The 230,686-nt window shown below is 36.4% G+C and carries 218 protein-coding genes (2 of these 218 only partly in view); 102 read left to right on the forward strand and 116 right to left on the reverse strand.

The genetic code is table 11. The features are described 5' to 3' along the window. Together NG809_RS01915 and NG809_RS01920 are read right to left on the reverse strand one after the other, a co-directional pair. Positions 1-1,047, reverse strand: the 5' portion of a protein-coding gene (locus NG809_RS01915) for an IS1182 family transposase (RefSeq protein ID WP_262147575.1). Its footprint begins 498 nt before the window's first position; the window shows 1,047 of its 1,545 coding nt (coding positions 1-1,047); it begins with the start codon at positions 1,045-1,047; its stop codon lies beyond the left edge, outside the window. A gap of 102 nt (positions 1,048-1,149) precedes the next feature. Continuing rightward, complete coding sequence (locus NG809_RS01920) at positions 1,150-1,926, reverse strand: glycosyltransferase family 32 protein (RefSeq protein ID WP_262147577.1); 777 nt, start codon at positions 1,924-1,926, stop codon at positions 1,150-1,152. A 289-nt stretch (positions 1,927-2,215) separates the two neighbouring features. On the opposite strand from NG809_RS01920, the gene NG809_RS01925 reads away from it, so the two are divergent. After that, entirely contained in the window at positions 2,216-3,544 is a 1,329-nt protein-coding gene (locus tag NG809_RS01925) for an alpha-amylase family glycosyl hydrolase (protein ID WP_262147579.1), read from the forward strand. 5 nt (positions 3,545-3,549) lie between these two features. On the opposite strand, the gene NG809_RS01930 is transcribed toward NG809_RS01925, so the two are convergent. Next, on the reverse strand, positions 3,550-4,740 hold the full coding sequence (locus tag NG809_RS01930) for a GAF domain-containing sensor histidine kinase (protein WP_262147581.1): 1,191 nt from the start codon (positions 4,738-4,740) through the stop codon (positions 3,550-3,552). 407 nt (positions 4,741-5,147) lie between these two features. Between NG809_RS01930 and NG809_RS01935 the strand changes: the two genes are divergently transcribed. The 3 genes from NG809_RS01935 to NG809_RS01945 all read left to right on the forward strand — a co-directional run bounded on the left by NG809_RS01935 (position 5,148) and on the right by NG809_RS01945 (position 8,034). Then, positions 5,148-5,756 (forward strand): DUF4142 domain-containing protein, encoded by a 609-nt coding sequence (locus NG809_RS01935; protein ID WP_262147583.1) that lies wholly within the window; start codon positions 5,148-5,150, stop codon positions 5,754-5,756. 228 nt (positions 5,757-5,984) lie between these two features. Beyond that, positions 5,985-7,112, forward strand: coding sequence for a serine hydrolase domain-containing protein (locus tag NG809_RS01940; protein ID WP_262147585.1), 1,128 nt, complete (start codon positions 5,985-5,987; stop codon positions 7,110-7,112). Positions 7,113-7,353: 241 nt separating this feature from the next. Then, a complete protein-coding gene (locus NG809_RS01945) occupies positions 7,354-8,034 on the forward strand; it encodes a DUF421 domain-containing protein (RefSeq protein WP_262147586.1) in 681 nt (226 codons plus the stop codon). A 176-nt stretch (positions 8,035-8,210) separates the two neighbouring features. Here NG809_RS01945 and NG809_RS01950 read toward each other — a convergent pair whose 3' ends face one another. From NG809_RS01950 to NG809_RS01965, 4 genes are all read right to left on the reverse strand, one after another. After that, positions 8,211-9,599, reverse strand: coding sequence for a DASH family cryptochrome (locus NG809_RS01950; RefSeq protein ID WP_262147588.1), 1,389 nt, complete (start codon positions 9,597-9,599; stop codon positions 8,211-8,213). A gap of 253 nt (positions 9,600-9,852) precedes the next feature. Continuing rightward, on the reverse strand, positions 9,853-10,371 hold the full coding sequence (locus tag NG809_RS01955; RefSeq protein ID WP_262147590.1) for a DUF2911 domain-containing protein: 519 nt from the start codon (positions 10,369-10,371) through the stop codon (positions 9,853-9,855). Between the two features lie 32 nt (positions 10,372-10,403). Further along, positions 10,404-12,095 (reverse strand): sodium:solute symporter, encoded by a 1,692-nt coding sequence (locus NG809_RS01960; protein WP_262147591.1) that lies wholly within the window; start codon positions 12,093-12,095, stop codon positions 10,404-10,406. 100 nt (positions 12,096-12,195) lie between these two features. Beyond that, positions 12,196-14,700 (reverse strand): PIG-L family deacetylase, encoded by a 2,505-nt coding sequence (locus NG809_RS01965; protein WP_262147593.1) that lies wholly within the window; start codon positions 14,698-14,700, stop codon positions 12,196-12,198. A 146-nt stretch (positions 14,701-14,846) separates the two neighbouring features. On the opposite strand from NG809_RS01965, the gene NG809_RS01970 reads away from it, so the two are divergent. From NG809_RS01970 to NG809_RS02015, 10 genes are all read left to right on the forward strand, one after another. Next, complete coding sequence (locus tag NG809_RS01970) at positions 14,847-15,251, forward strand: hypothetical protein (RefSeq protein ID WP_262147595.1); 405 nt, start codon at positions 14,847-14,849, stop codon at positions 15,249-15,251. A gap of 187 nt (positions 15,252-15,438) precedes the next feature. Beyond that, positions 15,439-16,200, forward strand: a complete 762-nt coding sequence (locus NG809_RS01975) for an XRE family transcriptional regulator (protein WP_262147597.1) — start codon at positions 15,439-15,441, stop codon at positions 16,198-16,200. Between the two features lie 76 nt (positions 16,201-16,276). Beyond that, on the forward strand, positions 16,277-16,888 hold the full coding sequence (locus tag NG809_RS01980) for an alpha-ketoglutarate-dependent dioxygenase AlkB family protein (RefSeq protein ID WP_262147600.1): 612 nt from the start codon (positions 16,277-16,279) through the stop codon (positions 16,886-16,888). 208 nt (positions 16,889-17,096) lie between these two features. Next, positions 17,097-17,582: a hypothetical protein gene (locus NG809_RS01985; protein WP_262147602.1), complete on the forward strand. Its 486-nt coding sequence runs from the start codon at positions 17,097-17,099 to the stop codon at positions 17,580-17,582. 151 nt (positions 17,583-17,733) lie between these two features. Next, positions 17,734-18,504, forward strand: a complete 771-nt coding sequence (xth, locus tag NG809_RS01990) for an exodeoxyribonuclease III (protein ID WP_262147603.1) — start codon at positions 17,734-17,736, stop codon at positions 18,502-18,504. A 136-nt stretch (positions 18,505-18,640) separates the two neighbouring features. Then, positions 18,641-20,359 carry an FAD/NAD(P)-binding protein gene (locus NG809_RS01995; RefSeq protein WP_262147604.1) on the forward strand — a complete coding sequence of 573 codons (1,719 nt, stop codon included), beginning with the start codon at positions 18,641-18,643 and terminating at the stop codon, positions 20,357-20,359. Positions 20,360-20,638: 279 nt separating this feature from the next. After that, positions 20,639-22,408, forward strand: coding sequence for a hypothetical protein (locus tag NG809_RS02000; RefSeq protein WP_262147606.1), 1,770 nt, complete (start codon positions 20,639-20,641; stop codon positions 22,406-22,408). A gap of 87 nt (positions 22,409-22,495) precedes the next feature. Beyond that, positions 22,496-22,771, forward strand: a complete 276-nt coding sequence (locus tag NG809_RS02005) for a hypothetical protein (RefSeq protein WP_262147608.1) — start codon at positions 22,496-22,498, stop codon at positions 22,769-22,771. Positions 22,772-22,976: 205 nt separating this feature from the next. Then, entirely contained in the window at positions 22,977-23,348 is a 372-nt protein-coding gene (locus NG809_RS02010; protein ID WP_262147609.1) for a response regulator transcription factor, read from the forward strand. Positions 23,349-23,569: 221 nt separating this feature from the next. Then, complete coding sequence (locus NG809_RS02015) at positions 23,570-26,053, forward strand: AsmA family protein (protein ID WP_262147611.1); 2,484 nt, start codon at positions 23,570-23,572, stop codon at positions 26,051-26,053. A 192-nt stretch (positions 26,054-26,245) separates the two neighbouring features. On the opposite strand, the gene NG809_RS02020 is transcribed toward NG809_RS02015, so the two are convergent. Next, positions 26,246-26,617 (reverse strand): response regulator, encoded by a 372-nt coding sequence (locus NG809_RS02020; protein ID WP_262147613.1) that lies wholly within the window; start codon positions 26,615-26,617, stop codon positions 26,246-26,248. Between the two features lie 11 nt (positions 26,618-26,628). After that, on the reverse strand, positions 26,629-28,131 hold the full coding sequence (locus NG809_RS02025; RefSeq protein WP_262147615.1) for a PAS domain-containing sensor histidine kinase: 1,503 nt from the start codon (positions 28,129-28,131) through the stop codon (positions 26,629-26,631). 187 nt (positions 28,132-28,318) lie between these two features. Here NG809_RS02025 and NG809_RS02030 point away from each other — a divergent pair, with 187 nt between their 5' ends. From NG809_RS02030 to NG809_RS02075, 10 genes are all read left to right on the forward strand, one after another. After that, a complete protein-coding gene (locus tag NG809_RS02030) occupies positions 28,319-28,804 on the forward strand; it encodes a DUF4385 domain-containing protein (RefSeq protein ID WP_262147617.1) in 486 nt (161 codons plus the stop codon). A 610-nt stretch (positions 28,805-29,414) separates the two neighbouring features. Continuing rightward, positions 29,415-30,695 (forward strand): L-fucose:H+ symporter permease, encoded by a 1,281-nt coding sequence (fucP, locus tag NG809_RS02035; RefSeq protein ID WP_262147619.1) that lies wholly within the window; start codon positions 29,415-29,417, stop codon positions 30,693-30,695. 107 nt (positions 30,696-30,802) lie between these two features. Continuing rightward, complete coding sequence (locus NG809_RS02040) at positions 30,803-32,443, forward strand: UxaA family hydrolase (protein ID WP_262147621.1); 1,641 nt, start codon at positions 30,803-30,805, stop codon at positions 32,441-32,443. 155 nt (positions 32,444-32,598) lie between these two features. Continuing rightward, positions 32,599-33,363, forward strand: a complete 765-nt coding sequence (locus NG809_RS02045; protein ID WP_262147623.1) for an SDR family NAD(P)-dependent oxidoreductase — start codon at positions 32,599-32,601, stop codon at positions 33,361-33,363. Positions 33,364-33,601: 238 nt separating this feature from the next. Beyond that, positions 33,602-34,453 carry a fumarylacetoacetate hydrolase family protein gene (locus tag NG809_RS02050; RefSeq protein WP_262147625.1) on the forward strand — a complete coding sequence of 284 codons (852 nt, stop codon included), beginning with the start codon at positions 33,602-33,604 and terminating at the stop codon, positions 34,451-34,453. Next, positions 34,450-34,779: an L-rhamnose mutarotase gene (locus NG809_RS02055; RefSeq protein ID WP_262147627.1), complete on the forward strand. Its 330-nt coding sequence runs from the start codon at positions 34,450-34,452 to the stop codon at positions 34,777-34,779. Before NG809_RS02050 ends, NG809_RS02055 begins: the two co-directional genes overlap by 4 nt. A 28-nt stretch (positions 34,780-34,807) precedes the next feature. Then, a complete protein-coding gene (locus tag NG809_RS02060; RefSeq protein WP_262147628.1) occupies positions 34,808-35,632 on the forward strand; it encodes an amidohydrolase family protein in 825 nt (274 codons plus the stop codon). Positions 35,633-35,934: 302 nt separating this feature from the next. Beyond that, complete coding sequence (locus NG809_RS02065) at positions 35,935-36,717, forward strand: L-fucose dehydrogenase (protein WP_262147629.1); 783 nt, start codon at positions 35,935-35,937, stop codon at positions 36,715-36,717. A gap of 131 nt (positions 36,718-36,848) precedes the next feature. Continuing rightward, on the forward strand, positions 36,849-37,103 hold the full coding sequence (locus tag NG809_RS02070) for a hypothetical protein (RefSeq protein ID WP_262147631.1): 255 nt from the start codon (positions 36,849-36,851) through the stop codon (positions 37,101-37,103). Next, the gene (locus NG809_RS02075) at positions 37,093-37,386 is read left to right on the forward strand and encodes a type II toxin-antitoxin system RelE/ParE family toxin (protein WP_262147633.1); all 294 of its coding nucleotides are present in this window, start codon (positions 37,093-37,095) and stop codon (positions 37,384-37,386) included. The genes NG809_RS02070 and NG809_RS02075 overlap by 11 nt, the downstream gene beginning before the upstream one ends. Before the next feature lie 122 nt (positions 37,387-37,508). Here the strand turns inward: NG809_RS02075 and NG809_RS02080 are convergent, their stop codons facing one another. From NG809_RS02080 to NG809_RS02100, 5 genes are all read right to left on the reverse strand, one after another. After that, entirely contained in the window at positions 37,509-37,790 is a 282-nt protein-coding gene (locus NG809_RS02080; protein WP_262147634.1) for a Txe/YoeB family addiction module toxin, read from the reverse strand. Further along, entirely contained in the window at positions 37,775-37,987 is a 213-nt protein-coding gene (locus NG809_RS02085) for a DUF2683 family protein (protein ID WP_262147636.1), read from the reverse strand. The genes NG809_RS02080 and NG809_RS02085 overlap by 16 nt, the downstream gene beginning before the upstream one ends. Before the next feature lie 91 nt (positions 37,988-38,078). Next, positions 38,079-41,258, reverse strand: coding sequence for a carbamoyl-phosphate synthase large subunit (carB, locus tag NG809_RS02090; protein ID WP_262147638.1), 3,180 nt, complete (start codon positions 41,256-41,258; stop codon positions 38,079-38,081). A 223-nt stretch (positions 41,259-41,481) separates the two neighbouring features. Continuing rightward, complete coding sequence (locus tag NG809_RS02095; protein ID WP_262147640.1) at positions 41,482-42,555, reverse strand: carbamoyl phosphate synthase small subunit; 1,074 nt, start codon at positions 42,553-42,555, stop codon at positions 41,482-41,484. Positions 42,556-42,801: 246 nt separating this feature from the next. Continuing rightward, on the reverse strand, positions 42,802-43,692 hold the full coding sequence (locus NG809_RS02100; protein ID WP_262147642.1) for an aspartate carbamoyltransferase catalytic subunit: 891 nt from the start codon (positions 43,690-43,692) through the stop codon (positions 42,802-42,804). 240 nt (positions 43,693-43,932) lie between these two features. Here NG809_RS02100 and NG809_RS02105 point away from each other — a divergent pair, with 240 nt between their 5' ends. The 16 genes from NG809_RS02105 to nhaA all read left to right on the forward strand — a co-directional run bounded on the left by NG809_RS02105 (position 43,933) and on the right by nhaA (position 62,497). Next, positions 43,933-44,394, forward strand: coding sequence for an Lrp/AsnC family transcriptional regulator (locus NG809_RS02105; RefSeq protein ID WP_262147644.1), 462 nt, complete (start codon positions 43,933-43,935; stop codon positions 44,392-44,394). Positions 44,395-44,638: 244 nt separating this feature from the next. Next, positions 44,639-45,055: an IS1/IS1595 family N-terminal zinc-binding domain-containing protein gene (locus NG809_RS02110; protein ID WP_262147646.1), complete on the forward strand. Its 417-nt coding sequence runs from the start codon at positions 44,639-44,641 to the stop codon at positions 45,053-45,055. Between the two features lie 237 nt (positions 45,056-45,292). Beyond that, positions 45,293-46,672: a porin gene (locus NG809_RS02115; RefSeq protein ID WP_262147647.1), complete on the forward strand. Its 1,380-nt coding sequence runs from the start codon at positions 45,293-45,295 to the stop codon at positions 46,670-46,672. Positions 46,673-46,714: 42 nt separating this feature from the next. Then, positions 46,715-48,295, forward strand: coding sequence for an MFS transporter (locus NG809_RS02120; protein WP_262147649.1), 1,581 nt, complete (start codon positions 46,715-46,717; stop codon positions 48,293-48,295). 44 nt (positions 48,296-48,339) lie between these two features. Next, the gene (locus tag NG809_RS02125) at positions 48,340-48,567 is read left to right on the forward strand and encodes a DUF6814 family protein (protein WP_262147651.1); all 228 of its coding nucleotides are present in this window, start codon (positions 48,340-48,342) and stop codon (positions 48,565-48,567) included. A 156-nt stretch (positions 48,568-48,723) separates the two neighbouring features. After that, entirely contained in the window at positions 48,724-48,918 is a 195-nt protein-coding gene (locus NG809_RS02130; RefSeq protein ID WP_056029475.1) for a hypothetical protein, read from the forward strand. Next, positions 48,911-51,604, forward strand: a complete 2,694-nt coding sequence (locus NG809_RS02135) for an ATP-binding protein (protein WP_262147656.1) — start codon at positions 48,911-48,913, stop codon at positions 51,602-51,604. Before NG809_RS02130 ends, NG809_RS02135 begins: the two co-directional genes overlap by 8 nt. 389 nt (positions 51,605-51,993) lie before the next feature. Further along, positions 51,994-52,479 carry an IS200/IS605 family transposase gene (gene tnpA, locus NG809_RS02140; RefSeq protein ID WP_262147658.1) on the forward strand — a complete coding sequence of 162 codons (486 nt, stop codon included), beginning with the start codon at positions 51,994-51,996 and terminating at the stop codon, positions 52,477-52,479. Between the two features lie 106 nt (positions 52,480-52,585). Further along, a complete protein-coding gene (locus tag NG809_RS02145; RefSeq protein ID WP_262147660.1) occupies positions 52,586-52,951 on the forward strand; it encodes a response regulator transcription factor in 366 nt (121 codons plus the stop codon). 82 nt (positions 52,952-53,033) lie between these two features. Continuing rightward, on the forward strand, positions 53,034-54,923 hold the full coding sequence (locus tag NG809_RS02150; protein WP_262147663.1) for an AMP-binding protein: 1,890 nt from the start codon (positions 53,034-53,036) through the stop codon (positions 54,921-54,923). Continuing rightward, positions 54,923-55,390 (forward strand): GNAT family N-acetyltransferase, encoded by a 468-nt coding sequence (locus NG809_RS02155; protein WP_262147665.1) that lies wholly within the window; start codon positions 54,923-54,925, stop codon positions 55,388-55,390. Before NG809_RS02150 ends, NG809_RS02155 begins: the two co-directional genes overlap by 1 nt. Before the next feature lie 147 nt (positions 55,391-55,537). Further along, the gene (acs, locus tag NG809_RS02160; protein WP_262147667.1) at positions 55,538-57,445 is read left to right on the forward strand and encodes an acetate--CoA ligase; all 1,908 of its coding nucleotides are present in this window, start codon (positions 55,538-55,540) and stop codon (positions 57,443-57,445) included. Positions 57,446-57,521: 76 nt separating this feature from the next. Continuing rightward, positions 57,522-58,487, forward strand: a complete 966-nt coding sequence (locus NG809_RS02165) for an XAC2610-related protein (RefSeq protein ID WP_262147669.1) — start codon at positions 57,522-57,524, stop codon at positions 58,485-58,487. Between the two features lie 150 nt (positions 58,488-58,637). Next, a complete protein-coding gene (locus NG809_RS02170) occupies positions 58,638-59,003 on the forward strand; it encodes a hypothetical protein (RefSeq protein WP_262147671.1) in 366 nt (121 codons plus the stop codon). A 123-nt stretch (positions 59,004-59,126) separates the two neighbouring features. Next, the gene (locus NG809_RS02175) at positions 59,127-61,331 is read left to right on the forward strand and encodes a RelA/SpoT family protein (RefSeq protein WP_262147674.1); all 2,205 of its coding nucleotides are present in this window, start codon (positions 59,127-59,129) and stop codon (positions 61,329-61,331) included. Between the two features lie 2 nt (positions 61,332-61,333). Further along, positions 61,334-62,497 carry a Na+/H+ antiporter NhaA gene (gene nhaA, locus NG809_RS02180; RefSeq protein WP_262147676.1) on the forward strand — a complete coding sequence of 388 codons (1,164 nt, stop codon included), beginning with the start codon at positions 61,334-61,336 and terminating at the stop codon, positions 62,495-62,497. A 10-nt stretch (positions 62,498-62,507) separates the two neighbouring features. Here nhaA and NG809_RS02185 read toward each other — a convergent pair whose 3' ends face one another. Genes NG809_RS02185 through NG809_RS02195 form a run of 3 tightly spaced genes read right to left on the reverse strand, consistent with a single transcriptional unit; the run spans position 62,508 to position 64,939 of the window. After that, entirely contained in the window at positions 62,508-62,885 is a 378-nt protein-coding gene (locus tag NG809_RS02185) for a hypothetical protein (RefSeq protein ID WP_262147679.1), read from the reverse strand. Continuing rightward, positions 62,866-63,903, reverse strand: coding sequence for a YihY/virulence factor BrkB family protein (locus NG809_RS02190; protein ID WP_262147681.1), 1,038 nt, complete (start codon positions 63,901-63,903; stop codon positions 62,866-62,868). Before NG809_RS02190 ends, NG809_RS02185 begins: the two co-directional genes overlap by 20 nt. Beyond that, entirely contained in the window at positions 63,893-64,939 is a 1,047-nt protein-coding gene (locus NG809_RS02195; RefSeq protein ID WP_262147682.1) for a DUF4421 domain-containing protein, read from the reverse strand. The genes NG809_RS02190 and NG809_RS02195 overlap by 11 nt, the downstream gene beginning before the upstream one ends. 106 nt (positions 64,940-65,045) lie before the next feature. Between NG809_RS02195 and NG809_RS02200 the strand changes: the two genes are divergently transcribed. Further along, entirely contained in the window at positions 65,046-65,519 is a 474-nt protein-coding gene (locus tag NG809_RS02200) for a 23S rRNA (pseudouridine(1915)-N(3))-methyltransferase RlmH (RefSeq protein ID WP_262147684.1), read from the forward strand. A gap of 1 nt (position 65,520) precedes the next feature. On the opposite strand, the gene NG809_RS02205 is transcribed toward NG809_RS02200, so the two are convergent. The 6 genes from NG809_RS02205 to secD all read right to left on the reverse strand — a co-directional run bounded on the left by NG809_RS02205 (position 65,521) and on the right by secD (position 72,072). Then, the gene (locus tag NG809_RS02205) at positions 65,521-65,976 is read right to left on the reverse strand and encodes a tRNA (cytidine(34)-2'-O)-methyltransferase (RefSeq protein ID WP_262147686.1); all 456 of its coding nucleotides are present in this window, start codon (positions 65,974-65,976) and stop codon (positions 65,521-65,523) included. Positions 65,977-66,014: 38 nt separating this feature from the next. Next, positions 66,015-66,836: a tetratricopeptide repeat protein gene (locus NG809_RS02210; protein ID WP_262147687.1), complete on the reverse strand. Its 822-nt coding sequence runs from the start codon at positions 66,834-66,836 to the stop codon at positions 66,015-66,017. Further along, on the reverse strand, positions 66,833-67,399 hold the full coding sequence (locus tag NG809_RS02215; RefSeq protein ID WP_262147689.1) for a phosphatase PAP2 family protein: 567 nt from the start codon (positions 67,397-67,399) through the stop codon (positions 66,833-66,835). Before NG809_RS02215 ends, NG809_RS02210 begins: the two co-directional genes overlap by 4 nt. Beyond that, positions 67,399-67,740: a Sec-independent protein translocase subunit TatA/TatB gene (locus tag NG809_RS02220; protein WP_262152543.1), complete on the reverse strand. Its 342-nt coding sequence runs from the start codon at positions 67,738-67,740 to the stop codon at positions 67,399-67,401. Before NG809_RS02220 ends, NG809_RS02215 begins: the two co-directional genes overlap by 1 nt. Before the next feature lie 61 nt (positions 67,741-67,801). Continuing rightward, positions 67,802-69,019: a TCR/Tet family MFS transporter gene (locus NG809_RS02225; RefSeq protein ID WP_262147691.1), complete on the reverse strand. Its 1,218-nt coding sequence runs from the start codon at positions 69,017-69,019 to the stop codon at positions 67,802-67,804. Between the two features lie 158 nt (positions 69,020-69,177). After that, a complete protein-coding gene (secD, locus tag NG809_RS02230; RefSeq protein WP_262147693.1) occupies positions 69,178-72,072 on the reverse strand; it encodes a protein translocase subunit SecD in 2,895 nt (964 codons plus the stop codon). 207 nt (positions 72,073-72,279) lie between these two features. Between secD and NG809_RS02235 the strand changes: the two genes are divergently transcribed. Next, on the forward strand, positions 72,280-73,641 hold the full coding sequence (locus NG809_RS02235; protein WP_262147694.1) for a PQQ-dependent sugar dehydrogenase: 1,362 nt from the start codon (positions 72,280-72,282) through the stop codon (positions 73,639-73,641). Between the two features lie 13 nt (positions 73,642-73,654). Here NG809_RS02235 and NG809_RS02240 read toward each other — a convergent pair whose 3' ends face one another. The 4 genes from NG809_RS02240 to NG809_RS02255 form a co-directional block, all read right to left on the reverse strand. After that, complete coding sequence (locus NG809_RS02240) at positions 73,655-74,878, reverse strand: hypothetical protein (RefSeq protein WP_262147696.1); 1,224 nt, start codon at positions 74,876-74,878, stop codon at positions 73,655-73,657. A 2-nt stretch (positions 74,879-74,880) separates the two neighbouring features. Beyond that, positions 74,881-76,239, reverse strand: coding sequence for an oxygen-independent coproporphyrinogen III oxidase (gene hemN / locus NG809_RS02245; RefSeq protein ID WP_262147698.1), 1,359 nt, complete (start codon positions 76,237-76,239; stop codon positions 74,881-74,883). A gap of 185 nt (positions 76,240-76,424) precedes the next feature. Continuing rightward, positions 76,425-77,444: a WD40/YVTN/BNR-like repeat-containing protein gene (locus tag NG809_RS02250; RefSeq protein WP_262147700.1), complete on the reverse strand. Its 1,020-nt coding sequence runs from the start codon at positions 77,442-77,444 to the stop codon at positions 76,425-76,427. A gap of 50 nt (positions 77,445-77,494) precedes the next feature. Then, complete coding sequence (locus NG809_RS02255) at positions 77,495-79,138, reverse strand: APC family permease (RefSeq protein WP_317619141.1); 1,644 nt, start codon at positions 79,136-79,138, stop codon at positions 77,495-77,497. Between the two features lie 166 nt (positions 79,139-79,304). Here NG809_RS02255 and pnuC point away from each other — a divergent pair, with 166 nt between their 5' ends. The 5 genes from pnuC to NG809_RS02280 all read left to right on the forward strand — a co-directional run bounded on the left by pnuC (position 79,305) and on the right by NG809_RS02280 (position 85,258). After that, entirely contained in the window at positions 79,305-79,964 is a 660-nt protein-coding gene (gene pnuC / locus NG809_RS02260; protein ID WP_262147702.1) for a nicotinamide riboside transporter PnuC, read from the forward strand. A 12-nt stretch (positions 79,965-79,976) separates the two neighbouring features. After that, a complete protein-coding gene (locus tag NG809_RS02265; RefSeq protein WP_262147703.1) occupies positions 79,977-80,582 on the forward strand; it encodes a hypothetical protein in 606 nt (201 codons plus the stop codon). Between the two features lie 93 nt (positions 80,583-80,675). Next, positions 80,676-81,443: a diaminopimelate epimerase gene (dapF, locus tag NG809_RS02270; RefSeq protein ID WP_262147705.1), complete on the forward strand. Its 768-nt coding sequence runs from the start codon at positions 80,676-80,678 to the stop codon at positions 81,441-81,443. A gap of 36 nt (positions 81,444-81,479) precedes the next feature. Continuing rightward, the gene (mltG, locus tag NG809_RS02275) at positions 81,480-82,505 is read left to right on the forward strand and encodes an endolytic transglycosylase MltG (RefSeq protein WP_262147707.1); all 1,026 of its coding nucleotides are present in this window, start codon (positions 81,480-81,482) and stop codon (positions 82,503-82,505) included. Between the two features lie 170 nt (positions 82,506-82,675). After that, positions 82,676-85,258 carry a TonB dependent receptor gene (locus tag NG809_RS02280; protein ID WP_262147708.1) on the forward strand — a complete coding sequence of 861 codons (2,583 nt, stop codon included), beginning with the start codon at positions 82,676-82,678 and terminating at the stop codon, positions 85,256-85,258. Positions 85,259-85,331: 73 nt separating this feature from the next. Here the strand turns inward: NG809_RS02280 and NG809_RS02285 are convergent, their stop codons facing one another. The 4 genes from NG809_RS02285 to NG809_RS02300 are packed head-to-tail and all read right to left on the reverse strand — an operon-like array spanning position 85,332 to position 88,414. Continuing rightward, complete coding sequence (locus NG809_RS02285) at positions 85,332-85,787, reverse strand: adenylyltransferase/cytidyltransferase family protein (protein WP_262147710.1); 456 nt, start codon at positions 85,785-85,787, stop codon at positions 85,332-85,334. A gap of 18 nt (positions 85,788-85,805) precedes the next feature. Beyond that, positions 85,806-86,828, reverse strand: coding sequence for a UDP-glucose 4-epimerase GalE (galE, locus tag NG809_RS02290; RefSeq protein WP_262147711.1), 1,023 nt, complete (start codon positions 86,826-86,828; stop codon positions 85,806-85,808). A 19-nt stretch (positions 86,829-86,847) separates the two neighbouring features. Beyond that, positions 86,848-87,288, reverse strand: coding sequence for a hypothetical protein (locus tag NG809_RS02295; RefSeq protein ID WP_262147713.1), 441 nt, complete (start codon positions 87,286-87,288; stop codon positions 86,848-86,850). 1 nt (position 87,289) lies between these two features. After that, on the reverse strand, positions 87,290-88,414 hold the full coding sequence (locus NG809_RS02300) for a DegT/DnrJ/EryC1/StrS family aminotransferase (protein WP_262147715.1): 1,125 nt from the start codon (positions 88,412-88,414) through the stop codon (positions 87,290-87,292). Positions 88,415-88,579: 165 nt separating this feature from the next. On the opposite strand from NG809_RS02300, the gene NG809_RS02305 reads away from it, so the two are divergent. Beyond that, positions 88,580-90,175, forward strand: coding sequence for a S8/S53 family peptidase (locus NG809_RS02305; RefSeq protein WP_262147717.1), 1,596 nt, complete (start codon positions 88,580-88,582; stop codon positions 90,173-90,175). Positions 90,176-90,254: 79 nt separating this feature from the next. Here the strand turns inward: NG809_RS02305 and NG809_RS02310 are convergent, their stop codons facing one another. The 3 genes from NG809_RS02310 to NG809_RS02320 form a co-directional block, all read right to left on the reverse strand. Next, positions 90,255-90,611: a bleomycin resistance protein gene (locus NG809_RS02310; RefSeq protein WP_262147719.1), complete on the reverse strand. Its 357-nt coding sequence runs from the start codon at positions 90,609-90,611 to the stop codon at positions 90,255-90,257. 10 nt (positions 90,612-90,621) lie between these two features. Continuing rightward, complete coding sequence (locus NG809_RS02315) at positions 90,622-91,542, reverse strand: helix-turn-helix domain-containing protein (protein WP_262147721.1); 921 nt, start codon at positions 91,540-91,542, stop codon at positions 90,622-90,624. Between the two features lie 311 nt (positions 91,543-91,853). After that, the gene (locus NG809_RS02320; protein WP_262147723.1) at positions 91,854-92,690 is read right to left on the reverse strand and encodes an SDR family NAD(P)-dependent oxidoreductase; all 837 of its coding nucleotides are present in this window, start codon (positions 92,688-92,690) and stop codon (positions 91,854-91,856) included. Between the two features lie 315 nt (positions 92,691-93,005). Here NG809_RS02320 and NG809_RS02325 point away from each other — a divergent pair, with 315 nt between their 5' ends. Continuing rightward, the gene (locus NG809_RS02325) at positions 93,006-93,569 is read left to right on the forward strand and encodes a hypothetical protein (RefSeq protein ID WP_262147725.1); all 564 of its coding nucleotides are present in this window, start codon (positions 93,006-93,008) and stop codon (positions 93,567-93,569) included. A 320-nt stretch (positions 93,570-93,889) separates the two neighbouring features. Here the strand turns inward: NG809_RS02325 and NG809_RS02330 are convergent, their stop codons facing one another. Genes NG809_RS02330 through NG809_RS02345 form a run of 4 tightly spaced genes read right to left on the reverse strand, consistent with a single transcriptional unit; the run spans position 93,890 to position 95,851 of the window. Next, complete coding sequence (locus NG809_RS02330) at positions 93,890-94,480, reverse strand: Crp/Fnr family transcriptional regulator (protein ID WP_262147726.1); 591 nt, start codon at positions 94,478-94,480, stop codon at positions 93,890-93,892. Further along, positions 94,477-94,863, reverse strand: coding sequence for a bacillithiol system redox-active protein YtxJ (gene ytxJ, locus NG809_RS02335; protein ID WP_262147727.1), 387 nt, complete (start codon positions 94,861-94,863; stop codon positions 94,477-94,479). The genes NG809_RS02330 and ytxJ overlap by 4 nt, the downstream gene beginning before the upstream one ends. Further along, the gene (locus NG809_RS02340) at positions 94,860-95,306 is read right to left on the reverse strand and encodes a DUF1569 domain-containing protein (protein ID WP_262147729.1); all 447 of its coding nucleotides are present in this window, start codon (positions 95,304-95,306) and stop codon (positions 94,860-94,862) included. The genes ytxJ and NG809_RS02340 overlap by 4 nt, the downstream gene beginning before the upstream one ends. A gap of 8 nt (positions 95,307-95,314) precedes the next feature. Further along, a complete protein-coding gene (locus NG809_RS02345) occupies positions 95,315-95,851 on the reverse strand; it encodes a YfiT family bacillithiol transferase (protein ID WP_262147731.1) in 537 nt (178 codons plus the stop codon). 285 nt (positions 95,852-96,136) lie between these two features. Here NG809_RS02345 and pncA point away from each other — a divergent pair, with 285 nt between their 5' ends. Further along, the gene (pncA, locus tag NG809_RS02350; protein WP_262147733.1) at positions 96,137-96,742 is read left to right on the forward strand and encodes a bifunctional nicotinamidase/pyrazinamidase; all 606 of its coding nucleotides are present in this window, start codon (positions 96,137-96,139) and stop codon (positions 96,740-96,742) included. Between the two features lie 385 nt (positions 96,743-97,127). Here pncA and NG809_RS02355 read toward each other — a convergent pair whose 3' ends face one another. The 4 genes from NG809_RS02355 to pdhA form a co-directional block, all read right to left on the reverse strand. Continuing rightward, a complete protein-coding gene (locus NG809_RS02355; protein WP_262147735.1) occupies positions 97,128-98,363 on the reverse strand; it encodes a PQQ-dependent sugar dehydrogenase in 1,236 nt (411 codons plus the stop codon). Between the two features lie 112 nt (positions 98,364-98,475). After that, positions 98,476-99,342, reverse strand: a complete 867-nt coding sequence (locus tag NG809_RS02360) for a GLPGLI family protein (RefSeq protein ID WP_262147737.1) — start codon at positions 99,340-99,342, stop codon at positions 98,476-98,478. 150 nt (positions 99,343-99,492) lie between these two features. Then, positions 99,493-101,118, reverse strand: a complete 1,626-nt coding sequence (locus NG809_RS02365) for a pyruvate dehydrogenase complex dihydrolipoamide acetyltransferase (RefSeq protein WP_262147739.1) — start codon at positions 101,116-101,118, stop codon at positions 99,493-99,495. Between the two features lie 80 nt (positions 101,119-101,198). After that, the gene (gene pdhA / locus NG809_RS02370; RefSeq protein WP_262147741.1) at positions 101,199-102,203 is read right to left on the reverse strand and encodes a pyruvate dehydrogenase (acetyl-transferring) E1 component subunit alpha; all 1,005 of its coding nucleotides are present in this window, start codon (positions 102,201-102,203) and stop codon (positions 101,199-101,201) included. Between the two features lie 125 nt (positions 102,204-102,328). On the opposite strand from pdhA, the gene NG809_RS02375 reads away from it, so the two are divergent. Next, entirely contained in the window at positions 102,329-102,931 is a 603-nt protein-coding gene (locus tag NG809_RS02375; RefSeq protein WP_262147743.1) for a phosphatase PAP2 family protein, read from the forward strand. 9 nt (positions 102,932-102,940) lie between these two features. Further along, on the forward strand, positions 102,941-103,408 hold the full coding sequence (locus tag NG809_RS02380) for a BlaI/MecI/CopY family transcriptional regulator (protein ID WP_262147745.1): 468 nt from the start codon (positions 102,941-102,943) through the stop codon (positions 103,406-103,408). Between the two features lie 164 nt (positions 103,409-103,572). Here the strand turns inward: NG809_RS02380 and NG809_RS02385 are convergent, their stop codons facing one another. Then, entirely contained in the window at positions 103,573-103,968 is a 396-nt protein-coding gene (locus NG809_RS02385; protein WP_262147747.1) for an RNA recognition motif domain-containing protein, read from the reverse strand. A gap of 251 nt (positions 103,969-104,219) precedes the next feature. Between NG809_RS02385 and NG809_RS02390 the strand changes: the two genes are divergently transcribed. The 10 genes from NG809_RS02390 (at position 104,220) to NG809_RS02435 (ending at position 114,474) form a co-directional block, all read left to right on the forward strand. Next, entirely contained in the window at positions 104,220-104,648 is a 429-nt protein-coding gene (locus NG809_RS02390; RefSeq protein ID WP_262147749.1) for a DUF6157 family protein, read from the forward strand. 107 nt (positions 104,649-104,755) lie between these two features. After that, on the forward strand, positions 104,756-105,169 hold the full coding sequence (locus NG809_RS02395) for an acyl-CoA thioesterase (protein WP_262147751.1): 414 nt from the start codon (positions 104,756-104,758) through the stop codon (positions 105,167-105,169). Next, positions 105,153-105,713 carry a helix-turn-helix domain-containing protein gene (locus tag NG809_RS02400; protein WP_262147753.1) on the forward strand — a complete coding sequence of 187 codons (561 nt, stop codon included), beginning with the start codon at positions 105,153-105,155 and terminating at the stop codon, positions 105,711-105,713. Before NG809_RS02395 ends, NG809_RS02400 begins: the two co-directional genes overlap by 17 nt. 89 nt (positions 105,714-105,802) lie before the next feature. Next, positions 105,803-108,343, forward strand: a complete 2,541-nt coding sequence (locus NG809_RS02405) for a copper-transporting P-type ATPase (RefSeq protein WP_262147755.1) — start codon at positions 105,803-105,805, stop codon at positions 108,341-108,343. 82 nt (positions 108,344-108,425) lie between these two features. Next, positions 108,426-109,157: a DUF72 domain-containing protein gene (locus NG809_RS02410; protein ID WP_262147758.1), complete on the forward strand. Its 732-nt coding sequence runs from the start codon at positions 108,426-108,428 to the stop codon at positions 109,155-109,157. Positions 109,158-109,205: 48 nt separating this feature from the next. Beyond that, complete coding sequence (locus NG809_RS02415) at positions 109,206-109,865, forward strand: YggS family pyridoxal phosphate-dependent enzyme (protein WP_262147760.1); 660 nt, start codon at positions 109,206-109,208, stop codon at positions 109,863-109,865. Positions 109,866-110,141: 276 nt separating this feature from the next. Then, a complete protein-coding gene (locus tag NG809_RS02420) occupies positions 110,142-111,326 on the forward strand; it encodes a sigma-54-dependent transcriptional regulator (protein WP_262147762.1) in 1,185 nt (394 codons plus the stop codon). 71 nt (positions 111,327-111,397) lie between these two features. Beyond that, positions 111,398-112,762 (forward strand): MATE family efflux transporter, encoded by a 1,365-nt coding sequence (locus NG809_RS02425; RefSeq protein ID WP_262147764.1) that lies wholly within the window; start codon positions 111,398-111,400, stop codon positions 112,760-112,762. Positions 112,763-113,037: 275 nt separating this feature from the next. Continuing rightward, entirely contained in the window at positions 113,038-113,424 is a 387-nt protein-coding gene (locus NG809_RS02430) for an HU family DNA-binding protein (RefSeq protein WP_262147766.1), read from the forward strand. A gap of 237 nt (positions 113,425-113,661) precedes the next feature. Next, positions 113,662-114,474, forward strand: a complete 813-nt coding sequence (locus NG809_RS02435) for a hypothetical protein (RefSeq protein ID WP_262147767.1) — start codon at positions 113,662-113,664, stop codon at positions 114,472-114,474. Positions 114,475-114,527: 53 nt separating this feature from the next. On the opposite strand, the gene NG809_RS02440 is transcribed toward NG809_RS02435, so the two are convergent. From NG809_RS02440 to NG809_RS02470, 7 genes are all read right to left on the reverse strand, one after another. Next, positions 114,528-115,106 carry a glutathione peroxidase gene (locus tag NG809_RS02440; protein ID WP_262147768.1) on the reverse strand — a complete coding sequence of 193 codons (579 nt, stop codon included), beginning with the start codon at positions 115,104-115,106 and terminating at the stop codon, positions 114,528-114,530. A gap of 15 nt (positions 115,107-115,121) precedes the next feature. Then, on the reverse strand, positions 115,122-115,784 hold the full coding sequence (locus NG809_RS02445; protein ID WP_262147770.1) for an outer membrane lipoprotein-sorting protein: 663 nt from the start codon (positions 115,782-115,784) through the stop codon (positions 115,122-115,124). 116 nt (positions 115,785-115,900) lie between these two features. Next, on the reverse strand, positions 115,901-116,623 hold the full coding sequence (gene kdsB / locus NG809_RS02450) for a 3-deoxy-manno-octulosonate cytidylyltransferase (RefSeq protein WP_262147771.1): 723 nt from the start codon (positions 116,621-116,623) through the stop codon (positions 115,901-115,903). A 227-nt stretch (positions 116,624-116,850) separates the two neighbouring features. Further along, positions 116,851-117,417: a hypothetical protein gene (locus NG809_RS02455; RefSeq protein ID WP_262147772.1), complete on the reverse strand. Its 567-nt coding sequence runs from the start codon at positions 117,415-117,417 to the stop codon at positions 116,851-116,853. A 67-nt stretch (positions 117,418-117,484) separates the two neighbouring features. Then, positions 117,485-118,489 carry a peptidylprolyl isomerase gene (locus tag NG809_RS02460; RefSeq protein ID WP_262152545.1) on the reverse strand — a complete coding sequence of 335 codons (1,005 nt, stop codon included), beginning with the start codon at positions 118,487-118,489 and terminating at the stop codon, positions 117,485-117,487. Positions 118,490-118,567: 78 nt separating this feature from the next. Further along, positions 118,568-119,077 carry an FKBP-type peptidyl-prolyl cis-trans isomerase gene (locus tag NG809_RS02465; protein WP_262147773.1) on the reverse strand — a complete coding sequence of 170 codons (510 nt, stop codon included), beginning with the start codon at positions 119,075-119,077 and terminating at the stop codon, positions 118,568-118,570. Positions 119,078-119,195: 118 nt separating this feature from the next. Further along, positions 119,196-120,269 (reverse strand): branched-chain amino acid aminotransferase, encoded by a 1,074-nt coding sequence (locus tag NG809_RS02470; protein ID WP_262147774.1) that lies wholly within the window; start codon positions 120,267-120,269, stop codon positions 119,196-119,198. Between the two features lie 83 nt (positions 120,270-120,352). On the opposite strand from NG809_RS02470, the gene mnmD reads away from it, so the two are divergent. Beyond that, positions 120,353-121,027, forward strand: a complete 675-nt coding sequence (mnmD, locus tag NG809_RS02475) for a tRNA (5-methylaminomethyl-2-thiouridine)(34)-methyltransferase MnmD (protein WP_262147775.1) — start codon at positions 120,353-120,355, stop codon at positions 121,025-121,027. 133 nt (positions 121,028-121,160) lie between these two features. Then, positions 121,161-121,577 (forward strand): NUDIX domain-containing protein, encoded by a 417-nt coding sequence (locus NG809_RS02480; RefSeq protein ID WP_262147776.1) that lies wholly within the window; start codon positions 121,161-121,163, stop codon positions 121,575-121,577. A gap of 19 nt (positions 121,578-121,596) precedes the next feature. On the opposite strand, the gene NG809_RS02485 is transcribed toward NG809_RS02480, so the two are convergent. Further along, positions 121,597-122,304: a DUF4294 domain-containing protein gene (locus tag NG809_RS02485; RefSeq protein ID WP_262147777.1), complete on the reverse strand. Its 708-nt coding sequence runs from the start codon at positions 122,302-122,304 to the stop codon at positions 121,597-121,599. A 53-nt stretch (positions 122,305-122,357) separates the two neighbouring features. On the opposite strand from NG809_RS02485, the gene chrP reads away from it, so the two are divergent. Together chrP and rpe are read left to right on the forward strand one after the other, a co-directional pair. Beyond that, entirely contained in the window at positions 122,358-123,434 is a 1,077-nt protein-coding gene (gene chrP / locus NG809_RS02490; RefSeq protein ID WP_262147779.1) for a chryseobasin maturation metalloprotease ChrP, read from the forward strand. Positions 123,435-123,487: 53 nt separating this feature from the next. Then, a complete protein-coding gene (gene rpe, locus NG809_RS02495) occupies positions 123,488-124,138 on the forward strand; it encodes a ribulose-phosphate 3-epimerase (protein WP_262147781.1) in 651 nt (216 codons plus the stop codon). A gap of 281 nt (positions 124,139-124,419) precedes the next feature. Here the strand turns inward: rpe and NG809_RS02500 are convergent, their stop codons facing one another. The 6 genes from NG809_RS02500 to NG809_RS02525 all read right to left on the reverse strand — a co-directional run bounded on the left by NG809_RS02500 (position 124,420) and on the right by NG809_RS02525 (position 130,076). Continuing rightward, entirely contained in the window at positions 124,420-124,839 is a 420-nt protein-coding gene (locus tag NG809_RS02500) for a nucleoside-diphosphate kinase (protein ID WP_262152546.1), read from the reverse strand. A gap of 311 nt (positions 124,840-125,150) precedes the next feature. Further along, on the reverse strand, positions 125,151-126,083 hold the full coding sequence (gene rsgA / locus NG809_RS02505; RefSeq protein ID WP_262147783.1) for a ribosome small subunit-dependent GTPase A: 933 nt from the start codon (positions 126,081-126,083) through the stop codon (positions 125,151-125,153). A gap of 107 nt (positions 126,084-126,190) precedes the next feature. Continuing rightward, positions 126,191-127,270: a chorismate mutase gene (locus NG809_RS02510; protein ID WP_262147784.1), complete on the reverse strand. Its 1,080-nt coding sequence runs from the start codon at positions 127,268-127,270 to the stop codon at positions 126,191-126,193. 380 nt (positions 127,271-127,650) lie between these two features. After that, entirely contained in the window at positions 127,651-128,124 is a 474-nt protein-coding gene (locus NG809_RS02515; RefSeq protein ID WP_262147786.1) for a hypothetical protein, read from the reverse strand. Between the two features lie 140 nt (positions 128,125-128,264). Further along, complete coding sequence (gene dnaX / locus NG809_RS02520) at positions 128,265-129,350, reverse strand: DNA polymerase III subunit gamma/tau (protein ID WP_262147788.1); 1,086 nt, start codon at positions 129,348-129,350, stop codon at positions 128,265-128,267. An 87-nt stretch (positions 129,351-129,437) separates the two neighbouring features. Further along, positions 129,438-130,076, reverse strand: a complete 639-nt coding sequence (locus NG809_RS02525; protein ID WP_262147790.1) for a TetR/AcrR family transcriptional regulator — start codon at positions 130,074-130,076, stop codon at positions 129,438-129,440. Positions 130,077-130,631: 555 nt separating this feature from the next. Here NG809_RS02525 and NG809_RS02530 point away from each other — a divergent pair. The 7 genes from NG809_RS02530 to NG809_RS02560 all read left to right on the forward strand — a co-directional run bounded on the left by NG809_RS02530 (position 130,632) and on the right by NG809_RS02560 (position 136,358). Next, positions 130,632-132,095 carry a phytoene desaturase family protein gene (locus NG809_RS02530; protein WP_262147792.1) on the forward strand — a complete coding sequence of 488 codons (1,464 nt, stop codon included), beginning with the start codon at positions 130,632-130,634 and terminating at the stop codon, positions 132,093-132,095. Positions 132,096-132,104: 9 nt separating this feature from the next. Next, a complete protein-coding gene (locus NG809_RS02535; RefSeq protein WP_262147793.1) occupies positions 132,105-132,941 on the forward strand; it encodes a phytoene/squalene synthase family protein in 837 nt (278 codons plus the stop codon). Between the two features lie 8 nt (positions 132,942-132,949). Further along, on the forward strand, positions 132,950-133,411 hold the full coding sequence (locus NG809_RS02540; protein WP_262147794.1) for an SRPBCC family protein: 462 nt from the start codon (positions 132,950-132,952) through the stop codon (positions 133,409-133,411). Next, complete coding sequence (locus tag NG809_RS02545) at positions 133,408-133,866, forward strand: sterol desaturase family protein (RefSeq protein ID WP_262147795.1); 459 nt, start codon at positions 133,408-133,410, stop codon at positions 133,864-133,866. Before NG809_RS02540 ends, NG809_RS02545 begins: the two co-directional genes overlap by 4 nt. Continuing rightward, entirely contained in the window at positions 133,863-134,570 is a 708-nt protein-coding gene (locus NG809_RS02550) for a lycopene cyclase domain-containing protein (RefSeq protein WP_262147797.1), read from the forward strand. Before NG809_RS02545 ends, NG809_RS02550 begins: the two co-directional genes overlap by 4 nt. After that, a complete protein-coding gene (locus tag NG809_RS02555; RefSeq protein ID WP_262147799.1) occupies positions 134,542-135,831 on the forward strand; it encodes a cryptochrome/photolyase family protein in 1,290 nt (429 codons plus the stop codon). Before NG809_RS02550 ends, NG809_RS02555 begins: the two co-directional genes overlap by 29 nt. 110 nt (positions 135,832-135,941) lie before the next feature. After that, on the forward strand, positions 135,942-136,358 hold the full coding sequence (locus NG809_RS02560; protein WP_262147801.1) for a tudor domain-containing protein: 417 nt from the start codon (positions 135,942-135,944) through the stop codon (positions 136,356-136,358). Positions 136,359-136,411: 53 nt separating this feature from the next. Here NG809_RS02560 and NG809_RS02565 read toward each other — a convergent pair whose 3' ends face one another. From NG809_RS02565 to NG809_RS02580, 4 genes are all read right to left on the reverse strand, one after another. After that, positions 136,412-137,101, reverse strand: coding sequence for a YetF domain-containing protein (locus NG809_RS02565; protein ID WP_262147803.1), 690 nt, complete (start codon positions 137,099-137,101; stop codon positions 136,412-136,414). Between the two features lie 50 nt (positions 137,102-137,151). Continuing rightward, positions 137,152-138,006 carry a helix-turn-helix domain-containing protein gene (locus tag NG809_RS02570; protein ID WP_262147805.1) on the reverse strand — a complete coding sequence of 285 codons (855 nt, stop codon included), beginning with the start codon at positions 138,004-138,006 and terminating at the stop codon, positions 137,152-137,154. Positions 138,007-138,128: 122 nt separating this feature from the next. Then, entirely contained in the window at positions 138,129-139,619 is a 1,491-nt protein-coding gene (locus tag NG809_RS02575; protein WP_262147807.1) for a hypothetical protein, read from the reverse strand. A gap of 84 nt (positions 139,620-139,703) precedes the next feature. Then, a complete protein-coding gene (locus tag NG809_RS02580; RefSeq protein ID WP_262147809.1) occupies positions 139,704-143,192 on the reverse strand; it encodes a glycosyltransferase family 117 protein in 3,489 nt (1,162 codons plus the stop codon). A 224-nt stretch (positions 143,193-143,416) separates the two neighbouring features. Between NG809_RS02580 and NG809_RS02585 the strand changes: the two genes are divergently transcribed. The 5 genes from NG809_RS02585 to NG809_RS02605 all read left to right on the forward strand — a co-directional run bounded on the left by NG809_RS02585 (position 143,417) and on the right by NG809_RS02605 (position 149,859). Further along, a complete protein-coding gene (locus NG809_RS02585) occupies positions 143,417-144,454 on the forward strand; it encodes a PLP-dependent cysteine synthase family protein (protein WP_262147811.1) in 1,038 nt (345 codons plus the stop codon). Positions 144,455-144,560: 106 nt separating this feature from the next. Further along, complete coding sequence (locus NG809_RS02590) at positions 144,561-145,823, forward strand: aminotransferase class I/II-fold pyridoxal phosphate-dependent enzyme (protein WP_262147813.1); 1,263 nt, start codon at positions 144,561-144,563, stop codon at positions 145,821-145,823. 447 nt (positions 145,824-146,270) lie between these two features. Beyond that, positions 146,271-146,735, forward strand: coding sequence for a glucosaminidase domain-containing protein (locus NG809_RS02595; RefSeq protein WP_262147815.1), 465 nt, complete (start codon positions 146,271-146,273; stop codon positions 146,733-146,735). Between the two features lie 119 nt (positions 146,736-146,854). Next, positions 146,855-148,201: an SGNH/GDSL hydrolase family protein gene (locus tag NG809_RS02600; protein WP_262147816.1), complete on the forward strand. Its 1,347-nt coding sequence runs from the start codon at positions 146,855-146,857 to the stop codon at positions 148,199-148,201. Further along, the gene (locus NG809_RS02605; protein WP_262147818.1) at positions 148,198-149,859 is read left to right on the forward strand and encodes an MBOAT family O-acyltransferase; all 1,662 of its coding nucleotides are present in this window, start codon (positions 148,198-148,200) and stop codon (positions 149,857-149,859) included. The genes NG809_RS02600 and NG809_RS02605 overlap by 4 nt, the downstream gene beginning before the upstream one ends. Before the next feature lie 111 nt (positions 149,860-149,970). Here NG809_RS02605 and NG809_RS02610 read toward each other — a convergent pair whose 3' ends face one another. Beyond that, positions 149,971-151,290: a GDSL-type esterase/lipase family protein gene (locus tag NG809_RS02610; RefSeq protein WP_262147819.1), complete on the reverse strand. Its 1,320-nt coding sequence runs from the start codon at positions 151,288-151,290 to the stop codon at positions 149,971-149,973. Positions 151,291-151,383: 93 nt separating this feature from the next. Here NG809_RS02610 and NG809_RS02615 point away from each other — a divergent pair, with 93 nt between their 5' ends. Next, entirely contained in the window at positions 151,384-153,570 is a 2,187-nt protein-coding gene (locus tag NG809_RS02615) for a B12-binding domain-containing radical SAM protein (RefSeq protein ID WP_262147821.1), read from the forward strand. A 235-nt stretch (positions 153,571-153,805) separates the two neighbouring features. On the opposite strand, the gene NG809_RS02620 is transcribed toward NG809_RS02615, so the two are convergent. The 3 genes from NG809_RS02620 to atpD form a co-directional block, all read right to left on the reverse strand. Continuing rightward, positions 153,806-154,636 carry a hypothetical protein gene (locus tag NG809_RS02620; protein WP_262147823.1) on the reverse strand — a complete coding sequence of 277 codons (831 nt, stop codon included), beginning with the start codon at positions 154,634-154,636 and terminating at the stop codon, positions 153,806-153,808. An 85-nt stretch (positions 154,637-154,721) separates the two neighbouring features. After that, a complete protein-coding gene (locus tag NG809_RS02625) occupies positions 154,722-155,003 on the reverse strand; it encodes a FoF1 ATP synthase subunit delta/epsilon (protein ID WP_076450868.1) in 282 nt (93 codons plus the stop codon). 81 nt (positions 155,004-155,084) lie between these two features. Further along, a complete protein-coding gene (atpD, locus tag NG809_RS02630; protein WP_262147827.1) occupies positions 155,085-156,593 on the reverse strand; it encodes a F0F1 ATP synthase subunit beta in 1,509 nt (502 codons plus the stop codon). Positions 156,594-156,799: 206 nt separating this feature from the next. Between atpD and NG809_RS02635 the strand changes: the two genes are divergently transcribed. Beyond that, complete coding sequence (locus NG809_RS02635) at positions 156,800-157,720, forward strand: bifunctional riboflavin kinase/FAD synthetase (protein WP_262147829.1); 921 nt, start codon at positions 156,800-156,802, stop codon at positions 157,718-157,720. Between the two features lie 39 nt (positions 157,721-157,759). Here NG809_RS02635 and NG809_RS02640 read toward each other — a convergent pair whose 3' ends face one another. Beyond that, positions 157,760-161,509: a transglutaminase domain-containing protein gene (locus tag NG809_RS02640; RefSeq protein WP_262147831.1), complete on the reverse strand. Its 3,750-nt coding sequence runs from the start codon at positions 161,507-161,509 to the stop codon at positions 157,760-157,762. Positions 161,510-161,523: 14 nt separating this feature from the next. Beyond that, positions 161,524-161,877, reverse strand: coding sequence for an MmcQ/YjbR family DNA-binding protein (locus NG809_RS02645; RefSeq protein ID WP_262152547.1), 354 nt, complete (start codon positions 161,875-161,877; stop codon positions 161,524-161,526). Between the two features lie 158 nt (positions 161,878-162,035). Between NG809_RS02645 and NG809_RS02650 the strand changes: the two genes are divergently transcribed. Continuing rightward, the gene (locus NG809_RS02650) at positions 162,036-162,542 is read left to right on the forward strand and encodes a DUF4920 domain-containing protein (protein WP_262147833.1); all 507 of its coding nucleotides are present in this window, start codon (positions 162,036-162,038) and stop codon (positions 162,540-162,542) included. Between the two features lie 54 nt (positions 162,543-162,596). Here NG809_RS02650 and NG809_RS02655 read toward each other — a convergent pair whose 3' ends face one another. After that, on the reverse strand, positions 162,597-163,703 hold the full coding sequence (locus NG809_RS02655) for a M14 family zinc carboxypeptidase (RefSeq protein ID WP_262152548.1): 1,107 nt from the start codon (positions 163,701-163,703) through the stop codon (positions 162,597-162,599). An 852-nt stretch (positions 163,704-164,555) separates the two neighbouring features. On the opposite strand from NG809_RS02655, the gene NG809_RS02660 reads away from it, so the two are divergent. After that, positions 164,556-165,086 (forward strand): helix-turn-helix domain-containing protein, encoded by a 531-nt coding sequence (locus NG809_RS02660; RefSeq protein ID WP_262147835.1) that lies wholly within the window; start codon positions 164,556-164,558, stop codon positions 165,084-165,086. Positions 165,087-165,165: 79 nt separating this feature from the next. Here the strand turns inward: NG809_RS02660 and NG809_RS02665 are convergent, their stop codons facing one another. The 23 genes from NG809_RS02665 to udk all read right to left on the reverse strand — a co-directional run bounded on the left by NG809_RS02665 (position 165,166) and on the right by udk (position 186,290). Continuing rightward, the gene (locus NG809_RS02665; protein WP_262147837.1) at positions 165,166-166,332 is read right to left on the reverse strand and encodes a proline dehydrogenase family protein; all 1,167 of its coding nucleotides are present in this window, start codon (positions 166,330-166,332) and stop codon (positions 165,166-165,168) included. Between the two features lie 63 nt (positions 166,333-166,395). Further along, positions 166,396-167,325, reverse strand: coding sequence for a UbiA family prenyltransferase (locus NG809_RS02670; RefSeq protein WP_262147838.1), 930 nt, complete (start codon positions 167,323-167,325; stop codon positions 166,396-166,398). Positions 167,326-167,338: 13 nt separating this feature from the next. After that, complete coding sequence (locus NG809_RS02675) at positions 167,339-168,265, reverse strand: mevalonate kinase family protein (RefSeq protein ID WP_262147839.1); 927 nt, start codon at positions 168,263-168,265, stop codon at positions 167,339-167,341. A gap of 73 nt (positions 168,266-168,338) precedes the next feature. Next, complete coding sequence (locus NG809_RS02680) at positions 168,339-169,817, reverse strand: MFS transporter (RefSeq protein WP_262147841.1); 1,479 nt, start codon at positions 169,815-169,817, stop codon at positions 168,339-168,341. A gap of 184 nt (positions 169,818-170,001) precedes the next feature. Further along, positions 170,002-170,193: a hypothetical protein gene (locus NG809_RS02685; RefSeq protein WP_262147843.1), complete on the reverse strand. Its 192-nt coding sequence runs from the start codon at positions 170,191-170,193 to the stop codon at positions 170,002-170,004. A 6-nt stretch (positions 170,194-170,199) separates the two neighbouring features. Further along, on the reverse strand, positions 170,200-171,378 hold the full coding sequence (locus NG809_RS02690) for an acetyl-CoA C-acyltransferase (RefSeq protein WP_262147845.1): 1,179 nt from the start codon (positions 171,376-171,378) through the stop codon (positions 170,200-170,202). Positions 171,379-171,514: 136 nt separating this feature from the next. Beyond that, a complete protein-coding gene (locus NG809_RS02695) occupies positions 171,515-171,895 on the reverse strand; it encodes a hypothetical protein (RefSeq protein WP_262147846.1) in 381 nt (126 codons plus the stop codon). A 170-nt stretch (positions 171,896-172,065) separates the two neighbouring features. After that, a complete protein-coding gene (locus tag NG809_RS02700) occupies positions 172,066-173,148 on the reverse strand; it encodes a hypothetical protein (RefSeq protein ID WP_262147847.1) in 1,083 nt (360 codons plus the stop codon). A 76-nt stretch (positions 173,149-173,224) separates the two neighbouring features. After that, the gene (locus tag NG809_RS02705; protein ID WP_262147848.1) at positions 173,225-173,908 is read right to left on the reverse strand and encodes a hypothetical protein; all 684 of its coding nucleotides are present in this window, start codon (positions 173,906-173,908) and stop codon (positions 173,225-173,227) included. Then, positions 173,874-174,428, reverse strand: a complete 555-nt coding sequence (locus NG809_RS02710) for an RNA polymerase sigma factor (RefSeq protein WP_262147850.1) — start codon at positions 174,426-174,428, stop codon at positions 173,874-173,876. Before NG809_RS02710 ends, NG809_RS02705 begins: the two co-directional genes overlap by 35 nt. Positions 174,429-174,536: 108 nt before the next feature. After that, entirely contained in the window at positions 174,537-175,919 is a 1,383-nt protein-coding gene (locus NG809_RS02715) for a nucleoside permease (RefSeq protein WP_262147851.1), read from the reverse strand. A 15-nt stretch (positions 175,920-175,934) separates the two neighbouring features. Beyond that, on the reverse strand, positions 175,935-176,534 hold the full coding sequence (locus NG809_RS02720; protein ID WP_262147853.1) for a bifunctional nuclease family protein: 600 nt from the start codon (positions 176,532-176,534) through the stop codon (positions 175,935-175,937). A 190-nt stretch (positions 176,535-176,724) separates the two neighbouring features. Then, positions 176,725-177,672 (reverse strand): electron transfer flavoprotein subunit alpha/FixB family protein, encoded by a 948-nt coding sequence (locus NG809_RS02725; RefSeq protein ID WP_262147854.1) that lies wholly within the window; start codon positions 177,670-177,672, stop codon positions 176,725-176,727. 118 nt (positions 177,673-177,790) lie between these two features. Then, on the reverse strand, positions 177,791-178,537 hold the full coding sequence (locus NG809_RS02730) for an electron transfer flavoprotein subunit beta/FixA family protein (protein ID WP_262147855.1): 747 nt from the start codon (positions 178,535-178,537) through the stop codon (positions 177,791-177,793). A 140-nt stretch (positions 178,538-178,677) separates the two neighbouring features. Continuing rightward, positions 178,678-179,385 (reverse strand): SDR family oxidoreductase, encoded by a 708-nt coding sequence (locus NG809_RS02735; RefSeq protein ID WP_262147856.1) that lies wholly within the window; start codon positions 179,383-179,385, stop codon positions 178,678-178,680. 80 nt (positions 179,386-179,465) lie between these two features. Beyond that, positions 179,466-180,392: a T9SS-dependent choice-of-anchor J family protein gene (locus NG809_RS02740; protein WP_262147858.1), complete on the reverse strand. Its 927-nt coding sequence runs from the start codon at positions 180,390-180,392 to the stop codon at positions 179,466-179,468. Between the two features lie 132 nt (positions 180,393-180,524). Beyond that, entirely contained in the window at positions 180,525-181,904 is a 1,380-nt protein-coding gene (locus NG809_RS02745; RefSeq protein ID WP_262147859.1) for a dipeptidase, read from the reverse strand. Positions 181,905-182,030: 126 nt separating this feature from the next. After that, entirely contained in the window at positions 182,031-182,309 is a 279-nt protein-coding gene (locus tag NG809_RS02750; RefSeq protein WP_262147861.1) for a hypothetical protein, read from the reverse strand. A 123-nt stretch (positions 182,310-182,432) separates the two neighbouring features. Then, positions 182,433-183,566 carry a class I SAM-dependent methyltransferase gene (locus NG809_RS02755; protein WP_396124797.1) on the reverse strand — a complete coding sequence of 378 codons (1,134 nt, stop codon included), beginning with the start codon at positions 183,564-183,566 and terminating at the stop codon, positions 182,433-182,435. 24 nt (positions 183,567-183,590) lie between these two features. After that, positions 183,591-183,974, reverse strand: coding sequence for a GxxExxY protein (locus tag NG809_RS02760; RefSeq protein WP_262147863.1), 384 nt, complete (start codon positions 183,972-183,974; stop codon positions 183,591-183,593). An 84-nt stretch (positions 183,975-184,058) separates the two neighbouring features. After that, positions 184,059-185,222, reverse strand: a complete 1,164-nt coding sequence (locus tag NG809_RS02765) for a methylmalonyl-CoA mutase family protein (RefSeq protein WP_262147865.1) — start codon at positions 185,220-185,222, stop codon at positions 184,059-184,061. 86 nt (positions 185,223-185,308) lie between these two features. Then, entirely contained in the window at positions 185,309-185,665 is a 357-nt protein-coding gene (locus NG809_RS02770; RefSeq protein WP_262147866.1) for an FtsB family cell division protein, read from the reverse strand. Between the two features lie 10 nt (positions 185,666-185,675). Continuing rightward, positions 185,676-186,290 (reverse strand): uridine kinase, encoded by a 615-nt coding sequence (gene udk / locus NG809_RS02775; protein WP_056031542.1) that lies wholly within the window; start codon positions 186,288-186,290, stop codon positions 185,676-185,678. A 211-nt stretch (positions 186,291-186,501) separates the two neighbouring features. On the opposite strand from udk, the gene NG809_RS02780 reads away from it, so the two are divergent. Both NG809_RS02780 and NG809_RS02785 read left to right on the forward strand, forming a co-directional pair. Next, positions 186,502-186,795 (forward strand): type II toxin-antitoxin system RelE/ParE family toxin, encoded by a 294-nt coding sequence (locus tag NG809_RS02780; protein ID WP_262152549.1) that lies wholly within the window; start codon positions 186,502-186,504, stop codon positions 186,793-186,795. 9 nt (positions 186,796-186,804) lie between these two features. Then, a complete protein-coding gene (locus tag NG809_RS02785) occupies positions 186,805-187,089 on the forward strand; it encodes an addiction module antidote protein (protein WP_262147870.1) in 285 nt (94 codons plus the stop codon). 127 nt (positions 187,090-187,216) lie between these two features. Here the strand turns inward: NG809_RS02785 and NG809_RS02790 are convergent, their stop codons facing one another. The 8 genes from NG809_RS02790 to atpB all read right to left on the reverse strand — a co-directional run bounded on the left by NG809_RS02790 (position 187,217) and on the right by atpB (position 194,323). Then, a complete protein-coding gene (locus NG809_RS02790) occupies positions 187,217-187,522 on the reverse strand; it encodes an ATP-dependent Clp protease adaptor ClpS (RefSeq protein ID WP_262147872.1) in 306 nt (101 codons plus the stop codon). 11 nt (positions 187,523-187,533) lie between these two features. Next, entirely contained in the window at positions 187,534-188,892 is a 1,359-nt protein-coding gene (locus tag NG809_RS02795; RefSeq protein WP_262147874.1) for a hemolysin family protein, read from the reverse strand. A gap of 328 nt (positions 188,893-189,220) precedes the next feature. Next, positions 189,221-190,084: an ATP synthase F1 subunit gamma gene (atpG, locus tag NG809_RS02800; protein WP_262147876.1), complete on the reverse strand. Its 864-nt coding sequence runs from the start codon at positions 190,082-190,084 to the stop codon at positions 189,221-189,223. Between the two features lie 72 nt (positions 190,085-190,156). Next, positions 190,157-191,734 carry a F0F1 ATP synthase subunit alpha gene (gene atpA, locus NG809_RS02805; RefSeq protein ID WP_262147878.1) on the reverse strand — a complete coding sequence of 526 codons (1,578 nt, stop codon included), beginning with the start codon at positions 191,732-191,734 and terminating at the stop codon, positions 190,157-190,159. A gap of 72 nt (positions 191,735-191,806) precedes the next feature. After that, the gene (atpH, locus tag NG809_RS02810) at positions 191,807-192,346 is read right to left on the reverse strand and encodes an ATP synthase F1 subunit delta (protein WP_262147880.1); all 540 of its coding nucleotides are present in this window, start codon (positions 192,344-192,346) and stop codon (positions 191,807-191,809) included. Between the two features lie 2 nt (positions 192,347-192,348). Beyond that, positions 192,349-192,843: a F0F1 ATP synthase subunit B gene (locus NG809_RS02815; protein WP_262147882.1), complete on the reverse strand. Its 495-nt coding sequence runs from the start codon at positions 192,841-192,843 to the stop codon at positions 192,349-192,351. A gap of 102 nt (positions 192,844-192,945) precedes the next feature. Next, positions 192,946-193,164 (reverse strand): ATP synthase F0 subunit C, encoded by a 219-nt coding sequence (locus tag NG809_RS02820; protein ID WP_007844726.1) that lies wholly within the window; start codon positions 193,162-193,164, stop codon positions 192,946-192,948. A gap of 46 nt (positions 193,165-193,210) precedes the next feature. After that, positions 193,211-194,323 carry a F0F1 ATP synthase subunit A gene (gene atpB, locus NG809_RS02825; RefSeq protein ID WP_262147886.1) on the reverse strand — a complete coding sequence of 371 codons (1,113 nt, stop codon included), beginning with the start codon at positions 194,321-194,323 and terminating at the stop codon, positions 193,211-193,213. A gap of 450 nt (positions 194,324-194,773) precedes the next feature. Between atpB and ffh the strand changes: the two genes are divergently transcribed. From ffh to NG809_RS02845, 4 genes are all read left to right on the forward strand, one after another. Beyond that, positions 194,774-196,135: a signal recognition particle protein gene (gene ffh, locus NG809_RS02830; RefSeq protein WP_262147887.1), complete on the forward strand. Its 1,362-nt coding sequence runs from the start codon at positions 194,774-194,776 to the stop codon at positions 196,133-196,135. A 378-nt stretch (positions 196,136-196,513) separates the two neighbouring features. Next, entirely contained in the window at positions 196,514-196,840 is a 327-nt protein-coding gene (locus NG809_RS02835) for a hypothetical protein (RefSeq protein ID WP_262147888.1), read from the forward strand. Between the two features lie 116 nt (positions 196,841-196,956). Next, positions 196,957-197,847: a hypothetical protein gene (locus NG809_RS02840; RefSeq protein ID WP_262147890.1), complete on the forward strand. Its 891-nt coding sequence runs from the start codon at positions 196,957-196,959 to the stop codon at positions 197,845-197,847. 56 nt (positions 197,848-197,903) lie between these two features. Next, entirely contained in the window at positions 197,904-198,290 is a 387-nt protein-coding gene (locus NG809_RS02845) for a hypothetical protein (protein ID WP_262147892.1), read from the forward strand. Positions 198,291-198,464: 174 nt separating this feature from the next. Here the strand turns inward: NG809_RS02845 and NG809_RS02850 are convergent, their stop codons facing one another. From NG809_RS02850 to NG809_RS02880, 7 genes are all read right to left on the reverse strand, one after another. Beyond that, a complete protein-coding gene (locus NG809_RS02850; protein WP_262147894.1) occupies positions 198,465-199,112 on the reverse strand; it encodes an outer membrane beta-barrel protein in 648 nt (215 codons plus the stop codon). Between the two features lie 83 nt (positions 199,113-199,195). Beyond that, positions 199,196-199,867, reverse strand: coding sequence for an outer membrane beta-barrel protein (locus tag NG809_RS02855; RefSeq protein ID WP_262147908.1), 672 nt, complete (start codon positions 199,865-199,867; stop codon positions 199,196-199,198). Positions 199,868-200,077: 210 nt separating this feature from the next. Further along, a complete protein-coding gene (locus tag NG809_RS02860; RefSeq protein WP_056031583.1) occupies positions 200,078-200,584 on the reverse strand; it encodes a hypothetical protein in 507 nt (168 codons plus the stop codon). Positions 200,585-200,699: 115 nt separating this feature from the next. Then, the gene (locus NG809_RS02865; RefSeq protein ID WP_262147912.1) at positions 200,700-201,218 is read right to left on the reverse strand and encodes an outer membrane beta-barrel protein; all 519 of its coding nucleotides are present in this window, start codon (positions 201,216-201,218) and stop codon (positions 200,700-200,702) included. Positions 201,219-201,394: 176 nt separating this feature from the next. After that, positions 201,395-202,060, reverse strand: a complete 666-nt coding sequence (locus tag NG809_RS02870; RefSeq protein ID WP_262147914.1) for a porin family protein — start codon at positions 202,058-202,060, stop codon at positions 201,395-201,397. 180 nt (positions 202,061-202,240) lie between these two features. Then, positions 202,241-202,900: a porin family protein gene (locus tag NG809_RS02875; protein ID WP_262147916.1), complete on the reverse strand. Its 660-nt coding sequence runs from the start codon at positions 202,898-202,900 to the stop codon at positions 202,241-202,243. Between the two features lie 86 nt (positions 202,901-202,986). After that, positions 202,987-203,946 (reverse strand): PhoH family protein, encoded by a 960-nt coding sequence (locus tag NG809_RS02880; RefSeq protein WP_262147918.1) that lies wholly within the window; start codon positions 203,944-203,946, stop codon positions 202,987-202,989. 132 nt (positions 203,947-204,078) lie between these two features. Between NG809_RS02880 and NG809_RS02885 the strand changes: the two genes are divergently transcribed. Further along, positions 204,079-204,906, forward strand: coding sequence for an SAM hydrolase/SAM-dependent halogenase family protein (locus NG809_RS02885; protein ID WP_262147921.1), 828 nt, complete (start codon positions 204,079-204,081; stop codon positions 204,904-204,906). 63 nt (positions 204,907-204,969) lie between these two features. Then, complete coding sequence (locus tag NG809_RS02890; RefSeq protein ID WP_262147922.1) at positions 204,970-206,289, forward strand: dihydrolipoamide acetyltransferase family protein; 1,320 nt, start codon at positions 204,970-204,972, stop codon at positions 206,287-206,289. Positions 206,290-206,369: 80 nt separating this feature from the next. Here the strand turns inward: NG809_RS02890 and NG809_RS02895 are convergent, their stop codons facing one another. Beyond that, a complete protein-coding gene (locus tag NG809_RS02895; protein WP_262147923.1) occupies positions 206,370-207,302 on the reverse strand; it encodes a hypothetical protein in 933 nt (310 codons plus the stop codon). A gap of 443 nt (positions 207,303-207,745) precedes the next feature. Here NG809_RS02895 and NG809_RS02900 point away from each other — a divergent pair, with 443 nt between their 5' ends. Further along, on the forward strand, positions 207,746-209,110 hold the full coding sequence (locus NG809_RS02900; protein WP_262147925.1) for a chloride channel protein: 1,365 nt from the start codon (positions 207,746-207,748) through the stop codon (positions 209,108-209,110). On the opposite strand, the gene NG809_RS02905 is transcribed toward NG809_RS02900, so the two are convergent. Next, positions 209,107-209,700 carry a hypothetical protein gene (locus NG809_RS02905; RefSeq protein WP_262147926.1) on the reverse strand — a complete coding sequence of 198 codons (594 nt, stop codon included), beginning with the start codon at positions 209,698-209,700 and terminating at the stop codon, positions 209,107-209,109. The genes NG809_RS02900 and NG809_RS02905 overlap by 4 nt on opposite strands. Before the next feature lie 122 nt (positions 209,701-209,822). Between NG809_RS02905 and rpsF the strand changes: the two genes are divergently transcribed. From rpsF to rplI, 3 genes are all read left to right on the forward strand, one after another. Continuing rightward, the gene (rpsF, locus tag NG809_RS02910) at positions 209,823-210,164 is read left to right on the forward strand and encodes a 30S ribosomal protein S6 (RefSeq protein ID WP_056031598.1); all 342 of its coding nucleotides are present in this window, start codon (positions 209,823-209,825) and stop codon (positions 210,162-210,164) included. Positions 210,165-210,194: 30 nt separating this feature from the next. Beyond that, entirely contained in the window at positions 210,195-210,497 is a 303-nt protein-coding gene (gene rpsR, locus NG809_RS02915) for a 30S ribosomal protein S18 (RefSeq protein ID WP_056031600.1), read from the forward strand. Between the two features lie 128 nt (positions 210,498-210,625). Beyond that, positions 210,626-211,144, forward strand: coding sequence for a 50S ribosomal protein L9 (rplI, locus tag NG809_RS02920; protein ID WP_262147929.1), 519 nt, complete (start codon positions 210,626-210,628; stop codon positions 211,142-211,144). Between the two features lie 152 nt (positions 211,145-211,296). Here the strand turns inward: rplI and NG809_RS02925 are convergent, their stop codons facing one another. Continuing rightward, the gene (locus tag NG809_RS02925; RefSeq protein ID WP_262147931.1) at positions 211,297-211,884 is read right to left on the reverse strand and encodes a thioredoxin family protein; all 588 of its coding nucleotides are present in this window, start codon (positions 211,882-211,884) and stop codon (positions 211,297-211,299) included. Positions 211,885-212,038: 154 nt separating this feature from the next. Here NG809_RS02925 and NG809_RS02930 point away from each other — a divergent pair, with 154 nt between their 5' ends. The 4 genes from NG809_RS02930 to NG809_RS02945 all read left to right on the forward strand — a co-directional run bounded on the left by NG809_RS02930 (position 212,039) and on the right by NG809_RS02945 (position 215,123). Continuing rightward, positions 212,039-212,920, forward strand: coding sequence for a lysophospholipid acyltransferase family protein (locus NG809_RS02930; RefSeq protein WP_262147933.1), 882 nt, complete (start codon positions 212,039-212,041; stop codon positions 212,918-212,920). Further along, positions 212,917-213,897: a glycosyltransferase family 2 protein gene (locus NG809_RS02935; RefSeq protein WP_262147934.1), complete on the forward strand. Its 981-nt coding sequence runs from the start codon at positions 212,917-212,919 to the stop codon at positions 213,895-213,897. Before NG809_RS02930 ends, NG809_RS02935 begins: the two co-directional genes overlap by 4 nt. After that, the gene (locus NG809_RS02940; protein ID WP_262147935.1) at positions 213,897-214,409 is read left to right on the forward strand and encodes an endonuclease V; all 513 of its coding nucleotides are present in this window, start codon (positions 213,897-213,899) and stop codon (positions 214,407-214,409) included. The genes NG809_RS02935 and NG809_RS02940 overlap by 1 nt, the downstream gene beginning before the upstream one ends. A 159-nt stretch (positions 214,410-214,568) precedes the next feature. Continuing rightward, complete coding sequence (locus NG809_RS02945) at positions 214,569-215,123, forward strand: 3'-5' exonuclease (RefSeq protein WP_262147937.1); 555 nt, start codon at positions 214,569-214,571, stop codon at positions 215,121-215,123. Between the two features lie 6 nt (positions 215,124-215,129). On the opposite strand, the gene apaG is transcribed toward NG809_RS02945, so the two are convergent. The 7 genes from apaG to glgB all read right to left on the reverse strand — a co-directional run bounded on the left by apaG (position 215,130) and on the right by glgB (position 225,913). After that, complete coding sequence (gene apaG / locus NG809_RS02950) at positions 215,130-215,516, reverse strand: Co2+/Mg2+ efflux protein ApaG (RefSeq protein WP_262147940.1); 387 nt, start codon at positions 215,514-215,516, stop codon at positions 215,130-215,132. Positions 215,517-215,599: 83 nt separating this feature from the next. Beyond that, on the reverse strand, positions 215,600-216,856 hold the full coding sequence (gene odhB / locus NG809_RS02955) for a 2-oxoglutarate dehydrogenase complex dihydrolipoyllysine-residue succinyltransferase (protein WP_262147942.1): 1,257 nt from the start codon (positions 216,854-216,856) through the stop codon (positions 215,600-215,602). A 124-nt stretch (positions 216,857-216,980) separates the two neighbouring features. After that, positions 216,981-219,797: a 2-oxoglutarate dehydrogenase E1 component gene (locus NG809_RS02960; protein WP_262147944.1), complete on the reverse strand. Its 2,817-nt coding sequence runs from the start codon at positions 219,795-219,797 to the stop codon at positions 216,981-216,983. A gap of 124 nt (positions 219,798-219,921) precedes the next feature. Beyond that, positions 219,922-220,962 (reverse strand): SRPBCC family protein, encoded by a 1,041-nt coding sequence (locus tag NG809_RS02965; protein ID WP_262147946.1) that lies wholly within the window; start codon positions 220,960-220,962, stop codon positions 219,922-219,924. Positions 220,963-221,150: 188 nt separating this feature from the next. After that, complete coding sequence (locus NG809_RS02970; RefSeq protein WP_262147948.1) at positions 221,151-222,419, reverse strand: glucose-1-phosphate adenylyltransferase; 1,269 nt, start codon at positions 222,417-222,419, stop codon at positions 221,151-221,153. Between the two features lie 131 nt (positions 222,420-222,550). After that, positions 222,551-223,957 (reverse strand): glycogen synthase, encoded by a 1,407-nt coding sequence (locus tag NG809_RS02975; RefSeq protein WP_262147950.1) that lies wholly within the window; start codon positions 223,955-223,957, stop codon positions 222,551-222,553. Positions 223,958-223,960: 3 nt separating this feature from the next. Beyond that, a complete protein-coding gene (gene glgB / locus NG809_RS02980) occupies positions 223,961-225,913 on the reverse strand; it encodes a 1,4-alpha-glucan branching protein GlgB (protein WP_262147951.1) in 1,953 nt (650 codons plus the stop codon). Between the two features lie 291 nt (positions 225,914-226,204). On the opposite strand from glgB, the gene NG809_RS02985 reads away from it, so the two are divergent. The 4 genes from NG809_RS02985 to NG809_RS03000 form a co-directional block, all read left to right on the forward strand. Beyond that, positions 226,205-227,314 (forward strand): alpha/beta hydrolase, encoded by a 1,110-nt coding sequence (locus NG809_RS02985; RefSeq protein ID WP_262147952.1) that lies wholly within the window; start codon positions 226,205-226,207, stop codon positions 227,312-227,314. A 170-nt stretch (positions 227,315-227,484) separates the two neighbouring features. Next, positions 227,485-228,900 carry a leucyl aminopeptidase family protein gene (locus tag NG809_RS02990; RefSeq protein ID WP_262147954.1) on the forward strand — a complete coding sequence of 472 codons (1,416 nt, stop codon included), beginning with the start codon at positions 227,485-227,487 and terminating at the stop codon, positions 228,898-228,900. A gap of 140 nt (positions 228,901-229,040) precedes the next feature. Next, complete coding sequence (locus NG809_RS02995; RefSeq protein WP_262147956.1) at positions 229,041-230,252, forward strand: ATP-grasp domain-containing protein; 1,212 nt, start codon at positions 229,041-229,043, stop codon at positions 230,250-230,252. Positions 230,253-230,282: 30 nt separating this feature from the next. Next, on the forward strand, positions 230,283-230,686 hold the 5' portion of the coding sequence (locus tag NG809_RS03000; RefSeq protein WP_262147957.1) for an alpha/beta hydrolase-fold protein. 310 nt of this gene lie beyond the right edge of the window; the window shows 404 of its 714 coding nt (coding positions 1-404); the start codon lies at positions 230,283-230,285; its stop codon lies off the right edge, out of view.

The raw sequence follows: 230,686 nt of genomic DNA on the forward strand, positions 1-230,686 counted from the left end.
AATATTGTTCTGTTCCAATAATTCGTAGTTCTGCTCGCTTCCGTACCCCGCATCGGCAGTGAGTTCTTCCAACTCTTCCATTCTTTTTTTACCAAACAATTTCTCAAAATTTTCCAAATGACGCTCCAAAGTATTGATATCATTGGTTTGCTGATGGATGGTATAATTGACGATGATTTGATTCTCTGTGGAAATCTGTGCATTATAAGCCGGTTTGAGCTGTCCATTCATCATGTGATCGTCCTTCATTCTCATGAAAGTAGCATCTTCATCGGTCTTGCTGTAGGAATTCCGCTCTGCTAAAATAGCTTCCTGAGCTTCGTATTTATCGAGGTTTTTCTCAAAATTGTTTTTAATGTAATTCAGTTTGGCTTTGGCTTTTTTGTCGGAATCGGTTTTACCCCCGCTGCCTTTTAATTTGGCATTGATATTTTCTGCCGTTTGCCGGATTTTTTCTTTGCTGATCTCTTTGAACTCCGGCGGTTCAGGGTCTTTATCTTCTTCCTTTGCCACACTTTGAGCGTATTTCCAGAGCTCTTCCAGTTGACGAAGCATTTTTTCTTTGTTGGTTTTGATGGAATTTGCCCAGACAAAAGTGTAGCGACCCGCCTGTGCTTCAATTTTGGTTCCGTCTACAAACACCTGTTTCAGGCTCACCAAACCTTCTTCTGCCAAAAGCAAAACCACCTGGGAGAAAATATTTTTGAAGGCGGCTTCAAGTTTATGGGCACGAAAACGGTTCACGGTATTGTGATCTACAATACTCATGTTGGAGAGCCACATGAAGTTGATGTTTTCACGAAGCGCTTTTTCGATTTTCCGCGATGAATAAATATTGTTCATATACGCAAAAACCATCACCTTGAGCATCATCACAGGGTGATAACTGGGATTTCCTTCTTTACTGTAAGCTTTCAGGAGCGGGTCAATGTTTACCTTCTCCAAAATATCATTAACGATCCGAACAGGATGATTTTCGGGAATCAAATCCTCAAAACTATAAGGAAACAAAACCAACTGATTTTGATTATAATGCTTAAAATTCATAAACAACTATCTGATTATCAGATATAAATATACGAAATCCTGCAATAATTACCAAAAAAAACCGCCTCAGTTGTGAGACGGATTCATTATTAAAATTAAAAATCAGTTTCTTTTCTGAAGATAATCTTCAATTTTATCTTTAGGTATAAGATCCAGAATTTTATTGACATCTATGATTTTATGTTCTGTAATAATGCTTTTCACTGCTTTTGCTGCACCTGGCTCATTTATCAACCGTTCTATAAGTCCGTAAACATTCACCATTTTTTTGTGCGTATTTTCTTCGTCACCGCCAAACCATGATCCGTTAAAATGATGACTCACATAATTTTTCGGTAAATCCTGAGAGAAATAGATAGATGGATATAGCGTAACATCATGTTTCAAATGTTGTATTGTATCGCTGTATCGGTCTGCACCATACTCTTTTTCCAGCATTTCAGAAAAGATATCTGTGTTGATTCTTTCTACGAAGCCTTCCTGCTTATTGTAATATTCTGTGAAATCTTTAGCCAGCTGATGTTTTGGTTCTGCCATCCAGAATGCGGAGTATGGAACGCCTTTCACTTCAAATCCGCAGACTGCTTTTTCGTTTAAAAATTCATCAAGAGGAAGTTTAAGTTCCATATCGGTGTCCAAATAAATTCCGCCATGATCGTACATTACTTTCGACCGTACGTAATCCGATACAAAAGCCCACTTTTTCTGAGCAAAAGCTTCTTTTACATAATTATTGTCTTCAAGGGGAGCATTGCTTTCGTTCCATTCTACAATTTCAAAATCGGGATGAATTTTTTTCCATGTTTTGAGACAGTGCTCTGCCAGTTCATCTTTTTTTCCGCCTCCAAACCAGCAGTAATGTATTTTTTTTGGAATCATAATTAATTATTTGATGTGATTGTATACAAAAGCAGCGAACCTGCCTTTTCTCTTCTATCTGCAAAAAACAAACCTTTACCGAAATTTTTAATAAAATCAAATACCACTTTTTCATCTGAAACTTATTTTAAAACAGACTTAAATATTATTTTTAGTCGAAATTAAATTTAAAGGAATTGAAAATCAGTTTTATAAACATATTTAAAGATTAAATGGTACGGTTATTTCTTTTCAAGAAATCAGTCGGAATTGTATCTGATTTTATTTCACGAATTTTCATTAAACCTTTATGACAAAGCCCAACCACTCACCTTATCAGCCAAAAAAATATGTAGAAATCACTGCGCCTGACTGGGTGAAAAATGCTACACTCTACGAGCTCAATATCCGGCAGTTTTCTGAGCAGGGAACTTTCAAAGAAATTGAAAAGCAGCTTGGGAGACTCAAAAAAATGGGTATTGATATTATATGGTTAATGCCTGTTCATCCCATCGGTGAGGTCAACAGGAAAGGAAGTCTGGGAAGCTACTATTCGGTAAAAAATTACTACGGAATTAATCCGGAATTCGGAACTGAAGAGGATTTCAGAAGTCTGGTTAGAGCCATTCACGATAACGGAATGTATGTTATATTGGATTGGGTGGCCAACCATACGAGTTGGGACAATCAGCTTGTTGAAGATTATCCCGATTGGTACAGAAAGTCGCGTAAGAATACTTTTCAGTCAACAAGATGGCGTGATTACGATGATATTATAGAATTTGACTACCGGAATGAAGAACTTCGGAAATACATGACAGATGCACTGAAACACTGGGTAACAGAATATGATATTGACGGTTACCGCTGCGATATTGCGAGCTTTGTTCCGATTGATTTCTGGGAAAATGTACGTGCTGAACTTGATGAGATTAAACCTGTTTTTATGCTTGCCGAAGCCGAAGACAAGGATCTCCATAAACGTGCATTCGATGCGACATATAACTGGACATTATGGAATATCCTTCATCAGATTGCACGGGACGAAACTACTGTAAAAACTTTGGCAGAAGCCTATCTCGCAGAGCATGTTTCGATTTTTCCAAAAGAAGCAATCCGCATGAACTTTGTAGACAATCACGATAAAAATTCATGGGAAGGAAATCAGTACAGCAATTTTGGTGATGCTTTAAATGCAGCAACTGTCTTCTCCGTAATGATGGATGGAATTCCGTTGGTATACAGCGGACAGGAAGCCGGCCTCGACCGTTCTCTCGAATTTTTCGAAAAAGACCCTATTGAATGGAAATCTGATGAAAATGAAATTTTATACACTACCCTTTTTACCCTGAAACACAACAATCAGGCACTTTGGAACGGTGATCACGGAGGTGAAATGGTAAGAATCATGAATGACCGTATGGATCAGGCAATTTCTTTTGTTAGAGAGAAAAACGGAGATAAAGTTTTGGTTTTTATGAATTTAAGTAAAGACCATGCACTCGTTCAGTTTGATACTTCCTTTGATATCAGCGTTTATACCAATCTTTTTACAGGGAAACTTCAAAGTATCACCGGAACTTTGCTTCTTGATATGCAGCCCTGGGAATATTTAATTCTGCACCACACCAGTTCATAAATTTCCTATCTGCTGGGAAATGAAAATGTAAAACAGGTTTCCTCGTCTGTGGAGATCACTGTAATTTTACCCTGATGTGCAACTGCGATTTCCTGAGCAATATAAAGACCTAAACCGAGACCTTTTTCCATCTGATTTACTTTTCCTCTGGAAAAAGGTTTGAATAACTGTTCCTGTGTTTCCAAAGGTATTTTTTTCCCTTTGTTGATTACACACATTTCAAACATATCATTATCACTTTTTGCCTTCAGAATTATAGGTACATTCTTTTCCCCGTGCGAGATTGCATTGCCCAAAAGATTAGAAAAAAGCTGTGCGATACGTTTGTAATCGCCTTTTACTTCATTTTTCAAACTGAGATCTGCTAGAATTTCACGATTCGGGTGAATGGTCTGAAGTTCGGAAATCACCTGTTGAAAAGTATTGTGAAGTGTATCTGTATTCTCATAATTCAGAACAATACCTCCTCCCAGGCGGCCGCTGGCAAAATCCAGCATATTGTCAATTAAACCCCTTACCCTGACAGTAGAATCCTGAATAATCTTTACCAGTTTACTACTGCGGTCTTCGGTAGAAATTCTGTTTAAAAGCTGTGATGCAGTAGAGATGGCACCCACAGGATTGCGAAGATCATGACCCAAAATGGCAATAAACTGTTCTCTTGTTTCGGTATTATTCTGCTCTTCTGCCAGTTTTTCTTCAGCATCACTGAGTTTCTGAAATGTTTCTAAATGAAAGGCAATCAACTCAGCGAAAAGTTTAAACATATTGATGGTCTTTTCATTATTCACCGATGCGGGATTGGGATCTATAGCGCAAAGCGTTCCAAAAAAATCACCGTTAGTAAGAAACAGCGGGATAGAAATATAACTCTGCAGACCATAGGTTTTAGGCGTGTGATGATCGAAATATACAGGATCTTTTTTTACATGATCAATGGCTACCGTTTCACTAAGGCTCATCACCTGATGGCACAGGGTAGTTTCCACTTTAAGCTCACCACCTACTCCAAGGCCGAAATTTATTCTGTCTTCAACAGCACAGGCAATCCAGCGGTCTTTTGTAACTCTGGCCACTGCAGCAAAACCCATTCCTGTCGTGGAACAGATTACTTCAAGTATTTTGGCGACGGCCGGAATCTGGTTAATATGCTGAATATCTTTTTGAAATTCGTGGTCTGGATGAGGTACCTTCATTTATAAGAGTTGTTAGGCACTGCGTGGTAGCAATTTATACACCAACAATGATGCGCTAAAGATACTAAATAATTAAGTATAATTAAGTGACAAATATTTCTGCTTTTTTGAGATTTGGATTTGAATATTAAATTAAACAAGACTGATAATTTCTCCTTACTAAATATTTTAGTCTATACAAATAACGATAATCTTGCTTAAATTAAATACATAATATCAATCAAAGCGGATGGATCTGGCTATTGTATAATCCACTTTAGTAAAAGATGTTTATGTTACTTTGATATAACATACCACATTAATACAATTATTTTGTAAAAAATAAATTTTTGGCAGATAAATTGTTAACAATGCAGAAGGTTGTTTTAATTTAAAAATAATCTTAACACCAATTTAAATCAAGTTATATGAAAAATTCAATTCTCACCATTTTTGCCGTTGCGGCTTTAGTGTCTTGCAACAAGAAAGAAACTCAAACAACAGATGCAGGTACAGACAGTTCAGGTACCGAAATGACGAATGACTCAATGACTGCACCGACTGATTCCACAATGACGTCGGAGAATACCAATGCTGCAACACTAAGCGATCAGGACAAAAAATTTGCTGATGCTGCTGCAATGGGCGGAATGATGGAAGTAATGTTGGGTGATCTTGCCAAAACAAACGGAAGCAGTGCTTCGGTAAAATCTTTGGGCGCTATGATGGCTAAAGATCATGGAATGGCCAACGAAGAACTTAAATCATGGGCAGCGACTGCGGGGTATACTTTACCAACATCACTTGATGCTGAAAAGCAGAAAATGGTTGATGATATGAAAGCGCTGAAAGGAGCAGATTTTGATAAAATGTATGCTTCTGCAATGGTGACAGACCACCAAAAAGATATTGCAGAATTTAAAAAACAGGCTTCTTCGGGAATGGATGCGTCTTTGAAAGGATTTGCAGGCAAAACACTTCCAACGCTGGAACATCACTTGATGGAGGCTGAAAAAGTGAAGGCTTCAATGAAATAATCATAATCGGTTTCTGCTGAGATATTCGGAAATCAGTTAGATATTAATTTTATACTCAAAAGGTTTGGCAATTTGCTGAACCTTTTTTTATTACATTTAAATATTTTAGAGTTTGATAATCATTTAAATAAACAAATAAATCACAAATAATAATCTGTGTTTTTTGGAACCGAGGCTCGGTTATTGAATATAATCTCTAATAAATTTAACAAAAATATTTTGTCTGGAATGAAGAAAGTTTTGATCTCATTTTTTATAGGCGGCTCGGTGGGTGCAGCTCTTTATCTTTCGGGATTTGGCTACCTCTTTAAGGCTGTCGGCAAAAATCTGAGAAAAGGACCACTTACACCTTCTACAGACGACGGGGAAAAGTTTCCCTCACATCAAATTCTCAATACTAATCCTCAGCCCTGGGATAAAGATTCCCGCTACAACAAAAATATTCTCACGGATATTCTTGCGGAAAATTTAAAAAAAACAAGAGCTTCCTCGCTCGTAGTAGTGCGTGACGGAAAATTGATACATGAAGAGTATTGGAAAGACCATCATTCTGATTCTTTGCTTAATTCTTTTTCAATGGCGAAAGGAATTCTCTCTATTCTTGCAGGTTTTGCTCTGCAAGACGGTCTTTTGGATTCTGAGGATCAACTGGTTTCAACAGTGTTTCCGCATTATGCAGAGAGCAGATACGGTCAATATCTCACCATCCGCCATTTGATGACGATGCAGGCTGCATTCAACTGGGAAGAAGAATACCGACATCCTTTTGCAGAAAATTCAAAACAGTATTTTACCGATGATTTGGCAGCACAGGCTCTGAAGGTGGATCTGAAAGAAATGCCCGGCAGGAAATATGAATATCAAAGTGTTGCAGCGCAAATACTCGGGCTGATATTGCGAAAAGTTATTGGTTGCGATCTTTCATCCTACCTGTCAGAAAAACTTTGGAAACCCCTGGGAATGGAATATTGTGCGAAATGGAGCACCGACGAAAAAGGTATGGAGAAAGCATTCTGCTGCATTCACGCTACAGCCCGGGATTTTGCTAAAATCGGACAACTGCTTATGCAGGGCGGAAAATGGAATGGAAAACAGATTCTTTCTGAGGAATTTTGCAGAAAACTCATCTTACCGACGAAAGAAAATGATGCATTTGGATATAACATCTGGTCTCATAAAGATCATGTAGTTCCCTACTACTTTTTTTACGGTTTTTTAGGCCAGTTTATTATTATGATCCCTGAAAAAAATATGGTGATTGTAAAAACCGGATTATACAACCGTTTGGATGTTGATAAGAAAAAACGGCCGCTGCAGGTGAAACTTTTGGTTGATGAATTGTTACTTTTTAAGTAACTCATTTGCGGATTGTAGTATCATGCTGTTTAAGAATTTTTTTTCTTCTGAATATCTCTCATCAGTGTTTTGTTTGTAATCAGGATTTTGTAACTGATTGATTTTATATCATTTAAACCGACCTTAAATACCACAGTTTAATGAATGAATTAATGATGGCGGGAGTTTTGTAATAACCTGCACATAACAGTGAAACCAAATTCGGGTTTCCGCGTAAAACATTAAAATAAATCTCAAAATTTTGGATTGGAATAAAATATTTGTCGGTGATCTTGACTTCAGTTTCGCCATTGAAATTACAATTCGTACGCTCGTTATGTTCAGTATGGTTTTGCTGATACTGAGACTTTCAGGCAAAAAGGGTGTTCGGCAGCTTTCACTCTTTGAGGTGGCTATCATTATTGCTTTAGGTTCCGCCGCAGGAGATCCTATGTTTAATAAAGATACCTCTATTCTACCATCTCTCATTGTTTTCGTCGCTATTATTCTTCTATACAGACTGATCACCTACCTTGCAACCAAAAGTGAAAAATTTGAAAATATTATCGAAGGTGAGCCGCTGTATGTCATCGAAAACGGTGAATTTGTTTTGGGGGTAAAAAAAGATCATACATTCGCCAAAGACGAATTTTTCTCTGAAATGAGGCAGGAATCCATTGAACACGTCGGGCAGGTAAAAACAGCTATTCTAGAAACTACAGGCAATATAAGCTTCTATTATTTTACAGATGATGAGGTCAGACACGGACTTCCGATTTTACCACATGTTTACAAGAAGAAATTGCAGTTTATTGAGAATTCAGATCATTATTCATGTACATACTGCGGCTATTCACTTTATCTTGAACGTGGTGAGCATCATTGCAGTCGTTGTGAAAAAAATGAGTGGGTAAAAGCCAGTAATGCCTTACGTTTGACTTAGATTATTAACTGTACCGATGTCGATTAATAACTGTAAACAGTATGGCGAATTCTACAGATAAGTTGTATATAAAGATTATTTCAGGAATAGATAGTGCTTCTCTGCAATTTTACAATATTCACTTCTCATCCTCATGAATGCAAATTCCTCTTCATAAAAACAGCTGCATCACAGAATTAAACTTTGAGTTTTTTAATTAAAGTAATGGCTCTCTCCCATTTTGAAAAAAGTTCAATCGGTTTTGGATAATCCGTACTGTCATATTCCCAGGGAATCAGAACTTCAATATCATTTTTGTCTTTTAATTCCGGGATCCATTCTCGGATAAAATCCTGTGCTTTGTACTTGTTTGACTGGTGAATCGGATTGGTATAATACATTTCAAAAGTCTGCATGTGCCAGTTCATCCAGTTTGATGTCACGTCATAATCAATCAGTTTACTTTCGAAATACGCGGCGCCCCACGTCCAGTCGATATTCAGATCGTGCACGAAGTAGCTTGCACAATTTACCCGTCCGCGGTTGCTCATATATCCTGTTTCATTCAGCTGCCGCATGTGTGCATCCACAAACGGAATTCCGGTATTCCCATCACACCAGCGCTTGAAATTTTTCTTGTTATTCTTAAACGGAATTTCTTTTTTCTTATAACCTTTCGTTTTGAAAATTGCATCACCAAATTTCATCCCTTTGAAGGTGAAAAAGTCCCGCCAGACCAACTCAAAAACCAACCACCATGTACTTTGATTCTTTTTTATTTTATCTTCATACTCATTTACTTTTTTAAAAATTTCTCTTGGCGAAATACAGCCTAAAGCAAGGTATGGTGAGAATTTCGAACTGTAATCCAATCCCTGTGAGCGGTTTCTCGTCCAGCGGTATTCTGTTAAAAGTTCAGATTTAAATGTATAATACTGAAGTCTTTTTAATGCATTTGTTTCACCGCCTTCTAAGAGAGGCTTGGCAGTGTTATATTCTTTTTTTGTAAACCCAAACTTTGTACAGGATGGAAATTTCATGCTCTTCACTTTTTTCACACTTTTCAGTTTTGTCGGTGCCTTCAAAGGTTTTCTCGGCTCCGATTCTTTTCCTGCAGGAATTCTGTAAGCTTTACTTGATAAAGGAATTTTTGAAATCGTAAAAGGAATATCGTCTTTATGATAGAGCGTCTTACCCCAATAAAAATGAAACTCTATTTCAGGCAGAATGTTTTGAATTTCTTCAATAAGATTGAGCTCTTCGCTCGCATATTCTTCTTCTGCATAAATATCTGAAATATCATATTTTTTGACCAGTTCGGGCAAAAATTCAACATCCGAATCAGATCCTATCAACAAATGACCTCCCTGTTTTTCCAAACCTTTCTGAAGATCAAGCACAGACTGCTCCATAAACTTAAACCGATTGATATCACTTTTTCTGAATCCTAAAGACAGTTTTTCGGAGTTGCCTTTTTCAATGGCATAGCAGAAAATGAGTTCCTCACATTCTTTAATTGCTGTTGTCAAAACTTCGTTATCATGAAGCCGTAAATCATTTTTAAACCAAACCAACCCTCTTTTCATAGCAGTTTTTTTTTAAATGCTAACAAATTCAGAACCTTTTCAGTAATAACCTCTCTAAGTTGCAGTTTAAAATCTATATTTAAAAAAATTTTTGTTTCATTCGATTAAGATTCGTCTGTATTTTAATTTGTACATGAAAAATATTTAATCAAAATATCAGATCTTTTTACAGGAGGATTACCAGATTAATTTTTGAGTTTTAAGCAAAAAAAAATCCCGAATCAAACGGGATTTCAGTATTTTGTATTGAAAATTATTTAATCTCTACCGGAACCGAGATTTTATCCCAATCCATTGTGAATCCGCTTTTGTTTATTTTGTAAACCAACGTTTCCTGTTGTGCCTGTACCGGTTTAGCTTTTACGTCTACACGCAGAGCATCTTTAGATTCTTCGTATTTGTAAGCGCCCCACTGCTTAGCTTCTTTATTGAAAATTGCAGTCCATGTCCCTGATTCTTTAGGGATTAAGAAAAAGCTGTATTTACCTGCCGGAAGTTTTTTGCCCTGAACCATAATGTCTTTGCTGGTTTCAAAAGTAGTTGCATCATTGGCACCTGCACGCCACACTTTGTCGTAACCTACCAAATCACCCCAAATTTTGCGGCCTTTTACAGACGGACTGTTGTAGGCAATCGTAATATTGGCATCATTAACTTTTCCGGTAGCCGTCATTGGTGGGCTCGCAGGTTTCTTAGTTTCCTGAGCGAAAGCATTCACTGAAACAGTCATTGCAGCCACAAGAACGGTAGCCGATTTAAAAATTGTATTCATAATATTTTTATAATTTTTGATTTATTTATCTTTTACGAATTTACTTCTTTTGGCTTATAAAACAGTAATCCAATTGCAGAAAATAAAATGACCGCCGCTGCGCCGATTACATTGAGCCAAAGAAAAGAGACAATATCAAACTGGTAAACAGCAATTACAGTAATTTCTGCTAAAATGGCAGCGATAAATACATTCGGACCTGTGACTTTTTTATAATAAAATGCAACGAGAAAAATCCCCAAAATCGGCCCGTAGAAAAGAGAACCCAACACATTGACCGCTTCAATCAGTGAGCCCATCTGAGTGGCAAACATAGCGACACCGATTGAGAAAATTCCCCATGCTAAAGTATGAAGTCGACTGTAACGGAGTTCAGTTTTATCATCAGGAATTTCTTTTTTAAATATCAGATGAATATCTTTTAGTGAACAGGCGGCCAATGAATTCAGTGCGGCTGAAATTGAACCCCAGCTCGCCAGAAAAATAACAGCGAACAGCAAACCAATCATTCCTACAGGCAAAGTATTTTTCACGAAATACAGAAAAATATAATTGGTGTCTGTTTTCTCGGCATTAAAATTTGAATTATTAATAGCTTTCTCTACCCTTCCGTGCAGGTCTTTTACCTGAGTTTGTGTATTTTTAAAATCCTGAATGGTTTTTTGAAGATGAGGCGAATTGTTTTCTTTTAATTTTAAAATTTCTCGTGATTCTTCATTGAATTTAGCCTGAAGATTCTGATGTTCCTTTTCAAAAACGGCAGCCTGCTCAGGTTTTGTTTCTTTTAAATGCTGATAAGACCTTTCATTAAAATAAACCGGAGCCGGCTTCAGCGAAAAGAAAGCGAAAAGCAAAGCACCAATCAGCAAAATCGCAAACTGCATCGGGATTTTAACTAATCCATTCAACAGCAAGCCCATTTTTGCATTGGTATTGTCTTTCGCAGTAATGTACCTCCCGACCTGACTCTGGTCTGTACCAAAATAAGAAAGTGCCAGAAAAAAACCGCCAATCAATCCGCTCCAGATGTTGTATTTGTCTTTCCAGTCAAATTCTGTGGTGATGACATTAAGTTTTCCGGATTTTCCTGCGAGATAAAGGGCATCTTTAAAACCAATTCCATTCGGCATATTTTCAATAAGTAAATAGCCTGCAAAAGCCATTGTTCCCAAAATAATCAGAAACTGTAATTTTTGGGTGTGAGCAATCGCCTTTGCACCGCCAACATAGGTATAGATTAACAGAATTCCACCCGTTAGAACATTGGTTAAATAAATATCCCAGTTTAAAACGCTTGATAAAATAATACTCGGAGCATAAATGCTGATTCCTGTCGATAAACCTCTGGAAAAAAGAAAAAGCAGAGAGGTAAGAACTCTTGTTTTTTTATCAAAACGGTTTTCTAAATATTCATAGGCGGTGTAGACATTTAAGCGTTGAAAAATCGGGATGAAAGTGATACAAATCACAATCATCGCTAACGGCAGACCAAAATAATACTGAACGAAACGCATTCCGTCCGTATAAGCCTGTCCCGGTGCCGAAAGAAATGTAATCGCACTTGCCTGAGTAGCCATAATCCCTATCAGTACGATGTACCAGGGCATTTTGTTGTCGGCTTTCAGGTAAGACGCGTTGCTTTTTTGGCCACGCCCGATAAATACGCCGTAAACCACCACTGCAACGAGTGTAAAAATTAGAACTGTCCAGTCTATCGTACTCATGCCCAAAATTTAGTAAACAGGTAATAAAATGTGATTTGAACTACCAGCGCAAACGCCAATAGTATGTACCAGGTATTCCAGTTTTTAAGTTGATTGTTCATCAGTTTTTCTGTGCAGATAAAAAGTTTAAAAATAATCTTGCAGCTCCCACATTTCCCGCAGGCAGCTGTCTGAAAAACGCTAACGGCGTGTAAATGAAATTACCTTTCCCGTATTTAGCATACAAAGTTGACCCCTGCAGGGGCTCTTCACCCGTATCGTGCATTTCAAAAAGCGGTTCGTACGCCTTATCCCATTGAACAGGAAAATAAGCACCGCGTTCCTGTACCCAACCTTTAAAATCATCAGCCGTAATTTTGTTTGGAAAATTCAGTAACTGATGATTTGGATTTAAAAATTTTACCTCAGCATTTTCTTCAGTAACTCTTTTGTTGGCAATGCTAAAATTATACATTCCTAACTGGTCGACAGTCGTATCCTGATTGGTGTTGTACTGCATCACCAAATTACCTCCTGTTTTTACATAAGACCATAAAAATGGCATCCAGCGACCCAGTTTTTTCTCTGTATTGTTGGCACGAACACCAAAAACAATAGCATCATATTGCGAAAGTCTGTTTAAACTGCTGTTTCCGGCTGATTCATCAGGATTTCCATAAAAATCTTCATCTTTCAGTACATCTACCTGAATACCTGCAATTCTCAGGAACTCAGGCATAAAATCGCCAGCACCCTGAACATAACCCACTTTTTTAACTTTCATCTGAATATCACCTTTCATCACAGCAACTGTCGCAGGCGCAAAATATTGGAGAGAGGGCAAATGCGGATACTGAATTAATACCTGTTTTTTATTGTAAGTGAATCCATCTGCAACAAAATCAGCTTCCAATTGTAACTGATTTGATTTTATGGAGGCCAATTTAGCTTTTGGAATGATGTAATCGACTGTAAAATCTTTCCCATTAATTGATTTTAAATCCCCGCCGCCTACTCTTTCTCCGTTATACATCAGATTTACTTTTCCATTATTGAATTGTTTGCTGGAATTAACCTTAAAATTTAAACTCAAATGTAAATCTTCATTTTCTTTAATTAAATAAAGAGGTTGTGCAAATTTCAGTTCTAAGGCTGGAATAATTCTTAAAGATTCAACCACATCACCACGTACCGGATCTAATTTTTTGAAAGATAGAGGAAGTTTAACCTCAAATTTTTCAGAACCAATTTTTAAATCAAGCAAGACATTTAATGGTGAATCCGCTTCAGGTAAACCGACTAAAGTTTCGTCTGGAACATAAAATGTTGCTGCATCCTTTGCTGGCTTTGCCAACCAGTACGGTTCTGTAAGTGCTGCATCATCAGGAATGTGAATGGTATGGTCAATGGTAATTAAAGAATCTTTCGACAGTTTTCTGTTGAGATGCTCCTGTCTGTTCAGCCATTTTACATTTTCCAAAACAACAGGGTTTTTGGCGCGTGAAATCAGATTCAGATTAAAATTGTAGTTCTCTCCGGCCACAGCTTCAGCCTGATTGGTCACAACTTCGCCCATGAAGCCCGCACAGCTTAAAATAATTTGGTCCAAAGATTTGATTTTATCCTTTTTCAATGCTGAATCTTTTAGAGCCATCACCTTTTTTCGCAGAGCAAGCAAAGCGGGCAAACTCAAATCAGGTTGATTGAAATTGAAAGCTGAAATAATCTTATCTAAAGACTGGTCGATATCAGCATTGCCTTTTGCTGTCCAGCTTTTCACAACACCATCAAAAAGTGAGGCTTTGGCAGGCTCGCCAGCAACGTGGGAAAAATATTCAGTTTTGATGCCTGCTACAGAGCGTGTTCCGGCACCCTGACTTTTATGCAAACTTCTGCTTAATCCCGCCAGTTCACCATAGCCCATTCCCAGCTGAGCATCGTATTGCCCAACCGTGATTTTCATTTGATTTTCAGCTGTTGTATTGTTGTTTCCAAATCGGAAAGTGTTCCACAAAACGCGTTTTGGCTGCCACACATTTACATATTTTAGCTGGTCTGGAAAAGCATTTTTATCGCCTGCCAGCTTAAAAGCCTTCTCAGCAAGCACAGCTGAAGCCGCATGTTGACCATGACCTGCCGCCGCCGTTGGCGGAAATCTGCAAATAATTACATCAGGACGGAAGTTGCGGATTACCCAAACGACATCGGCTGTAATAATATTTTCATCCCATTGTTTAAAAGTATCTGTTGTATTTTTAGAAAAACCAAAATCTATTGCGCGGGTAAAAAACTGTTGTGCACCGTCCAATTTCCGTGCCTCCAGAAGTTCATGCGTTCGTATTAAACCTAATACCGCACCTTGTTCCGTTCCTAATAGATTTTGACCGCCATCTCCCCGCGTCAAAGACAGATAGGCGGTTTCCACATTCTTGTCGTTGATCAGCCATGACAGCAAGCCTGTATTTTCATCATCGGGATGAGCCGCCAGATATAAAACTTTAGGAATATTTTTGAGGGTTTTGAGGTCGCGGTAAATTTCAGATGATTTTGAAGGCCGCACCTGTTGGGCCGAACAAAAAACCACAGAAAAGCCAAGTGAAAATACGACGAATACTTTGTTGAACATTTAAAATTTGCTTTGCAGACAAATATAGGCAAATCGTTTTTCTTTTAAATATTAATACAAAAGATGATAATTGTTTGGCATTTCATTTTAACAGTGCATTTGCAAATTATCAGTATCTTTACATTTCACCGGATTAATTTCATGTTATGAAACAACTGATATTTTGTCTAATGGTCACCTTCATGTTGACTGCCTGCGGCGAAGAGTGCTACAATGCTCCTCAACCGATTGTTTTTGAATTTGTAGATGCCAATGGTGATAATCTGATTACTAACGGGGCGCTCCATCCATTTTCAATACAGGATGAAAATCAGGTTGGAGTGCAGGTTACCAAAACCGAAGACGACAGGATTGTACTTGAAAATGTAGGAGCCTACAATGGTACCAGAAATTATACTTTTTATTCGCCCGTCAGAACCTTCAATTTTTCTATCGAATCTTCTGAATTTAAAGGTGGCTGCGACGGTTTCCAAATCAACAAACTTACTTTTACCGGAATTGCCATCGATGTAAAAGACGAAAACGGTTATTACAAAATTATACTTCCTTAGAGAATATCTTCAACTTAAATCATCTTACTGAATTTTAATTAAGTCATTCAATTCTTACAGACAGTTCTCAGATTTCAGTACATAAAATAATTCTCTTCAGATATGGGGGGAATTTTTCTTTTAAACTAGTTTATTTTGATAATATTTATTGCAATAATACGTATATTTGTTGCTGTAATTTATAGCAATGTCGGTTTTATCAGAGAATATCAGGTTTTTAAGAGACAGAATGAAGGCATCTCAGCAAAAGGTTGCTGATGAAATTTCCATTACACGTGGCAGATATTCCACTTATGAAGAGGGAAGATCGGAGCCTCCGATTGAACTTTTAATACACCTTTCAAAATATTTTAAAGTCAATATCGATCTTCTGATTACTGTTGATTTAAAAAAATATCCTGTCGATGATCTTGTGAATCTTCCAAACAACAGAACGTTGCTGCCGATAAAAGTTGACGGAGCCGGAGAAAATATAATTGAAATCGTTCCCCAGAAAGCAAGCATGGGCTACCTGAGTGGTTATAATGATCCTGATTTTGTAGACAGTCTGCAACATCTTTCACTACCTTTTTTGAGGAATGGGAAATTCAGAGCATTCCCTGCCGATGGAGATTCAATGCCCCCATACAACGACGGGACTTTTATCGTGGGGAAATACATAGAAGACAGGAAAGATTTAAAAAAAGGAAAAACCTATATTTTTATCACCAGAGACGGGATTGTTTACAAAAGATTTTCACATCAGGACGATTTTGGAAGTTTCGTGAGTTCAGACAACACTTTTTATGAACCCTACGAAATCAAGTGGGAAGAGGTTTACGAAATCTGGGAATTTGCATGCAGTATCAACACTCAGGAGCTGAAGATTGATAACCTTGAATACAGAGAGGTACGAAGCATGTTTGAAGAGTTGAGATCTGAAATCAGGACTTTGAAAAGAACGACTTAAAATTACTGAAGCAATGTGATTTTATTCTGAACACAAATGATTAAAAATTTTTTGAACTAATAAAGATTAAAAAATAATGAGACAGCTCAGTTTATTTGATACTGGAGAATTTTACAACTTTCCGCTTGATCTTCTGGAATTCAGAGAAAATTTTCTCACGCCCGAGGAAGCCAATCTTTTGCAGGCAATACTTCTTACAAAGAGTCCGTGGAAGCAGACAACTCAAACAATGTATGACAAAACTGTGCTTACTCCACGTCTTACAGCCTGGTATGGTGACGGCGAAAAAGCTTATAAATTGGGAGGAAGCGAATTTGAAGTCAACAGCTGGACGCCAGAACTTTTATCACTTAAAGAAAAGATTGAAGGCAAATTCGGATATGAATTCAATTCTGTTTTGCTCAATCTGTACCGTGATAATAATGATTCTGTGGCATGGCACCGCGATAAGGAGAAAAGGTATGGTGAGCGTCCCGTGATTGCTTCTATAAGTCTGGGAGAAACCAGAAAATTTGATTTCAGAAAATTAGATGATCACAGCACAAGATACAGTCTGCCTCTACCTCACGGTTCTTTACTGATTATGAAAGGTGATTTACAGGAAAAGTGGCAGCACAGAATTGCTAAATCAACTCAGCCGATGAAAGAAAGAATTAATCTGACTTTCAGGATGATGCGTGAAATTTAGAATTTGTTTCTAATCTGAAAACTTACATAATCTGTTTTTTTTAATAACTTTAAGATCAGTCATCAGTTAATCTTTAAAAATCGTTTTTCTCAGAAAATTAAGACAAGTGTAGTTTGAGCTATATTATATTTTTTATTTATTTTAATTCTAAATTACTTGGGCATACCATGTATTTTGAGTAATTTTACGTCATTATATTAAATAAACTATGAGAAAAATTGTATTTGCAGGTATAGCCGTTTTTGGAGGGTTGATCATGTCTGATGCGCAATGCAAAACGGTATCAACAATTTCAGAAAATTTTGACGGATGGAAGGATATTGATAAATGCTGGACAGCCCAGCAGGGAAAGGCAATGATCTATTCTAAAGACAAAAAAGTGGTCTTTTACTCGATGACCAATCCCGGAGAGAAGATGTTTCTGGTAACACCGAAAATAAAAGCAGGAAGATACACCCTCACTCTGGATGTCTCAGACAATGGTGGAGAAACTTCTCTCGAGGTTTTTTCTGTTAACAACACTTCTGATGCAAAATCTTATGTTTCTGTTGCCAAGGCAGCCAAAATCGATGGTAACAAAAAAACGTTCGATATTCTATTGAAAAAAGATGCCAACGTTGGTCTGAAAGTGATGCTTAATGGTATTCACCAGGCTGTTTACATGGATAATTTTTCTTTAAAAGCTAAGAAATAATTTCATTTTAAAATAACCAATGAATTTCATCAGGAATGGAATTCGGTTTAATTAAAACTACGATCCAAAGCCGGTAAGGTTTTGGATTTTTTTTGATACCCCAAAAGCTTGGAACATCGTTTGTGTTTGGATTATAACAAATTCTCATCCAATGAAAATTGCAACATATAACGTCAATGGTATTAACGGACGGCTTCCAGTTCTGCTCCGTTGGCTGAAGGAATCTAAGCCGGATGTCGTTTGTCTTCAGGAGCTGAAATGCCCTCAGGAAAAATTTCCCATTGAAGAAATAGAAAAAGCAGGTTATCAGGCCATCTGGAAAGGCGAAAAGCGCTGGAACGGTGTCGCAGTTCTTTCAAAAGACCACGACATCGTTGAAGTTCAGAATACCTTGCCAGGCGATAAAGACGATCTTCAAAGCAGATATATTGAAGCAATTATCAACAAAACTGTAATCTGCTGTCTTTATTTACCCAACGGAAATCCGTATCCCGGAGAAAAATTTGATTATAAACTTCAGTGGATCAAACGTTTTAAAAGAAGAACAAATCAATTGATTAAAATGGATCTTCCGGCAGTTTTGATTGGTGATTTTAATATTATCCCAACAGAAAACGATGTTTACAAACCTGAAAGATGGAAAAACGATGCGCTCTTCACAACTGAAGTTAGAAAAGCCTATCAGGATCTGCTTAAAAAAGGCTGGACAGATTCTCTAAGAGAAATCTATCCTGAAGAGACAGTCTACACTTTTTGGGATTATATGTATGAATCTTTCCACAGAAATGCAGGAATGCGTCTTGACCATATTTTGCTCAGTCCATATTTAAAAGAAAAACTAAAAAATGCGGGAGTTGATAAAAAAGTGAGATCGTGGGAGAAAAGCAGCGATCACGCACCGGTCTGGATAGAAATCGACTGATTTTGTTCGCTCAAAATTTAAACTCAATCCTTTTATAACTGATTCTAATCATAACCTGTTACTTAATTTATAAATATGATCAGGCGATTAAGGTATATTATTTGAAATGTAAAATGAAATCACACTAAAATACGTTATGCCAAATATCGACTCTAAAACAGTAGCGCTCATTGGTGGCGGTCCTGCTGCACTTTTCTTCTTTAAACATATTACAGCAAAAAAAATTACTCCAAAAAAAATAATTATTTTTGAGCAAAATCCGCATTTAGGAATGGGCATGCCATACGGCGCTTCGGGTGCAGGGAAAGAGCATGTAGCCAACATTTCAGCTAATGAAATTCCCAAATTGGTGACGGATATTGAAGAGTTTATTATCAAAAATGATCTCGGAAACTTTGGCGATTACACCACAACGGGAAAAATCAACAGAGATCAGGTTGTACCCAGACTTATCTTGGGCAAATACCTTGAAAATCAGTTTAAATTTCTCGTAAAATCAGCCAAAAATTTAGGTATTGAGGTTGAAATCCTGCTGAATACAAAAGTAACAGACATCCAACCTGTTGACGAAGTTTCATACAAAATAGTTACGTCTGCTGAAGAAAAGTTTTCTGCCGATGTTGTCGTGCTCAGCACAGGCCATCAGTGGATTAAATCTCTGGAAGGACAACACGTTGGTTGGTTTGATTCTCCCTATCCACCTTCAAAATTCACGCAGACGACCAATTTCCCAGTTGCGGTGAAAGGTGCTTCGCTCACTGCCGTAGATATTATCAGAACGCTTTCAAGACTGAATGGGAAATTTTCATCCATCAATGAACATCAGCTTGAATACACATTAAATGAAGACGCAAGAGATTTCAAAATAGATCTTTATTCGTTAAGCGGATTATTGCCTGCCCTGCGTTTTCATTCTGAAGACGAAGCATTTTCCACAGATTGGAAGATGTCTCTGAAGGAAATTTATGAATACAAAAAGACACATGGCGGTTTTGTAGATCTTGATTATGTTTTCAATTTAAATTTTAAAAAAGTTGTAGAAAAAAAAGACCCTGGATTTTACAGTGAAATCAAAGATTTAACGATTGAAGAATTTGTAGAAAAAATGATGAAGCTTCGAAAAGAATTAGACAGCTTCGAACTCTTTAAGGCAGAATACACCGAAGCGGAAAAATCTATCCGAAGACATCAGTCGATCACATGGAAAGAAGCTTTAACATCCTTCAGCTACGCAATGAATTATCCGGCAAAACATTTTTCTGCAGAAGATATGCTTAGATTGACCAAAACGCTGATGCCGTTGATATCTATTGTAATTGCCGCACTCCCCCAGTCATCCTACCGTGAAATTATTGCCCTGCACGATGCTAAAATTATCAGCCTGAGCAATGTTGATGCAAAAAGTACAGTCGAGCCTTATAAGGAAGAAGGTGCAGTCTACCGGTTTATTAATGGTGACGGCAAACAGAAGGAATTAGTGTATAAAATGTATGTAGACGCCACCGGCCAGCGTGCAATGAATTTTAACGATCTTCCTTTCGAAGGTCTGAAAGATCAGGGTGCCGTTGCTTCCGGATATCTTAATTTTAAAAGCTCAGAGAAAGCTGCCGAACTGATGAACGATGGTGAAAAGATGATAAAAAAAGGCAGCAATGACAATTTTTATCTTCAGGTAAAAGGACTCAGCATTAATGATAATTTTCAGGCACTCGATTCTTACGGTAAGGTGAAAGAAAACCTCTACATCATGTCTGTCGCTTACATTGGAGGGCTTAATCCAGATTATTCGGGGCTGGACTTTTGTGACACTGCTGCAGAAATCATCGCAGATTCTTTAGCCGGTGATTTGATATAATTCTCACTATTATGATTTTTTTTAATTACATTATGCTTCACTTTTTCACGGTGGAGCATTTTTTTCAGTTAAATCGACTTTAGAAGTTTTCGGTATATTTTAGAAGTGAATCTACTGGTACTGACAGGCGTTTACAGATACCTTTGCCCTTGCTGAGATTAAAAATAAATTGTGAAATATTTTTAAATTTGACTTACCATTTCTGAGGTCAGGATAATTTTTGTACTTGCGATTATTTTTAATTGAACTCACATTTACACCAAAAATATTTCATTCAGAATGACCAAAACTTCATTACACACTTTTCATATTCCCGTTATGGGACTTGCTTACACTATTGATACACCAATCCGCGTAGCACATTTCGGAATTTCTTCTGTGATTTCCATTATTGACGACGAAATTACAGAAAGAATGAGAAATTTCTACAGCAAAAAATTTAATCTGGACTTCTCTCCGATTTCAAAAAAAAAGGACGATTACCGTGCTAAGAGAATCACTGCCTACCTTAATCTGGTTGATGATCTGGTAAATGAACATTTTAAAAACTTTAAGGAAGAACTGGCTCAAAAAAGAAATACACTTAGAAATTTCATAGACATTCTGCCGAATACCTCAAAAATCAAAGACGAACTGCAGCACTTTTTAGGTCAAAAAGATTTTTTGGCAACTGCTTTTAAAACCTTTATCGATCAGCATTTGTCAGCAGGTACTATCGATGTCAATATTATGACGAAGGTAGACAAAGACAATTTTGTAAAAAACGAACAGCTTCCGGTGATTTACAATGATGCTCATGCATCCCTCCGCGGTTTTGCCAACAGCAGGCTTAGTGCGTCACTGGTGCTTTCGGCAGGTATGAATCCCAGACTGTACAGTTATATCGAGTCTTTTGAAGATTTTTATCCGGATGAAAATAATGTGTTGAAAAAGAAAATTATTCTTAAAGTAAGCGATTTCCGTTCTGCAATGATTCAGGGGAATTTTCTTGCCAAAAAAGGACTGTGGGTATCAGAGTACAGAATAGAATCCGGTTTAAACTGTGGCGGGCATGCCTTTGCTACCGAAGGATTGCTTCTGGGGCCTATTCTGGAAGAATTTAAAGTAAGAAAAAATGAGCTCAGCGAATCTGCTCATACTTTGATGACGACATCTCTCGAAAATAAACAACGTTATGTTCCCAAAAAACCTCTTGAAATGAAAATTACAGTCCAGGGCGGTGTGGGAACTGCTGAAGAACATCAGTTTCTGCTGGAAAACTATAGTGTAGACAGTGTTGGCTGGGGCTCTCCTTTCCTGCTCGTGCCTGAAGCTACAGCAGTAGATTCTGAAACAAGAAATCTACTTTCAAAAGCTAAAGAAGACGATTTTTACCTTAGTAATATTTCACCATTAGGTGTGTTTTTCAACACTGTAAAAGGCAGTTCAAATGAAAAACTGAGGATTGAAAACGGACAGAAAAACCGCCACGGAAGCTCTTGTCCAAAAAAATTACTGGCTTTAAGCAAAGAATATTCGCCGGAAGGAATATGTACAGCATCTAAGAAATATCAGGATTTAAAACTGAAAGAATTAAACTCCGAAAGGGAAGGTACCAAACCGGAAATCTACAAAAAAAGAGCAGATGAAATCACTGACAAAGCCTGTCTCTGTGTTGGTTTGGTAAACTCGGCTTACATCGAACACGGCCTTGAAATTAAAGGAGAAAAACAGGGCGTTGTGATTTGTCCGGGACCCAATCTCGCTTATTTTGACAAAGAAGTTACCCTCCAGGAAATGGTGAAACATATTTATGGAAATGCAAATATACTGTCAGACTCGTCTCGCCCGAATTTTTTGATAAATGAGCTTAAAATGTATGTAGATTATTTGAAAGAGAATAATTCTTCATCTACCGATGCCGCAATCAAAAAGTGGAATATATTCAGACAAAATCTTCTGAGCGGTATAGAATATTATGAAAATCTCTTTTTGAATTCTCCATATTTCAAAACGGAAACCGCAACCATACTACTGGCATTACAGGTATATAAGAGTCAGCTTTCATGATTAATTTTGAAGGAAATCAATTGATTTTTTAGTAATCATGATGAAATCATATTTCATAAAATTTAAATTGCTTAATTTTGCTGCAATATGCCGAAAATACGTTCTACAGAAGACGGTTTAATATACATTAAATCTTCTTCCATCGAAAATTTAAAAAGACCCAACGCACTCGAAGGAGCTAAAGCGTTAGGAAAACCTGTAATCATTAATGTAAATCACATTGGTTTTCTAAGCTATAATAATGAAGGAAGGGTCACATTTTTTATGGCCAACGGTTTCGAAATTTCCATCAATATCTTTTTTGATGAGGCTGAACGTATTTTTAACTGTGCAAAAGGCGGTATTGCTGAAGAAATTGCATGATTAATGCCTGAATATGTCTGCTAAAATCTATACATTCAAAAACAGAGAAATTAAATAGATTTTCTATTCATAACATAAGATTATCAACGTTTAGACTGGTATTTGCAGGAAGTATATGTCTGTTAAGTATTCATTTTAAAGTATTAAATTTAAAAAAAATAAAAATTATGCACTCTATTTGGTGTCATTATTGCATAACCGAAATATGAGAAAAATTTACATCGTTGAAGATGATGATTCTATAAGAGAAATTCTGGAAATATTTCTTACTTCAGAAGACTATGATGTGCAATCGTTTGAAAATGTAAAAGAATTTGAGCAACGTGATAAGGAGGAAAAGCCTGATCTTTACCTCTTTGACGTTATGTTGCCCGATGGGTCTGGCATTGACCTTTGCAGCGAAATAAAAACCAGCAGTGAAAATGCGGAAATACCTGTTCTTATTATGAGTGCACATGCTCAGCTCAAACACTTTGCAGATGACTGCCAACCTGATGGTTTTATCTCTAAACCTTTCGATATTGATCACCTCTTACTCCAGATCAAAGAAATTATAGGCACCAGAGAACACCATTAATTTATAAAACAGATATTTTTTAAACTTTTCACTCAGATTTAGACATACCGTCTGACTTTCACAGAAATTTTAAAAATTAATCTCGGAAATTATTCTCACGTTACGTTTTTGTTTTGTAAGCAAAAATGCTCTTACTGTATTAAATATAAACATACCTCACGTGAAATATCTTCGAAAATAATTGGAATACGTTTTGTTTAGGTGATAACAGATTCTCACCGATGAAAAATAAAACCCTACCCTCTTCTCAGCGTCGACGCAAGTGGCTTATATCCATTGCCGCCGTAATTGTAGCGTTAGCTGTACTTTTCCCGTTTGCTTTAGAGTATTATCTGGAAAAAAAGCTTCCCTCGCTCATCAGCAGTAAAACTCCCTACACAGTAAAATTAGCCGATTTTAAACTGAATCTTTTTAAAGGCAATATCTCTATACTGAAAGTTGATATTTCTACTAAAAACCCTTCAGATAAAAACATTACCCAGATTAATGGCAATGCAGAAAAAATTGAAATTACAGATCTTGGCATTGTAGCGGCAGCATTTAAAAAATCTTATAAAGCAGACAAAGTTTTTCTCACAAATTCTGATATTACAATGAGAATTGCAGCTCCGGCAAAAGAGGAGAAAAAAGAGAGAAAACCTTTAGATCTGCACGTCAATTCTCTGGAAATTAAGAATGTAAGTGCGAACGTATCTGATTCAAAGGGAAAACCTGTATTTAAAGGCAAAAATATCCATATTAATATCCAGGATATTAAACAGAGCGAGAGCTCATCTAAAATTCCTCTGGCTTTTTCAAAGATTAATATTGATGCGTCTGATGTGAAAATTGGCATCAACGAATTTTATGAAATTGATGCCGACAAAATCAGTACAGACAATAAAATTTTAACTTTAAATGCTTTTAGATTGAAGCCTTTACAGGATCCATCCCAATACAATGCAAAAAATGTATTTGATTTTGCAGCTGAACAGTTCGTTGCCAGAGATTTCAATGTAAGCCAGGACTCACTTATTGTTTCTCAGGTATCTTTTTTAAAACCCGACCTAAAAGTAATGTCGACTGGTAAAAATATTGTCGAAAAAAACAAAAATCCGAAAGAAGTTGAAATGAAAATCGGAATGAAAAATATCAGCTTTCAAAATGGAAAAATTGCTGTAATACAGGCTAACAAAGAGAAAACTGCTTCGGTAGACAATTTTAATTTTAAACTCAGTGACATTGTTTTTGATAAAAATACTGTGAAAGAGAAAATTCCGTTCAGATTTACCAACCATGATATTGAGGCGGAAAATATTTATTTTAAAACAGATCCGCTACAGGCGATAAAAGTATCTAAAATAACATCAAAAAACGCAGATATCACTGTTGATGATTTTAAAATGATTGCTTTGGGCAAAAGCGCTGTGAAAGATGTATTTTCTGTGTCAACAAAACAGCTTAAAATCCTAAAAAACACCAGCAAATTTAACGGTCAGAAACTTAGTTTGAATTTCGCCGGAATTGAGATTATTCAGCCTGAAATTGAAATCATTTCAGCAGTAAAAAAGCCACAGGCAAAATCAAAAAAAAACACTGTTCCTGAATTTTTGGCTCAAGTAGGATACATCAATATCATTAATGGTAAAATAAAACAGTCTTCAAATTCTAAAGAAAAACTGTCTGTAGGCAAATTTGACATCAAATTGAAGACCGTAAAAGCAGATGCCAACACTCTGATGGGTTCTTTGCCATTCACAACTGCGAGTCACTACGTCAAAGCGGAAAAAGTAAATCTGGATGCAGGAAAATACTACAGTTTGAAAGCAGATGAAATAGTGAATTCAGGAAAGAAAACAGATATTACCAATATTCAGTATTTACCAAAATATTCCAGACAGGCTTTCAGCAAAGTGATTGCAAAGGAAACAGACTTGTATACGTTGAAAGCAAAGAAAATTTCAATTTCTGATAGAGCTACTTCGTTTGGCAAAGACGGAATTATTGATATTGAAAAAATTTTCATTGACGGTCTTAACTGTAATATTTACCACGATCTTGCCCCGCCAGATGACATTGCCGTGAGATATCTTTTCAGCAAAAAACTGCGCGATATGAAGATGCCGATGTTTGTGAAAAATGTTGTTTTGAAAAATTCTGAACTTGTATATGAAGAAGATGCTGACAACAGCAATATTCCCGGAAAAATTCTCTTCAATAATTTTAATGCAGATATTTCCAATGTAAATAACGGTAAAATTAAAGGCAGACCCACTGTAATCAGCACTAATGCTGAGTTTGATTTTTATGACAATGCGCACACCAACGTCACCTGGAAATTTGATGTATTGGACAGAGTCGATAAATTTACCATCAAAGGAAATATCCAGAAGCTTTCCGCTGAAAATGTAAATCTCTTTGTACGGCCTTATCTCAATGTAACGCTTGATGGCAATATTGATTATCTGAAATTTGACTATTACGGCGATTCTCAGGGAATTGCTGGCAGATTCTATTTTAAATACAACGATATGTATGTAAATCTGCTTAATAAAAAAGGGAAAGAGCGAAAACTCCTCACAACTTTAGCAAACTGGTTTGTCAAAAACGAATCTACCGGTGAACCAGATCATGTTGTGATTGAGAAAAAACGTGAGCCAGAACGCAGTTTTTTCAGCATGTTGTGGCAGGGAATCATGGAAGGTCTCAAGAAATATGTGATTTAAAATAATTTTCACTTAAATAACTTTACGACTCACGCCTGAAAATTATCAGCCGTGAGTTTTTATTTCGGCGTCAGAAGTTAGTTGCCATCAAAAAATTTCCTTTGAAATATCCTCTTACTAATTAATATTTTGGCAAAAAAAATCTCCCTGATCAATACAGAGAGATAAATGTGAAGTTTAAGTTTATCTGATTTAATTTCCAAGAGATTCATTTACAAGTAATATGATTTCTTCAATATCAAAAGGCTTTGCCATAAAATGATTTGCTCCTGTTTCCAAAGCAATATCTTTTTCATTACGGCTTGCTGACAGCACTATAATCGGTAGATTTTTCACCTCACGGTCAGATCGTATTTTTTTAATTAAATCATATCCGGAAAGCACGGGCATCCATAAATCCAAAAGAAGAAGATCGGGACGTTCTGCCTTTACTTTTTCCAAAAGCAGCGTGCTGTCTATCTCTTTTGAAACCTCAAATCCTTCCGGTTCCAGCAACATTTCCAATACATCTAAAATCCCCTGATCATCGTCACAGATCATAATTTTCCTGTTTTCTCTATCCATTTTGAATTATTTTAAAAAGGTATGGTAAAATGAAATGTAGAACCGTGACCAAGCTCAGATTCTACCCAAATCGTACCTTTGTGATTATCAATTATCTTCTGGCTCACGTACAGACCAATTCCCATCCCGGGATATTGCTTCTGTGTACTGCCTGCTCTGTAAAACCTCTCAAATATTTTCGATTTATCACTGTGGCTTATACCCAGCCCCTGATCTTTCACTGAAATTTTTACATAATTGGCCACCTTCGAGATGTTAATGTAAATGGGTTTTGATTTAGGTGAATATTTTACTGCGTTGCCAATTATATTATTTACAACCTGGGTAATTTGCGATTCGTCTATGTTTACATAAATCTCGTCATCTCCACTTAGAATTATTTTATGACTGTCATCGGCAATCTGTATGCTTTCAACGCAGTTACTTACAAGACTTGAAATATCACAGCGCTCCTTGTGTGATTCTATATTTCCCGACTGTATTTTAGAGGTATCCAGAAGATCTGTGATCAGATTATTTAATCTGTCTACGTGCACTGCCACTTTATTTAAAGTATCAGAATATTTTTCACTCAGTCCTTCTCCGGTAAATCTCTGTAAAATCTGTACAAGTCCTTTAATTGTGGTAAGCGGTGTTTTCAGTTCATGGCTTGCAATAGAAAGGAAATCATCTTTCCTTTTTTCAATTTCCCGGCGTTCAGAAACATCTTCAATTGCCAAAAGTATCCTGTCTTTGTACTGACCTTCAAATTCGATTCTGTAAGCGTTCAGAATCATTATTTTTTTGCCAATATACGGGAAGTCATGCTCAACTTCAAAATCTATAACTGGATTGCTCGTAGGAAGAATTTTAATTAAAAGTTCCTTCAATGCCTCTATATCCCACTGATGATTTCCAAGCTCGTAAAGCAGTTTGCCAATCGTGTCTTCTGAAGTTACCTTAAACGTTTTGAGGAAATGATTATTGGCGCTCAGCACATGAAAGTTTTCATCCAGTACAAGCAGGCTCTCTCTCACAGTCTGAATAATGCTGGAAAGAAACATCTCTTCTTCCTGAAGTTCTTTTGTACGTTCGCGCACTTTTTTCTCCACATTTGCCTTTTCCTCCCTCAGTTCATGCTCGGCCTGTTTTTGAAGAGTGATATCATTTTGTACACCAATGAAATGGGTTGTTTTTCCATCTTCGTTTTTAACAGGAGATATAAATAATTCATTCCAGAAAAGATCGCCGTTTTTCTTATAATTTCGGATCACAATTCGGGTCTCAGACTCATCCAGGATGGCTGATTTAATTTCCTGCCTTGCCCTCTGATGCCTGTCATTCATCTGCAGAAAGCGACAGTTGTGCCCTATGATTTCGTGACGGGAATATCCTGTCATATTTTCAAAAGCTTTGTTGCAGTAAACAATGGGATTATCCTCAATATTATTATCTGTGATTATAATCCCGGAATTTGAGGAGTCGAGAGCCTGCTGATATAATCTCAGGCTGTTATGATGATCTGAATTATTCAATTGTAATGATTTTGAAGTGTGATTAAGCTGAAACCATTTTTATGCCTAAAGATCGCAATAAACGATTTTTAATTTAAAAATAAAAAATTTACATACTTCTACCCATTTCCATCTCCCAGACTTCCCCATTCTTCCCCATTCTTCCCTTTGCAAAAATTCAAGGCATCAGCTTTGCAGAAACGATCAGATGAGAAAACAGAAGCCCACTTACCTGAATTTCAACCTTAAAGATTACGCATGGAAACCCGATATTGACTATCGGAAACATCCTGAACTGTACAGAGTCGGGAAAGGTGAACAAGGCGTTTTGATTTGTGAACCTTATAAAAGCGAAATTGGAAAATACTGGCGTTTTAAAAATTCAGAAATTGCCGAAGAAAGTTCCGCGAAGATTTATTCACTGTTTATGGAATATTTAGAAAGTGAAGATTTTGTAGGCGCAGATATGGCCAGGAAGTATCTGCAGATGGGATTTACAAGAGCACGCAGATATTTTAATTATAAAGGCGGAAAAAAATATGACCCGGAAAATAATTACGAACCACTGGAGCGCGGAACCGGTGATCCCGAAAAAGCAAAGTCAGCAGAAATCTTTTATAAAAAATGGAAAGAGGCAGAAGAAAATCCAACTTATACAGAATTGAAACAGGAATGGAAAGATAAATTAGGCTGAATGAAGGTTTGGCGAAATATTGCTAACCTAGATCCACAATAAATGATTGTGCAAAATCTACCAGATTCATGTTCCCAACATCATTGTTTTCAACATACAGGATTCTTTACAAAAACCTGTATGATCAAAGAGGTAGTTTTTCTCAACATCGTTTCAGAATGTGTTAAAACCAATGTTTATATCCCAAATTAGTGTAAATTTTAAAATCACATTTTGCAGTCTTTAATTTGATGGTAGTTTCCAAAATCTTTTCCAACTACCGTAATATCCTTGGAAATTTTTGAAAGTGGTATTTTTTTTAGTGACGCCGAGTATTCCATATGTGTTTTTAAATATCTGAATAAATTATTTTTTTTACAAATCAAAATCAATTCTACCTAAGATTGATTATCTCTTAAAATCAGAAGTCATATTAAAAAAATCATTAAGGGATTTCAAAATCTATTGAACTATCTTGTACTATCCTGCCTCATTCATTTTTTATTCGAAAAAATATTATACTTTTAAAAAGTAGAAAGTCGAGGGTATAAGCGCAAAATTGTTTTTCAATTAAAATGTGCAAGTGATTTCTTTTCTGCGACATTATACTAATTGAAAACAAACCCCATCCATGAACAACAACAATTCAGGAAGCTCAGTTTCTTCTTCAACGAAAAAGCGAAACTACAGTCTTCCGCTTATTCTGATCACGAGTCTGTTTTTCTTTTGGGGATTTATTCATAACCTCGATCCAATCTTAATTAAACATTTACGAAGTGCCTTTCAATTAAATCATTTTCAGGCATCTTTGGTTGATTCTGCCGTTTTTGCGGCGTACTTCCTTTTGGCAATTCCAGCGGGAATGATTATTCAGAAATACGGTTACAAAACAGGAATTCTGGTGGGATTATTTTTCTTTGCAGCAGGATGTTTTCTGTTTGTTCCCGCAGCTAATACTGTGAGTTATCCGTTCTTTCTTGGAGCTTTATTCGTCTTGTCATGTGGACTGGCCATTTTAGAGACGGCTGCAAATCCTTACATCACTGTTTTAGGACCACCTGAAAAAGCGACACAGAGATTAAACTTTGCTCAGTCTTTCAACGGTTTGGCAGCGTCGATTGCTCCCATTGTTGGTGGAATTTTTATACTGAGTGAAGAACCAAAATCGCAGGAAGAACTTTCAACACTTTCTGAAGCTGCAAAATTAGCTTACATTCATGCAGAAACTGCTTTGGTAAAAGGACCTTACCTGATTTTGGGAGCGGTTCTCTTACTGGTCATGATTTTCTTTCTATTCATTAAATTACCGGAAGTAACCGAAAACAACGAAAAATCTTCTAAAAATTATCTTCAGGTTTTAGGTGTGAAAAATGTGGGATGGGGAGTACTTGCTCAGTTTTTTTACATCGGTGCACAGATTTATGTCTTCAGTTTTCTTTTGGTTTTCGCAGAAGACACCATTGATATGAAAGGTCAGGAAGCCAAATATTATGCAGGCGTCGCGGGTTTTTTGTTTATGATTGGCCGTTTTGCCGGAACTTTTCTGATGAAATATATTTCGCCGCAAAAATTGCTTGCAGTGTACAGCGTAATCAGCACCATTCTTACATTCTGGGTTATTTTCGGATCAGGAATTTCTACTTTATATGCACTTGTTGGATTGACTTTCTTCATGTCCATTATGTTTCCGACGATTTTTGCTTTGGGAATTGAAAGTGCCGGTGCAGATACAAAGCCTGCCTCAAGTCTTCTCATCATGTCGATTGTAGGAGGCGCGGTCATTCCTCCTCTTGCCAGTAAAATCACAGATATTTCAGGGAATATTCAGTATTCGTATGCTGTACCTCTACTCTGTTTTGTCATTGTTTTTCTGTTTTCATTGAGGTTCAGAAATAAAAGTTCCCTACAATAATTGAGTAAAAGAATGGTCTTTGCTTAGCAGAGCCCCTTCGCCAACGAAAAATATGCAGAACAATATTAAAGAAATCTTTGCGCTCTTTGCGTTTAAATGATATTAAAATGAGCAATTTAATTTTAAAAATAAATCCAAAAGACAACGTTTTAGTCGCCCTTCAGGATATTCCTGCGGAAACTGAAATTGTTTTTGAAGGACAAACGTACAAAACTCTTGAACCCATTCCTGCCAAACATAAATTTTTTATGAATGACATGAAACAGGGTGACGAGATCTTTATGTACGGTGTTTTGGTTGGAAAAGTGCAGTATGATTTGGCATCAGGAACAAGAATGACGACGGACAATACAAAGCATGCTGCTGATCCATTTTATTATCGGGATGTGGATTATCAATGGACAAAACCTGATGTTTCCAGATTTTTGCATAAAACCTTTAAAGGTTATCACCGTTCAAACGGCGATGTGGGAACGGCTAACTACTGGCTTTTTATTCCAACTGTTTTCTGTGAAAACCGAAATCTAGATATCATTAAAGAATCTCTGTACGACAGTTTGGGATATGCGGTTGATGCAAAATATAAAAACTATACACATCAATTGGTGGAAGCAATTTCCAAAGGAGAAAATCTGGATGAAATTGATTTTTCGCCATCCAATATTCCAACGAAAGAACGAGTTTTTAAGAATGTTGACGGCATCAAATTTCTCAATCACACCGGCGGTTGTGGCGGAACACGACAGGATTCGGATTCTCTGAGTAAACTGTTGGCTGCTTATGCCGACCATCCCAACGTGGCTGGAGTTACTTTGTTGAGTCTGGGTTGTCAGCATCTCCAGATTGATAATTTTAAAAAAGATTTATACCACAGAAATCCTGATTTTGATAAACCTTTACTCGTTTTTGAACAGCAGAAAGCAGTAAGTGAAGAAACAATGATTAAAGATTCTATTTTTGAAACATTGAAAGGTCTTCAGGAAATCAACAAAATTGAACGTGAAGATGCTCCGCTAAGTAAACTTTGTGTTGGGGTGAAATGTGGCGGAAGCGATGGTTTCAGTGGTATTTCAGCAAATCCTGCAGTTGGACATCTTGCGGATATTCTTTCGGTTTTGGGAGCTAAAGTCCTCCTTGCTGAATTTCCTGAATTATGCGGAGCGGAACAGGAATTAATAGACCGAGCCGTAAATCAGGAAACTGCAGAAAAATTCATCCGACTGATGACGGAATACGATGAACTGGCACATGCCGTTGGTTCAGGTTTTTATATGAATCCATCGCCAGGGAACATTAAGGATGGATTGATAACCGATGCCATTAAATCCGCAGGAGCAGCGAAAAAAGGTGGCTCCTCTCCTGTCGTAGATGTTTTGGATTATACCGAACCTGCTACAAAACCGGGTTTAAGTTTAGTCTGCACCCCTGGAAATGATGTGGAAGCAACCACGGGAAAAGCCGCTTCAGGAGCGACTTTAATATTGTTTACGACTGGACTTGGAACGCCGACGGGAAATCCGGTTTGTCCGGTGATCAAGGTGGCAACAAATACTGTTTTGGCTGAAAGAATGTCGGATATTATTGATATTGATACAGGAGCAATTGTTCGTGGCGAAAAAACGATTCAGCAGATGGGCGAAGATATTTTGGATTTCTGTATTGAAGTGGCAAGCGGAAATATTATTCCCAAGGCAGTGGCTTTGAATCAGGATGATTTTATTCCCTGGAAAAGAGGGGTTAGTTTATAGGGAAAGGCCAGGTTAAAAGTAAAAAGAGCCAGTTTATAAATTCCCCTCCTTTGGAGGGTGGCGAAAAATCTTCGGTTTTTTGACGGGGTTGGTTTATACAAACAGTATCATCAAAACTAAAAGTTATTAGTGAAATAGTAAATAAAAAGATATAAATGTTTTCATTAAAAAATAAAAAAGCCGTTGTGACAGGCGGAGGAAGCGGGATTGGGCAGGCGATTGCCGTTCAGTTGGCAGCCAATGGTGCGGAAGTTCATATTCTTGAAATTACAGAGCAGAACGGACAGGAAACGCTTGGAAAAATTCAGTCTGCGGGAGGAAATGCGAAAGTTTATGCCTGTGACGTTTCAAAACAGAAGGATGTTTTGGAAGTTTTCGGGCAGATTGGAGCAATTGATATTTTGGTTAATAATGCAGGAATCGCACATATAGGAAAAGCAGACACGACTTCGGAAGAGGATTTTGACAGAATTTATAATGTCAACATTAAAGGGGTTTACAATTGTCTGTTTGCAGCAATTCCTCAGATTAGAAAATCTAACGGCGGCGTGATTATTAATATGGCTTCGATTGCTGCGTTGGTGGGAATTCCTGACCGTTTTGCGTACAGTACGGCAAAAGGTGCGGTGAAAGCAATGACGATGAGTGTTGCGAAGGATTATATCAGTGAAAATATCCGCTGTAATTCGATTTCTCCGGCAAGGGTGCATACGCCTTTTGTGGATGGATTTTTAAAGAATAATTATCCTGATCATATTGAAGAAATGTTTGCTAAATTATCAAAGACACAACCTATCGGAAGGATGGCTCAGCCTGAGGAAGTGGCCTCGTTAGCGCTTTATCTGTGCAGTGACGAAGCGTCATTTATTACGGGTGTGGACTATCCTATCGACGGTGGTTTTACGACTTTGAACAATTAAAATCTGTAGATTAACACAAATGTTGAAAAGGGGAAAAACTACCCTAGCCCCGATAGAAACGGCATCCTTTTTTGTCATTGCGGTGGCGAAAAAGTACAACAATTAATCATGTTGATCGCAATGACAAAAAAGATATAGTACTTCGGCAAGCTCAGCATAAATTACTAGCGGGATTAAGCTCCTAAAAAAGATCAAGTGTATTAAATTCTGCAATCAAAATATTTAACAATAATCAAATATGAAATTAATAAAATTCGGACAGCCGGGACAGGAAAAACCGGGCGTCATCATTGGTGACAAGAGATATGATGTTTCTCATCTGGTGCGAGATTATGATGAAAATTTCTTTTCAGGTGAGGCGATTGAAAATTTAAAATCTGAAATACACACCCATAATTTACCTGAAATTTCTTCTGAAGAAAGACTGGGAGCACCTTTGGCAAGACCGTCTAAAATTATCTGTGTGGGACTGAATTATAAAGACCATGCCGCTGAAACCAACGCACCGATTCCGCAGGAGCCGATTTTGTTTTTTAAGGCGACTTCTGCGATTGTGGGGCCGAATGATGATTTAATCATTCCAAAAACGAGCACCAAAACCGATTGGGAAGTTGAGTTGGCCATTGTGATTGGAAAAAAAGCGAGCTATGTTTCTGAGGAAAATGCCCTTGAGCACGTTGCCGGCTATGTTTTGCACAACGATTACAGCGAAAGAGCCTTTCAGCTGGAAAGAAACGGACAGTGGGTAAAGGGGAAAAGTTGCGATACATTTGCACCGATCGGACCTTTCATTGCGACACCTGACGAGATTGAAGATATTCATAATTTACGTTTGTGGCTGAAAGTGAACGGGGAAATTCTGCAGGACGGGAATACATCTAATTTAATTTTTAATATTCCTTTTGTGGTGAGCTACATCAGTCAGTTTATGACGTTGCTGCCGGGTGATATCATCAGTACAGGAACGCCTGCCGGTGTTGGTTTGGGGCAAAAACCTGATCCCTGGTATCTGAAATCCGGCGACGTGGTGGAACTGGGAATTGATGGTCTGGGAAGCAGCATCCAAAAAGTAAAGGCGTACGACGAATGAAAAAATTCTGTCTCGCTCTTGACTTGATTGATGACCTTGAATTGATCGCAGAATACGAAAATTATCATCAAAACATCTGGCCTGAAGTCAGACAAAGTATTTTGGATTCGGGGATTAGGAATATGGAAATTTATCGGGTTCGAAACAGATTGTTTATGATTGTGGAAGCTGATGAAAAATTTTCTTTTGAGGCTAAAAATGAAGCCGATAAAAACAATCCGAAAGTTCAGGAATGGGAAGAACTGATGTGGAAATTTCAACAGCAGCTACCCAATTCGAAAGCTGGAGAAAAGTGGCAATTGATGGACAAAATATTTTCACTGTAAATTACATTTTAGTAAAAAATAATTAAATATGATTATTGATTCTCACGTTCATTTTTGGAAGTTTGATCCGGTTCGGGATTCCTGGATTACGGATGAAATGAATGCTATCCAAAAAGATTTTCTTCCTGAAGATTTTTCGTTTTATTTAAATGAAAATCAGGTTGATGGCTGTGTTGCTGTTCAGGCGAGTCAAAGTGATGAGGAGACGGATTTTTTGTTGAATTTAGCGAAGGAAAATACTTTTATTAAAGGTGTTGTTGGCTGGATTGATTTGGCTTCTGATCATATTGAGGAATTGCTTGAAAATTATCAGTCTGAAAAGTTGATTAAAGGTTTTAGGCATGTTGCAGAGGGAGAAGATCTTGGTTTTTTATTAAAAGAAAATGTTCTCAATGGAATTTCAAAGCTTCATCAGTTTGATTATACATTTGATATTTTGTTGAGACAGAATCAGCTTACTGATGCTGTTAGACTTTCGGAAAAACTACCTGAGCAACCTTTTATTTTGGATCATTGTGGAAAACCGGATTTGAGAACAAATGATTTGAAAGACTGGAAGCAAAATATTACAGAACTGGCTCAAAACCCAAATGTTTACTGTAAAATTTCGGGTCTTTTGACGCAGGGAAACTGGAAATTGATTGATGAGAAATCAATTTTTGAAGTCTTAGATTTTGTTTTTGCAAAATTCGGAATTCAGCGGTTGGTTTTTGGAAGCGACTGGCCTGTTATGTTGCTGGGAGGAAATTATGCTTTGTGGATGGAATTGATTTCAAAATATCTGCAACAATTTTCTAATAAGGAACAGGAACAATTCTTTTCTGGAAATGCTGAACAGTTTTACAAATTATAACTAAAGTATTTTACCACAAAAGGCACAAAAGATCTTGACACATAAGTCACATTAGATTTAAGTTTAATGGTTTGAGAATATTTAGAGCACATAAGTTTAAAAATCAAAGATTTTTGTTCGGGAATGTGATAAATTAAAGACTTATTTTTGGCTGAGTGAAATCGAAGATTCGACGTAGTCAAACGCCTTTGCCTCAATTATATAATTGATTTTATTTGAATCGGCGAAACTTTGTTTTGCGGACTTAAAAACAGTAAGTATTCAAAAAAATCTTCGCGCTCATTGCGTTTAAAAACAATAACATGAATTTAAATTTAGACCATAAAATAATCATAGTAAGTGGCGGTGCAAAGGGAATTGGAAATGCGATTGCTAAAGTTTTAGCTGAAGAAAATGCGTTGCCAATAATTATCGGAAGAAATGAAAACGATAACAGAAATGCCGTTCAGGAAATCCTAGAAAATGGTGACAAATCTGATTTTGTGACTGCTGAACTTTCTCAACCTGAAGAATGCAAAAAAGCCATAGATGAAGTCGTGAAAAAATATGGTAAAATCGATGGAATTGTCAATAACGCTGGTGTCAACGATGGTGTTGGACTGGAAAATGGTTCATATGAAGGTTTTATTTCCTCCTATCATAAAAATGTGGTGCATTACTATCTTTTGGTGCATCACGCACTTCCCTATCTGAAGGAAAGTAAGGGTTCGATTTTAAATATTGGAAGCAAAACAGCAGAAACCGGACAGGGCGGAACATCCGGATATGCCGCAGCAAACGGGGCGAGAAATGCTTTGACGAGAGAATGGGCGGTTGAACTTTTGCCTTACAGCATCCGTGTGAATGCAATCATCGTTGCAGAAGCGTGGACTCCGCTTTACGAATCATGGATATCAACTTTTGAAAATCCGGAAAAGAAGCTAAAAAGCATTACTTCAAAAATTCCTTTGGAAAATCGTATGACGACTTCCGAAGAAATTGCGAATATGGCAGTGTTTCTTCTATCTGAAAAATCTTCGCATACTACTGGACAATTGATTCATGTGGATGGAGGTTATGTGCATTTGGATAGGAGTTTGGGGTAAAATTTGGAGCAACTTTTAACTGGTTTTAAGTCGTGATTTTCAAATTTATCATTTACTTTTAATTAAAATTCATAAATCAGAATCACAATTTTGAATTAAAATTTTTATTAACTTTGATAAAAATAAGTCCAATGAGTTCTAATACATTACATATAATCAATCAAAAACTAAAGAATGAACCTGAGGAAATTCTGAAACAAGTTTTGGGATATCTTGATGGAATTATTGAAAACAAATCTGAAAAAAATTGGTATGAACATAATTTAAATTACCAGTTGACAGATCAGCAGAAACGTGAATTGGATGCAATGGAAAATTTGAAAGATGAAGATTTTATGCCGATTGAAGATTTGTTTGCTGAAATGAAAGCAAAGTATGGCGTTTAAAATAGTAACCACTTCTGAAGCAAACAGAGATATTATAAATTCTTTCGAATATTACAGAGATGTCGCTGGTAAACGAGTAGCAAACAGTTTCTTTAGAGATTTCAAATTTACAGTGAGCAAACTTAGGAAAGTTACTTACTACCAAAAAATCCACAACGATTTTCACCGTTTGCCTCTTAAAGTCTTTCCATTCATTATTATTTATAAGATTGAAAAAGACAAGGAAATTATAAAAATTTTCAGAGTTTTTCATACCTCGCAAAATCCTGAAAAATATCCATAAAAAAAGCGGAAGATTTTTCTCCTGCTTTCTTTTATTTTATTTTAGAACTACATCGTCATTATCGTGAAGCTACTGCTGCAATAACTATAAGTATGGTTCTATTATCTATCAATGAATTAAAATCACTTATCTTCGTAATGTCCCATTGCAGAAATAATTTCAACAATTACAGTTTCTTCCTCAACGGTATAAACAATTCTATCTTTCTGATTAATTCTTCGGAACCAAAAACCTGAAAGCTTATATTTTAATTGTTCAGGTTGACCGATTCCAATGTACGGATGCTCTTCCAATTCCGATATAATTTTTGAAATTCTGTTAAGTGTAGCTTTATCTCCTGATTTTTTGTGTTTCTGTAAATCTTTAATTGCTGTTTCAGTATATTTTATCAGATACTTTCCCACAATTTATCAGTTTCAATGATTACACGCTTATCATTTTTATGAGAATTTAAAATCTTTTCAACAAACTCTTCGTTATAATTATCTTTCTCAGAAATTATTTCAACTCCATTCTTTTCTTTAGAAAAAATGTCAATCAAATTTCTCAAAGTCTTACCTGCTTTGGTACGTTCGTTAATTTTAATCGTTATTGTTGTCATATTTAAAGATTTACATTACAAATTTAATAAAAAAACCTAACAGTTTAAAAAGCTGTTAGGTTTAATTTATGAAAGTAGAAACGTGCTAAAACTACATCGTCTCCATCTTAAAGCTCATACTCTCAATCACTTTCAGGATCGCTTCAACTGTATCCATCGATGTTAAACAAGGAACGCCGTTTTCAACACTCATTCTTCTGATCTGGAAACCGTCTCTTTCAGACTGTTTTCCTTTGGTCATGGTATTGACAACGTACTGAACTTTTCCTTTTTGAATTAAATCGATCAGGTTGACATCTTCTTCGCCGATTTTGTATCCGATTTTGCATGGAATACCTTTTTCTTCGAAGAATTTTGCCGTTCCTTCCGTTGCCCAGATTCTGAAACCAACTTCGTGGAATCTTGAAGCCAGATCAGCGGCTTCCTGTTTGTGTTTATCAGCTACCGTGAACAGGATTGAACCGTGCATCGGAACTTTTCTTCCGGCTGCAACCAATCCTTTGTAGAGTGCTTTTTCCAAAGTCGTGTCTTTCCCCATAACCTCTCCTGTAGACTTCATTTCTGGGCCTAAAGAGATGTCAACTTTCGTTAATTTTGAGAATGAGAACACAGGAACTTTTACGAAAACACCTTCTTTATTCGGAACCAATCCGTTTTTGTAGCCTAAATCTTTCAGTTTCTGACCTAAAATTGCTTTTGTAGCCAAGTTTGCCATTGGAACATCGGTAATTTTAGACAAGAAAGGAACTGTTCTTGATGAACGAGGATTTACCTCAATCACATATACATTTCCTTCAAAAAGAACATATTGGATATTCATTAAACCAATTACATTCAAGCCTTTAGCTAATCTTTGAGTATAATCTACCAAAGTATCGATTTCTGCCTGAGAAACATTCTGTGGCGGATACACTGCAATCGAATCACCCGAGTGAACTCCTGCTCTTTCGATGTGTTCCATAATTCCAGGAATGATTACTGTTTCGCCGTCGCAGATTGCATCGACTTCCACTTCTCTTCCCGTGATGTAACGGTCAACCAAAACCGGCTGATCCGGACTTGCATCTACCGCAAATTCCATGTAGTGCGCCAATTCTGCTTCAGTGTACACAATTTCCATCGCTCTACCTCCCAAAACGTAGCTTGGACGAACCAAAACCGGATAACCGATTTCGTTTGCAATCACAATCGCTTCTTCTTTTGAAGTCGAAGTTTTTCCTAAAGGCTGTGGAATTCCCAGTTCCTGAAGGGCTTTTTCGAATTTATCTCTGTTTTCAGCTCTATCCAAATCTTCCAGTGAAGTTCCTAAAATCTGAACACCGTAAGCTGCTAATTTATCTGCTAAATTGATGGCTGTCTGTCCACCAAACTGTACTACGACACCTTTTGGTTTTTCAAGGTCGATGATGTTCATTACATCTTCTTCCGTCAAAGGTTCGAAGTATAATTTATCTGAAATCGAGAAGTCTGTAGAAACCGTTTCAGGATTATTGTTAATGATAATCGCTTCGTAACCCATTTCTTTGATTGCCCAAACCGAATGAACCGTTGCGTAATCAAACTCAACTCCCTGCCCGATTCTGATAGGTCCGGAACCTAAAACGATGATTTTCTCTTTGTCTGTAACTACAGATTCGTTTTCTTCCTCGTAAGTTCCGTAGAAATAAGGTGTTTCAGATTCAAATTCAGCAGCACAGGTGTCTACCATTTTGTAAACCGGCACAATTCCGTTTTCTTTTCTGAAATTGTAAACCTCTCTCTGCGTAGATTCCCATAAATGAGCGATATTCTGATCTGAGAAACCTAATTTTTTAGACTGAATTAAAATTTCCTTATCGAATCTGTTATCGGCAATTGTCTTTTCGAAATCAACTAATTTCTTTAATTTCCAGATGAAGAATTTATCAATTTTACTCCATTCTACGATTTGTTCCCAGTCGTAACCTCTTCTTAAAGCATCACAAATGATAAACAGTCTCTCGTCATCACAAACTCTGATTCTTCTTTCGATATCTTCGTCCGTTAAAACTGCAGCCTGTTTTGTTTTTAAACCTAAATGTCTCAATCCAGTTTCCAGAGAACGCACGGCTTTCTGTAAAGACTCTTCGAAATTTCTTCCAATCGCCATTACTTCTCCGGTCGCTTTCATCTGAGTAGACAATCTTCTGTCTGCCGTTTCGAATTTGTCGAAAGGAAATCTTGGGAATTTGGTTACCACATAGTCCAAAGCCGGCTCGAAACAAGCGTAAGTTTTTCCTGTAACAGGATTCATGATTTCATCTAAAGTCAATCCAACAGCGATTTTTGCAGCAATCTTAGCAATCGGATAACCAGTTGCTTTTGATGCCAAAGCCGATGAACGGGAAACTCTTGGATTTACCTCGATGATGTAGTAATCGAATGAATGCGGGTCTAACGCCAACTGCACGTTACATCCACCTTCGATTCCTAAGGCTCTGATGATTTTCAGTGAAGCGTTTCTCAACAGCTGATACTCTCTGTCTGAAAGCGTCTGAGAAGGCGCCACAACGATTGAGTCACCTGTGTGAACTCCCACCGGATCTATATTTTCCATGTTACAAACCACAATCGCGTTGTCGTTTGCATCACGCATTACTTCGTATTCAATTTCCTTGAAACCTGCGATTGATCTCTCGATCAAACACTGTGTTACCGGACTGTATTTCAGACCTAATTCTGCGATTTCCTTTAATTCAGCTTCTGTTGATGCGATTCCACCACCGGTTCCTCCCATGGTGAAGGCTGGACGAACAATTACCGGATATCCGATTTCTTCAGCAAAACGAAGCGCTCCTTCTACTGTATTCACGATGTCAGATTCAGGAACGGGTTCATTTAATTCTCTCATCAGTTCACGGAACAGATCTCTGTCTTCCGCTCTGTTGATCGCTGAAAGTGTAGTTCCCAAAACTTCCACCTTGCACTCTTCAAGAATCCCTGATTTTTCAAGTTCCACCGCCATGTTCAGACCTGTTTGTCCGCCAAGTGTTGGTAAAAGTGCATCCGGACGCTCTTTTCTGATGATGTGACTTACAAACTGAAGCGAAATCGGCTCGATGTAAACCTTGTCAGCGATTTCAACATCCGTCATAATCGTTGCAGGATTTGAATTGATCAAAATCACCTTGTAGCCTTCTTCTCTCAGGGAAAGACAGGCCTGCGTTCCTGCGTAATCAAATTCCGCCGCCTGACCGATGATAATTGGGCCGGAACCGATTACTAAAATTGTTTTTATGTCGTTTCTTTTCATTTTTAAAATTATCCTTTTGTTGTTGAACCCTTTCGGGTTCGGATGATGATTGTTTCACCATTACCATAGGTTTCACCTACGGCTATTTATATTGAATCCTTCGGATTCTTCTAATTTGCAGCGAATTGCCCGCAGCCCGACTTGAGTGGAGCTCTTTTTGTGAGGAGGCACGACGAGCAAAAAAGCGGGAACGGAAGGCGGATAAGCTGCCCAAATTAATCTTCTACTTTTTAAAATCCTCCATCAATGTGATGAAATCATCAAACAAATAATTCGCATCCTCTGGACCCGGGCTCGCTTCAGGGTGATATTGAACTGAGAAGCAAGGATGAATTTTGTGTTTCAAACCTTCATTTGTTCTGTCATTCAATGCGATATGGGTTTCTATTAAATCTGTTCCTTTAAGACTCTCCTGATCAACTGCGTAACCGTGATTTTGAGAAGTGATGGCTACTTTATTCTTTTCCAAATCCAAAACAGGGTGATTTCCTCCTCTGTGACCGAATTTTAATTTGAAGGTTTTCGCTCCACAAGCCAGTCCAATCAACTGATGTCCAAGGCAAATCCCGAAAATTGGAACTTTTCCTAATAATCCGCGGATCATTTCTAAAGCGTGTTGGTTGTCTTCAGGATCTCCGGGTCCGTTGGATAACATGATTCCATCTGGATCCATCAACAAAATTTCTTCAGCTGTTGTATCCTGCGAAACTACAATAATATCGCAATTTCTTTGAGATAATTCTCTGATTATTCCTAATTTAGAACCAAAATCTACAAGTACTACTTTAAGTCCTCTTCCCGGGTTGGCATAAGAGGTTTTTGTGGAAACCTGCTCTACCTGATTGGTTGGGAACGTTGTTGATTTTAATTCTTCAACAGTATTGTTTTCGTCTGCATCAGCATTCACGATTTTTCCTTTTACCACACCTGAATTACGAAGAATTCTTGTCAGTCTTCTGGTATCAATCCCTGAAATTCCTGATAGATTTTTCTTTTTAAACAGTTCCTGTAATGTAATCTGTGTTCTGAAATTGGAAGGTAAATCGCAAATTTCCTTTACAATAAGACCTTTGATTGCAGGCTCGATGCTTTCGTAGTCATCACGGTTGATCCCGTAATTTCCGATCAGCGGATACGTCATGCAAACAATCTGACCGCAGTACGATGGGTCAGAAATCAATTCCTGATATCCCGTCATTCCGGTATTGAAAACCACCTCTCCTGCTGTTTCCAAATCTGCTCCGAAACCTTCTCCATGAAATACTTCACCGGACTCCAGTATTAATTTTTTCTTCATTTTAACTTTTATCTTTATTTCTATTTTATCCTTCTTTAATTATCTGATATTGTATCGATTACACCCTTTCAGGGCTCGCGCAAATCAGATTTCCTTTCTATTTCCATGGGCTTCACCCATGGCTATTGATGGGTCGCCCTTTCAGGGCTTTTCTCAATGATAATTCTTTTTAAAATTCGCTTTAACGAGTTAATTTGTCATTAAATATTAAAAAGTAAATCACTTGGCTCTTTCTACTTTAACTTTTTACTTAAAAGAAAAACCTTTCTCCTCCAAAGCATTTTTCAGAATTGCCATTCTCGCGAAAACACCGTTCTGCATTTGCTTGAAAATTCTTGAGCGTTCACATTCCACCAAATCGGTATCGATTTCCACACCTCTGTTAATTGGTGCGGGATGCATAATGATAGCTTCTTTTTTCATGGTTTTTTCTCTTGCTTTCGTCAAACCATATTTTCTGTGATATTCCGAAGCAGAGAAACTCATTTTTGAATCATGTCTTTCATGCTGGATTCTCAACAACATCAGAACATCCACATCGTGAATCATCTCATCTACAGAAAGATATGTACCGTTAATCAAAGCTCCTTCATCAAACCATTGTTCAGGTCCTGAAAAGTATACTTTTGCGCCCAATCTTCTTAATGCTTCAGCGTTTGAGTTGGCGACACGGCTGTGTTTTACATCTCCAACGATTCCGATTTTTAAACCTTCAAATGTTCCGAATTCCTGATAGATCGTAAGCAAATCGAGCATACATTGTGAAGGATGATTTCCCGTTCCGTCGCCACCGTTGATGACTGGAATGTTAATGTTTTTCAAATCATCAAAATAACGGTCTTTTTTATCTCTGATCACAACAAGATTTACACCGATGCTTTCAATCGTCTTCACGGTATCATATAAACTTTCACCTTTATTGACAGAACTGTTGGATGCATCAAATGGAACGACCTGCAAACCCAGTTTTCTTTCGGCAACATCGAAGCTTGTTTTGGTTCTTGTGCTGTCTTCGAAAAACAGATTTGAGCAGAAAACCTCGCCTTCAATTTTGGCAGTTTTTCCATTGGCAAAAGCCAAAGCTTCCGTCAGTATCTTGTTGATTTTCTCTGTACTTAGTTCGGTAATCGTAAACATAATATCTTAATTTTTGAACATAAAAAAAGCGAAGAAAATATCTTCGCTTAAAATAAATAAATATCGTAAAGGGCGTCTACGCCCAGTAATTCTAATGATATAAATACTGTGTTATTCATTAGGTGCAAAGATATAACATTTGGGGGAACTGGCAAAACCATTTTTAAGATTAAATCAAATTATTCCGCATGATCACTTTCATTTTTTAATGCTATTTTTGTTTCATCTCAACATTTTTATATGGATTTAAAAGACAAAATGATTCTCAGCATTATTCAGGAAGATTCAACCAATTCTGTGAAAGAAATTTCGGAAAAAATCGGTCTTACCTTTACTCCGACCTATGAACGCATCAAACAGCTGGAGAAACAGGGCGTGATTGAAAAGTATGTCGGACTTTTAAACCGTGAAAAATTGGGACTTAACATCGTTGTGTACTGTAACGTGCGTCTGAAAGAGCAGTCTAAAAAGGTTTTAGAGACTTTTGAGGAAAATATTACGCAATACGATGAAGTGCAGGAAATTATAAGTTTGTCCGGCGAGTATGATTATATGTTGAAAATTATTGCACGGGATATCAACTCTTATAATGACTTTGCTGTAAATGTTATTTCAAACATTCCCAATATCGGCCAATATCACAGTTCGATTGTTTTACATGAAGTGAAAAAGTCTACGAAGTTTAAGATTGATTTAGGGTAAATTTCAGTTTAAATTTCAGGCATGAAATGATTTTGAATTTCATTTCGAAGGATCTTTTAAGTGTGAAATCCTTTTCTTTGTATGGTTATGAATTTATTAACTGGAATTGGTATGCGCTATATCTTTTATTTGTACGAGAATATTTGCTTATTCCCTTAAACACTTTCAGTTTTCAAAAGTCATTAATTAATATTGAAACTATAATTTCGCTAAATTATTATACATTTGCTAAAATTGTATAGCTATGGAAAATATCTGTCCGAAATGCAAAAATAAAAATGTTGTAAAAAGTGGAATCATCAATGACAAGCAGCGATTTCATTGCAAAGACTGTAATTATTATTTTACAGTAAAGAAACTCGGGAAGCAGATTGACGATTACTATGTAACCAAGGCATTGCAACTGTATCTTGAAGGACTCAGTTTCCGTGAAATTGAGCGTATTATAGGTGTTTCGCACGTTACTGTAAGTTCGTGGATTAAAAAATACAATATTACAAGACCACCCCATTCTGACTTCCATCCTGTTTATAAAATTTTGAAGCAAAATGAATTAATTGAATACATGAGCAGGGAAGAAAATATCAAAAATTCAGGACTCATCATCACTCAGTTTGCAGATAAATATATGCTGATTAAATGGGAGAGGTTTAAAAAATGATTGATTATTGATAGATTATAATTGATAATTAAAAAATCTCATTCTGTTATCCTAAGTACTTTTAGTAAACTAAAAATCAATATTTTAAATATTAATTATATAACTATTCAAAACTCAAAATTCGTAGTCTAAAATTAAAAACTATATACTAACCATATATATATACTAAATTTTCATAACTAAATTATTAATTACAATTTGGCTTTCACAAAATAACAGCCAAAAAATTAATAATTTATGAAGAAAATATTAAGTTTTATTGGATTAGCTTTAATCAGCAGTTCTGCATACGGTCAGGGATCTCCGGATTACGGAGGTGGTTTAAAAATCAATTTAAATCCTGAAGGAGATAAATACGTAAGATTTATTTTATGGGATCAGTTCTGGATCAGGAACACCGAAATGAACCCCGGAAGTATGGTTGGAGGCGAACCGACAGATAATACCTGGAATTTAGGAAACCGAAGAGCACGTATTCTTGCATACGCCCAGATTACAAAGCGTTACATGATTATGACGCACATCGGAATCAACAATCAAACCTTTATTAACGGAGGCGCAACCGGAACAACCGGAACAGGAGGCTATGGAAATGGTAAAAAACCTCAAATCTTTTTTCACGACGCGTGGAATGAATATGCCGTTGTAATGCCGGGCGAAGCAGGGAAATTCAGTCTGACTTTGGGAGGTGGACTTCATTATTACATGGGACTTTCACGTATGACAATGGCTTCCACGCTGAACTTTCTGACTTTGGATTCTCCGGTTTTCAGCTGGCCTTTAATTGATAATTCAGACCAATTTGCAAGACAAATGGGCGTTTTTGCAAAAGGTAAATACGGAAAATTTGAATATCGAATGAGTTTAAATAAACCATTTGCGACAGATTTAACTCCGGCCAATACTTTAGTTCCAGGAAATCAGGTTGCGGTTGATAACAACGGAAATCCCAACTGGTCTAAGGCAGGTTATTTTGAATATCAATTTTTAGATACAGAATCTAATCTTCTTCCTTTCAAAGTTGGTTCTTATTTGGGAACTAAAAGAGTTTTCAACGTCGGTGCAGGTTTTTACCATCAGGCGGAAGGCACGAGAACTTCTCTTAATTCCAACATCGAAAAACACGACATTACCCTACTTTCTGTAGATGCTTTTGCCGATATTCCTTTGGGCGAAGCGAAAAATAAAATGGCAGTTTCTGCTTATGCAGGATATTTCAACTATAATTTCGGGCCAAATTATATCAGAAATTTAGGAACCATGAATATCGCAGCCAACGACCCTAATTTTGTCGGTCAAAGAGCTTTGGCAGGTCCCGGAAATCTTCAACCGATGATTGGAACCGGAAATGTGGTATATGCTCAGGCAGGATTATTATTGCCAAGTCAGGCAGAAAAACCAAAAATCAGAATCCAGCCTTTTGCTGCTTACACGTATAAAGATTTTGAGGCTTTTGATAAACCTTCTTCACAAATTGATGTGGGAGCCAACTGGTTTTTAGACGGTCATCACGCAAAAATTACAACACAGTATTCTACGAGACCGGTTTATACAAGCCCGACGGAAAATCCTAAATCTAAAGGAGAATTCATTGTACAGCTTCAGATTTATTTATAAAACTAATTCCATTTAATTTAATTAACAAAAAAATCTATTGATATGAGCGAACAACATCATGATGCTTACGAGAATATGACGGATAAGCAGAAAAACCGCACCATTTGGAGCGTGATCACCGCATCATCCCTCGGAACTTTGATAGAATGGTATGATTTCTACATTTTCGGAAGTCTCGCAGTCGTTTTGGCGACCAAATTCTTTCCGGCAGACAATCCTACCGCAGCATTTTTATCTACGCTGGCCACTTTTGCAGCAGGATTTGTGGTAAGACCTTTCGGAGCTTTGTTTTTCGGAAGATTGGGAGATATCATCGGAAGAAAATATACTTTCTTAGTCACCTTACTGATCATGGGATTCTCAACATTCCTGATCGGATGTATTCCGGGATATGAAACCATCGGATTTATGGCACCGGTTTTAGTTTTAATATTAAGACTTTTGCAGGGTTTAGCTTTAGGAGGAGAATACGGCGGAGCAGCGACTTATGTTGCAGAATACTCTCAGCCCAACAGAAGAGGATACTGGACTTCGTGGATTCAAACTACCGCAACAGCAGGACTTTTCATTTCATTGATCGTCATTTTAATTACAAAAAATACGCTTTCCGCTGAAGATTTTGATTCGTGGGGATGGAGAGTTCCTTTTTGGATTTCAATTTTAATGGTGGGCGTTTCCTATTTCATCAGAAAAAACATGAAAGAATCTCCTCTGTTCGCAAAAGCTAAAGCAGAAGGAAAAACATCAACCAATCCTCTAAAGGAAAGTTTCGGGAATAAATTCAACTTCAAATTTGTCTTACTGGCATTATTCGGGGCTGCGATGGGACAAGGAGTCATCTGGTACACAGGACAGTTTTACGCCATGAGTTTCCTTCAAAAGGTAATGAATATCAACTCGATGCAGGTCGATTATTTGATGGCAACGGCTTTATTGATGGGAACACCTTTCTTCGTATTTTTCGGTTGGCTTTCAGATAAAATAGGTAGAAAAGCGATTATGATGACGGGAATGTTGGTGGCAATTTTAGCGTACAGACCCATTTACGACGCGATGTACAAAAGCGTCAACATTGAAGCTAAAACTGTTGCAGAAAATGGTATCAAAGAAACGAGAGCTGCAGCTATTCATAAAACAATTGCATCAGACAGTTTGGTGACATTTCACAAAGAAACGACTTATACCGACGGAACTTTAATTAAAAAAGACAGTATCGTGCATTGGTCAGCAGCGGGTCTGGTTATGAAAGACGGAAAAGCTGAGGAGCCAAAGGTATCAACCTCAATTACGCTGAATGATGACACGAGATGGTATCTGGTTTTCTTGGTATTTATTCAGGTGATTTTTGTGACGATGGTTTATGGTCCGATTGCAGCATTTTTAGTGGAAATGTTCCCTGTGAGAATCCGTTATACATCGATGTCTTTACCGTATCATATTGGTAATGGGGTTTTTGGAGGATTGCTTCCCGCAGTGGCGACTTATCTCGTGACCTCAGGAAAAGATGCAGGACATGCGACGTGGTATCTTGAAGGACTTTGGTATCCTATCGGCGTCGCAGCAGTCTGTTTGGTCATCGGGTTATTCTATCTTAAAAACAAGAACAATAATATCCACGATTAACAGGCGGAATCACTTAAAAATTTACTAATTTTAAATCTAGCAAAATGGACGGATTAAAAAAAATATTAGGCATAGTTTGGATTTTAGTTGCATTGGTGGTTGCCTACTTCGGTATCACTGTAATGGGAATCCCAAAAATAACCTCAGGAAAACAGGAAGATCTTGTATTCGGAATCATCATACTTTTTGTATTGGTACCGATTGTATCAGGAGGAATGGCAATTTTTGGATATTATTCTTTAACTGGAGAATATTCTGATGACAAGCCGTAATTTATAAACGATGATTGATAATTGATGAATGATTTCCGTTCATCAATTATCTTTTATCAATAAAAAGGTTAGTCAATTTTAAATATAAATCTGATTCGAAATCAAATAATATTAAAACATTCGAATCAATCAATTATCAATCATCATTCATCAATCATGAAAAAGCGTCACGAACAAAAACTGATTATTCTGAGCGTAGGTTTACTTATCGCTTTCAGTATTCCCATTTCGTTGCTTTTTAACAGTGAAAGAGAAGTGTTCGGTTATCCGATGATTCTTGTTTATCTTTTTACGGTCTGGATGATTTCCATCATTATTTCTTTCGTAATCATAAAAAAATACGATGAGTAGTGTAGCATTATTTATTGTTGTTTTGATCTATCTCGCCCTTTTGTTCTTAGCTGCGCACCTCGCAGAGAAGAAGAAGAGTAAAATGTGGATCAACAACCCCTACATTTATGCGCTCTCACTTGCCGTTTACTGCACAGCATGGACGTATTATGGCAGCATTGGTGTTGTAGCCAAAAGCGGACTCGATTATCTGACCATATACATCGGCCCGATCATGGTCATTCCGGCGTGGATTTATATTAACACAAGGATTGTCCGAATTTCAAGAGTGAATAAAATAAGCAGCATTGCAGATTTTATTTCCTTAAGATACGGGAACAGCAGAAGTTTCAGCGCCATCATTACTTTGGTTTGTCTTTTTGCAATTATTCCTTACATCGGACTTCAGATCAAAGCGATTTCAGAAACTTTTCATTTGGTAACAGAAACTGCGGTTTCCAAAAATCTTCTTACGGACAGTGCAACTTTCGTGGTTGTTCTCATTGCAGTTTTTGCTTCGTATTATGGAACGAGATATGTTGACGCCTCCGAAAAACGTTTAGGAATTATTTCTGCCATTGCATTGGAGAGTTTTCTTAAATTATTTTTTATCATCATCCTCGGAGTTTTTGTGATTTACTATGTCTTCGATGGCTTCGGAGATATTTATCAGAAAGCTTCAAAGTTTTCGGATTTTAAAGCTAAAAATACCTTTAATGGAATTGAAGGAGCCATGAACTGGATGGTGCTCTGCATGATTTCCGGAACTGCGATCTGCATTTTACCGAGACAGTTTCACACTGCGATTGTAGAAAACAGACAGGAAAAACACATCAAAACAGCAATCTGGTTTTTCCCATTATATCTTTTAATTTTTACCATTTTCATCTTCCCGATCGCTTGGGGCGGAAGATTAATTTTTGACGGACAAAACGTCAATCCCGAGTTCTACTCTATCCTGATTCCTCAATATTTTGATAATACTTTAATTACAGTTTTAGTTTTTTTGGGAGGTCTAAGTTCGTGCATTTCGATGATTATTATTTCGGCGATTACGTTGTCAATCATGCTTTCAAACAATCTTATCATTCCTTACGGTTTACTGGGAAAATTTAAAGCTGAAAATGAAGTTCAAAACAACCGAAACATTACCAACATCCGCAAATTTTCGATTTTTGGGTTGGTTATTTTAGCTTTTGCCTTTTACAAATATTTTATTCTAAAAACGTCACTTGATTCTGTAGGATTGATTTCATTTGTGATGATTGCACAGCTCGCTCCCTCCTTTTTCGGAGCCATTTTCTGGCGTCGCGGAAGTTACAAAGGTGCTGTAACGGGCTTGATTGCAGGTTTGGTCATCTGTTATTTCGGTTTAATTATTCCGCAATATTATTTCTCATACAATTCTGAGCTGAAAGGAGTTTTAAGAGAAATGTATGATGCTTTTGACTTTTTCAAAATATCTTTTCTGGGACACATTCCTCAGATTTTCTTTTGGTCGATTTTGATAAATACTGCCCTGTTCACCATACTTTCCGTAAGCATGAAAGGAAATTACCGTGAGAGAAATTTCGCCGAATTGTATGTTGATATCGACAAATACATTCAAAACCACGAAAATGCTTTCATCTGGAGGGGAACTGCTTATGTTTCTGATATTCAAAATATTCTGGAGCGTTTCTTAGGTAAAAAGAAAACCGAACAGGCAATGCGGATTTTCAATATTAAATACAATATCGATTCGCAAACTGAAACTGCAGATTCAAGATTTATTAAATTCTCCGAAAACCTTTTGGCAGGAAGAATCGGGACGGCATCAGCGAAAATTTTGATTGAAGGCGTGACAAAAGAAGATAAAATTTCATTAAAGGAAGTTTTAAATATTTTAGAGGAATCTAAAGAAAATATCACATTAAATAAAAAACTGACGGAAAAATCTGAAGAACTGAAACAGCTTTCCAACGACCTCAGTGCAGCTAATGAAAATCTGATTGTAAAAGACCGTCAGAAAGATGATTTTCTGGATTCTGTTGCGCACGAATTGAGAACACCGATTACAGCCATCCGTTCTGCAGGAGAAATTTTGGCAGATGACGATGATATTCCGTTGGAAATCAAAAAAGAATTTTTAAATAATATCATCACCGAATCTGACCGTTTGAGTGAAATCATTAATGATATTTTATATTTGGACAAACTGCAACACGGAGAAATTGCTTTAAACATTCAGGAAAATAATATTGTTGAAACATATAAGAAAGCTTTAAATCCTATCCTGCATTTAATTCAGCAGAAATTTATTCACGTAAGCGAGGTTGATTTACTGAATCATTATTTGTTTGAATATGATGAAGCAAGATTTATCCAATTATTTCAGAATATTTTAGGCAATGCATTGAAATTTACGGACGAACAGGGAATTATTCAGACCAAATTTTCAGAAAAAGACAACGATTTAATTATCAAAATTTTCAACACAGGAAAAAACATTCCTGAAGAAGATCTGGAAATGATTTTCGATAAATTTTATCAGTCTAAAAATCAAAACATAAGAAAACCCACCGGAAGCGGCCTCGGATTGGCGATTTCAAAAAGAATCGTCGAAGCCCACGATGGAAATATTAAAGCTGAGAACAGTGGATTGGGCGTGACCTTTACCATAACGTTACCAATGATAAAAACAGATGATGGCGGAGAACCTGAATAATTCAGTATGAGTAGCCATGGTTGAAACCTATGGTAAAAAGGACACTGTAAACGGCGAACCCGACAGGGTTCAATATCAGTAGCCGTGGGTGAAACCCGTGGTCAAAAGGAAACAACAAGCCACGAACCCGACAGGGTTCAATTTGATTAACTGTAGGTGAAACAATGGTAAAAGGACACTGTATACGGCGAACCCGACAGGGTTCAATATCAGTAGCCGTGGGTGAAACCTATGATAGATCGAGACAACGTAAAACGAACCCGACAGGGTTCAATATTAGTAGCCGTGGGTGAAACCCATGGTTCGCAGAAAAAGCAAGCAACGAACCCGACAGAGTTCAATATCAAAAACCGTAGGCTAAACCTATGGTAATAAAAAACAAAACAAAAATGAACCCGACAGGGTTCAATAACAAAAACACAAATGAAAAAATGGGAACGTACAGACAAATATTTTATCACATCGTTTTCGGAACCAAACACCGTGAACCAACAATTAATGAAAAAAATGAATCAGAACTTTACAAATACATCTGGGGTATTTTAAAGAATAAAAAATGTAAATTATACAGAATTAACGGAATGCCGGACCACATGCATATTTTCTTTGACCTGCATCCCAGTGTTAGCCTTAGCAGTTTGATAAAAGATATTAAAATTGCAAGTAACTTATGGATGAAAGAATCAGGATTATTCCCTGAATTTAATGGATGGCAGGAAGGATACGGCGCATTTACGAGTTCGGTAAAAGAAAAAGAAACGATTATCCATTATATTAAAAACCAGAAAGATCATCACAAGAAAGAGACGTTTGAGGATGAATTTAAAAGATTATTGAACGAGAATGGGATTAAATTTGAAGGTGATATTATTTAAAATTCAACCCTTGCGGGTTGGCTTTATGCAAATCATAATACCATAAATTTCACCTACGGCTATGAAAATTGAACCCTTCGGGTTCTCCAACCTAACAAAAAAGAAAATGAAAAAAATATTAATTGCAGATGACGAGCACAAAATTTTAATGTCATTGGAATACAGTTTCAGGAAAATCGGTTACGAAGTTTTCATCGCCAGAGATGGAACTGAAGTTTTGGAATTTCTGAAAACAATCGTTCCTGACGTGATTTTACTCGACATTATGATGCCAAATCTCGACGGCTACAGCACGTTAGAAGAAATCAAAAAGAATGAAAATTTAAACAATACAAAAGTTATGTTTCTCAGCGCCAAAAACAACCCTAAAGACATTAAAAAAGGTCTTGAAATGGGAGCTGATGCATACGTAACAAAACCTTATTCGATCAAAAAACTGATTCAGCAGATCGAAGAACTTCTTAGCGCTTAATCGCGTCATTGCGAACAAAGTGAAGCAATCTGTTGAAGGATGAGATTGCTTCGTTCCTCGCAATGGCTAAACAAAAAAAATTATGAACGCAGATAATCTATTTAAACAAAGCATAGAAAACAAAGTGCAGTTCTGGAAAGAGCAGGCACAGGAAATTTCGTGGTTTGAATTTCCCGAAACCATTATTTCAAAAGACGAATACGACTATACCCAATGGTTTGCAGACGGAAAACTGAATATATCTTATCTCTGCATTGACAAACATATTGAAGATGGTTTTGGGGAAGAAATTGCGATTGTTTACGATTCTCCCGTTACGAATCAGAAAATAAAATACACTTTCAATCAGGCTAAAAAAGAAATTTCAAAATTAGCTGGCGGACTGGTTTCTTTAGGTTTAAAAAAAGGCGACACTGCCGTGATTTACATGCCGATGATTCCGCAGACGCTTTTTGCGATGTTGGCTTGTGCGAGAATTGGTGTGATTCACAATGTTGTTTTCGGAGGTTTTGCGCCGCACGAATTGGTAGTAAGAATCGATGATTGCAAACCTAAAGCTTTAATTACAGCCACCGCAGGAATTGAAATTGCAAAAAGAATTCCTTATCTGCCTTTAGTTGAGAAAGCGATCGAATTAGCTCAGGATAAAGTAGATAACATTATCGTTTTCAACAGAAAATTAGTCGACAATCAACATGAAATGTTTGAAGGCATCATTGATTATGAAGAATTGGTCGAAAAATCCGAGCCTGCAGATTGTGTTTCCGTTAAATCTAATCATCCGCTCTACCTTTTATACACTTCAGGTACGACAGGAAAACCAAAAGGAATCACAAGAGATACAGGTGGTTACGCTACAGCTTTGAAATTTTCCATGAAATACATTTACGGAATTGAGCAGGGCGAAACTTTTTGGGCAGCTTCAGATTTTGGATGGGCGGTCGGTCATAGTTACAGCGTTTATGGCCCATTAATCAACAGAAACACAACCATTATTTTCGAAGGAAAACCAATCATGACTCCCGATGCAGGAACTTTCTGGAGAATCATTTCTGAATACAAAGTTTCCGCAATGTTTACGGCTCCGACGGCGATTAGAGCTATTAAAAAAGAAGATCCCAATGGCGAACTGGTTAAAAAATATAATTTGAGCCATTTCAAAAAACAGTTTCTGGCAGGCGAACGTTGTGATGTTGCAACTTTGGATTGGTTTGAAAAACATATTGGAGTTCCCGCCATCGACCATTGGTGGCAGACAGAATCGGGCTCGCCGATGCTGGGGTTACTGACTTTTAATGAAGATTATAAAATTAAAAGAGCTTCCGCTGGAAAACCCATTCCAGGTTACGATATTAAAATTTTTGACGAAAATGGCTTTGAACTCGATGAACATAAAGAAGGCTATCTTGTCATCAAGCTTCCGCTTCCGCCCGGCGCAATGCTGGGAATCTGGAATGATTACGAACGTTTTGAGAAAAGCTATTTATCACAATACAAAGGCTATTATTTTTCCGGTGACGGAGCGATAAAAGACGAAGACGGTTATATTTTCATCACAGGACGGGTTGATGATGTCATCAACGTTGCCGGACACCGACTATCTACTTCAGAAATGGAAGAAATTGTTTCCTCTCACCCAGATGTTGCGGAATGTGCCGTTGTAGGAATCGATGATGATCTTCGTGGACAGGTTCCTTTTGCTACAGTAGTTTTGAAAAATGGTTCAGAAATTATAGAAGAAAATGTTGAAAAAGAAATCATTCTTAAAGTAAGAGAAAAAATTGGTGCTGTTGCCTTCCTAAAAAGCGTGATGGTCGTAAAAAGGCTTCCGAAAACACGTTCAGGAAAAATTTTAAGAAAATTGATCCGAACGATTATTGATGGTAAAGTATTTCAGATTCCATCGACGATTGATGATGAGAAGATTATTGATGAGTTGAAGGAAAAGATTCAACAGTACAGAAATAAGTAATGGAAATTATTAAAGCAAATACCTATGACCATAAAATTTTGACAGAAATTACAAAAAAGTCAAAGGCATACTGGGGATATTCGAATGAGCAAATGGAAGAATGGTCTGATTTGCTTACCATAAAAGAGGAATACTTTAAAAATAATGAGGTTTATAAATTATTGATCAACAACTCAACGGTTGCTTATTATTCTTACTTCAGTATAAATGAAAATACTGTAAAGCTTGATAATTTATTTGTTTTACCTGATGAAATTGGAAAAGGTTATGGCAAATTATTAATGAATGATTTCATTTCAAAAATAAAAAAGAGCAAAACCAAAATAATAATTCTGGATGCCGATCCGAACGCACAAAAATTTTATGAAAGCTTCGGGTTTACAAAAATTGGAAAAATAGAAACATCCATAAAAAACAGATTTCTACCAATCATGGAACTTCAACTAGATACAATTGTTGATAAATAATTTAAATAAATAAGTCTGTCTTATATAAGTGAAACGGCTCTGTGAGACTTAAAGCAGCATTAATTTTAAAAAACTTTGTGACCTTCGTGTTCAAATTAGAACACAACAAAATAATTTAAATAATAAATAATTCTTAAAAGAAAAAGTATGAGAAATTACGTGATAGAAGATTTACCGCACTACTTTGAAGAGTACAAAAAATCAATCAAGAACCCGAAAAAGTTTTGGGATAAAGTGGCGGACCAAAATTTTGTCTGGTACCAAAGGTGGAGCAAGGTGGTAAAATATGATATGAATGAGGCAAAAATCACATGGTTTAAAGATGCTAAATTAAATATCACCAAAAACTGCCTCGACAGACATTTATCCGTACGTGGCGAAAAAACCGCCATCATTTGGGAACCCAACGACCCAAAAGAAGAAGCGCAACACATTTCCTACAACGAATTATACGAAAGAGTCAACAAAACAGCAAATGTTCTAAAAGACATGGGCATCGAAAAAGGCGACAGAGTCTGCATCTATCTTCCGATGATTCCAGAATTGGCGGTTACGATGTTGGCCTGTGCGAAAATCGGAGCTGTACATTCAGTTATTTTCGCCGGATTTTCAGCTTCGGCAGTAGTTTCGAGAGTGAATGACTGCGGCGCAAAAATGCTGATCACTTCAGACGGAAGTTACAGAGGCAATAAAGTTTTAGATTTAAAATCAATCATCGACGAAGCTTTGGAAAAATGTCCTACTGTAGAAAAAACTTTGGTGGTCAAAAGAACCAACAACGAAGTTAAAATGAAGGAAGGCAGAGATTTCTGGATGGCTGACCTGTACGAAAAAGCCTCTGCCGATTTCGTAACGATCATTATGGATGCCGAAGATCCTCTGTTTATTCTGTACACATCAGGTTCTACTGGAAAACCTAAGGGAATGCTTCACACCTCTGCCGGCTACATGGTTTATTCGGCATACACATTTAAAAATGTTTTTAATTATCAGGAAAACGACATTTACTGGTGTACTGCAGATATCGGCTGGATTACGGGACACTCTTACATTTTGTACGGACCGCTTTTAAATGGTGCAACCACTGTTATTTTCGAAGGAGTTCCCACCTATCCTGAGCCTGACAGATTCTGGGAAGTTATCGAAAAGCATAAAGTCACTCAATTTTATACTGCACCAACCGCCATCCGTTCTTTAGCTAAAGAAAGTGCTGAGTGGGTTGACAAACATGATTTAAGTTCTTTAAGAGTGATCGGATCTGTTGGTGAACCTATTAACGATGAAGCATGGCATTGGTTTAACGATCACGTTGGCAGAAAAAAATGTCCGATCGTCGATACGTGGTGGCAAACAGAAACCGGCGGAATTATGATCTCTCCTATCCCATTTGTTACGCCGACCAAACCGACGTATGCTACACTCCCATTACCGGGAATTCAGCCCGTTTTAATGGATGACAAACGCAACGAAATTACAGGAAATCAGGTGACAGGAAACTTGTGCATCCGTTTTCCTTGGCCGGGAATTGCGAGAACAATTTGGGGCGACCATCAAAGATATAAAGAAACGTATTTCTCGGCATTTCCAGGGAAATATTTCACTGGTGATGGTGCTTTGAGAGATGAAGTCGGTTATTACAGAATTACAGGTCGTGTGGATGATGTTGTAATTGTTTCCGGACATAATTTGGGAACAGCTCCGATTGAAGACAGCATCAATGAACATCCGGCGGTGGCAGAATCTGCGATTGTAGGTTTCCCGCACGATATTAAAGGAAGTGCATTGTATGGTTTTGTTATTTTAAAAGATTCAGGATCAGACAGAAAGCAGGAAAATTTAGTAAAAGAAATTAATCAGTTGATCTCAGATCAGATTGGTCCGATTGCTAAACTGGATAAAATTCAGTTTGTTTCCGGACTTCCGAAAACCCGTTCTGGAAAGATTATGCGCAGAATTTTACGAAAAATTGCCGAAGGTGACTTCTCTAATTTTGGAGATACTTCTACTCTATTAAATCCTGAAATTGTGGAGGAAATTAAAAATGAAAGAATATAAAATCGTTTAATTAAATAATTGAAAACCTCGCAGAAATGTGAGGTTTTTTAGTTACTTTTAAATTCAATTTTGAACGATGAAAAAACTGATTATTTTGTTATTTCCCTGCATTCTTTCAAACGCTCAAAGCTATAAAATCACAGATTTCTCTAAAGATTTCTATGCAACTGTTACCAAAAACAAATCTTCGCAAACACTCAAGGTTTTCAGTTTGAAAAATAAAAAACCGCTTATTAATCAGGAAGTGCATCTTGATGATTATGATTTTGAAAATATAAAATCCAATATTGCAGAAATTCCTTATGGTCATCAGAGTATCATAATTTATGATGATTTCAATTTTGACGGTAAAAAAGATCTCGCTTTGAAATACGGAAACGAAAGTTGCTATGGAGGTCCTTCATATAATGTGTACATTAACGATAAGAACGGTTTTGTAGAAAATCCGAATTTTTCAGATTTGGCACAAAACTACTGTGGTTTTTTTGATGTTGATGAATCTAAAAAACAAATCCATGTCATGACAAAGTCCGGTTGTTGTTGGCATCAGTATTCTGATTTTATAATAAAAAATGGAAAACCATTTCTGATAAAACAATCAGAAGAAGCGTTAGATGCTACGGGACTTTATTTTGAAACTACAGTTAAAGAATGGAAAAACAAATACATTTATTATAAATTCAAGACCATCGCTGCAGATATTGTTGCAGATTATATTCTTACAAGCTACACGGTAGAAAATGCTAAAAAGATGTATCTTATTAAGAAGTATGACAATGATCTTTATTACTTATTTACTAAAAAAAATGGCGACATTGAACTTTTGTACAGCGATAAATTTTTCTATTCTAAAAAAGATAATTCGCTCGCTTTCTCAAGCGGAAATGCCGGTTATAAAATTTTCAACGACAGGATCGAAGTTACTGTCAATAAAATGAAAACGATTATTAATGCAGATGTTAAAACAAGAAAAAATAATATTTCTAACATTTATGATGTCTTCAAAAAGGAAAACATTCAAAATCTCGAAATTATATACTGATATAACACGCGAAACTTCAAAGCCGATAGACAATCTATTAAATTATAATAAATATTTATAGAAAAAATAAAATATTTAATTATTATGTAAATTTTTCGCAATCATATACAATTATTTTGTACCTTTAATGCAAATCCAAAACAAAATATCATGTCTACAATTATTACCGGTGTTTTCCAGAGACACAGCGATTATAAAAGACTCGAAATCGAGCTTGAAATGGCAGGTTTCGATAATGCAGACTACATTGTATATATCACAGAAAATCATCATGATTCACCTTACATGACCAGCGTTCAGATCACAAATCCTGAACAGGAAAATGAGGTAAGAAAGGTTTTTGCGGAGAATTCTGTGCTAAAGACTTACCACATAGAAAACATGAGCATCAGTCAGGCATCTTATGCGACCGTTAAAAAGTACATTGATGCCAAAAACAAAACTGAAATTCACGCAAGTCCGGATCTTCGATTCAAAGGTGCCACAGAAGGCATGGACTCTGAAGTGAAATTTTGAAAAAAACTAATTCATTAAACTAATAACCATAATCCGCAGCCAAAAAACTGCGGATTTTTTTGTGGGTTTAAATTGATAACTGCGTTTATTTTTCGTATTTTCGTCTACACAAAGCCTTCGCAAATGAGTTATGACCTGGAACAGGAGAATAAAGAAATTCTCGCAAGATATAAAGATCTGATTTCTAATACTTACCGTACATTAGATGAAGAACACAACAAACTGATAAGAAAGGCTTTTGATATCGCTCTGGATGCTCACAAAGACCAGAGAAGAAAATCCGGAGAGCCCTACATTTATCACCCTATCGCCGTTGCAAAAATTGTCGCTACAGAGATTGGTTTGGGAGCAACATCCATTGCCTGTGCACTTTTACATGATGTAATCGAAGATTCAGATTACACGTTTGAAGATTTACAGAAAATATTTGGGTCTAAAATCGCAGAGATCGTGAATGGTCTTACCAAAATTTCGATCATGAACCATCAGAATATTTCGGTTCAGTCTGAAAATTACAGGAAACTTCTGCTTACCCTTTCCGAAGATTTCAGGGTAATTCTGATCAAAATTGCAGACCGCCTTCACAACATGCGTACTTTGGAAAGTATGGCGCCCGACAAGCAAAAGAAAATTGCTTCCGAAACCGTTTACATCTACGCTCCGATGGCGCACCGTTTAGGTTTGTATTATATCAAATCTGAGCTTGAAGACCTTTCATTAAAATATAATAATCCTGAAGTATACAACGAGATCACATCAAAACTTGAACTTGCAAAAGAATCAAGGGAAAAATATATTGAGGAATTTAAAGATGAAGTTTCAGACCGTCTGAAAGATGAAGGTTTAAATTTCAGCATCAAAGGTAGGGCGAAAGCCATCTCTTCAATTTACAGGAAAATGCTGAAGCAAGGCGTTTCCTTTGAGGAAGTCTATGACAATTATGCCATCAGAATCACCTATAAGTCGGATGCCAAAAACGAGAAATTTCTCGCATGGAAAATATATTCTATTGTAACGGATGTTTATCATTCCAACCCTTCCAGAATGAGGGACTGGATCACACAACCCCGATCAACAGGATATGAAAGCTTACACCTAACCGTTTTGGGACCAGACAGAAAGTGGATTGAAGTTCAGATCCGTTCCGAAAGAATGGATGACATCGCTGAAAAAGGTGTTGCCGCCCATTACAAATACAAAGAAGGCTACAAACAAAGCACTGAAGACCGAAATTTTGAAAAATGGGTAACGGAAATCAGAGATGTCTTGGAACAGCAGCAGAATCTGAGTACATCCGAACTTTTAGATAATATTAAACTTAATCTCTATTCAAAAGAAGTATTTGTTTTTACCCCGAAAGGTGAGATAAAAATCCTTCCAACCAACGCTTCGGCTCTGGATTTTGCATTTTCTGTGCATTCAGATTTGGGAATGAAATGTTTGGGAGCGAAAATCAATGGCAAACTGGTTCCGATTTCCTATAAACTTCAAAACGGTGATCAGATCGATATTTTATCATCTCAAAATCAAAAACCAAAGTCTGACTGGCTGGATTTTGTTGTTACATCAAAAGCCAAGTCTAAAATCAAAGGATTTCTCAATTCACAGAAAAACTCTCTGGTAGATGAAGGTAAAGAAATTCTTCAGCGAAAACTCCGTCATGCAAAAATCAATTTTAATGACGAAGAAATCAATAAGCTTCAGAAGTTTTTTAATCTTAAAACATCTCAGGAATTATTTTTAAAATTCCAAAGTAACGAATTAGATGTCAGCAGCTTAAGAAAATATATTGAAAGTAAAAATGTGTTTAATAATTTACTTTCGAGATTCAGAAAATCGCCATCTAAAAACGTTCATTACGAGGAGCCAAAAGAGCAGAATCTCGACATGATTGTTTTCGGCAAAGATGAAGAAAAACTGAATTATTCTTATGCAAAATGCTGCACCGTAATTCCTGGAGACAAAATTTTTGGTTTTATTACCATTTCAGAAGGAATAAAAGTTCATTTGGACACATGCCCGAACGCTATAAACCTGCGTGCACAATATGATTACCGTGTAATTCCTGCCAAATGGGTGAACGAGGAAAGCTTTAAAAACAGAGTGAAAATAGAGATTGAAGGACTTGACAGAATGGGAATGATCAACGACATTACCACCGTAATCAGCGGAGCGATGGGCATGGATATGAAAAGTATGTCGATTGAATCCAACGACGGGATTTTTACAGGAAACATCAATCTCGAAGTAAAGCACACAGGTCAGTTGGAAGAAACCTTTAAAAAACTGAAAGACATCAACGGAGTTTCAAGAGTGAGAAGATTGTAAATATGAATCTTAGTGTCTACTTTATTAAATTTCTGAAAAACAGCCGGTCATCGGGAATCCTATTGATATTTTGTGTTGCAGCAGCTTTATTGATTGCCAATTCATCACTGAACGAAGGTTTCAATAACATTCTGAATTATAAACTCGGAGCGGAAAATTTACATTTAAAATACTCTGTCAGCACCTGGATTAATGATGGTTTAATGGCCATCTTCTTTCTTTTGGTAGGTCTGGAAATTAAGAGAGAAATTCTGGAAGGCGAGCTTGCTTCATTTAAAAAAGCATCGCTTCCCATCTTCGCTGCAGTCGGCGGAATGGTGGTTCCTGCTTTAATTTTTCTGGTATTTAATTTTAAAACAGATTTCAGCAATGGCTGGGGAATTCCAATGGCGACAGATATTGCATTTTCGCTTGCAATCATTTCGCTTTTGGGAAACAAAGTTCCTGCTTCATTAAAGATTTTTTTGGCAGCTTTGGCGATTGTGGATGATCTCGGAGCTATTTTAGTGATTGCATTTTTTTATACAGATTCAATCCATTTTTTAAGCCTTCTGATCTCTTTCGGAATTGTCGGGTTGCTGGCTTTACTTAATTATCTGAAAGTTAAAAACATAGTCTTCTATCTGATTTCAGGAGCTTTTTTATGGTATTTTTTGCATCAGTCAGGTATTCATGCAACGATTGCGGGAGTTCTTTTGGCATTTACCATTCCAACAAATAAATCATCTGTAATTCCCTCTCCTCTTGAGAAACTGGAGCATCAGCTTCATATTCCTGTTAATTTTTTAATTATGCCTATTTTTGCTTTGGCAAACACCAATATTCATTTCGAAAATGGTATGATTGAGGGTTTAACAAATAGTTTAAGCCTCGGAATTATTTTTGGTTTGGTAGTCGGAAAGCTTGTAGGCATCAACCTTTTCTCATTTTTAGCCGTAAAATTAAAATTGAGCAGCCTTCCTGAGAACAGCAGTTGGAGACAGATGGCAGGCGTTGGTCTACTTGCAGGAATTGGCTTTACAATGTCGATTTTTATTGCATTGCTTTCATTTAAAAATGAAATTCAGATTCAGAATGAAGCTAAGTTTGCTGTCCTGATTGCTTCCTTGATTGCGGCAGTTTCCGGTGCATTGGTTTTAAAAATGAGCTCTGCAAAAAGTAATTAAATTTTAATCATTAATTTTTGACAACACTCCACGTTCCTTTTGCGTTTCCCATTTCCCAGGTTCCGCTTTTGTTCTGTAAATTTCCGTAAATGATGAAACCCTGAGGTGATTTTACTGTTGTGTTGAAAGAAGACCCGATAAGACTGGTCCAATAAGAATCCGTTCCACCGTTTGTACTTCTTATTACTCCCGCAGAAGCATCTTTAGCAATATTTACTGTAAGACTACCGCTGATGTCGCCGGAGTAAGTTCCCGTATATTTACCCATAAATTCTGAAGTGAAATTTTCCTGTGTCCTTTTTTCTTCAGCCTGATCCAGAATATGCTGACAAGACTGCAGACTGACCACGATGCACAGCAGACAAATTTTAATTATCCTGTTTCTCATCATCTGTTTTCTTTTGTTTTAAGTCAATTTTACGTGTATGCTCATCGTCACCATCAAAACTAGGCTCAAATGTAGTTGAAATATACTGATCGGCTTCATTTTTCAGCTCGTCGGCAAGTAGTTTTTCAACTCTGAGTTTTCTTAAAGCCATGTTCAGTTCATTACCAAAAAGCAGCAAATAAACATTTACATTGATCCAGACCATCAATAAAATCATACTTCCGATGGAACCGTATAAAACGTTGTATCTGGCAATATTTTTAACGTAAAGTGTGAAAAAATAGGTAGTGATAATAAACAGAACTGTAGTAAGAATCGCTCCCGGAACAGCCTGTCTGAACCGCACAATTTTCACAGTTCCCAACCAGTAAAATAAGGTTAAAAGCAAAAAGAAAAATACCGGAAATGATACAAAACCAATGATTGCAGAAAGATTTTTCGTCAGCCATGTAATATTATCAATGGGCGTGAAAAGTTTCATTACGACTTCCACATAATAAACACCGAAAAGAGCGAGGAAAACAATGGTTACAAAGCCGATTGTGATAAAAAATGAAAGAATAAACTCTTTCACATCACTTAGTTTTTCTTCGGATTTCTCGTTGAAGCCGCTGATCAGGGCAAAAGTTCCGTTGGTGGCAAAAATCAAGGCAATAAGAATGGTTAAATTACTGATTCCCTTCATGTTAGGAATAATATTATCTTCAATATAGGATCTTACGTCACCTTCAATATTGCTTGGGAAAATATTGTGCATCAAGACCTCAAAAATATAAAATTGGAGCTTGTCGTAATGAGGCATGTAGGGTAAAACCGACAGTAAAAACAATATAAAAGGAAAAAGACTTAAGGTAAAATTCCAGGAAATTCCTGCAGCTTTTCGTCCGATTCTGTCTTTAAAAACTCCGGCAAAATAAATCTGGAACATCTCCCAAAGAGAGATTCCCAGTACAGGAAGGTGAATATCTTCGAAAAATTTCTGAATCCTCAGGAATACTGCGGGAGTTTTAATTGCCATGTTTCTTTTTAAAATTATTGAATTTTTCTTCGGCCTTATCAAATACTTTCTCTGCAAATTTCGGGTTATTAAACCGAATACCAAAACCTATTCTTGCCTGCCAGTGTGTGAATGAGTAAAAATTTTCATTTCTGTTATTCGTCCAGTTCATCATTCCTGATACTCCGGCGAAAAACCTGCCATTATCGTAGCCAAATCTTCCCGCAGAATTCAGGCCAATATTAAAATCATGAAAACGTTCAGAAATAATTCTTGCATAATAGACCTGCGGATAAAGTTCAGCAATTGCGTACCAGTTTTTACCGAAAACACGCTGCATTCCTACGCCGGATTTAATCGCAATTTTTAAATCCCGTGAAGGCGAGTCTTCCTGTGGGTCTGTAATTTCAACATCCTGAAACCGCACCGTGTTGGTGTTTCTCATAATGTTGTACTGATATGCCAGACCTGTCATAATAATCCATTCATTCTTTGTCGGTTGGTACGTCATGTTGGTGAACGGGCGGTAATTTTCTTTGTTTCCCTTCCACAAATAGCTGGTTTCACCCTGAAATGAAAGATATTCGGCGTTGGGGAAAATAAAATTATCAGTAAAATCAATTGGAGGAGCGTCTGATGCTGAAATATCATTGAAAAACCTTTTGCTGTCGGCAAGATACAGACCTTTCATCATGCTCAATCCTGCAAACTGCCGGAATTTTGAGCCCGGAAAGAACGCAAAACCAAGATTAAAATAGGTAGTTTTTCCTTTAAGTTTATCGTCATTGTTGATCGATAGAAATTTTGGAGCGAACGAGAATGTAGCATCAATAAAACGGTATCTGAGAAAAAATTCTGCATAAAAAGCGTCGTTGGCTTTCAGTTCATAAATGTTTTTCCCGTAATTAAGACCGAAAGTATTATCGATATAATTGGTGCCCGCCACGATTGAAACAGTGTTTTTTGCAGTACTGAAATTCTGATTCAGAGAATCTTTTTCCTGAGATTTAAACATCGCAGAAATAACCAGAACGGAAATGGTATATTTTACTTTCAAAAGACGTGTGTTTCCGGGTAAAAATAAGCATTTAAAATAACATTGATCATTGGAGGGCAGATAAACTCTGACAAAATAAATATCTTTGCAGTCTAAAAATTCTACAATGCGCATTTCACTTCTTTGTATTGGCAAAACGGACGATAAAGAAATTAATTCTCTTATTCAGTATTATCTTACCCGCCTTCCGAGACACTGGAATTTTGAAATTACCGAAATTCCCGACATCAGAAATGCTAAAAATTTAACGCCGGAACTTTTAAAAAAAGAGGAAGCAAAATTGTTTTTAAATCAAATCGATAAAACTGATTTAGTGATTCTTTTGGATGAGAAAGGAAAGCAGTTTACCAGCCGCGAGTTTGCCCAGAAGATTGATGTATGGATGAACTCTTCAGTGAAAAAAATACATATTCTGATTGGTGGAGCTTATGGTTTTTCCGACGAAATCTACAGCAGAGCCAATGAAAAAATGTCATTATCTAAAATGACATTTACACACCAGATGATCCGGTTATTTATCGTTGAACAGGTTTATCGTGCAGATCAGATTTTACAGGGAAAACCCTACCACAACGATTAAACTAAAGTTTTAGATTGAGCTGTCTTTTCGCTTCTCCCACCACAAAAGCAACAGAATTGGCAATATTAAAACTCCGTATCAGTTTAGACATCGGAATCGTCAGATGATTTTCAAAACGGTCTAAAACCTCTTTGCTCAAACCTTTACTTTCCTTCCCGAAAACCAGCCAGTCGCCATCCTGAAATTCTATTTCCAGATAAGATTTTTCGGCATGTGAACTCATTAGAAAAACACGTGACAGATCCGGAATATTTTTTATCCATTCATCTACATTTTGATATTCTGTAACATCAAGATGAACCCAGTAATCTAATCCGGAGCGTTTCAGATTTTTGTCATCAATTAAAAATCCTAAAGGATGAATAAGATGTAAACGGCTTTCGGTTCCTACACAAAGTCTGCCGATATTTCCTGTATTGTTCGGTATTTCAGGTTCTACGAGAACGATATTTAACATGAATAAAAAGTAATTTTGAAGAAAAGTAAGTCAGGTTGTTACTGCGTTTTTTTTGTGCATTTTAATGCGTAATCCGGTAAAAGAATTTTCTCGTGACCTAAAGTTATGGCTTTATCTAAATTTTCGCAGGCTTCTTTAGGTTTTGCCGTTTCAAATAAAACTGATGCTTTCGTGACGTAAGATTGAGAAAATTTAGGATCTATCGAAATCGATTTGTTGACGTCAGCCAGAGCTTCCTTATATTTTTTCATCTGAACGTACACCTCGGCTCTTCCGTTGTACAAAAGAGATTCCGGTCGTTCAGTAAGAAGTTTATTGTAATCTGCAAGCGAACCTTCAAGATCCCCCGAACGTCTTTTCAGTGTAGCCAAACCTGTTTTTGCGAAGAGATTGTCCGGAGCAAAAGTCAGAATGTAGTTCAGGTCTTTCAGGGCAAGATCTTTTTTGCCCATATTGTCATACACTTTAGACCTCAAAAGATAAAGATTAGCGTTCTGCTCATCAACTTTGAGTCCGGAATTGATGTATTCCAGCGCTTTCGGACGGCTGCCTTTTGTATTGTGAAGAGCCGCCAGATTTTCATATACGGAAACGGAAAGAGGATTTGTAATCAGAGCAGATTCAAAGGATTTAAATGCAGAAGAGGTTTTACCGAGTCTTCGCTGTGCTGTTCCCAACTGAAGATAATAATCTGATTTAAATTTCTGAATTAACTCTTTATCAGCTAAGATCTGATACTGCTTTTCTGCACAGACATAATCGTTTTTGCGCATACAGTCTTCTGCCAGTTTTTTATCCTGAGCATTGATACAGATCATTGAAAATAATGCTGTACCTAAAAAAAATAGTTTTGTTGTCATTGAGATATGGTTTGTTTGTTGATCACTTTTTTAGCGAGTAAAGCAAATACCACTCCCACCAAAGATCCTGCAAACGCCCCAACCAAAATATCTCCCGGGAAATGTACGCCCAAATAAATTCTGCTGTATGAAACTACTGCTGCCCAAAAGAAAACAAAATAAGGCAGCCATTTGATTTTTTTTCCTAATAAAACTGTAAGATAAGATGCTAAAAAAAAGGTATTAGACGCATGTGCAGAATAAAAACCATGCTGTCCGCCACATTTTACAATTCTCATCAACCCTTGTAGCGATGGGTCATGGCAAGGTCTCAATCTCTGGATTCCATGTTTGAAAACACCCGCCATCTGATCTGAAACCGTAGTTCCGATGGCCACAAATATTAAAATGAATATAAAAGATTTAAGCTTGAAATTTTTGTAGAGAAAATAGCAGAAAATAGCGTAAAGAGGTATCCAGATGAAGGTTTTTGAGATTAAAATCCAAAATTGATCAAACGGCTGGCTTCCGAGCGTATTCAGATACAGAAATATCTCTTTGTCTTCTAAAACTACTTCTTCCATTATCTGCTTACGGGTCCTTCGTAAGTCTCGTCTTCAGAAGGTTTTATTAATGGTTTGTTATCTGTGAATTCGTTTGGCACTGCGTTTTTAAACTCGTCATCCAGATTATTTAAAGGATTGTATTCTTTGGCAGCATCCTTAATCTTATCAATTTCTTTCTTGATGTCTGAAACCGGATTATCGGCTTCTTTCATGATTTCTGTTTTGATATCATCTACCGCACCACGCATCTTTCTAACGCCTGCACCCAAATCACGGGCAATAGACGGAAGTTTATCGGGACCGAACAAAACAACGATCGCCAAAACGATGAGAGCCATTTCTCCAAAACTTAATTCCATTCTGTAAAAATACAAAAGATTCAATATAAATCTTTAGTTTAGGTTTAAATTTAAATATATTTTAAGATTTCTTTCTTTCGAAGGCATAATAAGTAATCACTACACTCACTGTCATCATGATGAATGCGAGGAAAAACGGTGCTCCAGGAAATCTGAAAGCTGCATTTTTTTCGCTGAAATGATAAAAAAGATTGGTCATCAAAGGAGGCCCGATTGTCGCCGTAACCGCCATTAAACCTGTTAAAGCACCCTGCAGTTCTCCCTGTTCATTGGAAGCAACATTTTTAGAGATAACCGATTGTAGAGCCGGACCGCAAATTCCACCAAGGCAGTATGGAACCAAAATCACAAACATCATCCAGCCCTCTGTGGCAAAAGAAAACAGCAACATCCCGAAAGCATACAGTGCCAATCCGATGTAAATACTTTTGAACTCACCCAGTTTTGGCGTTGTGTACCGTATTAAAACTCCCTGCACCAGGGCAACCAGAATCCCGACAACCCCTAAGGAAATACCTACGGTAAGTTCGTCCCATTTAAACTCGCTCATTGTAAAATAATTCCAGTTGGTCTGTACCGCGTGGCCGGCGATATAAATTAAAAACAGACTGATCACCAAACCGGAAAGTTCAGGATGTTTGAGTAGAAATTTAAAAGAACCTACCGGATTAGCACGCTTCCAGTCAAATTCACGTCTTTTGTCTTTGTCTAAACTTTCAGGAAGAATAAAATATCCGTAGAGGAAATTAACCAAACATAAAACAGCAGCTGCATAAAACGGAACTCTCGGTCCGAAATATCCCAAAACACCTCCCAAAAGCGGCCCGATGATGAAACCCAGACCGAAAGCAGCACCAATCATTCCAAAGTTCTTTGCACGGTCTTCATCTGAGGATATATCCGCAATGTAAGCACTTGCCGTGGTAAAGCTGGCTCCCGTAATTCCGGCAATAACTCTTCCCACAAATAAAAGCCAGATATTTGGCGCCAAAGCAAGGAAAATGTAATCAATTGCAAAACCGAAAAGTGATATAAGAATAATAGGTCTCCGTCCGAATTTATCACTTAGATTACCAATAATCGGAGAAAAAACAAATTGGGTGAATGCATACGCAAAGCCCAGCCAGCCACCATATTTTGCAGCTTCATTCACATTGCCGTGGATAAGTTCTTCAATCAGTTTCGGTATCACAGGAATGATAATTCCAAGCCCGATCACATCGATTAAAAGCGTGATAAAGATAAAGCCGATGGCTGCGCTTTTCTTTGATTTTTCCATAGGTGCAAAATTAATGAAAACTGAAAAGGTGTGGTCTTTTATTTTGCATTTAGATTTAATTTAAATTACCCTTTCTATTTTAAGTAAAACCTAAATCTTCAAGCAAAAAAAAGGACTGCCTTAAAAAGACAGTCCGTATAACTTAATTGTAGTTAAATTTATTTTGAAGCCAAAACTTCTTTGTCTGAAGTAGATCTACCTTTTACTTCTTCTTCCTTACCTGTTTTAAGGAAGTCGTAAGCGATTGCAGATGCAATGAATACTGATGAGTAAGCACCGAAACCGATACCGATCAACAAGGCAAACATGAAGCCTTTAAGGTTGTCTCCACCGAAGATGAAGATGGCAAGAATTACCAACAATACTGTGAAAGTTGTGTTGAACGTTCTACCCAAAGTACTTGAGATAGAGTCATCAAATAAACCTGCCAATGTAACTGATTTTTTCTCTCTTAAATATTCCCTGATTCTGTCGAAGATAATTACCGTATCGTTGATTGAATAACCCAATACCGTAAGAATTGCCGCAACGAAATCCTGATTGATCTCCATGTTGAAAGGCATAATGTTGTGAAGCAATGAGTAAGCCCCCAAAATAATTACTGCATCATGGAACAAAGCTGCAACTGCTCCTAAAGAGAACTGCCACTTTCTGAATCGGATCAAAATATAGATGAAAATACCAGCTAATGCCGCAACAACAGCCAAAATACCGTGAGTTTTAATATCATCTGCTACCGTAGGACCTACTTTTTCTGATGAAACAATCCCTGCGTGATCTTTATCTGCAGATTTGAATTCTTCCAAAGTAATATTTGCAGGAAGATTTGATTTTAAACCTTCATATAATTTGTTTTCTACAGTCTGGTCTGCTTTCAGAGATTCGTCTTCGAAAAGGTAATCTGTAGAAATTTTCAACTGTCTGTCGTTACCGAAAGTTTTTGCTTCAACAGAAGAGTTTTTCCCATCTTCAGTTTTGAAAAGTTTCACTAAACTTTCTTCAGCGTCTTCAGCGCTTACATTTTTATCAAATCTTACTACATAATTTCTACCTCCTGTAAAGTCGATTCCATATTTAAAACCGTTGGTGAAGATTGAAACTAAACTTACAATTGTTAAAATTACTGAAACAGCATAAGCGATTTTTCTCTTTCCGATAAAATCAATCCATGTATTTCTGAATAGATTTTTGGTAGGAGCAGTCCAAACTGAAAGCCCTTTTCCTTTTTCAAGTCTTGAGAAAATCATTACTCTTGATAATGCAACAGACGTGAATAAAGTCATGATGATACCAATACCTAAAGTAATAGCAAATCCTTTAATAGGACCTGTTCCGAAGAAGAATAAAACAGCCGCAGTTAGTAATGTCGTTAAGTGACCATCGATAATTGCATTTAGAGCGTGCTTAAATCCATCTTTATAAGCCTGAAGAATACCTTTTCCAGCGAAAAGTTCTTCTTTGGTTCTTTCATAAATAATTACGTTCGTATCTACCGCCATCGCCATCGTTAATACCATACCTGCGATACCAGGAAGCGTTAACGTGAAGTCACCGGAATCCATAATTCCGAAGATGTAGAACAAGTTGATGATCATTGCGATTACCGCATAAACACCAGCTCCGCCGTAATAGAAAATAATATAAACAATAATGATAAGGAATGCAATCGCGAATGACATCATCCCAGCATTAATAGATTCCTGACCCAATGAAGGACCAACAACCGTATCCTGTACCACTTTTGCGCCTGCAGGTAATTTACCAGCTCCCAAAACATCTACCAATTCTTTGGCTTCTTCCTGTGAGAAGTTTCCAGAGATTTGTGTTCTACCGTTAGGAATTGCGTTGACAACATTTGGTGCAGTATATACATTTCCGTCAAGTGTAACTGCTACCGGTCTTCCAACGTTTTTCTCCGTTAAAGTTTTCCATTCTTTAGCCCCTTTAGAATCCATCTGCATATCTACTACTACTCTTCCAAGATCATCGTAGCTGATTTTTGCTGTTTCCACCGCTCCGTCTACCGGTGCTTTCTGGTTGATATTTCCTCTGATTGCATAAAGCACAAGATCATCCGGAGATGTAGCTTCCGGCTTGTAGCCCCAAAGGAACTGAGTATATTTCAGGTTGGCAGGTCTTAAAGACTGTGCCACTTTGCTTCTTAAGATTTTATTTACAGTTGCAGTATCAGAAATTTTGATGTTTCCCACTCCATTAGACTGAAGCTTTTCAAACTGTAAAAGTTTCATCAGATCAGTTTTCTTTGAAATACCGATTGAATCTCCCTTAGCAGAAATCATCGTACTTAATGACTGGAAATAAGGAACAACTTCCTGAGCCTGCTGTACTTCCCAAAACTGAAGTTTAGCAGAAGTCTGAAGCATTTTCTTTACCTTATCTCTGTCTTTCATACCCGGCATTTCAACAGAAATTCTTGCTGTACCCGGTACTCTCTGTACGTTTGGCTGAATAGCCCCAACTTTGTCAATTCTGGTTCTGATCACTTCAAAAGCAGCATCTACAGAAAGGTCAATTCTCTTTTTTACAATGCTTTTTACCTGCTCGTCTGTGGTATTGTGCTTGATTTCCTGAAGATTGGTATTTCCGAAAATCTCAGCGTCTGCAAGTTTCAGATTTGCGCCTCTTGCTTTGTTTACAGCATCAAACTGATCAAAAAAGTTGTCAATGTATGACTTAGTAGAATTTTTCTGTACTTCATCTGTCTTGTTTAAAGCTTCGATAAGCACAGGATTTGTGGAATAATTGGTTAAATCGTTTACCAGATCTCTCTGATTGATTTCCAAAAGAACGTTGATCCCGCCTTTAAGGTCGAGACCCAGTTTCATTTCCTTGTCTTTGGCTTTTGCGTAAGTAAGCTCTGTGTACCCAAGATTCAGAGTCTGTTCCTTCAGTCTCTTGATTTCTTTTTCGTTCCCATTCGCAGCTTCGATCTGCGATTCAATTTTGCTGGCGTACCAGGTTGGTATAAGCTCATTTAGGCAAATCAACCCGAGGACAATAGCAATAATTGTAATAAGTCCTTTTCCTTGCATTTTGTTATAACTACGTTAAATTAAGTCGGCAAATATAACAATTTAATTGTATTTTTTTTGACTTTTTAACAACAGAAATCGTTTATTTTCAGATAAATTCAAGGTTAAATAAGGGTTTTAAAATTACTTTCTATAATCTTTGCTTTAAATAATTCAATTGGTACAGATTTTTCATCAATCTTTTAACACACTAAAATCCAAATTATTATGAAAAATCTACTTTTTGTGGCGGGCATCCTTTGTTCGTCACTGCTCTCTGCACAAAGCATTACATTGCAGGAGTTTGCCACGGGTTTCACAGCACCTGTGGAGATTGTAAATGCCAACGACAGCCGGCTGTTTGTTGTTCAGCAAAATGGTATTATCAAAATACTCCAGCCAAATGGTGTTACCAATGGAACCAACTTTCTGAATATCGCTTCAAAAATTATCTACAATGGTGAACGTGGTCTTTTAGGACTTGCATTTCACCCGCAGTATGCCACAAACGGTTATTTTTTTGTTTTTTATAATGATACTGCCGGCAACCTGACTGTGGCGAGATACACGGTAAGCGCAAATGCTGATGTTGCTGATGCTACTACAGAAAAAATCATCATCAGTATTCCAAAACCTTTTGATAATCACAATGGTGGAAGTATTCATTTTGCACCAGACGGATATCTTTGGGTGGTTACAGGCGATGGTGGCAGTGGCGGCGATCCGAATAACAATTCACAGAATAAAAATTCTCTATTGGGAAAAATGTTGAGATTAGACATCAATTCCACAGGACCTTACAATATTCCTCCGGGAAATCCTTTTATTGGAGTTGACGGTGCCGATGAAGTCTGGGCTTACGGATTGCGGAATGCATGGAAATTTTCTTTTGATTTAACTTCAGGAAACGCTATGATTGCTGACGTAGGACAGGAATTTTTCGAAGAAATAAATGCGATGCCTATCACTCAGGCGGGAATCAATTACGGATGGAAATGTTATGAAGCCAACAGTACATTCAGTACCACAGGATGTGCACCAATGAGCTCAATGACTTTCCCAATAGCTGTTTACGACCATGCAAACGGAAAATGCTCCATCACAGGTGGATATGTTTACAGAGGTACAGCATTTCCTGCGTTACAGGGAAAATATATTTTTGCAGACTACTGCTCCACACAGATTGGAATGCTGAATTCTGACAATTCTATTACCTGGACACCAGCTTTTACCGGAAATAATTTTTCAACATTCGGACAGGATTCACAGAAAGAACTTTATGTCGCTGCGGTAACAAGCGGAAAAATCTTTAAGATACAGTCTGGAACTCTGGCAACTGATGAGAATATTTTATCTGAAGGCATCAGAGTTTATCCTAATCCTGCATCAGAACGAATATTTGTAAATGCTTACAACCTTCAGAATATGACTGCCGAAATCATGACCAGTGAAGGAATAAAAGTTTTGGAACAAAGAGTTATAGACCATGAAAACGGGATTAATATTACAGGAATTCCGGCAGGAGTTTACTATTTAATCCTGAAAAATGGCGATCTGAAATCTTACAGTCAGAGAATCATCATCAAGTAATTCAGGAGTCATTTTACTTAAAGTATCTCAGGTTTTTGATCTGAGATTTTTTTATGCTAAATATCAGAAGAAAAATTAATGGCAGGGTTAAAATAATTTTTATCACACCAGAAAATTTATCAGATTCATTATCAAAAAGATAAACCGGTGAGAAAATCATCAATAAAATACATATTGCGAAAGCGCAAATTTCGAAAACCGTAAGTTTTAAATTAGGTTTTAAATCTACTTCTGATGAATTCAAAATCCAGAATATTAAAAACATAATCATAAAAGGAAATGTCCAGATTCTGTAGGTGTCATAAGCAATCGCATGCAGAAGAAGCGGACAAAAACTGATGATTACAATAAACAGTAAAAGGCTTAAATTTTTCTTTAAATTAAAAATTTTCAACATTAGAAAAAACATAAAAGCCATTGGAATTCCGTAAAAAACCGTACAGGTTGAAGCAAAAACCCGCTGAAAAAACTGCGGACTCTGAGCATCCCACTGATAAGCGAAACTTTTGGTAAATCCCGATGCCACAGCATCTGCGGGAACTTCAGAAATAAATTTGAAGCTTGTGAGATAGTTGAAAATCTGAGCATGATTCAGATTCAAATGAAATTCCTGCACGTAAAAAAGAACAATCATTGAAAACAGTGGAAGAGCCACAAACAGAATGATCTTCTTCAAAAAATGTTTGTTGAGTAGAATTTTAAATGAAAACCGGTCAATTGAAAAATGGGAAACGATCAGTATAAAAATACTCACCGGTACCAAAAGAAAGAATGAAATTTCATGAATAAAAATTGAAATAGCTGCAATAAGAGAAGCGATAAAAGTTTGTTTTTTCCGAATGAAATAAACCGTTAAAACAGTCATTAAAAAAATCAGATGATCTAAATATCCTATTAAATGAGCCGAAAAAACGATGTATTGTGAAAGAAAAAAGGTAACAAAAAATAAAATTACCAGAGAATGTATCTGTTTTCTGCAACTTTCTTTCAAAGCGATAATCAGTAAAATCAAATATAAACCTGTAAGGATTGCTGCTGACAGAATCATAATATTCATTTCATTCTTATCAAAAACAAATCCGAAAATTTCTCCTGCCAAACCCCGTTTTGTGATTCCGAAGCGGTAGTCCATCAGCCAATGTGCCTCTGCCCAGTCACTGGGGAAACGAATCGCTCTTAAAACACTGACCAAAAGTGCATAAATGTACAGAACTGAAAGAAGAATTCTGCTTTTCATGACTAAATCGTCATTGAAAAAATCCTTGTTTCAGGCTTATTTCGCATCATTCTCAAATCAAAAACCATGGCAACATTTCTTGTGAAGGCTCTACCCTTTTCGGTAATTTTCACTCTGGTGTCGTAGATTTCAACCAAACCGTCATTTTCCATTTCTGAGAGCATTTCAAGTGAATTTTTCAATTCAGGGAATGAATTGGCATCTGTAAATTCGGTCTCCAGCTGACACATTAAATTCAAAATATGACGGCGGACAGCCAGATCTTCATGATTTAGAATATGACCTTTCACCACAGGAATTTCACCTTCCTCAACCATCTTTTGGTATTCTTCCACCGTTTTCACATTTTGGGCAAAAGCATACCATGAATCGGAGATCGCAGACATTCCCAAACCAACCATCAGTTGTGTTTTACTTGAAGTATAGCCCATAAAATTCCTGTGAAGTTTACTCTGCGTCATCGATTGATACAAATCATCATGCTCAAGAGAAAAATGATCCATCCCAACTTCAATATAGCCTAAATCTTCGAGTAATTTTTTACCGTCTTCGTATAAACGTCTTTTCTCGTCACCACTCGGAAGGTCGTTTTCGTCGAAACCTCTTTGTCCGACACCTTTTACCCACGGAACGTGAGCGTAAGAATAAAAAGCCAGTCTGTCCGGCTTCAGTTCCATCGTTTTGCGGATGGTATTTTCCATAGCTTCCCAGTTTTGATGTGGAAGACCGAAAACCAAATCATGGCTGATGCCTCTGTAACCGATTTCACGCGCAAATTCTGTGACTTCCTTTACTTTTTCATACGACTGAATTCTGTTGATGGCTTTTTGAACCTTAGGATCATAATCCTGAACTCCAAAACTCACTCTTCTGAAACCCAAATCATACAATGTTGTTAAATGTTCTCTGGTCGTATTATTCGGATGACCTTCAAATGAAAATTCAGGATCTTCGGCGATTTCTACAGTTTCAAAAATACCTTGAAGCATCGTTTTTAAATTTGCCGGAGAAAAAAATGTTGGAGTTCCGCCACCTAAGTGAAGTTCTTTTAATTTTGGCTTTTCTGAAAACAGCTTTAAATATAAATTCCACTCTTTCAAAACAGACTCCAGATACGGAATTTCTACGCTGTGTTGCTTCGTAATTCTTTTGTGACAGGCACAAAATGTACATAATGCCTCGCAAAAAGGAAGATGGATGTAAATCGAAATCCCTTCTTCAGAATTAGATTCATCGAAAGACCTTATTACCGTTTCCTTATATTTTTCAGGAGAAAAACTGCTCTCGTCCCAGTAAGGAACGGTAGGATAAGATGTGTAACGGGGTCCGGGAATATTATATTTATCGACTAAAGAATTCATGTGGAAAAATTTGTAAACCGTCACATAGACAGCTTTGCAAAATTACTCATTAATGCTGAATTACCAAGAATGACAAATGTTAGGCTTTGACAGAAGTCTTATTTTGTAATCAGTCTAAATACTTCTACGGAGAAAAATACTTTTACCTGCCTCAACATAAAAGAGATCGCTACAGTGCAAATTTTCTAAAATGACAGTTTCATCACAGAAATTTTATCTTTTCCCGCAAAAACAATTGTGTTTGCATCAATCCATTTGCAAACGTAAAATCCTTTTTCATCTGAAATTTTCTTCCATGTTTTTCCAAAGTCTGATGAATACGAAATATGTTGATCTCCAACGGAAATAATATCTTTTCCTTTCGAATTGGGTTTAATTTTCACACAGGTTGTGTAACCTGCATTATTTCCCGATGCCTGAATCTGCCACGTTTTTCCGGCATCTGTAGATGTTGCAATGTTGTTTACATTTTCGTTTTGTTTGGTATAATCTCCACCCACGGCAATACCGAATTTGTCTCCCGAAAAATCGATAGAATAAATGCCTTGTGATGATATCCCGTGTACAAAAGGTGTCTCGAAAGCTTCAAGTTTATCGTTTTTCAGATTTAATCTTAAAATTCTTGATGAATTTCCGCCGGTTGCTACCCACAGAAAATTTTCTCCACCGGAAATATTGGTATTGCTCGATGCAAAAGCGGCTTCACCGATTTTCATCTTTAGGTGCGGATATTTTTTAGTCACAAATTTTCCTTTTACGATTTTGAAATCCATCAGTTTTAAATTTAAATCTTCCGAAGGATCCGAAAAGGCAAAAAATTTATTTTTATGAAAGTACAAAGCATCATAAAATGCATTTTTGGCTGTATCTTGATAAACAATCTGATGCTTCAGCGATTTTTTATCAATCTTAAAAAACTGAGCCGGACTTTCAATATTTATCGTGTAAAAGGAATTCTGATCCTGCGCTAAAGTTCGAAACTGAAGCTTTTTTTCTGAGAGAGCAATTTGCTTTTTGTTTTCGGGATTTTTAAGATCTACAAAACCAAATTTAGAATCAGTTCCGTTGTACCAAACCTTACCGTCATGAAGTTCCAAAGCTCTGATGCTGATTTGATCTTTATAAATTTCTTTAAAACTCTCAATTTCCTGTCCGAAAGAGAAAAAGGAAATGACTAAACATGTGGTGGTTATTAATTTTTTCATACTACTCAAATTTAATCAAAAAAAATTCCGCACGAGGCGGAATTTAAAATTTATTTTTTATTGTCAATATCGATGTCTACATCTTCCAAAGGTTTTTGTTCAGCCTTGAAAGTTTCGCCATAACCGCCATTCTGCAGTTTTGAGTTTCTTTTACTGTAAAGGAAATAAATGATAAAACCGATAATCAGCCATCCGAAAGAATACATCTGTGCTTCTTTACTCAGGTTAAAAATAAGATAAACATTGATTGCAATTCCCAAACATGCAATTACCGGCAGTGCAGGAACTTTGAAACTTCTTACCATATTTGGTTCTTTAACTCTCAAAACCCAAACCGCAACACAAACCATTGTGAAGGCGAAAAGAGTTCCAAAACTTGTCATATGTGCCAAATCATTAATCGGCGTAAGTGAAGCAACGATTGCGATCACAGTTCCTAAAATCATCAGGTTTTTTCTTGGAACTCCTGAAACAGGATTTACTTTTGAAAAAGTTGCAGGAATAAGACCATCTTTAGACATTCCAAGGAAAATTCTTGACTGTCCCATGATCATTACCATTAATACAGAAATCAAACCTACGGTAGCAGCAATGGTGATAATATAACCAGCCCAAGCCTGACCTGCGATATCAAATGCATAAGCAACAGGAGCTTTAATCGCATCAGGATATTTTCCTAAAGGATTAAAATCGCTGTAATGCATCATTCCCGTAAGAACAAGTGATACCAAAATATATAAAACTGTACAGATGATTAATGAAGTGATGATGGCAAACGGTACATCTTTTTTAGGATTAATCGCTTCTCCAGCCTGCGTGGAAACCGCATCAAACCCAACGTAAGCAAAGAAAATTGCAGATGCTCCTGCAACAACTCCCGCCAGACCATAAGCCTTGTGTGTAACGCCATTTTCTGTGATTGTAGTAGCATCGGGGATAAATGGTGACCAGTTATCAACATTAATGAAAAACAATCCGGCAATGATGACAAAAATAATTGCAGAAACCTTTAAAATTACGATGAAGTTGTTTGCTTTTGCAGCTCCTTTTGTTCCTCTCAATAGAATCCAGATTACAAACAGAACGATTGCTAAAGCTGGAAGATTTAAAAATAATTTAAAATTTGCAATTTCAGGAGCTGCATTGAAATTAGCTATCGTTTCCTGAAACCCTAATAATTTGTCTGCAGGCAGTTTCCCTTCCGCAATCTGTTTTGTAGCTTCACCGAATGCTTTGTGAGCAGTTCCGGGATCGGTAGTCATCCAATACGGTAAATGAAGACCGAACATTTTCAGCAGTTTCCCGAAATATCCTGACCACGAAACGGCGACCGTCATTGATCCCATGGCGTATTCGAGAATCAGTCCCCAACCGATAATCCATGCAAAAATTTCTCCCACAGTTCCGTATGCATAAGCATAGGCAGAACCTTCCACGGGAAGAATTGATGCAAATTCAGCATAACATAAAGCAGCAAAAACGCAGGCAATACCTGCAATTACGAACGAAAGTGCCAAGGCTGGTCCGGCATTATAGTAAGCACCGGTACCCGTAAGTACGAAAATACCTCCTCCGATAATAGCTCCGATTCCGATAGCAGTAAGGCTCCATTTCCCTAAGACACGCTTGAGCTCGCTCTTCTGAATATCGGCTTCGTAAGCACTCATTGGCTTTTTAGCCCAAATTTTAGACATATAATTTAATTTAATTAAAGATTTACGAAAATATAAAAATTTTAGAGAAATTAACGTTTATTGCTAACTTTTAGAACATAAACTTTAAGTATCGGCCATAAAAAATTGATTTTCACGCTTTCTAAAAATATTTTAACGGACGGATTTTTTGTGTATTTTTGAAGCAATGAATTTCTATGATCTTTTTATAAAACCCTATGAGGCCTACACTTACGGGCAAATTGCGTTGGAAGCTGCGGCAAGCATTTTAGGGATTATAAGTGTCTATTTTTCAATTAAAAAGAATATCTGGCTCTACCCAACGGGAATTATTTCGACAGTCATTTATGTTTACATTCTTTTCAATTTCGGTCTGCTGGGCGACTGTCTTATCAATGTATATTATACCGTAATGAGCGTTTACGGATGGATTTTATGGTCAAAAAATTCTGATGATCATATTCATGTGGATGTTCAGAAGGCTACAAAACGGGACTGGCTTTACAGTGTCATTCTTTTTGTGGTGAGTATGATGCTGGTAACAGCTGTTTATTACTACAAACCATTTATAGATAATAATTTCTCTTCAGACGGAATCCGCTTTGGTCTTTACCATCTTGACTGGGGAAACTGGCTTGACGTTGTAACCACTTCAGTCTTTCTTATCGGGATGTGGCTCATGGCGATAAGACGCGTCGAAAGCTGGTATTTCTGGATTCTCGGAGATCTCATTTGCATACCGATGATGCTCTATAAGGAGCTGGGAATTACTTCGGTGCAATATTTGGTATTTACATTCATGGCAATCAGAGGATATATTGCCTGGAACAAAAGTTTAAAACAGTAAAATTTAGATACGATGAAAAATTTAATAAAAATTTCGCTTAGCGTTTTCGCTTTTATAAGTTTAAGTTCATGTACAGTGTACAGCGATCAGGGTGCCGGATACGGTGATCCCTATATGAGTAACGGTGCCTATTATGCGCCGGGAAATTATTACGGAGACGGAGGATATTGGGGTAACGACGGATATTATTACAGAAACGATATTCATTATTATTATGATCAGGGAAGACCCTATTATTTCTACGGAAACAACAGACAGAAAGTGTATGTAGAAAGAAATGCAGCTCCGAATACTGGGACGAGATCCGGAAATTACGGCTTTACCAATCCTAATTCGAATACAAATAATAATCCGAGACAGAATACCGGAGGTTTCAGAAACAACAGACAGAATCAGCAGAGCCAGCCAAGGAATAACGGTGGTTTTAGAAACAATCAGCAAAACCAGCAGACACAGCCGAGAAATAATGGAGGTTTCAGGAATAATAACACAACCATCCCAGCTCCGAACACCAACACAAATCAAAATTCCGGAGGATTCAGAAACGGAACCGACAGCAACCGACAAAATTCTACTCCGAACAACGGAAATACAAACGGAAACGGTTTCAGACGATAATAATTCTAAATAAACAGCGAACGGCTTTTGTCCGTTCGCTTTTCGCTTTATTATGTGTAATTTTGCAGGCTATTTGAGACTAAAATAATCACGATGAACTTTTACAAATATCAGGGTACCGGCAACGACTTTATTATGCTAGACAACCGTTCAGGAGAATGGAATATTCTTTCGACAACAGCGATTACACAACTTTGTGACCGCCGTTTCGGAATTGGTGCGGACGGTTTAATTAAAATTAATTCAGCAGAAAACGTAGACTTTGAAGTTGATTATTACAATTCTGACGGATCTAAAAGTTTTTGTGGAAACGGTGCACGTTGTTCGGTGGCTTTTGCCCATTTTCTTGGAATTTTTAATGATTCTAAAACTGTTTTTACCGCTATCGACGGTCTTCACGAAGCTGAAATTGCTGAAGATATTGTTAAACTGAAAATGAGCGATGTAAAAACGATTTCAAAAGACGGAAATGATTCTGTTTTGAATACCGGCTCGCCTCACTACATCAAATATGTAAATGATATTGCTGATGTAAATGTTTTTGAAGACGGAAAAGCCATCAGATATTCTGAAAACTACACTCAGGAAGGCATCAACGTGAATTTTGTGGAAGAAATTTCAGACGGACAGATTTTTGTGCGTACTTATGAAAGAGGTGTTGAAGATGAAACGTACAGTTGCGGAACAGGCGTTACAGCAGCGGCTCTGACTTATCTTGATAAAAATTCGGCGACGGAAGTTGCAGTGAAAACTTTGGGTGGTGATCTGAAAGTGTATGCGGAAAAAAACGGAGATTCATTTGAAAACATTTGGTTGGAAGGTCCTGCAAAACAGGTTTTCAAAGGAGAAATTAAATTTTAAAAAAATCAAAAACACAAACATCGGTTTTTATATATTATGAAAAAAGCAGTTATCATCGTTGTACTTCTACTGATCGTTATCGGTGGATTTTTCGGTTTTAAATTTTACAAAAAAAATTATGGAAATAATATACGGAAAGATGGATATGTTTTGATTCCTCATGGTGCAGAATTTAAGCAAATTATAGATTCTGCAGCAAAATACGTGGATGATAAAGCCACATTTGAAGCTGTATCTGTTGAAAAAGATCTTCCCAAAAACTTCAAACCAGGACGTTACCATTTTAAGAAAGGAATGGGAAATTCAGATTTGGTGAATATGATCAAAGCCGGAAATCAAAGTGAAAACTCCTTTAGAATCGGTGATTTCGGAGACGTTTATCAGATGGTGGGAAAAGTGACCAAAAAAACAGAAACTGATTCCCTTAAATTTGTAAATGAACTTAATAAAATTGCTGTCGATAAAGGCTACACTTCAGCGGAAGATTTAAAAAAATACTTTTTTATTGACACCTACAATTTTTACTGGACGGTAACTCCTGCTGAATTTTTCAAAAAATTTAATGATCAGTATCAGGATTTCTGGACCGCAGAAAGAAAAGCTAAAGAAGCTCAATCCGGTTTAAGCAGAGATCAGATTTATGCTTTGGCATCAATTGTTTTTAAAGAATCAGGAGGTAAACCGGACGAGATGAAAACCATTGCCGGACTTTACTTAAACCGTTACAAAAAAGATATGAAGCTGCAGAGTGACCCGACGGTAATTTATGCAATCAACAAGCAGACAAATTTCAAAGAATCTATTAAAAGAGTTCTTTATAAGCACCTTTCCACCCCATCGCCTTTTAACACTTATGCCAACAAAGGGATTCCGCCGGGACCGATTTGTATTACAGATAAAAATTCTGTGGATGCTGTGTTGAATGCCGAGAAAAACAATTTCATTTTTATGTGCGCCGATCCTTCAAGACCTGGTCTTCATAAATTTACGGATAATGCTGAAGAACACGCTGCCAATGCGAAAGTATACCAAGAGTGGCTTAACTCACGGAATATCAAATAATAAAAATTTTTAACCTTTTTTTAACAATGTTTTAATTTAACAAATTAGGTTAAAAAGCGTCTAACACATTATAATAATAAACTAACTAAGAAGTCTGCAATAAATTTTTCTCTTGACAATTTTTTTTGTTTTGTATTAAATTTTTGCATTCTTTATACAATTAAGAATTTATGAATCAAACTGAAATCATCAGTCTGTTTACAAAAAAAACTTTAGGATTAACCTTTGTTTTGTCAGCCGCCGCTCTGGCTTTTGCACAGGATAAGGTTAATGTTAAAGGTTCAGTTGTAAGCAAAGATAATCAGCCAGTACCTTACGCATCAGTTACTTTTGTCCACAAAACAAATAAGATGCTGAGTGAAGGAGCACTCACCGACGAAAAAGGACAGTACATTATGGATCTAACGCCTGGTAATTACGATATTACCATTGAGGCAATTGATTTTAAGAAAGGAACCTTCAGCAAACAGATTGCTACAGCCGGAAATATAGGAGCTCTTTCCATTGAGCCTGAAGCTACAGCTACCAATGCAAAAACTCAGGATATTCAGGGAGTTGTGATTACTGCAACCACGAAACCTTACAAAGTTGAATTAGATAAAAGAACTTACGACCCTTCTCAGGATATCGTGAGCAAAGGGGGAAGTTTACAGGATGTTTTGTCCAATGTTCCTTCAGTTTCTGTTGATACGGATGGAACAGTTTCTATGAGAGGAAGTTCTAACGTTCGTTTTTTGATCAACGGAAAACCTTCTGCCCTTCTCGGAATTGATGATGGAGCGAATGCTTTACAGAGTATTCCTGCAGATCAGATCGAGAGAATTGAAGTGATTACCAACCCCTCTTCAAAATTTGAAGCCAGCGGAACAGCGGGTATTTTAAATATTATTTTAAAAAAATCCAAAAAAACCGGTTTCAACGGTAGTGTGATCGGAACTTTGGGATATTTGCCTCAGACAAATTTGAATACAAATTTGAGCTGGAGAAAAGGTAACTTCACATGGTTTCTGAATGGTGGTGGTGGTTACAGAGAGTCTAAAAACACCAATAGAACAGACAATTATTTTACCAATGTTACAAAAATAGGAAATACACTACAGAGTAATCAAGAAAATATCAGCAATAGTAAAAATGATAATTACAATGCGTCAGCGGGTATTGTTTATGACATCTCTGAAAAAACCTCTTTCAATTTATCAGGAACCGTAAGAACTTTTGAAAGTGAAAGCACTGGAAATGTAACCTACAATAACCAACTTTTTGGTGCTCCAAATACATTCAGAAACAGAATTACAAACAGTGCAAACAACAATCTTGCGTTTCAGGGCGATATTGGTTTAGATCATAAGTTTGATGACAAAGGCCAAAATATTGCCTTATCTTTAAGCTTGCAAAGTAACAGATCTTACAACGACACAAATATTGATGAGACTAATAATGGAAATTTTGAACTGCAAAACATCATCAATCAAACCACCAATAATAAAACTTTAATTGGTAAAGCGGATTATGAACTTCCCTTGGGTGAAAATTCTAAACTTGAAGCAGGTTATAGAATTGATATCAACCAAAACGACTACGATAATGATGTAAGAGAAAGCACTGTTGCGGTGCCTACTCTGAGTTTCCTGGGACCATATACGTACGAAGCCAGATATAAAGAGATGTTTAATGCCGGATATCTTCAGTTTAAAAGCAAAATAGGTAGGCTGGGATATCAGGTAGGAGTTAGAAACGAATATTCTAATATAGATATAGATTATGCGAATTTAAATCCGGCAGATGACGATATTAAAAGCAGAAAAAGTTATAATAATCTTTTCCCAAGTGTTTATTTAAGCTACGAGATTGCAAAAGACAATCAATTCCTATTAAATTATACAAGAAGGATAGACAGACCAAGATCATTTTTCCTGATACCAAATCCCAGCTACAACGATAATCAAAATATTTTCGATGGAAATATAGATTTAAATCCGTCCTATGTAGATTCTTTTGAATTCGGTTACAGTATTTCAAAGAAGAAATTTACAATCAACCCCACTTTGTATTACAGACACCAGACTGACGATACAAAAATGCTGGTTTTCAACGAAAAGGAACTGATTGATGATCCGAATAATCCTGGCTTACCTGATGAGCTCAAAGAAGAAAGAATTGTGTTCCATACAAAACCTATCAACTTAGGGTCTGATGACCGTTATGGGTTAGACATCAATTTTAATTGGGATGCAACGAGTTGGTTGAAATTCTTAGGAAATGTGGATTTATTTGGATACAAAACTAAAGGCAGTATTTTATACAACACTTTAGATAATAACGGAAATCCGATTGTTGCAACAGCAGACTTTAACGGAAGCGGTTTTTCCACAAGAGCCAGATTGACCTCAACATTTAAAGTAGATAAAACATTCAGTTTTCAGTTGCAAGGTTTCTACAGAGGTGGTCAGAAAACAGCTTATCAGGATAGAAAAGACATGTATGCTTTAAATTTTGGAGCATCAAAAACGATTTGGAAAGGCGATGGAACATTGTCATTAAATGTACAGGATATTTTCAATACGAGAGCAATGAGGTCTACAACTTTTGGAGAAAACTTTACAAGAGAATCATATATGCAGTGGCAGCCAAGACAGTTTGCAGTTTCACTCACTTACAGATTCAAACAGGGTAACGAAAAAGTAGATCAGCCTAAACGCAAAAAAGACATCAACTCTAATGCGCAGGGAGACGATCAGCAGGGACCAATGTAAAGTTGAGTTTCTATAAATAAAAAAGAGTTCGGTAAAAATTTACCGAACTCTTTTTTTTGCCAAATTTTTAAGATTAATTTGCTTCAACACCATTACGTGATGCTTTTTCTTTCTCAGCTTCGTAGATTCTTTTTCTCAAATCACTGGTCGAAAATCTGTGATCTCTTTTGTTGTAGAAAATTTCGATTCCGTTATCAAGGCAATACTGCTTGCCTGTGAAATCTCTGTCTGCATAGTCGTCTCCAATGATTCTTACATCAACTACAAAAGACTGCAGGATATCTTCCAAATCCTCTTCAGTGTAGTAAGGAATAATTTCGTCTACAGCATGCACACCTTTCAGCTGGATGTACCTCTCAACAATAGTCTGTGTAGGTTTGTTTTTATTTGGTCTGTCGTGTGACGGGTCAATTTGTAACCCAACAATCAGGTAGTCGCATACAGTTTTCGCTTCTTCCAGCATTTTAATATGTCCGGCGTGAAGTAAATCAAATGAGGAAAATGTAATGCCTATTCTTTCAGTTTTCATAAGTATTTATACTATATTTTAATTTGTTCTTGATTCTAAATATTTCTGCCATTCCCAAACCGTTTTTAACGATTCTTCAAGGGAAGTCTCTGCTTTCCAGTTGAGTTCTTTCTCTGCTTTGTCTGCATTGGCATAGGCAATTGTAATGTCGCCTTCCCTTCTGTCGCAGATTTGATAGGGAACTGAAACGTTATTGGCTGTTTCAAATGCATTCACAACTTCAAGCACCGAAGATCCCTTTCCTGTTCCGAGATTGAAAATATCAATAACCGAACCATCGGAATCATCATGTAAAAGTTTTTTTAAAGCCGCCACATGCGCCTTAGCCAAATCTGTGATGTGAATGTAATCGCGAACTGCCGTACCGTCTTCTGTAGGATAATCATTTCCCCAGACGCTCAGTTTTTCTCTTACACCAGCTGCTGTCTGCATCACGTAAGGTACTAAATTATTAGGAATTCCGATTGGTAATTCACCCAAAAGTGCACTGTCATGAGCCCCTATGGGATTGAAATATCTTAAAAGAGAAATTTTTCTGTTATATGCCTTTGCAAAATCAATCAGAATCTCCTCTCCCATTTGTTTTGTTTTACCATAAACACTTTCCGGCATTTTCAGCGGAGTATTTTCATCGATTGGCATCTCGTCTGCCTGCCCGTAAACCGTACATGACGAACTGAAAATAAAATTTGAGATATTCCTTTCCTTAAATTCCTGAAGAATATTGATTAAAGAAAAAAGATTGTTTTCATAATAATCAATCGGCTTTACCTGACTCTCTCCTACTGCTTTAAATGCAGCAAAATTGATACAGCCATCAATATTGTGTGCATCAAAAACCTGATTCAAAAGCTCTTTTCTTTTCAAATCGAAAGGATAAAAAATCGGTCTTCTACCGGTAATTTCCTCAATATTGTTTAAAATAAATTTTTCTGAATGGGAAAGATCATCTACGATGATTACCTCATAATTATTATTGATAAGTTCTACAACAGTATGAGAACCGATGTAGCCGAGACCTCCTGTGACTAATGTTGCCATTTTTTCTGATTATTCTGTTTTAATTTAAATTTTGTGTTCCAATTTCATCTATTTCCAAAAAGTCAATTCTTTTGTATTTGAAAAAATTTATTATAAAAAGTAAAACTGCAAGAACAGAAAATACTACTATAAAAATAGTTAAATCTTCAGATATTACTGCACCTTCATATAACTGCTTCATAAATCCAAATGCAAAGAATATGGCTATAATTATATAGTGTATGTTAAGAAACATTACAGTCTTTTTTCCTTTTAAAACAAGTGAAATTAAACAAAGTAAGGATGTTAAAAAAATTAATAGGGCAAAAGGAAATACAATATGATCTAATGTTAAATTTTCTACATTTTCAAAATCTTCAAAACTCACAGTTGCTCCATAACCAAATAAAATTGCAACAAAAAGCTCGATTAGAAAAAGTATAATCCCGACTGCTCGATATTTAAAAATCCTCTTTTTCATCTTATCCCATAAACTCCAAAACAGCATCCGTAATATACTTCAACTGTTCGTCATCCAACTCTGTATGCATCGGAAGAGAAATTACCTGATCTAAAAGCTTATCTGTATTCACAAAATCCGCATCATTGGATTCCTGATAATACGCTTTTTGTTTTCTTAAAGCTACAGGATAATAAATCATCGCAGGAATTTCCTTTTCAGTTAAAAATTTCTGAAGATCATTTCTTTTTCCATTCAGAATTCTCAAAGTATACTGGTGGAATACATGAGTAGAATTTTCTGCTCTTTTTGGAGTGAGAATATTCTCATTTTCTGCAAAAGCTTCGTCGTAGTAGTCAGCAGCTTTTCTTCTGGCATCGTTGTATGAATCAAGATGAGGAAGTTTTTTTCTTAAAATTGCTGCCTGTACACTGTCTAGTCTGGAGTTTACACCTACCTCATCATGATAATATCTCTCATACATTCCATGATTAACAATACCTCTCAGTCGGTGTGCAAGTTCATCATTATTGGTAAAAATGGCACCACCATCGCCGTAGCAACCTAAATTTTTTGAAGGAAAAAATGAAGTCGTTCCCACAGTTGACATTGTTCCGGTTTTCTTCGTGGAACCATCGGCGAAAGTAAATTCTGAACCTATCGCCTGAGCATTATCTTCAATTACGAAAAGATTATTTTCTTCAGCAATCTTCAGGATTTCCTCCATATTCGCAGCCTGACCGAAAATATGAACCGGAATTATTGCTTTAGTTTTTGGAGTAATCGCTTTTCTTACGGCTTCAGGAGAAATATTAAATGTATCATAATCCACATCAACCAAAACAGATTTCAGTTTCAAAAGATGAATCACTTCTACCGTTGCAGCGAAAGTAAAATCTGCTGTAATAACTTCGTCACCTTCTTCTAAACCTAAAGCCATCAATGCAATTTGAAGAGCATCAGTTCCGTTGGCACAAGGGATAACGTGTTTTACGTCGAGATAAGATTCCAGTTCGGTCTGGAAAGATTTTACTTCCGGGCCGTTGATGAAAGCCGCAGAATCCATTACATTAAGTACAGCGTTGTCTACTTCGTTCTTTATTTTATAATATTGGCTTTGCAGATCAACCATCTGAATCTTTTTCATATGTAGATTTTTTTGTTTTAAAAATTTTGTAATCGCGCACCCATCAAATTATAATTAATTCTAAATCCGGCGACTTTAAAAATAAATATTTTCGTAAAAATACGGATTTTAAAATCCTGCCAAAAATTTTATTCATTTTGTTTTATCTTTACTAAAAATAAATACATGAAAAAATCTGTACTTCTTCTAGTCTTAGGAATTTCCATAACAGTTTCTGCTCAGACGGAGCTAGTTTTTGTGTATTTTAACGGCAAACCGAATAAAGCGGCTTTTTACGCCAATCCACTTTCTGAACTCACCCAGAAATCTCTTAACAGAAGAACGTCTTTGGGAGTTGCACTCAATGATCAGGACGCACCATTGGAAAATACTTATGTTCAGGCCATCCAGAATCTTGGACTCACGGTAACAGATAAATCAAAATGGCTGAATGGTGTTGCGGTGACGGTTAATCAGGCACAGGTTAATCAGATCAAAGCATTACCGTTTGTACAGTCTGTGGAAAGTTTTGCTAAAAATTCTTCGCTTACTTTAAAGGTTCAGAATCAAAATAAATTTCAGGAATTTCAAAACATCAATACCGTTTTTAATTACGGCTCCGGATTGGATCAGATTGATCAGATTAATTTGAAACCGCTGCATCTTGCGGGTTATACAGGAACTGGAGTTGCTGTGGCGGTTATCGATTCCGGTTTTCCAGGTGTAGACAACGGAACCACATATTCCAGACTTTGGGCGAACAATCAGATCAAGGCTGGCTACGATTTTGTAACCAAGACTACAAATATTTATGAACCCACGCTAAATGCCCACGGAACGGTAGTTTTAGGAGCAATTGGCGGATTTGTTCAGGATCAGTTTGTTGGTTCTGCACCCGATGCCAATTTCTATCTCTACCGAAGTGAAAATGCTGAAGTAGAAGTTCCCGAGGAAGAAATGTACTGGATTGAAGCGGCAGAAGAAGCCGACAGACAGGGTGTTGATTTAATTACAACTTCTTTAGGTTATGCCATTTTCGATGATCCGAAATACAGCTACATCTATTCTCAGATGAACGGTAATACCTCGTTTATCGCACGGGGAGCAGAAATTGCAGTGAATAAAGGGATTTTTGTGTTATTTGCAGCAGGAAACTCAGGCGAGCAGCCGTGGCATTACATCGTTACCCCAGCTGATAATGCTAAAGTTTTCACCATCGGAAGTGTGGATGCAGCAGGAGCTTCATCCCCATTCTCTTCTTACGGACCCAATTCGGCAGGCGTCGTGAAACCTGATGCTTCAGCACGAGGAACAGCAACGGTAACTGTCAACGGAAGTTCAACCACGACGGTTACCGGAACTTCAATCGCCGCACCTGTTGCTGCCGGCGGCGTTGCATGTCTTATTCAGGCATTCCCAACAATGAACAGAGACACGATGAGAAATTCCCTGCGTTCCAATGCTTCACTTGCACCAAACTACACAGATCAGATGGGTTATGGAATTTTAAATTTCGGCAGCTTGTTTAATGCGGTTTTGAACACCTCGGAACTGGTTCAGAAAAACAAACTTTCCATTTTCCCAAATCCTGTGAAAGACATTCTGAATATTGCTTCTGAAAAAGAGATTCTATCTGTTCAGATTTACGATAATTTAGGCAGAATTATTTCTACGGAAAAGCATAAAAAATCATTTAAAATTAATGATTTTGCAAAAGGAACTTACTACATGAAAATTCAGACGAAAGATGGAGTTTTTTATGAGAAGTTTTTGAAGGAATAATTTCTGGAAAAGCTCAAACACTTTTTATAAAGTTTTTGAAATTTTTTGCGTCATTTTTGCTTTGCAAATATTATATCGATCAAATCCCTTCCCCAAAAGTCAGCAAATTAGAATCCGGATCCAGAAGAGAAAATTCCCGTTGTCGCCATGGTTTTGTATGCAGACTTCCGTTTGGATGAATTTCCACTTTGTTATCTAACAGAGACTGATAAAGTGTATCAATATCTGAAACTCTGATATACACCATTCCGTAGTTATCTTTGGTGTCAATTTCTGCAAACAGAAAAAAGTGAATTTCAATCTGATCCTTTTTAAGCATTAAATAATCAGGAAAATCATCTGAGCCCAATTGACTGAAACCTAATCTGTCAATATAATATTTTTTAGTTTCAGCTTTGTCACGCATCGGAAGTTTTGGGTGGATTTGGGTAAGCATAATTATAAATTTAATTAAATGAAGTTCTGAATTCCAAAGGGGTCTGACTGGTTTTATTTTTAAAAAGTTTGTTGAAAGACTGTGGATGCTCAAAACCCAGCTCATAAGCAATCTCACTTACCGAAAGCTGTGTGGTAGAAAGCCTTTCCTTTGCCTTATCAATCAGTTTTTGATGAATATGTTGTTGTGTGCTCTGTCCCGTAAGAGATTTTAAAAGACTTCCGAGATAATTCGGCGACATGTTGAGCGATTCTGCAATTTCCTGTGTTGATGGAAGTCCGTTTTCCAGTAGTTTCCCGTTGTTGAAATAACTTTCAATTTCAGATTCAAAACGTTCCAATATTTGATGATTTCCTTTTTTTCGTGTAATGAACTGTCTCTGGTAAAACCTTTCAAAATAATTGAGCATTACTTCAATCTGCGAAACGATAATGTTTTGGGTAAAATCGTCTATATTGTTGTGATATTCCCGCTGGATATTTTTAAAAATATTTAGAATAATTTCTTCCTCTTTTTCAGAAACAAAAAGTGCTTCGTTCACTGCATATCCGAAGAAGTCATATTCTTTAATTTTTTTTGCCAGAGAAGTATTCCAAAGAAAATCGGGATGAAGGCACATGATAATCCCTGTCGGTTTTTCCTCATTTTTTGCAGGAACTTTTATCTCGACAATCTGTCCCGGCGATACCATGGAAGCAATTCCCGAATCAAAATCATACTGCTGCTGACCGTATCTAAACTTTCCGCTCAAATCCCTTTTTAGGCCAATGCAGTAAAAATGCTGCAGCCATGTGATGCTTTTTTCCTCCGTCTGATACGTGACATCAAGATAATCAAATACGCTGATCAGAGGATATTCAGGCCTTGGAAGACCGGCAATCGCGTGAAATTCTGCGATGGTATTGAGGGTAAGGATTTTCTTATTTTTCATGATAAAATAATATCAAAGATAGAGCAAATCTTTTTCAGAACGCTCTAATTTTAGGTCTAAATAAAGTATTTAATCCTGAATAACCTTTATGAAATGTCTTTTTTGACTTAGGAAGCGGAGGCGTTAAAAAATTTTCAATAATTTTCGTTAAAAAATTTCCATTGTCTGAGTGGCGGCAAAAAATTTATTAAAATACAATACGTTCAATCCGCCCGAGTTTGGAAATTTTAGAAAATTATTAAAAATTTTAGCCGAAGTTTCCAGGTCTTGAATTTTTGGTTCTTTTGTTTCAAGACAAAAGAACAAATCATTTAAAAATCTGTTGAAGTGCTCAATTCCAAAGTAGAATTAATATCTTCATTCAGCATTTTCATTTTTTCTCTGGCCAAACCAACAGCGTCGGTTCCCATTACAAAATGAACCGGCGGCTTCTGCATTTCTGCTAACTGAATAAAAGCAGTCGCTGCTTTATCAGGGTCTCCCGGTTGATTTCCATTGATTTCTTCTTTGTGTTTTGCCTCTACAGCTCTTGCAGCTGTATATTCTGCAATCGGATTTTCAGGTGTAGTCATCGACCCTGAATCAAGGAAATTTGTTCTGAAATATCCAGGATAAACCACCGTTGCATTAATCCCAAATTCTGCAACCTCATACGCAAGCGATTCTGTAAAACCTGCCACAGCAAATTTAGTAGCGCAATAAATGCCCCACCCCGGAAAAGCTCCGGTAATTCCGCCAATCGAAGCTACATTGATGATGTAACCTGATTTTTGATTCCTAAGAAAAGGCATTGCCTGACGGATGACATTCAGCGAACCGAAAACGTTGGTGTTAAAATTTTTGCGGCTTTCTTCGTCCGAAAGTTCTTCTAAAGTTCCAAGCTGTCCGTATCCTGCGTTGTTGACGATGACGTCTACCCTTCCAAATTTTTCTACAGTTGCCATAACCGCTTTTTTTACATTGCTTTCATCCAGAAGATCCATTTCCAGAGGAAGAAAATTCTGTGAAGATTCAATACTGCTTTCAAAATTTTTCGATGATCTTGATGTTGCTGCCACGTTGTAACCTTCAGCTAAAAGTTTCTGAACCAATGCCAGACCTAATCCTTTCGAGGCTCCTGTGACGAACCATACTTTTTTTGTGCTCATAATAAATCTATTTGTTGTTAATTATTTACATGACAAATTTGAGATTATTGATAAAGAAAAATTAAACCAATTCAACGGATTTTGTAGCCAAACTAATGCTAAAGATATATTCCATTAAATTAATAAATCAGCACAATTTTATATATTCGTGAGTAAAAGCTATTCTATGAAATATCTTTATTTTGATTCTAAGTTATTTTTAATCCTCACCTTCACCTTTATCATTATGACTGTGGTGGGAACATTAAGTCATGAATTGAACATTATGCTGTTGCAGAATACTTAGGATATGATGCAAGGATAGATTATCAAAGTATGCACACCGACAATAATCCTAAAAGAAAATATTTGGATTCTACTTACAAAAAGTACCCATACGAAATTAAGAACAATCTGAATTTTCCAGAAAAAGAGAAGTTTGATATTAAAAGAAAAGAATACAGAAATGACAGAATTAAAATCCTCGCTGGCGGCCCTCTTCAAACAATGGTTACCGGAACTTTCGGGTTTGTGTTGCTGCTGATCTACCATAAAAAACTTTTCTCTTTCAACAAAACAAGTTTTACAGGATGGCTTCTGATATTCTGCTCATTATTTTGGCTAAGACAAAGTGCCAATTCCTTTGGATGGACTCTCGACTACATTCTAACCGGAGAAAAATCAATGAGAGGTGATGAGCTGAGACTTGCACGTTTTTTAGACCTCAACATCTGGACAATTCACGGAATCACAGGAATTATTGGCTTAATTGTCTTGTTTATCGTTCTCCGTCTGCTCCCTAAAAATCAGATTTTAACCTTTCTCTCTGCTGGTTTAACGGGTGGATGTTTAGGATATTATCTTTGGCTGATAAAATTTGGTCAGTATATTTTACCCTAAAAAATTAAACAGTCTGAAAATTTTGACGTTTTTTATCCACTTTTGGGAATATCATCGGTGTATCATCGGTGTATCATCGGTGTATCATCGGTGTATCCTAACAAAATAGCACAACAGAGCAGAAAAAAAATTAAACAGTAATAAAATGACAGCTTTTTGATAATCGGTATTAAGATTTATGATCAGATTGCAAAAAACTTTCAAGGTTTTATTGGAACACCCTTGGATTAACAGATAAAAAAATCTCTTTTAAAACAAATTTAAAAGAGATGATTATTTTCAACCTTACAGTAAAAATTCGGAACAGAAGTTCAAAACCATCAATCCGTAATGAAATTCTTCCTTGCCAGTTCTTTTCTCACACGGCTCAAACTTTCCGGAGTAATCCCAAGATACGATGCAATCATCCATTGCGGAACTCGCATCATCAAATCCGGATACATTTTTGTGAACTTCATGTAACGTTCTTCAGCGGTTTCGCCCAGTAAAGAATTGATTCTGTCCTGAAGACTTTTTACATGTTTCTGTATAATCAAATCATTCTTTTCGATGCTGTTGGGGAATTCTTCCAACAGTTTGCTGAAGAAATCGGGATTTAAAAATAATATTTCAGAATCTTCAACAGCTTCTATAAAATATTTTGATTTTTCATTAAAATAAAGACTGCTTCTATCGCCCATCAGCCAGTTTTCAGGGGCAAACTGTATGATGTGCTCTTTACCGTTTTTGTCGATGGAATACATTCTCAGCAGACCTTTTTCCACAAAAAAAGTGTTGCGGCAAATCTCTCCCTGCTGTAAAAGAAACTCGTGCTTACTCACTTTTCTTGATTCGTACTGGATGCTGCAAAGATTTAATTTCTCCGCAGGAACTTCAAATACATTGGCTAAATAGTTTTGGATATTGCTCATTCTGTAATTTGGCTTAAAGAAATGTCCTGATGTGATGCTGAATTTTTTACTTTCCCATTCTCAAATACTAGAAGCTGCGGGCTTTCATGCCTAACTCCGAAATCTTCGGCAATTTTATTTGAAACGGCACGGTAGGCAATAAGGTCTAAAAAATAGAATTCTGCATTGTTATTTTCGTTGTCACGAAGTTCTGATTCAAAATTTTTCAATACAGTTTTGCTGATGAAACATCTTGTGGAATGCTTAAAAATGGCCACTGTTTTATTTTCAGAAGCTTCGATTGCTTTTTTCAGGTCGCTTTCGCTCTCAATTAATTTCCACAGCGGTAAACTGCTGTCATTTTCCTCTTTTTTATCGCCAAATATTTTACCGAATAAACTCATACGCTAAATTGTTTTAAATGATGATTAAGATGTTTGTACTCCATAAATCCCCAGTTTTCATCCGTCATTTCTCCAAATAACCGGTGTTCACACAGAAATTTATTGTGCTTTCTGAATTCTGCATACTCATCAAGGGTTTTCAAAAGCTCTTTTTTAGATGCATCAAAATCACAGTCAAAATTAATGATTAGTTTTTTAAAAGTAGGCATATTTGGCGGAATTCCGTTGTTGAAGGTTTTCATTTCGTACTTCGTAAGAATTCCCACCCAGCGGAAGAGGAAAAATGTTTTTGGCAGCACTGTTTTTTTCATTGGAACTTTCAGAACCTGACTGCAGTGTTTAAGCATCTGGGCAACGGTCATTCTACCCCATTTCCTTTCTGCATCAGGTTTTAAATTTGATATTCTCTGTTTTATTTCAAGAAAATCGGCTGGAGTGTGCAAACTTTTTCTTACCAACCCTGTTTGTTTTTCAGATTTTCAATATGTGCGAAATGATGGTTGCAATGCCAGACGTAATGGGCAAGGCAAATTCTTAAATTATAATCTTTAATCTGCTCAGGATGATGAAAAGTGCGCTCAAAATGCCTGTTGGTAAGCGATTTCAGCAAGTGATACCAACGCTGATGAATTCCTTTCAACATTCTCATAGCAGGTTTGATGCTGATGGATGTGCTGTCCTGCAGCTCCGCCCATCTGGCCTCCTGATAAGGTTTGATTACCGGATTATCTTCGGTAAGAGCCAGTTTAAATCTGATGAAACTGTTGGCATGGCTGTCAGCAAGATGATTAACAAGCTGTCTCACCGTCCAGCCTTTTTCGCGGTAAGGCATATCGAGTTGTTCATCTGTGAAATTTTCGATCAGATCTTTTAATTTTGCAGGAAAATTTTTGATTGTTTTGATGTACTCATCCAGTTGTGTGTCCGAAATTTCTTCGGGCTCATCAAACTGTCCGATTGGGAATCTTTTTGGTTCAGGGTTGCTCATGTGTACAGTAAATTTAGTTTTTAATTTGAATTTTAATATTGTGCTGTCATTTTTTAAGATAAAATATTATATAAGATCCGGTTTGAATGTGGCTTGAATAATACCATTCCCATGAAAGTACAGTTTTAAATAATGGTGAAGTGTCTATTTGTCCGATAAATAAAATTTGGACAAATATTTGAGTTTAGTCTGCTGTAAATTTATCGAAAATAAGAAGAGTTTTAAAGTGAATTTTACAGTATTTTTAAAGTAAAATTATAAGGCTCTCAGTTAAAAAAAATATATATGAAAAAAGCTTTGATTGTAGTAGATGTACAGAATGATTTCTGCGAAGGTGGCTCACTTGCGGTTCCTAATGCCAAGGAGATTATCCCTTACATCAATCTTTTAATGGAAGAAAATCAGTACGACCAGATTGTGTTTACTCAGGATTTTCATCCGGCAAATCATAAAAGTTTTGCGTCCAACAACAACAGAAAGGTGGGTGAAAGCATTATTCTGAACAGTGTTCCGCAGTTCATGTGGCCTGATCACTGTGTGCAGGGAACAAAAGGTGCAGAGTTTCATCCTGATTTAAAAATAGAAAAAGCTACTCACACCGTTCAAAAGGGAACAAATTCTGAAATTGACAGCTACAGCGGTTTTCAGGACAATAATCATTTTATGAAGACAGGCCTTGATGATTTTTTAAAATATCACGACATTAAACTGGTTGAAATTGTAGGTCTTGCTTTAGATTACTGTGTGAAATTTACAGCTATGGATGCTGTTGCCAACGGATATGTTACCTGCGTCCACTTCAACGGAACCCGTGCTGTAAACGTAAGACCTGACAACGGCAAAGATGCGATTTTTGAATTGCTTCAGAAAGGGGTTACGGTTTTGGGGTGATTTTAGGTTTGAGGTTCGGGGTTCGGGATTCGGGTGTTCGACTTCGCTCGGACTGACATTTTTTAATTTGAGATTTGAGGTTCGGGATTCGGTTTTGGTTTCGGGTGTTCGACTTCGCTTAGACAGACATTTGTTGATTTGAGGTTTGAGATTTTAGATTTGGGGTAAAAACTTATGGATTTTTGTTATCATGTTGTTTGCAGAAGAATCGTCACTAGCCCTGATTGTAGCGGTTACCCCGCAACAGGCGAAGGCAAAAGCGGTGGCGTGAGGAGTATGAGCGGAAAGCAGGTTCCCGGCTCCTGAAAATTAAAAATATAGAAAGCAATTATTCCGTTTCACATGAAAGAACATAAAAAAATCTCCATGATGGAGATTTTTCTATTTACTGTTTAGATATTTTGTAGAGTCTTCCGCCGTCTGTGACCGCATATAAAGAGCCGTCGATTCCCTGTGTAATGTCTCTGAAACGCTGGTCTTCTGTTGCCAGAAGTCTTTCTTCGCCGTACACTTTGTTATCTTTCACAACAAGTCTTACGATGTGTTTTCCGGATAAGGCTGCTATGAACAGATTGTTTTGCCACTCAGGAATGTTGTTGCCTTTATAGAACGTCATTCCGCTTGGTGAAATTACAGGATCCCAGTAATAAACAGGTTGCTGCATACCTGCCTGCTGCTGAATTCCTGAACCTATTGTTGCGCCGTCGTATTCAATTCCATAAGTGATGGTTGGCCATCCGTAATTGGCTCCTGCGGTAACTTTATTGATTTCATCGCCGCCTCTTGGGCCATGTTCGCTTTGCCAAAGTTCACCTGTTGTCGGATGAATTGCCATTCCCTGAGGATTTCTGTGGCCAATGCTGTACAATTCTGGTAGAGAACCGCTGCCTGCGAAAGTTGGATTTCCGGCTGCCGGCTGACCGTCTTTTGTAATTCTGACAATTTTTCCTAAGGCCGCACTCACCGACTGTGCCAAAGGTCTTGTGGTCATATCCGAACGCTCGCCGGTACTTACCAAAAGATTTCCTGTGGAATCGAATAAGATTCTTCCGCCGTAATGCAGATTTCCGACAGAACCTGACGGACTGGCTCTGTAAATTACCGTTGCGTTTTCGATTGCTGTTTCGCTGGTTGAGAGTTTTCCTTTGGCTACAGCGGTTACGGTTCCTCCTGTTACATTTTCAGAAAACACCCAGTAAATCATTCTGTTGGTCCCAAACTGAGGATCCAAACACAATCCCAAAAGCCCACCCTGACCATTTGAATTTACTGATGGTATCCCTGTAATTGCTGCTCCAACAGTTCCCGATGGTGAGACAATTCTCATAGATCCTGTTTTCTGTGTAATCAAAAGTCTGCCGTCTGACATTGGCGTGATACCCCATGGTGAGGTGAGAGATGAAGTTAATACTTCAGTTTTAATGGGAGTAACTGTTTTTACTCCACTGGCACGGGTTTGTCCTGTGAAAGCAGGTGCGTAACTTGTGTTAGCAGGAAGTGTTTCTACTGGTGCATAAAGCGCTTCATCCTGTGGCGAAGGCAGGTTTTCTTCCATTTCTGATGTACAGCTGAAGGTAAAAAATGCAGCTGCCACCCAAAGATGACTCTTCTGTAGTTTCATAAATATTCTTTTGTGTGTTGGTAAAATATTCCATCAGAGTAACAAAATCTAAGCCAGCACTGATGAACACTGATAATTTAAAAGCCTGAAATTTCAAATTTCAGGCTTATGTTTATTTAAGTAAATCTAATTCAAGAAGATTATTGTTCTTTTTATTGGCTTCAATCTGTTTTTTCTCGCGGTCCTTCATCATTTTATTCATATCAACGGGATTTCCGGATGCATCTTTCATGCTAAACTTCATTCCTGAGTTCATCATATTTCTTGCTGCCTTGTTAGGATCTGCCCTGTAGTCTAAATAGGCTTTTTTAAATTTTTTGTGATCCAATATAATCAATGCACTGTATCTCTCTTTATCTTTAAAACTTTTAAATGCGGCATTTTCATCCATTTTCTGCACTCCTTTCAATTCGTAAGAATGAGATTTACTTTGATCTTCAATCTTAACAATCAGTCCCGGCAAACCATGAAATTTGTAAGGACCATCCTGTATAGGAATTTCAGTAGTAAACCATGCAGTCCAGTTTCTGCCAGCGTAAGTGCAGGTTGCTTTTTGGGTCATAAACGTTCCGATTTTTTCTTTGTCGGGAGAGATTTTCCAATCCTGTTTTCTGATATCATTAACCAAGTACTCTTCTCCCCCTAATTTAATGAAGTAATCTACCTTGTACTCCGGATAACTTTTTTCTACCTGATGCCTTACCTTTCCACTTCTGACTGTACCCTTTAAATTAATATGATTTGTACCGGAACTCACTTGCTTAAGTATTTCAGCATTCATCGCAGAGTCAGATTCTGCTGTTGCTTTACTGTAAAACTGCGAGCCTTTGGAAAAGACATTCAGAAGCATTATTTCTGTTTCTACTTTATCTTTTTCCAGTGAATCTGCTACAAATTTATATTCATAAGAAAAACGCTGATTTTGGGCGTAACTGAAAATGCTTAAAAACGAAAGGGTCGCAATAATTATTTTTTTCATTAATATTTTTTCACTAAAATAGGATATTATTTTTTTTCTGCAAAAATAAATTTGATTTTTAAAATTAAAATTGAACTATTGACAATCTTACTTAAAACAAAAAAACCTCTCAAAAAATGAGAGGTTTGTATTCCTAAATCTAAAAAGCTGTTATACCAATAAAGATAACGGACTTTCCAAATAAGTTCTTAAAGTCTGTAAGAATTGAGCTCCGGTAGCACCGTCCACTACTCTGTGATCACATGCCAATGAAAGCTTCATCGTATTTCCTACTACAATCTGACCGTTTTTAACGATAGGTTTTTCAATAATTGCACCTACAGAAAGAATTGCAGAGTTTGGTTGGTTGATGATACTTGTGAAAGTTTCAATACCAAACATTCCAAGGTTTGAAATTGAGAAAGTAGAACCTTCCATTTCGTTTGCCTTAAGACCTTTGCTCTTCGCTCTTCCAGCCATATCTTTAACACCTGCAGAAATCTGAGTGTAAGACATCTGATCTGTATTCTTCAGTACCGGAACTACCAATCCATCCGGAATTGCTACTGCTACTCCGATGTTGATATTTCCTCTGTGGATTACTTTGTCTCCTGCCCAGCTTGAATTTACCTGAGGATGTTTTCTTAAGGCAATTGCTGTAGCCTTAATAATCATATCGTTGAAAGAAATTTTCGTATCGGGAAGTGCGTTGATTTCTTTTCTTGCCTCAATCGCCTTATCCATATTGATCTCCACCATCAGATAATAGTGAGGAGCAGTAAATTTACTTTCAGAAAGACGTTTTGCGATAATATTTCTTACCTGAGAGTTTGGAGTTTCAGTATCTTCACCCTGAACAAAACTTACGGCAACCTGTGCTGCTGCGCTTGGAGCAGATGTTGCAGCCGCAGTTTTTTCAGCAGGCTTATAGTTTTCAATATCTTTTTTAACGATTCTTCCGTTTTCGCCTGAACCCTGAAGTGAATTGATATCCACCCCTTTATCCTGAGCCATTTTTTTAGCCAAAGGAGAAATTGCAACTCTGTCTGAAGCAGAAGCAGAAGCCTGTGCGGCCGGCTTTTCTTCAGTTTTTGTTTCAGATTTCTGTTCTGCTGGTTTGTCGGAAGATTTTTCTGATGATTTCTCAGCCGGTTTTGATGATCCTACAGCAGAAACATCAGTACCTTGAGGCCCGATGATCGCCAAAACAGTATCAACAGGAGCTGCACCACCTTCTTCTACACCTTGCTTTAATAAAACGCCGTTGAATTCAGATTCAAAATCCTGAACTGCTTTATCTGTTTCGATTTCAGCAAGAAGATCTCCTTCTTTTACTGTATCGCCAACGTTTTTGTGCCATTTTGCTACTTTACCCTCTGTCATTGTATCAGAAAGTCTCGGCATTGTGATTACTTCCACACCGGCAGGAACTTCTGCTGAAGTCTGTTCTACGCTTGTAGTTTCATTTTCAGTTTTAGATTCTTCTTCAGATTTTTTCTCGTCAGAAGCACCTTCAGCTGCAGGAGCACTTCCTCCTGTTAATGAAGAAATATCTTCACCTTCTTTACCGATAATGGCCAAAACAGAATCTACAGCTGCACCATTTCCTTCTTCTACACCTACAAATAAAAGTGTTCCTTCGATTTCAGATTCAAAATCCTGTACTGCTTTGTCGGTTTCGATTTCGGCTAAGATATCTCCTTCCTTTACCTTATCGCCTACTTTCTTATGCCATTTTGCCACCTTACCTTCCGTCATTGTATCGGAAAGACGTGGCATTGTAATTACTTCTGCCATGATTTATATTGATTTGAATTTTGAGATTCGAGATTTGAGATTAGGGAAACTCAAATGTCAGATTTCAAATTAATTTAATTTTATTGATTTTCAAATTTGTCTAAAAACGGATAGTTTTCCTGAGCGTAAACGTACTCGTAGATTTTCTCAGTATCTGGATATGGAGAGTTTTCCATAAACTCAATACATTCTTCAACGAAATCTCTTGATTTATTATCCAAAGTATCCAATTCTTCTTCTGTAGCCCAGTTGTTTGAAAGAATTCTTGATTTGATCAATTCAATAGGGTCATCACCTTTAGCGATGGCTACTTCTTCTTTAGATCTGTACGGCTCAGCATCAGACATTGAGTGCCCTCTGAAACGGTAAGTTCTTGCTTCGATAAATGTTGGTCCGTCACCTCTTCTTGCTCTTTCAATAGCCTCGTAAGCAGCTTCAGCCACTTTTTCAGGATCCATTGCGTCTACAGCAAGACATGGCATTTCGTATCCTAAACCTAATTTATAGATATCTTCGTGATTGGCTGTTCTTTTTACAGAAGTTCCCATCGCGTACTGATTGTTTTCAACAACGAAAATTACAGGAAGTTTCCAGTTCATCGCCATGTTGAAAGTTTCGTGAAGAGATCCCTGTCTTGCAGCACCGTCTCCGAAGAAACAGATGTTTACTGCTTTTCTGTCGAAATACTGATCTGCAAAAGCAATACCTGCTCCCAAAGGAATCTGTCCTCCTACAATACCGTGACCTCCGTAGAATCTGTGTTCTTTACTGAAAATGTGCATAGAACCACCCATACCTCCGGAAGTACCTGTAGCTTTACCACAAAGTTCTGCCATGATTCTTTTCGGGTCTACTCCCATTGCCATAGGATGGATGTGACATCTGTATGCAGTGATCATACTGTCTTTTGTTAAATCCATTGCATGCGTAAAACCTGCCGGAATAGCTTCCTGACCGTTGTACAAATGTAAAAAACCTCTGATTTTTTGTTTTAGATAGAGAGAACGGCATTTGTCTTCAAACCTTCTCCACATAGTCATATCTTCATACCACTTCAGGTACACCTCTTTAGAAAATTCCTTCATGCGTTAGCTTTTGCTTATATTTTACAAATAGTTGAGCAAAAATATAAAAAAAACTTTGTTTTTATTACATACATCCTAATAGTTTTTTTGGTTATAATATTATATTTACATTATCAAATTTTAAAATGGAAGAAAAACCAGCTTCGCCTTTACACAAAGTATCCAGAATCATTTCAGATTTTTTCAATCCTCTTGTATCCCTTATCATATTTTTCGTGTATATGAGTGTGCACGAATACAATCTCAATCAGGCACTGAAACATTTTCTGCCCATTTTATTAATGGTCATAATCCCTGTGATAGCGTGGATTACCTACAATGTGAAAACGGGAAAATACACCAATATGGATGTGTCTAACCGTGTGCAGCGCAAGACCCTTTACATATTTATCGGTATCTGTGTAATTGCTTATCTGGTTTATTCCTATCTAAAACATGGCAGATTTGATTTTGTCATGCTTTTTATTTTGGTTTTACTTCTGGCTTTGCAGGTCAGTAATTATTTTATTAAAAGTTCCATGCATACTGCTTTTAACATTTTTGTAGCGGCTTTATTTTTCAATATTGATACTTCAATGGGAATTGCCTGGCTTTTTGTTGCTGCTTTGGTAGGTTTAACGAGAATTATTCTGAAAAGACACACGCCGAAAGAAGTTGTTTTAGGGGCAGTTATCGCTTTTTTGGTTTCTTTTCTTTATCTTTATTGCGATATTCAATTCAGGAACTAAAAATTTTATATGAAAATCAATCATCTTACACCAGCTGAAGAAAATCTGATGAGACTTTTCTGGAAGCTGAATTCTTTTTATCTGAAAGATGTGATGGAGCATCATCCAGAGCCCAAACCGCATCAAAATACCGTTTCCACATATCTTAAAATTCTGGTTGAGAAAGGCTATCTGAAAACCGAAAAAGAAGGTCGGATTTTTAAATACAGTGCTCTCGTTCCTGTGGAAGATTACAGAAACTTTTTATTGAGAGAAATTGCAGAGCACTTTTTTGATAATTCAGGAAAAGAAATTGTGACGTTTCTTTTCATGGAAAATCTTGTCACAAAAGATGATTTTAAAGAATATCTGGGGGAAGATTTAGAAATTAAACCTCCGAAAATTAAAGAACCAAAACTGGAAATTGCTGAAGAAATTCTTAATCCCAAAAAAGATAAAAAGTCTAAAGACAAAAAAAAGAAAAAGAAAAAAGACTGATCGTAACTGTAGTTAAAGCTTGGTTTTAAAAACTCATGCGGAAAAATTACGATTAGCTTTAAGTCCAAATAAAAATGACAAACTTTATCGGTCTGTCATTTTTTTATTAGTCAGCCAGTTCGTGAACCAGCAAAAAAAAGCGGCTTAAAAAGCCGCCTCTATTTTTACCAACGATTTCCGCCACGGTCGTTTCCACCACCGTAACTTCCACCACCGTTACCTCTATTGTTACCGTAACCGCCGCCTCCGCCGCTTCTGTTACCTCCACCGTAGCCTCCGCCACCGCTTCTGTTGTTATCAAAACTTCTTCTTGGTTTATCTTCTCTTGGCTTAGCTTCAGAAACGTTTAACGCTTTTCCGTTAAATTCTTTCTCGTGCAAAGCTTCGATAGCCTGTTGTCCTTCTGCGTCACCCATTTCGATAAATCCGAAACCTCTTGAGCGACCAGTCTCTCTGTCTGTGATGATTTTAGCTGAAGAAACTTCTCCAAACTCTGAAAATAGATCCTGCAACTCATGTTCTTTAGTTGCGTAATTGATGTTTGAAACAAAAATGTTCATTGTAAAAAAAATTAAATTAGTAAAGATTTGGTATATAAAAGAAAAACAACATACAGTAATGAACAAATATTGATTCCAAATATAAACGTCTGCAAGATACAATTAAAAATTTCAAAACCAAGTTTTTTTTTATCCATTTGAATAATTGTTAAAGTTGCCCGCAAGTGCTTATGCTTAGAGACTTTGTAAATGCTTTAGATATCATATTTTAAAGTTTTTTCGTAAATTAGAGGTCGTAAATGAGCCTGAAGATGAAAATTCACACTACAAATTATCAAAATACTTTTATTGAAGTAGCTGAAGACTGTCCGGTTTCGGTTTCTGAAGTTCCGCCTTCAAAAAAAACTGAAACGGCTGCCGAAATACAGTTTAGACTGATCAGAAACAATCCTTATCTCTTCACGTCTGATGATCTCGTATTTGAAACCTACGCTGTCAAAAACAATTTAACTGATTCTGAAAAGCCTGACGAACGCATTAAGTTTTTCTCAAAAGGCCAGCCTTGCCTCCGGTCATCGGCTCTTTCAAAAAGATACGGATTTGGAATACATCATGATGAAGATTCTAAAATTGCACTTTTTCCTGTAGAATCTGATGGATACAGACAATTTCTTGCAGATGATTCTGTCAAAAAAGTAAAAGCCATGCGTTCCAAAAGAAGTCGAAGCGAAACCAATTAGTACAAGACATAAATGAGTAATCATCTATCAATTAAACTACTAAATCACTAATCCACTAACCCACTAACCCACTAACCCACTAACCTACTAAATCAGATTTAAACTCAATGAATTATCACACCAGAAAATGGGTAAAACCAGAAGACCTTAATCCCAACCAATCACTTTTCGGAGGAAGATTGTTGCAGTGGATTGATGAAGAAGCGGCACTCTACGCTGTTATTCAGCTTGAAAACAAGAAAATCGTAACCAAATTTATATCAGAAATTAATTTTGTGAGCTCTGCCAAACAGGGAGATATTATTGAAATTGGTATTGAAGTAACAAAATTTGGCTCCACATCTGTGACTTTGGCCTGTCAGGTAAGAAATAAAATGACGCACCAAACGATTATTACAGTCGACAGAATTGTAATGGTAAACCTTGATGAAGATGGAAATCCTAAACCTCATGGCAAAACAAAAGTGGAATTTGTAAAAGACAGGCTTAAACCAAAGGATAGCGATGAAGATTTTCATTAAAAATATGGTATGCAACCGTTGTATTTCGGCAGTTTCAAAAATTTTTGAGGATGCCGGAATTGACGTCGCTCAAATCAGATTAGGTGAAGTGGAACTGAAATCTGAAATCTCAGAAGAAGTTTTAAATAACATCGAAGAAAACCTGATTAATACTGGATTTGAAAGGATAAAAGATTCTTCGCAGCAACTTATTGAAAAAATTAAAAATCTGATTATAACAAAAATCGGCAGCCTCGATATTGCTGAAAATTTTGTTTTGTCTGAATTTCTGTCTGCAAATCTGCACAAAGATTACAGTTTGATTTCCAAAACTTTTTCACAAACCGAAAACGTTACTTTGGAGCAGTTCTTTATTCTTCAGAAAATTGAAAAGGTAAAAGAGTTACTTCTGTATAACGAATTTACGCTCACTGAAATCTCTGCGAAACTCGGCTACAAAAGTGTTCAGCATTTATCAGCTCAATTCAGATACAGCACAGGCTTCTCTCCTACCGAATTTAAAAAACTGAAAACCAATAATCGTAAAGCCTTGGATTTGATTTAAATTTAAAACCTTAATTCTATAAACAATATCCTTAAATCTATAACATATTCCCGTTTGCTTTCCTGAAATTTGTATCGTAAATTCAAACTATGGAAAACAAATCTCATCAACATAAAAAACCGCATCCCAGCGAAAGAATATCCCCAAGTTCGGTGTATTACTGCCCGATGGAATGTGAAGGCGAAAAAGTCTATTTTCAACAGGGCAAAAGATGCCCGACCTGCAACATGTTCCTCGTTCCTATTGAGGAAAAACTGGAAAAAGATCCCAATTATAAGCCTAAATTCTCAAAAACAAATCTTCCCGAAAATTTTAAAGACAATATCGGAAAATATTATTGTCCGATGTTCTGTGAGGGTGATAAAGTCTATGATTCCAACGTCGGTTGCCCTGTCTGCCACATGCATCTGGAAGAGATTACTGATGATTTGGTTGGAAGCGGGATGTCAGAAGCTGCAAGTCATTATTCATCACACGAAACACGAAGCCCGAAACACGAAACTGACACCTCGGGAAAATACTACTGCCCCATGTTTTGTGAAGGCGATAAAGTATATGATTCCAACGTTGGCTGTCCGGTTTGCGGAATGGATCTCGTAAAATATCCCGATAAAAACGGTGATGATTCCGATGAAACTTATTCTGTTTTAAAACGAAAATTATTTATCTCTCTGGCATTTACCATTCCGGTTTTCATTCTTTCTATGGGTGGAATGCTGATAGAGTTTCCTTTCTCACACGAACTTCAGGGATGGTTTGAATTGATTCTTACACTTCCGGTATTATTTTACTCAGGATGGTTTCTGATGAAAAGAGGATGGATTTCCTTTAAAACATGGAATCTTAATATGTTCAGTCTGATTGCGCTGGGCGTTTCCGCCGCATTTATTTTCAGCATCGCTGCTTTGATATTTCCCAATTTAATTCCACACGAAATCCGTGGTCACAATCATGAAATTCCTCTCTACTTTGAGGCAGTTTGCGTGATTCTAACTTTGGTTATTTTAGGACAATTGATGGAAGCTTTAGCCCACAAAAAAACAGGAAATGCCATCAAAGAACTGATGAGTTTATCGCCTGATGAAGCTAATTTGATTGTTAATCATGAAGAAAAGAAAGTTTCACTCTCCGAAATAAAAATTGGAGATATTCTGAAAGTAAAGCCTGGAGAAAAAATTCCTGTAGACGGAAAAATTATCGAGGGAAATTCTGTTATCGACGAAAGTATGATTACGGGCGAACCCATTCCTGTAGAGAAGAATGTTGACTCAAAAGTGAGTGCAGGAACCATCAACGGAAATCAGGTTTTTCTGATGAAAGCTGACAAAGTCGGTGATGAAACTTTGCTCGCAAAAATCATCAAAATGGTCAACGACGCCAGCCGAAGCCGCGCTCCTATTCAGAAACTGACGGACAAAGTGGCGAAAGTTTTTGTTCCTGTCGTGATTTTAATTTCAGTTTCAACTTTTATTTTATGGCAGATTTTCGGTCCTGAAAACCAGAAAACCCTGTTTGCCTTTGTGAACGCCGTTGCAGTTTTAATTGTTGCCTGTCCGTGTGCTTTAGGTCTGGCAACGCCGATGTCTTTGATGGTAGGAATTGGAAAGGGAGCAAAAAATGGAATTCTAATTAAAAATGCCGAAGCCCTTGAACAGATGAATAAAGTAAACGTCTTAATTACCGACAAAACAGGAACTTTAACTGAAGGAAAACCGTCTTTGGAACACATAGAATCTCATGAAAGTGATAAAAATTTAATCTTAAAATTAGCATTTTCATTAAATCAAAATTCAGAACATCCTCTGTCAAATGCTGTTATTAAAAAAGCTAAAAACGAAAATATCTCAGCAGAAAAAGTCAGCAGTTTCGAAAATATTTCCGGTAAGGGTGTGAAAGGGACTATTAATGGAAAAACGGTTTATCTTGGCAACGAAAAACTTTTGAGTTCAAACCAAATTTCTATTCCTGAACACTTGAAATCGAAGGTAGCTGAAGTTCAGTTAAAAGCACATACGATATCTTTTTTGGTTCAGGACAACGAGGTTTTAGGTTTCCTCAGTTTTACGGATAAAATTAAAGAATCATCTGAAAAAGCCGTTCAACAGTTGCAGAATGAAGGCATTGAAGTGATCATGATGACCGGAGATAATGAAAACACAGCGAAAGCTGTTGCGGAGGAATTAGGAATTAAAAATTTCAAAGCCAGCTGTCTTCCCGAAGATAAATTGAATGAAGTGAAAAAACTTCAGTCTCAGGGAAAAATTGTAGCCATGACCGGCGACGGAATCAACGACTCTCCTGCCCTTGCCCAAGCCAATATCGGAATTGCGATGGGAACCGGAACTGATGTCGCTATTGAAAGTGCTGAAATCACTTTGCTTAAAGGTGATCTTTTGGGTGTTGCTCAGGCAAAATTGTTGAGTGAAAAGTTGCTTAAAAACATTAAAGAAAATCTGTTCTTCGCCTTTGTTTATAATGTTTTGGGAATTCCGGTTGCGGCAGGATTGTTGTACCCGTTTTTTGGAATTTTACTTTCGCCAATGATTGCGGCGGCAGCAATGAGCGTGAGTTCTTTATCTGTGATTTTAAATTCTCTGAGGCTTAATTCAGTTGATTTGAAAGGTAAATAATGAAGTTCGGGCAAACCTGGCATTAATTTCATGTAGGAATTAAAAATGTGTATTTACAGTTTAATCTATTAAAGGTCTAAAAATGAAGAAAGAAAATGTTTACATCGGTTGCTCAGGTTTTTACAACAACGACTGGAAGGGTTCTTTGTTCCCTGAAGATGCAAAAAGCAAAGACTTTCTGACACTTTATGCAAAAGAATTTAACTGTGTAGAAATCAATTCTACTTTTTACCGGAAACCAACTGCGAAAACCCTGCTCAAATGGTTTGATGAAACGCCGGATAATTTTAAATTCTTCATTAAAATTCCGAAGACAATTTCTCATGAAAAAAGGCTGAATGAATGTAAAGAAGAAATTTCAGAATTCTGTAACCATATTCAAAGCGGAGTCAAAGAAAAGCTGGCAGGATTTTTATACCAGTTTCCGCCCTCCTTCAAAAATACAAAGGAAAATCTGGATTTGATTTGTAAAAATTTAGATTTAAAATTCTTAAATGTAATTGAATTTCGTCACGAATCATGGTGGAAAGATGAAATATTTCAGGCTCTAAAGGAAATGAATATCGTTTTTTCTGGGGTCAGTTTTCCATCTAACCTTCCCGAGGATTTTATCATTAATAATTCCGACGTTTTGTACTACAGACTTCACGGGAAGCCAATATTATATAAATCCGAATATTCAGATAAAAACATCGAAAATCTGGCAGATAAAATAAGGCAGAATAATCTGAAATCTTATATCTTTTTCAACAATACGTGGGGAACTGCCGCGATTAAAAATTCTTTATTTCTAAAGAAAACTTTAGATGAATAAATCCGGAAATTAATTTTAGTTTCAATAAAAAACAAGAAATTTGCATCTATGAGTTTACAGGAAAATTACAACGATATAAAAAACCAACTTTCAGAAAATGTGGAGTTGGTTGCGGTTTCAAAAACACATCCCGTTTCGGCAATTCAGGAGGTTTATGATTTGGGTCAAAAGGTTTTTGGCGAAAATAAAGTGCAGGAACTGACAGAAAAATATCCTCAACTACCAAAAGATATTCAGTGGCATCTGATTGGGCATCTGCAGACCAACAAGGTAAAATATATTGCTGAATTTATCGACACCATCCAAAGTGTGGATTCTGAGAAACTTTTAAATGAAATCAACAAAGAAGCTGCGAAAAACAACCGTAAAATCAAGGTCTTGCTTCAGGTGAAAATTGCTGAGGAAGACTCAAAATTCGGCCTTGAAGTTTCTGAAGCTGAAAACTTATTTGAAAAGTTTATTAAGGGAGATTTTCCAAATGTGGAAATCACCGGTTTGATGGGAATGGCGACTTTTACAGATAATCAAGATCAGGTCAAAAAAGAATTTTCAGTTTTAAAAAATCTCTATAATAAATTTAATGAGAAACGTCCATTGAAAACTCTTTCTATGGGAATGAGCGATGATTTTCCGATTGCAATTAACTGCGGTGCCAATTCAGTGCGTGTAGGGTCTGCTATTTTTGGAAGAAGAGATTATTCACAATAAATAGATTTGCTCATAGTAATATTTTCGAGTAAACTTTAAATTTTCCCGCAGATTTTCGCAGATATTTTACGCAGATTTTCGCAGATGTTTTACGATAGAGATATTTAAAAGAATTTATGATTTACACTATTTATGTTTAGGCGAGTACTTATTTTTCTGAAAGTAAATTGTAGAAAATCTGCAATAAAGATTAACTGATACCACTGTTTTACATCAGAAGACCATTTAGGAATAATATTTGCTAATTATCAGCGAAAATTTAATTAAATTGCGACTATGCAAAAAATCCTTATCGTAGAAGACGAAAAAGCTATTTCCGGAGTACTTCACAGTATTCTTTCTGATGAACTGACCGAATATGAATTTGTGATTGCCGAAGACGGTCTCGAAGGAATTAAACATATTGAAAAAGAAGATTTTGCACTGGTAATTTCTGATATCAAAATGCCAAAATTATCAGGTACGGAACTTCTGAAACAAAGCATGGCGCTGAAACCTGAGAGCACTTTTATTATGATTTCCGGTCATGCCGATATCGATTCTGCCGTTTCCTGTCTGAAAGATGGAGCTTACGATTTTATTTCAAAGCCTATCGACATCAACAGACTGATTACAAGTGTGAAAAACGCTTTGGTTAAAGAAACACTTAAAAAAGAAAATAAAAATCTTCAGAACGAAAACAAAACGCTTAAAAAGAAAGTCAACAAAAAATACCAGATGATCGGTGAGTCTGAACCTTTAAAAAAGATTCAGGAAATGATTGAAAAGGTAGCTGTTTCTGATGCAAGAGTTTTGATTACAGGTCCCAACGGAGCAGGTAAAGAACTTGTAGCTCACGCTATTCACAATTTGAGCGAAAGATCAAGAGGTCCGATGGTGGAAGTAAACTGTGCTGCAATTCCATCTGAACTGATTGAATCTGAACTTTTCGGTCACGTAAAAGGTTCATTTACCGGAGCTATAAAAGATAAACAAGGTAAATTTGAACAGGCCAATAACGGAACAATTTTCCTGGACGAAATCGGTGATATGAGTTTAATTGCTCAGGCCAAAGTGTTGAGAGCTTTGCAGGAAAGCAAAGTTTCGCCGGTAGGAAGCGACAAAGAAATCAAGGTGGATGTGAGAGTGCTTGCAGCAACCAATAAAAATATGGCAAAGGAAATCGAAGCCGGAAGATTCAGAGAAGATTTGTACCACAGACTTTCTGTAATTGAAATCTACGTTCCGCCTTTGGATGAGAGAAAAGAAGATATCAAGCTTTTAGTAGACCATTTCTCGGGATTAATTTCTGATGAGCACGGAACTGCTTTGAAAAAATTCGATGATTCGGCGATCAAGGCTCTGGAAGCACTTTCGTGGACAGGAAATATCCGTGAGTTGAGAAACGTGGTGGAAAGATTAATTATTCTTGGTGGAACGACCGTTTCGCAGGAAGACGTTGCAAGTTTTGTGAGAAAATAAATTAATACTTAATTCTCTTAAATTATAAAAATTTGCAGTATTTATGCTGCAGATTTTTTTTTGTTATTATTATGAACTTTTTAAATAAAAATTACACGAAAGAGGCCCTCACACTGGCTCTTCCGGTAATGCTTACTCAGGTTGGGCAGGTTTCTGTAAACCTTTTTGACAATATTATAGTAGGGAGACTTTTGGGAGCCGACGCGCTGGCTTCAGTTTCACTGGGTAATGCCGTATTTTTCTCGATGTTTGTTTTGGCATTGGGTTTTTCGTTTGCCATTCCACCATTGGTTTCGGAGGCGCATTCTCAGCATGATCATAAAACAATCAATTCGGTTTTCAGTCATGGTTTTGTGATCAACATGACCGTCGGAATTATTCTGATGCTTGTTCTTTTTGCGGGCATGCCACTGCTCTATCACTCCGGTCAGCCGGCGAAGATCATTCCTGACACGGCAGATTTCCTGTGGATTATGGCCATCAGTATTGTTCCATTTATGGCGTTTCAGACTTTAAGAGAAGTTTCTGAAGGTTTGTCTTATACCATTGGAGTAACGAAAGCTACAATTATCGCCAATGTAATCAACATTGTTCTCAATTACGTTTTCATTAAAGGACTTTGGATTTTCCCTGAAATGGGTGTGAAAGGTTCGGCGTTGGCGAGTTTGATTGCCAGAATTTTCATGGTTATTTTCCTGTATTTTGTCCTGATTAAAGAACCGAAAACAAGACAGTACATCAAAGATTTTTCACTGAAAATACAGGTTTTTTCAAAGAATATGTTTGAAAAAATGGTAAGATTAGGCTTTCCCACTGCCCTGCAGATGTTCTTTGAAGTAACGGCTTTCGCAGCGGCAGCTTTCATCTGTGGATTGATTTCCGCTCACGACATTGCCTCGCACCAGATTGCGCTGAGCATGGCATCATTTACTTTTAATCTCTGTATCGGTTTCAGTGTGGCGTCAACTGTAATGATTGGACGAAAACTTGGCGAACAGAACTTCATAGAATTAAGAAAAATAGGAATCAACAATCTGAAAATTTCCTTTCTTTTCATGTGTCTTTGTGGATTGTTTTTTATTGTCGGAAGAGATATTCTGCCTACGTTTTTCACAAAACCTGAAGAAGTGGAAGTGATTTTACTCGCTTCAAAACTGCTGATTATCGCTGCCCTTTTCCAGCTTTCAGACGGAATTCAGGTGACGGCTTTGGGAATGCTGAGAGGTTTGCAGGATGTAAAAGTGCCTTCTATCTACACCTTCATCGCCTACTGGCTGATTACAATTCCCTTGGGATATTTTCTCTGTGTGACGATGAAAATGGGTGCCTTCGGAATGTGGATTGCACTCGGATTGGGTTTAACAATTTCAGCAGCGATGCTCGTCAAACGTTTTCTCAATTTATCTGCAAAGCGGATTAAACAAAATAAATTATAAAATGAAAGCGGTCTTCGGATCGCTTTTTTGTTTTAAATATAGGTATGTGTGTCCGTAATTAATGATAATTTCATATTTAACGGTTTGTTTGTCGTTCCGTAGGAATCTCAACTGCTTTATTTTCAAGTGTAGAAATTACAGCGAAGATCTCTTTTTGATAAAAGAAAATTTAAACTTTAATTAAGAAAAAAAATCATCATATAATAATATTTGATTTATATTTTTCCGATTAAATTATTATATTTGAAAATATTAACCCAAAAAAACACATTATTATGCCAGTACAGTATTCACTAAGCGAAAAAGGAAATCCGGCAGATCAGTCTGCACCCAAAAAATTCTATGCGACTGCAAAAGCGACAGGTGAAGTGACCTTCAGAAGCCTGAGCAAAGAGATTGCAGGAGGTTCCACTACCGTGAGCGACACCGATGTTTTAGCCGTTTTAAATGATTTAAGTAAGGCTCTTGCAAAGCATCTGTCCGAAGGAAGAATTGTGAGATTTGGTGATTTTGGTTCTTTCAGTATGCGACTGAGCAGCGAAGGAGCAGAAAGCGCTGAAAAGTTTAATTCATCAATGATTAAAGCGCCAAAAATAACTTTCCGTCCCGGAATAGACTTGCGGGAAATGCTCGCTGTAACGAAGTTTGAAAAAGCTAAGTAACGAAAAATAAATTCCCCGCCAGCATTTTAAAACTCACTACTGAGCATTTTTAAATTACTGGCGGGAACTTAGCCAACTACCCGCGGGCATTTTTAAAAAGCTGGCGTGCATTTACAGGATTGCATGCCAGTTTTTTAATTTTAATATCTGACTAATTTGTAAATTCGTTAAAAGACTTATTTAACCAGAAGAAATTAGACTTACTTTTAAATAAAATTCTTTTAAAAACATTTTATGATGACCAGATATAAATCACTTTTTGTATTGCTGTTAGTAAGTATAAATATTTTTGCACAGAGGAATGATCACTTTATCTTTCAGTCTGCGCCATCATTTCATAATGGTTTTAAGGTGGAGCTGGTGGATGGTGACATTTTAAGGTTTACAACCCAAGACAACTATCACTTGCTTAATTCATTAAAGCTGAAAAATTCAGAATTACCAATTCCTTCTGATTATGATGATTTTTTAAAAGAAAATCAGCACTTACTTACCAACTCAAGTTTTGAAGCTCAACTTGATGTTAATGTAAAAAAGCATTTTGTGGAAGAAATGAACAGATTGATTACGATATCAAGATCAGCAAATGATAAAAAAATCGGCTACGATGGTATTTCTTTCACAATTGATAATTACGATGGAAAACCAGCCCAAATTTGGAGTCCTGAAAAAGATTCGGAGGAAGGTTTTATTATCATGGAATTTCTTGATTACATGAAAAGATTATATCGTCCCAATGCTATGGTGGATCAACATCTTTTTGAAACCAGATTTTATATCGATGAAGATAATATTTTTGAGTTGCTCAATACGGATCCGGTTTATATCAGATTTTATAATGTTTCGCTTCCCTATTTGTACTGCCAAAAACTCACAGACGTGATAAACAAACTACCTGATGCAGATTTGATCTATTTAGATTTCTCACAAGTGACACGCGCACTGGATAAAGACCTGAAAGAATGTTTTGTGAAAGAATTTAATAGAAAATATAAAAAAGTAAAGTTAATTCAGACCGAAGAAGTGGGCGAATTTAATTCCGTCAGATGAAACAAAAAAAGCAACCCAAATCAGGTTGCTTTCATTTATAATCCAAAAATATTTTATTTCAAATACTTCACAATTGCCTCATCAGTAGGCTTCACATCACTTTTAAAAGAGCCGATAAGCTTACCGTTTTCGTCTACTAAAAACTTGGTAAAGTTCCATAGGATATCGTTGTCTTTCACTCCGTTTAAATCTTTTTCTGTAAGAAACTTAAAGATGGGAGCCATATCGTCGCCCTTCACTGAAACCTTCGCAGCCAAAGGGAAAGTTACACCATAGTTTTTCTCACAAAAAGCGCCGATTTCTACGTTGGTTCCAGGCTCCTGTCCGCCGAAATTGTTGGCAGGAAATCCTACTACGACCAATTTATCGCCATATTCTTTTGAAATTTGTTCCAAATCTTTGTACTGTGGCGTAAATCCACATTCTGATGCGGTGTTGACAATCAGGATTTTCTTTCCTTTAAAGTCTGCGAAATTGATGGTTTTGCCTTCTTCAAGGGCATCTACTTTGTAATCGTAAATTGATTTTCCCATAAGTTCTTTGGTTTTGGTTTTTGAAGTCTCAGACTTTTTCTGAGCGCAGCTGTTGATGAATGCCACAAATGAAAGCAGCATAATAAACATCTTTTTCATATTGATTCAGGTATTTTAAAATTTAAAAGTATTGGCAGGAAAGACTTTGTTGATTTCCACCTTGTTGAGAATCATCACATAGTCTCCGTCTTTTTTGTCGCTGGACGATTCAATTCTGAAAGGCATCATCAAATTTCCTACCTTTTTGTAATCTGAGTACATTAAAGTGTCATCTTTTTTTATTTCTTTCAAAAGCATGAAGTTTTTGGTGTCGAAATAATAGATGTTTTTGTTCACATTTTTAGTCAGTTCCACTTTGTGGCAGTAGATATTCCCGATTTTTTCCTTTCCTAAATATTTAGCTTCAAAACCTTTATTTTCCCAATCGATAAAGTCGTTGTCGAAACTCTCAGCCACATATTCTTTGTACTCCTGAAGCTTGTTGGCAGCGTAATTCATTGCATAGCCTTTGTTGCCGTCGTAGCCTTCAATCGCCGTTTCCTTGCCGCCGATGGTGATGGCAGTTTTTGTTAAATTGGGACGTGACTGATAGATTTTAATCGGATATTCATCTTTCACACCCAAAATCACTTTCCCCTGAAGCAAAACAGAATTCAGAAGTTTCCATTGCGTTAATCCGCCCGACAGTTCGATATTTTTATCAATGATCTCCTTAGCAGTCTGAGCGAAAATGTTTTGTGAAAATATCAGGACGAATATTAAAAGAATTTTCTTCATTAAATCATTTTTATCAAGTCAAATATAAGTTTTTTTAATTTGAAAATTTGAGAATGAATTAATTTGAAAATGTAAAACTATCAACAGCATTTTCAAATTATCTAATTGATACATTTTCAAATCAATTTCCTTGCTTTTTCCAGATCTTCCGGCGTATCAATACCTACACCGACAAAATTAGTTTCGATCAATTTAATTTTCATTCCGTATTCGAGATAGCGGATGCACTCTATTTTTTCGGAGATTTCCAGAGGTTTCATTTCCAGCTTAGAGAACTGAATCAAAGCATGTTTTCTGAAAGCATAAACTCCGATATGCTTGAAATAATCTACATCGTATGAAATTTCCCGATGAAAAGGAATTACAGAACGGCTGAAATAAAGCGCAAAACCATTGTTATCAGTAATAACCTTTACGTTATTCGGATTTTCGATTTCTTCTTTTTCGTGAAGTTTTATTTTTAATGAAGCTAAAGAAATTTCCTGATTTTCATCTTCTTTAAATACTTCGATTAATTGCTGTAAAGGTTCAAGTTTTAAAAAAGGTTCGTCCCCCTGAACATTGATGACGATGTCGCAGTCGATATTCTGTACAGCTTCGGCAATACGGTCGCTTCCGGTTTCGTGCTGTCCTGTCATTACTGCTTTTCCGCCGTTTTTTTCGATTTCATTAAAGATCAATTCAGAATCTGTTGCCACAAATACTTCATCAAAAAGACCTGTTTCAACAACGTTTTGGTAAGTCGTTGTAATCACGGTTTTTTCACCTAAAATCTGCATCAGTTTTGCCGGAAAACGGCTTGCTTCGTAGCGAGCGGGAATGACTGCAATAATTTTCATAAATCTTCTTTAAAATTCAGACACAAAAGTCGCAAAAGTTTTTGAGATGACGTTGTAAACGACAGAATTTGTCTGCGAGCAATTGACTGATTAAAAAATTAAATTCTCAAAAGTTTGTTTGTCATTCCGTAGGAATCTCAACACACTGAAATAAAATAGTTTAGATTCCTACGGAATGACAAAAAGACTACAAATTTTTGCTTTATAATTAAACCGGAAAATCATATTTAAATCTTATCTAAAATCTTCTTCGGTAAAACTTTATTTAATTGCTGTTTCATTTCCTTCTCCACCAAAACATATTTCCAGTTTTTTCGGTCTTTTGAGATGGCAACAGCCTTTGTTTTTGCATTGATGTAATAAGCCATTTCATTGGGATAATAAACCACACTTCCGCTCCCGTATTTCTGAACGAGCATCTTTTTTATGTTCTCTCTCATTTCCTCCTGCATCCCTTCAGCATTGCAACGGATTCTTGTGGAGTAATTCACAATTGAAAAATACTCACCATCCACCAATTCTATATTTCCAACGTGTGAAATTTTGTAATTGATGATTTCAACCTTCATTATTGGATTGTTGTAGGTCATATTCAAAATCATTTTCATCTGATCTTTCGACAAAACTGTGAAAAATTTTGGATAAATATTTTCAACTACATGATCAATATCCCTGTTTTTCAACTGACTCAAAAAAGAAGAGAATGACTTTGAAATCGCCTGCTGATGATTGTTCTGAGCAGAAAACAGTAAGCTCATCATCAAAAAAAGACTTACAAAGAATTTTGTTTTCATAATTTTTTTCGGTAAAAATATAAAAAAAGCCATCCTTACGAATGGCTTTATGAATTTTATTGTCTGATTATTTAATTTTAACCAATTCAACATCGAAAATCAACCATGCATTTGGTGGAATAACACCTCCTGCACCGTTTGCACCGTAACCCATCGCCGGCGGAATCAATAATGTGGCAGTTTCACCTTCTTTTAACAAAAGGATTCCTTCGTCCCAACCTTTGATTACTCTACCCATCCCGATAGGAATTTCGATAGGCTCATTTCTTTTGAATGAAGAATCGAATTCAGTTCCGTTAACCAGTTTTCCTGCATAATGCACAGAAACATTATCACCAACTTTCGGAGTAGCTCCCGTTGTAGTTTTGGTGATTTTATAATAAAGTCCTGATTCAGTTTTCTGCATTCCCGCTTTTAAACCTTCCAGATTTTTATTGGCTTCTGCTTCAGCTTTTTCAGCCATTGCTTTGTTGTTGGCAGCAATTTTAGATTTACCTTCATTAAAAGTTTTTGCAGCATCGTAGTTTTTATACTCATCCCCCTTGCTGAAAATACCAACTTTCTCGAGGACAACATCCGTTTTAGGCTTATCCTGAGCACCTTTTTCTACGTTTGCAATAGTATCTACAGTCTCAAGACCTTTTACTACTTTACCAAAAATAGTGTGTCTTCCGTCTAACCAAGGTGTTGCCACCTCAGTGATGAAAAACTGAGAACCATTGGTGTTCGGACCAGAGTTCGCCATAGAAAGTACACCTTTTCCTGTATGTTTAAGGTCGTTTTTCTCGTCTTCAAACTTGTAGCCAGGATCTCCCATTCCGGTTCCCTGAGGATCACCGCCCTGGATCATAAAGTCTTTGATCACTCTGTGGAAAATAGTTCCGTCATAGTAAGGAACGCCTTTCGCTTTCGCTTTGTTATCAATTTTTCCTTCTGCAAGACCAACAAAGTTGGCAACAGTTACCGGTGCTTTTTTATCTTCCAACTTCACGATCATGTTACCTTTCGTTGTCTGAAGATTAGCATAAAGTCCGTTATCAAGACTTTCGTAAGTTTCTTTTTCTACGTTCATTTTTTTATAGATTGGAGTGCAGCTCATCAGCGAAACGCTTGCCGCTGCAAGTATTATATTTTTATTTAAAAGTTTCATTTATATTGATTTCAGTTTTATAATTAAAGGAACATCATTATCAATTTTATTTTGATCACCGAAAGTGCCATAAGCCAGTGAAGAAGGTACAAGAAGAGTAATCTCCTCTCCCGCTTTCATATATCTCAGTGCGTTTTCTACAGCTTTCAGTTCATCAAAATGACCAAACCTTGCGTTTTCTCTTGTAAAAGCTTTCTCATAAATTCTTGTCATATCAAAATCGTAAAGCTCATAAGAATAAGACACCGCAACATCATCTACCTGTTTCTTTCTGTCATCAAAACCATCAACATTTACCCAATAATTCAATTTTGTAGGATAAAATTTTGTTTTCTGACCTGAAATCCACTCCTGAATCTGTTGTCTTTCTAAAGTATTGAGATTTTTGGTTCTCTCTTTAGAAGTTTTAAGGTCAGACTGGCTCAGAACCCCGCCTACCGGAGGATAAACTGTTGTATTTCTCTTGCAGCCAACAAAAGCCAAAACCGATAGAATTACTAATTTTTTCAATAGCAGAATGTTTATAGTTTAAATTTTATAAACTGATGCGAAAATACGCAATTATGAGAACATATAAAAACAAAAAAAGCCAGGAAAAATCCCGGCCTTAAATTTATTTGTAAGTTGATTACACTGTCTCAAGAACGTTTTTCTCTACCAAAACTCTCCATCCGAAAGGATCTTCCGTAAGATTGGTCTGTAGATTTACCAAATCATTTTTTAAGGTAATAGCAAAACTCTCCTCATCTGAAAGTCTTGGCAATTCAAGCTTCTCACCCTGGTATCCCAAAGCCTGGAAAACTGTGGTAACTACTGCTGTTCCTACACCCCAAACCTCCTTTAAAGTTCCGTCTTTCTGTGCAGCAACAACGTCTTTCACTTTAATTGGCTCAACTTTCACTTCAAAACCTCTCTTTTTTGCCAACTGAATGAAGCTGTCTCTGGTAACACCATCCAAAATTTTCTCTGAAGTTGGTGGGGTATAAATTGTATCGTTGATTCTTACAAAAACATTCATCGTTCCACTTTCCTCAAAGTATTCGTGGGTAGCATCGTCTGTCCAGATAATCTGGTCGTAACCTTCTTCAATCGCCAACTGAGTTGGATAGAAAGAAGCTGCATAGTTTCCTGCTGCTTTTGCAGAACCTACACCACCGCTTGCCGCTCTTGAATAGTGGTCTGAAATTTTAACCGAAACCGGTTCTGTGTAATACATTTTTGCCGGTGTAGCCACGATTGCAAACATATATTTATTGGCAACTCTTGCTTTCAGAGCTTCCTCTGTGGCAAAAATTAAAGGTCTTATATATAAAGAATTACCTTCACCTTGTGGAATCCATTCTCTGTCGATATTTACCAAAGCTTTCAATCCGTCAAGAAACATTTCTTCTGTTACTTCCGGCATTGCAAGACGCTTTGCAGATTTATTGATACGCTCAAAATTCTTTTCGGGCCTGAAAAGGAAAACCTGTCCGTCTTTGTCTTTATAGGCTTTCATACCTTCAAAACAAGCCTGTCCGTAATTTACTCCCATCATCGCCGGAGTAAAAGGAATCGGACCGTAAGGAACCACTTTCACATCACCCCATTTTCCATTCTCGTACTCACAAATCACCATGTGATCAGCGAAAACATTTCCGAATGAAAAGTTACTAGGGTCGAATGTTGAAATTCTGGAGTTTTCTGTCTTTTGAATTATCATTTCTTAAATTTTTTATGATGTTCTACAAATTTAATATAATTTTTTAAATATAAAAATTTTAGGTTAAATTTGACAAAAAAAGCATGAAAAGAGAAGTCAAGACAACAAATGACGGAAGTAAAACATTGTTTATCAATGAATTGAATGAAAACTACCATTCACATCATGGTGCACTACAAGAAGCGGAACACGTGTTTATTAAAAATGGATTAAATTTAATAAATGATTGCGAAATTAATATTTTAGAACTCGGTTTTGGCACAGGTTTGAATGTTTTGGTTACAATTAATGAATATTTAAAAACTGATAAAAATCATAAGATTAATTATTTTACGCTTGAAAAATATCCGATAAATGAATCCGAAATTAATGATTTGGCGTATTTCGAACTTTTTGATAACACAGAATTAAAAAACATTTATCAAAAAATTCATCAGACAGATTGGGAAAATTTAAATGAAATTATTCCCGGATTTCATTTAAAAAAGATAAAATGTGACTTCTTTGAGCTGAAAGACATAGACTTACCAAAAATAAACCTTGTTTATTTTGATTGTTTTGGTGCAAGAGTACAGCCCGATCTTTGGGAAATGCCTTTGTTTGAGCTGGTTTCAGACAAAATGGATGTGAACGGATTGTTAACAACCTATTCCTCCAAAGGAAGTGTGAGGAGGATTCTGAAAGAACTCAATTTTAATGTGGAAAAAAAACAGGGGCCTCCTGGAAAACGTGAGATGATTAATGCGTGGAAGATTTAGATTTAAAATTCAATATTTAAGATTTAAGATTCAATATTTAAAATTTGTTGTTTCAGATTTACCGGTGATTAATTGGTTTTTTAAGGTTTAATACAAAACAAAATCTTTAAATTAGCATTACAAATATTAATATATGGTAGATAAAATCAATGTGCGGGTGTACGCCTGTACCGTGAAAGATAAAAAAGTACTTACATTATTTGAAGAATATGCCGGTGAGCCTTTGATGAAACTTCCCGGAGGTGGACTTGAATTAGGTGAAGGACTCACCGACTGCCTTCACCGAGAATTTGATGAAGAGCTAAACGTGAAAATTGAAATTATTGATCACTTCTATACCCAGGAACATTTTCTGACTTCAAGATTTCGGGAAAATGAACAGCTTTTAACAGTATATTATTTGGTGAAAATTATAAATGAGGAAGATTTTCTAATCATGGATCCCTGTATAGAAAGAACAGAATGGATAGATATTGACAGACCAGACAACCCTTTCCCACTTCCCGTAGACAAAATTGTTTTTGATAAATTAAAAGAAAAATTCCTGTAAAAGTTTACAGGAATTTATTTTATCGCGGAGATTTAAAATCTTTAGCACCAGGATAAGGTTGTAAATAACCCGAGTTCCAGTTGGATTGAAGCAAGGATTCTAAAAACTCATCTGTTCTGTTTTTATGTGGATTGTATTTTTCTTTCAAATCAATATCTGCCACTTTACCTTTTACATTCCACCAAAAAGCACTCCACCCGCCACGTAATTCCTTGATTACTTCAAATACATTTTTTCCGGTGGCACGGCTCATCAGTTTTGCAAAAACCTGACCTTCTGTTGTCGTCAAATCCCTTAGCTGTTTTTCATATTGGTCTGCCAGCATATTTTGACGGTCTTTCACAAATTTTCGTTTGGCAGCAGAATCCATATCCTGCATGTCCGCCTGAATATCCCGATATTGTTGAAGAGCCGTGAGGAATAGAGGATAAACGCGGTACAGTTTCTTATTCAGGAACAGATAAAAATTCTTATCCAATTGATTATTGAATTTTGGTCTGTTGACCAATCTCAATTCATCCATGATGACTACAGTCTCCCCGTTAATCTCGTAAATCTTAGCTTTTTGTCTTTCGTCATAAAAATATTTCTGTCCGTATTCATCAACTTTTAACTGATCCTGAGGATATTGACTTAATGGTCTGATTCCCAAAGTATCACCGATTTGAGCGTGGACAGATATGGCAAAAAAAATAAGAAAAGGGAAGAAAACTTTATTTAAAATCATTATTTTTACACTTCGTATCAAAAAAAATCAACGCAAAAATCATTCCTTTCTATATGAAATTCGAAAAGAAATCTCTAAAGTTTTTAGAACAATATCTCAACACATCATCCCCTACAGGCTACGAACATAAAGGTCAGGAAGTCTGGATGAATTACATTAAACCATACGTCGACAAAATTGAAGTTGATCATTACGGAACCTGCTACGGCATTATAAATCCTGAAGCCGAATTCAAAGTAGTGATTGAAGCTCATGCCGATGAAATTTCATGGTATGTCAATTATATCACAGATGACGGATTAATTTACGTGATCAGAAACGGAGGTTCAGACCAGACAATAGCTCCTTCAAAAGTAGTAAGCATTCATGGTGAAAAAGGTATTGTAAAAGGTGTTTTCGGATGGCCGGCAATTCACACAAGAAGTGCCAATCAAAACGAACCTACACCAAAAATTGAAAATATTTTTATCGATTGCGGCGCCATTTCGAAAGAAGAAGTTGAAGAGTTGGGAATTCATGTTGGCTGTATGATCACTTACCCTGACGAGTTTTTTGAAATGAACGACCGTTATTTTGTCTGCCGTGCTTTAGACAACAGAATTGGCGGTTTCATGATTGCTGAAGTTGCAAAACTTTTAAAGGAAAACAAAAAAACACTTCCTTTCGGTTTATATATTACCAATTCAGTCCAGGAAGAAGTTGGTTTGTACGGTGCAGATATGATTGCCGATACCATCAAACCAAACATCGCCATCGTAACAGACGTAACGCACGACACAACGACCCCGATGATTGAAAAGAAAAAAGAAGGCGATCAAAAATGCGGTGATGGTCCGGTGGTATTTTTTGCGCCAAGTGTGCATCATAAAATCAGAGAACTAATCATTGATACAGCGAAGTCTAAAAATATTCCATACCAAAGAGCTGCCGCAAGCCGTGCCACAGGAACTGATACCGATGCTTTTGCCCATTCCAACGGCGGTGTACCGAGCGCATTAATTTCCTTACCTTTGCGCTACATGCATACAACAGTGGAAATGGTTTCTAAAGAAGACGTTGGAAATGTAATTAAACTGATCTACGAAACTCTTTTGGAAATTAAACCTGAAATAAAACTGAAGTATCATTAAAAGGAAAAAAGCCAGGTAAATAGTAAAAAGATACAAGTAAATAGAAAGTAAAAATGAAAACTAAGCTTATAGCGCCTTCTCTTTTGTCTGCGGACTTCGGAAATTTACAGCGCGACATCGAAATGCTCAACAATTCTCAGGCAGACTGGCTGCACGTAGACGTGATGGATGGAAGATTTGTCCCAAATATTTCCTTTGGATTTCCGGTGATGAAAACAATTCAGCAACATGCCAAAAAATTTGTCGATGTGCATTTAATGATTGTTGAGCCCGAAAAATATGTTGAAGAATTCATCAATCATGGAGCTGATTTGGTTTCGGTTCATTATGAAGCGTGTACACATTTACACAGAACAATTCATCACATTCAAAATTTGGGAGCTAAGGCTGGGGTTGTTTTAAATCCTTCAACGCCGGTTTTGATGCTTGAAGACATTATTTCGGATGTAGATTTGGTTTTGCTGATGAGCGTAAATCCAGGTTTTGGCGGACAAAAATTCATCGAAAATACTTACAAAAAAATCGCTGAAACAAAAGATCTTATTTTAAGCAATAACTCAACAGCATTAATTCAGATTGATGGCGGCGTAAACATTGACAATGCTTCCAAACTTTTTGATGCTGGTGCCGATGTTTTGGTGGCAGGAAACGCTGTTTTCTCAGCAGAAAGCCCTGAAAAAATGATTGAACTTCTGAAAGTTTAAATAATTTTTTGCAATAAAATATAAAAAAAAGGCTGCCAATTGGCAGCCTTTGTCATCACGTGTTTAGAGAATTCTTGTGGTTACAGTTTAGTTTACTCTAGTTTTTAGTTGGTGAAATTAAATTTCAATTATTTCAATACAAATATCTGCAAACTTTAAACACAAGTCAATCCGTAAAAACACGGTATTTTATCACTAAATCAGTTATGCAAATTTTGACACATATAGAAACAAAAAAAATCCGGACTAAGCCGGATTCTTATATTTTATTCAGGTTTTTCTTAGAAAATTTCTCTTCCGGAAAAATGGAACTGAGCTTCAATAAGAGCGTTTTCGTTAGAATCTGAACCGTGTACTGCATTTTCGCCAATGCTTCTCGCAAACATTTTTCTGATTGTTCCTTCAGCAGCTTCAGCAGGATTTGTAGAACCAATTAAAGTTCTGAAATCTTCCACAGCATTATCTTTTTCTAAAACAGCAGCCACAATCGGCCCTGAACTCATGAATTCTACTAATTCTCCGTAGAAAGGTCTTTCTGAATGTACTTCATAGAATTTTTTTGCATCAGCAACTGTAAGCTGAGTCAATTTTAAAGCTTTAATTTTGAAACCTCCTTCAGAAATCTTTCCTAAAATTGCACCAATGTGACCGTCAGCAACTGCATCAGGTTTGATCATAGTGAACGTAATGTTAGACATAATATTTTTTTAATTATTTGCACAAAAATACAAAAATTTTTGAAAATTCTGTTTTTAAGTTTTTTTTAACAATAAAATAACTTTTATTAAGAAAATCGTCACATTCCTTTGGCACAGTAATTGTTTATTACATTCCGATTCTCATGTTTAATTTGAGTTTTCATGGTTATTAGTTTTTACCCAGCTTCGGCTGGGTTTTTTATTTGCATTAATATTGCGTTTTTGTTGCCAAATTAGCAATTGTAAATATTTAAGTAAATATAATCTCAACATTTCATTATGAAACATTGAAAGACCAATAATATTACGAGAAATTAAAAATTGTTTTGAGCTTCTTCTTCCGCCTCATCCATCAGTTTGATATAGTTGGCATATCTTGAATGTTGTATTTCGCCAGTCTCCAAAGCATTAAGAACTGCGCATTTTGGCTCATTAATGTGAAGACAGTTGTGAAACTTACACTCTTCCCTCTTTTTAAAGATTTCAGGAAAGTAATGCTGTATCTCTTCTTTCTGAACATCAATCATCGCAAATTCACGTACACCAGGTGTATCAATCACATTTCCGCCAAAATGCCAGAAGTGCATCTGAGCAAACGTCGTAGTGTGCTTTCCTTTAAGATGTGTATCAGAAATTTCTGAGGTTTTTAGATTTAAATCAGGTTGTAATGCATTCACTAAAGTTGACTTACCACATCCGGAATGACCGAAGAATACGGAAGTTTTGTCTTGAAGTAAATTCTGCAGATCATCTAAATTCAATTTAGAATAGGAAGAAATTTCCAGACTGTCATATCCAATTTCGTTGTAGAGAAATTCGATATCTTTTACATCCTCTATTTCTTCGTCATTCAAAACATCCATTTTGTTGAATAAAATCAACGGTGTAATATTGTACGCTTCGCAGCAAGCCAGAAAACGGTCGAGAAAACCAAGAGACGTTTCGGGATGTTTCAAAGTGAAAATGAAGCAGGCAATGTCTATATTCGAAGCGATGATGTGCGCCTCTTTTGACAGGTTGACCGATTTTCTGATGAGATAATTCGTTCGCGGCTCTATTTTGGTAATCCAAGCCACATCATCCTGTTCCAGCTGGAATTCCACAAAATCTCCGACAGCAAGCGGATTCGTAAGCCTTGTTTTGATGAGCTTAAATTTTCCGCGTATCCTTGCCTCGAAGATTTTATTGGTCTCCAATTCTAAAACCTGATACCAGCTTCCCGTGGATTTTATGATTTTTCCTTTCACTTTTATATATTAATGCAAATATAAATAATTAAGGCCTGAAAAGCAGAAAACATTTTGTTTAGCTAACTCTTCAGACCTATACTTATAATTTTGCTTTAAAGAAAAACTTATTTGTTTATCATCACTTTGTTTTGTACCTCAATAGATTCTTCGTGAACAGATTTAAAAATTTTCTCTATAAATTCCGGAGACATCCCCGTTTCAGTAGCTTTTAGAGTAGCGTATTCCGTAATTTCTTTCCATCTTGCAGGCTGGAAAATGGCAATATCATTCTCCTTTTTCAGTTTTCCAATTTTTTCAGAAATTTTCATTCGCTGAGAAAGCATTTCGATAATCTGAAAATCCAAATCCGAGATTAAAGTTCTGTGTCTTCCCATTTCGCCTTCAAATCCTGCAAAATCAGAGTTTCTTACTTTTAGGTTTGTAATTAAATCTGCCAAAACTTCCGGTGTAATCTGTTGTGAAGCATCACTCCAGGCTTCATCAGGATTGCTGTGTGATTCTATAATCGCTCCCTGGTAACCAACATTTAACGCTTCCTGCGTGATATCTGCCAAACCTATTCTGTTTCCGCAAATGTGAGAAGGATCAATTAACATCGGAATATTAGGATATTGACTTTTAAAATCCAAAGCAATCTGCCAGTTCGGATTATTTCTGTACTTCGTCTTTTGGTACGTTGAAAAACCTCTGTGAATCACACCCAGATTTTTAATATTTTGACCCAAAAGTCTTTCCAGAGCTCCGATCCACAATGCCAAATCTGGGTTTACAGGATTTTTTACCAAAACTGTTTTCTCAGTTCCTTTTAAAGCTTCAGCAATTTCCTGTACAGTAAAAGGATTTACTGTCGAACGTGCGCCAATCCAAAGAATATCAACATCAGCATCCAAAGCTGCAGCAACGTGATGAGCGTTTGCAACTTCTGTCGCAGTTTTAAAACCATATTCTTCTTTCACTTTTTTCAGCCAGTTGAGACCGATAACTCCTACCCCTTCAAAGCCGTTTGGTTTGGTGCGTGGCTTCCAGATTCCTGCCCTGAAGATTGGGACATTCACGTTGGTTTCTTTGATACGTCTTGCCGTTTCCAGCATTTGCGCCTCACTTTCAGCACTGCAGGGTCCTGCTATCATCAGCGGTTGTGATAGATCTTCAATCCAGTTGCTGTTTAAATCTTTAAGTGTCATATTAATTATTTTTTTGTTTTAAATACATGGAAATTCAAATTATAAATGCGTTATAATTCTTTTCGAAATTGCCGTTAAAAAAATTTAAGGAAACAAAAACTCAGTAGAATAAGTTTTGTTTTTAGGAAAAGAAATTTATTTAGCTATACCAATAATGACGGTAATAACCATTTAAATTTCTATAATAATTTACTAACAAACCAAAATAACCACTGATCATTTCAGCAGCCTGATACCCAAAAGATGAGTGCGAAGACAGAGTTGTAATTGAAAAATTTTTCATTTAAAATTTTAATAACACCTGTAAATCAGTTAATTATGATTTATTTTTTAAATTTACTTATCCCCAGTGAGGAAACAGTTCAACAAATATATAAAATTTAAGTTAAATCAAACCTCATCAAATCGTCTAGATCTTTCAAAAGAGGATTTTTCTCTATAAATTTCTCGTAGATTTTCTTTTTCGTCAGTACTTCCACTTTCAAATTTTCAAAGTCTCTTTTATATTCGATTTCGATTGAAAAATTATGAACCTTTGTTTTAAAATGATTGAAAAACTCACCGCTGATTTTATCAAACTCAGTCTTCGCAGAATCTGACGGAAACAGAACTTCAATTATATTTTCGTCTTTCTTTTTAAGCTTAAAACCTTTTATAGCGTTGAAAACGAAAACATTTTTATTCTGAAGCTGTTTTAAAAGTAAATTCCACTCAGACTGAAGATCGGTTTCTGTAAAATGATTTTTAGGTAAATCTTCATTTTTAGTAACAACAACTTCTTCCTTCTTTACAGTTTCGGTTTGATTCATAAAAGAAGAAATACTCAAACCGCCTTTCGAAGCAGGTCGTGACAAAGGTTTTGCAACCTTTTTAGGAACATAAGTTTCCTCTGAAGGAATTTTTACTTCAGGGATTTCTGTTTTTACTGTTTCAGTTTTCTTTTCGGGAACCGGCTTCTTTATTTCTTGTTTTTCATCAAGAAAAGGTGCCAGTATTAAGAACTTTTTTTTTTAAGAACATCTGCTCCACTAGTGAGAGAAGACAGTTGCATCAAAGCGATTTCTACGGTAAGCCTTGGGTTTTTAGAATTTTTGTAATTGATGTCTGCATGATTACAGATTTCAATTCCGTTTATCAGCAATTGCGGACTCCAGCTTTTTGACTGTTCTGCAAATTTGGCTTTTGTCTGATCACCAACCTCAATCAAATCAATAGTTGATGCGTTTTGCGCCATCATCAAATCTCTGAAGTGATTTCCAAGACCTGCAATGAAAGTATGAGAATCAAAACCCTTTTTTACAATTTCATTGAAAGACGAAAGTACAGCCGGAATATTATTCTCTTTGGCCAAATCTACAATATTGAGATACTGATCGTAATCTAGAATATTGAGCACTTCAGCAGCTTTTGCCAAAGTAATATTTTTATGGGAAAAAGTTGACAATCTGTCGAAAATTGATAGCGCATCTCTCAACGCACCATCTGCTTTCTGAGCTATAAGATAAAGCGCATCATCTTCATATCGAATAGACTCTTTCTCAGCGATTTTTCTTAAATGTTCCTGAATATCAAGAATTGTGATTCTCTTGAAATCGTAAATCTGACATCTCGAAAGAATCGTAGGAATAATCTTATGCTTTTCTGTAGTTGCCAAAATGAAAATGGCGTGAGCAGGCGGTTCTTCAAGAGTTTTAAGAAAGGCATTAAATGCTGCAGAAGACAACATGTGAACCTCATCAATAATATACACCTTGTATTTACCAACCTGTGGCGCATATCTCACCTGATCAATCAGTTCACGGATATCGTCTACAGAGTTATTTGAAGCGGCATCAAGCTCATAAATATTATAAGCAAAACCATCTTCAGAAACAGAACCGTCTTTTTCATTGATTTTGCGGGCAAGAATTCTGGCACAGGTCGTTTTACCCACACCTCTTGGCCCACAAAACAACAAAGCCTGAGCAAGCTGATTTTCTTCAATAGCATGTTCTAAAGTATCTGTAATGTGAGACTGCCCAACTACAGTGTCAAACTGCTGCGGACGGTATTTTCTTGCAGATACTATAAAATTTTCCATTGCCCAAAAGTAAGAATAATTGTTTAAATCTGAAAATATAATACCTCAGATTTTTAAACAGAAAAGTAAATCTTCAGTGACGAAGATTTACTTTTTTCCCGCTTTTTTAGAATAGGCGTAATCAATCATTTCTTCAATAGCACCTTCAATTTCTTTTCTTCCGTTTTCAGATTTAAGATCAATTCCGCAGAAGGTAGTTCCGTTGTAGGCTGTATAAAGATTTAAGTGATAAATTCCTGCAATCATTAAGGCAGTCATGGCGCGGTATCTAGTAGAATCGTCGCCAAAATGTGGATCTGTAATATTTTTGAAGAGTTCCTCACCTATAACTTCTCTTTCATCCATAACTTTTTTAAGGACTGGTCTGCTTTCTGACAGTTCCCAAATTAAGATTTTCTGAAGTTCTTTATTCTTTTTAAGATTTTCAAACTGGTTCAAAATTGCCATTTTAGACATTTCTTTTCCACCGTCTGAAAGATCTGCATCTCTCTCTCCGTTAAAATTGCTCCAATAATCCTGCGACTTAATATATTCGTCAATCAGTTTATCTGTACTTCCAAAATATTCATAGATAAGTTTCTTGTCGTAACCTGCGACAGCAGCGATCTTACTTACCATTAAACCTGAATACCCTTTGGTTTTTAAAATTTTTCCTACAGCTCCCAGGAGCTTTTGTTTAGTCTTTTCCTTATCGCGGATCGGACCCTGTACTACTTTTCTTGGCATTTTTGTTTATTATTTATGCAATGTGCATTTTTGTTTACCGATAAAGATACGTTTTACCATATCATTCATTCTGCTGCATTTTGAGCATAATAATTTTAAATTCTGTACTTGCGTTTTTTAGATATAGCTTCTTGCTCTTAAATCTCACATTTGAAAAATCATAACCTTTAAAAATCAAACTGCTTTGAGTTAAATTTTAAACAAGAGTTTAGTAATTTTCTCATTTTAATTGTTTTCTGTTCTGTAAAAGAAATTTGAAATTACCAAAAAAATAATCCTCCATCGATAAGTACGTCAATTAAATTATATTTTTTAAGTTAAAAAACTAATAAAATTTGTGAGGTTTGGTTTAGTGTTCTATCCAAAATCTGTTCCAAGTTATCATGTGAAACACTGAATATCGTTTTGTAAAGATATAAAATTCTTAAATGCGTGATCACTTTTTTAAGAAAATTTTACCGTTATACCACATTTTTTTTCAAAACTATGATTAATAAATGATTTTGGCAGATATATTGAAGTTGTAAAATTAACCCGAAAATTCAAAAATTAATTATGAAACGTAAAATTGCCGTCATTGGCTCCGGCTTTTCAGGCCTTTCTGCTGCTTCGTATGCTGCAAAAGAAGGTCATGAAGTTCATATCTTCGAAAAAAACAATTCTTATGGCGGCCGGGCAAGGCAATTTGTTACAGAAAACGGTTTTGTATTTGACATGGGACCCAGCTGGTATTGGATGCCGGATATTTTCGATTCTTATTTTGCTGAATTTGGCAAAAAAACCTCCGACTTCTACGAACTCATATCATTGAATCCTCAGTTTGAAATGGTTTTTTCTGATGACAATCTGAATCTGCCTGAAAATTTTACAGAGATGAAAGATTTATTTGAGTCCATTGAATCCGGAGCTGCCTACAACCTTGAAAAATTCATGCAGGATGCAAAGTATAAATATGAGGTCGGAATGAAAGACTTTGTAACAAAACCGTGTTTTTCATGGACTGAATTCTTTTCATTAAAAATTTTAAAAAGTGCTGTAAAGCTTGATCTTCTCTCCAATTTCAGAAGTTTTGTCGGAAAATATTTTAAAGATCATAAACTCCGAACTTTAATGGAATTTCCTGTAATTTTTCTTGGTGCTTCACCTGAAAATATTCCTGCACTTTACAGCCTGATGAATTATGGTGGATACAGACTGGGAACCTTTTATCCTATGGGTGGCTTTTACAAAATTATTGAAGGAATGATGAGTATCTGCAACGATTTGGGTGTACAGTTTCATAACAATGCTGCGGTGGATAAAATAATAAGTGACAACGGAAAGGTGAGATCAATTCTGGTGAACGGCGAAACAATTGAATTTGATTCTGTGATTGCTTCATGCGATTATCATCATACAGAAACAAAACTTCTTACAGAACAGGAAAAAAATTACAAAGAAGATTACTGGAAATCAAAAACCTTCGCTCCCTCATGCCTCATTTTTTATCTTGGAATTAATGAAAAGATCAAAATAAAACACCATACTCTGTTTTTCGAAAACGATTTGGATCTTCACACCAGTGAAATTTACAGTGACAAAAAATGGCCGTCAAAGCCTTTATTCTACGTATGCAGTCCGTCACAGACCGATGCTTCAGTTGCTCCGGAAGGTTGCGAAAATCTATTTTTACTCATGCCGATCGCAACCGGAATTGATGATTCTGAAGAAATGAGACAAAAATATTTTGCTCAGATGATAGAAAGGATTGAAAAACACACCGGCACGGAAAATTTAGATGAAAAAATAATCTATCAGAAAAGTTTTTGTTTAAATGACTTTAAGGAAGATTACAACGCCTACGAAGGAAATGCCTACGGTCTCGCCAATACATTGAGCCAAACTGCCGTTTTGAAACCTTCACTCAAAAATAAGAAAATAAAAAATCTGTACTATACCGGCCAGCTTACTGTTCCGGGTCCGGGAGTTCCGCCCTCGATTATTTCAGGAAAAATTGCAGCACATCAAGCCACCCTTTAATATAAAGTTATGAAACAAAAATTTGATGACCTTTCTTTTAAGATCAGTAAACAGACCACACAGCAATACAGTACCAGCTTCTCACTGGGAATTTTAGCTCTTTCCCCTAAAATAAGAAACGCAATTTATGCAATCTACGGCTACGTAAGGCTGGCCGATGAAATTGTAGACAGTTTTCATGGCTACGATAAAAATATTCTGCTCAACAGATTCAAGGTGCAAACCGAGGAAGCTCTTGCGGAAGGAATTTCATTAAATCCAATCATGCAGGCATTTCAGGAGACTGTTTTAAAGTATAAAATTGAACACCGACTGATCTACCAGTTTCTGAGAAGTATGGAAATGGATCTTCAGAAAATCGATTATAATTCTGAACTTTACGACGAATACATTTTAGGCTCTGCGGAAGTGGTTGGCCTGATGTGTCTTCATGTGTTTGTAAATGGTGATCAGGTAGCTTTTGACAAGCTAAAACCATTTGCCATGAAGCTTGGATCTGCATTTCAGAAAGTGAATTTCCTGAGAGATATGAATGACGATTTTGAAATTTTGGGACGAACCTATTTCCCGGGAGTCAATATTCTCAACTTTGATGTTGAAGAGAAAAAGCAGATCGAAAAAGACATTGAAGAAGAGTTCAGGCTGGCACTGGAAGGCATTAAAATGCTTCCGAAAACTTCAAAATTCGGAGTGTATCTGGCTTACAGATATTACATTTCGTTGTTTAATAAAATAAGAAGAACGCCTGCCACAGCAATTCTGAAGAAAAGAATAAGAATTTCCAACGGAAGAAAAATTTCGGTGATGATGAGCAGTTACGTACAGTATAAAATTGCTTTTATTTAAACTAAACTATGGTTCACACACTCAAACGCACACAACAGCTTCACTGTGATATTTCTACTGCGTGGAAATTTTTCTCTGCTGCAAAAAACCTTTCTGAGATAACGCCCGATGATATGAATTTCATCGTCCTAACTAACGTGGAAAATCAGGAAATCTACGAAGGAATGCTGATCGATTATTATGTTTCACCACTTTTTGGCGTCAAACTTAAATGGCAGACAGAAATTACTCAGGTTGATAAAGAAAAAAGCTTTACCGATTTTCAGAAAAAAGGGCCATTTAAACTCTGGAATCATCATCATGAATTCGTACCAAATGCAGAAGGCGTTTTAATGACAGATATTGTGACTTACGAACTTCCTTTAGGTTTTTTAGGTGAAACTGCCCATAAAATCATGGTGAAAAGCAAACTTGAAAATATTTTCAACTACCGCTACAAAATTCTTGAAACAAAATTTAATCAAAGATGAATTTTTTAATTGTCATCATCACATTTTTCACAATGGAAGGACTCACGTGGTGCATTCATAAGTATGTGATGCACGGTTTCATGTGGTTTCTTCACAGAGATCATCATGATCATTCCAACGAAGGACATATTGAGTGTAATGATTATTTCTTTTTAATTTTTGCAATTCCGACGATTGTTCTGATGTATTTCGGAACCATTAACGGATTTAATGAATATTTCTATGTCGCTTTGGGAATCACGCTTTACGGAATGTCGTACTTTTTCGTACACGACATCTTTATTCATCAACGTTTTAAGATTTTACGAAATACACAGAACCCTTATCTTCTTGCGATCAGAAGAGCTCACAAGCAACATCATAAACACACAGGAAAGGAGCACGGCGAATGCTTTGGTTTTTTGTGGGTTCCTGTTAAATACTTTAAAATGTTTTTTAAAAAAGATAAAAAATGATGCAGTTTACTTATTTACTGATTAATTTTTTTGCAGTAATTATCTGTTTTATTTTTTCATTTCATCCGAAAATAAAATTCAACAGATTTTTTAGGGCATTTATACTGTCATCGCTTTTTGTTGCGGTGTTTTTTATTGTCTGGGATATGATTTTTACGGCGAAAAAAGTCTGGTGGTTCAGCCACGAATATACAATTGGTCTGCTTATCTATAATCTTCCGATAGAAGAAATTCTGTTTTTTATCTGCATTCCGTTTTCGTGTGTGTTTACGTATTTCTGTTTAGACAAATTTTTTGATTTTTCGTGGGTGAAAAAAATCGAAAATGTACTTCTTCATATAATTACGTTCGTACTTCTCGCACTTGCCACTTACTTTTATGAGCAACTCTATACCTTAACGGCATTTGTAACCTGTGCCTTGAGCATTTTAGTTTTAAAATATATTCTGAAAGCCGACTGGCTGGGAAAAGCTGTAATAATCTATATAATTTTAAGTCCTGGATTTTTGGTTGTGAACGGTTTGCTGACGGGAACCGGACTGCCCTCGCCTGTTGTAAATTATAATCCTGCGGAGTTTATGGGATTCAGAATTCTGACAATTCCTGTTGAAGACTTTTTCTACGGACTTGAAATGATTCTGTGGAATCTTTTTTTCTTTTTAAAGTTTAAAAAATATGAGCAAAATAAATATATTCTGGTTTAGACGGGATTTGCGTTTAGACGATAACACCGCACTTTCGGAAGCTTTGAAACAGGAAAATAAAGTTCTGCCAATTTTTATTTTTGATAAAGAAATACTTTCAAATCTCGAAGATAAATATGACAAACGGGTAGATTATTTTCATCAGGCTCTGGAACAAATGAATGAAGAGCTGAAAAAGCATGGAAGTAGCATCAAAACTTATTTTGACAAACCTTTGGATGCCTTCAAAAAGATTACAGATGAGTTTGATGTGGAAATGGTTTTCGTCAACAGGGATTACGAGCCTCAGGCGATAAAAAGAGATGAGGAAATCAGGAAATTTCTGGAGAAAAAAGATATAAAAATGGCTGATTTTAAAGATCAGATTATTTTTGAGAAAGCTGAAGTGGTGAAAGGTGACGGTTCGCCGTACACAGTTTATACCCCGTATTCAAGAAAATGGAAAGAAGCTTTTAAACAGATAAAATTTCAAAATAATAAAACAGTCTTTTCCAATTTCTATCAGAATAAATCTTTTAAAATATTAAGTTTAAAAGAAATTAGATTTGAGAAAACAGACTTAAAATTTTCTGAACATACTTTATCCAAAAAACTCATTACAGATTATAATAAAACAAGGGACTTTCCCGGACTGGATGCTACAACCCGCATCGGTATCGCTTTGCGTTTCGGAACGATTTCCATTAGAAAATGTGTGGATTTCGCTTCTAAACACAATGAAGTCTGGCTGAACGAGCTGATCTGGAGAGAATTTTTTATGCAGATTTTATATCATTTCCCGAAAGTTGTCGCCACAAGTTTTAAAGAAAAATATGAAAATATCGAGTGGCGGAATGATGAGAAAGAATTTAAACTCTGGTGCGAAGGCAAAACCGGCTATCCGATTGTTGATGCGGGAATGAGACAACTCAACGAAAGCGGATTTATGCACAACAGAGTGAGAATGGTTACCGCAAGTTTTTTGACCAAACACCTTTTAATCGACTGGCGATGGGGAGAAGCTTATTTTGCAGAAAAACTTTTGGATTACGAACTGTCTTCCAACAACGGAAACTGGCAGTGGGCGGCAGGCTGTGGCTGTGATGCAGCACCCTATTTCAGAATTTTCAATCCTGAGGAGCAGCAGAAAAAATTTGATAAGGATGGAAGTTACCGCTTCAGTTGGTTGCCTGAAGATTATAATGCTGAGCCGATGGTTGACCATAAAAAAGCCCGTGAACGTGCACTCGAAATCTATAAAAAAGCTGTAAAGGACAATTAAAGTAAAAATTGCGTTAAAAGGAGATTAAAATCCTAAAGGATACCACAAAAATATTATTTGGGGCATATAATTTGTAATAGCTTTGAAACACCATTAATACAGTTATCACTATGAATATCACAGATCTTAAAATTACAAATTTGGTTAAATATAATAATCAGATTTATTCAGTAAAGGAAATTTTGCAGCCGAAAGATGGTCAGTATTATGTGAAAATAGATAATGATTTAGAAAACTTCACAGTGCCGGCCGAAGCAATAAAGCCGATTCTCATCGATGAAGACTGGTTACAAAAGTTAGGTTTTTTAAAAACATACAGTTCAGAACAGAGAATTCGTTATGAAAGACCTGAGCAGTTTATTAAATACGACTTTGATCTGACAGCGAAAAAACTTCTTGAAGGTTTAAAAATTTACGGTAACTCTGTGAGATGCAGATACATACACGAAGTTCAGAATATTTTTTCAAGCCTGATTGGAAAGCCTATTTTTAACAGTCTGAAAAAGGAAAATACAGCAATTGTGTAAACTGCAAATGCCTGTCAAATAAAAAAGTTCTGATTATGTCAGAACTTTTTTTGTTATGTAATTCGTCTTCTGTTAATTGAAGGAACCCAGTGGTGTTTTCCGCAAACTTCGCATGTATTGTCGCCTTCAGGGATTTTCAGTTCTGTAAAGCCGCAGAATGTGCACGAATAATTTTTCTTTTCTGAAAAGACAGTTGTGGATTTTTCCAGAGAATGCAGAAGTACAGGAAGGCCATATTTCACATCTTCATCTTCATAAAAAAATACGCTGATCTCTCCGGAAGTCTCCTCTATCGCAGATTCTATCTGTCCTAAATGAGAAATACTTTTCATTCTCAACTCCGCAAAGAATTCGTCGCTGCCTAATTTTTCCTTTTTAAAATTTTCGATTGCAAAAACTCCGTTTTCAATAAGAAGGATTGGTTTTCCCTCCAGAAGTATTTCAATTTTTTTGGATCTTCCGATAAGATAAACCACCAAAGTATAAAATAAGATAATAACCGCGAATACAAGGATCGATGAGAGAATTCCCACTTCACGGTAAAACATTGGATCACCGGCCGCAGAGCCCAAACCGATAATCACAACAAGTTCAAAGACAGAAAGTTGTTTTACACCTCTTTTCCCTAAAAGCCTGATTCCGAAGATAATTACAAGAAACATTACCGCTGTACGGAAGATGATCTGGAGCAGAAAATCCCAGCTTTCGGAGCCCATGATAAGCTCATTCCAATCGATTTGCATACTTTTATTTTAAAACAAATTAAAACTTCAAAAAGCAAGCCGCAGAAAGTTTACTGAACAACTTCGCGCATTTCACTTGGGATTTTTCCGGTGTGTTTTTTAAGAAAATTGGTAAAGTTTCCTTCATCATTAAACCCTAAATTGTAGGAAATTTCTGAGATGGTGTTTGATGAGAATTTTAAGGCGTTTTCAGATTCTCTAATTACTTTTTCAATAATCAACTGTTTTGCTTTTTTTCCACTTACGTATTCAGACATTTCTGTGAGTTTTCTGGCTGAAACCTGCAGTTCGGAAGCGTAATAAGAAACTTTTTTCTGTTCTTTAAAATCTCTCTGTAGCAAAACCCTGAAACGGTTGACGTAGGATACAAACTCAAATTTCTCGGCGTCAATAATAATTTCCACTTCTTCAGACTGAAAAGCATGCAGAAGCAAAGATTCAATCAGATTATGTGCTGCAGAAATGTACAGACTTTCGCCTCTCGTTTTAAATACTTCTACTCTTTTTGATAAAGATTTATTTTCATGAAAACAATTTTCACAGATAGGTACAACAAAAAAATTGGAAGTAGGATTGTAGAAAATTTTTGAGTTAATAAAAAAACTGTCCTGTTGTGTTTTTTCGTAGAAACTGGACCTGAAAACGATACAGGAAGACTTTTCTGATACTTCGCCCAGCAATTGAAAAGATTTTCCCGGGCCAATGTAAATCACCGATTTTGGCTTAACTATTCTCTCGCCAACGTCCGTTTTTAAAGTAAACTCTTCTGCAGAAATTATGATTGCAAAATACTGATGATTAATAAAAGAACGGGAATTATTATTAAGAGCAATGACTTCAGACAAAGGTTTAATGTAAAAACCAACTTTTTTTATCTGATCATCTGCTTCAGCTGCTTGCATCATTTAACGAAAAGTTTAAGGATGTAAAATTAACAATAAAAGCCTTTCAATCAAAGAAATTTACCAATCCATATCGTTTAAATTTTAAACACTTAACATAGATTCATTAAATATGATATCAAAATCTATTTTTTGATTTTCTCGTAAAGATTGTAATCCGTACCTGAAGGTTTTAAACAGTAAATTTTCTCTAAAACCGCATTATCACTGTGCAAATGGTCTTTTACTCTAAATTCTTTAATTAGTTTATAATTTTGCTGATAATACACTGCATCTTTTTCTTCAAAAAGGTTTTTATAAGAAAGCAAATATTTCGGACTTCTGTTTTTCACTGTATTTACCCAATAATTTTCTTTGTCTTTTACAATTTCATTTTGAATATTCTTATCTACCAATCCAACTTCGTCAATTGTCTTTAAGTGAGAAAAATATGGAACGTAACCCGCCGGTTCAAGCATAATCCATTGATTTTTATCTTTTTCATAAATATCCAGATAAAGCCCGATGTGTCTGCGGTAATTCCATTCTCCATTTCCTGTGGCGAGAGAATGAACAGTCTGAAATGCAACCATTGGGATGATATAAAAGACTATAAATAACGAAAGCCAAAGATTCCTTTTTTCTTTAATTTCGAGAATAAAAATAATGACCGGAACGAATAAAAGAATCTGCGGAACCCAGTAATACCAATCGAAAAGACTTTTTTGAGAAAGGAAAATAATCTGTTTGATCCATCCGAAAATAAAAATAATCCAAAGAAAATAGTTTCTGTTGTTTCTCTGTCTCACCAGAAAAATAAAACAAAGCAATTCAAAAACTGCAATGACAATCGTGAAAGGATTAAAATCTTTCGGAAGCTTGATCATTCCCCAGAAATTACCGTAATTCAGATTAAAATAATCCCAGTTTTGTTTTAAATTAAATTGTCCGTCATATCTCAATTTCTTAGCAACAATCGTGTTATTGACAATTTCTCCGAAGTAAAACCAGTTGAAAGAAAGTGAAACGGCAAGGGCTAAAATTCCTCCAAAAATATAATTCCATCTTATTTTTTTAGTCCAGAGAAGATCTACAATAAATGTTATTCCGAGAAAAATCACTGTGTCGATCCGTGTAAACATGATGGGCACAGGCAGAAGCAGTAACGCCCACTTTTTTTCTTTTTTAAATCCATAATACAGCAAAGCCATTTCCAGAAAGAAAAGAATTCCATATTCCATCCCGAGAATTGAGATTTTTATGGAAGGCGGCAACAATCCAAAAAGTATAATGAATAGAGCCTTATGTCTGTTATCTTTAAAAAGCAGATGCGAAAGTAAAACGCTTCCGATCGTAAAAAGTATCGAGTTGAAAATCAATAAAGGTTCTATAAAGTTTTCCTTACCGAAAATAAGATTGAAAAAATATGAAACAAAAACATAAAGATGTGTAGTGGAAGCCGAAATTTTTGTCGCTCCGTTGAAGCCGATTACGCCATAATCCATCAGGTTTTGCGCAACCCGCCATGTAATGAAAGCGTCTTCCTGAATGTGATGCGTAAGAAGGAAAAATATTTTGACTGTGAGGGCAATAAAAAATGCGTAAATGGGAAGCTTTTTCTGTCCGGATTCGGTCATCGTGTTCGTTGTTTGTGCAAATATAAACCTTATATTTTTTACTGTCAAAACAAAAAAAACGGAACCGAAGTTCCGTTTTAAATGCTACTGTATTGCTTTTATGAGTGAATTGTTGATCTGTTCTTCTTTCTGCTTTGCAAAATTAGAATCAATCGGCTCTATCACATCCATCAGATAAGAATAATAGGAAGTAATTTTCTGAGCGTTGTTTTCAATTTCATTTCTTGCTTTGTCTTTCCCCATAGACTGGGCTTTTTTCACAAATGCATTGAATTTTTTATCGATAGGCTCCATAGATTTCACAAGATAATCGTAAGCTTTCTGATTCTGACCCAATTTCCTGTAGGCATCGGTTACCGCTGTCACAACTAAGGAATACTCAGCAGGTTTTGATCTCATCTGTCTTCCGATATTTCTCTGCTCAGCAGCATCTAAAGTTAAATAGAAATCATATTCATCAAAAATTCCTTTTTTCAGCGTTTCTGCGATTTCCAAAGCTTTTTTCTCCTGTCCTGCCATGATGTATCCGTTCACCATTGAGCTAAGAGATCTTGGATCATTGTATTTGGACGCTGGGATTTCCTTTGATGCCAAATCAAGAATTTCCAAAGCTTTTTTCTTATCACCTTGTAAAGCTAAAGCTGCTGCTGCTCTGCTCGCCGCACTTCTGTAGCCGATGATATTTGAAGTGGCAGTTTCATCAAAATGAACATTCAGATCTTTGAAATTGCCCCATTTGTAATTTTTTACAATGTTGTAAAGCGAATTTCCGTCTACTCTTCCCATTTCACCGTCACTGCTTCTTGGCGTACGAATCGGAACTAATCTGTAACTGAAACCGTCGAACTGAAGATAATCGTCCAAAAAGAAAATATTTTCACTGTCATACACACCTCCCGTAGAGAAGTTGATCGTTCTTTTCCAGTCAAAGTTGGCTAAAATATCAAACATAATCAGGTTGCCTTTGTACAAAGTATTTGCCTTATAATCTACAGTAATGTGATCTACAACATTCGGTAAATCTTCTGCTGAAATTGTTCCTGATTTTACTGCGTTGGCTTTGTTGACAGGGATGACAAATTTATTTACCGGCAGGAAATTGTATTTTTCATATTTATCTCCGCCAAAGATTTCCTTTAATACTTCATCCTTTTCCGGAGACTGAATTTTAATAAATTCCACGGCTTCCTTAATCGTCATTGAATCTTTCTCTAAATATCCCTGGAAAGCTCTCATAACACTTTCAGCAGTTCCCTTTTCCTGTAAATTTGCAAAAACATTTTTCCAGTCGCCAGGTTTCATCATGTAAATCTGATCGTTTACGCCGTCACGGTAGTCGTCGTGTTTAAGCTGTCCTGGAACCGGCATTGCGTTATAGGTTCTTCTTTTTACCTGATCTATATTCCACGGAGTTGAAAGAAGTGTAAAGTTGACCACTTTTACATCATCCCTGAATCTTTCAGTTTCCTGCAATGCCCAAACCGGATATGTATCATTATCTCCGTAAACAAATAAGATATCGTCTTTTGGAAGAGATTTCAACATGGAATAAGAATAATCATAAGCTGTGTAGCGACCGCTTCTGTCATGCGAATTATAATTCTGGAAGCCCATCATTAGTGGAATTCCCATTAAAACAGCACCAAAACCGATATTGGCTAAATTTGATTTTACTTTAGACTGAAGGTACCATAAAATTCCTCCGGCTCCTAAACCGATCCAAATGGCAAAGGCATAAAAGGAACCGACCGTTGCGTAATCTCGCTCGCGTGGCTCATAAGGTTTCATACCTGTATAGAAAACGATTCCGATGCTTGTTAAAACAAATAAAGACAGCAATGCATAGAATCTTCCGAAGTCTCTGTTGAGCTGAAAATAACAACCTAAAACTCCAAGAAGCATCGGCAGGAAAAAGAATGCTACCGTGCTTTCATTTCTGAATTTCGAGGGCATCGCATTCTGATCACCATACAAAGCATTGTCAATAAAAGGAATTCCTGAAATCCAGTTTCCTCTTGTGATTTCCTGATTGCCTTCAAGGTCATTCTGTCTTCCTGCAAAGTTCCAGAAAAGGTATCTTACAAAATAATATCCGTTTTGGAACGTGATAAAATAGTGCATGTTGTCTACAAAGGAAGGTCTCTGAACTTTAATTAAATTATAAGGTCTTACCTTAAGATAATCCGAAACCGAAATATCTTTGTTATCATATTTGGTTCTGAGTTCGTTGAAGATTTGCTGAGCTTCAGGGCTGTCTGCAACATCTGGATTATCAAAATTAAAAGTGAAATCCGGTGCACCGTACATCGCCATATAGTTGGCCATTACAGCTTTATCTTCATTAAACATTCTCGGCATAAGGCTTACATGATCCTTATTGAAAACGTAATTGAATCTGTCACCTGTTTTTCTGTACGTTCCGGTTTTCTCATCTTTTTCGTAGATTTCTCCGGTTTTATTGGTTTTAAAACTTCCGTCGTCATTTTTTTCGATACCGTTGGCATCCAGAAATGCAGTGTAGTTTTGTCCGTAAATCGTTGGCCAGTCACCGTACTGCTCTCTGTTGTAATAATCCAGCATTCCGATTGCGGTATCGGGATCATTCAGGTTCATTGGCGGGTTGGCGTTGGCTCTGATGGGAATAACCATCCAGCAGGAGAAACCAATCACCATAAATACTGACGAAAGTGCTATTGTCTGATAAATTTTCTTTTTAGCTTTTCTGGCATATTTGATAATGAAATAAGAAACAGCAACCATTACGATAAATCCTGCAATCGTTCCCGAGTGGAAAGGCAATCCTATTCCGTTTACCATGAAAATTTCCAGTCTTCCGAACATCGTCATGATCAGCGGGAAGATAAGTTTAAATACAATGATTAAAATTAAAAGCGTAACGCCATTGGCTATGATGAAATTCTTCCATGTAAATTCATAGTTTCTTGCGTAATAAACAAGACAAACAGCAGGAATTGCCAACATACACATCATGTGAACACCCACTGACAGCCCTACAATGAAGAATATTAATACGATCCAGCGGTCAGCATCTGCCGCAAGATATTCGTTTTCCCACTTGGTTATCAGCCAAACGAGCAGGGCGATAAACATTGAGGCCATAGAATACACCTCTCCTTCCACAGCCGAAAACCAGAATGTATCTGAAAATGTGAAACACAATGATCCGATTACTCCTGCAAAAAGAATAGCAATCTCCTGATGTCTGTTGATTTCTTCAAAATCCTTATTCAGAAGTCTTCTCACGAAGTGCGTGATCGTCCAGAAAAGAAAGAGAATGGTGAAAGCACTGAAAAGCGCAGACATTCCGTTAATCACAACCGAATAGTTTTCGCCTCTACCGAAAGCAAAAATTCCTGCCACAGCACCAACGATTTGAAAAAGTGCGGCGCCCGGAGCGTGGGTTACCTCAAGTTTTACGGCAGAAGAAATGTACTCGCCACAATCCCAAAAACTAAAGTTGGGTTCTATGGTTGAGAGATACGTGATAAATGCAATGGCGAATATCACCCATCCGAGAACGGTATTCCATTGCCTGAAAGTCCAGTTTTTCATAGTATTAAATCAATCATGCGAAAATAAGATTTTTAGATGATTTTATACCGATTTTAACAAAATTTAAAAAAAATGGCGTAAATTTTGGCTGCGAAATCAGAAAGCTGCAAAACTCAAGCGAGGATTTTTAATTATCATTGCTGTAGTTTCAAACAAAAGTTTAGAGATTATTTATTTTTTTGTATTTTTGCGGTCAGATTTTTATTGAAAAAATTAATAAAATAATGAGTAATGTTTACGATAATATTCTTGGCCTTATAGGAAACACTCCTATGGTGAAGCTTAACACTGTCACAAAAGACATCCCAGCAACCGTATATGCCAAGTTAGAATCATGTAATCCTGGACATTCAACCAAAGATAGAATTGCTCTTCATATTATAGAAAACGCAGAAAAAAAAGGTTTATTGAACAGTGAATCTGTAGTAGTGGAAACCACTTCCGGAAATACCGGATTTTCTATTGCTATGGTTTGTATTATAAAAGGATACAAATGTATTCTCGCCGTAAGTGACAAAACGAAAGCCGAGAAAATTGCCTACCTGAAATCTTTGGGCGCGCAGGTTTATATATGCCCGGCCAACGTTCCGGCAAATGATCCGAGATCATACTACGAAGTTGCAAAAAGAATTGCAGCCGAAACACCTAACTCGGTGTATATCAATCAGTATTTCAACGAGCTTAATGTTGATGCCCATTATCAGACCACAGGTCCTGAAATCTGGGAACAGACTCAGGGAAAAATTACACACCTTTTTGCCTGCACCGGAACAGGCGGAACTTTATCAGGGTCTGCTAAGTTTTTAAAAGAAAAAAATCCAGACATCAAAATTATCGGTGTGGATGCTGACGGTTCTATTTTGAAAAGCTTCCACGAAACCGGAGAAATTCACAAAGAAGACGTACATCCTTATCAGATTGAGGGAATGGGAAAAAATCTAATCCCTTCTGCCCTTTTATTTGACAAAATCGATGAGTTTGTAAGAGTGAACGACGAAATGTCTGCTTACAGAACCAGAGAAATCGCTTTGAAAGAAGCTATTATGGGAGGTTATACTACAGGAGCTGTTACACAGGGGCTTATTCAATACGCAAACTCTCATCAGTTTGCAGAAAATGACCTTGTTGTTTTAATCTATCCCGATCACGGCTCAAGATACATCACAAAAGTCTACAGCGACAAATGGATGGAAGAACAGGGATTCATCAACAATTGCTTTCATAATTATGACGAAGTTTTCAAAACAGAAATCATTAAATAAGAAATAAAATAAAAGCCTTTTGAAAAAAAACAAAAGGCTTTTTTCATTCTATATAATTTAACTAAATTTGTTCGTTAAAATTTACAATTAAACCCTTTACAAAAAAATGGTAGATATATTTGAAAGAATAAAACAAAATCCGGGACCATTGGGTCAGTTTGCAGATTATGCAGAAGGATATTTTGTTTTTCCGAAACTGGAAGGACCTATTGGCCCAAGAATGAAATTCCAGGGTAAAGAAGTAATTTTCTGGAGTGCCAACGATTATTTGGGATTGTGCAACCATCCTGAAGTTTTGGAAGCTGATGCAAAAGCAGCGGCAGAATTCGGAATGTTTTATCCGATGGGAGCAAGAGCAATGTCAGGTGAAACCCAGCAGCACCAGCAGTTGGAGAAAGAGCTGGCAGAGTTTACACAGAAAGAAGCTTCCTATCTTTTGAATTTTGGCTATCAGGGAATGGTTTCATGTATAGATGCGTTGGTTACAAGACACGACGTGATCGTTTATGACGCAGATTCTCACGCATGTATTGTTGACGGCGTTCGTCTTCACATGGGAAAAAGTTTTACTTTCAAACACAATGATATTGAAAGTTTGGAAAAAAACCTTGCAAGAGCAACAAAAGTAGCTGAAGAAAACGGTGGCGGAATTTTAGTAATCACCGAAGGTGTTTTCGGAATGAGAGGAATGCAGGGTAAACTTAAAGAAATCTGTGATTTAAAATCTAAATTCAATTTCAGACTTTTGGTTGATGATGCACACGGTTTCGGAACTTTGGGTAAAACCGGAGCGGGAGCTGGTGAGGAGCAGGGATGTCAGGATCAGATTGATGTGTACTTCTCGACTTTCGCTAAATCAATGGCTGGTTTTGGCGCGTTTTTATCAGGAGATCAGAAAATTATACAGTTTCTGAAGTATAATCTTCGTTCTCAGATTTTTGCTAAATCTTTAACAATGCCAATGGTAATCGGAGGTTTGAAGAGATTGGAATTATTAAGAACCCGTCCGGAAATTAAAGACAAGTTATGGGAAAACGTAACTAAACTTCAGAACGGATTAAAAGAAAGAGGTTTCAACCTTGGAAATACGGATACCTGTGTAACGCCGGTCTTTATTAAAGGAACTACAATTGAAGCAACACTTTTAGCAAAAGATTTAAGAGAAAACTACGGTGTATTCACTTCTGTGGTGGTATATCCGGTAATTCCAAAGGGGATGATTTTATTAAGATTAATTCCTACAGCATCGCACACAGACTCAGAAATCAATGAAACTTTGGCAGCTTTTGAAGGCATCAAAGAAAAACTGGAAACTGGTGTTTACGCAGAAATGGAAAAAGAAATGAACATCGAGTACAAGCAAAACTAAACTTGATTTTTCATCAATATAACTGACCATCGGAGTTTCCGGTGGTTTTTTGATGTAAATTAAATTCAGGATAACAAAACCTAATTTCTTAAATATCAAGTGGTTTTAGAGAATTATTGACAGTAAATTTTGAACAAAAAGGTTATAATTCTGACAAAAATTAAGATTAAACTTCTATTATTTTTGAAAAAGTTGAAATATCACAAAAACAGTTAAATTCGTTACGTAAATTATTTATTTGATAAAATTTAAACATTATTCGAATAATATTCAGAGAAATAAAACTTTAATAGCATTTAAATTTAAACATTTAATAAATCCTAATTTTTAACATTTTTTAACTAATTATCTTCACAGGACGCCGATTGGGCGTTATATTCTGTTAAAAATTAGGCTGTTAGATCGTGTAGGGGTAAATTTGCAACCATGATTTCAAAACATACAATTATGAAACACAGTTTTACGTACTTAAGAATTGTAATTTTGAGTTTGGTATTCAGCTTCGTTTCTTTACAGGTAAATGCACAGACACAAAGCTATATACAGAAAAACAAAACTCTCGCAGAAAAATTATCATCCAAGTACGGTATACCAAGCTCTGTAATACTTGCAATAGCATTCGTAGAAACAGGGGGCGGCACAAGCAGAAATTCCAAAGCATTAAACAATCATTTCGGGATTGTAGGCAAAAACAGTATCGGTTCAAAATACAAACAGTTTGAATCTAAAGAAGAAAGTTACGAGGCATTTTGCAAACTGATCGTAAAAAAGAAATACTACACCGCCCTGAAAGGCACTGAGGATTTCGGAAAATGGGTGAAAGCAATTGCCAACGCAGGCTACTCTACACAGCCCGGAGAATGGATGAGAAGAATTAATTCCATCATTCACAAGTACCAACTTAAAGACTAAATTCCCACGCAGGAAACGGATAAAAAGCTTCAAAAAAATATTTGAAGCTTTTTTTTATTTCATCTTGTAAGGAATACTGAAACTGATTAAATTAGCATTCTAAATTTCCCTAAAATTTTATGTTTGAAAATAAGAATTGGCGGGTGGTATCACTGATTACCATTTGCTTCTGTCTATACTTCATTTTCTCTGTACTTAGTTTTGCTTTTGGTTTTCGGTGGGAACCTTTCGAAAAAGTAAATCTGATTACTGATGTTTTTAAGTTTGATGAAAAAGAAAATGCAGATGCCGAAAAAATTGCCAAAGTAGATCCCAAGAATCCAAACTTAGCAACCGATTTCGAACTTTATAAAAAACCTGATTTGGTTACCCGTTTTTACAAGGATCAAAATGTGAATGTACTTCCCTATTTTTCGGAAAAACTTCATCAGATAAAATCAACGGGAAAAGGAAAACTGAGAATTGCCTATTTTGGCGACAGCATGATCGAGGGTGACCTGCTTACACAGACGCTTCGTCAGCTTCTTCAGAAAGAATTTGGCGGTTACGGCGTTGGTTTTCTTCCGGTGCAGACCAATGTGGGAAGTTTCAGAAAGACCGCTTCTGTGAAAGGAAACGGCTGGAAAACAGTCAATTTTATGGATAAGGGTGCTTCGAATATGTATATTTCCGGTTTCAGCTTCAGCGGCGGCGGAAATTCTACTTTAACCGACAAATCTGTTGGCTCGGTTCCCTCACTGCAAAAATATCTGATTTTCGGAAACGCTTCGGGTGCCAACGTTAATTTTAACGGTTCCAATATATCTCTTCAGGGAAATTCAATGGTAAATTCTCAGATGCTTTCTTCAGATACTTTAAAAACGGTCAGTCTAAGAAGCAATTCTTCGGGGCTGCAGGTGTATGGGATGAGTTTTGAATCTGAAAACGGTATTATCCTCGACAACTTTTCTTTCAGAGGAATTACGGGGATTGAATTTAAAAAGATTGATGAAAATTTTCTTAAAGCCGTTCAGAATACCAACCATTATGACTTAATTGTCATGCAATATGGTGTAAACCTTCTCTGGAAGCCCGATACAAAAGATTTTTCTTTCTATACCAAAAATATGAAACCTGTTTTGGAAAAATTCAACAAAGCTTTTCCTGAAACTGATATTTTACTCGTAAGCAGCGCCGACAGAGCCTTTATGTACAACGGAACTTATGAAACAGCCACCGGATTGCCCAATGTTCTTGAAACTCAGGCGAAACTTGCTTTCGATCATAATTTAGCCTTTTTCAATCTTTTTGAAACGATGGGTGGAAAAAACTCGATTGTCGGTTGGGCATCGCAGAATCCACCTTTGGCGAATAAAGACTACATCCATCCGAACGGGAAAGGCACCGATGTTTTGGCTCAGAAGATTTATCAGGCACTCATGAAAGATTACAAAAAATACAAACCAACGACTCCCGACACAAAATGAAACAGTTAGAAAACTTTTTTTCTTCATTTGACTGGAATGCTTTTCTAAACCAGTTTCTCTACGATCCGAAAAATCCTTTGCTTTTTAATAATGGTTTTTTTGTGTATTTTTTCACGCTCTTTATTTTGCTTTTTTTTCTCTTGAAAAATCATCATACCGCGAGAAGGTATGTTTTCACTTTTTTTTCGCTCTATTTTTTTTATAAGGCGAGCGGATGGTTTGTAGGATTGGTGGTAGTTTCAGCGCTCATTAATTTTGCATTATCCAATCTTATTTACAGGTTAAAAGTCAAATCCGGAAAGACCTCGCTTCTGATTTTAAGTATTGTGATCAACCTTGCGATTTTGTTTTATTACAAATACACCAATTTTTTCATTACAGTTTCCAATGAAATTTTTACTACAGAACTTCATCCTTTGCATATTATATTACCAATCGGGATATCGTTTTTCACGTTTGAAAATTTAAGCTACACCATCGACGTTTACCGTGGCGATTTTGAACCTGCAAAAAAGTTTACAGATTATTTACTTTTCCTCTCATTTTTCCCGAAACTGATGATGGGACCTATTGTGAGAGCGCACGACTTTGTTCCGCAGATTAATAAACCCTACATCATATCTGAACGGGATTTTGCGATGGGATTTTATCTCATTGTATCAGGATTGGTTAAAAAACTGGTGATTTCAGACTATATCACACTCAATTTAGTTAATTATATTTTTGATACACCTTCACTTCACGCCGGACTTGAAAATCTGTTTGCAGTTTATGGTTATGCGATGGTAATTTATTGTGATTTCAGCGGTTACAGCGATATTGCAATTGGGATTGCACTTTGGTTAGGATTTAAAATTCCTGCCAACTTTTTCTCGCCTTACCAGAGTAAAAATATAACGGAATTCTGGAGGAGATGGCACATTTCGCTGTCTTCATGGCTCAAAGATTACCTTTATATTCCTTTAGGTGGAAACAGGAAATTTTCTGTTGCTTCGATTATTTTTGTGACCTTATTTTTGGTTGGAGCATTCCTGATGTCGGTCAATTTGTTCAAATTAAATTACATATACGCATCTTTAGTCTCGGTAGTTCTGCTTCTGATTTTTCTGCTTCCTGCGATTATTACAAAAAACTCAAAAGGTATTGCTGCTAATTTCAACCTTCTGACAACGATGCTTTTAGGCGGATTCTGGCACGGAGCAAGCTGGAATTTCATTATCTGGGGAGCTATTCACGGTATCGGACTTGGTTTGCATAAAATATGGATGCTTCTGACCGGAAAAGCGCTCTCCGGAATCAATAATTCTTTGATTTACAGAATTGTGATGGGAGTTTTTACATTCCATTTTGTATGTTTTGGGTGGATATTTTTCAGGGCAGAAAATTATGATGCGGCCATTACAATGATCAATCAGATCGTATATAATTTTGATGCGGAAGTATTTTTGCCTTTCTATGATAATTACAAAAAAGTAATCTGGATGATTGTTTTTGCGATGATCATTCATCTGATTCCTGATGACTGGGCCGAAAAAGGAGTTTTAAAATTAAAAACAATTCCTCTGGCAGCATATATTTTAGTATTTTTTGGATTTTTAATTCTCTATGGATACTTTAAATCTGTCGAACAGGTTTTACCAATTTACCTTCAATTTTAAGTAGCTTATAGCAATTGGCTCTTGACGAATGGCTTTGAATCCAGTAATTTAAAAGTTAAAAAATAAATGATTTAATTTTTACAAATACTAAAAACATAAAAACCTGCAGAATCAATTCTCTGCAGGTTTTTTTATCGCTTTCCAAATGGCTTCCGCTTGCTTTTCATATCCGGGCTTCAGATAATGAACTCCATCGCCACTCGCCTCTTTTCTTGCCTGAGCCTTTTTGAATGAACCTTTTCCACCTGTTGCTTCAAAGAGATTAAAAAAAGCAGTGTTGTTTTGACGCGCACTTTCTTCAATCCAGCTTATCACTTCAATCGTTCGGTTTTCTTTTGGCGAATTATCCGGCGGACCAATCAGTAAAATTGGCAAATCTGGATTTTCATTTCTGAATTTGGAAATCACATCAGTTACATTTTTTTGAAATTCTTCCTTTTCAAATTTTCCGAAAGCTTCGTTCGTCCCCAAAGCGATGATGAGAACATCAGACTTCATTTTTGAAAGCTGTTCAAGTTGAAGCGGGAATTTTAAAAAGTCAGAATAAGTGGCTCCGTTCACGCCGACCGTATTGAAAACAATTCCTTTTTTCACATTTTTCAGGAACTGAAAACCATAAAATGTGTTGCCCTGAGGATTATTTGTTTTTAGTAAAAATACATTCTGAGGACTTTTAAAATCAATTTCAGTTTTTGAATCTGTAAATTTATAATCGCCTATCTTTTCTGTAATTTGTTCAAAATCAGGATTATAATTTAGAAAATTTCTTTCAACTTTATAAACTGAGCCTGCTTTCGGATTTAAAATTTTGTCGCCGTTCAGGGCACGCAATTTTGTAGTAGTCGTATTGTATTGAGACACAATTTCATGAAAAGTTTGATTTTCTGAAGCTGTATGATTTATTCTTTCAGATTTCTTCTGAACAAAATCTTTTAGTGACTGATTTTCATTAAACAAAGAAAAGCTTCCGCCTTTCATTTTAGCATCATTGTAAATTACCACCTTATCAAAACTGTCCTCAGGATTTTTAAAAGTGATTTCAAGAAAGGAATCTTCTTTATTTCCAATCACAAATCCGGCAGCTCCGATTTGTGGAAAAACCTTTTGTTCATGAACCAAACGGAAGGTTTCCCAAGGCTGATTACTCACCGACGAAAAATCTTCAGCACCATTGGTATTGGCAACCTGATACGGAAAAACCAAACCGCGACCCGCATTTCCGTACTGATCCTGAAATTTCTTCCGTAGATAGCCTGTCAAATGATCTGCCTGAATGTGTGAATCTCCGATAAAAAGAATCTGAGTCACCTGATTTTTACTTAAATTTTCAAAGAAAGGTTTTAAAACCGCTTCATTTTCAATATTTTGTGCATGTGCATTGAGTGAAAATGTCAAAAAAGCAAATAATAAAATCGTATGGGAAAATTTCATACTGTGAATTTAGAAATTTTTTACTGAAATTTATTCTATCTGAAAGGAATATGTAAGTTTGATTTTAAAACGTAAATTTGCAAAAAATTTTTGTTGAAAGATCTGCTTCTCATAACTCCGCCTTTTACGCAACTCAATACTCCCTATCCTGCCACAGCTTATATTAAAGGTTTTTTAAATACGAAAAACATTTCGAGCTATCAAACAGATTTGGGTATTGAGGTAATTCTGGAATTATTTTCGAAAAATGGTCTGACAAAAATATTCAGTGAGGAAATTTTAATTCAGTCTTTTTCAGAAAATTCACAGCGGATTTTCAGTTTAAAAGATGAATATATCAAAACCATCGATCAGGTTATTTCTTTTCTTCAGGGAAAAACTCCGACCTTGGCAAGACAGATCTGTTCAATGAATTTTTTACCGGAAGCTTCAAGATTCAATCAACTGGATGATATGGAATTTGCCTTTGGAAATATGGGACTTCAAGACAAGGCTAAACATCTGTCAACATTATATTTAGAAGATTTATCTGATTATATAGTTGAAGCCGTCGATTCTGATTTTGGTTTCAGTAGATACGCTGAAAGATTGGGTAAATCTGCCAATTCTTTTGATGAATTGTATGCTAAAATTTCAGGAGAAAAAACTTTTATCGACGAAATTACTTTAGGAATTTTAGATGAAAAACTGAAATTAGTTGAACCAAAATTAGTCTGTTTTTCCATTCCCTTTCCTGGAAATTTATACTCTGCTTTTCGGTGTGCAAAATTAATTAAAGAAAAATATCCTCACATCAAAACTGCGATGGGCGGTGGTTTTCCGAATACGGAACTGAGGGAAATAAAAGACAAAAGAGTTTTTGAATTTTTCGATTTCATCACTTTAGATGATGGTGAAGTTCCTTTGGAATTGCTCTGCGAAAATTTAAATAAAACAGAAAATTTAGAATTCAAACGAACTTTCCTGATTGAAAATGAGGAAGTTATCTATAAAAACAATTCCAAACGTCACGATTACAAACAGGCAGACATCGGAACTCCCGATTACACTGATTTACAGTTAGATCAATACATTTCTGTGATTGAAATTGCCAATCCAATGCACAGTTTGTGGAGCGACGGAAGATGGAATAAGCTCACGATGGCTCATGGCTGTTATTGGGGAAAATGTACTTTTTGCGATATTTCTTTGGATTATATCAAAATTTACGAACCCATTTCTGCCAAAATTCTGGTTGACAGAATGGATGAACTTGTTGCCCAAACCGGAGAAACGGGATTTCATTTTGTAGATGAAGCCGCTCCACCAGCTTTAATGCGTGAAGTTGCTTTGGAAATTTTAAGAAGAAACCTTGTCGTAACTTGGTGGACCAATATTCGTTTTGAAAAAAGTTTTACCCGCGATTTATGTTTTTTATTAAAACTTTCAGGTTGTGTTGCTGTTTCAGGTGGCCTTGAAGTCGCAAGTGACAGACTTTTAAAATTGATCGACAAAGGAATTTCTGTAGAACAGGTTGCCAAAGTAACAAGAAATTTCACAGAAGCCGGAGTTATGATTCATGCTTATCTGATGTATGGCTACCCGACTCAGACGGTTCAGGAAACGGTGGATTCTTTGGAAATGGTTCGTCAGCTTTTTGAGATGGGTATTCTGCAAAGTGCTTTTTGGCATCAGTTTGCGATGACAGCGCATTCGCCGGTTGGACTCAATCCCGAAGAATTTGGAGTGACACCAATAAAACAGGAAATTTTATTTGCCAACAACGATATCGATTTCACAGACAAAACCGGAATCGATCATGGCAAATTCAGTTTTGGACTAAAAAAATCTCTTTTCAATTACATGCACGGAATTAATTTTGAAATTCCTCTGCAGGATTGGTTTGATTTTAAAATTCCAGGAACAACGGTTCATCCCGATTATATTCATGATTGTTTGCTGGAGGAAGAGGATTTTAAATTTAAAGGCAATTCAAAAATATTATTTTTGGCGAAAAATGTAATCGCTGAGAATCGTTTAAAAAAGAAAAAACAAACTGAATATCCGTACACAAAAATTACAGTCCATCTAAAAACAAATGTTGTGAGCATCGATCTGGAGCCTGATCACGCAGAATGGCTGATGAAAATGATGCAGGAAAATTATGTGGATCAGTCGCAAAAGATTTCACTTCAGCAACTTAAAAATCAGTTTGAAGAAAATTTTGAAGACTTTGAATTATTTTGGTTTTCAAAACCGATTCAGCAGCTGAAAGAGAATGGTGTGATCTTGAGTTTGTAAGCTAAGATTTAAAATTCAAGATTTAAGGTATAAGGTTTAAGGTTTAAAATAATTAACGTATTTTCATTTCTAATTTTTATAATTGGATTAAAAATATTTTTAAGATTCCTGCTGAATAACAGAAAAAAATTCTGAGGAATTTTCTCAGAATTTTTTATTTTGATGAAGCTTAATATTTTTTTTATAATCGAAAGGAGTAAAATCTACATTTATTCAGTTTCAAATAAAGAATAATTTATTTTTTCTCTTTTTCAATTCCATCTTTTGTTACTTCACCAACAATAATTTTTTCCTGCGGTTTTATAAAATTGGGATCCATGATTGCCATTCTCTCGGCGATGGCTTTGTAAGTTGGAAATTTCAAAATTGATGCCCGACCCGACATTTCCCTGTATAAAGTGAATGTTTTTCCGCCGGCACTTTTGAGTTGTTTTGTCGTCGTGATGTACCTTCCGATGTACTTGCTTTTGGCATCGTAAATTTCGATATCTACAAATGTTTTATCTGAAATGGTCTCTTCAGAACCAAAACTCACGGGCAGATTGGTAAAGTAACCTACTGGTTTTCCGTTACTTAATATTTCTCCAACATTATTGACTGTAATATTTAATCTGTCAACTTTAGACTTGATGCTGTATGCATCTTTCGTACGGTTATCAAATTTACGCTTGGGGGAATTTGTAAAAATAGCGTCCAGATTTTTAATGTTGATGCCTCTGTTGTCAATTACTTTTAATTCTTTAATGCAGGTAAAAACCGCTGATTTTTCTTCACCTGAAAATGCAGAAGGCGAAATATAATCCATCTCCAGTGTTTTATCCTGATTGTAAATCCGGTTGAGTTTGATGTAACTGTCGCGCACAGAATCGGTTACACTTTTGTCGACAAATTCTATGGTGTACATAGGCGTCTCCTTGAGATCCATAAAAGTGTAGATTCCACTTTTGTAATTCACTTTGGCAACGTGCACGCCGTCTATCGTTACAATTCCTCTTTTAGTTTTAATTACCTGAGCATTAAAAACAGCGCTGCAGACCGAAAATAAAATTGCGAAAAATATTCTCATGAGCACAGATTATGATTTGGTTGAATAAAAAAAAGTGTAACAAAGTTACACTTTCCTTGAAAATATATTTAGCTTTTCAATTTAATTATTCGCAAAGGATGATTCCTTTGTTATGATTAAACTCTACAACACCGCTTTTGATCGGGAAAGAAAAAATAGAATCTTTATCATTTTCCTTGGTAAGGTTTTTTGCAAAAGCTTCGTCCACAGACTGTGTAAAAAGTTTCACTTTACCACCAACGAGTGAAGAAACGATTCCTGCGTGATTTTTCATAATATGAAATTCACCATTTTTCCCTGGAAGCAAAACTGAATTTACCTCTCCTTCAAAAACTACGTGTTCCGGTGTTAAAATTTTTATATTCATCTAAACAAATTTGAAATTTGATGTTTGAAATTTGAAATTGCTCATCGAATCTCAAATTTCAAATCTCAAATTGTTATTATTTTAAGCGTTGTCTGCCAACATTTTTTCTCCGGCTTCGATTGCCTCCTCGATAGTTCCTTTCAGGTTGAAAGCAGCTTCCGGTAAGTGATCTAATTCACCATCCATAATCATGTTGAATCCTTTGATGGTATCTTTGATGTCTACCAAAGATCCTGGGATACCTGTAAACTGTTCTGCAACGTGGAAAGGCTGAGAAAGGAATCTCTGAACTTTTCTTGCACGGTAAACTACAGATTTATCTTCTTCAGAAAGTTCTTCCATACCAAGAATTGCGATAATATCCTGAAGCGCTTTGTATCTCTGAAGAATTTCTTTTACTCGCTGAGCACAGTCATAATGTTCTGCACCAATGATTTCCGGAGCCAGGATTCTTGAAGTAGAAGCCAATGGATCTACCGCAGGGTAAATACCCAATGAAGCAATTTTTCTATCCAATACAGTTGTTGCATCCAGGTGAGCAAATGTTGTAGCAGGAGCAGGGTCAGTTAAGTCATCCGCAGGTACGTAAACCGCCTGTACTGAAGTAATTGAACCGTTTTTAGTTGAAGTAATTCTTTCCTGCATCGCACCCATTTCAGATGCCAAAGTTGGTTGGTAACCTACCGCAGAAGGCATACGACCCAAAAGTGCAGATACCTCAGAACCAGCCTGTGTAAAACGGAAGATGTTGTCAACGAAGAAAAGTACGTCTCTACCCTGTCCTGTTTCACCACCGTCTCTGTAATATTCAGCTAAAGTAAGACCGGAAAGTGCTACTCTCGCTCTTGCTCCTGGCGGCTCGTTCATCTGTCCGAAAACGAATGCAGCTTTAGATTCTTTCATAGCTTCCAGATCTACTTTAGAAAGATCCCATCCACCGTTTTCCATAGAATGCATGAAATCGTCACCGTATTTAATAATACCAGATTCAAGCATCTCTCTCAAAAGGTCATTTCCTTCTCTCGTTCTTTCACCTACACCGGCAAAAACAGAAAGACCACCGTGTCCTTTTGCAATATTGTTAATCAACTCCTGAATCAATACCGTTTTACCTACACCTGCACCACCGAACAATCCGATTTTACCTCCCTTTGCGTAAGGCTCAACCAAGTCGATTACTTTAATACCTGTGAATAAAACTTCTGCAGAAGTTGAAAGTTGATCAAATTTCGGAGCTGGTCTGTGAATAGGAAGACCACCTTCCTTAGAAATATTCTGAAGTCCGTCGATAGCATCACCCACAACGTTGAAAAGTCTTCCGTTCACAGCATCACCGATCGGCATTGTAATAGGATTACCGTATCCGATTACTTCCTGACCTCTCTGAAGACCGTCTGTAGCATCCATAGCGATACATCTTACCGTATCTTCGCCAATGTGCTGCTCAACTTCTAATACTACTTTTTCACCGTTTTGTTTTGTAATTTCCAGTGCATCATAAATGCTTGGTACTGCTTCTACGTTTGAAAACACAACGTCGATTACCGGACCAATAATTTGAGAAATTTTACCTTTTATTTGGTTTGCCATTGCTAAATTTTTTCTTGGTGCAAATATAATGATTCTTCATAAACACGCAATTGCTAAAAAAAAGATTTTTATCATACTTTTTTACTAATTTTCCAATATACCTGTCGGGCAATTTACCAATCATTTAGAAACCAAAAACATTGGTACATTATTACATTGGTACATTGTTACATTATCTTTATATTTGCAGTCAAATTTTTTTCAGATTGAAAGTTTTCAAAAATTTTAGCGATTATCAGTCTCAGAAGCCGTTGGCGTTGTCTTTGGGAATGTTTGACGGGGTACATTTGGGGCATAAAAGCATTATTGACGAGCTCACCAAAACAGGTTCTGAAAAAAATCTTGATACAGCAATTCTCACGTTCTGGCCTCATCCGAGGTTTGTTTTCAATCCAAATGAAGATCTTAAACTTCTCAACACACTTGAGGAGAAACAGATTCTGATGGAAAAATACGGTGTAAACAATCTTTTTCTAAAAGAATTTGATGAAGAATTCCGAAATCTTACCGGAGAAGAATTTGTAAGACAGATTTTAGTTGAAAAATTAAATGTAAAATATTTAATTGTTGGCTATGATCATGTATTCGGAAAAAACAAAAGCGGAAACTTTGAATTGTTGCAGAAACTTTCAAAAGAATTAGGTTTTGAGGTCGAACAAATGGAAGCGATTAACATTCATGAAAATAACATCAGCTCTACAAAAATTCGGAATGCTTTGCTTAATGGTAGTATAAAAGATGCCAATGAAATGCTCGGTTATTCCTACTCTGTTTCCGGAACTGTGGTTCACGGGAAAAAACTGGGAAGAACAATCGGTTATCCAACTGCCAATATTGAAACAGAAACTCTGAAACTTTTACCTAAGAAAGGAGCTTACATCGTCGAAGTTTTGGTGAAGGGTCAACAGTACAAAGGAATGCTCAGCGTAGGTACCAACCCTACCGTTAATGGAGAAAAATTAACTGTGGAAGTGTATATTCTTGATTTTGAAGGGGATATTTATGAAGAAAAAATCACTGTGAAATTCAGGGATTTTCTTCATGAGGAAATCAAATTTGAAGGGATTGAAAAGTTGGTTGAGAGGTTGGATGAGGATAAGAGGCTGACGGAGGATTTTGTGTTTTAAAAAAAATGCCTACATCTCTGTAAGCATTTTTCATTTGTCTTATTTATATCCTAATATTTGATTTTCTGCATTAATTGCATCTTCTACAAACTTTTTAAATTCAGGATACTGTTCTTTTTTAATATTGTCCCAAGGTGTAGTTGCGGTTCTGGAAATCTTTAACTTATTGTTTTTCTGCAACTCATAATTGATAGCATATCTGAAGTTTTGATAAGCTAAAGATTTATTTTCAGGAATTTCAATGAACTTCATGTTTTCGGGAATATTCACATATATTTCTTCATTGTACTCGTGTTGCTTCTCATATTTTGTGTATAGAATATCTGTGTTTCTGTTTTCGGTAGCTACAATATCTTTGGTGAAAGGTTTTGATACAAAAGGTATTTTCATAATTTTTAAACTTCCTACAGATTGTGGTTTGTCATTGATACTAAACTGTACCTCGTAAGCAAGCGGCTTCGCAGAAAGATCTTTTCCGTCAATTAATTTCACTGATTTTACACTGATCATTTTGTCCAAGACTGAACCGAGATCCTCTTCTACATTTTTCTTTCTGTAGTCGTCTGTCTGCTCATCCTGGAAAAAATTATTGTAAAAACTTTTAGTCTCACCCATTACATATTGCTTCGTCAAAAAGTTCTGTTCATCGCCGTTTACGTTTACTTCGCTCATTATTCTGAAAAGATTTTTAGTATTGTTTTCCATAGAAATTTCAATTAAATCTTTATTTTGAGCGCCTGATTTTTCAATATCAACAAGAAGAGCCTTCGCTTTGTAGTTTGACAGAACCGCCGCATTAAACGGTAAATATTTATCGGTCATCTCCAGATATGTATCCTTATCATCCAGCTTAACTTTCACAATGCAGTGATTGAAACTCAGGTTAGGCAAAAGTAATCTCTGTGGAGAATAATTGTTGGTCTGCACGAGCACCAGATTTGATTTTAAACCAGCCTTATTTCCCAGTATTACAAATAGTGTAGACAAATCTTTGCAGTCACCCAATTTAGTCACCAAAGTTTTTGATGGCTTCTGTGGAATCTGGCCACTTTGACGGAAATCTACTGAACTGTATGTTACATTTTTCTCTATATAATTATAAATTTTCTCAGCTTTTTCAGTTTCATTCATTTTCGAAATTCCGTTTGGGAAGATTTCGTTAAAAGCTCTATCAACAATTTTATCAGAAACTAGGCTTTTTTTGGCAACATCCGCATACCAATTCGAGATTTCCTGCCATGTTTTAATCGAATTTGCCGTGACTGAAATGGTTACATCATAAAACCCAGGGCTGAAATACTCATCCAAATCAACTTCAGCAAGATCGTTCAGCTTCCAGGTCTGAAATGCTTTATTGCCAATCTTCTTCTTAGTGGATGGTATCTCACGATTCATGCTTTTAAACTGATAATTCATGTTCTCGGGAGTAATTACAGTAAAAATTGATTCTGTAACCGGATATTCTGAGTTGAAATAAGAGCTTACATTAAAATCTTTATTAAATCTGCCATTATTCCTTTCAATATTTTCTTTCTGAATCAGAACAACGTCGCCTACTGCAAGACCGGTAAAAACAATCTGATCTCCCGACTTTTCCGCCGGAATGATGCTTCCGTTTGATTTTACGATTTCAGACTTGAGCAGTTTGTCATAATAATCGATGTAGTATTCTTTAATTTCTTCAATACCTTTCTCTGAAGTAATCTCGTAAGCATAAGTGCTTCTTTTTTTAATTCCGCCTTCAGGATATACATATACGATATACTCATCGAGCAGAGTTGTCACACCTTTCTTACCTTTTTTGCCCTTATTTCTGCGCTCAGCAACCAATTTATACAGATCCTTAATTGCCACCTGATCCATTGCATCCGGAGTATTATCCAGATCGCGTATCAACTGATGCATCTGGTCATTTTGTGTGTTATGGGAAAGGGAAAGTTTTGCAAATTTCACTGCTTCAGCTTTATTATTTTGCTTGGCAAGAATTTCTGCCTTTGCAGCAAGCAGGGAATAGGAATGAGGGAAATTCCCTAAAGCATTATCAATCTCCTTCATCAGTTCAGGATTCTGTGCATCTTCATCTATGAGACTGATGTACTGACGTCTTATTGAATTAAGTGAAGGGTAAAGCTCAATATATTTTTTGATAATTTTCTTCTGATCTTCAACTCTATTGGCTTTCTCGTAATACGAATACAGCGTGTTCATGATCTCCGGACTGTTTTTAATTGCAAGAGCATCCTCAAACTTTTTTATAGTCGGGCTCTGATCTTTTTTCTCCGAATCTTCAAGTGCCGTAAAAACTGTAAAAAGTTTTTCGTTATTGGCAAAACTCTTTTTAAGGTTTGCGATATGAATCTGTGCGGTTGCCATATCTCTGTTTCTCATCGCGATAAGCACATCAAAAAACTCCGCCATGTTTTTTGCTTTCGTTTTGGCAAGAATTCCTTTATATTTCTTAATATCTTCAATCGGTGTACTTTCATAAATATCCCGATCCATCATTTTAAGAAAAGGAATCAGAAAATACTCTGAATCATCAAGTTCAATATTTTTGAATATTTCTGAAACTTTTTCAGCATCGTTGATATTATCATAATACTTAGACATCAAACCTTGCACAAGTGAAGACTTTGGATATGATTTCGCAAAAACTTCAATCAACTCTTTTGCCTGTTCGTTCTGAAAATTGTTCAGATATCCTGAGGCAAGCAAATATTTATAAAAAAAACTTTTTGGGTTCTCTTTAATTTTATCTTTTAAAAAAGATTCAAAACGCAACGGTAATTCTTTAGGCTGTAATTGGATGAGAGTTGACTTCTGATAAGCCTGATAAACATCAAAGTACTTCAGATCTGAAATTTTCTGATACTGACTATCCATTGGAACTACCATGAAAGCATTTTTTGTATCCTTTGCATCAAATTTCAGCAGCAATCTGTTCATACCTTTTGGCATATTTACCTCTACGATGTGTGATCCCAAATTTGTATAGCCATCACTTGTGCTCGATAAAATTTCTGTGTCATTAAGAAACATTCTGAATTCTGTATTGGTGTCTACCTCCAAAAACATTCTTCTCTCAGCAGGATTTTCAATAAATGATTGTGAATAGACAATTCCTCTTCCATATTCCATTTCATTCATAAAAAATTCAAAGCCATCATTGGAAGGAAATCTTCTGTTGTACCATCCCACATTTCCGAAGCTGTCTGCATTAAAAAGCTTGTCATTTTTAGCATATTGCTCAGGTTCATATTCATTATAAAGTCCGCTGCCATTCAGGTTTTCAAAAACTCCTGCAAACTGCCATTTGTCTATGCGACCCATTCTTTTTATAGAGTGATCAGCTTCCTGAGATTTTTTTCTGATTCTGTCTAACGTGGATTTTACCTCAAGAACGGGTGTCATATCTCTATACACAGGAGCGTCTGCAAGAAGATCGATACGGGAATAGGAGTAATCATCAAATGAGCCGTCACTTTCACCAAAAACAAATTTGCGGTGTGTAATAGGGTAAAAATATTCCTGATCTGTATTCATAGAAATTAATTTTCTGACAAATGAATCATCAAAAACAATCTCTCCCATTTCTTCATCAATTAATGCATCAAGAAATAGATTTTCAAAATCTTTCAACTGATCTTTTTTTAGATTTTTGTCGTAAAAATTTCTGGCATCCAGTCTTTTATTCTCAAGAATCAGCTCCCATGTTTTAGTCTGCTCCTTTGTTTGCGCAAGTGCGTTTGCAGACAAGAAGAAAACTGCAGAAATAAATATTTTTCTCATATTTTACATTTTTTTTAGGCATTAATAATAGTATTTCGAATTTTACTGGTTAAAGTCTGAAACACCAAATCATACGAGTGATCAATCAATTTTAAAAGCAATTCTCTGTTTAAACCATCAATTGATACAGAATTCCAATGGGTTTTATTCATATGATAGGCTCCTGTGATTTGCGGATGTTGTTCGCGAAGTTCCTCACTCCACTCGGGATCGGTTTTTACTGAGATCTGAAGTGGCTGTTTTGCAAGAGACATCAGCAGAAACATTTTACCTCCTACCTTTAAAACCAAAGTTTCATTATCAAAAGGAAAGCTTTCACTTACTCCCTTTTTGGCTAAACAATATTCTAAAACTTCGTTGGCATCCATCTTTTTATTTTTGACGAATTTAATAAAAACCATTAAATGAGCATGTCTTAAATTATAATTATGATCCTCCGGATGAAAAATTATTAATAAAATGTATGATTTTAATCTCTTTTTTAATTGTATTCATAAATATTAGTATTTTTGTAAAAATTATTTTTATGAAAATTAAATCATTAATATTATTTCTGGCGGTAAGCGCATCTACTTTTGCCTTTGCACAGGAATCTCCGAAAGCTGGTCCACCAGCAGGAAACGCAATTGTGGGAGATACTTACGGATCAACTGTTGCAGCACAATCTGAATCTAAAGCAATAAACGTTGACAAGCTTGGAAAAAAGCTTAAAAAAGAAAAGAAAATTGAAAAAGTTGCTGTAAAAGGAACTGTAACTGATGTTTGCCAAAAAAAAGGATGTTGGTTAACAATTAAAACTGAAGACAATTCTGAATTTTTTGTTAAAATGAAAGATTACGCATTCTTCGTTCCAACCGCTTTGAAAGGTAAAAACGTAGTGATGGACGGAACTGCAGAGGTAAAAACAATCTCAGTAGACGAGCAGAAACACTATGCTACGGACGCTAAAAAATCTCAGTCTGAAATCGACGCGATTACAAAGCCGAAAGAAGAAATCAGATTTGTCGCTACAGGAATTAAAGTAGTGAACTAATATTAAAAAAAGACAATAAATTAAGGCGGAACTTTTGGTTTCGCCTTATTTTTTTTATTCAATTTTGAAGCTTACGACTTCGTCTAATTTTGGATATTTGGTTTCTGAAATAAATTTCTTTCCTGTACAGTCGAACTCTTTCCAACCTTTTCTCTTTTTCACATCGCCAACTGCTGCGACATACGGAACAAAAGTGATTTCATCAGTTCCTTCCTCATACATTTCCTTATACTGAACGGCGATATCCAAAATACATTCGTGGTCTGTATTCAGCTTTACGTTTCTGTAAATAAGATCGTAATGCGATTCTATGTTCTCAGGAATATTAAAATACTTTTCCCAGCCTAACGTCTCTCCTTTTAACTTTGCGATCGAATTTAAGGCATAATACAGAGCTACTGTATAGTATTTTCTTGTTTCCTTCCTCAGATAATCATCCTGAAAATGTCCGCCTTCGAAAAGTATTGTGGGCAAGCCTGTTTTAATAAAATTATCTCCGGTTGAAGTGGGATAAAACTCATCAGAATACCGCCCGACATGATTCGGAATAAGCTGTTGCAACGCATCGTTGACTTCCGAGATGACCGCCATACATTTCTTTCTGTTTTCAGTTATCTTCCTTTCTGCGTCTTCGGATGGCGCCAGAAACGAAAGCGTTGCGGGGTGGATGGCATCTGTTGTAAAAATTGTCCGCTGCTCATGAAGATTAAGCGCATAATCATAGCTTCTTTCAGCAATAACTTTTTTCAGATACTTCAGTTCAAAACTCTGATTCGCATGGAAATCTCTGTTCAGATCCAATTCCTGAGCGTTTAACCGTGTCCATCTCTGCGATCCGTCCGGATTAAGCATGAAAATAAAATCGAGTTTTATCTGACTCAACAGCGTATTCTTTATTTCACTTTTATTTTCCAGACTAAAAAGCAAATCCAACATCGCATGCGTCGCATTCGACTCGTTTCCGTGCATCTGCGACCATGCAATAATATTCACAGAACCATTTCCTATACTCAGGCAGTAAATAGGTTGGTCAAGATATGATCTGCCGATCTCAGTAATTAAATCGCTGTAGTTGTTCTGTAGGTGAAAAAATAATTTTTCAGGAGCAATATAGCGGTTTGGAAAGTCAGGATTAGGTTTGTAAAACTCTTCAAAATTCATTGTGAAATAATTTACATTGGTCAAAAATACTACAATTTCAGAAAAATAAAAAATTAACATTTGTAACTTGGTTAAACGATGTAAATTGACAGTTTGTCTGTGGATAAAAATGTTAATTAATAATAATTTAAATAAAATTATATATAATACTTATTATCAAATATTTAAGATATTTATTTAAAGCTTTAATATAGTTTTACTTTAAGTGAATAAAGAGGGTAAATTGATGATTTGAGCGTAAAAAAGCTAAACGTGCTGAATGTGGATTAGATCGTTTAACATCACGTTGTTACAAAAGTAAATTAGTGAATATTTGTTTATAAGTTTGAAATTTTGTGTGCGGAAAAAGCTTTAATTAATACCTGTAAATGCGCAGATGAAATTTTACTGATCCATAACATCTCTTAAACTTAATAAAAAGTTAAAACTACTTATCAAAGCCTGTTTACAGAGTATAAATTGTCTTAATCGTTCCATTTATACTTTATAATCAGTTTTAAAAGCGGTTTTATCCCGTCTCCTACTCTACAAGATATAGATCTGCCAAAAAATCAATGACAGAAGCCATTTACAGGAATTTCATCGCCATACTTGCGATTTGAAATGAGTTTGAATTTTATATAGAAATAGTTATCTCACGCATTACTTTAACCAAAATTTAACCGTGAATTTCTGTGGAATAAAACTGGAATTTATCAAGGTAAATTATTTTGATAATTATAATTTATTGATTTGTAGCGTATTAACAAGTTTACATTTGTATTTGATTTAGACTTTAAACCGTTTACATTTGTGTTTGCATGTTGTAAACTAATTATTTACATTTGTAATCAGTAATTTTATACTTTTTGTATGAGTTTAAACGAAAGAATTTCGCAGGTTATAGAGTATTCCGGTTTTACACCTTCAGAATTTGCTGATGAAGTTGACGTGCAGCGCTCATCAATTTCTCACGTGACTTCAGGAAGAAATAAACCGTCTCTGGAATTTATCATTAAAATAAAATCCCGTTTTCCGGAGATTTTATGGGATTGGTTAGTTAACGGTGATGGCGAAATGCTGAAATCTGAACTTCCGGCTGAAGAAGAAATTGTAGAAGAGAAATCAAAGCCAACTTCTCTCCCCGATCTTTTCACTCTTATAAATGAGGAAGAAGAAATAATTGAAGAGGATCCAAAACCAGAAAAATCTGTCGTAGCAGAAGCTCCGTCAGAATCTTTTAAAACTTACGAGAGTAAAGCCAATAGCGAAATATTCGATTCTCAGCGATTAGAAAGATCAAATGAGCAAATTGTAAATCAAGTTATTGAAAATCAAACAAATAAGATAAAACGCATTGTTTTGTTTTACGAAAACGGAAAATTTGAAAGTTTTGAGCCTTAAAATAAAATTTGCTCAAAATTTTTAGAAACGAAAAAAGCTCAGTCTTTACGACCGAGCTTTTGATATTTTTTTGAAAAAATTATTTATTTCTTCTATCGAGTTCCTTTTTAATTAATCCCAGTTCCCTTCCGGTTTGTCCGGCAACTGAAGTGTTTTCTCTGGCCCTTCTCGTAAGATACGGAACAACATCTTTTACAGGTCCGTAAGGCAAATATTTAGCAACATTATAACCCTTATCAGACAGGAAAAAACTAATGTTATCGCTCATTCCGTAAAGTTGCCCAAAATACACGTTTGGATGGTTATTTTCAATTCCTTTCGCCTTCATTTTATCCATCACCAACTCGGAAGAAACTTCATTATGAGTTCCGAAAAATGCTGCAACTTTATCTAAATTCTGCATTACAAAATCAATCCCTGCATTGTAATTTTTATCTGATGCATCTTTCGTTGGCTGAATCGGATCCGGATATCCTTTTTCGGCTGCTCTTGCTCTCTCTTTCTCCATGTAAGCTCCACGAACAATCTTGTAACCAATGAAATAATTACGCTCTTTTGCACGCTGAAGATTCTCTTCCATATATTCAAGACGACCAGTTCTGTACATTTGGATGGTGTTCCAGACAATTGGTTTTTCCTGATTGTATTTCTCCATCATCTCTTCGCAAAGCTGATCTGCCGCATCCTGCATCCACGTTTCTTCGGCATCTACCATTACTTTTTTGCTGTGTTCATGGCAAAGTTTGCACACTTCATCAAATCTTTTTACTACTCTCGCCCATTCTTCTTTCTGGCTTGAAGTCAGTTCAGAACCGTTTCCGATAGCTTCATACAGATCAATTCTTCCAAATGCAGTTGGTTTAAAAACGATAAAAGGAATGGCTGGATTTCCTACAGAAAATTTAATAATATCTTTAATCTCCTGACATACAGCATCGAAAGTTGCTTCATCTTCCTTGCCTTCAATAGAATAATCGAAAATACTCCCAACGCCTCTTTTAAAAAGCTGCTTTACCGCTTTCATGCTTTCTTCACGCGTTTCGCCACCGCAAAACTGCTCGAAAAGTGTTCTTTTAACAACACTTTTTACGAAAGGAAAATTATTGTGAACAGTGAAATTCAGAACGGAAGTTCCAAGGCTTGTAAGGGCAGGCTGCTCAATCATTTTGAACATCCAGTACGCTTTTCTTAACTGCGCATCGCTTTTATCGGCAAATGCAACTTTAGTGTCGTTAAAAATGGACATTATTTAAGTTAGATTAGATTTTTGCAAATGTAAACAAATCATTAATGCTGGTAAAACTATATTTTAGATTTTACCATAAATTCCATTCAGCAACATTGAAATAATGCCGATAAACACCCAAAACCTAAGAATATTCAGAGTAATGAATTTGTTTCTTCTTGTAGAATTGATGAGTAAAAAGATACAGGTAATAAAAACAAACAGACCCACAGCAAAATAATAAGCCATAAAGCCTGTTAGTCCACTTTTATCAACGATTTTCGCCGAAACGAGCATTGTTATAATGATAAGTGAAATAATAATTGCAGACGTTATTTTTTTTGAAAAGAAGTTCGGAATTGTGATGTAACCGAAAACTTCATCCACTTTCCTCGTCAGTGTATCTTTTACAATATCAATAATGAGTAAAATTAAAAACAGGAAAACGGCCATCAGTAAAACTTTTTTCGAAAATGTCTGGTAATAAACCATCATTCCGAAGAAAGGATAGAGCGTCAATGCTACAAAAGCAAGATTGTTAACAACCAAGATCCTGCTCATTTTATGGCTGTAATACCACATGACAAACTGATAAAATATGAAGAAGAGCAGAACTCTGTAAGAGATAAAAGCTGCGATTCCTAAGGAAATAATAGAAAGAAAAAGATAAATATAAAGGAAATATTTTTGCTTCAAAAAGCTCTGAATCCTGCTTCTGAAAGGCTTTACGACATGGTCTTTTTCAACATCGTAAAACTGATTGATGATTCCACCAGCCAAAATAGTGAGAACGGTACAGAAAATAATCCCGTGAACTTTAAAATCGAATACAAAACTGCTGAAATTTTCGTCCTGATTAAAAAGGAAAAATGTAGAAACGTAAAGTGCAAAAGTGAGCAGAATGGCGACAAAAAAACGCGCTCCCAATAAAAATCCCACAAACTGCGAAAGTCTGTAAAACAAAGATTTTACCGGAGGATTTAATGGTATGGGATTACTTTTTTCAGAACTCATTCCTGAAAAAATTTTAGAATCTGTAAATCACTTCTTTATCGAAGCCATCAAGCATTTTTTCTGCTTTTTCGTAGTCTTTTGTGAAGCCTAAAATGTAACCTCCACCTCCGCTTCCGCAAAGTTTAAGGTAGTAGGCATTAGAATCAAGACCTTTTTTCCAGATGTTAAAGATACTTTCAGGAATCATCGGACGGAAATGTTCATAAGCCCAGTGAGAAAGTTTTTTAAGGTTTCTGAAGAAAGGATTCATATCTTTTTTAAGGAAAGAATCGATGCAGGCGTTGTTATAACGGATAAATTCTTCTTTCAACGTTTTACGGAAACCTTCAGTCTTCATTTTTTCGAAGAAAATCTGAATCATCGGTCCGGTTTCGCCAGTAATTCCTGAATCAATCAGGAAAATTGCGCCTTTTCCTTCTTCTCCTTTTGGAATGGCAACTTTGCCTAAATTTTCTTTATTTTCGATGAGAATCGGAAGGTTCATGTAGCAGATTAAAGGATCCATGCCAGAACTTTTTCCGTGGAAATAGCTTTCCATTTCGCCAAAAACGGCTTTGATATTTTTTAAATCTTCTTTGGAAATGCTGTCAGGATTGTGTTTTGTAAAGCAGTATTTTTCGAAAATTGCAGCTACCAAAGCACCTGAACTTCCTACTCCGTAGCCTTGAGGAATATTTGAATCAAAAAAAAGTCCGTTTGATATATCTTCCTTAAAGCGGCTGATATCCAATCTGAACTGCTCCGGAAGAGCTAAATTCTGCAGATAATCTGCGTATTTCTGTAAATGAAAATTTGATTTTTTCTCAAATTCTGAATCTGAATCAGAAAACTTCAAAGTACCTTTATAAAAGCTGTATGGAACTACAAGACCCTGTGAGTCTTCTATCATTCCGTACTCTCCGAAAAGGATAATTTTAGCGTAAAATAAAGGGTTCGTCATTCTGTGTTAAAATCTTTATGCAAAGTTACTACAATTCTGCTGAATATTAACAAATTTTAAGCCATTTCAGAACTTATATCTTGGTTTTTAAGAATCTGATCAGAATCGCTCCCGTTGCAAAAAACGCAGACATCGAAATAAATGCGTACTGCATGTTGTGAAACTTCTGGATAAACACACTGAAGATAAGCATTCCACAAATGATCGCTAACTTTTCCAATACATCGTAGAAGCTGAAATACGTTGTGTTTTCCATTGAATTTTCAGGTAAAAGTTTTGAATAGGTTGACCTAGACATTGCCTGTAGACCACCCATCACCAAACCTATTAAACCTGCCAAACCGTAAAACTGCAACTGCACATTTGGGTTTTCTTTGTTTAAAGAATATGCCGAAAGACAACATCCAATCCAAATGATAACAGCAATCGTGATGACGTTTTTATTTCCAATTTTTTTGGATAATCTTGAAAATAAAAATGCTCCGAAAATCGCAATAATCTGAATCACCAGAATTGTGATAATTAATTTATACTTGTCAACTTCCTTCGGAAAAATCACCGTACTTCCGAACGGAACTGCCATGAGGAAAATAGTCTGCATTCCTACGCTGTAAAAGAAGAAACTTGAAAGGAAAAACTTCAGTGCTCTGTCTTTAAAAAGCTTATTTCCCACACGGAATAATTCTCTGAAACTCTCTTTCGCAACATCTTTATAAAAGCTGATATTGTCTTTTAAAACTTCAAAAAATCCACCCTGTTCTTCATGTCTTTTGAAGATATTCTTATAATTTAAAAGCACCAAATCCTTTGGCAATTTCTCTTTCACATCGCCAAATTGTGGCAAATGTTTGAAAGTATATTGTGAAAAACCAAACCACCACGCACCTGTCAAAAGGAAACTCACTCTAATATAAATTTTAGCCTGCTCCGGACCTTTCGCAACCACCTGAATTAAAACCAGACAGATAATCAAAAGAACTACAGAGCCTATATAACCGTAAATATATCCTTTTGCAGAAAGTGAATCCTGCTTTTCGGGAGTGGCGATATCCGGCAAAAATGAATTATAGAATACCAAACTTCCCCAAAAACCGACACTCGCTGTGATGCTGAATAGTAATCCTAAAAAGACATTTTCCATCCCTGTAAACATCGCCAATCCCATACATGAAGTCGCTCCCAGATAGCAGAAAAACTGGAGGAAAGATTTTTTATTTCCAATGGTATCTGCCAGTGATGATAAAAATGGTGATAAAATCACGACTAAGAAGAATGAAATCGCATACGAAAAACTTAAAACCGCTTCGGGCTCATAACCTTCACCAAAAATTTTAAGCATGTGACGCACCGGAATTTCCTGCACTTCACCAGCTTCGGCTACAAACTCTTTTTTGTTGTAGGCTGTCGTTAAAATTGTATAGTAAATCGGGAAAATTGCGGAAGTAATGACCAGAGAATAAACAGAATTTGCCCAGTCGTAAACTGCCCACGCCTTCATGATTTTCGGGTTATTCTTTATATTTTGAGTCGGTTGAATTTCAGTTTCAGACATTTTCAAACTAATTAGTTGCACAAAAATAGAAAAACCGCTGAATATTCGGAGGTTTTTATTTTTATAAGATGGAATTTTATTGATTTGTTAAAATTACAGTAGGATTTAGAAATAAAAAAACCAAAAACAAGAATGCTTTTGGTTTTTAAAATTTATGTCTGAAAATTTATTTTTTAAAGAAATTCTAACTTTTTCTGCTAATCATTATTTGAACTATCAACACTATAATCCCAACAACCTGAACGATTGTACCGATTGTCAGACCTATATTTCCGTTGATAGGCCCCAAAGTGATGTGAGTGATTTTCAGCCACGCACCTACAACAGTAATTAAAAATCCGATCAGAAAAATAACAATTCCCAGTTTAAATTTCATACAATCTTATATATTTTCAATAACGATTGCAGAAGCCCCGCCTCCACCATTACAGATTGCTGCAGCACCGTATTTGCCGTTGTTTTGCTTTAAAACATTGATCAAAGTAACGATAATTCTTGAACCAGAACTTCCAAGTGGATGACCTAAAGCCACTGCCCCGCCATTCACATTAACTTTGGCAGCATCCAATCCTAAGATTTTATTGTTTGCCAAACCAACTACAGAAAATGCTTCGTTAAATTCAAAGAAATCAATATCTGAAACTTCCAAACCTGCCTTTTTAAGAGCGATCGGTAATGCTTTTGAAGGCGCCGTTGTGAAGTTTTCAGGCTCGTGAGCAGCGTCTGCATACGAAATGATTTTTGCCAAAGGTTTCAGACCTAATTCTTCCATTTTCTCTTTAGAAACAAGAATCAAAGCAGAAGCACCGTCATTTAAAGTAGATGCATTCGCTGCCGTAACTGTTCCTTCCTCTTTTTTGAAAACCGTTGGAAGCGTTGGCATTCTGTCGAAATTTACCGCTTTGTATTCTTCATCTTCAGCGAAAATTACCGGATCTCCTTTTCTCTGAGGAATCGATACGGGAACAACTTCTTCAGCAAATTTCCCTTCGCTCCATGCTTTTGCTGATCTTTTGTAAGATTCAATGGCAAAATTATCCTGATCTTCTCTTGAAAAACTGTAATCTGTAGCACATTTTTCTGCACAAACACCCATGTGTACTTTGTTGTAAACATCTGTAAGTCCGTCAAGTACCATTCCATCCTGCATTTTTACGTCGCCTAATTTTGTAGCGTTTCTTGCATTATAGTAATGAGGAACCATCGACATATTTTCCATACCTCCGGCAACGATAACGTCTGCATCACCGGCTTTAATAGCCTGTGCAGCCATTGTCACAGCCTTCATTCCTGAAGCACAAACTTTGTTGATGGTCGTTGAAGGCGTTTCGTTTGAGAGTCCAGCTCCTAAAGCAACCTGACGAGCCGGAGCCTGACCTTCACCTGCCTGAAGAACGTTCCCCATGTAGATTTCCTGAACGTTTTTCGGGTCAAGATTAATTTTGTCTAACGCTCCTTTTACCGCTGCAGCTCCCAGTTTTGTAGCCGGAACTGTCGATAAACTTCCCATAAAACTTCCCATTGGAGTTCTTACTGCGGAAACAATGAATACTTCTTTCATATGTAAATTTTTATTGTTTTTTAAAGGTCATATGCAATCGCCATCACTTATCAAAAGTGGTTTTTTGGATTGGAAAATACGGCGATTTCATATCTTTATTTATTTTTAATTTTATAATTATTCTATTTTTAGCTTTCTATTTTCTTGTTTTTGCAAATAACATAATTAATGCTCCTAAAAACTCAATTGCCCAGCCCCATTGTAATTTAACAGTTCCGGCTAAAGCTTTTGTCCATGATTTAAAAGGGAGAAAGCTTAAGTAGCTCGAAGCTTGATATTTTACAGCAAACAAAGTGAATACAAACAGGATCAGCAGAAAAACAGCGAATGTATTTACGAGTTTTCCTCTGTTGTTTACGATCCCGAAAAGTGCACAGGCGGAGAATATCCAGCAGAAAATTGCCAGAAAATGATCGAGTTGCCAATAGTTCCAGTTTCCGATGATGGGAACGTGAACGAGTGGAAGAAAGCTTCCGACAACTACCAAAATCAATCCTAAAAGCTGTAAGTTTTTCATTATTAATTTTAAGATTTAATATCAATCTTAGAATGCCAAAGTACAAAAAAAAACATACTTTTTGTAAGTATGTTTTAAAATCAAATAATTCAAAATGAAGATATTATTTAAATAAAATTAGGTATTTAAAATTATCAATTATTTAATATTAATTTAAATATATTGTCAATTTAAAAATTAACACTCAACAATTCCAGACCAATCTGAAGACCATATTTGCTTGTAAGCAATGCATCATCGTTAAAAGTCGGGGTAAAATCTTTCTGAATATACAATCCTATGCCACCATATCCGATTCCAAATTTACCTCCGACCAGAAAATTAGTAACACCGTTTGCCACAGTTTCCCTTTCTACAATTCTTTTAGAATATTCAGTTGAGTATTTGTTGTAAATCACACTCGCGGCCTTCACACCGCCGTATAAACCTGCTACTACGTAAAACTGCGTCTGTCTGTTATCCACATATTTCACATTTTCATGCTCTACATATTTAGGATTGAGAACCCATTTCAATTCTAAGGGCACCAAGATGTAAGAATTATTTAAGCTTGTTCTCTTAACAGACCCTTTCGTAAAATCCTGCACGAAAAGATTTTTATCATCCTGCGCAAAAACTTTACCATATTTTGGCGTAAAATAATCCGTTCTTGAGCCAATTCCTACACGATAAAATACCGGGCTTCTGAAACCTCCCAATTGATTTTCATATCTGAGAGAAAAATTAATAGAATTATAGACCGTATTTTTAACATCAGAATCTTTGCTGTAAAACCTGAAAGGCTCGTCTTTGGTAGTCAAATTAGCACCTACGAAACTCACCGAAAGCTTCACAGAATGCAGATAATCTTTGGGAAGCAACACTCTTTTTCCGTTGAATTGAATTTTTCCGCTAAAAGGCTCAAAAGATAATCTGTATTTTCCTTCAGGATTTAAAACTGCGTTTTTTACCAACTCCTGCGTAGCACTTTCAAGTTCAGATTTCTCGTTTTCAATCTTTTCATTGATGATTTGCTCGTACTTTTCGGCAATTTCTTTTCTCTGTTTTAATCTTTCTTCAGTTACGGCAACTTTATTTCCTCTTAAATTCTCATCTACTTTATCAAGTTCAATATTCATTTTAGATTTTTCGGATAAGATAATGCTGTCAATTTTTTTTGTGTAATAATGCATTTGAGTATGCACATTGTGATCCTGAGCGAAGGCAAAAGCAGAAAGAAAAATAGTTGCGATTAAAGTAATTTTAGTTTTCATAAAAGTTTATTTTTAGACATAATTATAGTTCTGTTTAGCAGTAAACAGTTTATTTTAAAGACACTTTTATAAAAGATTATTCTGTAGTGGCAGAATCCGCAAAAACTTTGACTCCGAAAATCCGCAGTGAACCAGGACGTTTGATTTTTAATTTTGAAGCATCTACAACACCAAACTGCTCACTTCTATTGGATTCAACTCTGGTTTTGTCTAATTCTCTGCCCAAAAGTAATTCGTCTGCATTGGTGTAAGAAGTTTTTTTCTTTTCAGTTATAATGGTTTTGAAACTAATATTCTCGGGCTTTTGTAATGCGATAACAGGAGTTTCAATAGATTTTAATTGTTTTTCTATTATTTCTAAACGTTTTGGAGCCTGTATTTTTTTGATTGAATTTTCAGAAACAAATTTGTTTTGATTATCATCTAAATCTTTTTTATTGAGAACAGATTCCTTCGTAATTTCTTCGTTTGCAACTGCCGATTCTACAACTTCTGTAGGTTTAAAATTATTTTCTGCAGGACTTTTAATAACAATTATTTTATTATCTAAAGGCTTGTCTTTATTAAAATAAAATAATCCTCCTACAGAAATAAAAAGAACAATCACAGCAGCATATTTCCACCAATGAAAAGTGTGTTTTTGAACTGTTTCACCACCTGAATCCAAACCATCTTCAATCTGATTCCAAAGATTGGCAGAAGGCTTTATTTCGAGATCTTCGTAATCAGTTTTTAACTGTTTCAGTATTTTTTTGTCCATTTTCTTTTGCTTTTAAATAATCTGCAATCCACTTTTTGGCTTTGCTGAGTTGGCTTTTGCTGGTTCCTTCTGTAATATTCAGAATTTCTGCGATTTCCTGATGTTTTTTGTCTTCAAATACATAAAGATTAAAGATCAATCGGTAACCCGTCGGCATTTGAGAAAAAATCTCTTCGATGTTGATTTTATGAAAATTTTCGTCTGAATCTTCTTCGAAATAATCATCAGCAACTTCAATATCGGAATACAGAATATTTTTGTTTTTCCTGATGAAAGTGATGGAATCATTCACCACAATTTTCCTCAGCCAAAAAGGAAAACTCTTCCACTCTTTGCAGTCATTGATTTTATTGAAACATTTCAGAAAAGCATTCAGTAAAATATCTTCCGCATCATGAATATTATTGGTGTAAGAATTCGCAACCGCCAGCATTTTAGCTGAAAACAAATCGTAAAGCGCTTTCTGAGCTCTCCGATCCTGCTTTTTGGCGAGTTTAAAATTCTTTTCTAAATCCTTCATGTATCAGTTTCTATCTATAAGACGATAAAATTTGAAAATGGTTGCCCGAAAATAAAAAAAATTGCACTTTTTATTCAAAAGTGCAATGTCTAAATTGATTGTTCATTACTAATGACTTGCGTTTTCAACCGCTTTCGGGTCGTGTTTATGTTTAAATAAAACCCAGAAAAGAATGGCCAAAACAAGTGCGTAAGCTGCAAAAGAAATCCAGATATTGTGCCAGTCTTTCATCATTACGACTGATGATAATGTTCCGTCAGGATTTACTGCTGAATGGAAACTTTCCTTTAAAATATTTAAGAAAGACTGATTATCCGGTGTTGTTTCCAGATAGGTCGACAATTCCGTAACGGTCGTAAACTTATGCGTAAAAAATTTATCAATCGCCCAACCTGCGATGTAACTTCCGAAAACAGCTCCGAAACCGTTGGTCATCATCATAAACAAGCCTTGTGCGGAAGAACGGATCTTTTTATCTGTAGTGGTTTCCACGAAAAGAGAACCTGAAATATTGAAGAAATCGAACGCCATTCCGTAAACGATACAGGACATAATGATCAACCCTAAACCATAACCCTCAGGTATTCCGTAGGCAAAAAATCCGAATCTTAAAACCCATGCAAACATGGAAAAAAGCATTACTCTTTTAATCCCAAATCTCTTCAGGAAGAACGGAATTGCCAGAATAAATAAAGTTTCAGAGACCTGAGAAATCGACATGATAATTGTTGATCTCTGTACTACAAAAGAATCTGCGTACTTTGGAAAATGCGAAAATTCACTTAAAAATACATCTCCATAAGCGTTGGTCAACTGTAAAGCAGCGCCCAAAAGCATTGAGAAAAGAAAGAAAAGTGCTGTCTTATAATTTTTGAAAAGTTTAAAAGCATTTAATCCCAATTGTTCTGATAAAGGTGCGTCTTTATCGATAAGCTTCTGTGGAGGACATTTAGGCAACGTTAAAGCATAAATACCGAGGATGATTGCGGCTACTCCGGCAATGTAAAACTGCCCTTCTGTAGCTTTGTTTCCTGTAAGATTGGTGATCCACATGGCAACGATGAAGCCTACCGTTCCCCAGACTCTGATCGGTGGAAAATCTTTTACCACATCCAGATTACTGTTCTTTAAAACTGTGTAGGAAATTGAGTTTGCCAATGCAATTGTAGGCATGTAAAAACACATCGCCACGAGCATTACCGTAAAAAATGAATTTGGATTATCGCTGTGAGGCAACACGAAAAGTGTGAGTCCGTAAAGGATTTGCAATGCTGAGAAAATTCTTTCTGCATTAATCCAACGGTCGGCAATAATTCCGGTGATGGTAGGCATAAAGATCGATGCGATACCCATAGTGCCGAAAACTGCTCCAAATTGTGTTCCGTCCCACTGTTTTGTGCCGAACCAAAAATTCGCCATCGTAATAAGCCACGCTCCCCACACGAAAAACTGCAGAAAGCTGAGGACGGTCAATCGTAATTTTAAATTCATCTTTTATGTAAAATTCTAATCTATTTTCTTTTTTCTCCTTTTGATTTCCTCCTGAATTTCAAGAGCGGTATCAAAATCTTCTTCTTTCACGGCATCTTCCAGTAATTTCTGAAGCTCTTCCATCGAAATAGAAGTGAGGCTGTCTTCAGAAGCTCCGATTTCAGAAAAAGCTTCGTCTTCTTTGGCTACTTCTTCCAATTCAAGCAAAATTCCGGCTTCGTTTAAAACCTGTTGGGTGGTGAAAATGGGTGCATCAAATCTTACAGCCATCGCAACGGCATCCGAAGTTCTTGCATCCAAAATCAATTCTTCTTCAGTTTCCGAATTTTTAAAATTGATATTTGAAAAAAATACACCGTCTACAATCTGATAAATGATCACAGAAACCAATTTATAATTCGTGGAAACAATAAATTTTGTAAATAAATCGTGGGTAAGCGGACGCGGCGGATGAATGTCTTTTTCTAAGCCTAAAGAAATGGATTGTGCTTCGAAATTCCCGATAACTACGGGCAGTTTAACGTTTGTTTCTTCATGTTCCAATAACAATGCGTACGCTCCAGATTGCGTCTGACTGTACGATATTCCGCGTATGATTAGCTGTTTATAATCCATGGCTACAAATATAAATTAATTTTTTATTGTAGGTTTTACTTTTTAGACAAAAATAAAAGCCCGGAAGCCGAGCTTTTATCGTATTTGTTTAAATTAGTGAAGGGTCAATTGTCAATTTTGCTACGCAAGTGAATTATTAAAATTAAAAAATTGACAGACGAAGCGAATTGACCATTCACAATTCACATTCTTATCCTTTAATTGCTTTAATTTTCTCATTTAAGGCTGGAAGGATCTGGAAAGCATCTCCTACAACACCGTAATCAGCTGATTTGAAGAACGGAGCTTCAGCATCACTGTTGATTACCACGATAGTTTTTGAGGAGTTTACTCCAGCCAAATGCTGAATTGCTCCAGAAATACCGATTGCGATGTATAAATTTGGAGAAATCGCTTTACCTGTCTGCCCAACGTGCTCTGTGTGAGGTCTCCATCCGATGTCTGAAACTGGTTTTGAACAGGCTGTTGCTGCACCTAAAGTATTGGCAAGATCTTCCACCATTCCCCAGTTTTCAGGACCTTTCATTCCTCTTCCCGCAGAAACTACCACTTCAGCTTCTTTAAGATCCAGTTTTCCTGAACTTTGTTCATGAGAAATCACTTTCGTGTCTTCATTGACTACTGAAAGGTTTTTCACTTCCTCAGAACCAGAAACTGCATTTTCTTTAACACCAAAAGCGTTTTGAGAAACCGTTAAAATAACCCCTTCTCCTTCAGCTTTAGCATGCATGAAACCTTTTCCTGAGAACGCTTTTCTTTTTACCTGAAACGGCGACTGGCTTTCAGGAGCTTCCAAAACATTAGTAATTAATGAGAAATTCTTCATCACAGCCAACATTGGCGCTACTGAAGAAGCATCTGTTGTGTGAGGAAAAACAATAATATTTCCGTCAGCTACTTCACTTACTGCCTGAGCATAAGCTTTTGCTGAGAAATTTTTTAGACCTTCGTCTTTGATGTTGATTACGTTTGTTGCTCCATATTTATACAATAAATCTGAAGAATCTGTTGGGTTTACAGAGATTGCCGTCACGGCAGTTCCCGCCTGATCAGCCACAGCTTTAGCGTAAGAAACCGCTTCAAAAGCTGCTTTTTTGTAAACTCCGTTTATATTTTCTGCATATACGAATACTGACATTTTAATTTTGTTTAAAGTTTAAGGTTTTGTGTTCAAATTTGAGATTTGAGGTTTGAAATTTGACATTTTAACCTCGAGTCACCGTACTTGAATCTTTTTACTTTTTACCTGATTCTTATTAGATTACTTTCGCTTCCTCGTGAAGAAGTCTTACCAACTCATCTAAATTATCCGGAGAAACCATCTTTACAGCTGCTCTTGGAGGAACTGAATCGTATGAAACTCCCTGTACTTTCACCTCAGAAGAAGTAGGCTCAACAACCTGCAAAGGTTTTGTTCTTGCAGACATAATTCCTCTCATGTTTGGAATAATCAAATCTTTTTCATCTACCAAACCTTTCTGACCAGCGATTACAGCAGGTAATTTCACAGAAATGGTTTCTTTACCTCCTTCAATTTCTCTTACAGCAGTCGCCTCACTTCCGTTTACATCTAAACCAACTGAAGCGTTTACGAAAGGCTGATTCAATAACTGAGCAACCATTCCCGGTACAGAACCGCCATTATAATCAATAGATTCTTTACCGCAAAGAACTAAGTCGTAACCACCATTTTGAGCCACAGAAGCAATTTCTTTTGCTGTGGAATAGCTGTCTTTAGGGTCAAGATTTACTCTCACTGCATCATTTGCACCAATAGCCAATGCTTTTCTGATAACCGGTTCAGTACCTGCATCACCTACGTTCATCACAGTTACTGTTGCGCCCTGAGATTCCTGTAATTTGATTGCTTTCGTTAAAGCAAATTCATCCAAAGGATTGATTACCCACTGAATTCCGTTTTTGTCGAATGCAGATTTGTCTGCCGTGAAGTTAATTTTAGAAGTAGTATCAGGAACACTACTAATACAAACTAATATTTTCATATGTATACTATATTTTCTTTTTGCCGCATCCGATAAAATCAGAGAAGCAATTTTGTTTGTTAAGTGTTGTAAATATAAATAAAAAATATATTATGCATGCATAATACTTATTGAATTATTATTCAGCGCATTATAAGTTTTTAACTCTTTGGTTTTGATGCCCTAAACTCAATCTTACTCGGCAAAACCCTTGGATTCATTTTTAAAACATCAAGCACTAAATTACCCATATCTTCCGGCTGAATTTTCCATTCATCTTTTTCAGATGGAACATTTCCGTTGAAATTTGTGGCTACAGAACCCGGCATAATTACGGTAGATTTAATCTTGTATTTTCTTAAATCGATCATGGCAGCCTGTGTAAAGCCTACAACTCCGAATTTTGAAGCGTTGTAGCCCGTTCCGTTTTCAAAGAAATTGGCTCCGGCTAAACTTGCGATGGTGATGTAATATCCTTCCGTTTTTTTTAATTCAGCAACTGAGGCTTTTAAAGTATGAAAAACTCCGGTCAGATTGGTTTCAATCATAGAATTCCATTCTTCTGAACTTAATTCATCAACGGGTTTAAAAACACCAAGACCTGCATTTGCTATTACAAAATCCAGCTGGCCAAATTTTTCAGTAATTAAACTGACAGCCTGATTTTCATCATCCAGACTTCTGACATCTGAAACAATTCCCAAAACATTTTCTGAGATTTTCTTTAAATCCTGCTCTGCTTTTTCCACGTCTTCTTTTTTTCTTCCCGAAAATGCAACGGAAACTCCGTTTTTCAATAATATTTCGGCGATGCCCAAACCAATTCCTTTGGTTCCACCTGTGATGTAGGCTACTTTATTTTGAATCATTATTTAAAAATTTTAATTTCTCTAAAATAAGAAAAACGCCCCGATTGGAGCGTTTTTATTAACTAAGATTTATCAGCATTTTATTTTTTAATGAATTTTTCAGTAGTCTTTCCCTCAGCTGTTTCAATATTAATTAGATACTGTCCTGCGGGAAGTTTTCTAACATCCAATTGATTATCTTTTAAAGGCAGATTTACATTTTTACCTGCCAGATCATACACTTCAGTTTTAATAATCTTTGCATCAGTTTTGAAGTTGATGAAATCTGAAGTTGGGTTTGGATAAAGTGCGATAGTTTTACTTTTATCATCAATCTCAGAAATACTCAAAGTTGGTCTGTCAACCGAAAAGGTATCAATACCTATAATATCCGAATTAGTACCATTTACTCCTCCACTGGTCACAAAGTATCGGAAAGCAAATTTCACGGGAATTGCTGTTGTCCCTATACCAGTAATTGTAAACTGATACTGCGTCCATGTTTTTGGATAAACAAAACCTGTGGCTAAATTTGGATTTACCGTTACAGCAACATTAGTAAAACTACCCAATCCTGTAGAGCCTCCTGACGGATTTACTGTTGTAGCTGCTGTACTGTATCTCAGTTCTAATCTATCTGCATAGTCAGTAGTTCCATCAGTTCCTTTTCGGCTGTAAAAACTTATTATATCACCATCCTTAACATTTATTACTGGGGTAATTAACCAATTGCTGATAGTACCCGTACCTGTAGTACTTGTGTAATTAACTAAAGCAAAAGAATTATTCCCTCCACTTTGACCTGCCGGAACGCCCCCGATACCACTACTGAAAATAGAATTCTGGCTGGTATCTGCGGATGTATAGCTGGCCTTAACCCAAGCCCCTGTGCCACTCGGTGAACTTTGATTTGTGATGGTCCAGTCAGCGGGAAAAACTGCATCGAAACCATAACTGTAAACATTTGTCATTTGCGCTTTTCCAAGACTCAGTGACAAAAGAGTGCAAACTAATAGAATTTTTTTCATACTTAAGATTTTAACATTTTAAAGTAAATATAGTAATTACTAAGCAATTAGCAAAATGAAAACGTTAAAAAAATAAGAAATCCCTAAGGAATAATTCATAGGGATTGTAATGTAATAATTTAAAAAAGAAGATTATTTTACATAATTTTCAAAGAAAAGCGGAATACTCTCAATTCCTTTATAGAAATTAAATAAGCCATAATGCTCGTTTGGAGAGTGAATAGCATCAGAATCCAGCCCGAAGCCCATCAAAACTGATTTAGCTCCCAAAACCTGCTCAAACATTGCAGTAATAGGAATACTTCCTCCACCTCTGTAAGGTAAAACTTCTTTACCAAAAGCTGTTTCCATAGCCGTTTTTGCAGCTGAAAATTCTTTGGTATCTGTTGGAAGAACGTAAGGCATACCTCCATGATGTGGTGTTACTTTAACTTTCACATTGTCTGGAGCAATTTTCTCAAAATATTTTGTAAACTTTTCTGTAATCTCTTCCGGAGTCTGATAAGGCACCAATCTCATAGAAATTTTCGCCGAAGCTTTAGAAGGAATTACTGTTTTGGCACCTTCACCAGTGTAACCACCCCAAATTCCGTTGCAGTCTAAAGTTGGACGGATGGAAGTTCGTTCTAAAGTGGTATACCCTTTTTCACCTTCAACACCGCTCAGGCCGATGGATCTTTTGAATTCATCCGGATTGTCTTTCAACTTATTCATATCTGCTCTTTCCTCATCAGAAACCATATCTACATTATCGTAAAAACCGTCGATTAAAATACGTCCGTCGTCATCAATCAATTTTGCAATCATTCTTGAAAGCACATGAATAGGGTTGGGAACTGCACCTCCGTACAATCCTGAATGCAGGTCTCTGTTTGGTCCTTCCACTTCTACTTCCACGTAGCTTAAACCTCTCAAACCTGTAGTAACAGTAGGCTGTTCGTTGCTGTAAATATGCGTATCTGAAATTAAAATACAGTCACAAGACAGTTTTTCTTTATTTTCATTAACCCATTTTCCCAAACTTACAGAACCGATTTCTTCTTCACCTTCAATAATAAATTTCACATTACATGGAACAGAATTGGTCTTCATCATCGCTTCAAAAGCTTTCAAATGCATAAAAAACTGTCCTTTATCATCAGCCGAACCTCTGGCAAATATTGCTCCATCGGGATGAAGATCTGTCTTTTCAATATAAGGTTCAAATGGTGGTCTTCTCCACAATTCCAAAGGATCTGCGGGCTGAACATCGTAATGTCCGTAAACCAGTACCGTTGGCAGGTCGGGATTGATCATTTTTTCGCCGTAAACAATGGGATATCCATCGGTTTCACAAATTTCCACCTGATCTGCTCCGGCAGTTTTCAGGTAAGAGGCAACCAGTTCCGCACATTTCAAAACGTCATTTTTGTAAGCGGGATCTGCTGATATTGAAGGGATTCTCAGTAATTCAAACAATTCATCCACGAAACGCAGTTTGTTTTCGCCGATGTATTTTAAAGTCTCTTGCATTGTAAATTTTTATTTTGCTAAATGTAAAAAAATTGATGGTGTGGCACAAAGAAATCAAAAGATTTTTACTTTCGCCAACAAAAAAGTCCCGCATTGCTGCAGGACATTTTATATTTTAAAGAAAGCTTAGTGCCCAACAGGCTCAGCAGGAGTTTCAGCAGGTTTTGCTGTTGCTGTTGCTGTACTGTCTTTCTTCGGAGCTTCAGTTTCGTGAGCACCATGTGCAGGAGCTGCATGAGCCGGTGTTGCTGCGTGACCGTGAGCATCGTCTCCACCCTGATGATCGTCTGAGTATCTTTCTACTCCTTCTTCGAGTTTCAGCGTGTTTTTATTTCCTCCGGCCTGAATTTTTTTACAGCTTACCGCTACTGCTGCAATTGCCAAGGCTACCACTAATTTTTTCATATACAGATTTATATTTTAATAATGTCTTCTGAAATGCATTTCTGATGATTTAAAACGAAACGATTTCAGGCTAAATTTATAATTGTTCAAAAATAAGAAATATTGCATTTTTTGGCAAAGATTTCACACTGATTTTAAAATAATTTTTCCTTTTTTGGACTGTGTAAAAATAAGATACGATTCTCCGCCGTCTTTCAGCTGGTGTTTCTTCCTGATTTCCTCCGGTTTTAACGGGTAATTTTTTGAAATAATATTAAACTGTTCTTTTTTCTTAATTTGTTTAGCATCAATCACTTCCATTTCCAAAATACGTCCGGGAAAATTTTCAAGCTTAGTATCAGAAGTATAAAAATGACTGTTTGGATGAAGTTTATTTAAGTTAAAATGTTCAGAAATTAAATTAAAAATTCCTGCTTTCAGGATTGTATTATTGGGAATATAAATAAATCTCTGAGGCTCATAATAGGTTGCGGAAGCGTTTTTTTCAGCATTTATCTCAAAACTGAAATCTTTTTCACCGCTTTCGAGGTTTACGCAATTGCAGATCACTTCTCCTGAATAATTTTTAGAAAGAAAAACCACAATCTCTTTCACATCATTTTTTACAGCAATAATTTCAATCCCTGAAACATTTTTTAAAACGGAAAGCAGATATTTTAAATCAATCAGAGGCGAAAGTTTAATAATTACCTGTTCGGATATCGAAAGCAGTTGATCCTGAATTTCAAGAATATTTGGGGAAAGATCTTCAAGAAGGAAAACTTTGTTTTTATTCTGATCTCTTCTTGCGGGATCGAGATAAATTACATCAAAAATTTCTTTATTTCCAATCAGAAAATCTTCCAGTTTTTGATTGATAAAAGTTGCTTTCTTATCTAAAATCTTCCAATTGTCTTTTACAATATCTAAAAGTTCCGTGTTTTGTTCAACCAATATGACTTCGTCGAAATTTTTAGATAAATAATATGCATCAATTCCAAAGCCGCTCGTAAGATCGATGAATTTCTTTCCTTTTAAAATTTCTGATTTATATTGAGCTGTTTTTTCGGAAGAAGATTGCTCCAGATTGAGTTGTGGCGGAAAGATAATTCCATCTTGTAACAAAAACGGAAACTTTCTCTGAGCGACCTGTTTTCCTTTGATCTGCTGCACGATTTCCTGCATTGAAACATCAGGAAACGGGGATTTTTTTAATAGCAATGAATGCAAGTCTGAATTGAGATTTGCATTGATGAATTGCTGAATATCTTGTCCCACAGATTTCACAGATTTACACAGATTTCAGGAGATGTGACCATTAATTTTTCTGAATATATTTTTGTCGATGTAATCAGTATTGAAATTAACAAGTATGCCTAATTTTAAGTTTGCTAATTTCAGATAGGTCAGAAGTTGTTTATGATGAACATTCCCGATTTCTTCAATTGATTTTATTTCGATAATCACTTTTTCTTCAACAATTATATCTGCAATAAAACTGGATTCAATACACAAACCTTTAAATCTTATAGGAATCGGAACCTGAGTTTGAACTTTAAGACCTTTGTTTTGCAAATCATAAGCAAGGATTTTCTCGTAAACTTTCTCCAATAAACCTGGGCCAAGTTCATTGTAAACATCAAAAATCGATTTTCGGATGTTAAAGCTTATCTCATTTTCATTCATTAAAGTTTATTTTATATTTAAATTTGATAAACTTAAATTTGTCATGCAAATCTGTGAAAATCCGTGTGATCTGTGGGAGATTTTCTACTCAAACATTTCAGCCCATCGAACCGCTTTTATTTCAGCTAAATTGTATAAGTCGGAAATTGATTTCTTTACGTCTAATTTTGGATATAAATTCACACCAATCAGTTTTATTTTACCTTCTTCAACCCACTTTTGCTCTGCTACAGCCTGATCATAGATTTTTTTCTGAATAATTCCCTGCTTTAAAGATTCCAGATATCCACCTGCTTCTTCAAGTTCAAGGAAGAATTTCCACGATTGATCTGCAATCTGCTGAGTAATGTCTTCAACATAATAACTGCCGTTTGACGCGTCTTCAAAGACATTGATAATGCTTTCGTAAGCTAAAACTATCTGTTGTTTAAATGAAATTTCTTCTGAATTTTCGGTACTGTTTCCTATATGATAATTGTTGCTGTAAACGGCATCTGCACCGGCAATCATTGCAGAGGCCAACTCTAAAGTTGATCGGATGAGATTATTTTCGCTGTCCGCAACGGATTTATTTCTTAATGAAGTTTCTGCAAAAATGTATGGAATTAAATTTAAATCATATTCTTTTGAAAACTGATTGAAAATCAATTTGAAAGCACGGATTTTTGCCATTTCGAAGAAATAATTTCCTCCGACAGCGATTTTAAATACCAGTTTATCTAAAATTTCTGCGCCGTACATTTCGGTTAACTCTTTTGTTTTCGCCAAAGCGATTCCCAGCTGCTGTACAATCGAAGCTCCGGCGTTTTGGTGAAGAGAAATATCTACCCCAATATTTCTTTTAAACTGTTTTGCCAACAGTTCTTTTACAAGCTGATCGTTGATTTCAGCGCTTTTTTCGTCAAATACATCGATAAGTGAAAAATACTGATCTTCATCTGCAGGACTGATGTGCTCTGCTAAGTCTTTGTTATTAATAAAAATGGTTTTTTCAACCAGATTTTCAACATTCTCATTGAGCAGAAAAGCAAAAACATCTTCTTCCAGACTTTCGTGATAATTAGCTACCAAATGAGTGCTCTCCTCAATTTTTGGAAGATTTACCAATGGTTTCTGAACATCTGTGTAGAAAGCTTTTACCTTAATTCCTTCTAAATTTTCTTTTCTTAAAACAGATTCAATATCATCAGTTTTAAGTTGTTTTTTAACTAGATTTTCCCAGTTGGAGAAGGTTTCGGTATTTGACATAGGTAATGGGTAATGGGTAATGGGTAATAATTTTCGCTGACTTATTTTAAAATTGACGGCGAAGATATTTGACTATTCACAATAAACTATTTTTTAGCGACGTTTGAGCTGTCTGCAACGAGAATGAAGATTTCTTCGTTAGGCTTTTTCATAAAATAATTTTCGCGGGCATATTTTTCCTTCTCATCCTTATTATTCATGAGTTTCTTGTAGAATTTGTCATTCTTTTCGTACTCAGATTTGTAATAGATGAGCTGCTCTTCGTATTTATCGATTTCCCCGTTGATCTCGTTGATCACGAGGAATGAAGTTTTATCAAAGAAAATCATCCAGACGAGGAAAAGACCGATGGTCAGCGTGTATTTATTCAGCACGTATTTTCTGATGAATTTAATAACATCAGACTGTGGTTTTATTTCCTTGATCAGTTTGTTTTCTTTCATGAGAAGATTTTTAATGTTTTTTAAGAGAGTTTTTAATCACTGTAGTTAAGAAATCGATGGCTACAGAGTTTTGTCTCATGTTTGGAATAATCAAATCTGCCTCATTTTTTGAGGGCTCGATAAATTCCTGATGCATTGGCTTTAATGTCGTTTGGTAACGGTGTAAAACCTCGTTCAGATCTCTTCCACGCTCCTGAGTATCTCTTTTAATTCTTCTGATCAATCTTTCGTCAGAATCTGCATGAACAAATACTTTCAAATCAAATTCTTTCAGCAGTTCTTTGTTGGTTAAGACGAGAATTCCTTCCACCACCAAAACGTTTTTAGGCTCCACGGTAACGTGATCTCCTGTTCTTCCGTGCGTTACAAAACTGTAAATCGGCTGTTCAATGGCTTCGTTATTTTTGAGCGCTTTTACATGCTTTATTAAAAGATCAAAATCAATGGATTTCGGATGATCATAGTTTAAAGCTTCCCTTTCCGTGAGGGTAAGACTGTGATTATCATGATAATAATTGTCCTGAGACAGCATATTCATCCCATCAATATCAAGTTGCTGGATGATCTTGTCCACAACTGTAGTTTTGCCGGATCCTGTACCTCCCGCAATTCCTATTACAAGCATTTTTCTTTAAAGTTTTGACAAAGATAGTATTTTTTTGAAAGCTGGAAGATGGAAGTGGGAAGTTGGAAGTTTGATTCCGATAAATTTGAGATTTGAGATTTGAGATTTGAAGTTTGAGATTTGAGCTGCTATTTTAAAGTCACATTTGCTATTTTAGAATTTTCTTCTTAATTTTGTATCCAAGCGAATACACTTTTAAGATATCTATTTCATTGAGAAGACACCCGAATTTAATAAGTGGCTTAGGAAACTGAGTGATTTAAGGGCGAAAGCAAAAATTTTATTTCGTATCCAAAAATTAGAGAATGATGAACATTTTGGAGAATGGAAACCTGTGGGAGACGGAATAAACGAACTGAAAATAAATTACGCAAAAGGGTACAGGATTTATTTTAAAGAAACAGACGGAAAAATTATAATTCTGTTGGTTGGAGGCGACAAATCGACTCAGCAAAAGGATATTCAAAAAGCGAAAGAAATTGCAGCTCAAATCAGTAAAAAATAAAAAGTAAAAATGGAAACATCAAAATTTGATATAGCAGATTATCTAGACAGCAATGAAATGATTGCTGAATATTTAAATACAGTTTTGGAGGAAGGAAATGACACTCAAATTATAGCTGCCCTCGGAAATATCGCTAAAGCAGTAGGTATGACAAAAATTGCTGAAGAAGCCGGAATGAGCCGACCAAGCTTATACAAAGCATTATCTGAAGGTTCCAAGCCTCAGTTTTCAACCATTATGAAGGTCTTGAAAGCAGTTGGTGGACAAATTAGAATTGAACCATTACCTTCATAACAAATCGTGAATTGTGGAGGGTTTTGATAAATTTGAGATTTGAAGTTTGAAGTTTGAAATTTGAAATTTGAGTTTGGCTTTACAGTACAAAAAAAACTCCGACGTGTTTGCCGGAGTTTTCTTTATTTTAAACGATTTCGCTGGTTAAGCTTCGTGAAATCAGTTTTTCGTGCATGGGTTTTAAAAGATCCATAGAGCCTGTTTTTACGGTGCATTTACCTTTGAAATGAACCAACATTGTGCATTGCTCTGCCTGTATCGGATCGTGTTTGCAAATCTGAATCAGTGCTTCGATTACATCATCAAATGTATGAATGTCGTCGTTGTGCAGGATCAGTTTGTATACTTCATCTGTTTCATCCAAAACCAGAACTTCTTCTTCGTACTGTCTTTTTGGATTTTCATAATCTTTTATGGTGTTATAAAAAATCATTTCCGTACTGTTTAAACATCTAACTTATCTAAAATATCGTCGACAATATTACTGGGCTCATGATATTCCAGTTCCACCATTTCGACGCTTTTATTATTCATTTTTAAAATTTTAAAATGATAATTCTCCAAATCAAACTCCTGATTTTCTTCAGGAATATCTTCCAAAGCATGTAAAATAAATCCTGCCAACGTATTGTACTCGCTTTCTTCTGAAAGTGGTAATTTTTTCGGCAAAGAATCGTTAATTTCATCCAAAGGCTGCGTAGCTTTTACCCAATAGGTATTTTCGCCGATTTTATCTACCAGTTTTTCTTCATCATCTTCCTCATCCTGAATTTCCCCTACCAGTTCTTCCAAAATATCCTCTAAAGTAATAATTCCTTCAGTTCCGCCAAATTCATCAATTACAATGGCTAAATGCTGCTTTTTCTGCTGGAAAATCTTCAGCAAATCTGAAATTTTCTTGCTTCCTACAACGAAGAACGAATCACGCATCAGTTCACGCAGATCATCATGGCTTAAAATTCCTTTTCGCTTGACAAATTCTCTGATAATCTCTTTTGTGTAAAGGATTCCGATGATATTGTCGATAGAATTTTCGTAAACCGGAATACGCGAATATCCGCTGTCCATAATTTCGTTGATGATGGAATTTACCTCTGCACTGAAATCAATGGATGTGATGTTCTGTCTCGGAACCATGATCTGTTTTGCCGAATGATCTGTAAAATCAAATGCATTTTTGATGATTTCGTAGTTTTCTTCTTCAATTTCACCGCTGTCGGCAGATTGTTTTACCAAAAGCTGAAGCTCTTCTGTAGAGTGAATTTCCTGTTCAGAAGCCGGATGAATTTTTATTAACCTCAAAAACCCGTTAGACATTAGGTTCATCAACCAAATAAATGGTTTGAAAACCGTGTAAAAAACTCTCAACGGAACGGCTGTTGCCATTGTCGTTGCCTCTGCCTTTCTGATTGCAATAGATTTAGGAATTAATTCCCCAAATACAATATGCATCACAGTGATAATCAGGAAACTGATCACTACAGAAATGGTTGTCACAGTAGATTCAGCAAGATTAATATTTAAAGAGTGGAATAAGTTGTCTATCACGTGGTGCATCGCACTTTCTCCTACCCAACCTAAAGCAAGCGAAGCAAGGGTAATCCCGAGCTGTGTCGCAGAAAGATATTCATCAAGATGTTTGATGATGTGCTCTGCCTGTTTTGCCATTGAGTCTCCCTCAGCGGCTTTGAGTTGAATTTGGGAATAACGAACTTTAACAATTGAAAATTCTGCGGCTACGAAAAAGCCATTGAGTAATACAAGAAATAAGGCCAGCAAAAGCCTGACTATGTCCGAGTCCATTTAGAAATTATAATTTATCTTACAAAGATAGGTAAAATATGAATACGATTAAAAATGATTTTGGGATACGGGATGCGGGATGTCGGGTGCGGGATGTACGATTCGTATTATTGAACAGGATTTTTAAAAAAATCTGGTCGGCAAAATTTAATATTCAAGACTCAAAGTTCAATATTCAATGCTCATTTCCCATCTTCCATCTTCCGTCTTCCATCTTCCCTCTTCCATCTTCCATCATCCATCTTCCATCTTCCATCGTTTATCAATCATCATTAATAAAAAAAGCACCGGAAAAACCGATGCTTTTGAATATTTTAAGTAAAACTTCTTATGAATTTTTCAAGGCTTCTGCACCTGAAACGATTTCTAAGATTTCGTTGGTGATGGCTGCCTGTCTAGCTTTGTTGTAGAAAATAACCAGGTCATTTTTCAACTCCTGTGCGTTGTCAGTTGCTTTGTGCATTGCTGTCATTCTCGCTCCGTGCTCAGATGCTACAGAATCTAAAACCGCCTTGAACAATTGAGTTTTGATAGATTTAGGAATCAGATTATCTAAAATCTCAGCTCTGTTTGGTTCGAAGATGTAGTCTGTTTCTGCAGGAGCTTCTTCATTTTCCGGCATTGAGATTGGCAACAGTTGCTCAGTAGTTACTTCTTGAGTGGCAGCGTTTACAAATTTATTGTAGATCACATATACTTCATCAAAAGTACCTTCTCTGAAGCTTTTCATCACACCTTCTGTAACGTTGGCAACAGCGTCAAAATTCAGGTTGTCGAAAACAGCACTGTCGTTGGAATATACTTTACGGCTTCTTCTTACGGCATCGAACGCTTTTTTACCAATGGTAAGCACTTCGATTTCGTGGTGAGCATTATTCTGAAACTGAGTATTCAGTTCCTTTACAATTGATGAGTTGAAAGCACCTGCCAAACCTCTGTTTGAAGTAACAGCGATGTAAAGCACTTTTTTCACTTCTCTTTTTTGAGCGTAAACAGAAACCTGATCAGGATCAGAGCTTGCATTTACATTCTGAATAATCTCCTGAAGTTTTTCAGAATACGGTCTCAGCATTACAATTGCGTCCTGTGCTTTCTTTAATTTCGCTGCCGAAACCATTTTCATTGCACGGGTAATCTGCATTGTAGATGAGATTGATGTAATTCTGCCTCGTATTTCTTTTAAGTTTGCCATTCTACGGATTCAAGATTTAATATTCCGAATTCAAAATTTACTCAACTTTGAATTCGGAATTTTGAATTGATTTTAGTTATATTTTGAAGCTAAATCATTAGCTGCCTGCTTAAGAACTGCAGTGATATCGTTATCGATTTTTCCGGCTTTCAAAGCAGCCATAGTTTCAGGATGCTTGGATCTTAGGAAAGCGATATATTCTACCTGGAATTCTTTTACTTTTTTGATAGGAACGTTTCTCATCAAGTTCTCAGTACCTGCGTAAATCATAGCAACCTGACTGTCTACAGGAAGCGGAGAGTTTACCGGCTGCTTCAACAATTCCACGTTTCTTTCTCCTTTAGAGATAACTGCTAAAGTAGAAGCATCAAGGTCTGAACCGAATTTAGCAAACGCTTCCAATTCTTTATACTGAGCCTGGTCTAATTTAAGAGTACCGGAAACTTTTTTCATTGATTTGATCTGAGCGTTACCTCCTACTCTCGATACAGAGATACCTACGTTGATCGCAGGACGAACCCCTGAGTTGAACAAGTCAGACTCCAGGAAGATCTGTCCGTCAGTAATAGAGATTACGTTCGTTGGAATATATGCAGAAACGTCACCAGCCTGAGTTTCGATAATTGGAAGTGCAGTTAGAGATCCACCACCTTTTACAATTGGTCTTAGAGACTCAGGTAAATCATTCATCTGGCTAGCAATTGTATCATCAGCGATTACTTTAGCAGCTCTTTCCAATAATCTTGAGTGAAGATAGAAAACGTCTCCAGGGTAAGCTTCACGGCCCGGTGGTCTTCTCAAAAGTAGAGAAAGCTCACGGTAAGCAACAGCCTGTTTAGATAAATCATCATAAATGATCAATGCCGGTCTGCCAGAATCTCTGAAGAACTCACCGATAGAAGCACCCGCCATTGCAGAATAAACCTGCATAGGAACTGGATCTGAAGCGTTAGCTGCAACGATAACCGTGTAAGCCAAAGCTCCTTTATCTGATAATGTTTTTACGATTTGAGCTACTGTCGAAGCTTTTTGCCCGATAGCAACATATATACAATATACTGGCTGCCCAGCATCAAAAAATTCCTTCTGGTTGATGATTGTATCAATAGCAACAGTAGTTTTACCTGTCTGTCTGTCACCAATGATCAACTCTCTCTGACCTCTTCCTACAGGGATCATAGAGTCGATTGCAACGATACCTGTCTGTAAAGGCTCGGTTACCGGTTGTCTGTAGATAACACCCGGAGCTTTTCTTTCCAATGGCATTTCGTACAATTCACCTGTGATAGGTCCTTTACCGTCGATAGGGTTACCCAAAGTATCAACTACTCTACCCAACATCCCTTCTCCTACTTTGATTGAAGAGATTCTGTTTGTTCTTCTTACGGTGTCTCCTTCTTTTACCATTTTACTTTCACCTAAAAGAGCAACACCTACGTTGTCTTCTTCTAAGTTTAGTACAATACCTTCTACATCGCTAGCAAATTTTACCAACTCTCCGTATTGTACATTTTCTAACCCGTAAACACGGGCAATACCATCACCGATGGTAAGAACTGTACCTACTTCCTCAACGTTTGATTGAGTATCGAAGTTGGCCAATTGCTGTTTTAAGATCGCAGATACTTCTGCTGGATTTATTTCTGCCATTGTATGGTTGTTTTTTCTTTTTTAAATAATTTTTTATCAATCTGAACTGATAAAGATTACTTCAGTTAAAATTTAATTTAAATGAAAATCTTTCTTGATATTATTAAGCTTAGACTTCACAGAGGCGTCTACCTGCTGATCTCCTACTCTTAAAATGTAACCACCCAAAATTTCAGGTTTTACAATTACATTGATATCGAAGTTTGAGTTTGGCTTAACCAGGTTTGATGATTTCAAAATTTCATCAAGATTATCCTTTGAAAGCTGAGTCGCAGTGGTAAGAGTAACTCTCTGTACCCCGTTGATGTCCTCAACTTTATTGATAAATTCCTGAGCGATATTTTTCAAATGATTTTCTCTGCCGTGCTTGATCACCAAAGTAATTAAATTCTGGGAAACCGGCGATAGACCTTTAAATATTTCTTTTGCTACCTCTACTTTCTTTTTTGCATCGATGTAAGGTGTTTTGAAAAATTTGTTTAAATCTTCAGATTCAGACATCAGTTTCTTCACATCTTTCATTTCAGAAAATACAGTAGCTGTCTGCCCGGATTCGTTGGTGAAATTGAGCAATCCCTGTGCGTATCTTTTAGCTACTTTAGATGTAAGCATTCTTAGTTAAGGTTTGATTTGTTTAAATAATTCTGAACAAGTTCGTTTTGTGCTTCGCTGTTATCCAGTTTTTGCTTAAGGATAGATTCTGCAATGTTTACAGACAATGTACCGATTTGAGATTTGATATCTGCCATAGCAGCATTTTTCTCAGAAGTAATGGTCTGTTTAGCAGCTTCGATCATTTTTTCTCCCTCAGATTTAGCAAGATCTTTAGCTTCAGCAACGATTCTTTCTTTGATTTCTCTTGCTTCTTTTAAGATACCGTCTCTTTCGATTTTAGCCTCACGAAGAATTCTTTCGTTGTCAGATTTCAAATCTTCCATTTCTTTTTTAGCCAGTTTCGCCTGATTCAATGCATCAACAATAGATGTTTCTCTGTCGTTTACTGCATTTACAATTGGTTTCCAGGCAAATTTCCCTAAGAGAAATAAAAGGATCACAAATGTAAGCGTCATCCAAAACAAAAGGCCAATTCCAGGTTCTATAATTCCCATATCTGTAAGTTCTTTTTAAAATGTTATTTTATGGATCATTTTTTTAAAATTCTTAGCAGCTGCCAACCGCATGACTGCTAAGAATATTTTTTTGAGGATAGATTACTTGATGAAAGCACCAAAGATAATCGCAATAAGACCAGCACCTTCAATAAGACCTGCAGCAATAAGCATTGCTCCCTGAATCTTACCTGCTTGCTCTGGCTGTCTAGCGATAGCATCCATAGCGTGACCACCGATTTTACCGATACCCAGACCTACGCCTAATACTGCTAAACCGATACCTACGTAAATTAATCCTGCTCCAGTTGATAAATCCATAATAAATAAATTATATTAGTTAAAATTATTTTTAAATTCTGTTTAATTAGTGAGCGTGCTCTTCATGATGATCCTGTACTGCGATACCAATAAATAATGCTGATAATACAGTAAAGATATAAGCCTGTAAAGCTGCTACCAATAATTCAAGTACTGATACAAATAATGCCAATGGTACAGATGCAAATCCTAATAAAGGAGATTTGAAGATGAAGATCAAAGAGATGATCGCCAAAATCATAATGTGACCTGCCGTTACGTTGGCAAAAAGTCGCATCATCAATGCAAAAGGCTTTGTAAAGATCCCGATGATTTCAATTGGAACCATGATCGGGTATAATAATAAAGGTACTGGTGGCATAAAGATGTGCTTCCAGTAATCTTTGTTTGCACTGAATAATGTAATTAATAAAGTGATGATTGCCAATACTGCTGTGATCGCAATGTTTCCTGTAAGGTTAGCTCCGAATGGAAAGAAAGGAATCAATCCGAAAAGGTTGTTGAACCAGATAAAGAAAAATGCAGTTAATAAATAAGGCATATATCTTTTATACTTCACAGATCCGATGTTTGGAATCGCCACTTCGTCTCTGATGAAAACGATCACCGGCTCCAGTAATCTCCCCGCTCCTTTCGGTAACTGAGATTTTTTATAGTTTCTTGCCATTCCGATGAAAATTACAGCCATGAAAATAACTGAAAGAAGCATCGCTGCAGTATTTTTAGTAATAGAAAGATCAAAGTAAGAATCAGCTGCAGATTGTTTTCCTGAAATCATTCCGAAAAGTCTTGCTTCCTGAATTCCTTTTGTAGAAACTACTTTACCGTGTTGTAAAGTATAGCCGTCGTGCTCATGACCGTGTGCGATATCGCTGGAAAGGAAAGTATGCCATCCTGCATTGTCCTTGATAATAACAGGAAGAGGAACAGAAACGTGATGCTCTACACCGTTATCATCTTTAGTAGTCCATAAATGCCATTCGTTTGAATCACCGATGTGCTCCATGATCATTTCTGTAGCATTGAAGCCTTTTTCGCCCTCTTTGTGCTCTACTTTTTCAGCAGATTTTTCACCTTCAGATTCGCGCTGTGCAGAAGCAAAACTACCGACAAGTACAAATAAAAATGCGAAAAATAATGAAGAAATCTTTCTGTTCATATCTCTTTTTTAATCGTGTGCAAATATATCGAATTTATTACAGTCTGCAAATATTAAAAATTGATTTTTATCATCAAAAAAATCACGATTTGTTAATCAGTTTTATCACACTCAAATATATAAGAAAAGACGATATAATAAAACATACCACAAGAAAGAGAAAATTCTCTCTCGTTTTCTCTATCATTACTAAAGAAATTACAAGCCATACCACATCTTTCCCCATGTTTAAGGCCAGAAATTTCATCGCAGAATTCTCTTTTCCGTACATATATTTTCTAAAAATAAAGTACACAACCAGATTAAAAATCAGCATTAAAAGAATTACAACAAAACAATCAAAAAAATACATTTTGCAAAAATAAAATTATAATTGAAAAACAGCGACATAACGATGTTTTAAATTCTTAAAAAAAAGCTTATTTTTGCAAACCTTATATATTATTTTTTATGTTTAATAGTTTACAGGATAAATTAGATAAAGCACTGCACAACATTTCCGGAAGAGGAAAAATCACTGAGATTAATGTTGCGGAGACCGTAAAAGAAATCAGAAGAGCGTTGGTAGATGCCGACGTTAACTATAAAGTTGCCAAAGACCTTACCAAGAGAGTTCAGGACAAAGCGCTGGGACAAAACGTTCTTACATCGCTTACTCCGGGACAGCTGATGACCAAAATCGTTCACGACGAGTTGGTAGAATTGATGGGAGGTTCTCAGGAAGGCATCAATCTTTCAGGAAAACCATCTGTAATTCTTATCGCCGGTCTTCAGGGTTCAGGTAAAACCACTTTCTCCGGAAAGCTTGCCAATTATTTAAAAACAAAAAGAAGCAAAAAACCTTTATTGGTAGCGTGTGACGTTTACCGTCCTGCTGCAATTGATCAGCTAAAAGTTTTGGGTGGACAAATCGGAGTTCCGGTTTTTACTGAGGAAGGTTCTGTAGATCCTGTTTTCATTGCGACCAATGCCATCAACTTTGCAAAATCAAACGGTCATGATATCGTAATTGTCGATACGGCAGGTCGTCTGGCGATTGATGAGCAGATGATGCAGGAAATAAAATCTGTACATTCTACCATCAAACCTAGCGAAACTCTTTTCGTAGTAGATTCAATGACAGGTCAGGATGCGGTGAATACTGCAAAAGCCTTTAACGATACTTTGAATTTTGACGGAGTTGTCTTAACGAAATTAGACGGTGATACCCGTGGTGGAGCTGCTTTAACGATTCGTTCTGTAGTTGAAAAACCAATCAAATTTATCTCTACCGGAGAAAAAATGGAAGCTTTGGATCTTTTCTACCCTGAAAGGATGGCCGACAGAATTCTGGGAATGGGAGACGTTGTTTCCTTGGTAGAAAGAGCTCAGGAGCAGTTTGATGAAGAGGAAGCGAAAAAACTTCACAAGAAAATTGCTAAAAATGAGTTTGGTTTTGATGATTTCTTAAAGCAGATCAACCAGATCAAAAAAATGGGTAACATGAAAGATTTAATGGGAATGATCCCGGGAGTTGGAAAAGCCATTAAAGATGTTGAGATCAGCGACGATGCTTTCAAACATATCGAAGCGATTATTCATTCTATGACTCCCAATGAGAGAAGAAGACCTTCTATCATCAATACGCAGAGAAAAAACAGAATTGCAAAAGGTGCAGGCAGAAAAATTGAAGATGTCAACGCTTTGATGAAACAGTTTGACCAGATGGGAAAAATGATGAAGATGATGCAGGGACCACAGGGAAAACAAATGATGCAGATGATGAGCAAAATGCCGAATATGCCAGGAATGGGCGGAATGTTTGGAAAATAGCAATTGCTTTTGGCTATTTGCTTTTGGCTAATGGCTTTAAAATACAACTCTCAGATTTTTTCTGGGAGTTTTTTTTGTGATATTCCCAGAAGATTTTAAAAATATTCTCATTTTTTAGAGCCTTTTTAAAAATTATTAAAATAGTTTGATTATATTGATTTTTAAAGTCTTGCTTCATTGCGTCTTCGACAGGCTCAGACTGACAAATCTAATACTAACGGCTCAATTTAACGGTGTCACTCTGAGCTTGTCGAAGAGTTTTTTGAACCAGAATTACTTTTTTGATAAAATTTAAACAGGATCTTAGAATTGTTTGCTATTTTTATGGAATTAAATAAAAATTGACGAAGTGCCCGAAGACAAAAGTTGTGCGACATCATGAAAAACGAAACACTGAAAGAAATATCACAAAATTATCCTAATCAAATTATGTTTAACGACATCGGTGATTTTGAAAATTTTGATGAACGTTTATCTGTTATTGATTGTATCATAGTCAATACAATTGGTGTGGAAGAAGGATTTATTGAATTTACTCCAGACAATAATCCACCGTTAGAAGATGAAATTTTATGTTGGATCTGGGCATTCAGACCTGACTTAACAAATGAAATTCTCGAAATAAATAAGAATGAAGATTTAAAATTTGCTTTAAATTCATATTTAAACAACTCTCTGGATAAATTTTGGGATTATATCAGCTAAATTATGAGCGAAAACCATATTCAACATGCCGTAAGTTAAAAAAATTATTGATTTTATCCTTATTGAACATTTCCGTCCGCTAAAAATTGTATTCTAATAGCTATAAAATCATCAATATGAAAAAACTGATTTTACTTCTGATAATTCTCACATTCAATTTTTCTGCGAAAGCTGAATGTAGCTTTTCCGGTATTAACGTTTGGCCGACTCAACAAAATATTGCACCCAATTCAATTATTATTATAGAAGGATATGCGGAGTCTCAAGAATTGATCTTACAGCTTAATAAGAAGAATAAAATTTATTTAACAGGAAATTCAGAAAGAGTTGCAATAAAAGTTGTAAGAATTTTAAAAGGGCAATTTGGGCTTACACAGGCAATTTTACAGCCGGAAAGAGAACTTCAGACGGGGAAAACGTATGAGCTTATAATTGAAGGTCTTGGAGAATTTGAGAAAAAAGACTATACAGTTACAAAATGGACAGTCAGTTTAAAAAAAGATTTTGAAAAGCCTGTCTGGGATTGTTTACCAACCTACAATAACCGAAGTTTCACCGCATTCGGATGTGGACCTGAAATGCATGTGAACTTTTGTGGAATATTAAAAGACAACTCACCAACTCTGATTTATGCCAAAGTCTTTAACCGAAAAAACAAAACACATTCTGACTATTTTTTAACAGGTGAAGGTCAAAATATCTCAATAGGACATGGTATGTGTAGCGGAGCTTTCGCTTTTGATGAAGACACTGAATATGAAGTTCAGTTTGGTCTTATGGATGCAAGCGGAAATGAAAATATGGAATTAACTAAGCCTGTAACGTTTACAAGACCGACAGAAAGAGATGATTCTGAAAGTAAATCTACCTGCAACTGCAAAACAAACTCAACAGCGAGTATAGCAAAAGACAGCAAATCTAAATTATTGATGTACTTCGCGTTTGGAGGAATTTTAATGGCTGTTGGTACAATAATCTATCTGAAACGGAAAAAAGTAGTTAGCTAAAATATAGTAAATACACCGCTGTATAAATTCAGATCAAAACAGAAAACGAATTGCTTATGAAAACGAAGGCACGAAGCTTTAATTACAGCGATTTTGAAGCAGTAAAAAACATTGCGCTCACGTTTCCAGGCACTGAGGAAAGCACGTCTCATGAAGGTACGCCATCGGTTAAGGTTCGGGGTAAACTGATGTGCAGACTTCACGACAGCGGAGAGTTTATCCCGATTCGGCTTGATTTTGAAATCCGTGACAAATATTTAGAGATTTATCCTGAAATTTTTCATCTGCCGGATCATTTTAAAAATTATCCCTACATCTGTATGTGGATTAGCAATCACAATAGAAAATTAATCACTGAGGTTCTTGAACTGAGCTGGAAAGGGCTTGCGACTAAAAAACAAATCAGGGAATATGAAGAAAGTAAGATGGAAAATAACTCTTGAAGTTTTGAAAAAAAAATAACTCCAAAAAAGAATTTCTATTGATTAATTTTAAATTTATATACATTTTAAAACATTGTAAATGAAATATCTGAAAATATTTCCTGGACATTAAACAGAACAAAAAAAATCCTGAGAAAAAAATCTCAGGAGTAATTTATTGAAGATATTTAACGGCTATTTATCTGTTTTTTCAGCTTTTGATTTTATAAAATAAGAAAAACCTAAATTAACACCAAAAGTATTTCTGGATGTTTTGTAATCTATCCCAGAATACGTTTCTTTAGTGTAAAACTGATCGAAGCCCAGTCCTAAATTCAGCCCTAAAGATTGAGTTGCCATGTAAGTAACTCCACCTTTCACCTTCCAAGACAGACCATCTGTAACTGTTTCAGTTTCCAATAAAAGTAAGGGATCAATTGATGAACTGTCAAAGTCATATTTTAATTTGTTGGTCGAGTAGCCAATACCAGCACCTAAAAAAGGGATAAACTTAGTTCCTGTTTTGAAATAATAGGTCGCAGTTGGCATTACTGAAAATGAAGAAACTGTTGTTTTATTCAAATTTTCTTTCGTTGTAATACTGTTAAACCCTAAGTCAATTCCTACAGCGAGTCCGTCAATGACAAAATAACCTGCTGATGGAGTTACAGAAAATGAACTGATTTTAGTTTCACCGTATTTCGCTCCATTTACTTTTGTATAGGTATTTGTACTGTTGAAACCAACGCTGGTATTTCCACTGATTACCCAGTCTCCTTTTGTCATTTGTGCATTTGTAAGTACAAAAAGTACAAATGCACCAATAGTCACTAGTTTTTTCATAGTTTATTGATTTAAAGGTGCGAATTTATAAAAAAAATCCTGAGAAAAAATCTCAGGATCTTATAATTTATATTTTATACTAATTACTTAGAAAATACATATTTAACACCGATTGTTACAGCAGTTAAATCAAGACCGAAGTTGTAGTTGTTTGTAGCAACACCACCTTTTGGTTTGAAGTTGTTGTACCCAAATTCACCGATTGTAGCTTCGATAGTCCAGTTTTTGTTTAAGAAATAATCTAAACCTGGTTTTACAGTTACACCAACAGAAGTAGCTTTAGCTTCAGAAGAAGAAGATACTGTAGTTACAGTGCTTCCTGAAGTAGTAACAGAAGTAGTTTCGTTTTCAACTTTTCCGAAAGCCATAGGAACAGCTAACTGACCGAAGAAATATAATTTGTCAGATAAAGTCCAGTATTTTCTTGCGAAAGGCTCAATAACGAAAGCAGGAGTTCTCTGCTCGTTAGTTGTAACATTAGTTACAGAACCGATTGTAGTTGTGTTGATTGAAGTAACTTTAGAAGTAGCAAAACCTACACCTAAACCTACAGCGAAGTTATCAGCAACGAAGAATCCAGCAGTTGGAAGGATGTTGAAATCTTCTACTTTGTTGTTTCCACTGTTAGTTTCAGTTTGAGAGTAACCTACTGAACCTGTTAAATACACAGTTCCTTTAGCGATTGGTCCTGGAGTTGTCTGAGCGTTTCCTAATCCGAAAAGTGCGATTGCACTAGCCATTAATAATTTTTTCATTTTGAATAATTTTATACTTTCTTGGTGCAAATGTATAGTGACAATTTTCAAAATTAAAATTTGTTAATATGATTGATATCACCCGTTAACATTGAGTTTTTATAACAAAAAATCGCACCGCAATGAGATAAGTCAATTATCGGCAATTATATCAAAAAAAAATTCCGATTTTGCAACCGGAAAAAAATTATTGTTGATTTTTTATCAATTTTACTTTAGAAAGAAATTTACCCCAAGATTAATGGCGCCAAAGTTAGAATCAATTCTTCTGTCTCTTCTTTCCCAGTCCCCTCTTTCACTTCCAATATTCTGATAACCTAAATACAGTTCTGCTTTAGGCAACTGAAAACCCACTTTAGGATATACATAAAGTCCGCTGTTGATACCTTCTTTAGTTGAAATCGCTCCACCCAAATCCAATCCAACAAAAAGCGGAAGTCCGTTGAATCTGTATTTCCCGGAAGCCGCCAACGGAATAAATCCGAAATCATCCCATCTGTCTTTCCCGAAAAAATGAGAATATCCTGAAGCAATACCTACGTCCAAACCTTTCATAACAGTCCACATATAAGCTGCATCAACTCCTAAAGTAAAGGCTGCAACTTCTGAAGCATCACCCACGGGAGCACCGATGTGACCTCCTAATTTAAAACCTGACTGCGCGTTTGCAAAATTTCCAAATAAGGCAAAGGCTCCTAATAAAATTAACTTTTTCATTTCTTTTTAGTTTAAAATTATTTTATAATGCCTACCACACTGCAAAACCGATGCCGCACAAAAAAGCAGAGCATAAAATGCCCTGCCGTATTCTACAAACTTGTAGGTAAATTACTTAAAATTTAATTGCATAACCAATGTTAACTGAACTTAACTCTGTACCTTCTTTACTGATACCTTTATAGCCTGCGTAAATCGTGTGTTTTTCTGCAAATGTATATCCGATTTTAGGTTGATAGTAAAAGCCTCCACCATCAGCATCACCAGTAAGGAAAGCATATCCTAAGTCTGCCCCAAGATTAAAACCACCATCAAAATTATACTGCGCTGTAGCAGCTACCGGAATAGATCCGATATTAAATTTATATGACTGAGCTGGAATAGAAATTGGTCCCATAGAAATTCCGGGAACAGTATATTCTTTACCAAAATAATAAGAGTACCCGGTTGTTGCACCCAATTCAAAATTATCAGAAAGTGCCCATGTGTAAGCCACATCTACTCCTGCATTGAAAGAATAATCGTCATTGAAAGGTAGGCCCGCATGAACACCGACTTTAAATCCATTCTCCTGTGCGTTTGCTGCTGTAGTTCCCAAGATCGCAAATGTTGCGATAAGTAATAGTTTTTTCATTTTTATAGTTTAATTAAGTCTGCTCAAATATATCACAATTTCAAGAACTGACAAATGATTTTTTGGGGACTTCAGATCTGACTTGTATCACTCGTTTTATACTTACGAATTCTTCTTTTAAAACAAAAAAGAATCGCCTTCTCAGACAATTCTTTTTGTGTAATTTTTGGCAAATATTACTTACCTCCAAACTTGAAACCAACCCCAATCTGGAAGAAGCTGTTTTTCAAAGTTTCGTTTCCTTCAGGGTTTTTGATCATATTTGAAACACCAAGGTTGTATCTTGCATCAAAGAACAATCCGTTGTTCAATGTATATTCTGCTCCGATAAATGGTGCAAGGTTAAGAGAATTTACTTCATCTTTAATATCTTCAGTTCCGCTTTCAGAAGCAGACTGTCCCATACCTGATGCTGTTACAGAATATTCTGCTTCAGCCATCGTTACTATACCCACATTTAAACCTAATCCGAATGCAAGATTTTCTGTAGCGAAATATTTTGCACTTACAGGAATCTGTACCATTCCGAATTTAATCTCAGACTTTGCAGTAGCATTTACAGTTACACCCATTTCTGTTACTGTGAAAGATTCTTCCTGCTTACCTCCAAGAGGTGAATACAAAACTTCTCCCTGAATACCGAATTTATCGTTGATTTTATATTCAACAAAAGCACCTGCATAGAAAGTAGATTTTGCGTCAAATTTTTCAGACTGCCCGTCACCTTTTAATTTCAGAGTAGATAAAGAGTAACCTGCTTTTGGACCGAATTTCACCGACTGTGCGTTTGCAGCTGTAGTTCCCAGGATCGCAAATGATGCGATAAGTAATAGTTTTTTCATTTTTTATAGTTAATTAATTGCGGTTCAAATATATCACAATTTAAAGAACTGCCAAATGTTTTCTGCACTGCAAAAGGCTGATTTATATCACTATCGCTAAACATTTAAATTCGTATCTGTCCACCAACTAAAAGAACCGCCTCTTCAGACAGTTCTTTTTTGTATTTATTACTGAAAATTTTAGTTTCCTCCAAATTTGAAACCTACACCAACCTGTAAAAAGCTGTTTGTAACTTTACCATCGCCTTTAGATAAATCGGAAACACCGTAGTTGTATCTTGCATCAAAGAACAAACCGTTATCAAGCATATACTCAACCCCTAAGAAAGGAGCGATGTTTAATGTATTCACTTCGTCTTTGATATCTACTTCATCATCACCAGCTATTTCAAGACCTGGAATTCCGATTCCTGCATCGATTACCGTTTTCTGCTTCGCTGATAAGATCAACCCGAAGCTTGCTCCCAATCCTACAGATAAGTTTTCTGTGATAAAATATTTCGCTGAAACAGGGATTATCAATGTTCCGAAAGTAAGTTTAGATTTCTCTCTGAAATAAAGCTGACCATCACTTACGTTATAATCTTCTTTACCTCCAAGCGGCGAGTACAGCAATTCCCCCTGTAGACCAAATGTATCACTGAATTTGTGCTCAACAAGACCTCCAATATAAAATGTATGCGAAGGATCTGTGCTTCTCGCTTCAAGATCATCCTGAGCTTCGTCTACTTTAATGGTAGATAAAGAATAACCTGCTTTTACACCAAATCTTGTTTCCTGTGCGTTCAACGCTGTAGTTCCCAGCAACCCTACGGCTGCAATAAGTAATAGTTTTTTCATCTTTTAATAAATTTTTAACAAATTTTAAGACTCCAAATATATCACATTTTCAGGAACTGCCAAATATTTTTAATTATTTTTCAAAATTATTGTTCACTCTGCTTTTTGTCTTCTTCGTTGTAAGCCAGAATAATTTTTTTCACAACCGGATGTCTCACCACATCTTCTTCTGTAAGATGCACAAAGCCAATCTCCTTCACATCTTTCAGAATTCTCATCGCTTCACGAAGACCGGACTGCTGTTTTGGTGGTAAGTCGACCTGGCTGGGATCGCCTGTGATGATAAACTTTGCATTCATCCCCATTCTGGTAAGAAACATTTTCATTTGGGAACGTGTTGTATTCTGAGCTTCATCCAGAATTACGAAGGCATCATCCAAAGTCCGTCCTCTCATAAATGCCAGTGGCGCAACTTCTATAATTCTCTTTTCCATGAAACCTTCCAGCTTCTCATGCGGAATCATATCGCGTAACGCGTCATAAAGCGGCTGCATGTAAGGATCGAGCTTTTCTTTAAGGTCACCAGGCAAAAAACCAAGGCTTTCTCCTGCTTCTACGGCAGGTCTTGTCAAAATAATTCGTTTAACTTCTTTATTTCTTAAAGCTCTTGCAGCTAAAGCAACACTTGTATACGTTTTACCGGTTCCGGCAGGTCCGATGGCAAAAACCATATCTTTTTTATCGGTTTCCTTTACCAGTTTTTTAAGATTGGTGGTCTTAGCCTTAATGATTTTCCCGTTAACGCCTTTTACGATAATATCCTGATCGAAAACCAGTTGTTTTTCGTTTTCATCTTTCAGATTAAGAATACTTTCAAGATCTTTCAGACCTATAGAATTATTATTGGAAATAAATTTGACGATATCGTCGAGTTTTTGTTTAAATATATCTAAAGCTTCCTGATTTCCCATGGCAAAAACAGAGTGATCTCTGCCGGTAATTTTAAGAGTAGGAAAACTTGATTTTATTAAATTGAAATATTGGTTATTCACCCCATAGAAGATTTTCACATCGACATCTTCCAGATCATAGGTCAGTTCAAACATGCAAATAGTTTATTTTATATTTTTTAAAGTTAAATTATTTTTTCTAAAATTATCCAAATACTTTTCCACAATTTGGGCATCTGTTTTTTAATTTTTAAATATCTTTGCGTTTCGCATTTCTACGCTTTTCTCATGTCTATTATTACGCTTACCTCAGATTTCGGGACTTTAGATTACAGGGTTGCAGCCATCAAAGGCAGCATTCTTTCGCTGAACCGTGAAGTAAATATTACAGACATTACCCACAGCATTCAGGCGTTTAATCTGGTGCAGACTTCGCACATTGTAAGAAATGCCTACAAATTTTTCCCTAAAGGAAGCATTCACATTATAGCTACAGACAGTTTTTATCATAAATCAAGGAGAAATATCCTGTATAAAGCCGATGGATCTTACTTCATTGCTGCCGATAACGGTGTTCTGAGTCTGATTTTTTTTGATATCAAACCTGAAGCCATCTACGAAATCACCCTTAACAACAGATTTGATGATGTAGTAAATTTCACATCTACCGATGTTTTCGTTCCTGTGGCAGTGCATTTAGCCAACGGCGGACTTCCTGAGGTGATCGGGAGAAAAATAGATTCTGCCAAACAGCTTTCTTTCCCAAGACCTGTTTACAATGAATCTGAAAAAATAATGGTTGGTGAAGTGACTTATATTGATAATTTCGGAAATATAATCTCAAATATTAACAAAGAATTTTTTGAAACTATTGGTCGCGGACAGGAGAATTTTACCATTAAATTCAGAAATTTAAGCTTGTCAAAAATATTTTCAACCCATACCGAATTGGTCTCCGACTGGGAGCGTGAGACAGAGTTCCACGGGCAATCTGCAGCGATCTTCAATGACAGTGATCTGTTGGAACTTACCATTTATAAAGGCAGCAAAAAGAATGGTGCTAAAAGTCTTTTCGGATTGAACGTGGGCGAAAAAATATTCATTCAGTTTTCATAAAATTATACATTTCGTAAAAAAACCGATTTTTTTTATATATTTGTCAAAATCTAAAATTCAAAAATGGCAGAATACAAATTATTGCTTCCTTCAATGGGTGAAGGCGTTATGGAAGCTACTGTTATCACTTGGTTATTCAATGAAGGTGATACTGTAAAAGAAGATGATTCGGTAGTAGAAATTGCAACAGACAAGGTAGATTCAGACGTTCCGACACCAGTTTCGGGGAAAATCGTGAAAATCCTTAAGCAGAAAGACGAAGTTGCAAAAGTAGGTGAAGCCATCGCTATTTTAGAAATTGAAGGAGAAGGCGGAAACACAGCTACAGAAGAAGTAAAAACTGAAACTTCAGCTCCGGATGCAGAAACCATCAAAGCAATTGAAGAGCCTTTGAATCCAACTGCTACTTCTCACGTAGAATTTTCAGGAGATCTTTATCTGTCTCCGCTTGTAAAATCTATCGCTCAACAGGAAAACATTTCCGAATCTGAACTGAAAACCATCAAAGGCAGCGGTCTGGAAGGAAGAATTACCAAAGAAGATATTCTGGCACACGTTGCCAACAGAGGAAACCAGAATCAGCAGGCAGCTCCACAACAAGCTGCTCCGGTTCACGCAGTGTCTGCTCCACCAGCTGCTACTTCAGCTCCGGCAGCTACAATTTCTGTGGGTGCAGGTGACGAGATCATTCCTATGGACAGAATGAGAAAAATCATCGCTGAAAACATGGTGAAAGCAAAACAGATTGCTCCACACGTAACCTCTTTCATCGAAACCGACGTAACCAACGTTGTAAAATGGAGAGCGAAGAACAAAGATATGTTCGAAAAACGTGAAGGTGAGAAACTGACTTTCATGCCGATTTTCGTAAAAGCGATTGTAAAAGCCATTCAGGATTTCCCGATGATCAATGTTTCAATTAATGGTGATAATATCATTAAAAAGAAAAACATCAATATCGGTATGGCAACAGCTTTACCGGACGGAAATTTAATTGTTCCTGTTATTAAAAATGCAGATCAGTTATCACTTTCAGGTTTGGCAAAAGCCATCAACGATTTGGCTTACCGAGCAAGAAATAAAAAATTAAGACCGGAAGATACTCAGGGTGCTACTTACACAATTTCTAACGTAGGAAGCTTTGGAAATTTAATGGGAACTCCTATTATTCCTCAACCTCAGGTGGCAATTATGGCGATTGGGGCGATTGTTAAAAAACCTGCAGTTCTTGAGACTAAGGATGGTGATGTTATCGCAATCCGCCAGTTGATGTTCATGTCTCACTCTTACGACCACAGAGCTGTAGACGGTTCTTTAGGTGGAATGATGTTGAAACACGTTCACGATTACCTTCAAAACTGGGATCTTAATACGGAAATATAAGTAATGAGTGATGGGTAATGAGTAATTGCCTGATGCTGATTTTAAATATAACCTTCGGAATTTTTTCGGAGGTTTTTTTATTATTCTGATTTTATTTGTGAATTTAAGTCATATTTTATTTCCGTTTTTAGTTTGAATCTTTTATTCTGATCAATCAGATAAATACTTTTCAGACTATCATTTTTATCAATATCAATTACCATATCATATTTATTTTTTTTGCTTGATTTTAAGATTTCATATAACTGATCCGGATCAAGATTTATTCTCATTTCCAAAATTCGATCGTAAGCATAATCTACTGTTTCTTTTTCCGCTGTATTCTTTTTGTGTAATGTAAGATTTAATTCGTCCATCAGATCAGCTTCCAAAAATTTACTTTTGTTTAAAAGATTTCCATTCACTAGTGAATCAGCATAATCATTTTTACGTCGGGAAAAATTATAGAAAGATACCGGTACAAACGAAAGACCGGAAAATTCGGAATCACTTTTCAAATTTAAATAAGGAATTATTTTCTTATCACTACGGGCAAAAAACACCATTTTTTCTCTGGTGAAATAATTATTAAACCATGGTTTTAACACTTCTTTAGCTTTGAAATTTTGTATAATTTTTTCATTCATAATAAGCTGAAACATATTATGTTTTCCAAATTTTATTTCAATATTATTATCTTCACTTATGTTTTGTATAAGAACCTCCGAAGGAAGATAACCATTAAATTCATAAAATTTATCATCTACATAATTAAACCATAGCAAATACAATTTTTCAGGAATAAATTCTTTTTTAATCGATTCATTATGTTGTATATCTGAAATAGATACAGAATCTTCTTTGATATAAAATCGATTCTCAAGTTTTGCAATGATGATATCATCACTTTGATTAAAACTTAGATCATAATCGAATTTTGAACTACGATTATAAGAAATCTCATTATAAATCATTCCTATAATCAGTCCAAAAGTAAGAATTGCTAATATACTGTTCCAAATTTTATTAACCATTGTTAAAAGCTTTAGCCATTCCTTTCAGCCACAATATAAAGAAAGTTAAGACGATCAAAAATATTATAAGAAAAATTAAAAATATTAAATAAATAATTCTGACAATTTTATTGTCGGTAATCAGAACAGTAGTAAAAACCAAAGAAATGTTTGCTATTAGAAGAAACTTATAATCCTGAAAAGAAAGATCATCAAATAGTATGGAACGCTGTAAGAAGAATAAATGCGAGAATATAAAAACCATGGGAACCAGTATAGTGGTTGCAGATGTTTTTTGCAAAATTCCAAAAATCTTCTTATTGATTTCAGACATTTAAATAAAATTTTAAAATAGAAAACAAACATAAATAAAAAGCTGGATTAAACTTCATAATGATTTAAATTTTACTAAAAATTTAAGAGGTAGATTTTCTTTTTCATAATTTTTGACATAAATTTGAAGTATGCGTAAAATTTTCATTTATCTCCGCAGAAGCCTCAAAAAATCCTTCGACAACATCCGAAACGAACAACTGAAAAATAACCTTCTTCAGGCAATTCCGTTTTGGGTCGGCTCAGTGATTACAGGTTTTTTTGCCGTGATGTATGCTAAAATATTTGCGTGGGGCGAAAATTTATTACATTTTATTCTCAACTGGCACGACTGGATGATTTTTTTAATCGCGCCGGTGGGTTTTGTACTTTCATGGTGGCTGGTTAAAGAATTTGCCCCCAATGCCAAGGGCAGCGGAATTCCGCAGGTGATGGCGGCTGTAGAACTGGCAAACCCGAAAGAACATAAAAAAATACGAAGTCTTTTAAGTCTAAAAATTATCGTTTTTAAAATTATCTCATCTGTTGTTCTGGTTATTGGCGGTGGTGCTGTAGGTCGTGAAGGTCCGACAATTCAGATTTCGGGATCGGTTTTCAGAAAGGTGAACGAATATCTTCCGGACTGGTGGCCGAAAATCTCCAAGAAAAACATGATTATGACCGGAGCTGCGGCAGGTCTGGCAGCGGCTTTCAACACTCCTTTAGGTGGAATTGTTTTTGCTGTTGAGGAACTCTCAAAAACGCATATCAATTACTTTAAAACTGCCCTTTTTACGGCTGTAATTATTGCAGGATTAACAGCTCAGACTCTAGCAGGTTCTTATTTATATCTAGGTTATCCGAAAACCGGTGACGTATCCTTGATGGTAATGTTTCCAATCATTCTTGTGGGTGGAATTGCGGGAATTCTCGCAAGTCAGCTTGCTGTGACCATGCTGAAAATGAGTGACTGGAAAAAAAGAAAACTGAAAACCGATAGATCTAACGTTTTATTCTTAATCGGCTGTGCTTTACTGATTGCCTGCATTTCATTTTTTATAAGTCGCGAGATTTTAGGTTCGGGAAAAGAAATTATGGAGCGTGTGCTTTTCACTCAGGATAAACATGAAAGCTGGTATGTTCCGATTTTAAGAATGCTGGGCCCTGCCCTTTCTTTCACTTCCGGTGGCGCTGGCGGAATTTTCGCTCCGGCACTGACAGCTGGAGCAAGTATCGGATCTGTGATTTCAGGAGTGATTCATTTAACTCCAAATGAAACCAATGTCGTCATTCTTGCTGGAATGGTGGCTTTTCTAACAGGAATCACGAGAGCTCCATTTACCTCTGCGATTATCGTTCTGGAAATGACCGACAGACATTCATTAATTTTCCATTTGATGCTGGCGGGAATGGTTTCCTCCCTATTCTCCATTTTAGTCAGCAGACATTCTCTGTATGATGTTTTGAAAATGAATTTCCTCCATGAATTAAGGAGTGAAGATAAAAAGCAGGATTAATCTTTTTTTAGAATAATCTGCAGATCTTTCATAGCAACAAGTACATCTTCCGCGGCTTGCCAATCGGTAAATTTAATAACTAGCTTATCCACTTCCGAAGACGATTTTTTAAATCTCTTGGTTACGATATTCAAATAATAAACATCTTTTCTTGGAGAAAGTTCATGGAATTTTATCACGTTTTCAAAATCCCAGAAATCGCCTTCATCAACTGTTTTTCCTTTTTTGTTTACTGAGTTTATTTTTAAATTGTTGCCGTCAAACTCAGCCTTTAGTTTCTGAAAATTATTGTATCGGTCAATTCCAAATTCATTAATTTTAGATACAATCAAAGCTTTCGCTTCCTCAGCATTTGAAAATTTACCTAAGATATCTGATTTATCATTGCTGTAGACAATTTTATAAATATCTGATTTATCAATTGAATGTGTCGGACCATCAGGATTATCGCTCTTTTTGTAGGTAACTTTCCATTTTGCAACCTCAATGATTTTCACTTCAATTTGATTTCCGTTTTTCCTGATAATTTTTTCCTGCGCAGAAAGAATTGTGGCTGAAAGAGATAAGCCGAGAAGTAAAAAGAATTTCATGAGTTATAGTTTTATTGCTTGCGAAAATACAAAAAACTGTAATTGAATGGATAATGTTTGTCTAACTGATAAATAATTTATATTTTTGCACCTCGAAATAATTAACAAATTCATTTAACATTATGAACAATTACGAAACTGTTTTCATTTTAACTCCCGTTCTATCTGAGTCTCAGGTGGAGGAAGCAGTGAACAAGTATGTAGATCTTTTGAAAGAAAAGAACTGTGAAATTGTCACTAGAGAAAATTGGGGATTAAAAAAACTGGCTTATCCGATTCAATTGAAAAAGAACGGATTCTACACTTTAATCGAATTTAAAGGAGAAGGTACTGTAGTTGCTGATTTAGAATTGGCATTCAAACGTGACGAGAGAGTAATCCGTTACCTTACTACAAAACTAGACAAGCATGCTATTGAGTACGCTGTAACAAGAAGAGCAAAAGTAAAAGCGGCTAGAGCTTAATCATTAACCAATTATTTAAAAGACAAAGACATGGCAATAGACGATATGGCAAAACAAGCCTCAGCTGGTGGAGAATCTGAAGTAAAATTCCTTACACCACTTGATATCAATACTAAAACTGATAAAAAGTACTGTAGATTCAAAAAATTCGGAATCAAGCACGTTGATTACAAAGATGCTGATTTCTTATTACAGTTCGTAAACGAGCAAGGTAAAATTTTACCAAGAAGATACACTGGTACTTCTTTGAAATATCAGAGAAAAGTTTCTTCTGCTATCAAAAGAGCAAGACACTTATCTTTACTACCTTACGTAGCTGACTTATTGAAATAATAAGAGCCAGGTAAAAAGGCAAAATAAACAAGTAAATACTTGTTGCTGAATTAATATTAAATTCTAACGAAGTATAGAGAAATAAAGAACATAAAGTTCTACTCTAAACTCTAAAACGGACAACAACAATGGAAATTATCCTTAAAAAAGACGTAGAAAACTTAGGTCTTGAATTCGATACAGTAAATGTAAAACCTGGTTACGCAAGAAACTTCCTGTTACCTCAAGGTATTGCACTTTTGGCTACACCTAAAAACAAAGCTGCTTTGGAAGCAACCTTGGAGTCAAGAAAAGAAGAAGAAGCTAAATTGATCGCTACTGCAAACGGTATCGTAGATCAGCTGAAGAAAACTTCTGTTACAATCCCTGCAAAAGTAGGTACTGGTGACAAATTATTCGGATCTATCAACAATGCAGATCTTGCTGCTGCTCTTGCTAAAGCAGGTGTACAGGTAGACAAGAAATACATCAAAATTCCTGGAAATACAATTAAAAGAACTGGTAAAGTTACTGCAAACGTAAGATTACACAGAAATGTTGAGTACAACTTCGAATTTGATATCGTTTCTGATGCTCCGGTAGAAGCTCCTAAACCAGCTGCTCCAAAAGCTAAAGTTGTAGAAGAAACTCCTTCTGAAGAAGCTTAAGACTTACAGAGATTTTCTCAAATATACAAACCACTTCGAAAGAGGTGGTTTTTTTGTGGCTGACAGATTATTTGAATTGATTCTCTTAATGAAATGATAATGTTTCATTCATTAAAACAAAAAAAACCGGAAAGATAATTCCGGTTTTATATTTAAGATTTTGGTTTCCAGCTGTTAAAAAAAGTTTTGACTTTTTCTAAACTGTAGCCTTTCCCGTCTTCCAAAACAGCACTGTCTTGAGTATGAATTTGTTTTCCGTTTTTATCCAAAACAATAAATACAGGATAGCCTAATTTGTCTCCAGGATTGCCATATTTAGCGAAAATCTTTTCATTTTTATTATCCGGCGACCAGTTCAGGTGATAGTAAAGATAATTATCATCAACCAATTTCTTCAACTCTGGCGTGGTTTGAACGTACTGATTGAACCTGAGGCACCAAATACACCAGTTCCCTCCAGCCTGAATCATGATGTTCTTATTTTCTTTTTTAGCTTTCGCAATCAATGCCTTAATGTCTTTTTCAGCATTTGCTTTGGCATCATACGGCTTTGGAAGTTTTGCTTTTTCTTCGGCTGCAGCTTTTTTCTTAGCTTCAAGATCGAGCTCTTTATGATCTGTTTTTACCAGAAGAGATTTATCTTTTTCACGTTCATCCACAGTGGTGTCTTTCTGAGCAAAAATCAGGTTTCCTGCCAGCAGAAATCCTAATGTGCAGATTATATTTATACTTCTTTTCATTTACTTTAAATTAAAAAATATCAGCTAAGTTAAATAATTATGTTAATATTTAGACTCGAAACCCCAAAAAAATCATCAAAATCTGTTCACTTTCACATTTTTACTTCAGCAAAAATTATGTAATGCTCTTATAATTCTTACCTTTGCATACCTTATGAATTTGCTCATCAAAATACTTTATCTGATATCTAAACTTCCCTTGAAGATTCTTTATGTATTTTCAGATATTATTTTTTTTCTCAACTATATTTTTATTGGCTACCGCAAGAAAGTTATTACGGAAAATCTCACCAGGTCTTTTCCTGATAAAAGCCGTGAAGAAATTGCTGAAATCAGGAAAAAATTCTACCTTAATTTTTCCGATTATCTCGCTGAGACAGTAAAATCTTTCAGTATTTCTGAAAACGAATCGAGAGTGAGAATGCAGCACATCAATCAAAACATCTTTCACGAGGCAAAAGCCGAGGGAAAAAACATTATTCTACTGGCAGGTCATGTCTTCAACTGGGAATGGATGAATGCTTTAGCGCGACTCACACCTCAAAAAAATTCTCATCCAGTGTACAGAAGGGTGAACAGCAGTTTTTGGGAAGATCAGATGAAAAAAGTCCGTAATAAATTCGGAAATGAAGCGATTGAAGCCAAAGAAGTTATTCTGAATATATTCAGAAATAAAAATGATGGCGAATCTATTTACATGTTTGTGGCAGACCAGACGCCGCATGTTTCCCATGTTAATTATGGTTTAAACTTCCTAAATCAACGTACACCAGCCTTCATCGGCTACGATAAACTGGCAACAAGAATGGATCTCGTTTTCATTTACTGTGAAATGAAAAAGGTAAAAAGAGGTTATTACCAGGTAAACTATCACAGAATTTATCCTGATGGTGAGAAATTTACAGAAAACGAAGTGGTAAGAAAATTTCATAAACATCTTGAAAATACCATCAACAAATATCCCGACAACTATCTGTGGTCGCACAGAAAGTGGAAATATCAGGATTCAATTAAAACTTATGATGGCGAATCATGACAGAAAATTCTAAAAAAACTGCCGTCGTTATTCTCAACTGGAACGGAAAAAGCTGGCTGGAAAAATTTTTGCCTTCAGTAATTCAATTTTCTCCAAAAGCCGAAATTTATGTTATCGACAATCATTCAAATGATGATTCTGTTTCTTATTTAAATCAACAATTTCCGACGGTCAAAGTCGTTTTAAACGATAAAAATTATGGTTTTGCAGGAGGTTATAATGAAGGTTTAAAGCAGATTGATGCAGAATTTTACTGCCTTCTCAATTCCGATGTCGAAGTCACAGAAAACTGGATTGATCCGGTTTTAAACTTATTTGAAAAGGATTCTTCCATCGCCGCGATACAGCCTAAAATTTTATCCTATGACAACCGGGAATACTTCGAATTTGCAGGCGCTGCGGGCGGTTTAATCGATAATCTGGGCTATCCTTACTGCAGAGGAAGAGTTTTTGATGATGTGGAAAAAGATTTGGGTCAGTACAACGACGAAACTGAAATTTTCTGGGCGTCCGGATGTTGTCTATTCATTCGTTCTGAAAATTTTTGGGAGCAGAAAGGTTTTGATGAAAGATTCTTCGCGCATCAGGAAGAAATTGACTTATGCTGGAGACTCATCAATTCCGGAAAGAAAGTTTTTTACACAGGAAAATCTTCTGTCTATCATGTTGGAGGCGGAACTTTAAACAAACAAAATGCCCAAAAAACGTTTTTAAATATCAGAAATAACCTTTCGATGATGCTTAAAAATTTACCTTTTCCAAAACTGATCTGGATTTTATTTTTTAGAATGTTATTGGATGGGGTTGCCTCATTTTATTTCGCATTAAAAAATGGATTTCCTCATTTCTGGGCTGTTGCGAGAGGTCATTATGGCTTCTACGTTCAAATTCCGGGAACCTTGAAACGCAGACAGAAAGTTCAAAAAGAAAAATATTTTCAGACAAAATGGTTAATTTTTAAACATTTTTTAAAGTGATGAATCTCGTTTTTGATACTTTTTATTTTGACGGAGATAAGGCCAATACGATCTGTCTTGCCTTTGAAAACTGGGATGCAGAAGTGGCTGATCGTGAATTTTCAGAAATCAGAGACGGCGTTTCAGAATATATTCCCGGAGAATTTTATAAAAGGGAACTGCCTTGTATTCTGGGTCTTTTTAATCAGATTAAAACTCAAATTAACGATATTTCGTGTATTGTAATTGACGGTTTTGTATATCTTGACGATGATTCTAAAGCAGGTTTAGGAAAACACTTATTTGACAGTTTAGACGGAAAAATTCCTGTAATCGGTGTAGCAAAAACTAACTTTGCAACGGTTGAAAAACTCAAGAAACAACTATACCGCGGCGAAAGCAAAGCTCCACTCTATATTTCGTCTGTAGGAATTGAGATGGAAACTGCTTGTGATTTGATTGAAAAAATGCACGGGAATTACAGAATTCCGACCCTACTGAAAAAAGTAGACACGTTGACAAGGCAATTTTAAATTTGAGATTTGAGATTTGAAATTTGAGATTCGGGATTCGGGATTCGCGTGTTAATAGTGAGTTATAACATTAGCTTCAGACTGAAAATCGTAAATTTGTAAACGTTAAACCTTAAACCTTAAACCTTAAACTTTAAACCTTAAACCTTAAACAAAAGAATGGATTTTTGTGCAATAGATTTTGAAACTGCAACCTTCGACAGAAGTTCGGCCTGTGAGGTCGGTGTTTGTATTGTGCAGAATTCTGAGATTGTCGAGACGAAAACATGGCTAATCAAACCTCCGAGTTATCCGTATTTTAGCCCGCGAAATATCGATGTACACGGAATTTATCCTGAAGATGTAAAAGATGCACCTACGTTTGATGAAATATGGTACGAAATAAATGATTTAATGTACGGAACGCTGATGATTGCTCACAACGCTGCATTTGATGCCGGAGTTCTCCGCGGATGCCTGAATCACTACGGAATTTTCGCTCCAAATCTTAACTACCTCTGCAGTATTCAAATCGCAAAAAAATCATGGAATTATCTTCCGAGATATGGCTTAAAACATCTTGCGGAACATCACAATTTAAGTTTTAATCATCACAGAGCCGGTGATGACGCGGAAGTATGTGCCAGAATTTCTCTGTTGGCTTTTGAGAAACTGTTCATTACAAGCAACGACGAAATTGCTGATGTAATGAAAGCCAAGATTAAAAAACTTTGAATCCTCTTAGTTTTGCAAAATTTCAGTAAGCAAATTAAATTTTGGAATATCGATTTCAAAATTTTCTTCTGTATCAAGGTTATTCACCAGGTATTTGCCACTCATATTTCCGACGCCTGATCGCAGCATAACATTAGAAAAATACGTGAAGGTTTCGCCCGACTGAAGCTCCGGAGTGAGTCCGATGACACCATCACCCACCACTTCGGTAAAACCAAATCCCACATCGAAAATCAGCCATTTGCGTTTCAGGATTTTTACGGGAAAATCGCTGCAGTTCTCAATAACGATGTTGTACTTAAAAACGTATCTGTTTTCAGACGGATACGAGTTTTTGCTATCGTATTCGGGGACGACGGAAACTTTTATATTGGAAGTAATTTTAGAAAACATCGTAATAATTTGATTTTGAAGATACAAAAACCCCGCCTTTTTTGAAGACGGGGTTTTGAAGTTTTATTTTAATTTAGATTTAATTAAAGCCCAAGACCTTTTCTTTCGTCTCCACCCAATAGAATTTCTACCGGATTGTCGATACCTTCTTTTACCGCAACAAGAAATCCTACAGACTCTTTACCGTCGATAATTCTGTGGTCGTAAGACATCGCAACGTACATCATTGGTCTGATGACAACCTGTCCGTCAACGGCAACCGGTCTCTGAATAATGTTGTGCATCCCAAGGATCGCAGATTGAGGTGGGTTGATAATCGGTGTAGATAACATTGATCCGAAAGTACCACCGTTTGTAATCGTGAACGTACCGCCAGTCATTTCATCAACTGTAATTTTACCGTCTCTTACTTTGGTAGCCAAATCTTTAATGTTTCCTTCAACGTTTGCGAAAGACATATTTTCAGCATTTCTCAACACAGGAACCATCAAACCTTTAGGACCAGAAACTGCAATTGAAATATCACAGAAATCATAGTTAATTTTGAAATCTCCGTCGATTGATGCATTTACATCAGGATACATTTGTAATGCTCTTGTAACCGCTTTTGTGAAGAAAGACATGAAACCAAGTCCAACTCCATGTTTTTGACCGAATTCTTCTTTATATTGTTTTCTTAATCTGAAAATTTCAGACATATCAACTTCGTTGAAAGTCGTCAACATCGCAGTTTCGTTCTTTACAGAAACCAATCTCTGAGCGATTTTTCTTCTTAAAACTGAAAGTTTAGTTGTTGTAGTAGATCTTGCACCTGTAGCAGAAAGCGAGCTTCCACCCATTGCAGGCTTAGCAGCTAATTCAGCGTCAGATTTAGAGATTCTTCCGTCTCTTCCAGAACCTGAAACCTGAGCAGCATCAATTCCTTTTTCGTCAAGAATTTTCTTTGCAGCTGGAGATGGAGAACCTGTAGCATAAGATTGAGGAGCAGCCTGAGCTGGCTTTTGAGCTTCCTGTTTCGGAGCTTCAGTTTTTGCAGGCTCAGCAGCTTTAGGTGCTTCTTCCTGTTTTGGAGCTTCAGCAGCTCCACCCGCAGGTTTTGCAGCATCTCTATCAATTAAACAAACAACCTGACCAACCTGTACCACATCACCTTCTTCAGCTTTCAATGTGATAACACCACTTTCTTCTGCCGGTAATTCTAATGTTGCCTTGTCTGAATCTACTTCAGCGATAGGTTGATCTTTTTCTACGTAATCACCATCTTTTACAAGCCAAGTTGCAATTTCAACTTCTGTAATTGATTCTCCCGGTGAAGGAACTTTCATTTCTAAAATTGACATATCGTATTTTTTATTTTTTTAATTGATATTAAGTTTTTAGACTAAGAGAATATAGACACCAGATACAATACTAAACTTTTCTTTTTATATCTAATTTCTATCCTCTAATCATTAATTTCTATTGTTAAGCTGTTACAGGTCTTTTTGCAGGAGCATCGTCTCTGTCGAAAACTCTGTTGATTACAGCATTTTGGTTTTTCTCAAACATTTTATGACTTCCTGGAGCCGGTGCACCACTTTGTACCGGAGAAACTACCTGAATTCCGGTATCTCTGAAATTTCTCAGGATATAAGACCACGCACCCATATTTTCAGGTTCTTCCTGAGCCCAAACCAATGAAGTTCTGTTTGAATATTTAGCAAATACAGCTTCGATAGCATCATTTTGAAGTGGATATAACTGTTCGAATCTTACCAAGGCAACATTTTCGCAATTTAGTTCTTCTTTTTTAGCCAATAATTCAAAGTACAATTTACCTGAACACAATACTAATTTTTCAACTTTTGCAGGATCAGCTGTAGGATCATCTAAGATAGGTTGGAATCCTTTGTTTGAGAAATCTTCTAATGGAGAAACCACTTTTGGATGTCTTAACAGTGATTTCGGACTCATTACAATCAATGGCTTTCTGAATGACCATTTCAACTGTCTTCTTAATAAATGGAAATAGTTGGCTGGTGAAGTGATATTCGCCACAACCATGTTTTCGTTAGCACAAAGTGTAAGGAATCTTTCCAGTCTTGCTGAAGAGTGCTCTGCCCCCTGACCTTCTGAACCGTGAGGCAACAACATTACCAAACCATCCTGAATCTTCCATTTTTCTTCTGCTGCAGCCAGATACTGGTCAACAATAATCTGAGCTCCATTTACGAAGTCTCCGAACTGAGCTTCCCAAATTGTCAGAGTATTTGGCGAAGCCATCGCATAACCATAATCAAATCCTAAAACTCCGTACTCGGAAAGGTGAGAATTGAAAACGTCAAATCTGCTGTCTGAAACTTCTTTTAAAGGAACATATTCTTCTTCAGTATCTTCAGTTTTTACAACAGCGTGTCTGTGAGAGAATGTTCCTCTTTCCACATCTTCACCGGAAATTCTGATGTTGTGACCTTCTACCAAAAGTGTAGCATAAGCCAGCCATTCTCCAAGAGCCCAATCTAAATTGTTCCCTTCGATAGCTTTAATTCTGTTATCAAAAAGTCTCGTAATTTTGTTCAAGAACTTTTTATCAGCCGGAAGAGTTGACATTTTGATTGCCAATTCTTTCAGTTTTTCCAAGTCATATTTTGTATCAACAGCTTCCTGTACTGCACCTCTTTTTCCGATTGGGAAATTGGTCCAGTCATCCGCCATGAAAATATCCATTACGTTTTTCTCGATTTCTTTAGAAGCATCAAAATCCTTATCTAAAAGTTCTTTGAAATCCGCTTCCATTTTAGCAATCAGATCATTGGAAACTACATTTTCTTTCAACAAAAGATCTTTGTATATTTCTCTTGGATTTGGGTGCTTGGAGATTTTCTTGTATAAATTAGGTTGGGTAAATCTCGGTTCATCCCCTTCGTTATGACCATATTTTCTGTATCCCAACAGATCGATGTAAACATCTTTACCAAACTTAGCCCTGAAATCAGCGGCAAAATGAATTGCGTGAACAACAGCTTCTGCATCATCTGCGTTGACGTGCATCACCGGAGATTCTGTAACTTTTGCAATATCTGTACAGTAAGTAGAAGATCTCGCATCCATATAATTGGTGGTAAACGAAACCTGATTATTCACAACAATATGAACCGTTCCACCGGTCTTGTAACCTTCCAAAGTCATCATCTGGGCAACCTCGTAAGCGATACCCTGACCAGCCAATGCACCGTCACCGTGAATGATGATTGGTAAAACTTTAGAATATTCTTTGTATTTATCATCCACTTTTGCACGGCAGATACCTTCCACCAAAGCGGCAACCGTTTCTAAGTGAGACGGGTTTGGAGTTAAATTGATAGAAACTTCTTCACCCGAAGCCGTTTTTATTTTTTTAGATGAACCCAAGTGATATTTCACGTCACCTGAGAATACATCCTCTTCAAATTCTTTTCCTTCAAATTCCGAGAAAATCTGTTTGTAAGATTTGCCAAAAATATTGGTCAACACATTCAGTCTTCCTCTGTGAGCCATCCCCAAAACAACCTCATCAACACCAAGCTGAGAAGATCTTGAGATCAACTGATCCAAAGCCGGAATTAAAGTTTCGCCACCTTCCAGTGAGAATCTTTTCTGACCTACGAATTTTGTATGAAGATAGTTTTCAAATGCAACAGCCTGATTTAATTTAAGTAAAATCTCAGTTTTTTCATTAGCATTAAGAACCGGATGATTTTCGTTCACCTGAATCCACTGCTTGATAAAATCTTTCTCTTTTACATTATTGATGTGCATATATTCTACCCCGATAGAATCGCAGTAGATGTTTTCAAGATGTGTAATGATTTCCTGTAATGAAGCAGGACCTTTCATCCCTGTTTCAACGGCACAGTTGAAATTTGTGTTTAAATCTGACTTTTCAAGACCGAAATTTTCGATGTCCAAAGTTGGAGTGTGATGTCTTCTTTCACGTACAGGATTTGTTTTTGTGAAAAGGTGACCTCTCGTTCTGTACGCCTCAATAAGATTTACAACCTTAAACTCCTTCTTGATGTGCTCCGGAACTTCACCGTTTGAAGCTGCCTGTGCAATCTGCTGAACTGCCGCAGGAGAAGAATTCCCTGAATTTTTTATCTCACGGATGTCTTCTTCATCAGAATAGTTCTCTAACGCAAAATCAAAGCCTTGAAAAAAGGCTTTCCATGATGGTTCTAAAGAGTCCGGAAATTTCAGGTATTGTTGGTATAAATCCTCAATTAACTGAGAATGAGCTGCGTTTAGGAATGAAAATCTGTCCATTATTACAGTATATCTGTTATTTAAATTTATGTTTCGAATTAATCTTCAAATTTAACAAAAAAATGTGAGGTAAAATGTTAGAAAAACCTTAAAAAATGAAAAGAAAAATATGATATTTGACATTTTATTTAAAAACTGACAAAGAAATCTTCAAATTGACATTCTGATTCTCAACGGGCGGCTCAATGAATGTAAAAGACACATCGCCATATCTGAATTCATCTTTTTTTGCTTTCTGCACCAGTTGCTGAACAGCTTTCACAGAACTTTCAAAACTTCCCCGATAATAGATGATGTACTTTTCTGCACCATTCACAGTTCTGAAACTGAAGTTATTGTCTGTAACGCCTTCTTTTTTGCTCAACGGTATTCCGAGATAGTAGGAAATTTCTTTGTCTTTAAAATTATCCGGATCGGCAATCATCACTGGAAATCCAAATTCGTCGTCTTTTTTACCTAAATCAATGGTCACAAAATTGTAGACTTTATTGAAGTTCATCAGAAGGTTTCTGTACAGCGCATCTTTTTTGTTGGATGCACTCACATTAATTCCCAAAAGCATCTGGCTTTCGTCTTTTTCAACCATGATGCTGTCATATTTGATAGCGGCAAGCTGATTGTCTTTCTCCACTTTATTTCCGAGCACATTTTTCAGACTGACCATGCTTTTATTGATATTTTCGGTAAAACGGTCTTCAGTCCAGAAGTTCTGTACCCTCGTCCAAACCGGAAGTTTCGGGGTGTGTACCATCCACTTGATATGCGTTTGATTTTCTGAAACTTTTTTGAACTTAACCTCAATTACAGTCGGATTTTCATTATTATCCTCAAAAAGCTGATACCGCAACCCTTTGTCTTTACTTGCGAAACGGATAAACATTTCACCATCACTTTCTTTAGCCGGATCGGTGTAACTGATGGCACTTCCCTCACCTTCATAAGGCGAATAATAGTCAATCTTAATGGTTTTTGAACTTGAAAAATAATTATTCCATCTGGTAAAATTCTGCAGATTATCAAACTGAGAATATACTTTCTCCAAAGGATAATCTACCTGTCTTTCGATGGTAAAATCTTTGTTTTCATCCACGAAAAAATACATGGAAGCAGTGTAAGCTCCGAGCAAAAGCAAAATTATAACCGCTAAAAATTTCAGTAAACGCATGACGCAAAAATAGGATAATTAAAAAGAGTGACCAATATGTTGATCACTCTTTTTAGAGGGGTGCTGGATGCTGGATGAAGGGTGTTTAATCTTGCATTTTAAATTAAATTTATTTTAAAATCAACTCAAAAAAACTTCCTAACTCCAATCGTCAGACTTCCATCTTCCATCATCAGACGTCCCGCTTTTTAACCGATGTGCGTTCCCGAATGCAGAACAGCTCCTTTTTTCACAACGACAATTCCATCCTGAACGGAGTGCGTGCCATAGTCGCCATCAGGAATGTGTCTGCCTCCAATGATTCTTACATTGTCTCCGATGTAGCAGTTTTTATCGATGATTGTTTTTTCGATGTAGCAATATTTTCCGATACCCATATTTGGATAGCCGTTTTTATCATTTTCTACAATTTCTGCAGTATTCTGATAGAAATCTGACCCCATTACGTAGGAATTTACAATCGTGCTTCCCTTATCAATTCTGGTACGGTTCCCAATCAAAGAATTTTCGATTTTATCTGCCATGATGATGCATCCGTCACCAAAAACAGCCTTGCTTACGTAAGATCCGTTAATCTTTGATGGTGGAAGCATTCTTGCTCTTGTAAAGATTGGAGAACTTGAAAATAAATTAAACTGAGGGAAATCCTGACATAGATCTAAATTGGCCTCGTAGAAAGATTCGATGGTTCCGATATCCGTCCAGTACCCTTCATACTGATAACTTAAAGTCGTATATTTTCCGATAGCGTTCGGAATAATATCTTTTCCGAAATCATCTCCTGCACCATCTTCAAACATTTTTTTCAGCATCGATTTGGTGAAGATATAAATTCCCATTGATGCGAGATATTCTTTTCCTTTACTTTTATTTTCTTCTGAAACTTCAGACTGCAGACCGTTTAGCATGTCGTAACCTGGTTTTTCAACGAATGAAGTGATGTTTCCGTCATCATCTGAACTTAAAATCCCGAAACCAGTTGCGTCTTTTGCATTAACCGGAATAGTTGCAATAGTTACATCACCGCCTTTCTCAATATGGAAGTCAAGCATTTCCTTAAAATCCATTTGGTAAAGCTGGTCTCCCGATAAAATAAGAATATATTCGTAGTCATATTTGTCTAAATGCTTCATAGACTGTCTCACGGCATCTGCAGTTCCCTGATACCAGTTTTCGTTTTCCACATTTTGTTCAGCAGCAAGAATATCTACAAAACCTTTGCTGAAGATGTCGAAATGGAAAGAATTTTTGATGTGTGAGTTGAGCGATGCTGAATTAAACTGGGTTAAGACAAGAATCTTGTTCATCCCCGAATTCAGACAGTTTGAAATCGGAATATCTACCAATCTGTATTTCCCTGCAATAGGAACAGCCGGCTTTGATCTTGAATAAGTAAGCGGAAACAATCTTGTACCTCTGCCACCTCCTAAAACAATCGATATTACATTTTGATTCATAAATTAGTTTTGGTTTTCACCTTTTGGTTTGTTTATTATTAAATTTTATCTCTATAAAGTGATGTTTTCTGATAGTGAAACTGAAAATTTTAAGCTCACCATCTTTCATTTTCCTAAGTTCTTCTAAAATACTAATTTTTATAAAGACTGATGTATTTTTCCGCAGATTTTTCCCATGCAAAATCAAAACTCATATTCGCTTTGATAAGGCTCTGCATCACGTCTTTCTTGTAATACATTCCCACTGCCCTGTTGATTGCATGAAGAATGTCATCCACTCCCGGATGTGTGAAATTAATTCCCGCACCTCCTGTTGAAATATCTTTAACCGTATCTCTTAATCCACCCGTGTAACTTACAACCGGAATGGTTCCGTAGCGCATCGCATACATCTGATTAAGCCCGCAAGGCTCGACTCTGGATGGCATCAACAAAAAATCTGCCGAAGCATAAATTTTATGCGAAAGATATTCTTTATAACCCAGATCCAGTGCGAAATTGCTGAAAGAGTAGCTCAGTTCCGAAAGTCTTTCTTCAAGATATTTGTTTCCTGAACCCAAAATAATGATGTTCAGACCACCATAATTTTGCTGAATGCTTCGCCAAACCACATCAGGCAAAAGATCAGCTCCTTTTTCCGTCGCAAATCTTCCTATAAACCCGAACAGAGGTAAATCAGGATTTAACCCGTACTCTTTACAAAGTTTTTCTTTGCTTAATTTTTTCTTTTTGAAAACATCTCTTTTGGTAAAATTGTAATCCAGCATTGTGTCTGTTGCAGGATTCCAGACTTCGGTATCAATTCCGTTGATAATGCCGTGGGCTTTGTAATGTTCATCTCTTACCAGATTTTCAAGACCTTTAAAGCTTTCAAACAATTCCTGAAGATAACCTTCCGAAACAGTTGTGAATGCATGGGCACATTTGATCATCGATGCCAAAGGATTAATCATTCCGTCCCAATCCAGAAGTCCCCATTTATACTGGTCGAAAGAAGGGAAATAATTCGCCATTCCCCAGCTCATCCAGCCTTGATATTCTCCGTTATGAATTGTGGCAACTGTTTTCACTCCTTTTAAAAATCCAAATTCCGGACAGTTTTCTATCATAAAAGGAACCAGTCCGGTGTGATAATCATGACAGTGAAGCACATTCGGACGAATCTGCATCGCAGTCAGCCAATGCAGCAAACCATGCTGAAAAGCCAGAAACTGAAAGCTTTCATCCTGATAACCATAAGGATTATCCCGATCCAATAGTCCGGGAATTCTGACCATGAAAAGTTCAAAACCCAGCACATCAGTTTTTTCCTTTAAAACCTGTACCTGAAGCATGTTTCCGCCCTGATGAATCCACCCGTCAAAAACAATTTCAAAATCGTGATCGAACACGAAAGGCTTGTTGTAAAATGGCATTACGACTTTAGCGTTGATACCTTTTATCTTATTCTGATATTTCGGTAAAGCACCGACGACATCGGCAAGTCCGCCCACTTTGGCGACAGGATAACATTCTGTACTGAGGTGATATATATTCATCTGCTATTTTTTAATTTTAAGTTTTGATTTAAGTTTTTTTGTAACAATTGTTTTTGATTTTCTTAAAACCACTCCCGAAAGTGCCGGAAGATTAATGCTTATTGTGTTTGTTTTGTTTTTCCACTCTTCTTTATCTTCACTGAAGATATTCGCAATAACGCCGCTACCTCCATATTTTTCATCATCAGAATTAAAGATAACTTCCCATTTTGAATTTTCATCAACTCCAACCTTGTAATCAATAACCCTTGGCGTAAGATTAAGAATTGTCATTAAAATGTCATCTTCATTTTTGCCTTTTCGTAAATAAATTAGAACAGAATTATCGGTATCATCTGCTTCCACCCATTCAAAACCATAAGGATTAAACTGATTTTCATAGAGTGCCGTTTCGTTTTTATACAAATGATTCAAATCCTTTACAGCTTCCCTCAACCCTGAATGAATCGGATATTCCAAAAGATGCCAGTCTAAACTCTGTTTAAAATTCCACTCGCTCGTCTGCCCAAATTCATCTCCCATAAAAAGCAGTTTTGCTCCCGGATGCGTGTACATATAAACATACAAAGCTCTGAGATTGGCAAATTTCTGCCATTCGTCTCCGAACATTTTATAGATCAAACTTGCTTTTCCGTGAACAACTTCGTCGTGGGACAGAGGCATCATATAATTTTCATTATACATATACATCGACGCAAAGGTGAGCTTGTGATGAAAATGCTTTCGGTTGATCGGATCTTCCTTAAAATATTTGAGCGTATCGTGCATCCAACCCATCATCCATTTCATTCCAAAACCTACTCCACCGTCATGAACAGGTTTGGTAAGCATTGGAAAATCCGAACTTTCCTCTGCGATGGTCATGATGGAATCGCCAAATTCTTTATAAACTGCGGTATTGAATTCCTGAAGAAAGGTTTTGGCTTCAAGATTCACATTTGTTCCAAAAATATTGGGCTCCCACTCGCCCTCGTTTCTCGAATAATCTAAATGCAACATAGATGTTACAGCATCTACACGCAATCCGTCTGCATGATAACGGTCGAGCCAGAACATGGCGTTGGAAATCAGGAAAGATTTAACCTCATTTCTGCCGTAATTGAAAATGTAGGATTTCCAGTCCGGATGAAAGCCCTTTCTTGGATCTTCATGTTCGTACAGATAAGAACCGTCGAATTTGTGCAAACCGTTGGCGTCGCCCGGAAAATGGGACGGAACCCAGTCGAGGATTACACCAATATTATTTTTGTGAAGTTCATTAATTAAAAACATCAGATCCTGGGGCGAACCGAATCTTGACGTTGCTGCAAAAAATCCGGTAATCTGATAGCCCCAGCTTGGATCATAAGGATATTCCATTACAGGCATGAATTCTACGTGCGTGAAACCCATTTCCAGAATATACGGAACGAGCTTTCCGGCTATGTCGCGGTAATTTAAAAACTGTTTTGGATTATCGCCAAAACGCAACCACGAACCAATGTGCATTTCATAAACGGAAATCGGAGCATTAAGACTGTTGTTTTTCCAGCGGTTCTGTATCCAATCTGTATCATCCCAATCGTAATAAGTTGTGGAAATAAGCGATGCAGCCTGAAGATTCTGTTCCCAGCTCAGTGCATACGGATCACTTTTCTCGAGAATTTTGCCCTCTTTGGTTTCGATGGCGTATTTATACAAAGTTCCCCATGTGAGACCTGCAATGAAGCCTTCCCAAATGCCGGATTCATCCCATCTCGGTGAAAGAACAGCTTCGGAAGGGTTCCATTTATTAAAATTACCAATCACCGAAACTTTTGTGGCAAAAGGTGCCCAGACTGAAAAGTAAACACCTTCCACTCCATCTTTAGTTACGGAATGAGCGCCGAATTTATCATACAGTTTATAGTGTTTACCTTCCTTGAAAAGATAAATATCATGCTCGGTAAAAAGTGAATAGTTTTGTACAGACTTCATCGTTTATGTTTTTCTCCTGAATTGAGTTGCAAAACTCCTACTGCAAGAGTTATACCCCACATCAACTAATTTTTGGGATTTACGTAAATATATAAAATTTTATTATGCAAAACACAGTTGTAACAAAATTTTAATATTGATTTTAATTTAAATTAATTCAAACACCTTTGACAATGTTTAATCCTGAAAAAAATCTGTTGAAATTTTTAATATTTAAAAAACACAGAACCTTCTTCAGTTTAAAAAAAGTTTTTATAAATTTAAACAAACAAAAAATATTTCAGAACATACATGATATTTAATTTAAAGACACAGGAAAATGATGACAGACCGATTTACATTACAGGTAACTTCAACAGCTGGAATCCTAAAGATCCAAAATTCAGGCTTTGGAAAAAAGAGCCACAGCATTCATTAATAGAAATTCACGACAATCTTTTACCCGACATTATAGAATACAAATTCACGAAAGGCGGTTGGGAAAATGTGGAATTGGACGAATACGCCAAAATAACACCAAACCGGAGAATTGAAAAAAGCAGACAAAATTCTGATGACGTCGTAACCAAATGGCGTTACAATTGGGGACCTTTTAAAAAAGAACTTTATCCTATTGCAGAAATTATTTCTGAAGAATTTTACATCCCGCAACTCGACAGACACCGTAAAATCTGGGCTTTGCTTCCACACGATTATTATTCGACGGAAAAAAGCTATCCGGTGCTTTATCTTCAGGATGCTCAGAACCTTTTCAACGAAGGTAGTGCCTACGGGAACTGGGAAATCGACAAAAAACTATCTGTACTCTCAGAATACGGTCGCGGCGATGTCATCGTCATTGCCATTGAGCACGGAAGCGAAGATCGCATCAAAGAATATATTTTCGACAACGACAGTGTTGCCAATGGCTCGGAAGGTAAAAAATACATCAGATTTATTACTGATACTTTGAAACCGTACGTAGACGCGCATTACAGAACAAAAAAAGACCGTGACAATACAGGAATCGGCGGCAGCTCACTGGGCGGACTCATCAGTATTTACAGTGGATTTCTGTATCCTGAGGTTTACTCTAAACTTTTGATTTTTTCGCCAAGCCTTTGGATTGAACCCAATAACAATTTCCCGATGATGAACTTCAGGGTTCCTTTTAAAACTAAAATTTACCTCTACGGAGGCGAAAAAGAAGGTTCAAAAATGGTTAACCGCATCAATGTTTTTGAGCAATATCTTAAAATATGGGAGAAGAAAAACCTCTTTGATTTTGAATTTAAAACCAATATCAACCCAGATGGCGAACATAAGGAATTTTACTGGTCGCAGGAGTTCCCAAGGGCTATAGAGTGGCTTTTTTACAACAATACAGAAAATCCGGTGGAAGTAACTCCGCATCAGGATTAAAAATGAATGATCCTCAACAATTTATAATAACTGAAAAACCTTCGAGAGCATTTGCAAGTTTACGGCTTTGTGAACCTTTAAATAATATATTATTGCAAAACCTTGTGAACTTTGCGTTCAAAAAGCATTATTATAAAGAATATATATATTCTAAAAAAATTAAATATAGAATGAAACTAATCAATAAAAAAAACAAAAATTACGCACAGATCTTTCAACTTTTTACAGAAGAAAAATGGACTGAAAGCGCAAAAAATTTTAATAAAAACATTTCACTTTTGTTTTCAGGAAAGAAAAATGAAGTGCATATTCAAACAAATGAGGATACTGTCATTTTTTTTATAGGCTTAGGGAAAGCAAATGCTGCCAATTTTGAATTTCAGCAGGTTGGACAGAAGTTTTCCCAGACTCAAAAAGAAAAGATACAGCCTGTTCCCACGCAGATCATTTGTGAGAATATCACCGAGAAACAGTTTGAAGAGTTTTTTAAAGGACTTTATCTGGGTACTTACACTTATAATTTCGACAAATCTAATACCCTTTGGAACGAGAAAACAGAACTTCATTTTGAAAATTTCAGCCAAAAGAAATTAGATCAGATAAAAGATAATACCAATGCAATCTGTGAAGGTCAGTTCGCCTGCATGGAATGGCTTAATAAACCTGCAAATCTTAAGAAAACAGATGTTTTGAGTGCAGCTTTAAAAGATCTTTCTAAAAAGTATGATTTTAAATACACGTCATTCAACAGAAAAAAATGTTTGGAACTTGGTTTGGGCGCTTACTTAGCCGTTAATCAAGGCAGTGAGCAGGATGCAGCTTTTACCATTCTGGAATATAAAACAAAAGTAAAAAATGCCAAAACCATCGGTCTTGTCGGCAAATGCGTAACTTTTGATACCGGCGGAATTTCCATCAAAGCATCAGACAATATGCACTACATGAAATCTGACATGGGTGGAGCTACAGCTGTGATTGGAGCACTGATTTACGCAGCGGAAAAGGAACTGCCTGTTAACATCATCACTGTTTTGCCGATTACTGACAATGCGGTTTCAGAAAACGCTTATCTACCGAGCGATGTTATTAAGGCATACAACGGAAAAACGATTGAAGTTCTCAATACAGATGCAGAAGGCAGAATGATTTTGGCAGATGCACTCTCCTATTTATCTAAAAATTATAAAACCGATGTCATGATTGATTTGGCAACCCTCACAGGAAGCAGCGTGCGAATGTTTGGCGATACCTGTGGAGCGATGTTTTCAAATAATGACAGATTAAAAGATCTGCTTCTGAAAACCGGTGATCAGACCAACCAAAGGCTTTGGAATCTACCACTCTGGGATGTCTGGAAAGATGATTTCAAATCTGATGTCGCCGATGTAAAAAACATTTCGATGAAACCCATCGGAGACTGCATTGTTGCTGCAAAATTTTTGGAAGAATTTATAGAAGGTCACCAAAACTGGGCACATCTGGATATTGCCGGAGTAGCATTTGGAAATACGGGATATTCAAAAGAAAAGGCAGCAACGGGTTACGGCGTTCAATTATTAGCCGAATTAATTGAAAATTATCACTAAAAATTAGTTTTTTAGAAAATTTATCCCTATACTTGATAAGAAATTTTTAAAATCATATCAATTAGGGATTTTTATTAAAAAGTCTCAAACAATTGTTTGGTTTTGTTTTTAATAATCAACCTAAACCCTCAAAACACTATATGGAGAAGAAAACTATTGTTTGCATTTCCTGCTATTACAAAGGCTATGATTTCATGGAGGAAATGAAAAATCTTGGCAACAAGGTCATCCTCATCACCTCAGAAAATCTCAAGGAAAAAAACTGGCCCTGGCACGCGATAGATGAAGTTTTCTACATGCCCGAACTTAAACCTTCGGTGTGGGATCTTGAACATTTGGTACAGGGATTTTCCCACCTGATGAAAACACGGAAAGTCGACGCAGTAATTGCTCTCGACGATTATGATGTGGAAAAAGCAGCGCTTGTACGGGAAACTTTCAGAATTCCAGGTATGGGACAGACAACCCACAGATACTTCCGTGATAAACTGGCAATGCGGCAGAAAGCAAAAAGTTCAGGGATTGATGTTCCGGAATTCACGGCAATTTTTAATGACGCCGAAGTATCTGAATTCATCCAAAAAGTTCCTGCACCATGGGTATTGAAACCCAGATCTGAAGCTTCAGCAAGCGGAATTAAAAAATTAAAATCAGAAGAAGAACTTTGGAGAGCCCTTGAAAATCTGGGCGACGAAAGACATCTTTTTCTTCTGGAAAGCTTTAAGCCTGGCGATGTCTATCACGTAGACAGTCTTACATTCAATGCCAAGACGGTTTTCACATCTTCATCCAAATATCTCGCACCTCCAATGCAGGTTTCGCACGAGGGCGGAGTTTTCAGAACGAGAACTCTAGGAAGATATTCTGATGAATTTAAAGCTTTGGAACTTGCCAATGAAAAAGTTTTGACCAATTTTGGGCTTCAAAACGGAGCCACGCACACAGAATTTATCCGTGGAAAGGAAGATGGAAAATGGTATTTTCTGGAAACTTCTTCACGCGTCGGCGGAGCACATATTCCTGATTTGGTGGAAGCGTCGAGCGGCATCAACATCTGGCATGAGTGGGCAAAAATAGAGGATGCTCTTTTGAAGGGTTTGGATTATTCCATCTCAAAACCTACAGGATACTATGCCGGACTTATCATTGCGTTAATCAAAGAAAAACATCCTGATTACCAATATTTCGAGTCGGAAGAAACAGTAAAGTTCTTACCAATCGATTATCACGTGGGAATTGTCTACAAATCTGCAGATTCTGAAGTCATTCAGACGAGACTTGATGAAACTGCAGAAAAAATCAATGCTGAAATGCTGAGTATTATTCCGCCAAAAGACAAACCGACATCTTAGATTTTATTAAATTTTCAAACACTAAATTTTATGCCGCAAATCACGCATACAGATTACTATTCGCATATATTAGGAACGAGCCTGAAAGTGGAAGTGACAGGTCATTATGGTTACCCAATCATTATGTTTCCTACTTCACAAGGTCAGTATACCCAGAACCATGATTTCCATCTTAACGGAAGCATCAATTGGTTTATAGAGCAGGGAAAGGTAAAACTATACAACATTCAGACGATTGATGCCTGGAGTTTTTATGACAACAACATTTCGCCGCGCCAGAGAATTAAAAACTATGAACTGTATGTACAGTTTCTTTTAAAAGAGTTTGTGCCATACGTTCAGAAAATGCATCAGACCCATCGTGTAGCAGTTGCAGGGGCAAGTTTTGGAGGTTATCATGCTGCCAATTTCGCTTTCAGATTTCCGGATTTGGT

Source organism: Chryseobacterium foetidum (assembly GCF_025457425.1).
GTDB lineage: Bacteria > Bacteroidota > Bacteroidia > Flavobacteriales > Weeksellaceae > Chryseobacterium > Chryseobacterium foetidum.

Coding starts and splice junctions, on each gene's coding strand:
- atpD (WP_262147827.1), bottom strand. CDS start 156,593: ATGGCAAACCAAATAAAAGGTAAAATTTCTCAAATTATTGGTCCGGTA.
- NG809_RS02600 (WP_262147816.1), top strand. CDS start 146,855: ATGTTTGAAAATAAGAATTGGCGGGTGGTATCACTGATTACCATTTGC.
- atpH (WP_262147880.1), bottom strand. CDS start 192,346: ATGCTTACATCTAAAGTAGCTAAAAGATACGCACAGGGATTGCTCAAT.
- NG809_RS02360 (WP_262147737.1), bottom strand. CDS start 99,342: ATGAAAAAAATAATTATTGCGACCCTTTCGTTTTTAAGCATTTTCAGT.
- udk (WP_056031542.1), bottom strand. CDS start 186,290: ATGCTTGTAATAGGAATTGCGGGAGGTACAGGATCCGGCAAAACTACA.
- NG809_RS02130 (WP_056029475.1), top strand. CDS start 48,724: ATGAAAAAGCGTCACGAACAAAAACTGATTATTCTGAGCGTAGGTTTA.
- NG809_RS02970 (WP_262147948.1), bottom strand. CDS start 222,419: ATGAATCAAAATGTAATATCGATTGTTTTAGGAGGTGGCAGAGGTACA.
- NG809_RS02670 (WP_262147838.1), bottom strand. CDS start 167,325: ATGAGTTCTGAAAAAAGTAATCCCATACCATTAAATCCTCCGGTAAAA.
- nhaA (WP_262147676.1), top strand. CDS start 61,334: ATGAATCTTAGTGTCTACTTTATTAAATTTCTGAAAAACAGCCGGTCA.
- NG809_RS02430 (WP_262147766.1), top strand. CDS start 113,038: ATGCCAGTACAGTATTCACTAAGCGAAAAAGGAAATCCGGCAGATCAG.
- NG809_RS02050 (WP_262147625.1), top strand. CDS start 33,602: ATGAAATTAATAAAATTCGGACAGCCGGGACAGGAAAAACCGGGCGTC.
- rplI (WP_262147929.1), top strand. CDS start 210,626: ATGGAAATTATCCTTAAAAAAGACGTAGAAAACTTAGGTCTTGAATTC.
- NG809_RS02435 (WP_262147767.1), top strand. CDS start 113,662: ATGACCAGATATAAATCACTTTTTGTATTGCTGTTAGTAAGTATAAAT.
- NG809_RS02440 (WP_262147768.1), bottom strand. CDS start 115,106: ATGAAAAAGATGTTTATTATGCTGCTTTCATTTGTGGCATTCATCAAC.
- NG809_RS02765 (WP_262147865.1), bottom strand. CDS start 185,222: ATGTCAAATACCGAAACCTTCTCCAACTGGGAAAATCTAGTTAAAAAA.
- NG809_RS01960 (WP_262147591.1), bottom strand. CDS start 12,095: ATGAGTACGATAGACTGGACAGTTCTAATTTTTACACTCGTTGCAGTG.
- glgB (WP_262147951.1), bottom strand. CDS start 225,913: ATGAAGTCTGTACAAAACTATTCACTTTTTACCGAGCATGATATTTAT.
- NG809_RS02585 (WP_262147811.1), top strand. CDS start 143,417: ATGAGTAATGTTTACGATAATATTCTTGGCCTTATAGGAAACACTCCT.
- NG809_RS02510 (WP_262147784.1), bottom strand. CDS start 127,270: ATGACACTTAAAGATTTAAACAGCAACTGGATTGAAGATCTATCACAA.
- NG809_RS02480 (WP_262147776.1), top strand. CDS start 121,161: ATGGTAGATAAAATCAATGTGCGGGTGTACGCCTGTACCGTGAAAGAT.
- NG809_RS02740 (WP_262147858.1), bottom strand. CDS start 180,392: ATGAAAAAAATTCTATTAGTTTGCACTCTTTTGTCACTGAGTCTTGGA.
- NG809_RS02385 (WP_262147747.1), bottom strand. CDS start 103,968: ATGAACATTTTTGTTTCAAACATCAATTACGCAACTAAAGAACATGAG.
- NG809_RS01970 (WP_262147595.1), top strand. CDS start 14,847: ATGAAACAACTGATATTTTGTCTAATGGTCACCTTCATGTTGACTGCC.
- xth (WP_262147603.1), top strand. CDS start 17,734: ATGAAAATTGCAACATATAACGTCAATGGTATTAACGGACGGCTTCCA.
- pncA (WP_262147733.1), top strand. CDS start 96,137: ATGAAAAAAGCTTTGATTGTAGTAGATGTACAGAATGATTTCTGCGAA.
- NG809_RS02040 (WP_262147621.1), top strand. CDS start 30,803: ATGAGCAATTTAATTTTAAAAATAAATCCAAAAGACAACGTTTTAGTC.
- NG809_RS02305 (WP_262147717.1), top strand. CDS start 88,580: ATGAAAAAATCTGTACTTCTTCTAGTCTTAGGAATTTCCATAACAGTT.
- NG809_RS02730 (WP_262147855.1), bottom strand. CDS start 178,537: ATGAAAATATTAGTTTGTATTAGTAGTGTTCCTGATACTACTTCTAAA.
- NG809_RS02085 (WP_262147636.1), bottom strand. CDS start 37,987: ATGACAACAATAACGATTAAAATTAACGAACGTACCAAAGCAGGTAAG.
- NG809_RS02710 (WP_262147850.1), bottom strand. CDS start 174,428: ATGAAGGATTTAGAAAAGAATTTTAAACTCGCCAAAAAGCAGGATCGG.
- NG809_RS01935 (WP_262147583.1), top strand. CDS start 5,148: ATGAAAAATTCAATTCTCACCATTTTTGCCGTTGCGGCTTTAGTGTCT.
- secD (WP_262147693.1), bottom strand. CDS start 72,072: ATGCAAGGAAAAGGACTTATTACAATTATTGCTATTGTCCTCGGGTTG.
- NG809_RS02625 (WP_076450868.1), bottom strand. CDS start 155,003: ATGAATATAAAAATTTTAACACCGGAACACGTAGTTTTTGAAGGAGAG.
- NG809_RS02015 (WP_262147611.1), top strand. CDS start 23,570: ATGAAAAATAAAACCCTACCCTCTTCTCAGCGTCGACGCAAGTGGCTT.
- NG809_RS02855 (WP_262147908.1), bottom strand. CDS start 199,867: ATGAAAAAATTATTAATGGCTAGTGCAATCGCACTTTTCGGATTAGGA.
- pnuC (WP_262147702.1), top strand. CDS start 79,305: ATGAATTTCTATGATCTTTTTATAAAACCCTATGAGGCCTACACTTAC.
- tnpA (WP_262147658.1), top strand. CDS start 51,994: ATGAACCCGACAGGGTTCAATAACAAAAACACAAATGAAAAAATGGGA.
- NG809_RS01975 (WP_262147597.1), top strand. CDS start 15,439: ATGTCGGTTTTATCAGAGAATATCAGGTTTTTAAGAGACAGAATGAAG.
- NG809_RS02410 (WP_262147758.1), top strand. CDS start 108,426: ATGAAGAAAGAAAATGTTTACATCGGTTGCTCAGGTTTTTACAACAAC.
- NG809_RS02725 (WP_262147854.1), bottom strand. CDS start 177,672: ATGTCAGTATTCGTATATGCAGAAAATATAAACGGAGTTTACAAAAAA.
- NG809_RS02240 (WP_262147696.1), bottom strand. CDS start 74,878: ATGAAAAGCAGAATTCTTCTTTCAGTTCTGTACATTTATGCACTTTTG.
- ytxJ (WP_262147727.1), bottom strand. CDS start 94,863: ATGAGTTTATTCGGTAAAATATTTGGCGATAAAAAAGAGGAAAATGAC.
- NG809_RS02860 (WP_056031583.1), bottom strand. CDS start 200,584: ATGAAAAAGTTAATTTTATTAGGAGCCTTTGCCTTATTTGGAAATTTT.
- chrP (WP_262147779.1), top strand. CDS start 122,358: ATGAAATTCGAAAAGAAATCTCTAAAGTTTTTAGAACAATATCTCAAC.
- NG809_RS02655 (WP_262152548.1), bottom strand. CDS start 163,703: ATGAATTTTGAAGAGTTTTACAAACCTAATCCTGACTTTCCAAACCGC.
- NG809_RS02595 (WP_262147815.1), top strand. CDS start 146,271: ATGAAACACAGTTTTACGTACTTAAGAATTGTAATTTTGAGTTTGGTA.
- NG809_RS02145 (WP_262147660.1), top strand. CDS start 52,586: ATGAAAAAAATATTAATTGCAGATGACGAGCACAAAATTTTAATGTCA.
- hemN (WP_262147698.1), bottom strand. CDS start 76,239: ATGAATTCTTTAGTCGATAAATATAATATTCCCGGACCCCGTTACACA.
- NG809_RS02390 (WP_262147749.1), top strand. CDS start 104,220: ATGAAAATTCACACTACAAATTATCAAAATACTTTTATTGAAGTAGCT.
- NG809_RS02285 (WP_262147710.1), bottom strand. CDS start 85,787: ATGAAAACTGAAAGAATAGGCATTACATTTTCCTCATTTGATTTACTT.
- NG809_RS02610 (WP_262147819.1), bottom strand. CDS start 151,290: ATGAAATTTTCCCATACGATTTTATTATTTGCTTTTTTGACATTTTCA.
- acs (WP_262147667.1), top strand. CDS start 55,538: ATGAGAAATTACGTGATAGAAGATTTACCGCACTACTTTGAAGAGTAC.
- kdsB (WP_262147771.1), bottom strand. CDS start 116,623: ATGAAAATTATTGCAGTCATTCCCGCTCGCTACGAAGCAAGCCGTTTT.
- NG809_RS02095 (WP_262147640.1), bottom strand. CDS start 42,555: ATGAAGAAAAAATTAATACTGGAGTCCGGTGAAGTATTTCATGGAGAA.
- NG809_RS02265 (WP_262147703.1), top strand. CDS start 79,977: ATGAAAAATTTAATAAAAATTTCGCTTAGCGTTTTCGCTTTTATAAGT.
- NG809_RS02965 (WP_262147946.1), bottom strand. CDS start 220,962: ATGCGTTTACTGAAATTTTTAGCGGTTATAATTTTGCTTTTGCTCGGA.
- NG809_RS02560 (WP_262147801.1), top strand. CDS start 135,942: ATGAATATCACAGATCTTAAAATTACAAATTTGGTTAAATATAATAAT.
- NG809_RS02575 (WP_262147807.1), bottom strand. CDS start 139,619: ATGACCGAATCCGGACAGAAAAAGCTTCCCATTTACGCATTTTTTATT.
- NG809_RS02550 (WP_262147797.1), top strand. CDS start 133,863: ATGATGCAGTTTACTTATTTACTGATTAATTTTTTTGCAGTAATTATC.
- NG809_RS02785 (WP_262147870.1), top strand. CDS start 186,805: ATGGAAACATCAAAATTTGATATAGCAGATTATCTAGACAGCAATGAA.
- NG809_RS02705 (WP_262147848.1), bottom strand. CDS start 173,908: ATGGACAAAAAAATACTGAAACAGTTAAAAACTGATTACGAAGATCTC.
- NG809_RS02925 (WP_262147931.1), bottom strand. CDS start 211,884: ATGAAAAGAAGTATAAATATAATCTGCACATTAGGATTTCTGCTGGCA.
- NG809_RS02330 (WP_262147726.1), bottom strand. CDS start 94,480: ATGAGCAATATCCAAAACTATTTAGCCAATGTATTTGAAGTTCCTGCG.
- NG809_RS02455 (WP_262147772.1), bottom strand. CDS start 117,417: ATGAAAACAAAATTCTTTGTAAGTCTTTTTTTGATGATGAGCTTACTG.
- NG809_RS02650 (WP_262147833.1), top strand. CDS start 162,036: ATGAAAATTAAATCATTAATATTATTTCTGGCGGTAAGCGCATCTACT.
- NG809_RS02850 (WP_262147894.1), bottom strand. CDS start 199,112: ATGAAAAAACTAGTGACTATTGGTGCATTTGTACTTTTTGTACTTACA.
- NG809_RS02280 (WP_262147708.1), top strand. CDS start 82,676: ATGAATCAAACTGAAATCATCAGTCTGTTTACAAAAAAAACTTTAGGA.
- NG809_RS02175 (WP_262147674.1), top strand. CDS start 59,127: ATGAGTTATGACCTGGAACAGGAGAATAAAGAAATTCTCGCAAGATAT.
- NG809_RS02190 (WP_262147681.1), bottom strand. CDS start 63,903: ATGGCAATTAAAACTCCCGCAGTATTCCTGAGGATTCAGAAATTTTTC.
- NG809_RS02220 (WP_262152543.1), bottom strand. CDS start 67,740: ATGGAATTAAGTTTTGGAGAAATGGCTCTCATCGTTTTGGCGATCGTT.
- carB (WP_262147638.1), bottom strand. CDS start 41,258: ATGAAAAGAAACGACATAAAAACAATTTTAGTAATCGGTTCCGGCCCA.
- NG809_RS02000 (WP_262147606.1), top strand. CDS start 20,639: ATGACCAAAACTTCATTACACACTTTTCATATTCCCGTTATGGGACTT.
- NG809_RS02750 (WP_262147861.1), bottom strand. CDS start 182,309: ATGAAAAAATTAGTGGTAGCCTTGGCAATTGCAGCAGTAGCGGTAAGC.
- dnaX (WP_262147788.1), bottom strand. CDS start 129,350: ATGGAAAATTTTATAGTATCTGCAAGAAAATACCGTCCGCAGCAGTTT.
- NG809_RS02065 (WP_262147629.1), top strand. CDS start 35,935: ATGAATTTAAATTTAGACCATAAAATAATCATAGTAAGTGGCGGTGCA.
- NG809_RS02995 (WP_262147956.1), top strand. CDS start 229,041: ATGGAGAAGAAAACTATTGTTTGCATTTCCTGCTATTACAAAGGCTAT.
- NG809_RS02325 (WP_262147725.1), top strand. CDS start 93,006: ATGCACACCGACAATAATCCTAAAAGAAAATATTTGGATTCTACTTAC.
- NG809_RS02125 (WP_262147651.1), top strand. CDS start 48,340: ATGGACGGATTAAAAAAAATATTAGGCATAGTTTGGATTTTAGTTGCA.
- NG809_RS02120 (WP_262147649.1), top strand. CDS start 46,715: ATGAGCGAACAACATCATGATGCTTACGAGAATATGACGGATAAGCAG.
- NG809_RS02715 (WP_262147851.1), bottom strand. CDS start 175,919: ATGAATTTAAAATTACGATTGACCGTCCTCAGCTTTCTGCAGTTTTTC.
- NG809_RS02150 (WP_262147663.1), top strand. CDS start 53,034: ATGAACGCAGATAATCTATTTAAACAAAGCATAGAAAACAAAGTGCAG.
- NG809_RS02700 (WP_262147847.1), bottom strand. CDS start 173,148: ATGAAAACTAAAATTACTTTAATCGCAACTATTTTTCTTTCTGCTTTT.
- NG809_RS02605 (WP_262147818.1), top strand. CDS start 148,198: ATGAAACAGTTAGAAAACTTTTTTTCTTCATTTGACTGGAATGCTTTT.
- NG809_RS02990 (WP_262147954.1), top strand. CDS start 227,485: ATGAAACTAATCAATAAAAAAAACAAAAATTACGCACAGATCTTTCAA.
- NG809_RS02205 (WP_262147686.1), bottom strand. CDS start 65,976: ATGTTAAATATCGTTCTCGTAGAACCTGAAATACCGAACAATACAGGA.
- NG809_RS02135 (WP_262147656.1), top strand. CDS start 48,911: ATGAGTAGTGTAGCATTATTTATTGTTGTTTTGATCTATCTCGCCCTT.
- NG809_RS02570 (WP_262147805.1), bottom strand. CDS start 138,006: ATGATGCAAGCAGCTGAAGCAGATGATCAGATAAAAAAAGTTGGTTTT.
- NG809_RS02580 (WP_262147809.1), bottom strand. CDS start 143,192: ATGAAAAACTGGACTTTCAGGCAATGGAATACCGTTCTCGGATGGGTG.
- NG809_RS02185 (WP_262147679.1), bottom strand. CDS start 62,885: ATGAGAAACAGGATAATTAAAATTTGTCTGCTGTGCATCGTGGTCAGT.
- atpG (WP_262147876.1), bottom strand. CDS start 190,084: ATGGCAAACTTAAAAGAAATACGAGGCAGAATTACATCAATCTCATCT.
- NG809_RS02790 (WP_262147872.1), bottom strand. CDS start 187,522: ATGATTTTTTATAACACCATAAAAGATTATGAAAATCCAAAAAGACAG.
- NG809_RS02645 (WP_262152547.1), bottom strand. CDS start 161,877: ATGGATGCCAACGAAGTTTTAGAATATTGTTTAGCCAAAAAGGGAGTA.
- NG809_RS02255 (WP_317619141.1), bottom strand. CDS start 79,138: ATGTCTAAAATTTGGGCTAAAAAGCCAATGAGTGCTTACGAAGCCGAT.
- NG809_RS01925 (WP_262147579.1), top strand. CDS start 2,216: ATGACAAAGCCCAACCACTCACCTTATCAGCCAAAAAAATATGTAGAA.
- pdhA (WP_262147741.1), bottom strand. CDS start 102,203: ATGAAGGAATTTTCTAAAGAGGTGTACCTGAAGTGGTATGAAGATATG.
- apaG (WP_262147940.1), bottom strand. CDS start 215,516: ATGTTTTCTAAAATTACTTCCAATATAAAAGTTTCCGTCGTCCCCGAA.
- NG809_RS02165 (WP_262147669.1), top strand. CDS start 57,522: ATGAAAAAACTGATTATTTTGTTATTTCCCTGCATTCTTTCAAACGCT.
- NG809_RS02415 (WP_262147760.1), top strand. CDS start 109,206: ATGAGTTTACAGGAAAATTACAACGATATAAAAAACCAACTTTCAGAA.
- NG809_RS02315 (WP_262147721.1), bottom strand. CDS start 91,542: ATGAAAAATAAGAAAATCCTTACCCTCAATACCATCGCAGAATTTCAC.
- NG809_RS02045 (WP_262147623.1), top strand. CDS start 32,599: ATGTTTTCATTAAAAAATAAAAAAGCCGTTGTGACAGGCGGAGGAAGC.
- NG809_RS01940 (WP_262147585.1), top strand. CDS start 5,985: ATGAAGAAAGTTTTGATCTCATTTTTTATAGGCGGCTCGGTGGGTGCA.
- NG809_RS02295 (WP_262147713.1), bottom strand. CDS start 87,288: ATGAAAAAGAGGATTTTTAAATATCGAGCAGTCGGGATTATACTTTTT.
- NG809_RS02975 (WP_262147950.1), bottom strand. CDS start 223,957: ATGAATATATATCACCTCAGTACAGAATGTTATCCTGTCGCCAAAGTG.
- atpA (WP_262147878.1), bottom strand. CDS start 191,734: ATGGCAGAAATAAATCCAGCAGAAGTATCTGCGATCTTAAAACAGCAA.
- NG809_RS02795 (WP_262147874.1), bottom strand. CDS start 188,892: ATGGACTCGGACATAGTCAGGCTTTTGCTGGCCTTATTTCTTGTATTA.
- NG809_RS02835 (WP_262147888.1), top strand. CDS start 196,514: ATGAAAAACGAAACACTGAAAGAAATATCACAAAATTATCCTAATCAA.
- NG809_RS02395 (WP_262147751.1), top strand. CDS start 104,756: ATGAATTATCACACCAGAAAATGGGTAAAACCAGAAGACCTTAATCCC.
- NG809_RS02405 (WP_262147755.1), top strand. CDS start 105,803: ATGGAAAACAAATCTCATCAACATAAAAAACCGCATCCCAGCGAAAGA.
- NG809_RS02225 (WP_262147691.1), bottom strand. CDS start 69,019: ATGGAAAAATCAAAGAAAAGCGCAGCCATCGGCTTTATCTTTATCACG.
- NG809_RS02930 (WP_262147933.1), top strand. CDS start 212,039: ATGAATTTGCTCATCAAAATACTTTATCTGATATCTAAACTTCCCTTG.
- NG809_RS02695 (WP_262147846.1), bottom strand. CDS start 171,895: ATGAAAAACTTACAGCTTTTAGGATTGATTTTGGTAGTTGTCGGAAGC.
- NG809_RS01930 (WP_262147581.1), bottom strand. CDS start 4,740: ATGAAGGTACCTCATCCAGACCACGAATTTCAAAAAGATATTCAGCAT.
- NG809_RS02210 (WP_262147687.1), bottom strand. CDS start 66,836: ATGACAACAAAACTATTTTTTTTAGGTACAGCATTATTTTCAATGATC.
- NG809_RS02840 (WP_262147890.1), top strand. CDS start 196,957: ATGAAAAAACTGATTTTACTTCTGATAATTCTCACATTCAATTTTTCT.
- NG809_RS02735 (WP_262147856.1), bottom strand. CDS start 179,385: ATGATTCAAAATAAAGTAGCCTACATCACAGGTGGAACCAAAGGAATT.
- NG809_RS02905 (WP_262147926.1), bottom strand. CDS start 209,700: ATGAAATTCTTTTTACTTCTCGGCTTATCTCTTTCAGCCACAATTCTT.
- NG809_RS02940 (WP_262147935.1), top strand. CDS start 213,897: ATGAATCTCGTTTTTGATACTTTTTATTTTGACGGAGATAAGGCCAAT.
- NG809_RS02375 (WP_262147743.1), top strand. CDS start 102,329: ATGGAAGAAAAACCAGCTTCGCCTTTACACAAAGTATCCAGAATCATT.
- NG809_RS02900 (WP_262147925.1), top strand. CDS start 207,746: ATGCGTAAAATTTTCATTTATCTCCGCAGAAGCCTCAAAAAATCCTTC.
- atpB (WP_262147886.1), bottom strand. CDS start 194,323: ATGAACAGAAAGATTTCTTCATTATTTTTCGCATTTTTATTTGTACTT.
- NG809_RS02355 (WP_262147735.1), bottom strand. CDS start 98,363: ATGAAACTACAGAAGAGTCATCTTTGGGTGGCAGCTGCATTTTTTACC.
- NG809_RS02745 (WP_262147859.1), bottom strand. CDS start 181,904: ATGCAAGAGACTTTAAAATACATCGGCGAAAACAAACTGCGTTTCGTG.
- NG809_RS02060 (WP_262147628.1), top strand. CDS start 34,808: ATGATTATTGATTCTCACGTTCATTTTTGGAAGTTTGATCCGGTTCGG.
- NG809_RS02535 (WP_262147793.1), top strand. CDS start 132,105: ATGAAACAAAAATTTGATGACCTTTCTTTTAAGATCAGTAAACAGACC.
- NG809_RS02010 (WP_262147609.1), top strand. CDS start 22,977: ATGAGAAAAATTTACATCGTTGAAGATGATGATTCTATAAGAGAAATT.
- NG809_RS02445 (WP_262147770.1), bottom strand. CDS start 115,784: ATGAAGAAAATTCTTTTAATATTCGTCCTGATATTTTCACAAAACATT.
- NG809_RS02005 (WP_262147608.1), top strand. CDS start 22,496: ATGCCGAAAATACGTTCTACAGAAGACGGTTTAATATACATTAAATCT.
- NG809_RS02620 (WP_262147823.1), bottom strand. CDS start 154,636: ATGAGAATATTTTTCGCAATTTTATTTTCGGTCTGCAGCGCTGTTTTT.
- NG809_RS02815 (WP_262147882.1), bottom strand. CDS start 192,843: ATGGGAATTATAGAACCTGGAATTGGCCTTTTGTTTTGGATGACGCTT.
- NG809_RS02020 (WP_262147613.1), bottom strand. CDS start 26,617: ATGGATAGAGAAAACAGGAAAATTATGATCTGTGACGATGATCAGGGG.
- ffh (WP_262147887.1), top strand. CDS start 194,774: ATGTTTAATAGTTTACAGGATAAATTAGATAAAGCACTGCACAACATT.
- NG809_RS02885 (WP_262147921.1), top strand. CDS start 204,079: ATGTCTATTATTACGCTTACCTCAGATTTCGGGACTTTAGATTACAGG.
- NG809_RS02310 (WP_262147719.1), bottom strand. CDS start 90,611: ATGCTTACCCAAATCCACCCAAAACTTCCGATGCGTGACAAAGCTGAA.
- NG809_RS02880 (WP_262147918.1), bottom strand. CDS start 203,946: ATGTTTGAACTGACCTATGATCTGGAAGATGTCGATGTGAAAATCTTC.
- NG809_RS02865 (WP_262147912.1), bottom strand. CDS start 201,218: ATGAAAAAACTATTACTTATCGCAACATTTGCGATCTTGGGAACTACA.
- odhB (WP_262147942.1), bottom strand. CDS start 216,856: ATGTCAATTTTAGAAATGAAAGTTCCTTCACCGGGAGAATCAATTACA.
- NG809_RS02155 (WP_262147665.1), top strand. CDS start 54,923: ATGGAAATTATTAAAGCAAATACCTATGACCATAAAATTTTGACAGAA.
- NG809_RS02110 (WP_262147646.1), top strand. CDS start 44,639: ATGGAAAATATCTGTCCGAAATGCAAAAATAAAAATGTTGTAAAAAGT.
- NG809_RS02300 (WP_262147715.1), bottom strand. CDS start 88,414: ATGAAAAAGATTCAGATGGTTGATCTGCAAAGCCAATATTATAAAATA.
- NG809_RS02100 (WP_262147642.1), bottom strand. CDS start 43,692: ATGTTTACGATTACCGAACTAAGTACAGAGAAAATCAACAAGATACTG.
- NG809_RS01920 (WP_262147577.1), bottom strand. CDS start 1,926: ATGATTCCAAAAAAAATACATTACTGCTGGTTTGGAGGCGGAAAAAAA.
- NG809_RS02545 (WP_262147795.1), top strand. CDS start 133,408: ATGAATTTTTTAATTGTCATCATCACATTTTTCACAATGGAAGGACTC.
- NG809_RS02935 (WP_262147934.1), top strand. CDS start 212,917: ATGACAGAAAATTCTAAAAAAACTGCCGTCGTTATTCTCAACTGGAAC.
- NG809_RS02680 (WP_262147841.1), bottom strand. CDS start 169,817: ATGTCTGAAACTGAAATTCAACCGACTCAAAATATAAAGAATAACCCG.
- NG809_RS02530 (WP_262147792.1), top strand. CDS start 130,632: ATGAAACGTAAAATTGCCGTCATTGGCTCCGGCTTTTCAGGCCTTTCT.
- NG809_RS01985 (WP_262147602.1), top strand. CDS start 17,097: ATGAGAAAAATTGTATTTGCAGGTATAGCCGTTTTTGGAGGGTTGATC.
- NG809_RS02200 (WP_262147684.1), top strand. CDS start 65,046: ATGCGCATTTCACTTCTTTGTATTGGCAAAACGGACGATAAAGAAATT.
- NG809_RS02960 (WP_262147944.1), bottom strand. CDS start 219,797: ATGGACAGATTTTCATTCCTAAACGCAGCTCATTCTCAGTTAATTGAG.
- fucP (WP_262147619.1), top strand. CDS start 29,415: ATGAACAACAACAATTCAGGAAGCTCAGTTTCTTCTTCAACGAAAAAG.
- NG809_RS01955 (WP_262147590.1), bottom strand. CDS start 10,371: ATGAATACAATTTTTAAATCGGCTACCGTTCTTGTGGCTGCAATGACT.
- NG809_RS02320 (WP_262147723.1), bottom strand. CDS start 92,690: ATGAGCACAAAAAAAGTATGGTTCGTCACAGGAGCCTCGAAAGGATTA.
- NG809_RS02485 (WP_262147777.1), bottom strand. CDS start 122,304: ATGATTTTAAATAAAGTTTTCTTCCCTTTTCTTATTTTTTTTGCCATA.
- NG809_RS02070 (WP_262147631.1), top strand. CDS start 36,849: ATGAGTTCTAATACATTACATATAATCAATCAAAAACTAAAGAATGAA.
- rpe (WP_262147781.1), top strand. CDS start 123,488: ATGAAAACTAAGCTTATAGCGCCTTCTCTTTTGTCTGCGGACTTCGGA.
- NG809_RS02425 (WP_262147764.1), top strand. CDS start 111,398: ATGAACTTTTTAAATAAAAATTACACGAAAGAGGCCCTCACACTGGCT.
- NG809_RS02215 (WP_262147689.1), bottom strand. CDS start 67,399: ATGGAAGAAGTAGTTTTAGAAGACAAAGAGATATTTCTGTATCTGAAT.
- NG809_RS02460 (WP_262152545.1), bottom strand. CDS start 118,489: ATGAACGTAGAAAAAGAAACTTACGAAAGTCTTGATAACGGACTTTAT.
- NG809_RS02055 (WP_262147627.1), top strand. CDS start 34,450: ATGAAAAAATTCTGTCTCGCTCTTGACTTGATTGATGACCTTGAATTG.
- NG809_RS02685 (WP_262147843.1), bottom strand. CDS start 170,193: ATGAAATTTAAACTGGGAATTGTTATTTTTCTGATCGGATTTTTAATT.
- NG809_RS02250 (WP_262147700.1), bottom strand. CDS start 77,444: ATGAAAAAATTAATAACCACCACATGTTTAGTCATTTCCTTTTTCTCT.
- NG809_RS02420 (WP_262147762.1), top strand. CDS start 110,142: ATGCAAAAAATCCTTATCGTAGAAGACGAAAAAGCTATTTCCGGAGTA.
- NG809_RS02675 (WP_262147839.1), bottom strand. CDS start 168,265: ATGACGAACCCTTTATTTTACGCTAAAATTATCCTTTTCGGAGAGTAC.
- mnmD (WP_262147775.1), top strand. CDS start 120,353: ATGAAAAGAGAAGTCAAGACAACAAATGACGGAAGTAAAACATTGTTT.
- NG809_RS02075 (WP_262147633.1), top strand. CDS start 37,093: ATGGCGTTTAAAATAGTAACCACTTCTGAAGCAAACAGAGATATTATA.
- NG809_RS02890 (WP_262147922.1), top strand. CDS start 204,970: ATGGCAGAATACAAATTATTGCTTCCTTCAATGGGTGAAGGCGTTATG.
- NG809_RS02380 (WP_262147745.1), top strand. CDS start 102,941: ATGAAAATCAATCATCTTACACCAGCTGAAGAAAATCTGATGAGACTT.
- NG809_RS02820 (WP_007844726.1), bottom strand. CDS start 193,164: ATGGATTTATCAACTGGAGCAGGATTAATTTACGTAGGTATCGGTTTA.
- dapF (WP_262147705.1), top strand. CDS start 80,676: ATGAACTTTTACAAATATCAGGGTACCGGCAACGACTTTATTATGCTA.
- NG809_RS02400 (WP_262147753.1), top strand. CDS start 105,153: ATGAAGATTTTCATTAAAAATATGGTATGCAACCGTTGTATTTCGGCA.
- NG809_RS02115 (WP_262147647.1), top strand. CDS start 45,293: ATGAAGAAAATATTAAGTTTTATTGGATTAGCTTTAATCAGCAGTTCT.
- NG809_RS02690 (WP_262147845.1), bottom strand. CDS start 171,378: ATGAAAGAAGTATTCATTGTTTCCGCAGTAAGAACTCCAATGGGAAGT.
- rpsR (WP_056031600.1), top strand. CDS start 210,195: ATGGCAATAGACGATATGGCAAAACAAGCCTCAGCTGGTGGAGAATCT.
- NG809_RS02345 (WP_262147731.1), bottom strand. CDS start 95,851: ATGAGCAACCCTGAACCAAAAAGATTCCCAATCGGACAGTTTGATGAG.
- NG809_RS02030 (WP_262147617.1), top strand. CDS start 28,319: ATGAGAAAACAGAAGCCCACTTACCTGAATTTCAACCTTAAAGATTAC.
- NG809_RS02105 (WP_262147644.1), top strand. CDS start 43,933: ATGGATTTAAAAGACAAAATGATTCTCAGCATTATTCAGGAAGATTCA.
- NG809_RS01950 (WP_262147588.1), bottom strand. CDS start 9,599: ATGAAAAGAGGGTTGGTTTGGTTTAAAAATGATTTACGGCTTCATGAT.
- NG809_RS02845 (WP_262147892.1), top strand. CDS start 197,904: ATGAAAACGAAGGCACGAAGCTTTAATTACAGCGATTTTGAAGCAGTA.
- NG809_RS02470 (WP_262147774.1), bottom strand. CDS start 120,269: ATGATAATTCAAAAGACAGAAAACTCCAGAATTTCAACATTCGACCCT.
- NG809_RS02875 (WP_262147916.1), bottom strand. CDS start 202,900: ATGAAAAAACTATTACTTATTGCAGCCGTAGGGTTGCTGGGAACTACA.
- NG809_RS02870 (WP_262147914.1), bottom strand. CDS start 202,060: ATGAAAAAACTATTACTTATCGCATCATTTGCGATCCTGGGAACTACA.
- NG809_RS02895 (WP_262147923.1), bottom strand. CDS start 207,302: ATGGTTAATAAAATTTGGAACAGTATATTAGCAATTCTTACTTTTGGA.
- NG809_RS01965 (WP_262147593.1), bottom strand. CDS start 14,700: ATGTTCAACAAAGTATTCGTCGTATTTTCACTTGGCTTTTCTGTGGTT.
- NG809_RS02720 (WP_262147853.1), bottom strand. CDS start 176,534: ATGGATTATAAACAGCTAATCATACGCGGAATATCGTACAGTCAGACG.
- NG809_RS02770 (WP_262147866.1), bottom strand. CDS start 185,665: ATGAAAGAAAACAAACTGATCAAGGAAATAAAACCACAGTCTGATGTT.
- NG809_RS02590 (WP_262147813.1), top strand. CDS start 144,561: ATGGTAGATATATTTGAAAGAATAAAACAAAATCCGGGACCATTGGGT.
- NG809_RS02945 (WP_262147937.1), top strand. CDS start 214,569: ATGGATTTTTGTGCAATAGATTTTGAAACTGCAACCTTCGACAGAAGT.
- NG809_RS02660 (WP_262147835.1), top strand. CDS start 164,556: ATGAGTTTAAACGAAAGAATTTCGCAGGTTATAGAGTATTCCGGTTTT.
- NG809_RS02985 (WP_262147952.1), top strand. CDS start 226,205: ATGATATTTAATTTAAAGACACAGGAAAATGATGACAGACCGATTTAC.
- NG809_RS02365 (WP_262147739.1), bottom strand. CDS start 101,118: ATGGCAGAAGTAATTACAATGCCACGTCTTTCCGATACAATGACGGAA.
- NG809_RS02565 (WP_262147803.1), bottom strand. CDS start 137,101: ATGCAAATCGATTGGAATGAGCTTATCATGGGCTCCGAAAGCTGGGAT.
- NG809_RS02760 (WP_262147863.1), bottom strand. CDS start 183,974: ATGAATGAAAATGAGATAAGCTTTAACATCCGAAAATCGATTTTTGAT.
- NG809_RS02665 (WP_262147837.1), bottom strand. CDS start 166,332: ATGTCCATTTTTAACGACACTAAAGTTGCATTTGCCGATAAAAGCGAT.
- NG809_RS02540 (WP_262147794.1), top strand. CDS start 132,950: ATGGTTCACACACTCAAACGCACACAACAGCTTCACTGTGATATTTCT.
- NG809_RS02525 (WP_262147790.1), bottom strand. CDS start 130,076: ATGCCAAGAAAAGTAGTACAGGGTCCGATCCGCGATAAGGAAAAGACT.
- rpsF (WP_056031598.1), top strand. CDS start 209,823: ATGAACAATTACGAAACTGTTTTCATTTTAACTCCCGTTCTATCTGAG.
- NG809_RS01995 (WP_262147604.1), top strand. CDS start 18,641: ATGCCAAATATCGACTCTAAAACAGTAGCGCTCATTGGTGGCGGTCCT.
- NG809_RS02170 (WP_262147671.1), top strand. CDS start 58,638: ATGTCTACAATTATTACCGGTGTTTTCCAGAGACACAGCGATTATAAA.
- mltG (WP_262147707.1), top strand. CDS start 81,480: ATGAAAAAAGCAGTTATCATCGTTGTACTTCTACTGATCGTTATCGGT.
- NG809_RS02555 (WP_262147799.1), top strand. CDS start 134,542: ATGAGCAAAATAAATATATTCTGGTTTAGACGGGATTTGCGTTTAGAC.
- NG809_RS02640 (WP_262147831.1), bottom strand. CDS start 161,509: ATGAGAAAAATATTTATTTCTGCAGTTTTCTTCTTGTCTGCAAACGCA.
- NG809_RS02235 (WP_262147694.1), top strand. CDS start 72,280: ATGAAAAATCTACTTTTTGTGGCGGGCATCCTTTGTTCGTCACTGCTC.
- NG809_RS01980 (WP_262147600.1), top strand. CDS start 16,277: ATGAGACAGCTCAGTTTATTTGATACTGGAGAATTTTACAACTTTCCG.
- galE (WP_262147711.1), bottom strand. CDS start 86,828: ATGGCAACATTAGTCACAGGAGGTCTCGGCTACATCGGTTCTCATACT.